Annotated in this window: 210 protein-coding genes, 3 tRNA genes, 1 other RNA gene, 1 pseudogene and 1 riboswitch (1 of these 216 only partly in view); of the genes and pseudogenes, 85 read left to right on the forward strand and 130 right to left on the reverse strand. The window is 59.7% G+C overall.

The annotated features are described in order from the left end of the window. From ACGSLL_RS13890 to ACGSLL_RS13915, 6 genes are all read right to left on the reverse strand, one after another. Positions 1-349, reverse strand: the 5' end (the start) of a protein-coding gene (locus ACGSLL_RS13890) for a hypothetical protein (RefSeq protein WP_394506664.1). It extends 878 nt beyond the left edge of the window; only the first 349 of its 1227 coding nucleotides appear in the window; its start codon is at positions 347-349; its stop codon lies off the left edge, out of view. 19 nt (positions 350-368) lie between these two features. Beyond that, positions 369-881 carry a CS1 type fimbrial major subunit gene (locus tag ACGSLL_RS13895; RefSeq protein WP_394506666.1) on the reverse strand — a complete coding sequence of 171 codons (513 nt, stop codon included), beginning with the start codon at positions 879-881 and terminating at the stop codon, positions 369-371. Positions 882-913: 32 nt separating this feature from the next. Then, positions 914-1657, reverse strand: a complete 744-nt coding sequence (locus tag ACGSLL_RS13900) for a molecular chaperone (RefSeq protein WP_394506668.1) — start codon at positions 1655-1657, stop codon at positions 914-916. Positions 1658-1701: 44 nt separating this feature from the next. Beyond that, positions 1702-2919, reverse strand: coding sequence for a hypothetical protein (locus ACGSLL_RS13905; protein WP_394506670.1), 1218 nt, complete (start codon positions 2917-2919; stop codon positions 1702-1704). A 5-nt stretch (positions 2920-2924) separates the two neighbouring features. Further along, positions 2925-5447, reverse strand: a complete 2523-nt coding sequence (locus ACGSLL_RS13910; protein WP_394506672.1) for a CS1-pili formation C-terminal domain-containing protein — start codon at positions 5445-5447, stop codon at positions 2925-2927. A 123-nt stretch (positions 5448-5570) separates the two neighbouring features. After that, positions 5571-6050: a CS1 type fimbrial major subunit gene (locus ACGSLL_RS13915; protein ID WP_394506674.1), complete on the reverse strand. Its 480-nt coding sequence runs from the start codon at positions 6048-6050 to the stop codon at positions 5571-5573. Between the two features lie 509 nt (positions 6051-6559). Between ACGSLL_RS13915 and ACGSLL_RS13920 the strand changes: the two genes are divergently transcribed. Beyond that, positions 6560-7135 (forward strand): PadR family transcriptional regulator, encoded by a 576-nt coding sequence (locus ACGSLL_RS13920; protein ID WP_394506676.1) that lies wholly within the window; start codon positions 6560-6562, stop codon positions 7133-7135. Then, positions 7132-7917 (forward strand): siderophore-interacting protein, encoded by a 786-nt coding sequence (locus ACGSLL_RS13925; protein WP_394506678.1) that lies wholly within the window; start codon positions 7132-7134, stop codon positions 7915-7917. Before ACGSLL_RS13920 ends, ACGSLL_RS13925 begins: the two co-directional genes overlap by 4 nt. Before the next feature lie 120 nt (positions 7918-8037). On the opposite strand, the gene ACGSLL_RS13930 is transcribed toward ACGSLL_RS13925, so the two are convergent. Next, entirely contained in the window at positions 8038-8676 is a 639-nt protein-coding gene (locus ACGSLL_RS13930) for a Pr6Pr family membrane protein (protein WP_394506680.1), read from the reverse strand. Position 8677: 1 nt separating this feature from the next. Next, positions 8678-8908: a VF530 family protein gene (locus tag ACGSLL_RS13935; RefSeq protein ID WP_394506682.1), complete on the reverse strand. Its 231-nt coding sequence runs from the start codon at positions 8906-8908 to the stop codon at positions 8678-8680. Between the two features lie 301 nt (positions 8909-9209). Between ACGSLL_RS13935 and ACGSLL_RS13940 the strand changes: the two genes are divergently transcribed. The 8 genes from ACGSLL_RS13940 to cmoB all read left to right on the forward strand — a co-directional run bounded on the left by ACGSLL_RS13940 (position 9210) and on the right by cmoB (position 20530). Then, a complete protein-coding gene (locus ACGSLL_RS13940; protein WP_394506684.1) occupies positions 9210-10571 on the forward strand; it encodes a carbohydrate porin in 1362 nt (453 codons plus the stop codon). Between the two features lie 216 nt (positions 10572-10787). Continuing rightward, positions 10788-13199, forward strand: coding sequence for a glucose/quinate/shikimate family membrane-bound PQQ-dependent dehydrogenase (locus tag ACGSLL_RS13945; protein WP_394506686.1), 2412 nt, complete (start codon positions 10788-10790; stop codon positions 13197-13199). A 545-nt stretch (positions 13200-13744) separates the two neighbouring features. Continuing rightward, a complete protein-coding gene (locus tag ACGSLL_RS13950; protein ID WP_394506688.1) occupies positions 13745-14119 on the forward strand; it encodes a DUF6124 family protein in 375 nt (124 codons plus the stop codon). 236 nt (positions 14120-14355) lie between these two features. Next, entirely contained in the window at positions 14356-14814 is a 459-nt protein-coding gene (locus ACGSLL_RS13955) for a hypothetical protein (protein ID WP_394506690.1), read from the forward strand. Between the two features lie 709 nt (positions 14815-15523). Beyond that, positions 15524-17941, forward strand: a complete 2418-nt coding sequence (gene lon, locus ACGSLL_RS13960; RefSeq protein ID WP_336355368.1) for an endopeptidase La — start codon at positions 15524-15526, stop codon at positions 17939-17941. Between the two features lie 290 nt (positions 17942-18231). Then, positions 18232-18624 (forward strand): protease inhibitor I42 family protein, encoded by a 393-nt coding sequence (locus ACGSLL_RS13965; protein ID WP_394506692.1) that lies wholly within the window; start codon positions 18232-18234, stop codon positions 18622-18624. Positions 18625-18833: 209 nt separating this feature from the next. Next, positions 18834-19577: a carboxy-S-adenosyl-L-methionine synthase CmoA gene (cmoA, locus tag ACGSLL_RS13970; protein WP_016773355.1), complete on the forward strand. Its 744-nt coding sequence runs from the start codon at positions 18834-18836 to the stop codon at positions 19575-19577. Further along, a complete protein-coding gene (cmoB, locus tag ACGSLL_RS13975) occupies positions 19574-20530 on the forward strand; it encodes a tRNA 5-methoxyuridine(34)/uridine 5-oxyacetic acid(34) synthase CmoB (RefSeq protein ID WP_093098635.1) in 957 nt (318 codons plus the stop codon). The genes cmoA and cmoB overlap by 4 nt, the downstream gene beginning before the upstream one ends. Before the next feature lie 166 nt (positions 20531-20696). Here the strand turns inward: cmoB and tadA are convergent, their stop codons facing one another. The 7 genes from tadA to treP all read right to left on the reverse strand — a co-directional run bounded on the left by tadA (position 20697) and on the right by treP (position 30016). Further along, entirely contained in the window at positions 20697-21197 is a 501-nt protein-coding gene (gene tadA / locus ACGSLL_RS13980) for a tRNA adenosine(34) deaminase TadA (protein ID WP_394506695.1), read from the reverse strand. Further along, positions 21197-22573 carry a multicopper oxidase family protein gene (locus tag ACGSLL_RS13985; protein WP_394506697.1) on the reverse strand — a complete coding sequence of 459 codons (1377 nt, stop codon included), beginning with the start codon at positions 22571-22573 and terminating at the stop codon, positions 21197-21199. The genes tadA and ACGSLL_RS13985 overlap by 1 nt, the downstream gene beginning before the upstream one ends. A gap of 116 nt (positions 22574-22689) precedes the next feature. Beyond that, positions 22690-22980 (reverse strand): PTS glucose transporter subunit IIB, encoded by a 291-nt coding sequence (locus tag ACGSLL_RS13990; RefSeq protein WP_394506699.1) that lies wholly within the window; start codon positions 22978-22980, stop codon positions 22690-22692. 2 nt (positions 22981-22982) lie between these two features. Continuing rightward, positions 22983-25511, reverse strand: coding sequence for a phosphoenolpyruvate--protein phosphotransferase (gene ptsP / locus ACGSLL_RS13995; protein WP_394506701.1), 2529 nt, complete (start codon positions 25509-25511; stop codon positions 22983-22985). 62 nt (positions 25512-25573) lie between these two features. Then, entirely contained in the window at positions 25574-26797 is a 1224-nt protein-coding gene (locus ACGSLL_RS14000) for a maltoporin (protein WP_394506703.1), read from the reverse strand. A gap of 105 nt (positions 26798-26902) precedes the next feature. Continuing rightward, the gene (treC, locus tag ACGSLL_RS14005) at positions 26903-28552 is read right to left on the reverse strand and encodes an alpha,alpha-phosphotrehalase (protein WP_394506705.1); all 1650 of its coding nucleotides are present in this window, start codon (positions 28550-28552) and stop codon (positions 26903-26905) included. Positions 28553-28573: 21 nt separating this feature from the next. After that, the gene (gene treP, locus ACGSLL_RS14010) at positions 28574-30016 is read right to left on the reverse strand and encodes a PTS system trehalose-specific EIIBC component (RefSeq protein WP_394506707.1); all 1443 of its coding nucleotides are present in this window, start codon (positions 30014-30016) and stop codon (positions 28574-28576) included. Between the two features lie 235 nt (positions 30017-30251). Here treP and treR point away from each other — a divergent pair, with 235 nt between their 5' ends. The 3 genes from treR to ACGSLL_RS14025 all read left to right on the forward strand — a co-directional run bounded on the left by treR (position 30252) and on the right by ACGSLL_RS14025 (position 36494). Continuing rightward, on the forward strand, positions 30252-30956 hold the full coding sequence (gene treR, locus ACGSLL_RS14015) for a trehalose operon repressor (protein ID WP_394506710.1): 705 nt from the start codon (positions 30252-30254) through the stop codon (positions 30954-30956). Between the two features lie 215 nt (positions 30957-31171). Next, positions 31172-33247, forward strand: coding sequence for a TerD family protein (locus ACGSLL_RS14020; RefSeq protein WP_394506712.1), 2076 nt, complete (start codon positions 31172-31174; stop codon positions 33245-33247). Positions 33248-33362: 115 nt separating this feature from the next. After that, entirely contained in the window at positions 33363-36494 is a 3132-nt protein-coding gene (locus ACGSLL_RS14025) for a membrane-targeted effector domain-containing toxin (protein ID WP_394506714.1), read from the forward strand. A 226-nt stretch (positions 36495-36720) separates the two neighbouring features. Here the strand turns inward: ACGSLL_RS14025 and ACGSLL_RS14030 are convergent, their stop codons facing one another. The 10 genes from ACGSLL_RS14030 to ACGSLL_RS14075 all read right to left on the reverse strand — a co-directional run bounded on the left by ACGSLL_RS14030 (position 36721) and on the right by ACGSLL_RS14075 (position 48576). After that, entirely contained in the window at positions 36721-38469 is a 1749-nt protein-coding gene (locus ACGSLL_RS14030; RefSeq protein ID WP_394506716.1) for an ATP-binding protein, read from the reverse strand. Continuing rightward, positions 38466-39503, reverse strand: a complete 1038-nt coding sequence (locus ACGSLL_RS14035; RefSeq protein WP_394506718.1) for an SIR2 family protein — start codon at positions 39501-39503, stop codon at positions 38466-38468. The genes ACGSLL_RS14030 and ACGSLL_RS14035 overlap by 4 nt, the downstream gene beginning before the upstream one ends. 253 nt (positions 39504-39756) lie before the next feature. Continuing rightward, the gene (locus ACGSLL_RS14040; protein WP_394506720.1) at positions 39757-40503 is read right to left on the reverse strand and encodes a retron system putative HNH endonuclease; all 747 of its coding nucleotides are present in this window, start codon (positions 40501-40503) and stop codon (positions 39757-39759) included. Further along, positions 40500-41795, reverse strand: coding sequence for an AAA family ATPase (locus ACGSLL_RS14045; protein WP_394506722.1), 1296 nt, complete (start codon positions 41793-41795; stop codon positions 40500-40502). The genes ACGSLL_RS14040 and ACGSLL_RS14045 overlap by 4 nt, the downstream gene beginning before the upstream one ends. Positions 41796-42020: 225 nt before the next feature. Beyond that, positions 42021-42860 carry an HNH endonuclease gene (locus ACGSLL_RS14050; protein WP_394506724.1) on the reverse strand — a complete coding sequence of 280 codons (840 nt, stop codon included), beginning with the start codon at positions 42858-42860 and terminating at the stop codon, positions 42021-42023. A gap of 240 nt (positions 42861-43100) precedes the next feature. Further along, on the reverse strand, positions 43101-43325 hold the full coding sequence (locus tag ACGSLL_RS28250; protein ID WP_459349940.1) for a hypothetical protein: 225 nt from the start codon (positions 43323-43325) through the stop codon (positions 43101-43103). A 565-nt stretch (positions 43326-43890) separates the two neighbouring features. Further along, positions 43891-45468 (reverse strand): glutamine-hydrolyzing GMP synthase, encoded by a 1578-nt coding sequence (gene guaA, locus ACGSLL_RS14060; RefSeq protein WP_042608327.1) that lies wholly within the window; start codon positions 45466-45468, stop codon positions 43891-43893. Between the two features lie 80 nt (positions 45469-45548). Further along, positions 45549-47018: an IMP dehydrogenase gene (guaB, locus tag ACGSLL_RS14065; protein ID WP_016773343.1), complete on the reverse strand. Its 1470-nt coding sequence runs from the start codon at positions 47016-47018 to the stop codon at positions 45549-45551. Positions 47019-47123: 105 nt separating this feature from the next. Continuing rightward, entirely contained in the window at positions 47124-47672 is a 549-nt protein-coding gene (locus ACGSLL_RS14070) for a sugar ABC transporter ATPase (protein ID WP_394506727.1), read from the reverse strand. 136 nt (positions 47673-47808) lie between these two features. Then, complete coding sequence (locus tag ACGSLL_RS14075) at positions 47809-48576, reverse strand: sulfite exporter TauE/SafE family protein (protein WP_394506729.1); 768 nt, start codon at positions 48574-48576, stop codon at positions 47809-47811. A 223-nt stretch (positions 48577-48799) separates the two neighbouring features. Here ACGSLL_RS14075 and xseA point away from each other — a divergent pair, with 223 nt between their 5' ends. From xseA to leuA, 3 genes are all read left to right on the forward strand, one after another. Continuing rightward, positions 48800-50179 carry an exodeoxyribonuclease VII large subunit gene (gene xseA / locus ACGSLL_RS14080; protein ID WP_332766195.1) on the forward strand — a complete coding sequence of 460 codons (1380 nt, stop codon included), beginning with the start codon at positions 48800-48802 and terminating at the stop codon, positions 50177-50179. Between the two features lie 3 nt (positions 50180-50182). Further along, positions 50183-51004: a M23 family metallopeptidase gene (locus ACGSLL_RS14085; protein WP_203419383.1), complete on the forward strand. Its 822-nt coding sequence runs from the start codon at positions 50183-50185 to the stop codon at positions 51002-51004. Between the two features lie 464 nt (positions 51005-51468). Further along, positions 51469-53148, forward strand: coding sequence for a 2-isopropylmalate synthase (gene leuA / locus ACGSLL_RS14090; RefSeq protein ID WP_090286008.1), 1680 nt, complete (start codon positions 51469-51471; stop codon positions 53146-53148). A gap of 259 nt (positions 53149-53407) precedes the next feature. Here the strand turns inward: leuA and ACGSLL_RS14095 are convergent, their stop codons facing one another. The 21 genes from ACGSLL_RS14095 to trmJ form a co-directional block, all read right to left on the reverse strand. Then, a complete protein-coding gene (locus ACGSLL_RS14095) occupies positions 53408-54199 on the reverse strand; it encodes an amidohydrolase (RefSeq protein WP_394506733.1) in 792 nt (263 codons plus the stop codon). Beyond that, complete coding sequence (locus tag ACGSLL_RS14100) at positions 54187-55335, reverse strand: pyridoxal phosphate-dependent aminotransferase (protein ID WP_394506735.1); 1149 nt, start codon at positions 55333-55335, stop codon at positions 54187-54189. Before ACGSLL_RS14100 ends, ACGSLL_RS14095 begins: the two co-directional genes overlap by 13 nt. A gap of 145 nt (positions 55336-55480) precedes the next feature. Beyond that, positions 55481-56953, reverse strand: a complete 1473-nt coding sequence (der, locus tag ACGSLL_RS14105) for a ribosome biogenesis GTPase Der (protein ID WP_090286015.1) — start codon at positions 56951-56953, stop codon at positions 55481-55483. A 136-nt stretch (positions 56954-57089) separates the two neighbouring features. Then, the gene (bamB, locus tag ACGSLL_RS14110) at positions 57090-58241 is read right to left on the reverse strand and encodes an outer membrane protein assembly factor BamB (protein WP_394506738.1); all 1152 of its coding nucleotides are present in this window, start codon (positions 58239-58241) and stop codon (positions 57090-57092) included. Continuing rightward, positions 58234-58875: a tetratricopeptide repeat protein gene (locus ACGSLL_RS14115; RefSeq protein WP_394506740.1), complete on the reverse strand. Its 642-nt coding sequence runs from the start codon at positions 58873-58875 to the stop codon at positions 58234-58236. Before ACGSLL_RS14115 ends, bamB begins: the two co-directional genes overlap by 8 nt. Before the next feature lie 41 nt (positions 58876-58916). Then, on the reverse strand, positions 58917-60206 hold the full coding sequence (gene hisS / locus ACGSLL_RS14120; RefSeq protein WP_007964435.1) for a histidine--tRNA ligase: 1290 nt from the start codon (positions 60204-60206) through the stop codon (positions 58917-58919). A gap of 22 nt (positions 60207-60228) precedes the next feature. Further along, complete coding sequence (gene ispG / locus ACGSLL_RS14125) at positions 60229-61338, reverse strand: flavodoxin-dependent (E)-4-hydroxy-3-methylbut-2-enyl-diphosphate synthase (RefSeq protein WP_394506743.1); 1110 nt, start codon at positions 61336-61338, stop codon at positions 60229-60231. Between the two features lie 3 nt (positions 61339-61341). Beyond that, complete coding sequence (locus ACGSLL_RS14130) at positions 61342-62382, reverse strand: RodZ domain-containing protein (protein ID WP_394506745.1); 1041 nt, start codon at positions 62380-62382, stop codon at positions 61342-61344. Next, positions 62382-63140 (reverse strand): type IV pilus biogenesis/stability protein PilW, encoded by a 759-nt coding sequence (gene pilW / locus ACGSLL_RS14135; protein ID WP_394506747.1) that lies wholly within the window; start codon positions 63138-63140, stop codon positions 62382-62384. Before pilW ends, ACGSLL_RS14130 begins: the two co-directional genes overlap by 1 nt. Before the next feature lie 12 nt (positions 63141-63152). Further along, positions 63153-64301, reverse strand: a complete 1149-nt coding sequence (gene rlmN, locus ACGSLL_RS14140) for a dual-specificity RNA methyltransferase RlmN (protein ID WP_090286031.1) — start codon at positions 64299-64301, stop codon at positions 63153-63155. Between the two features lie 28 nt (positions 64302-64329). Next, positions 64330-64755, reverse strand: a complete 426-nt coding sequence (gene ndk / locus ACGSLL_RS14145; RefSeq protein WP_024014216.1) for a nucleoside-diphosphate kinase — start codon at positions 64753-64755, stop codon at positions 64330-64332. Positions 64756-64842: 87 nt separating this feature from the next. Beyond that, entirely contained in the window at positions 64843-65043 is a 201-nt protein-coding gene (iscX, locus tag ACGSLL_RS14150) for a Fe-S cluster assembly protein IscX (RefSeq protein WP_016773328.1), read from the reverse strand. 14 nt (positions 65044-65057) lie between these two features. Then, on the reverse strand, positions 65058-65399 hold the full coding sequence (gene fdx / locus ACGSLL_RS14155; protein ID WP_016773327.1) for an ISC system 2Fe-2S type ferredoxin: 342 nt from the start codon (positions 65397-65399) through the stop codon (positions 65058-65060). Beyond that, positions 65399-67264, reverse strand: a complete 1866-nt coding sequence (gene hscA, locus ACGSLL_RS14160; protein ID WP_394506751.1) for a Fe-S protein assembly chaperone HscA — start codon at positions 67262-67264, stop codon at positions 65399-65401. The genes fdx and hscA overlap by 1 nt, the downstream gene beginning before the upstream one ends. Before the next feature lie 51 nt (positions 67265-67315). Next, complete coding sequence (gene hscB, locus ACGSLL_RS14165; RefSeq protein ID WP_016773325.1) at positions 67316-67837, reverse strand: co-chaperone HscB; 522 nt, start codon at positions 67835-67837, stop codon at positions 67316-67318. Positions 67838-67845: 8 nt separating this feature from the next. Continuing rightward, entirely contained in the window at positions 67846-68169 is a 324-nt protein-coding gene (gene iscA, locus ACGSLL_RS14170) for an iron-sulfur cluster assembly protein IscA (protein WP_010565230.1), read from the reverse strand. Positions 68170-68203: 34 nt separating this feature from the next. Next, positions 68204-68590, reverse strand: coding sequence for a Fe-S cluster assembly scaffold IscU (gene iscU, locus ACGSLL_RS14175; protein ID WP_003227907.1), 387 nt, complete (start codon positions 68588-68590; stop codon positions 68204-68206). Positions 68591-68691: 101 nt separating this feature from the next. Continuing rightward, positions 68692-69906 carry an IscS subfamily cysteine desulfurase gene (locus ACGSLL_RS14180; RefSeq protein WP_394506755.1) on the reverse strand — a complete coding sequence of 405 codons (1215 nt, stop codon included), beginning with the start codon at positions 69904-69906 and terminating at the stop codon, positions 68692-68694. 47 nt (positions 69907-69953) lie between these two features. After that, entirely contained in the window at positions 69954-70445 is a 492-nt protein-coding gene (iscR, locus tag ACGSLL_RS14185; RefSeq protein WP_003227911.1) for a Fe-S cluster assembly transcriptional regulator IscR, read from the reverse strand. Between the two features lie 238 nt (positions 70446-70683). Further along, positions 70684-71460 (reverse strand): serine O-acetyltransferase, encoded by a 777-nt coding sequence (gene cysE / locus ACGSLL_RS14190; RefSeq protein ID WP_090288629.1) that lies wholly within the window; start codon positions 71458-71460, stop codon positions 70684-70686. A 3-nt stretch (positions 71461-71463) separates the two neighbouring features. Then, a complete protein-coding gene (trmJ, locus tag ACGSLL_RS14195) occupies positions 71464-72234 on the reverse strand; it encodes a tRNA (cytosine(32)/uridine(32)-2'-O)-methyltransferase TrmJ (RefSeq protein WP_394506758.1) in 771 nt (256 codons plus the stop codon). Between the two features lie 145 nt (positions 72235-72379). On the opposite strand from trmJ, the gene suhB reads away from it, so the two are divergent. Then, positions 72380-73198, forward strand: coding sequence for a type III secretion system regulator SuhB (gene suhB / locus ACGSLL_RS14200; protein ID WP_203419392.1), 819 nt, complete (start codon positions 72380-72382; stop codon positions 73196-73198). Between the two features lie 240 nt (positions 73199-73438). Here suhB and ACGSLL_RS14205 read toward each other — a convergent pair whose 3' ends face one another. The 6 genes from ACGSLL_RS14205 to queA all read right to left on the reverse strand — a co-directional run bounded on the left by ACGSLL_RS14205 (position 73439) and on the right by queA (position 79543). Beyond that, positions 73439-73987 carry a glycine zipper 2TM domain-containing protein gene (locus ACGSLL_RS14205; protein ID WP_007956693.1) on the reverse strand — a complete coding sequence of 183 codons (549 nt, stop codon included), beginning with the start codon at positions 73985-73987 and terminating at the stop codon, positions 73439-73441. A 121-nt stretch (positions 73988-74108) separates the two neighbouring features. Beyond that, on the reverse strand, positions 74109-75023 hold the full coding sequence (secF, locus tag ACGSLL_RS14210) for a protein translocase subunit SecF (RefSeq protein WP_093098568.1): 915 nt from the start codon (positions 75021-75023) through the stop codon (positions 74109-74111). Positions 75024-75032: 9 nt separating this feature from the next. After that, a complete protein-coding gene (gene secD, locus ACGSLL_RS14215) occupies positions 75033-76901 on the reverse strand; it encodes a protein translocase subunit SecD (protein WP_258448093.1) in 1869 nt (622 codons plus the stop codon). A 65-nt stretch (positions 76902-76966) separates the two neighbouring features. Further along, complete coding sequence (gene yajC, locus ACGSLL_RS14220) at positions 76967-77305, reverse strand: preprotein translocase subunit YajC (protein WP_007916913.1); 339 nt, start codon at positions 77303-77305, stop codon at positions 76967-76969. Positions 77306-77348: 43 nt separating this feature from the next. Next, complete coding sequence (tgt, locus tag ACGSLL_RS14225; protein WP_394506763.1) at positions 77349-78464, reverse strand: tRNA guanosine(34) transglycosylase Tgt; 1116 nt, start codon at positions 78462-78464, stop codon at positions 77349-77351. Between the two features lie 14 nt (positions 78465-78478). Continuing rightward, the gene (gene queA / locus ACGSLL_RS14230; protein ID WP_206415086.1) at positions 78479-79543 is read right to left on the reverse strand and encodes a tRNA preQ1(34) S-adenosylmethionine ribosyltransferase-isomerase QueA; all 1065 of its coding nucleotides are present in this window, start codon (positions 79541-79543) and stop codon (positions 78479-78481) included. 108 nt (positions 79544-79651) lie between these two features. On the opposite strand from queA, the gene ACGSLL_RS14235 reads away from it, so the two are divergent. Beyond that, positions 79652-79736: transfer RNA gene (locus ACGSLL_RS14235), tRNA-Leu, on the forward strand. 232 nt (positions 79737-79968) lie between these two features. Here ACGSLL_RS14235 and ACGSLL_RS14240 read toward each other — a convergent pair. From ACGSLL_RS14240 to ACGSLL_RS14250, 3 genes are read right to left on the reverse strand one after another with little or no spacing between them, the layout of a single operon-like run. Further along, complete coding sequence (locus ACGSLL_RS14240; RefSeq protein ID WP_394506765.1) at positions 79969-80256, reverse strand: hypothetical protein; 288 nt, start codon at positions 80254-80256, stop codon at positions 79969-79971. Next, complete coding sequence (locus ACGSLL_RS14245; RefSeq protein WP_394506767.1) at positions 80253-80975, reverse strand: peptidoglycan recognition protein family protein; 723 nt, start codon at positions 80973-80975, stop codon at positions 80253-80255. The genes ACGSLL_RS14240 and ACGSLL_RS14245 overlap by 4 nt, the downstream gene beginning before the upstream one ends. Continuing rightward, on the reverse strand, positions 80975-81514 hold the full coding sequence (locus tag ACGSLL_RS14250) for a PAAR domain-containing protein (protein ID WP_394506887.1): 540 nt from the start codon (positions 81512-81514) through the stop codon (positions 80975-80977). Before ACGSLL_RS14250 ends, ACGSLL_RS14245 begins: the two co-directional genes overlap by 1 nt. 311 nt (positions 81515-81825) lie before the next feature. On the opposite strand from ACGSLL_RS14250, the gene ACGSLL_RS14255 reads away from it, so the two are divergent. Next, entirely contained in the window at positions 81826-82623 is a 798-nt protein-coding gene (locus tag ACGSLL_RS14255; protein WP_394506769.1) for a hypothetical protein, read from the forward strand. A gap of 1672 nt (positions 82624-84295) precedes the next feature. Here the strand turns inward: ACGSLL_RS14255 and ACGSLL_RS14260 are convergent. Beyond that, complete coding sequence (locus ACGSLL_RS14260) at positions 84296-84556, reverse strand: DUF6429 family protein (RefSeq protein WP_394506771.1); 261 nt, start codon at positions 84554-84556, stop codon at positions 84296-84298. Between the two features lie 169 nt (positions 84557-84725). On the opposite strand from ACGSLL_RS14260, the gene ACGSLL_RS14265 reads away from it, so the two are divergent. The 6 genes from ACGSLL_RS14265 to ACGSLL_RS14290 all read left to right on the forward strand — a co-directional run bounded on the left by ACGSLL_RS14265 (position 84726) and on the right by ACGSLL_RS14290 (position 89156). Then, positions 84726-85055, forward strand: coding sequence for a hypothetical protein (locus ACGSLL_RS14265; protein WP_394506773.1), 330 nt, complete (start codon positions 84726-84728; stop codon positions 85053-85055). Between the two features lie 173 nt (positions 85056-85228). Beyond that, positions 85229-85594, forward strand: a complete 366-nt coding sequence (locus ACGSLL_RS14270) for a hypothetical protein (protein ID WP_394506775.1) — start codon at positions 85229-85231, stop codon at positions 85592-85594. Between the two features lie 98 nt (positions 85595-85692). Next, on the forward strand, positions 85693-86430 hold the full coding sequence (locus tag ACGSLL_RS14275; RefSeq protein ID WP_394506777.1) for a hypothetical protein: 738 nt from the start codon (positions 85693-85695) through the stop codon (positions 86428-86430). Positions 86431-86502: 72 nt separating this feature from the next. Next, the gene (locus ACGSLL_RS14280) at positions 86503-88422 is read left to right on the forward strand and encodes an alkaline phosphatase D family protein (RefSeq protein WP_394506779.1); all 1920 of its coding nucleotides are present in this window, start codon (positions 86503-86505) and stop codon (positions 88420-88422) included. A gap of 228 nt (positions 88423-88650) precedes the next feature. Beyond that, positions 88651-88905 carry a type II toxin-antitoxin system prevent-host-death family antitoxin gene (locus ACGSLL_RS14285; RefSeq protein ID WP_394506781.1) on the forward strand — a complete coding sequence of 85 codons (255 nt, stop codon included), beginning with the start codon at positions 88651-88653 and terminating at the stop codon, positions 88903-88905. Continuing rightward, a complete protein-coding gene (locus ACGSLL_RS14290) occupies positions 88902-89156 on the forward strand; it encodes a Txe/YoeB family addiction module toxin (protein ID WP_203419411.1) in 255 nt (84 codons plus the stop codon). Before ACGSLL_RS14285 ends, ACGSLL_RS14290 begins: the two co-directional genes overlap by 4 nt. Here ACGSLL_RS14290 and ACGSLL_RS14295 read toward each other — a convergent pair. Next, a complete protein-coding gene (locus ACGSLL_RS14295) occupies positions 89150-90337 on the reverse strand; it encodes an aspartate aminotransferase family protein (RefSeq protein ID WP_394506783.1) in 1188 nt (395 codons plus the stop codon). The two genes, ACGSLL_RS14290 and ACGSLL_RS14295, sit on opposite strands and share 7 nt — an antisense overlap. Positions 90338-90439: 102 nt before the next feature. Here ACGSLL_RS14295 and ACGSLL_RS14300 point away from each other — a divergent pair, with 102 nt between their 5' ends. From ACGSLL_RS14300 to ACGSLL_RS14310, 3 genes are all read left to right on the forward strand, one after another. Then, positions 90440-91375: a LysR family transcriptional regulator gene (locus ACGSLL_RS14300; protein WP_394506785.1), complete on the forward strand. Its 936-nt coding sequence runs from the start codon at positions 90440-90442 to the stop codon at positions 91373-91375. A 15-nt stretch (positions 91376-91390) separates the two neighbouring features. Then, entirely contained in the window at positions 91391-91795 is a 405-nt protein-coding gene (locus ACGSLL_RS14305; protein WP_394506787.1) for a GNAT family N-acetyltransferase, read from the forward strand. 132 nt (positions 91796-91927) lie between these two features. Next, entirely contained in the window at positions 91928-92629 is a 702-nt protein-coding gene (locus tag ACGSLL_RS14310) for a hypothetical protein (RefSeq protein ID WP_394506789.1), read from the forward strand. Positions 92630-92884: 255 nt separating this feature from the next. On the opposite strand, the gene ACGSLL_RS14315 is transcribed toward ACGSLL_RS14310, so the two are convergent. The 8 genes from ACGSLL_RS14315 to hmpA all read right to left on the reverse strand — a co-directional run bounded on the left by ACGSLL_RS14315 (position 92885) and on the right by hmpA (position 101279). Further along, complete coding sequence (locus tag ACGSLL_RS14315; RefSeq protein ID WP_394506791.1) at positions 92885-93376, reverse strand: RidA family protein; 492 nt, start codon at positions 93374-93376, stop codon at positions 92885-92887. Positions 93377-93693: 317 nt separating this feature from the next. After that, positions 93694-94581, reverse strand: a complete 888-nt coding sequence (gene cyoE / locus ACGSLL_RS14320; protein ID WP_090286075.1) for a heme o synthase — start codon at positions 94579-94581, stop codon at positions 93694-93696. A 10-nt stretch (positions 94582-94591) separates the two neighbouring features. Then, entirely contained in the window at positions 94592-94927 is a 336-nt protein-coding gene (gene cyoD, locus ACGSLL_RS14325; protein WP_007916940.1) for a cytochrome o ubiquinol oxidase subunit IV, read from the reverse strand. After that, positions 94927-95550 (reverse strand): cytochrome o ubiquinol oxidase subunit III, encoded by a 624-nt coding sequence (cyoC, locus tag ACGSLL_RS14330; protein WP_090286077.1) that lies wholly within the window; start codon positions 95548-95550, stop codon positions 94927-94929. The genes cyoD and cyoC overlap by 1 nt, the downstream gene beginning before the upstream one ends. 3 nt (positions 95551-95553) lie before the next feature. Continuing rightward, positions 95554-97584, reverse strand: a complete 2031-nt coding sequence (gene cyoB, locus ACGSLL_RS14335) for a cytochrome o ubiquinol oxidase subunit I (RefSeq protein ID WP_103304511.1) — start codon at positions 97582-97584, stop codon at positions 95554-95556. 3 nt (positions 97585-97587) lie between these two features. Continuing rightward, positions 97588-98529 (reverse strand): ubiquinol oxidase subunit II, encoded by a 942-nt coding sequence (gene cyoA / locus ACGSLL_RS14340; protein WP_090286083.1) that lies wholly within the window; start codon positions 98527-98529, stop codon positions 97588-97590. 827 nt (positions 98530-99356) lie between these two features. Beyond that, positions 99357-99866, reverse strand: coding sequence for a disulfide bond formation protein B (locus tag ACGSLL_RS14345; RefSeq protein WP_093098526.1), 510 nt, complete (start codon positions 99864-99866; stop codon positions 99357-99359). Positions 99867-100097: 231 nt separating this feature from the next. Beyond that, positions 100098-101279: an NO-inducible flavohemoprotein gene (gene hmpA / locus ACGSLL_RS14350; protein WP_394506796.1), complete on the reverse strand. Its 1182-nt coding sequence runs from the start codon at positions 101277-101279 to the stop codon at positions 100098-100100. A 161-nt stretch (positions 101280-101440) separates the two neighbouring features. On the opposite strand from hmpA, the gene norR reads away from it, so the two are divergent. The 5 genes from norR to ACGSLL_RS14375 all read left to right on the forward strand — a co-directional run bounded on the left by norR (position 101441) and on the right by ACGSLL_RS14375 (position 105998). Then, positions 101441-102997, forward strand: a complete 1557-nt coding sequence (gene norR / locus ACGSLL_RS14355) for a nitric oxide reductase transcriptional regulator NorR (RefSeq protein WP_394506798.1) — start codon at positions 101441-101443, stop codon at positions 102995-102997. 305 nt (positions 102998-103302) lie between these two features. Beyond that, on the forward strand, positions 103303-104205 hold the full coding sequence (locus ACGSLL_RS14360) for a chemotaxis protein CheV (RefSeq protein ID WP_090286091.1): 903 nt from the start codon (positions 103303-103305) through the stop codon (positions 104203-104205). A gap of 27 nt (positions 104206-104232) precedes the next feature. Next, positions 104233-104691 (forward strand): GNAT family N-acetyltransferase, encoded by a 459-nt coding sequence (locus tag ACGSLL_RS14365; RefSeq protein ID WP_394506888.1) that lies wholly within the window; start codon positions 104233-104235, stop codon positions 104689-104691. A 147-nt stretch (positions 104692-104838) separates the two neighbouring features. Continuing rightward, on the forward strand, positions 104839-105165 hold the full coding sequence (locus ACGSLL_RS14370; RefSeq protein ID WP_394506800.1) for a hypothetical protein: 327 nt from the start codon (positions 104839-104841) through the stop codon (positions 105163-105165). Positions 105166-105248: 83 nt separating this feature from the next. Then, positions 105249-105998 (forward strand): YkgJ family cysteine cluster protein, encoded by a 750-nt coding sequence (locus tag ACGSLL_RS14375; protein ID WP_394506802.1) that lies wholly within the window; start codon positions 105249-105251, stop codon positions 105996-105998. Between the two features lie 180 nt (positions 105999-106178). Here ACGSLL_RS14375 and ACGSLL_RS14380 read toward each other — a convergent pair whose 3' ends face one another. Both ACGSLL_RS14380 and ACGSLL_RS14385 read right to left on the reverse strand, forming a co-directional pair. Further along, positions 106179-106418, reverse strand: a complete 240-nt coding sequence (locus ACGSLL_RS14380) for a hypothetical protein (RefSeq protein WP_093098509.1) — start codon at positions 106416-106418, stop codon at positions 106179-106181. Positions 106419-106529: 111 nt separating this feature from the next. Next, the gene (locus tag ACGSLL_RS14385; protein ID WP_394506804.1) at positions 106530-106835 is read right to left on the reverse strand and encodes a type 1 fimbrial protein; all 306 of its coding nucleotides are present in this window, start codon (positions 106833-106835) and stop codon (positions 106530-106532) included. A gap of 865 nt (positions 106836-107700) precedes the next feature. Between ACGSLL_RS14385 and ACGSLL_RS14390 the strand changes: the two genes are divergently transcribed. The 6 genes from ACGSLL_RS14390 to ACGSLL_RS14415 all read left to right on the forward strand — a co-directional run bounded on the left by ACGSLL_RS14390 (position 107701) and on the right by ACGSLL_RS14415 (position 116187). After that, positions 107701-108861, forward strand: coding sequence for an efflux RND transporter periplasmic adaptor subunit (locus ACGSLL_RS14390; protein ID WP_394506805.1), 1161 nt, complete (start codon positions 107701-107703; stop codon positions 108859-108861). Next, the gene (locus ACGSLL_RS14395) at positions 108858-111959 is read left to right on the forward strand and encodes a multidrug efflux RND transporter permease subunit (RefSeq protein WP_394506806.1); all 3102 of its coding nucleotides are present in this window, start codon (positions 108858-108860) and stop codon (positions 111957-111959) included. The genes ACGSLL_RS14390 and ACGSLL_RS14395 overlap by 4 nt, the downstream gene beginning before the upstream one ends. Positions 111960-111967: 8 nt before the next feature. Then, positions 111968-112645, forward strand: a complete 678-nt coding sequence (locus tag ACGSLL_RS14400; RefSeq protein ID WP_208939838.1) for a heavy metal response regulator transcription factor — start codon at positions 111968-111970, stop codon at positions 112643-112645. Continuing rightward, positions 112635-113999, forward strand: coding sequence for a heavy metal sensor histidine kinase (locus ACGSLL_RS14405; RefSeq protein ID WP_394506807.1), 1365 nt, complete (start codon positions 112635-112637; stop codon positions 113997-113999). Before ACGSLL_RS14400 ends, ACGSLL_RS14405 begins: the two co-directional genes overlap by 11 nt. A gap of 278 nt (positions 114000-114277) precedes the next feature. Next, positions 114278-114499, forward strand: a complete 222-nt coding sequence (locus ACGSLL_RS14410; protein ID WP_394506808.1) for a hypothetical protein — start codon at positions 114278-114280, stop codon at positions 114497-114499. Positions 114500-114678: 179 nt separating this feature from the next. Next, positions 114679-116187, forward strand: a complete 1509-nt coding sequence (locus ACGSLL_RS14415) for a sensor domain-containing diguanylate cyclase (RefSeq protein WP_394506809.1) — start codon at positions 114679-114681, stop codon at positions 116185-116187. A gap of 177 nt (positions 116188-116364) precedes the next feature. On the opposite strand, the gene lpxC is transcribed toward ACGSLL_RS14415, so the two are convergent. From lpxC to rsmI, 18 genes are all read right to left on the reverse strand, one after another. Beyond that, a complete protein-coding gene (gene lpxC / locus ACGSLL_RS14420; protein WP_007916984.1) occupies positions 116365-117276 on the reverse strand; it encodes a UDP-3-O-acyl-N-acetylglucosamine deacetylase in 912 nt (303 codons plus the stop codon). 112 nt (positions 117277-117388) lie between these two features. Continuing rightward, on the reverse strand, positions 117389-118585 hold the full coding sequence (gene ftsZ / locus ACGSLL_RS14425) for a cell division protein FtsZ (RefSeq protein ID WP_016986475.1): 1197 nt from the start codon (positions 118583-118585) through the stop codon (positions 117389-117391). 103 nt (positions 118586-118688) lie between these two features. Continuing rightward, a complete protein-coding gene (gene ftsA / locus ACGSLL_RS14430) occupies positions 118689-119948 on the reverse strand; it encodes a cell division protein FtsA (protein WP_007916987.1) in 1260 nt (419 codons plus the stop codon). Positions 119949-119963: 15 nt separating this feature from the next. Further along, entirely contained in the window at positions 119964-120830 is an 867-nt protein-coding gene (locus ACGSLL_RS14435) for a cell division protein FtsQ/DivIB (protein WP_073473459.1), read from the reverse strand. A 4-nt stretch (positions 120831-120834) separates the two neighbouring features. Next, on the reverse strand, positions 120835-121809 hold the full coding sequence (locus tag ACGSLL_RS14440) for a D-alanine--D-alanine ligase (protein ID WP_394506810.1): 975 nt from the start codon (positions 121807-121809) through the stop codon (positions 120835-120837). After that, positions 121806-123266, reverse strand: a complete 1461-nt coding sequence (gene murC / locus ACGSLL_RS14445) for a UDP-N-acetylmuramate--L-alanine ligase (protein WP_090286114.1) — start codon at positions 123264-123266, stop codon at positions 121806-121808. The genes ACGSLL_RS14440 and murC overlap by 4 nt, the downstream gene beginning before the upstream one ends. Then, positions 123259-124329: an undecaprenyldiphospho-muramoylpentapeptide beta-N-acetylglucosaminyltransferase gene (murG, locus tag ACGSLL_RS14450; RefSeq protein WP_208939831.1), complete on the reverse strand. Its 1071-nt coding sequence runs from the start codon at positions 124327-124329 to the stop codon at positions 123259-123261. Before murG ends, murC begins: the two co-directional genes overlap by 8 nt. After that, entirely contained in the window at positions 124319-125536 is a 1218-nt protein-coding gene (ftsW, locus tag ACGSLL_RS14455) for a putative lipid II flippase FtsW (RefSeq protein WP_394506811.1), read from the reverse strand. Before ftsW ends, murG begins: the two co-directional genes overlap by 11 nt. Further along, the gene (gene murD / locus ACGSLL_RS14460) at positions 125533-126879 is read right to left on the reverse strand and encodes a UDP-N-acetylmuramoyl-L-alanine--D-glutamate ligase (RefSeq protein WP_394506812.1); all 1347 of its coding nucleotides are present in this window, start codon (positions 126877-126879) and stop codon (positions 125533-125535) included. The genes ftsW and murD overlap by 4 nt, the downstream gene beginning before the upstream one ends. A gap of 5 nt (positions 126880-126884) precedes the next feature. Next, the gene (gene mraY / locus ACGSLL_RS14465) at positions 126885-127967 is read right to left on the reverse strand and encodes a phospho-N-acetylmuramoyl-pentapeptide-transferase (RefSeq protein ID WP_007956769.1); all 1083 of its coding nucleotides are present in this window, start codon (positions 127965-127967) and stop codon (positions 126885-126887) included. After that, positions 127967-129334 (reverse strand): UDP-N-acetylmuramoyl-tripeptide--D-alanyl-D-alanine ligase, encoded by a 1368-nt coding sequence (locus ACGSLL_RS14470; RefSeq protein ID WP_394506813.1) that lies wholly within the window; start codon positions 129332-129334, stop codon positions 127967-127969. The genes mraY and ACGSLL_RS14470 overlap by 1 nt, the downstream gene beginning before the upstream one ends. Beyond that, positions 129327-130790, reverse strand: a complete 1464-nt coding sequence (locus ACGSLL_RS14475) for a UDP-N-acetylmuramoyl-L-alanyl-D-glutamate--2,6-diaminopimelate ligase (protein ID WP_394506814.1) — start codon at positions 130788-130790, stop codon at positions 129327-129329. Before ACGSLL_RS14475 ends, ACGSLL_RS14470 begins: the two co-directional genes overlap by 8 nt. Then, positions 130790-132529, reverse strand: coding sequence for a peptidoglycan D,D-transpeptidase FtsI family protein (locus tag ACGSLL_RS14480; protein ID WP_203422138.1), 1740 nt, complete (start codon positions 132527-132529; stop codon positions 130790-130792). Before ACGSLL_RS14480 ends, ACGSLL_RS14475 begins: the two co-directional genes overlap by 1 nt. After that, on the reverse strand, positions 132529-132822 hold the full coding sequence (gene ftsL / locus ACGSLL_RS14485) for a cell division protein FtsL (protein ID WP_016773269.1): 294 nt from the start codon (positions 132820-132822) through the stop codon (positions 132529-132531). Before ftsL ends, ACGSLL_RS14480 begins: the two co-directional genes overlap by 1 nt. Further along, positions 132819-133766 (reverse strand): 16S rRNA (cytosine(1402)-N(4))-methyltransferase RsmH, encoded by a 948-nt coding sequence (rsmH, locus tag ACGSLL_RS14490; RefSeq protein WP_394506815.1) that lies wholly within the window; start codon positions 133764-133766, stop codon positions 132819-132821. The genes ftsL and rsmH overlap by 4 nt, the downstream gene beginning before the upstream one ends. Then, a complete protein-coding gene (gene mraZ, locus ACGSLL_RS14495) occupies positions 133763-134218 on the reverse strand; it encodes a division/cell wall cluster transcriptional repressor MraZ (RefSeq protein WP_007917012.1) in 456 nt (151 codons plus the stop codon). The genes rsmH and mraZ overlap by 4 nt, the downstream gene beginning before the upstream one ends. Positions 134219-134619: 401 nt before the next feature. Further along, positions 134620-134973: RNase P RNA component class A (gene rnpB / locus ACGSLL_RS14500), an RNA gene on the reverse strand. Between the two features lie 73 nt (positions 134974-135046). Then, positions 135047-135952 carry a 16S rRNA (cytidine(1402)-2'-O)-methyltransferase gene (gene rsmI / locus ACGSLL_RS14505; protein WP_394506816.1) on the reverse strand — a complete coding sequence of 302 codons (906 nt, stop codon included), beginning with the start codon at positions 135950-135952 and terminating at the stop codon, positions 135047-135049. Positions 135953-136129: 177 nt separating this feature from the next. On the opposite strand from rsmI, the gene ACGSLL_RS14510 reads away from it, so the two are divergent. From ACGSLL_RS14510 to ACGSLL_RS14525, 4 genes are all read left to right on the forward strand, one after another. Then, on the forward strand, positions 136130-137941 hold the full coding sequence (locus ACGSLL_RS14510) for a penicillin-binding protein activator (RefSeq protein WP_394506817.1): 1812 nt from the start codon (positions 136130-136132) through the stop codon (positions 137939-137941). Then, complete coding sequence (locus ACGSLL_RS14515; protein WP_394506818.1) at positions 137941-138303, forward strand: YraN family protein; 363 nt, start codon at positions 137941-137943, stop codon at positions 138301-138303. The genes ACGSLL_RS14510 and ACGSLL_RS14515 overlap by 1 nt, the downstream gene beginning before the upstream one ends. A gap of 104 nt (positions 138304-138407) precedes the next feature. Further along, the gene (locus tag ACGSLL_RS14520) at positions 138408-139001 is read left to right on the forward strand and encodes a phosphoheptose isomerase (RefSeq protein ID WP_008082788.1); all 594 of its coding nucleotides are present in this window, start codon (positions 138408-138410) and stop codon (positions 138999-139001) included. Beyond that, the gene (locus ACGSLL_RS14525; protein ID WP_090286140.1) at positions 138998-139576 is read left to right on the forward strand and encodes a BON domain-containing protein; all 579 of its coding nucleotides are present in this window, start codon (positions 138998-139000) and stop codon (positions 139574-139576) included. The genes ACGSLL_RS14520 and ACGSLL_RS14525 overlap by 4 nt, the downstream gene beginning before the upstream one ends. A 51-nt stretch (positions 139577-139627) precedes the next feature. Here the strand turns inward: ACGSLL_RS14525 and ACGSLL_RS14530 are convergent, their stop codons facing one another. From ACGSLL_RS14530 to rplM, 7 genes are all read right to left on the reverse strand, one after another. Then, positions 139628-140041, reverse strand: coding sequence for a ClpXP protease specificity-enhancing factor (locus ACGSLL_RS14530; protein WP_208939826.1), 414 nt, complete (start codon positions 140039-140041; stop codon positions 139628-139630). Positions 140042-140057: 16 nt separating this feature from the next. Next, on the reverse strand, positions 140058-140675 hold the full coding sequence (locus ACGSLL_RS14535) for a glutathione S-transferase N-terminal domain-containing protein (protein ID WP_090286143.1): 618 nt from the start codon (positions 140673-140675) through the stop codon (positions 140058-140060). 146 nt (positions 140676-140821) lie between these two features. Next, entirely contained in the window at positions 140822-141604 is a 783-nt protein-coding gene (locus ACGSLL_RS14540; RefSeq protein WP_394506819.1) for a cytochrome c1, read from the reverse strand. Then, positions 141604-142815, reverse strand: coding sequence for a cytochrome b (locus ACGSLL_RS14545; RefSeq protein ID WP_394506820.1), 1212 nt, complete (start codon positions 142813-142815; stop codon positions 141604-141606). Before ACGSLL_RS14545 ends, ACGSLL_RS14540 begins: the two co-directional genes overlap by 1 nt. Then, positions 142815-143408: a ubiquinol-cytochrome c reductase iron-sulfur subunit gene (gene petA, locus ACGSLL_RS14550; RefSeq protein WP_007917031.1), complete on the reverse strand. Its 594-nt coding sequence runs from the start codon at positions 143406-143408 to the stop codon at positions 142815-142817. Before petA ends, ACGSLL_RS14545 begins: the two co-directional genes overlap by 1 nt. Before the next feature lie 274 nt (positions 143409-143682). Next, a complete protein-coding gene (rpsI, locus tag ACGSLL_RS14555; RefSeq protein WP_003228056.1) occupies positions 143683-144075 on the reverse strand; it encodes a 30S ribosomal protein S9 in 393 nt (130 codons plus the stop codon). Between the two features lie 14 nt (positions 144076-144089). After that, positions 144090-144518 (reverse strand): 50S ribosomal protein L13, encoded by a 429-nt coding sequence (gene rplM / locus ACGSLL_RS14560; RefSeq protein WP_007917032.1) that lies wholly within the window; start codon positions 144516-144518, stop codon positions 144090-144092. Between the two features lie 244 nt (positions 144519-144762). On the opposite strand from rplM, the gene ACGSLL_RS14565 reads away from it, so the two are divergent. Continuing rightward, complete coding sequence (locus tag ACGSLL_RS14565) at positions 144763-145803, forward strand: NADP(H)-dependent aldo-keto reductase (protein WP_394506821.1); 1041 nt, start codon at positions 144763-144765, stop codon at positions 145801-145803. 157 nt (positions 145804-145960) lie between these two features. Here the strand turns inward: ACGSLL_RS14565 and ACGSLL_RS14570 are convergent, their stop codons facing one another. Beyond that, the gene (locus ACGSLL_RS14570) at positions 145961-147097 is read right to left on the reverse strand and encodes an acyl-CoA dehydrogenase family protein (protein ID WP_394506822.1); all 1137 of its coding nucleotides are present in this window, start codon (positions 147095-147097) and stop codon (positions 145961-145963) included. A 250-nt stretch (positions 147098-147347) separates the two neighbouring features. Here ACGSLL_RS14570 and ACGSLL_RS14575 point away from each other — a divergent pair, with 250 nt between their 5' ends. Next, the gene (locus ACGSLL_RS14575) at positions 147348-148244 is read left to right on the forward strand and encodes a GlxA family transcriptional regulator (RefSeq protein WP_172833317.1); all 897 of its coding nucleotides are present in this window, start codon (positions 147348-147350) and stop codon (positions 148242-148244) included. 216 nt (positions 148245-148460) lie between these two features. On the opposite strand, the gene zapE is transcribed toward ACGSLL_RS14575, so the two are convergent. From zapE to ACGSLL_RS14590, 3 genes are all read right to left on the reverse strand, one after another. Continuing rightward, the gene (zapE, locus tag ACGSLL_RS14580; RefSeq protein WP_208939820.1) at positions 148461-149555 is read right to left on the reverse strand and encodes a cell division protein ZapE; all 1095 of its coding nucleotides are present in this window, start codon (positions 149553-149555) and stop codon (positions 148461-148463) included. Between the two features lie 90 nt (positions 149556-149645). Then, positions 149646-151001 (reverse strand): tryptophan--tRNA ligase, encoded by a 1356-nt coding sequence (locus tag ACGSLL_RS14585; RefSeq protein ID WP_394506823.1) that lies wholly within the window; start codon positions 150999-151001, stop codon positions 149646-149648. A 24-nt stretch (positions 151002-151025) separates the two neighbouring features. Next, positions 151026-151655 carry an alpha/beta hydrolase gene (locus tag ACGSLL_RS14590; RefSeq protein ID WP_394506824.1) on the reverse strand — a complete coding sequence of 210 codons (630 nt, stop codon included), beginning with the start codon at positions 151653-151655 and terminating at the stop codon, positions 151026-151028. Between the two features lie 144 nt (positions 151656-151799). Between ACGSLL_RS14590 and ACGSLL_RS14595 the strand changes: the two genes are divergently transcribed. Continuing rightward, positions 151800-152234, forward strand: coding sequence for a Z-ring associated ZapG family protein (locus ACGSLL_RS14595; RefSeq protein WP_016773251.1), 435 nt, complete (start codon positions 151800-151802; stop codon positions 152232-152234). A gap of 252 nt (positions 152235-152486) precedes the next feature. Here ACGSLL_RS14595 and ACGSLL_RS14600 read toward each other — a convergent pair whose 3' ends face one another. Both ACGSLL_RS14600 and ACGSLL_RS14605 read right to left on the reverse strand, forming a co-directional pair. After that, positions 152487-153224, reverse strand: a complete 738-nt coding sequence (locus ACGSLL_RS14600) for an OmpA family protein (protein WP_394506825.1) — start codon at positions 153222-153224, stop codon at positions 152487-152489. 117 nt (positions 153225-153341) lie between these two features. Then, positions 153342-153986 (reverse strand): MBL fold metallo-hydrolase, encoded by a 645-nt coding sequence (locus ACGSLL_RS14605; RefSeq protein WP_394506826.1) that lies wholly within the window; start codon positions 153984-153986, stop codon positions 153342-153344. A 198-nt stretch (positions 153987-154184) separates the two neighbouring features. Between ACGSLL_RS14605 and ACGSLL_RS14610 the strand changes: the two genes are divergently transcribed. Beyond that, the gene (locus ACGSLL_RS14610) at positions 154185-158585 is read left to right on the forward strand and encodes a M10 family metallopeptidase C-terminal domain-containing protein (RefSeq protein WP_394506827.1); all 4401 of its coding nucleotides are present in this window, start codon (positions 154185-154187) and stop codon (positions 158583-158585) included. Between the two features lie 95 nt (positions 158586-158680). Here ACGSLL_RS14610 and ACGSLL_RS14615 read toward each other — a convergent pair whose 3' ends face one another. The 5 genes from ACGSLL_RS14615 to ACGSLL_RS14635 all read right to left on the reverse strand — a co-directional run bounded on the left by ACGSLL_RS14615 (position 158681) and on the right by ACGSLL_RS14635 (position 167789). After that, a complete protein-coding gene (locus tag ACGSLL_RS14615) occupies positions 158681-161416 on the reverse strand; it encodes a LuxR C-terminal-related transcriptional regulator (protein ID WP_394506828.1) in 2736 nt (911 codons plus the stop codon). Between the two features lie 176 nt (positions 161417-161592). Further along, positions 161593-162957 (reverse strand): DUF1329 domain-containing protein, encoded by a 1365-nt coding sequence (locus ACGSLL_RS14620; protein ID WP_258448052.1) that lies wholly within the window; start codon positions 162955-162957, stop codon positions 161593-161595. Between the two features lie 27 nt (positions 162958-162984). Further along, positions 162985-164874 carry a DUF1302 domain-containing protein gene (locus tag ACGSLL_RS14625; RefSeq protein WP_394506829.1) on the reverse strand — a complete coding sequence of 630 codons (1890 nt, stop codon included), beginning with the start codon at positions 164872-164874 and terminating at the stop codon, positions 162985-162987. A 337-nt stretch (positions 164875-165211) separates the two neighbouring features. Next, complete coding sequence (locus ACGSLL_RS14630) at positions 165212-166894, reverse strand: fatty acid--CoA ligase (RefSeq protein WP_394506830.1); 1683 nt, start codon at positions 166892-166894, stop codon at positions 165212-165214. Positions 166895-167159: 265 nt separating this feature from the next. Next, positions 167160-167789: a LysE family translocator gene (locus ACGSLL_RS14635; RefSeq protein WP_394506831.1), complete on the reverse strand. Its 630-nt coding sequence runs from the start codon at positions 167787-167789 to the stop codon at positions 167160-167162. A 240-nt stretch (positions 167790-168029) separates the two neighbouring features. Here ACGSLL_RS14635 and ACGSLL_RS14640 point away from each other — a divergent pair, with 240 nt between their 5' ends. The 3 genes from ACGSLL_RS14640 to ACGSLL_RS14650 all read left to right on the forward strand — a co-directional run bounded on the left by ACGSLL_RS14640 (position 168030) and on the right by ACGSLL_RS14650 (position 170875). Beyond that, on the forward strand, positions 168030-168995 hold the full coding sequence (locus tag ACGSLL_RS14640; RefSeq protein WP_394506832.1) for a 2-hydroxyacid dehydrogenase: 966 nt from the start codon (positions 168030-168032) through the stop codon (positions 168993-168995). A gap of 33 nt (positions 168996-169028) precedes the next feature. Continuing rightward, positions 169029-170027 carry a methyltransferase gene (locus tag ACGSLL_RS14645; protein WP_394506833.1) on the forward strand — a complete coding sequence of 333 codons (999 nt, stop codon included), beginning with the start codon at positions 169029-169031 and terminating at the stop codon, positions 170025-170027. Between the two features lie 50 nt (positions 170028-170077). Next, positions 170078-170202, forward strand: a riboswitch (yybP-ykoY riboswitch). 88 nt (positions 170203-170290) lie between these two features. Next, complete coding sequence (locus ACGSLL_RS14650; RefSeq protein ID WP_394506834.1) at positions 170291-170875, forward strand: TMEM165/GDT1 family protein; 585 nt, start codon at positions 170291-170293, stop codon at positions 170873-170875. Positions 170876-171005: 130 nt separating this feature from the next. Here ACGSLL_RS14650 and ACGSLL_RS14655 read toward each other — a convergent pair whose 3' ends face one another. Further along, complete coding sequence (locus ACGSLL_RS14655) at positions 171006-171824, reverse strand: M48 family metallopeptidase (RefSeq protein WP_394506835.1); 819 nt, start codon at positions 171822-171824, stop codon at positions 171006-171008. Between the two features lie 257 nt (positions 171825-172081). Between ACGSLL_RS14655 and ACGSLL_RS28255 the strand changes: the two genes are divergently transcribed. Then, positions 172082-174223, forward strand: a complete 2142-nt coding sequence (locus ACGSLL_RS28255; protein ID WP_459349941.1) for a methyl-accepting chemotaxis protein — start codon at positions 172082-172084, stop codon at positions 174221-174223. 99 nt (positions 174224-174322) lie between these two features. Here ACGSLL_RS28255 and ACGSLL_RS14670 read toward each other — a convergent pair whose 3' ends face one another. From ACGSLL_RS14670 to ACGSLL_RS14680, 3 genes are read right to left on the reverse strand one after another with little or no spacing between them, the layout of a single operon-like run. After that, a complete protein-coding gene (locus ACGSLL_RS14670; RefSeq protein WP_394506836.1) occupies positions 174323-174946 on the reverse strand; it encodes an SOS response-associated peptidase in 624 nt (207 codons plus the stop codon). A gap of 36 nt (positions 174947-174982) precedes the next feature. Then, entirely contained in the window at positions 174983-175243 is a 261-nt protein-coding gene (locus ACGSLL_RS14675) for a putative signal transducing protein (protein WP_090286183.1), read from the reverse strand. 9 nt (positions 175244-175252) lie between these two features. Further along, positions 175253-175435, reverse strand: coding sequence for a CPXCG motif-containing cysteine-rich protein (locus tag ACGSLL_RS14680; protein WP_394506837.1), 183 nt, complete (start codon positions 175433-175435; stop codon positions 175253-175255). Positions 175436-175577: 142 nt separating this feature from the next. Between ACGSLL_RS14680 and ACGSLL_RS14685 the strand changes: the two genes are divergently transcribed. Next, positions 175578-176741, forward strand: a complete 1164-nt coding sequence (locus ACGSLL_RS14685; RefSeq protein ID WP_394506838.1) for a 1-acyl-sn-glycerol-3-phosphate acyltransferase — start codon at positions 175578-175580, stop codon at positions 176739-176741. A gap of 60 nt (positions 176742-176801) precedes the next feature. On the opposite strand, the gene ACGSLL_RS14690 is transcribed toward ACGSLL_RS14685, so the two are convergent. Beyond that, complete coding sequence (locus tag ACGSLL_RS14690; RefSeq protein ID WP_203419451.1) at positions 176802-177080, reverse strand: hypothetical protein; 279 nt, start codon at positions 177078-177080, stop codon at positions 176802-176804. Positions 177081-177273: 193 nt separating this feature from the next. On the opposite strand from ACGSLL_RS14690, the gene ACGSLL_RS14695 reads away from it, so the two are divergent. Next, on the forward strand, positions 177274-177480 hold the full coding sequence (locus tag ACGSLL_RS14695; protein ID WP_394506839.1) for a hypothetical protein: 207 nt from the start codon (positions 177274-177276) through the stop codon (positions 177478-177480). Positions 177481-177726: 246 nt separating this feature from the next. Here ACGSLL_RS14695 and ACGSLL_RS14700 read toward each other — a convergent pair whose 3' ends face one another. After that, positions 177727-178311, reverse strand: a complete 585-nt coding sequence (locus ACGSLL_RS14700; RefSeq protein WP_394506840.1) for a YajG family lipoprotein — start codon at positions 178309-178311, stop codon at positions 177727-177729. 204 nt (positions 178312-178515) lie between these two features. On the opposite strand from ACGSLL_RS14700, the gene ACGSLL_RS14705 reads away from it, so the two are divergent. Both ACGSLL_RS14705 and mqo read left to right on the forward strand, forming a co-directional pair. Further along, complete coding sequence (locus ACGSLL_RS14705) at positions 178516-178749, forward strand: hypothetical protein (RefSeq protein WP_394506841.1); 234 nt, start codon at positions 178516-178518, stop codon at positions 178747-178749. Positions 178750-179456: 707 nt separating this feature from the next. After that, positions 179457-180965, forward strand: a complete 1509-nt coding sequence (mqo, locus tag ACGSLL_RS14710) for a malate dehydrogenase (quinone) (protein WP_090286193.1) — start codon at positions 179457-179459, stop codon at positions 180963-180965. Between the two features lie 77 nt (positions 180966-181042). Here mqo and ACGSLL_RS14715 read toward each other — a convergent pair whose 3' ends face one another. The 3 genes from ACGSLL_RS14715 to ACGSLL_RS14725 form a co-directional block, all read right to left on the reverse strand. After that, positions 181043-181330 (reverse strand): PA4642 family protein, encoded by a 288-nt coding sequence (locus tag ACGSLL_RS14715; RefSeq protein WP_394506842.1) that lies wholly within the window; start codon positions 181328-181330, stop codon positions 181043-181045. Positions 181331-181393: 63 nt separating this feature from the next. Then, a complete protein-coding gene (locus ACGSLL_RS14720) occupies positions 181394-181873 on the reverse strand; it encodes a hypothetical protein (protein ID WP_394506843.1) in 480 nt (159 codons plus the stop codon). A gap of 184 nt (positions 181874-182057) precedes the next feature. Next, positions 182058-182615, reverse strand: a complete 558-nt coding sequence (locus ACGSLL_RS14725) for a hypoxanthine-guanine phosphoribosyltransferase (protein ID WP_090286198.1) — start codon at positions 182613-182615, stop codon at positions 182058-182060. Between the two features lie 164 nt (positions 182616-182779). Here ACGSLL_RS14725 and upp point away from each other — a divergent pair, with 164 nt between their 5' ends. Together upp and ACGSLL_RS14735 are read left to right on the forward strand one after the other, a co-directional pair. After that, entirely contained in the window at positions 182780-183418 is a 639-nt protein-coding gene (gene upp / locus ACGSLL_RS14730; protein ID WP_090286199.1) for a uracil phosphoribosyltransferase, read from the forward strand. Between the two features lie 2 nt (positions 183419-183420). Next, entirely contained in the window at positions 183421-184695 is a 1275-nt protein-coding gene (locus ACGSLL_RS14735; protein ID WP_394506844.1) for a uracil-xanthine permease family protein, read from the forward strand. Between the two features lie 111 nt (positions 184696-184806). On the opposite strand, the gene hemH is transcribed toward ACGSLL_RS14735, so the two are convergent. Further along, positions 184807-185832 (reverse strand): ferrochelatase, encoded by a 1026-nt coding sequence (gene hemH, locus ACGSLL_RS14740; protein WP_394506845.1) that lies wholly within the window; start codon positions 185830-185832, stop codon positions 184807-184809. Between the two features lie 13 nt (positions 185833-185845). Further along, the gene (locus ACGSLL_RS14745) at positions 185846-186748 is read right to left on the reverse strand and encodes a TIGR01777 family oxidoreductase (RefSeq protein WP_394506846.1); all 903 of its coding nucleotides are present in this window, start codon (positions 186746-186748) and stop codon (positions 185846-185848) included. A 197-nt stretch (positions 186749-186945) separates the two neighbouring features. Here ACGSLL_RS14745 and ACGSLL_RS14750 point away from each other — a divergent pair, with 197 nt between their 5' ends. The 12 genes from ACGSLL_RS14750 (at position 186946) to ACGSLL_RS14805 (ending at position 197633) form a co-directional block, all read left to right on the forward strand. Continuing rightward, positions 186946-187932, forward strand: a complete 987-nt coding sequence (locus ACGSLL_RS14750) for an NAD(P)/FAD-dependent oxidoreductase (RefSeq protein WP_090286208.1) — start codon at positions 186946-186948, stop codon at positions 187930-187932. Further along, positions 187929-188144 carry a TIGR02450 family Trp-rich protein gene (locus tag ACGSLL_RS14755; protein WP_394506847.1) on the forward strand — a complete coding sequence of 72 codons (216 nt, stop codon included), beginning with the start codon at positions 187929-187931 and terminating at the stop codon, positions 188142-188144. Before ACGSLL_RS14750 ends, ACGSLL_RS14755 begins: the two co-directional genes overlap by 4 nt. A 774-nt stretch (positions 188145-188918) precedes the next feature. Then, positions 188919-189881 carry a YbgA family protein gene (locus tag ACGSLL_RS14760; RefSeq protein ID WP_394506848.1) on the forward strand — a complete coding sequence of 321 codons (963 nt, stop codon included), beginning with the start codon at positions 188919-188921 and terminating at the stop codon, positions 189879-189881. Further along, the gene (locus tag ACGSLL_RS14765; protein ID WP_394506849.1) at positions 189881-190822 is read left to right on the forward strand and encodes a MerR family transcriptional regulator; all 942 of its coding nucleotides are present in this window, start codon (positions 189881-189883) and stop codon (positions 190820-190822) included. The genes ACGSLL_RS14760 and ACGSLL_RS14765 overlap by 1 nt, the downstream gene beginning before the upstream one ends. A 21-nt stretch (positions 190823-190843) precedes the next feature. Next, complete coding sequence (gene phrB, locus ACGSLL_RS14770) at positions 190844-192289, forward strand: deoxyribodipyrimidine photo-lyase (protein ID WP_394506890.1); 1446 nt, start codon at positions 190844-190846, stop codon at positions 192287-192289. Beyond that, positions 192282-192704, forward strand: a complete 423-nt coding sequence (locus ACGSLL_RS14775; RefSeq protein WP_394506850.1) for a nuclear transport factor 2 family protein — start codon at positions 192282-192284, stop codon at positions 192702-192704. The genes phrB and ACGSLL_RS14775 overlap by 8 nt, the downstream gene beginning before the upstream one ends. Next, entirely contained in the window at positions 192701-193483 is a 783-nt protein-coding gene (locus ACGSLL_RS14780; RefSeq protein WP_394506851.1) for an SDR family NAD(P)-dependent oxidoreductase, read from the forward strand. The genes ACGSLL_RS14775 and ACGSLL_RS14780 overlap by 4 nt, the downstream gene beginning before the upstream one ends. Beyond that, the gene (locus ACGSLL_RS14785; RefSeq protein ID WP_394506852.1) at positions 193480-194727 is read left to right on the forward strand and encodes an NAD(P)/FAD-dependent oxidoreductase; all 1248 of its coding nucleotides are present in this window, start codon (positions 193480-193482) and stop codon (positions 194725-194727) included. The genes ACGSLL_RS14780 and ACGSLL_RS14785 overlap by 4 nt, the downstream gene beginning before the upstream one ends. Next, positions 194724-195539 (forward strand): DUF1365 domain-containing protein, encoded by an 816-nt coding sequence (locus tag ACGSLL_RS14790; RefSeq protein WP_394506853.1) that lies wholly within the window; start codon positions 194724-194726, stop codon positions 195537-195539. Before ACGSLL_RS14785 ends, ACGSLL_RS14790 begins: the two co-directional genes overlap by 4 nt. Further along, a complete protein-coding gene (locus tag ACGSLL_RS14795) occupies positions 195526-196791 on the forward strand; it encodes a class I SAM-dependent methyltransferase (RefSeq protein WP_394506854.1) in 1266 nt (421 codons plus the stop codon). The genes ACGSLL_RS14790 and ACGSLL_RS14795 overlap by 14 nt, the downstream gene beginning before the upstream one ends. Beyond that, complete coding sequence (locus ACGSLL_RS14800; protein ID WP_394506855.1) at positions 196784-197275, forward strand: DUF2878 domain-containing protein; 492 nt, start codon at positions 196784-196786, stop codon at positions 197273-197275. Before ACGSLL_RS14795 ends, ACGSLL_RS14800 begins: the two co-directional genes overlap by 8 nt. Positions 197276-197327: 52 nt before the next feature. Further along, positions 197328-197633, forward strand: a complete 306-nt coding sequence (locus ACGSLL_RS14805) for a YkgJ family cysteine cluster protein (protein ID WP_258448028.1) — start codon at positions 197328-197330, stop codon at positions 197631-197633. Between the two features lie 134 nt (positions 197634-197767). On the opposite strand, the gene ACGSLL_RS14810 is transcribed toward ACGSLL_RS14805, so the two are convergent. The 6 genes from ACGSLL_RS14810 to hemA all read right to left on the reverse strand — a co-directional run bounded on the left by ACGSLL_RS14810 (position 197768) and on the right by hemA (position 203126). Further along, positions 197768-198286 carry an acyloxyacyl hydrolase gene (locus tag ACGSLL_RS14810; RefSeq protein ID WP_394506856.1) on the reverse strand — a complete coding sequence of 173 codons (519 nt, stop codon included), beginning with the start codon at positions 198284-198286 and terminating at the stop codon, positions 197768-197770. A 110-nt stretch (positions 198287-198396) separates the two neighbouring features. Continuing rightward, a complete protein-coding gene (gene murI / locus ACGSLL_RS14815) occupies positions 198397-199188 on the reverse strand; it encodes a glutamate racemase (RefSeq protein ID WP_394506857.1) in 792 nt (263 codons plus the stop codon). Then, positions 199181-199936, reverse strand: coding sequence for a molybdopterin-synthase adenylyltransferase MoeB (locus tag ACGSLL_RS14820; protein WP_394506858.1), 756 nt, complete (start codon positions 199934-199936; stop codon positions 199181-199183). The genes murI and ACGSLL_RS14820 overlap by 8 nt, the downstream gene beginning before the upstream one ends. Further along, positions 199930-200760, reverse strand: a complete 831-nt coding sequence (prmC, locus tag ACGSLL_RS14825; RefSeq protein ID WP_394506859.1) for a peptide chain release factor N(5)-glutamine methyltransferase — start codon at positions 200758-200760, stop codon at positions 199930-199932. The genes ACGSLL_RS14820 and prmC overlap by 7 nt, the downstream gene beginning before the upstream one ends. Further along, positions 200761-201843: a peptide chain release factor 1 gene (gene prfA / locus ACGSLL_RS14830; RefSeq protein ID WP_394506860.1), complete on the reverse strand. Its 1083-nt coding sequence runs from the start codon at positions 201841-201843 to the stop codon at positions 200761-200763. After that, positions 201840-203126, reverse strand: a complete 1287-nt coding sequence (hemA, locus tag ACGSLL_RS14835) for a glutamyl-tRNA reductase (protein WP_093098369.1) — start codon at positions 203124-203126, stop codon at positions 201840-201842. The genes prfA and hemA overlap by 4 nt, the downstream gene beginning before the upstream one ends. Before the next feature lie 183 nt (positions 203127-203309). Here hemA and ACGSLL_RS14840 point away from each other — a divergent pair, with 183 nt between their 5' ends. The 8 genes from ACGSLL_RS14840 to ychF all read left to right on the forward strand — a co-directional run bounded on the left by ACGSLL_RS14840 (position 203310) and on the right by ychF (position 210231). Continuing rightward, a complete protein-coding gene (locus ACGSLL_RS14840) occupies positions 203310-205034 on the forward strand; it encodes a tetratricopeptide repeat protein (RefSeq protein ID WP_394506861.1) in 1725 nt (574 codons plus the stop codon). Positions 205035-205037: 3 nt separating this feature from the next. Next, on the forward strand, positions 205038-205655 hold the full coding sequence (gene lolB / locus ACGSLL_RS14845) for a lipoprotein insertase outer membrane protein LolB (protein ID WP_394506862.1): 618 nt from the start codon (positions 205038-205040) through the stop codon (positions 205653-205655). 3 nt (positions 205656-205658) lie between these two features. Further along, complete coding sequence (ispE, locus tag ACGSLL_RS14850) at positions 205659-206510, forward strand: 4-(cytidine 5'-diphospho)-2-C-methyl-D-erythritol kinase (RefSeq protein ID WP_394506863.1); 852 nt, start codon at positions 205659-205661, stop codon at positions 206508-206510. 36 nt (positions 206511-206546) lie between these two features. After that, a tRNA-Gln gene (locus tag ACGSLL_RS14855) sits at positions 206547-206621 on the forward strand. A 45-nt stretch (positions 206622-206666) separates the two neighbouring features. After that, positions 206667-207608 carry a ribose-phosphate pyrophosphokinase gene (locus ACGSLL_RS14860; RefSeq protein WP_003171603.1) on the forward strand — a complete coding sequence of 314 codons (942 nt, stop codon included), beginning with the start codon at positions 206667-206669 and terminating at the stop codon, positions 207606-207608. Positions 207609-207749: 141 nt separating this feature from the next. Further along, on the forward strand, positions 207750-208352 hold the full coding sequence (locus tag ACGSLL_RS14865) for a 50S ribosomal protein L25/general stress protein Ctc (protein ID WP_090286251.1): 603 nt from the start codon (positions 207750-207752) through the stop codon (positions 208350-208352). A gap of 171 nt (positions 208353-208523) precedes the next feature. Beyond that, entirely contained in the window at positions 208524-209108 is a 585-nt protein-coding gene (pth, locus tag ACGSLL_RS14870; RefSeq protein WP_394506864.1) for an aminoacyl-tRNA hydrolase, read from the forward strand. A gap of 22 nt (positions 209109-209130) precedes the next feature. Beyond that, positions 209131-210231, forward strand: a complete 1101-nt coding sequence (ychF, locus tag ACGSLL_RS14875; protein ID WP_394506865.1) for a redox-regulated ATPase YchF — start codon at positions 209131-209133, stop codon at positions 210229-210231. A gap of 183 nt (positions 210232-210414) precedes the next feature. Here ychF and ACGSLL_RS14880 read toward each other — a convergent pair whose 3' ends face one another. After that, a complete protein-coding gene (locus tag ACGSLL_RS14880) occupies positions 210415-211632 on the reverse strand; it encodes an MFS transporter (RefSeq protein ID WP_394506866.1) in 1218 nt (405 codons plus the stop codon). A gap of 332 nt (positions 211633-211964) precedes the next feature. On the opposite strand from ACGSLL_RS14880, the gene ACGSLL_RS14885 reads away from it, so the two are divergent. Beyond that, the gene (locus ACGSLL_RS14885) at positions 211965-214022 is read left to right on the forward strand and encodes a methyl-accepting chemotaxis protein (RefSeq protein ID WP_394506867.1); all 2058 of its coding nucleotides are present in this window, start codon (positions 211965-211967) and stop codon (positions 214020-214022) included. 115 nt (positions 214023-214137) lie between these two features. Continuing rightward, positions 214138-214214: transfer RNA gene (locus ACGSLL_RS14890), tRNA-Met, on the forward strand. Between the two features lie 67 nt (positions 214215-214281). Here ACGSLL_RS14890 and ACGSLL_RS14895 read toward each other — a convergent pair. Further along, entirely contained in the window at positions 214282-214506 is a 225-nt protein-coding gene (locus ACGSLL_RS14895) for a SymE family type I addiction module toxin (protein WP_394506868.1), read from the reverse strand. 81 nt (positions 214507-214587) lie between these two features. Then, positions 214588-214983, reverse strand: coding sequence for a helix-turn-helix domain-containing protein (locus ACGSLL_RS14900; RefSeq protein WP_394506869.1), 396 nt, complete (start codon positions 214981-214983; stop codon positions 214588-214590). Positions 214984-215311: 328 nt separating this feature from the next. On the opposite strand from ACGSLL_RS14900, the gene ggt reads away from it, so the two are divergent. From ggt to ACGSLL_RS14915, 3 genes are all read left to right on the forward strand, one after another. Further along, positions 215312-217144, forward strand: coding sequence for a gamma-glutamyltransferase (gene ggt / locus ACGSLL_RS14905; protein ID WP_394506870.1), 1833 nt, complete (start codon positions 215312-215314; stop codon positions 217142-217144). A 250-nt stretch (positions 217145-217394) separates the two neighbouring features. Beyond that, entirely contained in the window at positions 217395-217697 is a 303-nt protein-coding gene (locus tag ACGSLL_RS14910) for a type II toxin-antitoxin system HigB family toxin (RefSeq protein ID WP_394506871.1), read from the forward strand. 3 nt (positions 217698-217700) lie between these two features. Continuing rightward, the gene (locus ACGSLL_RS14915; protein WP_332765929.1) at positions 217701-218072 is read left to right on the forward strand and encodes a helix-turn-helix domain-containing protein; all 372 of its coding nucleotides are present in this window, start codon (positions 217701-217703) and stop codon (positions 218070-218072) included. Here the strand turns inward: ACGSLL_RS14915 and ACGSLL_RS14920 are convergent. The 4 genes and pseudogenes from ACGSLL_RS14920 to ACGSLL_RS14935 form a co-directional block, all read right to left on the reverse strand. Then, positions 218069-218671 carry a flavin reductase family protein gene (locus ACGSLL_RS14920; protein WP_394506872.1) on the reverse strand — a complete coding sequence of 201 codons (603 nt, stop codon included), beginning with the start codon at positions 218669-218671 and terminating at the stop codon, positions 218069-218071. The two genes, ACGSLL_RS14915 and ACGSLL_RS14920, sit on opposite strands and share 4 nt — an antisense overlap. A 195-nt stretch (positions 218672-218866) precedes the next feature. After that, entirely contained in the window at positions 218867-219475 is a 609-nt protein-coding gene (locus ACGSLL_RS14925; protein WP_394506891.1) for a methyl-accepting chemotaxis protein, read from the reverse strand. Next, positions 219455-220183, reverse strand: a pseudogene (locus tag ACGSLL_RS14930) (PAS domain-containing protein); the annotation flags it as partial. The gene ACGSLL_RS14925 and the pseudogene ACGSLL_RS14930, both read right to left, overlap by 21 nt. A 115-nt stretch (positions 220184-220298) precedes the next feature. Next, positions 220299-221612 (reverse strand): MFS transporter, encoded by a 1314-nt coding sequence (locus ACGSLL_RS14935; RefSeq protein WP_394506873.1) that lies wholly within the window; start codon positions 221610-221612, stop codon positions 220299-220301. A 351-nt stretch (positions 221613-221963) separates the two neighbouring features. Between ACGSLL_RS14935 and ACGSLL_RS14940 the strand changes: the two genes are divergently transcribed. Continuing rightward, the gene (locus ACGSLL_RS14940) at positions 221964-223382 is read left to right on the forward strand and encodes a short-chain fatty acid transporter (protein WP_394506874.1); all 1419 of its coding nucleotides are present in this window, start codon (positions 221964-221966) and stop codon (positions 223380-223382) included. A 36-nt stretch (positions 223383-223418) separates the two neighbouring features. Here ACGSLL_RS14940 and ACGSLL_RS14945 read toward each other — a convergent pair whose 3' ends face one another. Together ACGSLL_RS14945 and ACGSLL_RS14950 are read right to left on the reverse strand one after the other, a co-directional pair. Continuing rightward, positions 223419-223763: a HepT-like ribonuclease domain-containing protein gene (locus ACGSLL_RS14945; protein WP_394506875.1), complete on the reverse strand. Its 345-nt coding sequence runs from the start codon at positions 223761-223763 to the stop codon at positions 223419-223421. Beyond that, positions 223760-224050, reverse strand: coding sequence for a nucleotidyltransferase family protein (locus ACGSLL_RS14950; RefSeq protein ID WP_394506876.1), 291 nt, complete (start codon positions 224048-224050; stop codon positions 223760-223762). Before ACGSLL_RS14950 ends, ACGSLL_RS14945 begins: the two co-directional genes overlap by 4 nt. A 214-nt stretch (positions 224051-224264) precedes the next feature. Here ACGSLL_RS14950 and ACGSLL_RS14955 point away from each other — a divergent pair, with 214 nt between their 5' ends. Together ACGSLL_RS14955 and ACGSLL_RS14960 are read left to right on the forward strand one after the other, a co-directional pair. Continuing rightward, positions 224265-225452, forward strand: coding sequence for a hypothetical protein (locus ACGSLL_RS14955; RefSeq protein ID WP_394506877.1), 1188 nt, complete (start codon positions 224265-224267; stop codon positions 225450-225452). Positions 225453-225630: 178 nt separating this feature from the next. Beyond that, a complete protein-coding gene (locus ACGSLL_RS14960) occupies positions 225631-226155 on the forward strand; it encodes an SET domain-containing protein (RefSeq protein WP_394506878.1) in 525 nt (174 codons plus the stop codon). A 6-nt stretch (positions 226156-226161) separates the two neighbouring features. Here the strand turns inward: ACGSLL_RS14960 and can are convergent, their stop codons facing one another. Next, positions 226162-226806 (reverse strand): carbonate dehydratase, encoded by a 645-nt coding sequence (gene can, locus ACGSLL_RS14965; RefSeq protein WP_208939766.1) that lies wholly within the window; start codon positions 226804-226806, stop codon positions 226162-226164. Positions 226807-226826 lie beyond the last annotated feature (20 nt).

Below are 226826 nucleotides of genomic sequence, written 5' to 3' on the forward strand. Positions count from 1 at the left end.
CAAGGCCGATGATGCGCACCGCGAGCATTTCCTTGGCCTGTGTCTGGGTGTTGGTCACGGTCACATTGCGCCAGGCAGCGGGCGCTTTGACACCGACCCAGTCGCCGATGCTAACGTAGCGGGTTGAAGTGAAACGCGCCGGTACGCGAATGCTGAACATGCGGAAGTTCGCGCACTCGGCCGGATAGGTCACGCAATAGCCGCTGTTCGGCGTCTGGTTGACGAAGGCGTTCTTGGTGGGCTTCGACGAATCAGGCTGGAACAGTGCACGGATCTCCTGATTCATCGCCTGTGCCTCGGGGATGCTCGCCATCAACAAAAGACCCAGCGCCAAGGTGATTTTTTTCATGGTTGTATTCGCCTGAAACTCACGGTGCTGTCTCCCCGGCCGGTGCCGCAGCACTGAACATCAGCAGCACATTGCCGTGGTAGTCGCCGGAGCGGTAACCGCCGGCGGGTTCGATCGGTTCGATCTTCAGCGCCACGCGTTTGCCACTGGCGGCCTCTTCTCTGGAGACCACTTGCCGGGGAACGGGCTGAGCACTCAGCTCCACATTGTTGAACGTGACTCGCAGCATGATCGCTTCATTGGGTCGGCCATTTTCCAGATACGGTTCAAATAACAGACGCGCATCGATGGCGCTGCTGTCGTGGCGCACATCGAAGTTTTTCTCCAGGCTGCCGAGGGTTGCCTTGGGATAGTCCCACCACAATTGCTGCGGCCGATGAATCCAGTCCGGCTCGGCCGGGATGACATAGAACGGCCGGTTGGGAACGGTCAGCGACACTTCGAAGGTGTGCTCTTCCCGGGCCGCCCACGCCAGTGCGCCGGTCAGCCCGGTAGCGGCCATCAGCGCGGCGGCGGTGCATTGCTTGATCATGTTGAGTACCCGATGCGTCAATGAAAGCGGACCTAGCGACTGGCGATCTTCATGGCCTTTTTCTCGGCCCCTTCGATCAGAAAGAAGCGGTATTCGCGGCCCTTTTCCTTGTCGAAAGCGAAGGTCTTGCCGGCCAGAACGTGGTGTTTGGTGGTCGCGCCGCAATCGGTGTCCTGGGTCAGCGAACAGCTCTTGAACTCGTCGATGATGATCACCGTGTTGCCGTTGTTGCGCAGTTCGTAGCGGCTGGCGCTGTCATCGACCACGGTGTCGAACCGCGCATCCTTGGGCCGTACGAAGAAGATCGTGCCGAACCCGGTCATCACGTTGACTCCGGCCGACAGTGAATTTTTATAGTCTTCGCGCTCTTCGTTGCTGACCACGAACTCGTCTTCCTTTTCCGGCACCACCGGCACGAAACGCACGCGGAAATAACGCTCGCGATCGCGCTCGCCCATGTACAACAGGCGCGTGCCCTGCATGCCCTGTGCGGGCACGATCAACCGCGCCGGGCTGGCCATCAGGCCGTTGCGCGAGGCGCCGTCGGCGGCGTTCTCGATGGCAATTTCCTGCGAAGTGCCGTCAGCCGCGTAAATGATCTCCAGCACGTTGACCTTGACGAACGCGGTGGCATCGCCGCTGTTGAACACGCGCTTGAGGTAGGTGCTTTTATCGGCGTCGAGATAGTCGTAGACGGTGCCGACATTGATCTGCGGGCCCGCCTCGGCGGTCAGGCAGAACAGGCTGAGCACGCCCAGCAGAAAAGCACGGTTCATGTTTGAGAACTCCTGAACGATTGGGAAAACGCGGACCGAAAGGCTCATGCTTCCGAATCCCAGATAATGGTGACGTTGCCGCGCAGGCGGTCGTTGAGGTCACGCTGTTTAAGGAGAAAATCGATGTCGAAACGGCTCATATCGAAATGAATCGCGCCGGGCTTGCGATCGATGTAAAGGCCAGGCTGGAACGGGCCGATCCACTCGTTGAAACGCAGCGGGAGACGCTTGGCCGTATTGCCTCCAGCATGCGTAATGCCCGGTGGCAAAGTCATGGATACCTGGACGTTGGTCGTGTTGCCTTTCGGGCTGCCCAGCCTGCAGGTATTACCGCCGTGCGAATTGCACAACAGCATCACCTTGAATCGCGACGATGCCGAAATGTGGAACGGCTGATCGCGAAAAATCCTGTTCGGCTTGTTCCCACTCTCGATCCACGGCCGCCAGCCGCCTTCGGGTTCAAGGCTGACGTTGTTGCCACCGGGCGGCAGATCGATCTTGAGGGTGTGCTGTACGTCGAGGACGAAGTCCAGGGTCAGGCTGCTGTCGTCGGGTTGAAACCCGCCCCCAATGTCGAAATCGCCGCCCCCGCCAACGCTATAGATCATCGAGCCGGTGTACAGCCCAGAGGACATTCCCAACGGATTGGGAGTACGCAGTTCATAAGCGAAGTCGAGCGTGTCGAAATAGATAGACGGAATGGCGTACATCGTCTTCTTCGTGCAGTAACCCTCTGCCGGTGCTTTCCAGAAAAAACGATAGGTAGCAGGGGTGTAAGCGCCGACACCGCTGTACTGACAGGGTGAGGGTGCGTATACCCAACTGCTGCTTTCCCAGAGTCGTTGATGGCCCTCCAATGGGTCGCTCACACCGACCAGTTCATGCGCCGGATCACTCAAGAAATAATTGGAGCCAATACCCGTGATGCGCATTTCAACGATCTCCACTTCCTGCGTATCCGCATTGGTGACCGTCAGCCGCCTCCAGTTGGCAGGAACCTTCAAGCCAACCCCCCAATTGGGTTTGATCGGGCCGTTGGAAGTGAAGCGAATTGGCAGTTGAATACTGAATGTGGCGTTTTCCGCGCATTGCTCCGGATAGTTCGCGCAGTAACCGCTGTTCGGTGTTTGGTTGATAAACACGTTTTTGCTCGGCTGCGAGGAATCCGGGCGAAACGTCGCACGAATTTCCTGGCTGGCGGCCTGTGCGGTGGACATGACAAAGCCCAGCGACAAGCCCAAAGCGCCTGCGATTCTTTTCATACCTTTCAACCTGCCTTCTGTTCAGTGGTCGTAACATCCGCCAGGGTGTCCGGCGTGCAGCGCAAATCACCGATCATCAGCACGTCGTTTTCGCTGCGATGGCGGTTGGCATCGAGACGGAACTGGCACAGCAACTGGTTGCCCTGGCGCACTTCCAGGGTTGGCGAGCCGGCGTTCATTTCCATCGAAAAGAACCCGTCGACTTCGGTCACGCCACGGCTGGCGTGGTTGATGACGTGGTGGCCCTTGAGCGGCTGGCCCTGCGCATCGACCAGCCGGCCAAGCACCGTGAAGGTTTTCATCACGCGGACCTTGCGGTATTCCACGCCGCCCTTGTTCAAGTGATAACGGGTGCGCGCCGGTTCGATGGTCGCGGCCGGCACGTTGTTGCCTTCGAAATCGAAGCTCACCGAACTGTTCTGGTACGCCGTGATCGGAATGAAATTGCGCCCCGGCTTCAGCGCCGCGCCGCCACCGCTGTAGTCGTCGGCACGCAGGACGATGTCGTCGATGTCCGATTCGACGTCGACGATCAGCCCGGCGCCGCGCACTTCGCTCTGGCTGGTCATGAGCATCTGCTCACCGCCGATCACCAGCGTGCTGTCGACGTTGAGGCCGCCGGTGTAATTGCCGTTGTACGAGGAGCGCTGGACAAACGCGTCGCCATTGACCGCGTCGGTGCGGAAATTGGTCAGGCCGGACATGCCCAGGCCATAGGTATCGGTGAGCGCGGTGACCGACACGCTTTGCAGCACGTGATCCTTGAAATCCTTGCGCCAGCCGAGCGAAGCATTGTTGTCGCGCTGACCATCGCGGGCGGTGCGTGAGCCGATGCTACCGGTGATCTGCTGGCCGGGCGCACCGAGCGCGATGTTGACGCTCAGGTCGACGCCACGATTGCGCGCATCGCCACTGCTGTAGCTGCCCGGCCGGTCGAAAATTGACAAGCGCCAACTGGCGTCACTGCCCAGCAGCGTGGTGCGCTGGGTCCAGCCGAGATCGACCCCCAGGCCTTCGACATTGCCTTCGCTATGCGCGACCCGGGCGTTGACCGAGTTCTTGCTGTTGACCCGATGATTGAGTGCCAGCGAGGAGTTGCTGGTCTGGCCGACGAACACATTGCGCGGGCGAATACGCGTGCCATCGGGCAACGTGTCGTAGGTATTGGTGGTATCGAGCCAGCTGCGGTTGTGACTGACAACAATGCTGCCGGCACCGTAGTTGTAAAGGCTCTGCAGGTCGAGCCCGGTGCCGTAATCCTCGGTCTTGTAGACGTTGGCGTAGAGGCTGACGTGATTGGCCAGCGTCCAGTCGATGGAGGTGCCGTACTGCAGCTTTTCGCGAATCTGCCGCGCCGAGGCGCCAAGAATGACCCGCGGGTGCAGCAGGTAGTTGACCGCTGCCCCGGCCGTCGGACTGCCGCTTGACTGGGTTTCCCAGTTGCTGAGCAGTTTGCTTTCTTCGCCGGCGAACAGGTTGTAGCGCCAGCGCTCGTCGAGGTTGCGCCAGTTGCTGGGCTTGTACACCAGCTCCTGGGTGGTGGAGGTGATCTGGCCGTCTTCGATCAGCCGTACCTCCACTTCATAAATCCCGCCGGGCAGCGGCCGCGTATCGAGAGTTTGCAAGCCAGCCGGCACCGATTGGGTATTGATCAGCAGACCATCACGCCAGATCTCCACCGAGCCTTGGCGGTTGGCGGTGACGTAGATCGGATAGACGCTGGGCATCGGGCTGTTGATGGCCAGGCTGTCGGAGCTGCCATACATGACGCCGACAGCGGTGTCAGGGCTGGTGCCGAACGTACGCGGTTGGCGCGTCAGCCCTTCGGAATTGGGGGTGAAGTAGCCCAGGCGGAAAAAACTGCCTTGCAGTTCGCGCTGGGTGTGCAGCTCATGGACAGCGTGATAAAGCTTGTCGTCCGGGCCGCCGAGACGGGCCATTTGCAGGTTGAGGGTCTGGCTCCAGTTGCCCAGGCTCGCGCTGGCTTCGAGGCCGAAACGCCCACCGAGATCCTGTTCCTGACCACCGTTGAGGTTGAGCTGATTGCGCACCATCAAGCCGCTGCTGCCGCCGCTGGGTTGCTCGTAATATCGTTTGGCGGAGACGTCGCGCTCGGCGTTTTCGGTGACGATCGAAACCAGCGAACTTTCCAGGTTGTAATGCACCGCCAGAAACTGATCCGGGCAGGACCCGCTGCACGCGCCCAAGGGCACGCCGGGCTTGAGGTAACTGGCCCACTTCTCCCGCTCGGCCGGGCCGAAACGGTTTTCACTGGTGTCGGTGAATTCGAGGAGCGTGATGCGATCATCGCGGGACAACACCACCATGGCTTCGCCCAGCGGCTGTTGGTCGACTTCGACCCGCACCGCCAGCGGCACATCAAAGAAGTGCTCCTCGAAATCCGCCGGCAAACCCTTGGCCTGCGCCAACAGACTGCGTGGCGTGGTTCCGGCGGTGTTGGATGCGACGGCTGCGCTGGCACAAAACAACAGCGCAAGCGCCGCCGCGATGGGAGTCATCGGGAACATGAACGCGTACTCGGGTAACAAACAAATGGAAGTCCGCCAGGGCAGATAAAGCGTCTGCCCCGACGGTCAAGCGTCAACATGAACGTTGGGCTTGGGTGCCTGATCGATCGATCAAGTGAGCGGTTATGGCGTCACGGCGTCGAAGATCATTGCCACCGAACCGGTGTAATCGCCCGGCTGGAAGTTGCTGCCCACGGCGCTGATGTTCAGCGGTGCGCGGAAGTTGACGTCGGACTCGGCTTCACCCACAACTACTTGCGGGGTCAGGTTCAGTTCCTTGTTGTTGAACATCACACGCAGATCGATAGAGGTGTTGCCGGAAACCAGTTTCGGCAGGCTTTCGAGGCTGGCGTGCACCGAACCGTTGTTGTTGCGCACGTCGAAGAAACCGTTGACGTCGCGCATCTTGCCGGTGCTTGGCTGGTAGCTCATGTCCTGGTCCTTGTTGACCAGATCAGGGTCGGTCGGCACGACATAGAAACCGTTGGTCGGCACATGCGCGACAAGGCTGATCGAGTGCGACGCTTCACCGGCAGCGAATGCGCCAGTGGAGGTCATTGCCAGAAGAGCCAGTGGAGCGGCGATTGCGAGTTTCTTGAACATCGTTATGTACCTGTTTGCTTGATAGGGGGATGAACATTGAAAGTTCAAGCAGACACTGCCCGAGTCGTCGCCCGAGTTGAGCCAGATCAACTTGAACTTTCAATGTGGGCGCATCATCGGCTGTCGACTCTGGAAAGTAAGCAGGCAACTTCCGACAACCTCGTAGTTAAACAACCCTATGACATGCAAGAAAAAACAGCTAAATAGCCATATTCGAAACAGTAACTGTAAGCGATGCCCTACAGACAGTTTTAGTTAAAAAACCATACAGCAACTTTGCCCCGCCACGGCAGTAACTTCGCAACTTTTAGAACTTATACTCTACAGCAACTAGAGCGATGACTTTAACCTTGAGGTCATTGCTTGTGGATTCGCCATGAGCATTCCCGGGCTTGCATTTCCCTGGCCCCTGCCGCTCGTCAGCCGCGCACACCGAGCGGAAAAAACGTCTTGCGCGGCGCTTAAGATATATCTTAAGTTGTATCTAAACACGACGAGAGAAGACAGAAATGAGAGACCATCATTCCCCCCACCGCGAACACGGTGACCCCCGCGACGGTTTCGACCGCCGCCCCGGCCGCGAACGCGGTGGTCGCGGCCCGCGGGTATTCGCCCCCGGTGACCTGAAATTGCTGCTGCTGGCGCTGGTCGCCGAGCAGCCCTGCCACGGCTACGACCTGATCCGCCAGATCGAAAGCATGTTCGACGGCGCCTACAGCCCGAGCCCCGGCGTGATCTATCCGACCCTGACCTTTCTCGAAGAAAGCGAACTGATCAGCGGCGATGCCGAGGGCGGCAAGAAACGCTACAGCGTCACCGACGCCGGTCGTGTCTCGCTTGAGGAACAAGCGGTGGCGCTGGATGGCGTGCGCATGCGCATCGACGTCAGCAAACGCTCGTTGCGCGGCCATGACCGGCCGCCTGAAATCCACGAGGCGGTGCACAACCTGCGCCACGCTCTGCAAATGCACCACGGACGCTGGAGCGCAGAAGAAATCCTGCGCGTGCGCGACCTGCTCAACAACACCGCCAAAGCCATCGTCGACGGCCCCGCCGCTCGACCTGCCCCGGAGACTGCCGAATGACCGCCGTCGATACCCAGACCATTCACCGCGTCATGCATGAAATCAAACGCCGCAAGCTGCAAGTATTGCGCGTGGTCGACCTGACGCCGCGCATGCGCCGCATCACCCTAGGCGGGCCGGAGCTGGCGGGTTTCATCAGCCTGGGCACGGACGATCACGTCAAATTGCTGTTCCCGCAGAACGCCGAGCAAGCGGCTGCGCTGGAGACGATGGTGCTTGGCGCCGGCAAGGACGACGGCCCCAAACCGGAAATGCGCGACTACACCCCGCGCCGCTATGATCTGGAAAAAATGGAGCTGGACATCGACTTCGTCCTGCACGGCGATGGCCCTGCCTCGACCTGGGCCGAGCAGGCGCAGCCCGGCCAGTTTCTGCACATCGGCGGCCCGCGTGGCTCGATGATCGTGCCGGACATGTTTGACAGCTACCTGCTGATCGGCGACGAAACCGCCCTGCCCGCCATCGCCCGCCGCCTCGAAGGCCTGGCGGCCAATCGCAAGGCGCTGGTGGTGGTCGAAGTGGAAAACGGCGCTGAACAGCAACGCCTGGAAAGCGCCGCGCAGGTCAATGTGATCTGGGTCTTGCGCGAGGGCGGCAAGGACAACCTGCTGACCACCGTCAAGCAACTGCAGGTGCCCAAGGGCAACCTGTATGCGTGGGTCGCGACGGAAACCAAAGTTTCACGGCAGATTCGCCGGGTGCTGCTCGATGAGCACGGGCTCGATGAGCAGTTCATCAAGGCTGCCGGCTACTGGCGCGCCGAGGGCGGCGACGAGGAATGATATTCCCCTGATTCACATCCCCTTGTGGGAGCGAGCCTGCTCGCGAAGGCGTCGGCACAGTCGACAACGTTGGTGACTGACACACCGCTTTCGCGAGCAGGCTCGCTCCCACACGGGTTGTCAACTTCGTGCGGGCCGTTTGCGGTCTACGCCGATGATCAACAGGCCAATCAGCACAAACCCCACCAATATCCCCCCGGCATTGATAAACACCTGTGGATAACCCAGCACCGCCACGTCAATGAATGGATACGCGTACGCGCCAAGCAGATGCCCGCGCAGCAAGGCGTAGATGAAGTACACCAGCGGATAGATCAGCCACAGCGGCAGATGCCACAGGCGCAACGTACCCTTGGGTACGCAGTACCACCAATAGCCAAGAAACAGCAGCGGCATGACATCGTGGAGCAATTCGTCAGCAACAAATTGCCAGCCCTCGGGATGCCACAAATGCCGCAGCAAAATGCTGTAAGCGAGGCCGACCACGGCGATGCTCACCGCCACCCCACTGCTCACCCACGGCTGCAATAACCAGCGCCGTGCTGCCGATTCACGCGGTGTGACGGCACAGGTCAGCACCGTCGCCACCAGCGTATTGGTCAATACCGTGAAGTAACTGAAAAAGCTCACCAGCCCACCGAGCAGGCTCGCTCCGACGCTCACACGGGCGAAGAAGATCAGGTACAGCTGAATAGCCAATCCGGCCCAGCCCAAAACAGCGGCGCAGGTGATCAGGCGCTGACGCCAGGTTGCGTCCATCTCAAAGCGGTCGCTTGGTGCGCATCAGCTTCACGTAAAGACGTTCGACCTTCTCCCGCGCCCACGGGGTTTTGCGCAGGAATGTCAGGCTCGACTTGATGCTCGGATCGCTTTTGAAGCAACGGATATCGATGCGCTCGGCCAGCCCCGACCATTCATAGTGGGTCACCAGTGCATTGAGAATCTGTTCAAGGGTCACGCCGTGCAGCGGATCAGTGGTGGGTTCGTTCATGCCAGGCCTTTGAGCGAAGTGAAAATGCGTAAAGCCGCGCACCTTAGCCGAGGGTGTGACCGGGCGAAAGGCCTCGCTGTAAATGTAGGTCAACCCGAGAACATCGCAGGCCGGCGAACGATCGACAATGCGCCCGTTTGCCGCACTGTTACCGAATCCGAAACGCTGCATGTCTGCAAAAGCCCTTTCTCAATTTGTTACAGATCATTATCCTGCCGCCCTTCCGCTGAATCGCTTCACTGCCTGCGTCATATTGAAGCGCCGAAATTGCACTCCCAAAACATTAGAAAAAGACTTTTCCATGGCTGATTTTTCCTTCTCCCGAGACAGCGCTATCTCCACCCTGCGCATCGTTGGCGGCTGCACCGCGCTGGGCCTCGCTGCCTGCGCGCAAGCGGCGCCCGCGTTCGACAGTGAATCACCGTACATGCTCGGTGACTGGAACGGCACGCGCACCGAACTTTCGGAAAAAGGCTACGACTTCAAACTCGATTACACCGGCGAAATGGGCAGCAACCTGCACGGCGGCTACGACCACGACCGCACCGCGCGCTACAGCGACCAGTTCGGCCTCGGCACGCACCTGGACCTGCAGAAGATCCTCGGTTGGGACGACGCCGAATTTCAGCTGACCATCACCAAGCGCAGCGGCAACAACATCAGCAACGACCGCATCAACGATCCACGGGTCGGTGGTTTCACTTCCGCTCAGGAAGTCTGGGGCCGTGGCCAGACCACCCGCCTGACGCAAATGTGGTATCAGCAGAAATTCTTCGATCAGAAGCTCGACATCAAGGTCGGCCGTTTTGGCGAGGGCGAAGACTTCAACAGCTTCCCCTGCGATTTCCAGAACCTGGCGTTCTGCGGCTCGCAGGTCGGCAACTGGGTCGGCGGCATCTGGTACAACTGGCCTGTCAGCCAATGGGCGCTGCGGGTCAAATACCACCTGACGCCAGAGTTGTACGCACAGGTCGGCGCCTACGAGCAGAACCCATCCAACCTCGATCGCGGCAACGGCTTCAAACTCAGCGGCAGCGGCACCCAAGGGGCGATCCTGCCGATCGAACTGGTGTGGACGCCGAAGCTCAACGGCCTGCCGGGCGAATACCGTGCCGGTTACTACTACAGCAACGCCAACGCTTCGGACGTTTACAAAGACCAGAACGACCGACCAGCGGCCCTCAGCGGCGCAGCCTATCGCAGTGCGTCGAGCAAACACGGCGTGTGGCTGGGCGTTCAGCAGCAGATCACCAGCGTGGCCAGCGATAACAGCCGCGGCCTGAGCGTGTTCGCCAACGCAACGATGCACGACAAGAAAACCAACGCCATCGACAACTACGTGCAGGCCGGCCTCACCTACAAAGGCCCGTTCGACGCGCGCGCCAGGGACGACATCGGTTTCGCCCTGGCCCGCGTGCATGTCAACCCGGCCTATCGCAAGAACGCCGAAGCGAGCAACCGCGCCAACGCCGTGTATGACTACGACGATCCGTCCTTTCTGCCGCCACAGGACACCGAATACAGCGCCGAGCTGTACTACGGCGTGCACGTGACGAACTGGCTGACCGTACGCCCGAACCTGCAATACATCCGCCACCCCGGTGGCGTGAACGACGTCGACGACGCCGTGATCGGTGGGATCAAGATCCAGTCCACGTTCTAAAAGATCACAGCTAACCCCATGTGGGAGCGAGCCTGCTCGCGAAGGCGGCGTACCCGCCGCTGCAGATGTTGCCTGACACACCGCTTTCGCGAGCAGGCTCGCTCCCACAGGTCATTCGTTAGCCGAACAAGTTTTTATCTGAACCATGCCTGCGCCAAATCGTCATCTAAAGTGACTACAGCGCGGGACTACATAAACGTCACGGAGAATCACATTATGAGCACCGAAAGTGCTTCGAGCCGGGGGCGGTTGCTACCCGCCCTGCTCGGCATCCTGCTTCTACTGATGGGCCTGGCCATGCTGGCCGGGGGAATCAAGCTGAGCACGCTGGGCGGCTCGCTGTATTACTTGCTGGCCGGTATCGGCATCGCCTTGAGCGGCATTCTGCTGCTGATGCGTCGTCGTGCGGCGCTGGGCCTGTACGCCATCGTTCTGTTCGCCAGCACCGTCTGGGCGCTGTGGGAAGTCGGTCTGGACTGGTGGCAACTGGTGCCGCGTCTGGCGCTGTGGTTTGTCCTCGGCTTCGTGATGCTGCTGCCGTGGTTCCGTCGGCCGTTGCTGCTCAACGGTCCGGCCAAAATGGGCACCGCTGGTCTGACCGTGGCCGTTGTTCTGGCTGGCGTCACCGCTGTGGCCAGCCTGTTTACCCATCCGGGCGAAACCTTCGGCGAACTGGGCCGCGAAACTGCGGGCACCACCAGCACCGCCCCGGCCATGCCGGACGGCGACTGGCAGGCCTACGGTCGCACCGAATTCGGTGACCGTTACTCGCCGCTCAAGCAGATCACCCCGGCCAACGTCGGCAAGCTGCAAGAAGCCTGGCGCATCCAGACCGGCGACCTGCCAACCAAGGATGACCCGGTCGAGCTGACCAACGAAAACACCCCGCTCAAAGCCAACGGCATGATCTACGCGTGCACCGCGCACAGCAAAGTGCTGGCTCTGGACCCGGACACCGGTAAAGAACTGTGGCGCTTCGACCCGCAGATCAAGAGCCCGGTCGGCTTCAAAGGCTTTGCGCACATGACCTGCCGTGGCGTTTCGTACTACGACGAAGCCGCTTACGCCAAGTCGGAAAACGCTGGCTCCGCGGTCATCTCCGCCGCCGGTCAGGCTGTTGCTCAAGCCTGCCCGCGTCGCCTGTACCTGCCAACCGCGGATGCCCGCCTGATCGCGTTGAACGCCGACACCGGCAAGATCTGCGAAGGCTTCGGCACCAACGGCGTGGTCGACCTGACCCAAGGCATCGGCCCGTTCACCGCCGGTGGCTACTACTCCACCTCGCCAGCGGCGATTACCCGTGATCTGGTGATCATGGGCGGTCACGTCACCGACAATGAGTCGACCAACGAGCCATCCGGCGTGATCCGCGCCTTTGACGTGCGCGACGGTCACCTCGTATGGAACTGGGACAGCGACAAGCCAGACGCCACCGAGCCTTTGGCCCCGGGCGAAACCTACAGCCGCAACTCGGCGAACATGTGGTCGCTGGCCAGTGTCGACGAAAAACTCGGCATGGTTTACCTGCCACTGGGCAACCAGACCCCGGACCAATGGGGCGGCAACCGCACCCCGGGTGCCGAGAAATTCAGCGCCGGCCTCGTCGCGCTGGACCTGGCCACCGGTAAAGTGCGCTGGAACTACCAGTTCACCCACCACGACCTGTGGGACATGGACGTCGGCAGCCAGCCAACCCTGCTCGACATGAAAACCGCCGAGGGCGTGAAACCGGCGCTGATCGCACCGACCAAACAGGGCAGCCTGTACGTCCTCGACCGTCGTGACGGCACGCCGATCATCCCGATCCAGGAAATCCCGGTACCGCAAGGCGCCGTCAAAGGCGACCACACCGCACCAACCCAGGCCCGTTCGGACCTCAACCTGCTGGCCCCGGAACTGAACGAAAAAGCCATGTGGGGCGCGACCCCGTTCGACCAGATGCTGTGCCGCATCCAGTTCAAGGAACTGCGTTACGAAGGCCAGTACACCCCGCCATCGGAACAGGGCAGCCTGATCTATCCGGGTAACGTCGGCGTGTTCAACTGGGGCGGTGTCTCGGTCGACCCGGTTCGCCAGATGCTGTTCACCAGCCCGAACTACATGGCCTTCGTGTCGAAAATGGTGCCGCGCGAGCAAGTCGAAGCCGGCAGCAAACGCGAAAGCGAAACCTCGGGCGTGCAGCCGAACACTGGCGCGCCTTACGCGGTAATCATGCACCCGTTCATGTCGCCACTCGGCGTACCGTGCCAGGCCCCGGCCTGGGGCTACGTCGCCGGCATCGACCTGACCACCGGCAAAGTCGTGTGGAAACGCAAGAACGGCACCAGCCGCGACAGCTCGCCGATCCCGATCGGCTTCACCCTCGGCGTGCCAAGCATGGGCGGCTCGATCGTCACCGCCGGCGGCGTCGGCTTCCTCAGCGGCACCCTCGACCAGTACCTGCGCGCGTACGACGTCAACTCCGGTAAAGAGTTGTGGAAATCGCGTCTGCCAGCCGGTGGTCAAGCGACCCCGATGACCTATACCGGCAAGGACGGCAAGCAATACGTCCTGCTGGTTGTCGGCGGTCACGGCTCGCTGGGTACGAAGATGGGTGACTACATCATTGCGTACAAACTGCCGGAATAAGCTTTAGCCGGTGGTAACAAAAAGGCGATGCCCCGCAACGGGCATCGCCTTTTTTTGTGCACGCCATTTCTGCATACACCTGAGGACCCTGTGGGAGCGAGCCTGCTCGCGAAGGCGTCAGCACATTCAACATCTACGGTGCCTGACACACCGCTTTCGCGAGCAGGCTCGCTCCCACAGGTTGATAAGCGTTTATCTGTGGGAAAGGTGCTCGTCCTACAGACGTTGAAAATTGCGCGGAGTTTTCCGACACATCGCGTCGGTTGTGCCTCGGAAATCTGCTGGATAGGCTCGTAGGGTCGCTGCAAATTCAGCGAACGGGCGTCGCGGCCCGAGCTGTTCATTCGATTTGATGCATAATCGCCAACCCCAACCGAAGCGCCCCGGTGCTCTCTGTCTGGTTTGATGGTGGCTGTGCGCGGGATACCTTCGGGTATGCCGAGATTGCCGAATGGCTCGGTCCGCGAACCCGCGTACAGCTGCCGCCCTCTGTCACGTCGCGGTGATTGAGAGTGACAGCCCCATTTATCATTCGGAGCTTCACAATGAAAAAACCGACCCCCAATCCGCCAGAAACCGATGACACCTCGCCATACGAATCCCCCGATTCCAAGAAATTCCACGAAGCCGCCGACCGCGCCCTCGACCACTACCTCAAACCCAACGCCCTGACCCTGCGCTTCCACAAACCCAGCACCATGTTCCAGGTCGCCCCCGAGCAGGACAGCGAAAGCCTGCTGGTCCACGCCTGCGAATCCCTGGCCCAGGCCAGCCTGATGACCAGCGACATCGCCGCGTACATCGACCTGCCGCAACGCCGCACGATCCTGGCGATCCAGCAGATCATCATGCTCGCCGAACTGGCGGTGAACCGCGTGCTGGATAACCACGAAATCCCGCAATCTCCAACACACAACTAATCCCGTGGCAGCGAACCTGCTCGCGAAAACGTCGGCCCATTCAGCCGTTGTGATGACTGACACACCGCTTTCGCGAGCAGGCCCACCCCGTAGCGGATCATCTCTGGGCCCTATATAACTCACCTTGTAAGACACAATCGCGAACAGGCATAAAACCTGTCAGATGTGACAGTTAACTGTTTATGCCGCTTCTTCCAGACTTCCTTCTCCAACCCAAGTCAGTCAAGGAAGCACACGTGAACACTTCAACAGAATCCCGAGCAGTCTTCACAGTCGGTTCACTGACCATTGATGTGAAAGGCACCCTTTTCGGTAAATATCTGGGCCTTACCCGCTATACCACGACCGCCTCATCGGTACATTTCAATCCGTTAGGGGGTTACGACTTTTTCTTCCGGGACAACGATGGCTTGTCGAGCGAACGAACCCTGTCCATCTCCCTTCGCGACCTGGAGGTTCCATCTCCGCCTCGCTACTCTGAAAGTGTCGTTACAGAACGGGGTATCTTGATTTATGACTATGCAATGGAGTCGTCTTCAACTATCGAGGTTACTAAACTCGATCCCGAACAAAGCCTCTACCGATACGCCTTCAACGATTTCAAACTGTCCGGCAAGGCAGTCCGCACGAATGACACACGTGAACTCACCTGTAACGGGTTCTTTCTGCTCCAGGAGCTGACGTGGCCTTTGTAATGAACTGGTCAGGCAAGCCCGTACCCAAATGCAGATCGTGAAAAAATCAAAAGCCCCTCACCCTAACCCTCTCCCAGAGGGAGAGGTGACTGATCGCAGGGAATTTGAGAATTGCATCGAGCTGCAATTGCGCGTCGAACGCAAAACTTGAAACGCATACCAATCGGCTCCCTCTCCCTCGGGAGAGGGCTGGGGTGAGGGGCAAACCCACCACAAATCCCAAACCAACCACCCGCTTCTAACCACTCAACAATGAGCGTTAGCTCGAGTGCCCTTGATCTTGATCTTGCCTAACCAGCGACATCGGAAGGCTGAGCGTAGGGATCGATCCGGGCGTGGGAGCGCAGCGACCGTCTGGCGCAGCCAGACACAGCGGAAGTAGGTGCAGCGAAGCAAACCGTAGCCGCTGCGCCCGGATCGATCCCGCAGCGAAGGGACCCGAGCCTGCGAGGGCCGAACGCAGGAGCAAGCCTTTTCGGTTACCTTTTCGGCGTCTGGAAAAGGTGACTCGCCGTAAGGGCGAAACCGCCAGCCGCAGCACCCGAAGCAACGGATATGCCCCAAAAACCCCAAGAGCCTGGTCGGCCCAGAGGCCGCCAAGGCCACCCCCCTGTCAAAACCCTGAACACAAGCAGAAACACCACCCCCCATTGAAACCACCCACCCCCTGCCCCATCTAAGACCCATACCCCATTTGCGCAGGTGCCCCATGACCGACCAGCAGGAACTCCCGGACAACCCCGACGACTACAGCGAAGCCGAGCACATCGAACACACCAGCTCCGGCACCGGCCTCGCCCTGCCCGGCCAGAACCTGCCGGACAAGGTCTACATCATCCCGATCCACAACCGCCCCTTCTTCCCGGCGCAGGTGTTGCCGGTCATCGTCAACGAAGAACCGTGGGCCGAAACCCTCGAACTGGTCAGCAAATCCGAACACCACTCCCTGGCCCTGTTCTTCATGGACACCCCCCAGGAAGACCCGCGCCACTTCGACACCGGCGCCCTGCCCGAATACGGCACGTTGGTCAAAGTCCACCACGCCAGCCGCGAGAACGGCAAACTGCAGTTCGTCGCTCAGGGCCTGAGCCGGGTGCGCATCAAGACCTGGCTCAAACACCACCGCCCACCGTATCTGGTGGAGGTCGAATACCCGCACCAGCCGACCGAGCCGACCGACGAGGTCAAGGCCTACGGCATGGCGCTGATCAACGCGATCAAGGAACTGCTGCCGCTCAACCCGCTGTACAGCGAAGAGCTGAAGAACTACCTCAACCGCTTCAGCCCCAACGACCCGTCGCCGCTGACCGACTTCGCCGCCGCGCTGACCTCGGCCACCGGAGCCGAGCTGCAAGGTGTGCTCGACTGCGTGCCGATGCTCAAGCGCATGGAAAAAGTCCTGCCAATGCTGCGCAAGGAAGTCGAAGTCGCGCGCCTGCAGAAAGAGATTTCCGCCGAGGTCAACCGCAAGATCGGCGAACATCAACGCCAGTTCTTCCTCAAGGAACAACTCAAGGTCATCCAGCAGGAACTCGGCCTGACCAAGGACGACCGCAGCGCCGACCTCGAGCAGTTCGAACAACGCCTGGAAGGCAAAGTCCTGCCGGCGCAGGTACAAAAGCGTCTGGAAGAAGAAACCCACAAACTGTCGATCCTGGAAACCGGCTCGCCGGAATATGCGGTCACCCGCAACTACCTCGACTGGGCCACTTCGGTGCCGTGGGGCGTGTACGGCGAAGACAAACTCGATCTCAAGCACGCCCGTAAAATCCTCGACAAACACCACGCCGGGCTGGACGACATCAAGGACCGCATCCTCGAGTTCCTTGCGGTCGGCGCTTATAAAGGCGAGATCAGCGGCTCCATCGTGTTGCTGGTCGGCCCGCCGGGCGTGGGTAAAACCAGCGTCGGCAAGTCGATCGCCGAATCCCTCGGCCGACCGTTCTATCGCTTCAGCCTCGGCGGCATGCGCGACGAAGCCGAGATCAAGGGCCACCGCCGCACCTACATCGGCGCGCAGCCGGGCAAACTGGTGCAGGCGCTCAAAGACGTCGAAGTGATGAACCCGGTGATCATGCTCGACGAGATCGACAAGATGGGTCAGAGCTACCAGGGCGACCCGGCCTCGGCGCTGCTGGAAACCCTCGACCCGGAGCAGAACGTCGAATTCCTCGACCATTACCTCGACCTGCGCATGGACCTGTCGAAAGTCCTGTTCGTCTGCACCGCCAACACCCTGGACTCGATCCCCGGCCCGCTGCTGGACCGGATGGAAGTGATTCGCCTGTCGGGCTACATCACCGAAGAAAAAGTCGCCATCGCCAAGCGTCACCTGTGGCCGAAACTGCTGGAAAAGGCCGGCGTATCCAAGGGCAGCCTGAGCATCAGCGACAGCGCCCTCAAGGCCTTGATCGACGGTTATGCCCGTGAAGCCGGGGTGCGCCAGCTGGAAAAGCAGATGGGCAAACTGGTGCGCAAAGCGGTGATGAAGCTGATCGACGATCCAAAAGCAGTGATCAAACTCGGCCCCAAAGACCTCGAAGCGTCACTGGGTCATCCGGTGTTCCGCAACGAACAAGTGCTGTCCGGCACGGGCGTGATCACCGGCCTGGCCTGGACCAGCATGGGCGGCGCCACATTGCCGATCGAAGCCACGCGGATTCACACGCTTAACCGTGGATTCAAGCTCACCGGGCAGCTGGGCGATGTGATGAAAGAATCGGCCGAGATCGCCTACAGCTATGTCAGCTCGCACCTGAAACAATTCGGCGGTGACGCGAAGTTCTTCGACGAAGCCTTTGTACACTTGCACGTACCGGAGGGCGCCACACCGAAAGACGGCCCGAGCGCGGGCGTGACCATGGCCAGTGCGCTGTTGTCTCTGGCGCGCAATCAGCCACCGAAGAAAGGCGTGGCGATGACTGGCGAATTGACGCTCACCGGGCATGTACTGCCGATTGGCGGGGTGCGCGAGAAGGTGATTGCTGCGCGGCGGCAGAAGCTCTTCGAATTGATCCTGCCGGAAGCGAACCGCGGCAACTTCGAGGAACTGCCGGATTATCTGAAGGAAGGCATAACCGTGCATTTCGCCAAGCGGTTTGCCGATGTGGCGAAGGTTTTGTTTTGACCGGTAGTCCGTAGCCCCTCACCCCAGCCCTCTCCCCAAGGAGAGGGAGCCGACCGAGTTGTCTTGCGCTATTCATCGCCCTGATATACCGGGGCGATTATGGATTCGCTGACGCACGCTCAGGTCGACGTACCTCGCCAATATTCCCCGGTCAGTCCCCTCTCCCCCTGGGAGAGGGTTAGGGTGAGGGCTTGGCGCCAGTCCAGACAATGCAGCACCCCGGCAGTCACACATCGCCTCATCTTCAGTTATGCTCGCCGTTCGTCGTAACCGCCGGAGCCACTGACCCCATGTCCGCCACTCGCCTGTTTCTCCCCCTCGCCCTCTCGTTGCTGGCCGCTTGTGCCACGCAGCCAAAACACAACGTGACCGTGGAAAAACAAAGCGAATGCCCGGTGCGGCTCAGCACCGGACAAAACCTGATCATCACCCTGCCGAGCAACCCGACCACCGGCTACCGCTGGGCGATTCAGGATTCCGCTGGCGGCGTTCTGCGCGCGCTCAGCCCCGAGGTTTACAGCAACCCGGAAGATGCCGGCGTGGTTGGCTCGGCGGGCGTTTCGACCTGGCGCTTCCAGGCCTTTGCCGCCGGCACCGGCCGTTTGCGCCTGACTTCGCAACAACCGTGGGCGCCGGAAGTGCTGCCGGTGGAAACCTTTGACTGCGCCATTTCGGTGAACTGACGACGGAAAATCGCGCTGGTTTCTTCGCGAGCAGGCTCGCTCCCACAGGACACCACGATCCCCTGTGGGAGCGAGCCTGCTCGCGAAAGCTATCTGCCTGACGCAGAGGATTAAGCGGACTGACGCGGTGCTTTATCAGCAACCCAAGCATCCCCGCGCCCTTTTGGCTAAAATGCCGGCCTTTTCCATCGACACCGCCGGAAACCGCCGTGAGCAAAGAACCCGATCGCCTTTTCGCCCAGCCTTTGGCCCAGGTGCCTGACTTCGCCTTCAACGAAGACGTGGTGCGGGTGTTCCCGGACATGATCAAGCGCTCGGTGCCGGGTTACCCGACCATTGTCGAAAACCTCGGCGTGCTCGCCGCGCAATTCGCCCAACCCAACAGCGTGCTCTACGATCTCGGCTCGTCGCTGGGGGCCGTAACTCAGGCCCTGCGCCGCCATGTACGCACCGACGGTTGCCGTGTGATCGCTGTGGATAACTCGGCGGCGATGGTCGAGCGCTGCCGCGAATACCTCAACGGTCAGGATTCGATGTTCCAGGAATTGCTGCCGGTGGAGGTCATCGAAGGCGACATTCTTGCCCTCGAGTTTCAGCCCGCTTCGGTGGTGGCGCTGAACTTCACCCTGCAATTCATCGCCCCGGATCAGCGCACCGCGCTGCTTTCACGCATTCGCCAGTCGTTGCTGCCGGGCGGCGCGCTGATCCTGTCGGAGAAGCTGCGCTTCAACGATGCCGAGGAACATGCGCTGCTCACCGATCTGCATGTCGCCTTCAAACGCGCCAACGGCTACAGCGAACTGGAAATTGCCCAGAAACGCAGCGCCATCGAAAACGTCATGAAGCCCGACAGCCTCGAAGAACACCGCGAACGCCTGCTGGCCGCTGGGTTCTCGAAAGTCGTGCCGTGGTTCCAGTGTCTTAACTTTGCCTCGTTGATTGCCTTGCCATGATTGATCTGTCCCCCCTCGCCCGCCGTCTGGCCGGTACACCGCTGGCCGAATGGGCCAATACCCTGCAGGCGCAACTCGACAAGAAAATGGAAAAAGGCCACGGCGACCTGGAACGCTGGCAAAGTGCGCTGGACGCCCTGCCGAAGATCCAGCCGAGCGAAGTGGATTTGCTCAACGGTCTGAAACTCGACACCGATTGCGACGACGCAACCCGCGCGCAGATGCGCACCGCGCTGATGGGCCTGTCGCCGTGGCGCAAGGGGCCGTTCGATCTGTTCGGCGTGCACGTCGACACCGAATGGCGCTCGGACTGGAAATGGTCGCGGGTCGCCCCGCACCTGGACCTCAAGGGCAAGCGCATCCTCGATGTCGGTTGCGGCAACGGTTATTACATGTGGCGCATGCTCGGCGCCGGCGCGGACAGCGTGATCGGCGTCGATCCGAACTGGCTGTTCTTCTGCCAGTTCCAGGCGGTGCAGCGCTACTTGTCCGAGCCGAACGCCTGGCACCTGCCGTTCCCGTTCGAAGACCTGCCGGCGAACCTCGAAGGTTTCGACACCGTATTTTCCATGGGCGTGTTCTATCACCGCCGCTCGCCAATTGAACACCTGCTGGCGCTGAAGGATTGCCTGGTCAAGGGCGGCGAACTGGTGCTGGAAACACTGGTGGTCGAAGGCGACAAGCATCAGGTGCTGGTGCCCGAAGACCGCTACGCGCAGATGCGTAACGTGTGGTTCTTGCCGTCGGTGCCGGCGCTGGAATTGTGGCTGCGCCGCGCGGGCTTCACCGATATTCGTTGCGTGGATGTCAGCACGACCACGGTCGAGGAGCAGCGCGGGACGGAGTGGATGAAGTATCAGTCGCTGAGCGATTTTCTTGATCCCGAGGATCACAGCAAAACGGTTGAAGGGCTGCCGGCGCCGATGCGGGCGGTTATTGTTGCCAGGAAGTGAGAGTATTTTCACATGACCGCGGTGGGCCTACCCCTCACCCCAGCCCTCTCCCCAGGGAGAGGGCGCTGATTGTTGAGCTTTTCAAAACTTGAGTCCGACTCGGTATTTCAGGTCGGCGGACTTGGCCCATCCAACTCGGTCAGTCCCCTCTCCCTCCGGGAGAGGGTTAGGGTGAGGGGCTTTTGTTGCGGCGAGCGCGAAAGAATTCGGTCAACACCGCCCCACACTCCTCCGCCAACACCCCGCCCTCATACAACACCCGGTGATTCAAAAAGCCTTGGGTAAAAAACTGCCCTTGACTCTGCACGATCCCCGCTTTCGGCTCCAGCGCGCCATACACCACCCGCGCCACCCGCGAATGCACGATCAGCCCGGCGCACATGCTGCACGGCTCCAGCGTCACATAAAGGGTGCTGCCCGGCAGGCGATAGTTATCCACAGCCTGAGCCGCAGCGCGGATCGCGACCATTTCCGCATGGGCGCTCGGGTCGCTGGCGCTGATCGGGCAGTTATAGCCGCGACCAATGATCTCGCCGTCCTGCACCAGCACCGCGCCCACTGGCACCTCGCCCAGCGCGGCGCCTTGTGCGGCCAGCGTCAGAGCTTCGCGCATGAAGTCGCGGTCGCGGCTGCGGTCGATGATCGCCGCGGGGCGAATCTGGCGCATCACTTCACCTCGATGGCGGCCATCAGGCCGGTTTCCATGTGGTCGATCACATGGCAGTGGAACATCCACACCCCTGGATTATCGGCCACCAGCGCTACTTGCGCGCGCTCGTTCTTGCCCAGCAGGTAGGTGTCGGTGAAGTACGGAATGACCTTGTGCCGGTTCGACGCAATCACCTTGAAACTCATGCCGTGCAGGTGAATCGGGTGTTGGTACTGGGTCATGTTCTTCAATTCGAAGATGTAGCTCTGACCTAGCTTCAGGCTGGCGATCGGTCGATCAGCGCAGGTCTTGTCGGTGATGTCCCAGGCCTTGCCGTTGATCTGCCACAGGCTCGGCGGTTTGCCGTTGTCGACATTGACCGACACCGAACCGACCCACTCGAAATTGAAGTTGAGTTTCTCTGCATTGGCCAGGTCCGGCTCGGCCACAGGGTTGGCCGGCAGGGCTTTGGGCCAGTCCGTCGGCGCATCGCTATTGGCCACCGATCGTAGCGTACCCAGACGCACCGGCCCGTTACGCAGCGACAGTTCCTCGCCCGCCGTCGGCGCCTTGATTGCCAGACAAATGCGCATGCCCGGGCCGAGCCAATATTCCTTGCCCAATGGTCGTGGTTCGACCGGGTTGCCGTCCAGCGCATAGATCTTCGCTTCGACGCCGGGAATATTGATGCGATAGGTAAGGGTGTTGTCGAGGTTGAGCAACCGCACGCGGGTGATCTGCCCGGCCGGCAAATCGATCACCGGCAGCGGCACGCCATTGATCGTCGACAAGCGCCCCGCCGTGCCGCCCCGCGCGGCTTCGCGAGGAATACTGAATTCGACGAAATTGCCTTGATCATCGATGTGCCAGTTTTTCAGGCTCAAGGTCTTTTCGTATTGGAAACCGGTCGGCTCGCGTTCTTCGATGATCAGCGGCCCGACCAGCCCGCGACCGAGTTCTTCACTGCTGCTGACGTGCGGGTGATACCAGTAACTGCCGGCGTCCGGCACGCGGAACTTGTAATCGAAGTATTCGCCCGGCAGCACCGGCAATTGCGAGACGTAGGGCACGCCGTCCATTTCCAGCGGCAGACGAATGCCGTGCCAATGAATAGTGGTCGCCACCGGCAAGTGGTTGATGAAGCGCACCCGCAACCATTCACCCTGACGAACGCGCAGCTCGGTGCCCGGCGCCGACGGCCCGAACGCCCAGGCCTCGGTCTTGTGTCCCGGCACCAGCTCGACGTCCAGCGGCGCGGCAATCAGCTCGTAGTCGTGGCCCGCTTCGGCGTCGGCCCGTTTGCCGAGCCAGTAACGCGACGCGCCCCCCGCCCCCATGCCAACGACAACAAGACCGGCCAGGCCACCGAGGATTTGGCGACGGGTAAAGGACATGAACTCAACTACCTCACGTATCAGCGACAGGCCCCGAGGGCCCGCAAAAGGCGAATACGATACACCTGCGGTTGAGAAACAGTAAGGGCGACCCGCCGCCGCACATCAGTTGAAAGCTAAGCGCGCAGCCCGGTGATCAGATGCACCACACCGTTTTCCAGGGGCATCACGCCAGCGATGCCGGCATCGCTCAAGGCCTTCTCGTCCAGCCGCGACACATCGCGCAGTGTCACCCGCACCCGTGTGAGCGCCAACGGCTGCTGCGACTGCAGGTTATCCACACCGCCCAACGCGGCCACGACAGCGGCACTCAATCCATCGTCAGGCGTGGCTTGCACGCTCGGTGCGTCCGGCACCAGGTCCGGGGTCAAGGCTTTCCAGAAGGCTTTTTGCAATTGATCGAACATCTTCAATTCTCCATGACTGGCAGTGTTTCAGCGCTCGCTTCTTGAAACAGCTGCAATGCCTCGCGCACTTGCCCGGCGCTTTCCAGGCCGAGCACCTGCCGGGCAATGACCTGACAATCGGCCAGCGCCAGCTCACGCACGGTGGCCTTGATCGGGGCAATCATCGGCACGCTCACCGACAACTCGTCGACGCCTAGGCCCAACAACAGCGGCACCGCCAGACGCTCAGACGCCATCGCACCACACACCCCGACCCACTTGCCGTGGGCGTGCGCAGCCTTGACCGTCGTGGCAATCAGGCGCAGCACCGATGGGTGAAAACTGTCGGCCTGACTGGCCAGGCGCGGATGGTCGCGATCCATGGCCAAGGTGTACTGGGTCAGGTCGTTGGTGCCGATCGAGAAGAAATCCACCAGCGGTGCGAACAGGTCGGCCATCAGCGCGGCCGCCGGCACTTCGATCATGATCCCCAGTTTCGGCCTTTCGGTGAGGCCCAGAGCCAGCGCTTCTTCTTCAAGCATCTGCCGCGCCAGACGCAGCTCCGCCAACTGCGTGACCATTGGCAGCATGATGTGCAGGCGCGTCAGTGCACAGCAGCCGAGCATGGCGCGAAATTGCTCGCGCAATAATTGCGGACGTTCCAGGCACAGGCGAATGCCGCGCAGGCCGAGGAACGGGTTGCTTTCACTCTCCATCGGCACGTAGGCCAGCGGTTTGTCGCCGCCGACATCGAGGGTGCGCATCACCAGGTTGTGTTCAGGCCCGACACAACGGGCGATGGCGCTGTAGGTACTGATCTGCTCGTCATGGCTCGGCGCATGGTTGCGGCCCAGATACAGAAACTCCGAACGCAGCAGCCCGACACCGGCGCCGCCCATGGCCATGGCCTGCTCGGTTTCCGTCAGAGAGGCGACGTTGGCCGAGACCTCTACGTGATGCCCATCGCGGGTGCGGGCCGCGAGCGCAGCGTGCTCCAGGTCATCGGCATGACGTTGCCGCTGTTGCGCATGGCGCGCCTGCCATTGCTCGATCGCCGCCGCGTCCGGCTGCACGTGCAATTCGCCCTTGTCGGCGTCGAGCAAAACCTCGGTGCCGTTGCGCAAGGCGAGCATTTGCACCGGCACGCCGCAGATCGACGGCAAGCCGCATGCCCGCGCGAGAATCGCCACATGGCTGGTCGCACCGCCACCGACCGTGGCGAAACCGAGCACTTTGCTGGTATCGATAAGGGCGGTTTGCGAGGGGGTTAGTTGGTCGGCGATCAGAATGCTGCCTTCCGGTAAATCCAATGTCTGCTCGTCAATGCCCAGCAGGCGCTTGAGCACACGTTGCCCGACATCGCTCAGGTCCGCCGCGCGCTCTGCCAGCAACGCATTGCCGAGCTGGCGAAACATGGCTGCGGTGGTCTCGGTCGCCGTGCGCCAGGCGAAGGCCGCGCTTTTGCCGGTGTCGATCAACGCAGCAGCCTGATCGAGCAGGCCAGGGTCTTCGAGCAGTTCCTGATGGGCCTTGAAAATCTCCGCTTCAGCCTCGCCCGCGGCGGTATCGCGCAGATGCTGCAAGGCCAGATCCGCTTCGATCAAGGCATTGGCCAGCGCTTCCCGCTCGCTATCGGCATCGCCGCCGAACTCGTTGACGTTGAAGCTCGGCTCGCTGATCTGCACCACATGGCCCAACGCCGAGCCGGGTGACGCGCAAACCCCGCGCAACAGCGTCAGTGGCTCACTGGCGGCGACCGCGACGGGCGCCTGCGCTGTCACCGGTTCACCGCAGCCCTCGGCCAACAAGCGGCCCAGCGTGTCGATGGCCACTTGCGCATCATCGCCCACCGCACTGATCTGTACGCTGTCACCGAACGCAGTCTGCAGCGCCATGAGCGCCACCAGCGATTTGCCGTTGGCTTGCGCTTGTTGTTTATGCAGATGAATGGTTGCGGTAAACGCCTTGGCTGCCTGAGCGAACACCGCAGCCGGGCGCGCGTGCAGGCCATTGCGGTTGGGCAAGATCAGCGCTGGCGAAAACAGCGCCTGGCCTTGTGGCGCGTTGGCTGTTTCGTTCAGTCCTTGGGCAGCGCTGATTTCGAGCAACGGCTGGCCGCGTTCGACCAGTCCGCTCGGCTCGACCAGCCAGGTGAACGGCTCGCCGCTGACCACCAGCATCAAGGTCAGCAGGCTGCGGGCGTGGCGGGCGATGTAGTCGGCATCGAACTCGATCAGCGCCTGTCCGGCGGCGACCTGCTGTCCTTCTTCAACCAGACGGGTGAAACCCTGTCCGGCGAGGTTCACCGTATCCAGACCGATGTGCATCAATACCTGCACGCCGTGCTCGTCGGTGATGCTCACGGCATGCCCGCTGGCCTGCACGTTGCTGACCACGCCGGCCAGCGGCGCGCACAGGGTCGACGAGGTCGGGTCGATGCACAGACCGTCGCCGATCACGCGCCCGGAAAACACCGGATCGGGCACCCGGTCCAGCGCCATCAGCACGCCGGACAAAGGCGCCAGCAGTTGTAAGGGTTGGGGTGTGGCCATGACGTCACCTGCAATGTTCGTATTGAAGTACCGACGGAGCGCGACGCTGCCGTCAGCATCGCTTATTTCCACCAGTATTCGACCTGCAATCCGACATTCGCACCGTGCCGGGCATTGCCGAAGGCGCCGCTGTCGGACAGTGCCGAGCCTTTGGCCAGTTGATTGGCCGCGCGTTTCGCCGCCTCGTTCCACGTCGCATAGGTGTAATACAACCGCACCTCGGGCCGCGCCCAAAAGGCCGGGCCTTTCGGCGACCAGGTCGGGGCAACGGTAAACTTGCTCAGCTTGCGCGTTCCGCCCGGTGCATCGACCTGATCGTGGCCCAGTTCGGTGACCAGTTTGAACTGCTCGGTGAGCGCATAGGCCGGCCGCACGCCCAGCGACAGCCAGTTCTGATCGGGGCCCTGCGCACGAATGTCCTTTTGATACACCGCTGCGATCTGTCCGCCAAAACGCGGCGTCAGCTGCCAGTCGAAAAACTCGACGATGCGATAGCTTTTATTGCTCTCGTCCAACCTGACATCGCCGGTATAGCCCAACCCGGTGCCGGGCCCTTCACCGTACTGCAGGGCCAGTTTGTTCTTGCCGCCGAGAAATCCGCTCTGCACATGTTGCGTGGTGATCGCCCAGCCGCGATGGGCGTCGCGGCTGTCAGGTTTGTCGATGTAGCTCAGCCCGAATTCCAGTTCACCGCCGGGGTTGCTCTTGAACCCGCCCACGTTGAAATCGTGGCGATTGATGTAGTCCTTCTGGTACAGGTTGTCCTTGCGTGAGAACGCGTAGCTGTACTTCAGATCGCCGATCAACACATCTTCAATGCCGCCGCCGGTGGCGCTCTGATTCCAGTAATAGAAGTCGGAAATGTGAATGTCGTTACGCTTGTAGTAACGGCGCCCGGCCCACAACGAACCGCCGTTCAGCGCGGGCATCGCCGACCATTGCGCGTAAGCCTGCGGCAAACGGATCGAACCGGTGTGGTCTTTGAATGTGGGCTTGCGGTCGTAGCGGTTGTACAGCGAAGCCATGCCGTCGACGCTCAACACCGAACCATCCTCCAGCGTGAACAGATCCTGGCGCAGCTCCAGCTCGCCATACTGTTCGCATTCGTTGCCCAGGCGATATTTGGTCTGCGCGCCGGGCAATTGAAAGCACGACTGGCTGCTGCTGTTGACCGACGTACCAACACCGCTGCGCAAGTAACCGCCGAACTCCAGCGCGTGTGTTGACGCCGGTAACGCCAGGCAAAGACCTGTCACCGCAAGGCTGCGTTTTATTGTTGTTTTCATGAGCCACCCCATTGTTTTTATTGTGTGGTTGCAAAAAATCAGCGCGCAAAGCTCCCCCGCGCAGTGTTCTGCGTGTTTTTTCAAACGTGGTTTACGGGTTAAGAATCAGGGATCGATCAGGTGCACTACGAACGACTCGTAAGGCCGCAACGTCAGCTGTCGAGTGCGCGGCGCAGCGCCCGGGTAATTGCTGATCACGGTGCGCTGACGCATCGATTCGCTGATCGCGCTTGCGGGCAATTCGATTTCACACGGCGTGCCGTAGAAATTGTTCACCACCAGCAAGCGCTCGGCGTCGCCCTCTCGCAGATACGCCCAGACTTGCGGATGTTCGGGCAATAACTGGCGGTACAGCCCGTCAGTGATCAATGGCTCGCTGCGCCGCAACGCGATCAGCGTGCGGTAGTGATGCAACACCGAATCCGGGTCATCGAGCTGCCCCGCGACGTTGATCAGCGTTGCATTGGCCGGCACACCGATCCACGGCTCAGCGACGCTGAAACCGGCGTTCGGCGTTGCATCCCAGTGCATCGGCGTGCGCCCGTTATCGCGGGACTTCTGCATGATCGCCGCCATGTTGTCGGCATCGCTGCTACCGGCCTCACGCTTGAGGCGAAAGATGTTCAGGGTCTCGACGTCGCGGTAATGCTCGATCGACTCGAACCCCGGATTGGTCATGCCGAGTTCTTCGCCCTGATACACGAACGGCGTGCCCTGCAGAAAGTGCAGCGCGGTGCCGAGCATCTTCGCCGACAGCTCGCGAAACTCACCGTCATGGCCAAAGCGGGAGACCACCCGCGGTTGATCGTGGTTACACCAGAACAGCGCGTTCCAGCCGCCACCGGCCTGCATGCCGGTCTGCCAGTCGGAGAGAATCCGCTTGAGCTGGAGGAAATCGAAGTCGGCGCGGACCCACTTCTGCAGGTTCGGATAATCGACTTTCAGGTGATGAAAGTTGAAGGTCATCGACAGCTCTTTCGACTGCGGATTCGAATAGCGAATGCAGTGTTCGAGGCTGGTCGATGACATCTCGCCGACGTTGATCAGGTCGTAGCCTTCGAAGACTTCGCGGTGCATCTGCTGCAAGTAGGCATGCACGTTCGGCCCATCGGTATAGAAGCGCCGGCCATCGCTTTCGTCTTCGGGAAAGTCTTCGGGCTTGGAGATCAGATTGATCACGTCAAGGCGGAAACCACCGACGCCCTTGTCGCGCCAGAACTGCATCATTTTGAAGACTTCGGCGCGCACCTGCGGATTGTCCCAGTTCAGGTCGGCCTGAGTGTGGTCAAACAGGTGCAGGTAGTACTGACCGGTCTGCGCCTCGTATTCCCAGGCGGAACCGCCGAACTTCGACTCCCAGTTGTTTGGCTGATCGCGCCAGATATAGAAATCACGATAAGGGTTGTCGAGACTGCTGCGCGCCTGTTGAAACCAGACGTGTTCGATCGAAGTGTGATTGACCACGATGTCGAGCATCAGCTTGATCCCGCGCTTGCCCGCTTCGGCAATCAGCAATTCGCAGTCGGCCATGCTGCCGTAGCTCGGATCGATGGCGTAGTAATCGCTGATGTCGTAGCCATTGTCCCGTTGCGGCGAACGCAGGAACGGCGTGATCCACAGACAATCGACGCCCAGCCAGTGCAGATAATCGAGCTTGGCGACAATCCCCAGCAGATCCCCGGTCGGGTTGCCGGCGTGGCTATGAAAACTTTTCGGATAGATCTGGTAGATCACCGAACGCTGCCAGTCCTGCATGGCACAACTCCTTCAGATATCTCAGGCAACCCGAAAACCGGGACGGACAATCTTCATGCTCAGCGCGCAGGTCAGAACGAACGGCACAAGCATGGCAATCAGCATGCCGATGACGAACATCGGGATGTACTGTGGAATGATCGAAATGAACCCCGGCAGCCCGCCGACGCCAATCGCCGAGGCCTGGATGCGGTTCAGCGAAAGGAATATGCAGCCGAGCGCAGACCCGATCAACGCGGCATAGAACGGAAACTTGTAGCGCAGGTTGACGCCGAACATCGCCGGCTCGGTGATACCGAAATAAGCGGAAATCGCTGAGGTCGAAGCCATGCTCTTGTCCCGCGCATTGCGCGTCATCCAGAACACCGCCAGCGCCGCACTGCCTTGGGCGAGGTTGGACATGACGATCATCGGCCAGATGAACGTGCCGCCCTGGGTGGAAATCAATTGCAGATCGACCGCAAGAAACATGTGATGCATGCCGGTGATCACCAGCGGCGCATAAAGCAGACCGAAAATTGCCCCGCCCACCATCGGCGCGAAATCGAACAGCATGACCAGGCCTTCGGTGATGAAGATGCCGATGTGGCGGGTCACAGGGCCAATCACCGCCAGCGCCAGCACGCCGGTGACGACGATGGTGGTGATCGGCACCACCAGTAATTGAATGGCGTTGGGTACACGGGCGCGCAGCCACTTTTCAATCACGCTCATCACATAGGCAGCAAGCAGGATCGGCAGGATCTGCCCCTGATAGCCGACCTTCTCCACCTGGAACAAGCCAAGAATGTCGAAGTACGGCAGTTGCTGCCCGTCCAGCCCGGCCACTGCTTTGCCGTAGTTCCAGGCGTTGAGCAGGTCCGGGTGGACCAGCATCAGGCCGAGCACGATGCCGAGAATTTCGCTGCCGCCAAAACGCTTGGCCGCCGACCAGCCCACCAGCGCCGGCAGAAACACGAACGAAGTGTTGGCCATCAGGTTGATCAGGCTCCACAACCCGTCGAGTTTCGGATAGGCATCAAGCAGGGTCTGCCCGTCGATGAACATGCCTTTGGCGCCGAGCAGGTTGTTGATGCCCATCAACAGGCCGGCAATGATCAATGCGGGCAGAATCGGCATGAACACATCGGAGAACACCCGCACCAGCCGTTGCATGGCGTTGATCTTTTCTGCGCTCTTCTGTTTAACGTCGGCAATGGTCGACGCGGCGAGACCGGTCTGCTTGCGCAGTTCGGCATAGACCTTTTCCACTTCCCCCGGACCGATCACCACCTGATAGAGACCGCCGGTGAAAAACGAGCCTTTGACCAGATCGATCTGATTGAGCGTGGCGACGTCCACCAGACTCGGGTCTTTCAGAGCCAGACGCAAACGCGTGACGCAATGGGCGGCCTGTTCGAGGTTGTCGGCGCCACCGAGGCTTTGCAGCAAGTCCCTGGCGATGTTCGGGTAGTCGTGGCTCATGCTTGTTCTTCCGCTGTGGATTGTTGTTATTGGCAGCACGCCGAAGCGAAAAATACTCGTACAGACGAGTGAATGCAACAACTCGTCTGTACGAGTTTGTTTATGCATATTCCCGCCAGACCAATCGCGAAATTTCCTACTTCTCCCTAAGCCGATTTCTATCGTCCACATGGACAAAGCCCTACCCTGGCCTTAAGGTTCGAAGCTTTGAGCAGCCTCGGCACCGAGCCCATCCATGAGCAAATACAACCAGATCTACAACGATCTGCTGGCCAGTATCACCACTGAACGTCTGGAGCGCGGTGCCCGCCTGCCGTCCGAAACCGAACTCATGGACAGCTATCAGGCCAGCCGCGGCACGGTGCGCAAGGCGATCGAACTGCTGCAGGAACGCGGCTTCGCGCAAAAGGTTCACGGCAAAGGCACCTTTGTGCTTTCGACCAACCCGATCGAGTTTCAGCTCGGCGGCATCGTCAGCTTTCAAGAAACCTACCCGCGCCTGGGCAACGACGTCAGCACCGAAGTGGTCGAGCTCAGCCAGTTTGCCCTCGAAGGCCCGTTGCTCGAACACATCCATGCCGAGCCCGGCAGTCTGATCACGCGGATCAAGCGCGTGCGGCGGATCGACGGCAAACGGGTGATCCTCGACATCAACCACTTCGTCAGCGAAGTGATTCCCGGCCTGTCTCTGGACATCGCACAACAGTCGATCTACGCCCACATCGAACAGACCCTGCAATTACAGATCGCCTATGCCCAGCGCACTATCGAAGCCGTGCCGCGCAGCAAAGACGATCAGTTGCATCTGGACCTCGACGGCCAGAGCCACGTCATCGTGGTCAGCAACCAGACCTTCCTGCAGGACGGCCGCCAGTTCGAATACACCGAATCACGGCATACGCTGGACAAGTTCTATTTTTCGGATGTGGCGCGGCGGTGACAGCTGCTGCAAGCGAGCTGGTTTCAAAATATGTGGTTCGCTGACAAACGCGATGACCTCCGTTAGTATGCCGACGTGGCTATGGAACACCTTCCTTCTACCCCCATGAACTAGGGGTTCCGCTCTCCACATTGCGCCTGCTTATTGCAGGCGTTTTCGTATCGATTGCACAGGTGAGTCTCCACTCACTGGAAACGGCGACCAAGGAAGAAATCATGATCAATCAGGAGCTGTTCCTGCGGCGCCGTAGCAAATTTCACGTCCCTACGGGTACTGGCGGAGCCACGCGCGCGCAGGTCGCATCCGCTGTCAAAGAAGTCACGGCGCTCCGATGCGTACTCTCCGAGCCACTGATTGAGCAAATCGGCATGCTCTCTGCGGAAGAACTCAAGAGTTGGCTGCGTGAAGTTATCCGAGTACTTCGGCGACGCAGCGGCGATCACGTCCATCACCGACCGTTTTATCCCGATTTCCCCAATCAGGTCCTCGAGGCTTCAGAGGCGGAGTTGTATCTCAACGCCGTCCTCCACTATCACAGCCTGCGGCGCCTGCCGCCAAGTGAACAGGTTCGGCCAGCCCTGCTTGACGGTAACTTCATCCATTGGGTGATCGAACCGGGAAGCGTCAGCGAATTCGAGTCACTGCTCGAACCGCTGGTCTCATCGCGTACCTCACTGTCCGACGAGGAAGCCGCCGATGTCATCTGGTTTGTCCGAACGTATAAAAACGACGTGTTCCGTCTGTTGCCCGAAACCATCCCGTTCCGCGAAATTCGTGCATTGGTCGCCGGAGCGTTGATTCTGCATGTTGGTGACAACGCCGGGGTGGAGGCATTTCTGGAACAAAACGTCGAAACGGCAACCGACGTGCTGCGCGTGGCGATCGCCTTGCATGGTGGGGACGTGTCGCTGGCGACAGCGCTGACGCGCTTCAGCAAAATGAAGCGTTCGATGCGTCGCCGGCTGTTGCACCTGCTCGACCGCGCGCCCAACGCTACGGAAGATGTGATGCGCCGGGCCGAACGCTGGAAACGCCTGGCCGAAGTCCTGCATCCAGGCGATTACGCTGACAAGTATCCGCAAGCTTTCGCCGCCATTACCGCAGCGCGACGCAACGATGCGCCGGCTTCGTTTGGCTCGCGTGTCGAAACCATGCTTGCTCAACGCCAGATCGCCGCGCTGACACCCGTGCTGCAAGATCGTCCCGGAGAATTCGCCCGGCGACTGGATGTGACATTGCGCCGTGCGGCCGATCCAAGCGCGGTACTCGACGCGTTTGAGGCTGTCGCGGCACAAGTTTCCTCACCGGTTCTGCTGCAATTGCTGGCCCAGGTACAAGCCCCGCGCCCCCTGCCCTTGCGGGCTTTCACACCGAAAGGAGCGCTGGCTAAAGTCTTCGGCACCAAAGATCGTCGCGATCCAATCGCACCACCGGTATTGGCGCGTGCCGCCCAGATCTGCGAACACGCCCTGATAACGCGTTTCGCATCGCTGCCACCGCTGGGTCGCTGCTTCGTCGATTCTGCATTGCACGAATATCGAGTGCCACTGGCACAGCGGGCCGCAGCGAAATCCCTGCGCACCCTGGTACGCGGCAGTCGATTGCCGATGCCCGATACACGATTCATTCGCCTGTTCCTGTGGTGGAAGAACGGCCGTGAGAGCACCGATATTGACTTGTCAGCCGCCTTCTTCGACAGCGACTTCGTTTTCCAGGACGTAGTCGCGTATTACAACCTGAAAGGCTATGGCGGCTACCATAGCGGCGACATTGTCGACGCGCCCAAAGGCGCTTCCGAGTTCATTGACCTCGATCTGGATGCTCTCGTCGAGAAGGGCGTCCGCTACGTCGTCACGTCCCTTAATTCGTTTACCGGGCAGCCGTATTGCGATCTACCGGAATGCTTCGCCGGCTGGATGGCCCGTGCCGACACGGCATCTGGCGAAGTGTTCGAGCCACGCACAGTAGTTGATCGCATCGATATCGCCTCCGATACCGGTATCTGTCTGCCCTTCGTAATGGACTTGCAGGAACGACGCATGATCTGGGCCGATCTCGGGCTGACCTCATCGCCCCGCTGGAATAACGTCAGCAACAACCTCAGCGGGGTTTCGTTGATGCTGCGGGCCTTGGTACATACACCGCGGCCGAATCTGTACACGCTCTTCGATCTACATGTAAGGGCACGGGGCGAGCATGTGACCTCTGCGCAGCAGGCGCAGACGGTGTTCGCGCCAGATCAAGGGCTGACGCCGTTCGATACGGATCTGATTCGGTCGCAATTTCTTTGATAAGTGCAGCAGCATTCGCCGCCCCTCCACAGAACACCCGGCGATAGCCGGCTAACGCACTCGCCTTGGGCGAATCGGTCATGCTCGATCCTTGTTTCTCAAGGATGAAAAACCCATGACCGCTCCCGAACGTCGTCTGCTGCCCAACGCCGCAGACAAAACCGCCCTGAAAACCCTCGCCACGACCCTCGTGAAAACCTGCCCGGGTCTGTCTGACGCCGCGCGTCAAGTTGCCAGCGAACTGCTGCTGGCCAAAGGTCTGTCCGGCCTTGATCCCGACCGGGTGTATTTCCACCGTTTCAAAACCGCGCAGAGCAGCACGCTGACGTTTACCGGCTGGGAACATCTGCTGGAAAAGCCCTACGAAACGCTGACCCTCACGCAACTGGTCATTCATCGCTTTCGCGCGACCGATCAAGACAACGCGGACCTGCTCGGCCTCTACTGCGGGTTTTATTCGGAGGGTCCAGACGCCGAGAATTTCAATCAAGGCAATGAAGTGCGCTTGCTGGGCAGCGATGTTCTGAAGGTGTTCTGGGAAGTCGATTTCAGCACGCGCTACACCGATCAGATGAGCAAATTCTGGCGAACCTCGGCAGATGATTTTCGTGTTTTGGCCAAGTGCAATTTCCTCAGCCAAGCGGTGCAGGCGCTGCAACAAAATGACCTCGAAGGCGAGGATTTTCAGCGCATCATCGCCTCGGTCATCGGGCCGATCACCTGGCCCGTTACTCTGCAAATGCTGCGAGCGACCTACCCGGTCGGCGCAGAAGTGCGTGCGCTGGATCTCGATGGCCACGTCGCTACCGATGTGCTGCGTCTGGTCGAAGACAGCGGCCGGCAGACCCTTTACTTGCCAGGCGAAGCCCCGGCTTTTCGCTTGATGGACACCGAGGCGGATCTGCACGGGTGGCTGCTTGAGCAGATGAATGGCGAGGACAAACGCAGCGCATTGCTCAAGCATTTCCCGCTCACCGAGAGTCACCGCATCAGCGAAAACCTCACCGATCTGATGAACCGCCTGGTGAGCACATGGGGCCGCAGCGATCACCGAATGATCAATCGCAGCAACGTCGCCGTCGCCGGGGACGCGTTCACCTGGTTAAGCGAATCGACACGCAGCGCCATGGTTGCCGAAGCCCATCTGGCGCTGACGTCCAACAGCGACCTGCGCAAAAAGCTCTGGATAGGTTATCTAAGCGCGGGCCTGAAAGTCTTCGGCCCGATGGCGGCGGTGGGCTGGCCGGCGGCGTTGCCATTGATCGGTGCGAGCATCGCCAACATGGCGCTGAACATCGACCAGGCCGTCAACGGCATCACAGCTGCCGAACGCAAAACGGGACTTACCAATGCGGTGCTCAACGGTATTGAAATCGTCTTTGATGTGCCGTTTCTGATCGGCACGGGCGCGCAACTGGAAGTCGGCCCGCAAGTCGAGTTTGCCGAGGCCGAAGAAATGGCCGGGTTGATCGAGTTCACTTCGTCGGGCACGCCTCTCCTGCCGCCTGTGGAGCCGCCCCCTGCCGCGCTGATTGAAGAAGCCAGCACCGAATTGGCCAACGACATTCCCATCGAAACGCCTTCCGCCACATCCGTCCAGGCCTCGACGACTGCCGCTGCACAACAGGGCCCCTCCGTGCCGGGGATTCCCGCCCGCTATCGATGCAACGAGGTACTGGTACCGGACGCCGTCCAGGCGGCCCCAGGGAAATTTGAAGGTATCTACCGTCTCGACAAGGAGCCACGCTACGCGATCAAAATCGGCGTCGACGCGTATTACGTGCGCTACTTTGACGATTCCGAGGAGAGCGGCCACTGGGCGATCGTCAATCCCGAGCGCCCCAATCAGTTCGCGTATTCGCTGCCCGTACGCTTCGGTGCTGGCGGCAAGTGGGAGCGCATACCTGCGTTGCGGCTCAGGGGCGGCGGTCAATGCATGGGCAAGGCTTGCATACCGGACGCTGACACGACCTCCGAGCCGTCTTCCACAACGCCCTCGCCGGAGCTGCCGCTGGTCGAACCGATTCCCTCGTCTGCCTGTCCGCTGCGTCTGGTTACGCCGCTTCACGAAGTGAAGGGAATGGACATGCCGGCACTCAGAAGGTGGGCGATGAACCTGCCTGACTCCCCCGCTACGCTGCCCGGCGCCGCCCGCGACAATCGATCGACTGCCGAGGCGTTTGCCGCCTACTTCGGCGAAAGGCGCGTCGTTCTGCTCAACGAGGCCAAGGAGTTCTACTCGGAACTGAGCTGGGCCAACCTGCCTCCACGGCCGGTCATCCCGCAGGTCACTTCTGCGATGCCGACGGGCGAGCTGATCGACAGTATTTTTGCCAACAGCAATGGGCTGGTGATTGGCGAGACACTGGATCGCATCGCCAGCATGCGTTTCATGATCGAAAACATGCCGGCATTCGCACGCCACATCAATATGTTGTATGTCCGTGGATTGCTCAGTGATTTTGCTCAAATCGATCTCAACGACTTCTTCCGGTCGGGGGAGATGTCGCAGGACCTGCGTATCTATCTGACCAGCCTTGGCACCGACCCCAACGAAAGATTCAACGTTCTTGAGTTGGTCAAGACAGCGCAGGCCAATGGCATCCGGGTCCAGGGACTTGATATTGCGCAGAACTACAAGCCAAAGGTACCGCTCACCTCGATCGAAGAACAGATGATGCGCATTCGTCTGAGCAGCCGAATAATAAGGGGTGATGGAATTCTCAACAGACCGGGTAAATGGGTTGCCTTGAGCGACGCAACCGATACCAATACGTTCAGAACTCTGCCGGGAATAAGCGAACACATGGGCGGCATCGGTTTACGGATCGAGGAGGTTTCGTCCGCAGAGGAAGCAGGCGTCAGTATCGATCCCGGTTTGGAGGTCGCGCGTGGCCCGTTTAATACCGGCGCAACGACCCGCGCCTCGTCCGACGTGCTCTTCGCTGACCTGCGTTTGCAGATTGAGGCACCTCTGCCGCAATGGACGCCTGCGGCGCAGGAAAAGCTGCTGCATCGCAATGGCATGTTCATGTTCGAAAAAAACCAGAATGCCTACACACTGATACGTCGTGACAGCTCAGGCAACATTGTGCGAACCGCGGTGAATAGCCGAAGGGACGGCCAGGTCTACATTTGGGCCCAGTCGATGCCTCGAATCAGCGGCATCATGTTCCGCGACCTCGCCGCGCTATCCGAGCGGCTGATAGAAATCGGCCTGACCCTGCAAAGTCGCCTGCCCACCTGAGCCGTTTTTCGGGATCATGAAACGAAAAAACCCTTGGCTTGAAGGCCAAGGGTTTTTTGTTTACTCGATGCGCCGATCCAGCCTGCGCAGGATCATTCCCGCTCTATTAACAATAGACTGATTTCCCCCAATGAAATAGGCGACACAGGTCATGTCAATAGCTTAATACCATGAGAAAAACCATACTCCGATGACCATCGGCAGCCTATGAATGCGCAAGGGAAAACTATCCACCTACCCGCGACTGACTGCGCAAAGACTCTACCGCTGCCTCAAGTAGCTTTTCGTCGGGCATGAGCGTACCCCATTCCCTCCAAAAATCTCGTGTTGCGCTGTCAGGTTTCACTTGAGGTTGATCCAGTTTGATCCGCGTCGGAAGAAGCACAGCATCACCTAGCAGGAGGGCTTCGCCTGTGTCGAGCAGCGGAAGCATAGCCGTCAAACCAACTAGAGAATCTGGCATAAGCCTCTTGATGACATTCTGATCACTTTCGTTCGTCAGCCTGAGAGCTAGGAAGTTGTTGCACTGAGAAAGAATGGTCCGGCTGACATCTGATGGCCTTTGACTCACCACGAGTAAAGAGAAGCCGTATTTTCGTCCTTCCTTTGCGATGCGCTCAAATGACCACAGCGCCTGTCGTTGAACGGCATCAGCGTCATCCTTCACTGGTAGGTAGAGGTGCGCTTCATCGCAAAGCAACGTGATCGGAGTGCGGGCATCGGCGGTCATCCAAAACTGAACGTCGTAAAGCAGTCGGGCAAGTGTGCCGGTAACCACAGGAAGTACATCAGCTGGTACTTCAGAGAAATCAATAATCTTGATGCCGTTATTTGAGTCCGCGCGAAGCAATTTCACGATCTGCCTAGCAAGCCATCCGTAATCCAACGATTCTGGTGGTGGCGAAAACATAAAGCCATATCGCCGGTCGTCAAGCTTAGCCTCAAGCCGGGAGATGAAACGCGTCAGTTTATCTTCCCATTCGCCTTTAACAGCCGCGCCCTTAGCACCGACCCCTTTCGTCGTATTGTCGACCTTTAAACGATCAACCAAGTCCGATACGGCATATGGAATCGGCGAATCGACTGTGAAGGTCTCTTTAACTTTGGCCTTACCCGAATCATCAAGCGTGTTCCCCTTGAGCTCACGGACATGGCGGGTAAATCGTGAGGCTTGGTTGGGTGCGTTCTGATCGCTCCGGTCTAAAACCATCGACAGCATTTCGTCGCGGTTCAACAGCCAGTACGGAAGAAATAACGCATCATCTTTTGGCGCCGCTAGATCACCCGGTCCGGCGATACGAAACCGCTGCGCGAATCCGCCTTTGCTTTTATCCGCAAGTGGTCGATATTCACCGTGCATGTCAAAAACCACAATGTTGGGAAACTTGAGTTTGGCTGCCCTTTCAAGGATAAGCGCAACTGCCCAACTCTTCCCCGACCCGGTACTCCCGAGAATTGCAGCATGCCTCTGAAAAAATTTGTCGCCGCTTGCTATCGCTTCAGCGCTCCGGTCGGCGACAAATACGCCAAGCTTTAGACGCTCGTTCTCTGAGAGGCCGGCACCCAAGATGCCCATGAACCGTTGCAGATTTGCTGCTTCGATGACGAAGCATTCACGGTCAATCTGAGGAAAGCTATCAGCCCCTCGCTTAAAGGTGTCCGATTTTTCTCCATCAACCGTTCGATAGGTGCCAATTACAAAAGCCTGCATATGATCAGAAGGCGAGACGGTCAACGTTCCGAACTCACCATCCGCGGGGTCGGGGAGCTCCTCACGGAGTGAGCGGGTAACCCGATCAGCCATTGCAATAAGGAACTCAGACTGCGTAACCCCCCTAATCGCGATGAGCTGCCCTATACCTACGCGGGTCAGCATCTCGGAGTTAGTAACGTCAATCGCAACGCGACTGGTGTCGACACCGGCAACGCGTCCAATTTGTTCATTATCTGTAAAGTCGAGCGCTGCACCAGTCATGCGGATAGAACTCCTTTTACGAATCCGTCAAGGTCCCAATAATCGATATCGGGATAAAATTTCTCAGCGCCGTCGATGATGAAACGGGTGCCGATAGTGCCACCTTCTTGGTGAAATTCTGCCGCAATCACGTTCTTATGCCCGATGGCCAACTCTCGCGCTTTAGAAGAGAGCCAGTAGGTCAAGATTAAGGTCCTCACACCTGACTTGATCCGAGGGGTCAGATGCGTCTCTAAGTGATCGTCATTGAAGCCGTAACCGAGGATGAGAAAATAGCGAGCTTTGTCGATAGCATCGTTGGCTTTTTCACGATGCTTATCGAAGGGGCTGTCGTAGCCGCTCCTGAATTTGTTTAGCCCTGGCGTAATGATAAGTCGAGGTAGCGGTAGTGCTCCTGCGTAACGTACTGGATTGCCCTTACGGTGATACCAGTCAAGGCTTCCGTGCGGTTTGAAGACGTTTACCTTGGATGCGAATTTGTACCGCACATTTTTACCGACCAGCTTGACGCTACGGCAGAAGCTCCAGTAGCTATCCTGTGGATCTAGCCGCGCGGCAAAATGGCCGGAGAACATTGTATCGACACCTAGCCCAGCTTCCTCGCAGGCAAGCTCAACGAGACGGTCATAGTTTGTTGTCACGATTGGTATCCCCGCGTCCGGCTTGAGCAAGTGGGGAATAAGCCGCGTTAGGCGAAGAGTTTTTGCGTTACTAAACACCTCAGAAATGATCCCCTCCTCCGACCGAGCGATGAAATCACCGGTGCTCTGCACAATAGCGGCCTCCAACGAGGGCGTTGGAGCTTGCTTGAGCAAAGCCGCTTCCAGCCCATCAGTTGCAATGAGTGGATGGATCTGCTCCCAGAGTTGATTGTCCTCCGGGGAAAGGCTCGCTGGAATGTGCATGACCAAATGCTGGCCAAGCAATCCCATCCCGGGCACTCCTTCTGCGCATGACAATCCAGAACCAACGACCAAGACGAGACCATCGCCAAATTGTTTCTGAAGCTGCTTCTTTAACGCACTTATTTCCATGTGCCCCCACCAATGTCATCGTGCCAGCCTCTCAAGAAGGTAGCACGGCGCCAGGCCCTTCAACAGCTCGCAATTCGCTCAGAGCATAGCGCCCGCTAACCGTGAAGCTTCAGGACTGAAGAGGGCAGCGACTAACGTTTCTCCGTGGCATCTATCTCTCATCATCTACCTTTAAATGCCAGTCCTACGAGGTAAGTGGAGATATCGATTAGGCGGAAGCCTATGACACACTATGATATATCAAGGCGAAAATTTACATTCCTAGGTACGCTCTAGCAGCGGTAAAAAACCTAAAATACCTTCCATCTTCTGGCGATAAACGCGCTTGAGCTACAATTTGTCGAGCTTCACCGGCGCTCTTTCCAACTTTTACCTGAGCAATTAAAGCGTCAGATATTATTTTTAGGGTATCAACTCTAGCTTTCTTCAATCTACCTGAATTTAGATTCAGCTCGACAATTGTCCTATCTACCAAATCAACCGCAACACCTGATTCAGCACATGCAGCTTCGTTTACACCTAGCTGACCTGTGGTTCTACTTACTGTAAACAAGCATGGCGCCAGCGGTATATCCAACGGAAACAAAATCAAACCATCAAGTATTTTATTTTCCTTCTTCTTATCACATGTAAGATCAGGAGCACCGTACCTTACCTCTGGCTCGTGAACCGCACCATTTGAACCACCCAAACACACAGCGAACAAATTACTCCACTTAGTTACCCATGGAATATTATTTGCAAAAGAGCTTTTTGGGTGAAAGTGCTCCACCCCAATATCCTGAATCCCACCAACCCCATCGCGCCGATAAATATCTATTTCACAATATGCACAAAGATAATGCTGATCCACCAAAAGCCGATCAACAACTTCAGCCTGATACTCCGACTCAGACCTGAATTTATCCCAATGTTGCCGATGACTTACTCCATCATATGGATTGGTATCGTTAAAAACCGCTACAAAACCAGGCTCATCCTGTTTCTTTATATTTTTCAATTTTTCGAATCCAACTCTTGAATTGCAATATCCATTTCAAGGCGCTCAATCTCCGGATCAAAACCCTTACCCCATGCATCTAACTCTTCCTTCAGCAGAAGCGCATCTTTCGCTTTCCAGTTACCCGATTCAACCAGCTGCTGGTACTGTTTTAGTTTTCGAACAATTTCTAAACTATCAGGCCGAGTATTGACCCCAAGTATTTTATCAAGCACATAACTATTATCAGCGCCTTCAGAGAAAGCTACGGGCACTAGACACGCGTCTGCCCCCTCCCAATCAATCACCCTCAATTGATCAGGGCGCACGGTTGAAATTACGTGAGGACTATGAGACGACACTATAAATTGAATATTTTGAAAGACCCTTCGAAGGTCAGGAAGAATGGTTTGTTGCCAACCTGGATGTAGATGAAGCTCCACTTCATCTATCATCACAATCCCTGTAGAAACGAGAGGATCCTTCAGATCAGGATTTGCCTCTGCCATTCTGGCAGCAATATCCATGACCATAACCAACGCGATACGATACCCGTCACTTAACTGTTCGATCCTAAGAGGATACACGCCATCAGCTCGTGCCCAATCCAACATTATCCCAGCAGGATGAGCCATGCGCGGATTGGAAAACTCAGGCATAAATTGCTGTATAGCACTCCGAATGCAGCTGAGCTCAGGAGATTTATAATCGAAAGATTTTAACTCACGCTGCCTTGAGAGTTCTAGAGTCTCAAGATTATAAAAATACTCAATAAAACGTCTAAAATTAGTCTTACTTTCCAACGACTCACTATATGAATCAAACCTAGTAAACTCTTTCTTGAAACCTCTCTTCCTCTCGGGAAGTGCAAAAACGCCACGACCCGTCCCATAATAAGCCAGAACCGGCAATATTACGCCATTGCTCTCATTAAATCCGTCGACCAACGCGTCCGCATAATCATTTATTGCCTTTATTCCTAGCGCGGGAGGAATCTGCTTCGACGTTTTTTTCGTTTTATCCCGACGCTCAGTCCTGTCCCAACATACCCCATCGATTGTTTCGCATGTAACTCTACTATAGGGCGGCTTGGCGCCAGTTTCCAATACCTTGAAATCGGTCTCTTTTTGCGATATCCCCGCGACTCCAGGGATGCGGGTTAAAAAAGCTCCGATTGAGATCGCCAAAGCGTCGAGAATCGAGCTTTTACCAGAGCCATTTCGAGCAACAAGTACAGTCAAGTCTTCATCAAAATCAATTGAGAAGTCGGTAAAACGGCGAAAATTTTCACAACGAATTTTCTTAATCTTCATAGGACTTCCTTTTTCGCCCCGGACTCAAGGCCCCATTCAAATATCCGACAGCTACATTTGCCGCACCAAGATAGCTAGCTCGTCACTATCCCCGCCGCGCAAAACTTCGTCGAAAAGCGCTCTCGCATAGACTGGGTCAGCGCGCAGCAACTCCGCCATTACCTGGTCGTGCATCCTGTCCTTCACAGCATGCTCGTCTCGTTTTGGTTCCAGATCGGTCAAAATTCAATTTACCTCTCCCCAGTACAAATGCTCTCTATGCCAAGCAAGGTACTTGAGGTGTTGCGTTGACAGCGAGACGCTCAGCTCCGGTGAGCAGTTCAAAATCTGGCGATCCCTGTCGGAGATGTAATGTGAAATCAAGATTTTTCCCACGTCGTCAAAGGAGACATAACCCTTGTCGAACAGTGCATCGAGGCTCGGACTCAACAGAAGACCGTTGTAAAAATCCAGCCGCTCAGCGTTGCTTGACTGACTCCACGGTTTGATGTGTGAGGCTTTCAAAATATCGATCTGTGAGCAACCAGTAGCCGAGCACGCCCCCCAGTGCTTGATGAGGCTCTTACGGAAAGCGCCCTGCCCAACCCGAGCAAGAATGATCTGAGTTTTCTGGGTCTCAGTGAGCATTGCATCACTCATCACTTGCTGCTCTTGGCCCTCAGCGATGACCTCAGCAACATCGTCGGTTGCCCAATATTTCCGGGTGACACCAAAGCTACCTTTCCGGCTGGGGGCTACCCCAATAGAAACGCAGAAGTTTTCAAAAGCGAGCTGTAGACTCTCGTTCTGAACGGGACACGAGCCGTAAATTTTGTTCAGCGCATGGTTGGTTTCACTTCCATGCTTCTCCCTGTTGAATCCGTGGATCCGAATCGTGTTGCCAACGTAGCCGATGAACCTAGATGGGGCAAAAGCGATACCGGCATCTGTAAGGTATGGCAGATAGCATGTCCCTTTTTTAATGAGGTCTTGGTAGATCCTCCTATCTCCATCTGCTGACACTCTCGCACGTTCAAGCTCAGCAAGGTTCTCTGCTACCTGCTCCTCGTTTACCACCAGCTCCATCACTACTCCTTACAATGAAAAGCCCGGCTAAGTGGCCGGGCGTCAAGGTCAAGACCCCAAGGACCGCAAGCAACTGCTCGCGAACACCGCGGCCTTGCTCGTCCTTCTTTTGAGCCATCAGATACAGACCTTTCCCCGCTGATTTTTTAGCCCATAGCTCACAAATCAGGCGCTTTTCTTTGCTGTCGCCGTTGCTCACACGGTCGCCGCCCTTGTATAGCAGCTAGGAGTCCTTTCAGGCTACCTGTTCGCTTTAACAATCATACCCATTTTTATGCGAACCCCAGCTTGCAGCTCACGAAACTCAATCATCATTGCTTCGACTTTAGCAGCACTGGCTCCAAAACCTGGTTTCTCAGCAAGCCACAATTTGAGCAGGCCTGCCACTCGCCCTAGATCACCATTAAGCTTTGCCAGTTCTGCCACAGCTTGCAGGTCAACAACCGACCGGATCGGCTCATTCAACCCAACCGCCCGCAGGAGCGCGGACTGAGACATTCCCGCTTGCGCGGCACGATCTACCAGCGGCGCGTTCGTCCTCGGTCACGAATACCTTGATGTATCCGTTCAGGGGCCGGGTGCCGTAAGTCGTTTTTTTCTTCCCTGCCATTCTTCTCTCGCTCTTGCCGCAGCGACGGCCACTTACAGCCCGTCGCGGTCGTTCACCTTGTAGAGTTTTTCTTGCGGTTTGAGGTTACGCAGCTTGGTATCGGTCAGCATGGCAGTTACGGATTCCATGGATAAAAAATACCATGCTCAGAAAAGCACGCATGCACCACGATAAAACCCAATGAAACTGGGCTAATGATGAGATTTGATACCATGCCCTCCCCTACTAGGGCGACATGGTATCGAGCACCAAACATGGCATTTGGCTCAGTCAATGCCCCGTACCATGCCATACAAACAAGGTGCTTGGCGATGCACAAAGCTGCCCGAATTTGCCAGAACTAAAAAACCAAAAGCCCGCAATTACGCGGGCTTCGGGGCATTTCTTGCTAGATCGTGCCGGACAATGCCGGGCGTCCCATCACTCCCACTCAATCGTCGCTGGCGGCTTGCTCGATACGTCGTAAGTGACGCGCGAGATGCCTTCGATTTCGTTGATGATGCGACCGGAGACGGTTTCCAGCAGTTCGTAAGGCAGGTGTGCCCAACGCGCGGTCATGAAGTCGATGGTTTCTACGGCACGCAGGGCCACGACCCAGGCGTAACGACGGCCGTCGCCGACCACGCCGACCGATTTGACTGGCTGGAATACCACGAAGGCCTGGCTGACCTTGTGGTACCAGTCGGCCTTGCGCAGTTCTTCGATGAAGATGTGGTCGGCACGACGCAGCAGGTCGGCGTATTCCTTCTTCACTTCGCCGAGGATACGCACGCCCAGGCCCGGGCCCGGGAACGGGTGGCGGTAGACCATGTCGTAGGGCAGGCCGAGTTCCAGGCCCAGACGACGGACTTCGTCCTTGAACAGTTCGCGCAGCGGCTCGACCAGTTTCAGGTTCATCTCTTCCGGCAGGCCGCCCACGTTGTGGTGCGACTTGATCACGTGGGCCTTGCCGCTTTTCGCGCCAGCCGACTCGATCACGTCCGGGTAGATGGTGCCCTGAGCGAGGTACTTGATGTTTTCCAGTTTGTTGGACTGGGCATCGAATACGTCGATGAAGGTGCGGCCGATGATCTTGCGCTTCTTCTCCGGGTCGGCTTCGCCGGCCAGGTTGTTGAGGAACTGTTCTTCGGCGTTGGCGCGGATCACTTTGACGCCCATGTTCTCGGCGAACATGGCCATCACTTGCTCGCCTTCGTGCAGACGCAGCAGGCCGTTGTCGACGAACACGCAGGTCAGTTGATCACCGATGGCTTTGTGCAGCAGCGCGGCAACTACCGAGGAGTCAACGCCGCCGGACAGGCCCAGCAGGACGTTGTCGGTGCCGACCTGAGCGCGGATGTTGGCGATCGCGTCTTCAGCGATTTTCGAGGGCGTCCACAGGGCTTCGCAGCCGCAGATGTCGAGCACGAAACGCGAGAGGATGCGGCCGCCCTGCTTGGTGTGGGTCACTTCCGGGTGGAACTGCACGCCGTAGTAAGCGCGATCGTCGTTGAACATGCCGGCGATCGGGCAACTCGGGGTGCTGGCGAGGATGTGGAAGTCTTCCGGCATCTTCGTGACTTTGTCACCGTGGCTCATCCACACGTCGAGGCCGAACAGGCCATCGGCGTCGATGTGGTCTTCGATGCCGTCGAGCAGGCGGCTCTTGCCGACCACGTCAACGCGGGCGTAACCGAACTCACGCAGCTCGGAACCTTCCACCTTGCCGCCCAGTTGCTCGGCCATGGTCTGCATGCCGTAGCAGATACCGAAAACCGGCACGCCCAGATCGAACACGGCCTGCGGGCAGCGCGGGCTGTTGGCTTCGTGCACGGACTCGGGGCCGCCGGCGAGGATGACGCCTTTAGGGGCGAATTCGCGGATCGCATCTTCGTCCATGTCGAACGGGTGCAGTTCGCAGTACACGCCGATCTCGCGCACGCGGCGGGCAATCAGCTGGGTGTATTGCGAACCGAAGTCGAGGATCAGGATGCGGTGAGCGTGAATGTCGAGGGCCATGACTCATTCTCATGTAGTGAATCAGAAACAACTCGGGGCTGAATGAACAGCCCCGGTGATTTAACGTTTTGCTGGAAGCCTCAACCTACGCGGTAGTTTGGCGCTTCCTTGGTGATCTGCACGTCGTGAACGTGGGACTCGGCCATGCCGGCACCGGTGATCCGCACGAACTCAGGCTTGGTGCGCATTTCTTCGATGTTGGCGCTGCCGGTGTAACCCATCGAAGAACGCAGACCACCCATCAACTGGTGAATGATCGCGCTCAGGGTGCCTTTGTACGGCACGCGGCCTTCGATGCCTTCCGGTACCAGCTTCTCGGCGCCGGCCGAGGAATCCTGGAAGTAGCGATCGGAAGAACCCTGGGCCTGGGACATGGCGCCCAGCGAACCCATGCCGCGATAAGCCTTGTACGAACGACCTTGGAACAGTTCGATCTCGCCCGGGGCTTCTTCAGTACCGGCGAACATCGAACCCATCATCACGCAGGACGCACCGGCAACGATGGCCTTGGACAGGTCACCGGAAAAACGGATACCGCCGTCGGCGATCAATGGTACGCCGGTGCCTTCAAGGGCGGCGGCGACGTTGGCGATCGCGCTGATTTGCGGCACGCCGACACCGGCGACGATACGGGTGGTGCAGATCGAGCCAGGGCCGATACCGACCTTGACTGCGTCGGCGCCCGCTTCGGCCAGCGCCTTGGCAGCGGCGCCGGTGGCGATGTTGCCGCCGATCACCTGCACTTCAGGGAAATTCTCTTTGACCCAGCGCACGCGATCGATCACGCCTTTGGAGTGACCGTGCGCGGTGTCGACCACCACCACGTCCACGCCGGCGTTGACCAATGCAGTCACGCGGTCACCGGTGTCTTTACCGGTGCCGACCGCAGCACCAACGCGCAGACGACCTTGGTCATCCTTGCTGGCCAGCGGGTAGGCTTTGGCTTTTTCGATGTCGTTGACGGTCATCATGCCTTTGAGGGCGAATTTGTCGTCGACGATCAGCACGCGCTCGATGCGGTGCTTGTGCAGCAGCTCACGGACGTCGTTCTTGTCGGCGCCTTCCTTGACCGTGACCAGACGCTCTTTAGGCGTCATCACTTCACGGACAGTGGCTTCCAGACGGTTTTCGAAACGTACGTCGCGGGAAGTGACGATGCCGACCAGGTCGCCATCGTGCAGTACCGGAACGCCGGAAATGTTGTGCAGACGGGTCAGTTCGAACAGATCACGCACCGTGGCATCGGCCTCGATGGTGATGGGATCCTTGACCACACCGGCTTCGAACTTCTTGACCTTGCGCACTTCGGCAGCTTGCTGCTCGATGGTCATGTTCTTGTGGATAATGCCGATGCCACCTTCCTGAGCCATGGCAATTGCCAGACGGGCTTCAGTAACGGTGTCCATGGCGGCAGAAACCAGAGGAATATTCAGTTCGATGCCACGGGTAAGACGGGTCTTGAGACTGACTTCGTTGGGAAGTACCTCGGAATAACCGGGCACTAGGAGAATGTCGTCGAATGTCAGAGCTTCTTGGCTGATACGCAGCATCGCGGGGGCTCCCGAGCGGGAAAATGGAAGCGCGCCATTATAGTCAGACACCCCCTGCTGTTCAATGTAAAACTCAGCCTAATTGATAGAAGGAAAAGCCCGGCCCTACAGCTCTACCTTGACCCAAGAGACAGGTTGATCGAGCCAGTCGGCGAACTCGTCGATGAAGCTCTGCTTGAACCCGGCCTCCAGCCAGTTGTTGAAGATGAAACCGAGGTTGGAAAACGCGCATTCCTGCAAGAACAGGAACCCGTTGATGTCGTCTTCATGCCCGCATTCCGGGCAGGTGAAATTGTCGGTGCGCCCTGGAAACCAGTCTTCCAGACTTTCGAACAGTGCTTCGCCGACTTCGCGGCGGCATTCGGCACAGCCGGCTTCTTCGAGGAAGCCCTTGGCCGGGGTATAGATGCAACGCTTGGTGACGATTTCCAGACCATTGATTGGCTCACCGAACGGCAGCGCCTCGGGGTGCAGCACCACCGCGCGGGCACCGTCGGCGATGGCGTGGGCCATGCGGTTGCCTGTGCGCCCGCAGGTGGTCAGTTGTTCTTCGACGATGTTCTTGCGCACCAGCCAACGCACGATCGCCCGCGCCCGGGGTTCGTGCACCGGCAGGGTGGAGATTTTCGGGACGATGATGCTTTGCGAGTTCATGAAAGTTCCTGCGGTGTGGCTTCTGATGCCTTCGCGAGCAGGCTCGCTCCCACATTGGAATGCGGTCACCTGTGGGAGCGAGCCTGCTCGCGAAGGGTCCCTGAAGGCCGGCAGCTTAATCCCTGACAAAATCCGGTCAAGTGCTGAAATAGCGCCCGATTAACGCGATGCCGCTGGCCAGCACCAGCCACGTCACCAGCCGCACGAACGCCTCGCGCGACAACTTCATGCTCAGCCGCCGGCCGATCCACAAGCCCAGCGCCATCGCCGGCAACAGGCACAGCGCCAATATCAACAAGGGTAGCTCGGCATACACCCCGGCGATGACGAACAGACTCAGGCGCACCACGGTGCTGCAACTGATCAGCGCACTCTGCGTGGCCCGCGCGGCTTCCTTGGATAAGCGACTGTTGAGATAGATCGCGTAGAGAAACCCGCCACTGCCAAACAACGCACCGAACAACCCGCCCACCGTGCCCATTGGCACCGCCCATGCCGCCGACAACTGCGCCGGCCGCGCCTTGACCCACAGGCTGTAAATCGCATAGGCGCTGATAAACAGCCCCATCAATAACAGCAGCACATCGGACTTGAGGTTGAGCAGAAAGATCACCCCCAGCGTGCAACCGACCGCCATGCACGGCAGCAGCCGCAACAACTCGGGCCTGGCGACATCGCGCCGCGACGGCAGCAGGTTGCCAAACGCGGCGACGAAATCCAGCAGCACCAGCAGCGGCACGATCTTCGACAGCGGCATGAACAAGATCAGAATCGGCCCCGCGACCAGCGCCGTACCGAACCCGGCGATGCCGAAGACGATGTAGGCCAAAGCAATGGCCAGCCCGATCGCCGCCCAACTTCCAGCGCCCCATGACCACGCCCCCAACAGCTCCATAACGTCCATCGGTCCGCATCCTTTATAAGACTGCGGTGACTGTAGCCAGTACCGATGAGCACCACCAGATATCAAATGAGCCCCATGTGGGAGCGAGCCTGCTCGCGAAAGCGATATTTCATCCACAGCAGTTGTTGGCAGACCCAACGCCTTCGCGAGCAGGCTCGCTCCCACATGGGGATTTATGTCCTGTCATGGTGATTGGCAGGCAAATGCCTTTAAACTGCGCCCCATGATTAAAGATCCCTTTGCAAGACTTGGCCTGGACCGTGAAGTCCTGACCGTCAGCCAGCTCAACGGCCGCGCGCGGGTGTTGCTCGAAGACGTGTTCAGCAACATCTGGGTCGAAGGCGAAATCTCCAACCTCGCCCGCCCGGCGTCCGGCCACGTCTATTTCACTCTCAAGGACAGCGGCGCCCAGGTGCGTTGCGCGTTGTTCCGGCAGAACGCCGCTCGCGTGCGTCAGGCGCTGAAGGACGGCCTGGCGGTCAAGGTGCGCGGCAAGGTCTCGTTGTTCGAAGGCCGTGGCGACTACCAGTTGATTCTCGACACCGTGGAGCCGGCCGGTGACGGCGCGCTGCGCCTGGCGTTCGATGCGCTGAAGGAAAAACTCAGTGCCGAAGGCCTGTTCAGCGCCGAACGCAAAGTGCCGCTGCCGGCGCATCCGCAGCGCATCGGCATTATCAGTTCGCCGACCGGCGCAGTGATCCGCGACATCATCAGTGTGTTCCGCCGCCGCGCGCCGCAAATCCAGTTGACCTTGATTCCCACCGCCGTGCAGGGCCGCGAAGCCACCGCGCAAATCGTCCGCGCGCTGAAAATGGCCGACGCCCGCGGTTTCGATGCGCTGATCCTCGCCCGTGGCGGCGGTTCGCTGGAAGATCTCTGGTGCTTCAACGAAGAAGCCGTGGCGCGTGCCGTCGATGCCTGCGTCACACCAATCGTCAGCGCAGTCGGCCATGAAACCGACGTATCGATCAGTGACTTTGTTGCCGACGTGCGCGCGCCGACGCCATCCGCCGCGGCCGAACTGCTTGCGCCGGATTCGAGCCATCTGATCCGTCAGGTCGAAAGCCTGCATCGCCGTCTGGTGATGCGCATGCGCGATCGCTTGATGCGTGACCGTCTGCGCCTGGAAGGCATGGCCCGGCGCTTGCGCCATCCCGGCGAGCGTTTGCGCCAGCAGGCGCAGCGTCTGGATGATCTGGACATGCGCATGCGTCGCGCGTTCGAGCGTCATCTCAACACCCGCCGCGAGCGCCTGATCCGCCTGGAAACCCGTCTCGCCGGGCAACATCCGGGTCGCCAGTTGGCGATGCTGCGCCAGCGTCTCGACAGCCTCGCCGATCGCCTGCCCAGGGCCATGCGTGAAGGCCTGAAAAACCGTCACCTGCAACTGCACAGCCAGATGCAGACGCTGCATGTGGTCAGCCCGCTGGCAACCCTCGGTCGTGGCTACAGCATTCTGCTCGACGAGCGCGGCCACGCGATCCGCGACGCCGCGCAGACCCACACCGGCCAGCGCCTCAAAGCCAAACTGGGCGAAGGCGAGCTGCAAGTGCGCGTCGAAGACAATCACCTGACGCCCGTCACCCTTTCTTTACTGGACTGATCCATGCCGCGCTTTCTTGCTCCGCTGCTGTTGCTGTGCCTGACCTTCAACGCCCACGCCGACAGTTACATCACTCGCCTGCTGAACAAACCGGTGCCGGGCGGCGTCGCCGTAGTGGATCTGGGCGCTGCTGCACAAGCGCCGAAAGCCACGTATCAGGGCAAACCGGTGCTGGTGGTGAAAGAACAGAACAACTGGCTGGCGATCGTCGGCGTACCGCTGACGGTCAAGCCCGGTGCGCAACAGATCAGCAGCGGCGGCCGGACTCTGCCCTTCACCGTGGGCAGCAAGAAATACCCGGAGCAGCGCATCACCCTGAAGAACAAGCAGCAGGTCAATCCGGATCAGTCGAACCTCAAGCGCATCGAGGGCGAACTGGCCGAGCAGATCAAGGCCTATCGCAGTTTCAGCCCGAACACGCCGAGCAACCTGCTGCTGGATAAACCGGTCAACGGGCCGCTGTCGAGCAAGTTCGGTGTACGCCGCTTTTTCAACGGTGAAGAGCGCAACCCGCACGCCGGTCTCGACTTCGCCGTGCCGGCCGGTACGCCGATCAAGACCCCGGCGGCGGGCAAAGTGATTTTGATCGGTAACTACTTTTTCAACGGCAACACGGTGTTCGTCGACCATGGGCAAGGCTTTATCAGCATGTTCTGCCACATGTCGAAGATCGATGTGAAGAACGGCCAGCAACTGGCCCGTGGCGCGGTGGTCGGTAAAGTCGGCGCCACCGGCCGGGCGACCGGGCCGCACATGCACTGGAATGTCAGCCTGAATGATGCGCGGGTGGATCCGGCGATTTTCATTGGTGCCTTCCAACCCTAAGTCCTTGGCTGAGGCTACCGGCCCCTTCGCGAGCAGGCTCGCTCCTACAGGGGATCTTTGTTGTGAATAAGATCCAGTGTGGGAGCGAGCCTGCTCGCGAAGGCGGCCTATAAAACACCACCTTACTCAATGAATTTTCAAAAATTCAATTGCGCCCCAATCTAGCCTCACGCAAACATCGACAACTTCCCCCGCCTTAAGCGCAATAAATTCCTGCAAAACACGGCTTTCCGAGGATTCCTCTCAATTTTTTTCGACTGCTTGCCATCCTCCCCCCTCGCGGTTAGGGTTGAGGGCATGAAAACCTCTCACACCCTCATTCAGCTTCGCCAGCACCGCAGCCTGTGCCTCGTCAGCGCACGACTGCCAGGCTGAATCGCTGCGCCTCGTCCTACGCTTTTCCAAGAACATTCGTTCAACCGGCAGGCCGCCTCTTTTCGGCCCAGACAACAAGGAATTTCCCGATGAGCATGCTCAAAGACCCGTCTTCGAAATACCGCGCGTTTCCCGTCATCAACCTGCCGGATCGCACCTGGCCGTCGAAGACCATCGACACTGCGCCGATCTGGTGCAGCTCTGACCTGCGTGACGGCAACCAGTCGCTGATCGAACCGATGGACGCGGCGAAGAAGCTGCGCTTCTGGAAAACCCTTGTTCAGGTCGGCGTGAAAGAAATCGAAGCATCGTTCCCGGCGGCTTCGCAAACCGACTTTGACTTCGTGCGCACCCTGATCGAAGAAGGCCACATTCCGGACGACACCACCATTCAGGTGCTGACTCAGGGCCGTGAAGACCTGATCGAGCGCACCTTCGAATCCCTGCGCGGGGCGAAGAAAGCCATCGTTCACCTGTACAACGCCACCTCGCCGTCCTTCCGCCGTATCGTCTTCAATCAGGACAAGGACGGCATCAAGGCCATCGCGGTCAACGCGGCCAAGCTGTTCGTCAAATACGCAGCGATGCAGCCGGACACCGAGTGGACCTTCGAATACTCCCCGGAAACCTTCAGCGCCACTGAGCTGGAGTTCGCCAAGGAAGTCTGTGACGCGGTGATCGAGGTGTGGAACCCGACGCCTGAGCACAAGATGATCCTCAACCTGCCAGCCACTGTTGAATGCGCGACGCCAAACGTCTACGCCGACCAGATCGAATGGTTCGGCCGCAACATCAACCGTCGTGACAGCGTGATCATCAGCCTGCACACCCACAACGACCGTGGCACCGGCGTCGCCGCCACCGAGCTGGGCCTGATGGCCGGCGCCGACCGTGTCGAAGGCTGCCTGTTCGGCAACGGCGAACGTACCGGTAACGTCGACCTCGTCACCGTCGCGCTGAACATGTATACCCAGGGCCTCGATCCGCAACTGGATTTCTCCGACATTGATGGCGTGCGCAAAGTGGTTGAGGAGTGCAACCAGATTCAGGTTCACCCACGTCACCCGTACGTTGGCGACCTGGTCCACACCGCGTTCTCCGGCTCACACCAGGATGCGATCCGCAAAGGCTTCTCCCAGCAGAAACCGGACGCTCTTTGGGAAGTCCCGTACTTGCCGATCGACCCGGCCGACATCGGTCGCAGCTACGAGGCGGTGATTCGCGTCAACAGCCAGTCGGGCAAGGGCGGTATCGCCTACCTGCTGGAGCAGGAATACGGCATCAGCCTGCCGCGTCGCATGCAGATCGAGTTCAGCCAGGTGGTGCAGCGTGAAACCGACCGTCTCGGCCTGGAAATGACCGCCAAGCAGATTCACTCGCTGTTGATCAGCGAATACCTGCAAGCCAACACCCCGTACGCACTGGTCAGCCACCGCCTGCAGGAAGAAAACGGCAACAGCGCCGTCGAAGTGGAAGTGGCGAGCAAGGGTCAGGGCGAAACCAACCTGCACTGGCGCGGCAAGGGCAACGGTGCGCTGGAAGCACTGGTCGCCGGCCTGCCGGTTCCGGTGGAAATCATGGATTACAACGAACACGCGATCGGCGCCGGCACCAACGCCAAAGCGGCGGCCTACATCGAGCTGCGCGTGAACGGCGAGCGTGCGGTGCACGGCGTGGGGATCGATGAAAACATCACCACTGCCAGCTTCAAGGCACTGTTCAGCGCACTGAACCGCTCGCTGAGCCAGCCAGAGGCGAAAGCAGCGTAATCGACTGCTGAAATGCAAAAGGCCCCGGAGTGAAAGCTCCGGGGCCTTTTTCTTTGCGATCGTTCCCACGCTCCGCGTGGGAATGCAGCCCGTGACGCTCCGCGTCACTGGACGCAGAGCGTCCCTTGAGGCATTCCCACGCGGAGCGTAGAAACGATCAGACCGCCCCTTCGCGAGCAGGCTCGCTCCCACACGTGGAATGCGCTTCTCTGTGGGAGCGAGCCTGCTCGCGAAGGGGCCAGCGCAGGCAACGAAAGGCTTAAGTGAACTCGAAGGTGTCGGCATCCAGATTCGCCGGAAACCGCTCGCGATACGCCGCCAACGGCGCTGCCTCCAGAATCACCTTGAATACGCCATCCGCCTCCCCCGCCGCCAGCAACGTCTCGCCCTGGAAGTCCAGCACCTGACTGTCACCGGTATACGCGAACCCTTTGCCATCGCTGCCCACGCGATTCACCGCCGCCACATAGCAGAGGTTTTCGATGGCTCGCGCTGGCAACAGGCGATTCCAGTGCAGGCGTCGCGCGCCGGGCCAGTTGGCGGTGTACAGCAGCAGGTCAGTGTCCTGGGCATCGCGACTCCACACCGGGAAACGCAGGTCGTAGCAAATCAGCGGGCGAACGCGCCAGCCTTTCAATTCGAACTGCACCTGACGCTCACCGGGGGTGTAATGGTTGTGTTCGCCGGCCATGCGGAACAGGTGACGCTTGTCGTAATGCAGCACTTCGCCGTCCGGGCGCGCCCACAGCAGGCGGTTGCGATGGCTGCCGTCGGCGGCCTGGATAATCACGCTGCCGGTGATCACCGCGTCGAGTTTCGCCGCCTGTACCCGTAGCCACTTGCTAGTCGGGCCGTTCTCGGCTTCGGCGAGGGTTTGCGATTCCATGGAAAAACCGGTGGTGAACATCTCCGGCAAGATAATCAGATCGGCACCACGCGCCTGCTCCAGCAGCCCTTCGAAATGCTCGAGGTTAGCCTGGCGGTCATGCCAGGCCAAGCTGGTCTGGATCAGCGCAAGGGTCAGGTCCGGCAATGCACTCAGATCACGCATAGTTTTGCCGCCGCTTCACGCAGCGTCTCCTCGCGTTTGGCAAAGCACAAGCGCACCAGGCGCTGGCCCTGCGGTGGATTCTGATAGAACACCGACACCGGAATACTCGCCACGCCATGCTCGCGGGTCATCCACAGGGCCATCTCGACGTCATTCAGGTCAGGGCGAATCTGCGAATAATCGACCAGTTGGAAATACGTACCGGTGACCCGAGTGAAATTGAAGCGCGACGGCGCCAGCAGGTCGCAGAACAGGTCGCGCTTGGCCTGATAGAAACCCGGCAGCTCTTCGACATGTTCAGGGTGCTCGGCCATGTAATCGGCCAGTGCGTATTGCAGCGGTGTGACACCGCAGAAACTCACGTACTGGTGCACCTTGCGCAGCTCGGCAGTGAGCGCTGGCGGTGCGACGACGTAGCCGGTTTTCCAGCCGGTGACGTGATAGGTCTTGCCGAACGAGCTGACCACGAACGCGCGCTGATACAGCTCCTCGTGAGCCAGCACACTGACGTGCGGCACGCCATCGAACACCAGGTGTTCATAGACTTCGTCACTGATCACATAGATGTCGCGATCACGAATCAACGCGGCCAGTTGATCGAGTTCGGCACGACTGATCAGCGCGCCGCTCGGGTTGTGCGGGGTGTTGAGAATGATCATTCGTGTGCGCGGGGTCAGGGCTGCACTGAGCTGATCGAAATCGATGGAAAAATCTTCCAAGCCCAACTGCACGTGCACGCAGCGGCCGCCGGCGAGTTCCACCGCTGGCTCATAGCTGTCGTAAGCCGGGTCGAAAACGATGACTTCGTCGCCGCTGTGGATAACCGCCTGAATGGCACAGAAGATCGCTTGCGTGGCACCGGGCGTCACGGTCACTTCATGATCGGCATCGACCGCGGCGCCGTAACTGCGCGCGATCTTCGCGGCAATCTGCTGGCGCAGCGCCGGCAGGCCGGTCATCGGCGAATACTGGTTATGGCCGCTGGCGATATGCCGACCCACCGCGTCACGCAGCGACTGCGGGCCGTCGAAATCCGGGAAACCCTGAGACAGGTTGATCGCCCCGGTCTGCGCCGCGAGCTGAGACATCTGCGTAAAAATGGTGATGCCGACATTCGGCAGCTTGCTGGTGATCATCGGAGGCCCCTTGCAGGTGAAACGCAAGTTTCAAGCCTCAAGCTACAAGCTGCAAGCAAAAACCCGCGCCCACAAAAAAGGGCTTCATACGAAGCCCTCTCTGCTTTTACTTAAAGCTTGCAGCTTGAAACTTGAAGCTGCTTTTTTATTTCTTGTCGCGGCGTTTCTTGCTGGCTTTCTTGTTGTGCGACATCAAGCGACGCTTCTTGTTGACCTGGCGGTCGGTCAGCGTGTTCTTGTTGCCTTCGTACGGGTTCTCGCCGCCCTTGAACTCGATGCGGATCGGCGTACCGACCAGCTTCAGCACACGACGATAAGTGTTCTCCAGATAGCGCACATACGACTTCGGCACTTTCTCGATCTGGTTACCGTGGATCACGATGATCGGCGGGTTGGCACCACCCAAGTGCGCATAACGCAGCTTGATCCGGCGGTTGTTGACCATTGGTGGCGCGTGCTCGCCTACCGCGTCTTCGAGAATCTGGGTCAGACGGTTGGTCGGCCAGCGGGTGACCGCCGACTTGAACGAGTTCTGTACGGAAGCGTAGAGGTTGCCCACGCCGGTGCCGTGCAGTGCCGAGATGAAGTGAATGTCGGCGTAGTCAACGAAGAACAGACGACGTTGCAGCTCGACCTTGACGAAATCGCGCTCGCTCGGCGTCATGCCGTCCCACTTGTTGATCGCGATGACCAGCGCGCGACCCGACTCGATGGCGAAGCCCAGCAGGTTGAGGTCGTGATCGACCACGCCTTCGCGGGCGTCCATCACGAAGATCACCACGTTGGCGTCTTTGATCGCCTGCAGGGTTTTGACCACGGAGAATTTTTCGACTTCTTCGTGGATCTTGCCGCGCTTGCGCACACCGGCGGTGTCGATCAGCGTGTACTTTTCTTCGTTGCGTTCGAACGGGATGTAGATACTGTCGCGGGTCGTGCCGGGCTGGTCATAAACGATCACCCGGTCTTCACCGAGCATGCGGTTGACCAGGGTCGACTTGCCGACGTTCGGACGGCCGATGATGGCGATCTTGATCCCGTCTTTTTCGCTCGGGCCAGGAATGCGCTTGGCTTCCTCGCCTTCGGCAACGATCTCTTCCTCTTCACCTTCAGCCGGCTCGTCATCATCACGTGGGAAATCGCTGAGGGCGGCTTCGAGCAACTGCGTGATGCCACGGCCATGAGCACCGGCGATCGGGATCGCGTGGCCCATGCCCAGCGGGGCGAATTCGGCGCGGGCCATTTCCGGGTCGATGTTGTCGACCTTGTTGGCGACCACGTGGGAACGCTTGTTACGCTTGCGCAGGTGTTCGGCGATCATCTGGTCGGCGGCGGTAAAACCGGCCTTGGCATCTACCAGGAACAGCACAACGTCTGCTTCTTCAATGGCCAGCAGCGACTGCTCGGCCATTTTTTCGTCCATACCATGTTCGTCACCGGAGATACCGCCGGTGTCGATCAGAATGTAGGAACGCCCTTGCCACTTGGCCTCACCGTACTGGCGATCACGGGTCAGACCGGACAGGTCGCCGACGATGGCGTCGCGAGTCCGAGTCAGGCGGTTGAACAAGGTGGACTTGCCGACGTTCGGTCGGCCCACCAGGGCGATTACGGGAACCATGCGGCTCTCCACTTCGTTATTTCAGAAAATACAAAAGCCGCTGCGAGGCAGCGGCTGGTGCTCGGGGCAACGCCTGATAGCGCTGCAAGCCCCATGAATCCGGGGCCGCCTGGGGGGTTAACCCCAAGCATAGTTGTTACTTAATGGTCAGGGCTTCCAGTTTGCCGCTGTTGCCATACACATAAATCGTGTCACCCACCACCAGCGGACGGGCACGCAGGCCGTCGCTGTCGATGCGCTCACGGCCGACGAAACGACCGTCAACCTGACTCAGCAGGTGCAGATAACCTTCCAGGTCACCCACTGCAACGTAGCTGGAGAACACTTCCGGAGCCGACAGCTGGCGGCGAGCCAGCGCATCGTTGCTCCACAATGCGGTAGTGGAACGCTCATCAACGCCTTCAACGGTGCCCGAGGACAGGCTCACGTAGACGCTGCCGAAACCCTGAGCGATACCGGCGTAGCTCGAGGCATCGCGCTGCCAGAGTTGACGACCGCTTTCCACGTCCAGTGCCGCGACGCGACCCTGATAGCTGGCCACGTACAGCGTACCGCCGGACAGCAGCAGACCGCCGTCGATATCGACCACGCGCTCCAGTTCCGAACGACCCTGTGGAATGGCGATACGCTGTTCCCACACCGGCACGCCATTGGAAATGTCCAGAGCGACCACTTTACCGGTCGACAGGCCAGCCAGCGCCAGACGGTTGGTCACCAGCGGTGCACTGGTGCCCCGCAGGGTCAGTACCGCCGGAGTGCTGTCATACACCCAGCGCTGATTACCAGTGGATGCATCCAGACCGATCAGACGATCGTCCTGGGTCTGCACCACCACCACGTCACCATTGTTGGCCGGCGGCGCGAGGACTTCGCTGTTGACCCGTGCACGCCACTTCTCTTCACCGTTGCTGGTGTCCAGAGCGACGACTTCGCCACGCAGGGTGCCGATCAACACCAGACCGTAACCAACGCCAACGGCGCCGGAAACAGGCAGTTCAAGGTCCTGTTCCCATTTCACGTCGCCATTGCTGCGATCCATAGCCATGACCACGCCGGTGACATCGGCGGCGTAGATGGTGTCACCATCGATCGCCGGCACCAGCATGTTGTAGGTTTCGCCCTGACCGTCACCGATCGAACGGCTCCACTGCTTTTGCAGAACCACTTCTTCTTTGAAGTCGGTCAGTTCGGCCGGTGGCAATTCTTTCTTGCTGTTGCTGCTGCAACCCGCGGCCAGAAGGGCCAGAGCCAGCAATGCTGCATGCTTCCAACGGATCACGTCACGCATCCCCTTTGGCCAGGTCGTCGAGCTTGATTTGAAGGCCACCGACTGCCGCTTCATCCGACAGTGCCGCCTTGGCTTTTTGATACGCGTTGTTCGCGTCATCGGTACGGCCCAGCTTCACCAGCAGGTCGCCCTTGAGTTCTTCGCGAGTGGCCAGGAACGCTTTGTCGGCATCGCCGTCGAGCAGTTTCAGGGCGTCTTCGGTCTTGTCCTGTGCGCCCAGCACCTGCGCCAGACGCTGACGGGCGATCTCGCCCAGCGCCGGGTTGGCCGGTTTGTCGACAATGGCTTTCAGCTCGGTGGCCGCATCGTCCAGCTTGCCGCTGTCAACCGCGACCTTGGCGACGAACAGGCTGCCGTACTGCGCGTAGGCAGAACCGCCGAATTCGCTGTTGAGCTTGCCGGCCAGGTCCGCAACGCGCGCGGCGTCTGGCTTGCCGTCAGGCGTCAGGGTGGTTTCCAGCAATTGCTGATAGAGCACCGAAGCGCCTTGCGACTGGTTGCTCTGATACTTGTGATAAGCCTGCCAGCCGAACACGATGACCAGCGCCAACAGGCCGCCGGTGACCAGAGGTTTGCCGTTGCGTGTCCACCAGTCCTTCAAATCCGCCAACTGTTCGTCTTCGGTACTCGACACCCCAATACTCCTTAATCGCTAAATCGGCTGTTAAGACAGCTTCAACCCTGCACGACGCAGGTGGCCAGGTGAGCGGCGAGCGCATCCCAGGCAATGCTTTGTTGTTCGCCCTGGCCACGCAGGGGTTTGAAACCTACCACTTGCTGGGCCATCTCGTCGTCACCGAGGATCAGTGCGTACAGCGCACCGCTCTTGTCGGCTTTCTTGAACTGGCTCTTGAAGCTGCCTGCGCCGGCATTGACTTGCAGGCGCAGGTTTGGAAGCTGGTCGCGTACCCGCTCGGCCAGGGCCAGACCGGCCAGCTCCGCCTGCTCACCGAAGGCGCACAGGTAGACGTCGACCTGACGGGAGATTTCTTCCGGGATCTGCTCGAGGGTTTCGAGCATCAACACCAGACGCTCGATGCCCATGGCGAAACCGACGCCGGTGGTAGGCTTGCCGCCCATTTGCTCGACCAGACCGTCGTAACGGCCGCCCGCGCACACGGTGCCCTGGGCGCCGAGTTTGTCGGTGACCCATTCGAAAACGGTTTTGCTGTAGTAATCGAGGCCGCGCACCAGTTTCGGGTTGAGCACGTACGGAATGCCGACCGCGTCCAGCCGCGCCTTCAAGCCTTCGAAGTGAGCACGGGACTCGTCATCAAGGTAGTCGGCCATTTTCGGCGCATCGACCAGTACCGCCTGAGTGTCGGCGTTCTTGGTGTCGAGCACGCGCAGCGGGTTGGTTTTCAGACGGCGCTGGCTGTCTTCGTCGAGCTTGTCGTGGTGCGCCGAGAGATACTCGACCAGCGCTTCACGATAACGCCCCCGGGACTCGCTGGTGCCCAGGCTGTTGAGTTCGAGCTTGACCGCATCACGGATACCCAGCTCGCCCCACAGGCGCCAGGTCATGATGATCAATTCGGCGTCAATGTCCGGACCGTCGAGGTTGAACACCTCCAGACCGATCTGGTGGAACTGACGATAACGGCCTTTCTGCGGTCGCTCGTGGCGGAACATCGGGCCGATGTACCAGAGTTTCTGCACCTGACCGCCGCCGGTGATGCCGTGTTCGAGCACAGCGCGCACGCACGCCGCAGTACCTTCAGGACGCAAGGTCAGCGAATCGCCGTTGCGGTCTTCGAAGGTGTACATCTCTTTTTCGACGATATCGGTCACTTCACCGATCGAGCGCTTGAACAGCTCGGTGAACTCGACGATCGGCATGCGGATCTGCTTGTAACCGTAGTTGTCCAGCAGACGCGCAACAGTGCCCTCGAAATAACGCCACAGCGGGGTCTGTTCGGGCAGGATGTCGTTCATGCCACGAATGGCTTGCAGAGACTTGCTCACAAAAATTCCTTAATTCGTTCGATCAGCCGCGCGCGATAACCGCAGCGTCAGCTTCGACCTTCTCGGCCGCTTTCTGGCGGATCAGCCGTTCCAGCTCATCCACCAGATTGTCATTCGTCAGTTTCTGCGACGGCTTGCCATCGATGTAAATCAGGTTTGGCGTGCCGCCAGTCAAGCCGATATGGGCTTCCTTGGCTTCGCCGGGGCCGTTGACCACGCAACCGATGACCGCGACATCCAGCGGCACCAGCAGGTCTTCAAGGCGCCCTTCCAGCTCGTTCATGGTTTTCACCACATCGAAGTTCTGCCGCGAGCAGCTCGGGCAGGCGATGAAGTTGATGCCACGGGAACGCAGATGCAAAGACTTGAGAATGTCGTAACCGACCTTCACTTCCTCGACCGGGTCGGCCGCCAGCGAGATGCGGATAGTATCGCCAATCCCTTCGGCGAGCAGCATACCTAGGCCGACGGCGGATTTCACTGTGCCCGAACGCAATCCGCCGGCTTCGGTGATACCCAAGTGCAACGGCTGGACAATTTCTTTCGCCAGCAGGCGGTAGGCTTCGACGGCCATGAACACGTCGGAGGCCTTCACGCTGACCTTGAAGTCCTGGAAATTCAGGCGCTCGAGGTGTTCAACGTGACGCAAGGCAGATTCAACCAGCGCCGCCGGGGTCGGCTCGCCGTATTTCTTTTGCAGGTCTTTTTCCAGCGAGCCGGCGTTGACGCCGATGCGGATCGGAATGCCGCGATCACGCGCTGCATCGACCACCGCACGCACACGGTCTTCGCGACCGATGTTGCCCGGGTTGATGCGCAGGCAGTCCACACCCAGTTCGGCGACGCGCAAGGCAATGCGGTAATCGAAGTGAATGTCGGCAACCAACGGCACCTTGACCAGTTGCTTGATCTTGCCGAACGCCTCGGCGGCGTCCATGTCCGGCACCGAAACGCGAACGATGTCGACGCCAGCGGCTTCCAGACGATTGATCTGCGCAACGGTGGCGGCGACATCATTGGTGTCGCTGTTGGTCATGCTCTGCACCGCGATCGGCGCGTCGCCGCCCACCGGTACGTTGCCGACCCAGATCTTGCGCGAAACGCGACGTTTGATTGGAGATTCGCCGTGCATGACTTATTGACCCAACTTCAGGCGAGCAGTCTCGCCACTGGTGAACGGAGCGATGTCGACCGGCTGGCCGTTGTAGCTGACCTGTGCGGCACGAGCGACACCCAGACGGACGTTGAGCGGCGGCTTGCCAGCCACGGTCACGCTGTCGCCTTTATGTTTCAGACCGCTGAAAATCACTTTGCCACGGCCGTCGGTCACCTGCGCCCAGCAATCGGCGCTGAACTGCAACTGGACCTGACCTTCGCCGGCAACCGGAGCAGCCGCTTCAGGACTGGCCGCGGGTGCGACGGGCGTGGTTGGAGCGGCGACGGTTGGCGCTGGCGTTGCGACATTCGGCGCCGGAGCGGCGGGCGCGGCTACGGTTGGCGCAGGGGTATGAGCCGGGGCGGTCGGCGCGACGCTCGGAGCCGCGGGCGCTGCTGGCGCGGTGGCCGGCGCAGTAGCTTCGGCACCGGTCGATTCGGCGCTGGTTTCGGATTGCGGCAATGCCAGCGCGGTCGAGCTGTCGGCCTGGTTCTCTTCGACGGCCTGGTCTTCCGGCTCGTCGATCGGGTGAATCTGCGTGGTGCCGTCCGCGCCTTCGACTTCAACGTGTTCCGGCGCCAGAGCGGCCAGATCCTTGGTGCGCAGCGAGGTCTGATCCTGCCACCAGACGAAACCGCCGCCGATGACCGCGATCAGCAACAGCAGGCTGACGATGCGCAATATGGTGTGGGAGACCCGCACCGGCTCTTCGATACGGCCGAGGGCGTGAACGTTGCTGCCCTGGGAGTCGGTGCCGGTGGACTGGTCAAATTGCTGGACCAGCACGCTCTGGTCCATGCCGAGCAATTTGGCATAGGCGCGAATGTAACCGCGGGCGAAAGTATGCCCCGGCAGCTTGTCGAACGCGCCGGCTTCAAGATTGCTCAGGGAAGTTACGGTGAGGTTGAGCTTGAGGGCCACTTCGGCCAGCGACCAGCCATTGCTTTCGCGGGCCTGGCGCAGGGTCTCACCGGGGTTTACGCGATTCGCTGCTACAACTTCGGGATGCGCCGCTTTCATCATTGCTCCGACAGGTATTGCTGATATTCCGGCGTACCGGGATAGAGTCGTTTTAATTGCAGGCCATAACTGGCGGCCTTGTCGCGATCTTCAAACACTTTTGCCAGCCGAACGCCGAGCAATAGACTACGTGCATTCTGTTCGGTCAACTGGCTGAAACGGTCGTAAAAGTCACGCGCGGGCACATAATGCCTGTCTTCGAAGGACAACTCAGCCATTTCCAGCAGCGCGCGCGGTTGTTGACGGTTCAAACGCAGGGCTTTTTCCAGTTGCTGCTGCGCCAGATCGCGCTGCCCCAGCTTCGCCGCGGTCATGCCGAGGTTTTCAAACACCCGCGAACGCTCAGGATACAGGGTATCGGCAGCGGCCTGTTCAAATCGCTCGTAGGCTTCTTTATAGCGCTGCTCTTCGTAGAGAAAACTGCCGTAATTGTTGAGGATGCGTGCATCGGCGGGACGCGAGGACAAGGCCTTGCGAAAGTGCTCGTCGGCCAGCTGGGGTTCCATCTCGGACTGAAACACCAGGCCGAGCGCGGCGTTGGCGTCAGGATCGGAGCTGTCGAGTTCCAGGGCCTTCTTCAACGGCACCTTGGCCCGTTCGGTCATGCCCTGCTGCAGGTAACCCAGCCCCAACTGCACGTAGGCAGCCCGCGCTTCATCGCGGCCCTTGCTGGTCTTCATCGGGTTGTAGTCACCCGACAGGACACAACCAGCACACAGGCTGGCCAACAGCAACAGCAGCGCAAAGCGCAGGGACATAGAGATCCTCTCTTAGTGAGTGTTCGTGGCGTTCTGAGCCAGATCGCTGTCGGCGCTCAACTCACGCACAGCGATGTAACGTTCACTGCGACGGGTGCGATCCAGCACCTGCCCTACCAATTGACCACATGCAGCGTCGATATCCTCACCACGGGTGGTGCGCACGGTGACGTTGAAACCGGCCTGATGCAACTGATCCTGGAAGCGGCGAATGGCGTTGTTGCTTGGCCGCTCGTACCCGGAATGCGGGAACGGGTTGAACGGGATCAGGTTGATCTTGCACGGGATGTCTTTCAGCAACTCGATCATTTCCACCGCATGCTCAAGCTTGTCGTTGACGTCCTTGAGCAAGGTGTACTCGATGGTCAGCACACGTTTCTCGCCGAGGGCGGACATGTAGCGCTGGCACGACTCGAGCAGCATCTTAAGCGGATATTTCTTGTTGATCGGCACCAATTGGTTACGCAATGCGTCATTCGGTGCGTGCAGGGACAACGCCAGGGACACGTCGATGTGCTTGGCCAGCTCATCGATCATCGGCACCACGCCCGAAGTGGACAGGGTCACGCGGCGCTTGGAAATCCCGTAGCCGAGGTCATCCATCATCAGATGCATGGCGGCGACGACGTTGTCGAAGTTCAGCAACGGCTCGCCCATGCCCATCATCACCACGTTGGTGATGGCACGGTCGACGGTGGCCGGGACGCTGCCAAAAGATTTGTTGGCAATCCACACCTGGCCAATGACTTCGGCGGCGGTGAGGTTGCTGTTGAAGCCTTGCTTGCCGGTGGAGCAGAAACTGCAATCCAGGGCACAGCCTGCCTGGGACGAAACGCACAGAGTGCCGCGTTTGCCCTGGGGAATGTACACGGTCTCGACGCAGCTGCCGGACGCCACGCGCACCACCCATTTACGGGTGCCGTCGCTGGAGATGTCCTCGCTGACCACTTCCGGACCACGCACTTCGGCAATGGCCTTGAGCTTGTCGCGCAAGGCCTTGCTGACGTTCGTCATGGCGTCGAAATCATCGACGCCAAAGTGGTGAATCCATTTCATTACCTGACCGGCACGGAAACGCTTCTCCCCGATTGAGTCGAAGAATTTTTCCATTTCCGGCTGGGTCAGACCCAGCAGGTTGGTTTTCACAGTCGATGTCGTCATGGATTCACCTTCACTCTTAAGCCAATGCTTAGCGAGTGGTTACTTCAGTAGCTGCGAAGAAGTAAGCGATTTCGCGAGCAGCAGCGGCTTCGGAGTCCGAACCGTGAACGGCGTTGGCGTCGATCGACTCGGCGAAGTCAGCACGGATGGTGCCGGCAGCCGCTTCTTTAGGGTTGGTAGCGCCCATCAGCTCACGGTTGCGAGCGATGGCGTTTTCGCCTTCCAGAACCTGAACGACAACCGGACCGGAAGTCATGAACGCAACCAGGTCACCGAAGAAACCGCGCTCGCTGTGTTCAGCGTAGAAGCCTTCGGCTTCGGCTTTGGACAGTTGCTTCAGTTTCGAAGCTACAACGCGCAGGCCAGCGTCTTCGAAGCGAGTGGTGATCTTGCCGATCACGTTTTTAGCAACGGCGTCAGGCTTGATGATGGAGAAAGTACGTTGAACAGCCATGGTGTAACTCCAGAAACGGTAATTTGCGAAAAATTAAACCCGCGAATTATACGCGGGTTCTTGGGTATTGCCTAACCTGCGAGACGATCAGTCCAATTCTGCCGCCCAAAGCTCTTGAACCGCTTCGAGCACCTTCTCGCCGACCCGGCCAGAAGTAGCATCGAAGTCAGGCAGCTCAAGGATCATCTGCTGCAAACGGACGAAACCTACCGAGTACGGATCGAGCCCCTCGTGGGCCTCGGCCAGCTCTTCGGCAATGCGTTGAACATCATTCCAACCGTAGCTCATGACAGTCTTACCAGTCAGTGCGGCGCTTCGGCCGCATGGTTAAGCGAATATTTCGGAATCTCGACCGTGAGGTCTTCTTCGCCGACGATGGCCTGACAGGCCAGACGCGATTGCGCTTCCAGACCCCAGGCACGATCGAGGAAGTCTTCTTCCAGCTCATCGGCCTCTTCCAGCGAGTCGAAACCCTCGCGGATGATGCAGTGGCACGTGGTGCAGGCGCAGACGCCGCCACAGGCACTTTCCATCTCGATGTGGTGTTCGTGGGCCAGTTCGAGAATCGAAGTGCCGGGCGCAGCCTCGACCACCATGCCTTCAGGGCAGAACTTCTCGTGGGGCAGAAAAATGACCTGCGGCATCAGATATCCTCGATTTCATTCAGGTTGCGCCCCGACAGAGCGGCTTTGACCGTCTGATCCATGCGGCGGGCAGCAAAAGCATCGGTCACTTGCGACAGACGCTTGGTCTGCTGCTCGATGGCATAACCATCGGTGCCTTTCATCAGTTCGGCCAGTTCCTGCATTTGCAGGTCGATGACCATGCGCTCTTCGGCGTCGAGCAAACGCTCGCCATCCGCCTCCAGAGCACCCTGCACCGCTTCGAGCAGGCGCTGGGCATCGACTTGCTGCTCACGCAAAACGCGGGCGACCTTGTCGTCACCGGCGTACTGGAACGAGTCCTTGAGCATTTTGGCGATTTCGCCGTCGGTCAGACCGTAGGACGGCTTGACCTGAATGCTCGCCTCGACGCCCGAACCCAATTCACGGGCGGAAACGCTGAGCAGACCGTCGGCATCGACCTGGAAGGTCACACGAATCTTCGCCGCGCCAGCCACCATCGCAGGAATACCGCGCAATTCGAAGCGCGCCAGCGAGCGGCAGTCGCTGATCAGCTCACGCTCACCCTGCAGCACGTGGATGGCCATAGCCGACTGGCCGTCTTTATAGGTGGTGAAATCCTGAGCGCGAGCGACGGGGATGGTGGTATTGCGCGGAATCACCTTCTCCATCAGGCCGCCCATGGTTTCCAGGCCCAGGGACAAGGGAATCACATCGAGCAGCAGCAGTTCGCCGCCATCGCGCTTGTTGCCCGCCAAAGTGTCAGCCTGAATCGCAGCGCCGATGGCCACCACTTGATCCGGGTCGATTTCGGTCAACGGCTGGCGACCAAAGGCTTCTGCAACCGCTTCGCGCACACGGGGCACACGGGTCGAACCGCCGACCATGACCACGGCATGCACGTCTTCGAGCTCGATACCGGAATCGCGAACGGCGCGGCGGCAGGCTTTCAGGCTGCGCGCGACCATCGGCTCGATCAGCGCATCGAAGGCTTCGCGGGTCAGTGAGGCTTTCCAATCGCCATACGCCACTTCCACACTGGCCGCATCGGTCAGAGCTTCTTTGGCCGCGCAAGCGGTTTGCAGCAGATTGCGCTGTGCGCCCGGATCGAGGTCGGCGGACAGGCCCGCGCTCTCGATGATCCAGCCGGCAATGGCGTGATCGAAGTCATCGCCGCCCAGTGCGCTGTCGCCGCCAGTGGCCAGAACCTCGAACACACCGCCGGTCAGACGCAAAATCGAAATATCGAAGGTGCCGCCGCCCAGGTCATAAATGGCTACCAGACCTTCGGCGTGCTGGTCGAGACCGTACGCCACAGCAGCGGCGGTCGGCTCGTTGAGCAGACGCAGCACGTTCAGACCGGCGAGTTTTGCCGCGTCCTTGGTGGCTTGGCGCTGAGCATCGTCGAAGTAAGCTGGAACGGTAATCACCGCGCCAACCAGTTCGCCACCCAAGGTCGCCTCAGCACGCTGACGCAGGACCTTGAGGATATCGGCGGAGACTTCAACCGGGCTTTTCGGACCCTGCACGGTATCGATGAACGGCATGTGCGACTCGCCGCCGACGAAGCGGTACGGCAGTTGCTCGCCCAATTGCTTGACGTCGGACAGACCACGACCCATCAAGCGCTTGACCGACAGCACGGTATTCAAAGGATCGGAAGAGGCAGCCAGCTTGGCCGACTCGCCAACTTCGACGCGATCGGCGTGATAACGCACCGCCGACGGCAGGATGACCTGCCCGTTGGCGTCGGCCAGCGGTTCGGAGACACCGCTGCGCAACGCAGCAACGAGCGAATTGGTAGTGCCCAGGTCGATGCCGACAGCCAGACGACGCTGGTGCGGTTGAGGACTTTGGCCGGGTTCGGCGATCTGCAGTAGAGCCATGGTAATCAGGTCTTGTCTGTCTATCAGGCGTGCAATCAGGGCAGCACTGGGTTAATCGTCGAGGCGCTCTTCTAGCTGGCGCACTTCGTAGGTGAGCTTGTCGAGGAACTGCATGCGCCGCATCAGGCGTTCGGCCTGTTCGCGCTGCGCTGCATCATCCCAACAGGCTGCGAAGCTTTCATTGAGCTGTTCCTGAGCGGCCTTGAGGCGACGCTTGAATACCGCGACACCATCGAGATCGGCACTGTCCTGCAGGTCTTCGAGCTCTTCGCGCCACTGCATCTGCTGCAAAAGAAACTCGGGATCGTGGACGGTGACTTCCATCGGCACTTCATGCCCGCTGATCTTCAGCAGGTAGCGCGCACGCTGGGCCGGACTCTTGAGCGTCTGGTAGGCGTCGTTGAGCCGTGCCGATTGCTCGAGCGCCGAACGCTGCTCGCGCTCGGATGCGTCGGCAAAACGGTCAGGGTGAACCCCGCGTGCCAGCTCTCGATAGCGCGTGGCCAACTGCTCGAGATCCAGGCGGAAGCTCGGTTGCAGCTCGAATAAAGCGAAATGACAAGGAATACCCACGACAAGCCTCAGATGTTGAAGCTTTCGCCGCAGCCACATTCACCGCGTACGTTGGGGTTGTTGAACTTGAAGCCTTCGTTCAACCCTTCCTTGACGAAATCGAGCTCGGTGCCGTCCAGGTAGGTCAGGCTTTTCGGGTCGATGATCACTTTTTCGCCGTGACTCTCGAACACCTGATCTTCCGCAACCACCTCGTCGACAAACTCCAGCACGTAGGCAAGGCCGGAACAGCCTGTGGTGCGAACACCCAGACGAATCCCTTCACCTTTGCCGCGCCCGTCGAGGGAGCGCCGCACGTGCCGAGCAGCCGCTTCTGTCATGCTGATAGCCATCGTTGACTCCTTACTCGTCGCCAGATCCAGAAAGTCAGATCAAGCCTTTCTTCTGCTTGTAATCGCGAACAGCCGCTTTGATAGCGTCTTCAGCCAGTACCGAGCAGTGGATTTTCACTGGCGGCAGGGCCAGTTCTTCGGCCAGCTGAGTGTTCTTGATGGTTTCGGCTTCGTCCAGGGTCTTGCCCTTCATCCACTCGGTGGCGAGGGAGCTGGAAGCGATGGCCGAACCGCAGCCGTAGGTCTTGAACTTGGCGTCTTCGATAACGCCCTGGTCGTTGACCTTGATTTGCAGACGCATCACGTCGCCGCACGCCGGAGCGCCGACCATGCCGGTGCCGACATCAGGATCTTCCGCGTTCATCTTGCCGACGTTGCGCGGGTTTTCGTAGTGGTCGATGACCTTTTCGCTGTAAGCCATGATTCTCAATCCTCACTCATCAGGGCCGCTCTTGAGACCCTGCAACTGCGCTGCGTGAACCGCCGCGTCGCTACAGGACCTGTACCCGGCGGCTTCTTTGGTTAGTGTGCCGCCCACTCGATTTTCGAGATATCGACGCCATCTTTGTACATGTCCCACAGCGGCGACAGAGCGCGCAGCTTGGTAACGGCCTCGCAGACTTTCTGCGCGGCGTAGTCGATTTCTTCTTCGGTGGTGAAGCGGCCGAAGGTAAAGCGGATCGAGCTGTGTGCCAGTTCGTCGTTGCGGCCCAGGGCGCGCAATACGTACGAAGGCTCCAGCGACGCCGAGGTGCACGCCGAACCGGACGATACCGCCAGATCCTTGAGTGCCATGATCAGCGATTCGCCTTCAACGTAGTTGAAGCTCAGGTTCAGGTTGTGCGGAACGCGGGCGGTCAGGCTGCCGTTGACGTACAGCTCTTCCAGATGCTCGACCTGCTTGTAGAAACGGTCGCTCAAGGCTTTGATACGGGCGTTTTCAGCCGCCATGTCTTCCTTGGCCACACGGAACGCTTCACCCATGCCGACGATCTGGTGAGTCGCCAGGGTGCCGGAACGCATGCCACGCTCGTGACCGCCGCCGTGCATGGTCGCTTCGATGCGCACACGCGGCTTGCGGCTGACGTACAGCGCGCCGATGCCTTTGGGACCGTAGGTCTTGTGGGCGGAGAACGACATCATGTCGACTTTCAGTTTCTGCAGATCGATGTCGACCTTGCCAGTGGACTGAGCGGCGTCGACGTGGAACAGCACGCCCTTGGAGCGCAGCAGTTCGCCGATCGCAGCGATGTCGTTCACAGTGCCGATTTCGTTGTTCACGTGCATTACCGACACCAGAATGGTGTCTTCGCGCAGTGCCGCATCGATCATCGCCGGAGTGATCAGACCGTCTTCGGTCGGCTCAAGGTAAGTCACTTCGAAACCTTCACGCTCCAGTTGGCGCATGGTGTCGAGAACGGCCTTGTGTTCGATCTTGCTGGTGATCAGGTGCTTGCCCTTGGAGGCGTAGAAATGTGCCGCACCCTTGATTGCCAGGTTGTCGGACTCGGTGGCCCCGGAGGTCCAGACGATTTCGCGCGGATCGGCGTTGACCAGATCGGCCACCTGACGACGGGCGTTTTCGACCGACTCTTCAGCCTTCCAGCCAAATACGTGGGAGCGCGACGCCGGGTTGCCGAAGTTTCCGTCAACCAGCAGGCATTCACTCATTTTTTGCGCAACACGCGGATCAACCGGGGTGGTCGCAGAGTAATCAAGGTAAATCGGCAATTTCATGGACTATCTCCTAAATCAGGGCTGGCGTGCCGTTGGCTCTCTGGCGGTCATTCGACGGCGGACGCTTCAATCTTGTCCAGGCGTGGCGCCTTGCTGTTGCAACGGCGCTGGTCCTGACGCTGGGCTACTTCTTGCACCTCACGGCGAGTCACAAGATCAGCCAAGCTGATACCACTTAGAAATTCGTGAATCTGCAGGCTCAGGTCGCACCACAGATGGTGGGTCAGGCAGGTGTCGCCGGAATGGCAATCGCCCTGGCCCTGGCACTTGGTGGCGTCGACCGATTCGTTCACCGCATCGATCACCTGGGCGACCTGGATGCCCTGCATGTCGCGGGACAACTGGTAGCCACCACCGGGACCGCGAACACTGGAAACCAGGTTGCTGCGACGCAGTTTGGCGAACAGCTGTTCGAGGTAGGACAGGGAGATGCCTTGGCGCTCGGAGATATCGGCCAGGGACACCGGCCCGTGCTGCGCGTGCAACGCCAGGTCAAGCATGGCGGTCACGGCGTATCGGCCTTTTGTAGTCAGTCGCATGGACAGTTACCACGGAGTTCAGAATGGGCGGGAGTATGCAATTCCCGAGCATTTAAGTCAACTATAAGACCTAGTGCTTTAGTCGGGTTTACCCGCAAAAGAGCGCGCGCACTATAACAAAGGCTGGCGGCATGCAGCCAGCGGTACCGCGTCATCGTTCTTCGCGAGCAGGCTCGCTCCCACAGGTGACCGCATTTCAATGTGGGAGCGAGCCTGCTCGTGAAGGCTGCGCTGCGGTCTAGCTGGCTTTCGATTCGTCCTTGCCCTTCACACAGGCAAAGTCTTCTTCACGCAGCTCAGGCAGATCTTTCGCACAGTAATTGCTGCCCAGATCCTTCAACGCGCCGCACATGCCTTCCAGACGCCCGTCGACCGCTTGCAGGTGATCGAGCAACTGGCCGATGGCGCGCGCCACCGGGTCGGGCATGTCTTCGCTGACGCCATAGGCATCGAAACCGATTTTCTCAGCCATGGCCTTGCGCTTGGCGTCCTGCTCTTCATCGGACTTGACGATGATGCGCCCCGGAATCCCCACCACAGTGGCGCCCGGCGGCACTTCCTTGGTCACCACCGCGTTGGAACCGACCTTGGCACCAGCACCGACCGTGAACGGACCGAGGACCTTGGCGCCCGCGCCGACCACCACACCGTCACCCAGCGTCGGGTGGCGCTTGCCCTTGTTCCAACTGGTGCCGCCGAGTGTCACACCCTGATAGATGGTCACGTCGTCGCCGATCTCGGCGGTCTCACCGATAACGATACCCATGCCGTGGTCGATAAAGAAACGCCGCCCAACCTTGGCGCCCGGATGAATCTCGATGCCGGTCAGCCAGCGGCCGAAGTTCGACACCAGCCGTGCCAGCCACTTCAGATCGTTGCGCCAGAGCATGCCGGCCAGTCGATGAATCCAGATCGCATGCATGCCGGGGTAGCAGGTCAGGACTTCAAAAGCGTTACGCGCCGCCGGGTCTCGATGGAATACGCTCTGGATATCTTCACGCAAACGCTCAAACATCATTCAGTCCTTCCGCTTAAGAAGCTCACCACGGGCCGCTTTCTGGGTTTCCGTGAGAATGCCCCGCAAAATATTCATTTCCGCCCGGCTGACCGAGCTGCGTCCGTACAACCGGCGCAGGCGTGCCATCAAGTGCCGGGGTTTTTCCGGGTCGAGAAATTCGATCGCGACCAATGTCTGCTCCAGATGCTCGTAAAAGCGCTCCAGCTCATCCATGGTCGCCAGCTCGGCGCTTTTCACCGAAGCCACTTCTTCTTTCTCGACCTTGCTCGGCTGCCCCTGCGAGGCCAGCCAGGCCATGCGCACTTCGTAGCTCAGCACCTGCACCGCCGCTCCAAGGTTCAGCGAACTGAACGTCGGGTCGGAAGGGATGTGCACGTGGAAGTGACATCGCTGCAGCTCTTCGTTGGTCAGGCCGGAATCTTCACGACCGAACACCAGAGCGATTTCGGCGCCCTGCCCGGCCTCTTCCACGGCTTTGGTCCCGCATTCACGCGGATCGAGCAGCGGCCACGGAATACGTCGATCCCGCGCACTGGTGCCCAGCACCAGATTGCAGCCGACCAAGGCATCTTCCAAAGTGGCGACGACCTGCGCGTTTTCAAGGATGTCTCCGGCACCGGATGCGCGGGCATCGGCTTCGTGGTGCGGAAACTGGCGTGGCTCGACCAGCACCAGACGCGACAGACCCATGTTTTTCATGGCGCGCGCGGCCCCGCCGATATTGCCGGGGTGGCTGGTATTGACCAGGACGACACGAATGTTCTGCAGCAAGGGAGGCGCTCTCGGACATTGGAAAGGGGGGCAAATCTTACAGAACAGCCTACCGTTAAGCTATGAAAGCGAACAGCGTCCTTCACCTGAAGAAAAGTTCTGATAGAATGCGCGGCTTTCTTTAACAACCTTAGGTGACACATCCATGCAGCCCATGCTGAATATCGCGCTGCGCGCCGCCCGCAGCGCCAGTGAACTGATCTTCCGCTCCATCGAGCGCCTGGATACCATCAAGGTCGACGAAAAAGACGCCAAGGATTATGTATCCGAGGTCGATCGCGCCGCTGAACAGAAAATCATCGATGCCCTGCGCAAGGCTTACCCGAATCACTCGATCCAGGGTGAAGAGACCGGCCTGCACGCTGGCACCGGCATCGAAGGCGAAGAGTACCTGTGGATCATCGATCCACTGGACGGCACCACCAACTTCCTGCGTGGCATTCCGCACTTCGCAGTCAGCATCGCCTGCAAATACCGTGGTCGCCTGGAACACGCTGTGGTTCTGGACCCGGTGCGCCAGGAAGAATTCACCGCCAGCCGTGGTCGCGGCGCACAACTGAACGGTCGTCGCCTGCGCGTCAGCGGCCGCACCAGCCTTGACGGCGCCCTGCTGGGTACCGGCTTTCCGTTCCGTAACGACCAGATGGACAACCTCGACAACTACCTGGGCATGTTCCGCTCCCTGGTCGGCCAGACTGCCGGCATCCGCCGCGCTGGCGCAGCGAGCCTGGACCTGGCCTACGTGGCTGCCGGCCGTTTCGATGCGTTCTGGGAATCGGGCCTGTCCGAGTGGGACATGGCGGCAGGCGCCCTGCTGATTCAGGAAGCCGGCGGCCTGGTGAGCGACTTCACCGGCGGTCACGACTTCCTTGAAAAAGGCCACATCGTTGCCGGCAACACCAAATGCTTCAAGGCAGTCCTGACGGCGATCCAGCCGCACCTGCCGGCTTCGCTGAAGCGCTAAGCTTCGGACGAATCAGAAAAGCACCCTTCAGGGTGCTTTTTTTATGCCCATTTGTCAGGCCCAGTGAATCTCATGTGGGAGCGAGCCTGCTCGCGAAAGCGGTGTATCAGCAGAATGGATACTGAATGATGGACCGCATTCGCGAGCAGGCTCGCTCCCACAGATGGGAATCGCGCGGCCATAAATCGCAGGCACAAAAAAAGCACCCCGCAGGGTGCTTCTTTTCAAAACAGTGAAATCTTACTGACCCGGCTCATTCTGCGACAGGATCAGCTTGCCTTCCTTGTCGACCGGAATCTGGTTGCCCGGATCGCGGTCCATCCGCACTTTGCCTTCCTTGCCATCGAGCGAGTAACGCACGTCGTAACCGACGACCTTGTCGCTGATGTCATTGACCGTATTGCAGCGGGTTTGCGTGGTGGTGTAGGTGTCACGCTCCTGCATGCCCTCCTGCACCTTGTTACCCGCGTAACCGCCACCGACCGCACCGGCCACCGTGGCAATCTTCTTGCCGGTGCCGCCGCCAATCTGGTTGCCCAGCAAGCCACCGGCCAGCGCGCCGACCACGGTACCGGCGATCTGGTGTTGATCTTTCACCGGTGCCTGACGGGTCACCGTTACATCCTTGCATACTTCACGTGGAGTCTTGATCTGTGTCTTGACCGGCTCAACGGCTAGCACTTGCGCATACTCAGGGCCGCTTTTAACCAGGCTGTAGGTGGCAACAGCACCCCCGGCTGTAACACCGACAGCACCCAATACCGCACCAACCAGCAACGACTTGTTCACATGAACCTCCTGACCATCACATGCGGGACGCGCCCGCGCTTCTCCCAGCCTTGGAGCACAAAAAAAGGCGCGAGTTCAACTCGCGCCTTTCTTGGGCTGACAGCCGGAGTTTCGAGGGCCGTTATGGACGGTCGTCGACTTCCTGCTCGGTGTTGGCCGGAGGAATCAGATCCTCGGTGGTCAGGTTCAGCCAGATCAGCACGACGTTGGCGATGTAGATCGACGAGTACGTACCCGCCAGCACGCCGATGAACAGCGCGATGGAAAAGCCGAACAGGTTGTCGCCGCCGAAGAACAGCAGCGCCGCGATCGCCAGCAAGGTCGAGATCGACGTCGCCATGGTGCGCAGCAGGGTCTGGGTGGTCGAGATGTTGATGTTCTCGATCAGCGACGCCTTGCGCAGCACACGGAAGTTCTCCCGCACCCGGTCGAACACGACGATGGTGTCGTTCAGCGAGTAACCGATGATCGCCAGTACCGCCGCCAGCACCGTCAGGTCGAAGGTGATCTGGAAGAACGACAGGATACCGATGGTCACGATCACGTCGTGGATCAGCGACACGATGGCGCCGACCGCGAACTTCCACTGAAAGCGGAAAGCCAGGTAGATCAGGATGCCGCCCAGCGCCAGGAGCATGCCGAGGCCGCCCTGGTCGCGCAGCTCTTCACCGACCTGCGGGCCGACGAACTCGACACGCTTGACCGTCGCCGGGTTGTCGCCGCCAACCTTCTGCAGTGCTTCCGCGACCTGATGACCGAGCTGCGGGTCTTCACCCGGCATGCGCACCAGCAGGTCAGTGGTGGCACCGAAGTTCTGCACGATGGCTTCGTGGTAACCCGAGGTCGCCAACTGCTCGCGGACCTTGGTGACATCGGCCGGACGCTCGTAGGTCAGCTCGATGAGCGTACCGCCGGTGAAGTCCAGGCCCCAGTTCATGCCTTTGGTGACGACGCTGAATACCGCCAGCAGCGTTAGAAAAACCGTGACGCCGAACGCGAAGTTGCGAACGCCCATGAAGTTGATTGTACGTAACATGGCAGCCCCTTAAATCCACAACTTCTTGAAGTCACGCCCGCCAAAGATCAGGTTGACCATTGCGCGGGTCACCATGATGGCCGTGAACATCGAGGTAAAGATCCCGAGGGACATGGTCACTGCGAAGCCCTTCACCGGGCCGGTGCCCATGGCGAAGAGAATGCCGCCGACCAGCAAAGTGGTCAGGTTGGCGTCGAGAATCGCGGTGAATGCCCGGCCGAAGCCTTCGTTGATTGCACGCTGCACGGTCATGCCTGCGGCGATTTCTTCACGGATCCGCGAGAAGATCAGCACGTTGGCGTCAACCGCCATACCCATGGTCAACACGATACCGGCGATGCCCGGCAGGGTCAGCGTCGCGCCCAGCAGCGACATCAGCGCCAGCAACAGCACCATGTTCACCGCCAGCGCGACAGTGGCGATAACGCCGAAGAAGCGGTAGATGGCAATGATGAACAGCGACACGAACAGCATGCCCCACAGCGACGCATCGATACCTTTGGTGATGTTGTCAGCACCCAGGCTCGGACCGATTGTGCGCTCTTCGGCGAAGTACATCGGCGCCGCCAGACCACCGGCACGCAGCAGCAGCGCCAGCTCGGACGATTCGCCCTGGCCGTTCAGGCCGGTGATACGGAACTGCGCACCCAGCGGCGACTGAATGGTCGCCAGACTGATGATCTTCTTCTCTTCCTTGAAGGTCTGCACCGGTACGTCTTTCTCGACACCGTTGACCACCTGCTTGGTGTAAGTGGTCACCGGGCGTTGCTCGATGAAGATCACCGCCATGCTGCGACCGACGTTCGAACGGGTCGCGCGGCTCATCAGCTCACCACCGTGGCCATCCAGACGGATGTTCACTTCCGGCGTGCCGTGCTCGCCGAAACCGGCCTTGGCGTCGGTGACCTGGTCACCGGTGATGATCAGACCACGCTCGATCTGCGCTGGCGGACGATTGCCTTCACGGAATTCGAACGACTCGGAAGTGGCTTTCGAAGCGCCCGGCTCAGCGGCCAGACGGAACTCAAGGTTGGCCGTTTTGCCGAGAATACGCTTGGCTTCGGCAGTGTCCTGCACGCCTGGCAGTTCAACCACAATGCGGTTGGCGCCCTGACGCTGCACGATCGGTTCGGCAACACCCAGCTCGTTGACACGGTTACGTACCGTGGTCAGGTTCTGCTTGATGGAGTATTCACGGATTTCCGCCAGCTTGGCCGGGGTCATCGCCAGACGCAGCACCGGTTGACCGTTGAGGTCGGCCGGAACAATGTCGAAATCGTTGAAGTTCTTGCGGATCAGGCTGCGAGCCTGTTCGCGGCTGTCTTCGTCAGCGAAGCCCAGCTGAATGGCACCGCCCAGTTGCGGCAGGCTGCGATAGCGCAGCTTCTCTTTGCGCAGCAGGCTCTTGACGTCGCCTTCGTAGACTTTCAGGCGTGCATCGAGGGCTTTGTCCATGTCCACTTCAAGCAGGAAGTGCACACCACCGGACAAGTCCAGACCCAGCTTCATCGGGTGCGCGCCCAGATTGCGCAGCCATTGCGGAGTGGTCTGTGCCAGGTTCAGCGCGACGACGTAGTCATCACCCAATGCCTTGCGCACGACGTCCTTGGCTGGCAGCTGGTCTTCAGCCTTGGCCAGACGGATCAGGCCGCCCTTGCCGCCCGAGGTCAGCGTGGCTGCCTTGACGTTGATGCCGGATTCTTTCAGCGCCGTGCTGACGCGATCCAGATCGGCCTGATTGACCTGCAGGGCCGTGCTGGCGCCGCTGATCTGAATGGCCGGGTCATCGGGGTAAAGATTGGGAGCGGAATAAATCAGACCGATCGCCAGCACCGCCAGGATCAGAATGTATTTCCACAGAGGGTATTTGTTCAGCATCACGCCGCCCGTTATGAACGCGGGGCGCCTTGCGCGCCCCGTCGATTGAGTAGAAGTCGTTGCTCTTAGATCGCTTTCAGCGTGCCTTTTGGCAGCGTGGCGGCGATGGCGCCTTTCTGGAACTTCATTTCAACGGTGTCGGAGACTTCCAGAACCACGAAGTCATCGGCAACCTTGGTGATCTTGCCGGCGATGCCGCCAGTGGTCACGACTTCGTCGCCTTTCTGCAGGCTGCTCAGCAGGTTCTTCTGCTCTTTGGCGCGCTTGGCCTGTGGACGCCAGATCATCAGGTAGAAGATGACCAGGAAGCCGACCAGGAAAATCCACTCGAAGCCGCCGCCCATTGGGCCTGCAGCAGCCGGTGCAGCTGCGTCAGCCATGGCGTTAGAGATAAAAAAGCTCATTTAGCACTCCAGTTGCAAATGTTGAATCTTGGGGTCAGAAAACTCAGTCCAAAGGCGGAACGGGAAGTCCGCGTTTGGCGTAGAAGGCATCGACAAAGGCGGCCAATGTACCCTGTTGAATAGCCTCGCGCAAACCAGCCATCAGCACCTGATAATGGCGCAAGTTATGGATGGTATTGAGCATGCTGCCGAGCATTTCGCCGCACTTGTCCAGGTGATGCAGATAAGCGCGCGAGAAGTTCTGGCAGGTATAGCAATCGCAGGTCGGATCCAGCGGCGATTCATCATGGCGATGGAACGCGTTACGGATCTTCAGCACGCCAGTATCAATGAACAGATGCCCATTGCGGGCATTACGGGTTGGCATCACGCAATCGAACATGTCCACACCGCGGCGCACACCCTCAACCAGATCTTCCGGTTTGCCAACGCCCATAAGGTAACGAGGTTTGTCAGCGGGCATCAGGCCCGGCAGGTAATCGAGCACCTTGATCATTTCGTGCTTCGGCTCGCCCACCGACAGGCCGCCAATGGCGAGGCCGTCGAAGCCGATTTTGTCGAGGCCTTCGAGCGAGCGCATGCGCAGGTTTTCATGCATGCCGCCCTGGACGATGCCGAACAGCGCCGCGGTGTTGTCGCCATGCGCGTTCTTCGAGCGCTGCGCCCAACGCAAAGACAATTCCATCGATACCCGCGCAACGTCCTCGTCAGCCGGGTACGGCGTGCATTCGTCGAAGATCATCACGATGTCGGAGCCGAGATCGCGCTGCACCTGCATCGATTCTTCCGGGCCCATGAACACTTTCGCGCCATCGATCGGCGAGGCGAAGGTCACGCCCTCCTCCTTGATCTTGCGCATCGCGCCGAGGCTGAACACCTGGAAGCCGCCGGAGTCGGTCAGGATCGGACCTTTCCACTGCATGAAATCATGCAGGTCGCCGTGCTCCTTGATCACCTGCGTGCCGGGACGCAGCCACAGGTGGAAGGTGTTGCCCAGAATGATCTCCGCGCCCGTGGCGACGATGTCACGCGGCAACATGCCCTTGACCGTGCCGTAGGTGCCGACCGGCATGAACGCCGGGGTCTCGACGGTGCCACGGGGGAAGGTCAGGCGACCACGGCGAGCCTTGCCATCGGTGGCCAGCAGCTCAAAGGACATTCGACATTCGCGACTCATTCTGTTTCCTCTGGGCCTGATTGTTCAGGGGCAGTTGGAGCGGGATTGCGGGTGATGAACATCGCATCACCGTAGCTGAAAAAGCGGTAACCGTTGTCGACAGCGGCCTTGTAGGCAGCCATGGTTTCGGGATAACCGGCAAACGCCGAAACCAGCATCAACAGCGTCGATTCCGGCAAATGGAAATTGGTCACCAGGGCATCGACCACATGAAACGGCCGGCCCGGGTAGATAAAGATGTCGGTGTCGCCACTGAACGGCTTAAGCACACCATCGCGCGCCGCACTCTCCAGCGAACGCACACTGGTTGTGCCGACCGCGACCACCCGACCGCCACGAGCCCGGCATGCCGCCACGGCATCGACTACGTCCTGGCCGACTTCCAGCCACTCGGTGTGCATGTGGTGATCTTCGATCTTGTCGACGCGCACCGGCTGGAACGTCCCCGCACCGACGTGCAGTGTGACGAACGCCGTCTCGACGCCCTTGGCCGCAATCGCTTCCAGCAACGGCTGATCGAAATGCAGCCCCGCCGTCGGCGCCGCCACCGCGCCCAGGCGCTCGGCGTACACGGTCTGATAACGCTCGCGATCCGAGCCCTCATCCGGGCGGTCTATATAAGGAGGCAACGGCATGTGCCCGACACGATCGAGCAGCGGCAGCACTTCTTCAGCGAAGCCCAGCTCGAACAGCGCATCGTGACGCGCCAGCATCTCGGCTTCGCCACCGCCGTCGATAAGAATCTTCGAACCCGGCTTCGGCGACTTGCTCGAGCGCACATGCGCCAGCACGCGATGGCTGTCGAGCACGCGCTCGACAAGAATTTCCAGCTTGCCGCCGGACGCTTTCTGCCCGAACAGCCGCGCCGGAATCACCCGGGTATTGTTGAACACCATCAAATCGCCCGGGCGCAAATGCTCAAGCAAATCAGTGAATTGACGGTGTGCCAGGGCGCCGCTCGGCCCATCGAGGGTCAGCAGGCGACTACCGCGACGCTCGGCCAAAGGATGGCGGGCGATCAGCGAATCAGGAAGCTCGAAAGTAAAGTCAGCAACGCGCATGATGGGGTTCGTCTAGCAGGGCCGGAAAGTCTAGCGGAAATATCGAAAATTGACCATGAAACGTGATTGACCAACGGTAATGACCTCTCTATACTTCGCCGCCATTGAGCCCTGATGGCGGAATTGGTAGACGCGGCGGATTCAAAATCCGTTTTCGAAAGGAGTGGGAGTTCGAGTCTCCCTCGGGGCACCAAAATTAAGAAAGGTCTTGCTTTGCAAGGCCTTTTTTTTCGTCTGTGGAAAAGTGGGCTGTTGGGTTTTCGTATGCCGGGGACGCAGAAGTTTGCCTTCAACAACCGCGCCGAAGATCAGACGCCGGAAGATTGGAAAACCAAGCAAAGCACTGACGAGACAGAGAGCTGGCTGAGCAAATTGCCGCCGATTAAAAAAGGCCTCCGAAGAAGCCTTTTTTGAATCCCAGCCATCTATTTTTTTCTGCAAACTTCAACGTCGTTTTGTGTTTTCAGATCGGTATCGATGCCCAGCCGGTATCTGCAGTAATCAACGATCCAGATACGCTCCTCCTCCGTGAGCCGTTCGACCTTACGAATTTCTCCGTCATTGGCGTGGATGTTGTAAAACTTCATCTGAAACGTCGGATGCTTCTTGATGAACAGGATGGTTTCAATGTCTCCATCCTCCAGCGCTTCGTAATACCCAACGTAGAGCACGGTCACCAGAGCCAATCCAATCAGGGCAATCAGCTTCTTCATTCTCGCGGCGCCGGAGGTGGGAGTAGTTGAGTTTTCGCTCTGAGATTCCTGACCAACTCCATGCCAATATTTCCGGGACAGATCTTGCCTTCAGATGCTTGACCTGGGTATTCCCGATGACCGCCAAAATGCTTGATTACAAACACACTCTTCAGCGCATCGATCAGATGTATCAGCGCAGTGATCTGGGCAGCAGGTATTACGTTTGTCGTGCTGTATCCGAGGCTATCAAGCGCAACACGGCCCTTCGCGACCCAATCTCCGCCCTCCTCCGGTGTCGTCAGGTTTTCCAGTAAAACAATGCCAATCAGGCCTGTATTGAATTTCAGGACACTCGAACCTTGAAGGCGTATGTCGCGCCCCTCATAAACTTGCCCGGTGCAATCAATACCGAAGTGGTAGCCGATATCGTCGTATTTCTGGCTTAGGTGCCCCTTCTGGATTTCCTGCATCTGCTCTGCACCAGGTGTACAGCTGTGGCTACGGCCGGCGTGATGCAGGGCGATCATGGTGTAATCCCAATCCATCACCATATCCGGCTTGCCCTTCACCGCTCCCCACGAGGATCGCTCTACAAACGTGGCGTTCAGTGACCGGACCTTCTTGATGATCGCTTCACGCGTTGCCGCTCGATCATTCACGGTAATGGGTATCGGACACATGAACTCGCCGGGCTTGATTTCCTGGGCGGTCGCTTGAGTTGCGAATAGATTGGTCATCACACGCCCTCCGCCAGCTCATGGAGTGTCCGTGCCGGAGCGCTGAACATGACGTGCAGTGAAATTTTCGCATCGGGGGACGGCGTCTTAACGTGAGCAATACCGTTGGCGTCGGTAACGCCTGTGGTTTCTACACCGTTGACCGTCGCCACGAAGTCACGGAAAGCCAACGGAGTACCCTTTTCGCTGTCGGTAACGCTGAATGCTTGACCGTAGGTCTTCTGGATCGCGAGAGGCATGGGAGGGACGAATGGAGCAGGCGTATGCGAATCACCGATGATTACGGTGCCGGAGCCGCCGACTACGACGTCACCATGCGTTCCGACAGTATCAACCAAAGCTGCGTTTTTCCCGTTGATAAAAACGGTCGCTGAGACGCCGGAAACCAACGCGCTGCCGCACGTGCAGGTATCGCCCTTTCGAGCGGCGGCAAGACCATCGAAAAAAACATCAGAAGAGCCGGACGCAATGGATTGGGCACCGTGCCCTGGCATTGGGCAACTGGTCGGATCGGTTAAACGTGCTGCGGGCTTCGCCACAATTGACTCCTTGTCATGATCGTCTATGAACGCGACCTTATCAGAAATCAATAGACCCGGTCCGCCTGGACTGGGCTTGCACAATAGCCAGTAGCACGGATTTCTCGGCCCCAGAATGTCCGCTCACGGCCAAAAGCAGACGGTCGTGAAGGGGCAGTAGACGCCCATGGAAGAGACTCACGCCGGCGTCAATAAAACCAGTTTCTATAGACATACTGCGAACATAGCTGAATCTTATAATATCAAAGAGCCTCGCAGGATGGATGTGGGGGTAGGTGCTCGCCCCCTCTCGAATAAAAATAGGAAAAGAAATGCTTCTCGCAAAGAACTGTTTTATAAAGGACAACCTGAAAACTAGAAAAACGATAAAGCTGGGCACTTTGTATGAGTATAGAAAAATCGAAAGTGCTCAGATTGTCGACAGCGGTGAAGGCAAGTACTCTTTTTTACTGAAATTTGACGGAATCGTTGAGATTGAAAGGCCCTGGTTCAGTCTCATGTTTCAAGGAGCAATCGGCTTAGGTGACGATGTGCATCACCCGAGGATTCCGGGAGCGATGAGCGCAGCTATTCATAATCTTGAGATGGTTGGCGGCAACGAACAGATCATCAGGGTACGAAACTCCAGTGCGAGCGTTCATCGAGAAGCGCTAAATGGATTCATTTTTTGCATGCCCCAAGTTAGGAAGATGCGAGACGCTGTAGGATTGTTTCCCGACTACGATGACTGTTGGTATATGACTGCAACAAAAGCGCATAACTTAGGAGTAGCGCTTTCAGTCCTGCTACGGGACCGCATTACCTCCGGGCGTGATTCAGGTAATCACATAGTTGATCCATGCATCCCACTAGCGAACCTGTCGGTTCACTGTCGGCATGAACTAGTGTCTTACATTGGCCGTGAGATTCATATTTCAGATACCAGCCTGTTCACAGCAGATCAGTTCATGCGCAGAATCTGGGATATGGCGTTTGTAAAACCCCCCTCTTTCTTGGCAGAGAAGGAATATCGATTTAGCTTCACAGTTGTGGCGGGAGACAAGATTCTCATACCTATCGTGGATAATTTGATTCTTAATGCTGAACAACTGGCGGACTGGGCGTTATGAGCTACGATAGATTGCGCATCCATTAATTAGGAAAAATATAATGTCCAATATTGATGTGTATTTGCCGGCAGTAGATGGGTCCGCGTATTGGCCGGTAGCGAAAGGAGATTCGTGCAAGGAGGCTATACATGTCCTCTTTACCGATGACTTCGCCGCACCACCTCATCGATTAGTAATCAAAGTCGCTACGGAAACGGGGAAAGTGGTTGAGGTGAGCATTCCGTACGATGACGCTGGAAAGGCCACAGTGCGAATCGACGGTGAATCGGTGTAACAATAAAATTTCTTTAAAAATAGCTCTAGGGCGAACGTCAGCTATTGGCCGAAAGCGGCCTGTTGCGACTGCCGGCCGGGAAGTACGCTACCCTCCTGCATCATAGGCGTAACCTAGTTCGTTCCTTTTTCATGCATCAGAGGCGTTACACCAGATGGCCGAGTTACACGCCTAAAAATTGGCGTGCGAAGTCGGTGTACATTAAAAATATTAAATAAATACAGCTATTTACCGTTAATCGTTACACCAGTTACATGAGTTACACCGCATTTGGAGGGATATAATCCCCCACACCCCGTAAGCATCAATCCCACCAGCGAACGCTAGGTGTATCTCCCGTTGTTTGCCTGGGGCCCCTGAGGTTTTCTTTAAGACACGGGTCGGAAACCCGCCGGACCTTGTTAGCGGACAGGTGCCCAGCTTAGTGAACAGGTGAACCGGGTGAATACACAGTTCACCAGTGCAATTGCACAAGCTGGTGGGAGGTCGCCGGGCCCCTGAGCATTTCTGAATGACACGGAGCATAAAACCCTCGCGATCTTGGTAGTGGCTGATTTTTCTACATTGGGTGACAGGTTGACCCGGTGGACAGCGCGGCGCGTGCGTTATCAGCAACACAAAGGGTCATCATTACCGATCCGGTAACGATGACCCTTTTTCAGCCGAATTCTTTCAATTTCAATGACTGAAATTTCAGTAACTTTGGAAACCTCCCACTAACTCAATCACGCGGGTTTCCGACCCCGTGTCCTTTAGATAGTCCCAGGGTCCCCGGCGGCTTTCTGGCGACTGATTGCTTTCCGCCATGCTGCAGCTAACCTCCATCACTGCTAGCCATCGCGATTTCCGCCAGTACGGCACACATGGTTAGAACTCTTGAGTCATTACCGATCCGACACACGGAAGCGAGGACTAGCAAATGCCATCATTTATCGTGAATAGAAACGTTCAAGCAAATGGCGACTACGAAGTGCACAACACGACGACTGGCTGTCAGTTCATGCCGTTGCCTGCCAATCAGGCATCGCTGGGAAGTCATACATCGTGCGCTGGTGCTGTAAGCGCCGCTCGAGCGGCTAACCCCACCCTAAGGATTAATGGTTGTTACTATTGCTGCAATCCTTGCCACACCAGCTAGATTCTCGACTACCGATAGGGGATTTTTAGCCTGTATCTGAGATTGTGCGATCATAGGGCCAAGCAAGCTGTATCCCTACGTGTATCCCGAACCGTGAAATCTGGCTGTAGGCCACGGATTACATGGAAGACTACAGTCTCCCTCGACACCAAAATTAAGAAAGGTCTTGCTTTGCAAGGCCTTTTTTTTCGTCTGCATTAAAGTGGACGCGCAACGCTGAAGGCTCACCACCGCGCGGGTCGCACGTGACATGCACGGACTCAGGTGTCGGAGTCGTTTGCAGGCTCAGCCTGAGCACTTCCCCCAAACAACCGCGCCGCCATCGCCCGCCCCCGCTCCAGCCCCTCCTCCGTCAGCCAAACCGATTTATTCCTGTTGACCGGATCACTGATCAAACCCTGCTCGTGCAAACGGCTCATGATCTCGAAGTCATACCCTTTCCAGGTATGGCCGCGGTCGGAGGCGTAAGCCGCCAGGAGGGCAAGAACGGCGTCGTCGATCAATTTTTCGTCGTATTCCATGGTAGTTACTCCACTGATGTTCAGCCGCTCTAATCAAAGCGCCACAACAAAATGAATGTCAACGCTGCACCAGCGGCTCGTATAATCACGCCCGTGCTACAGGCCTACCGGCTGCATCTTCGTGTGCGCATCGGTTCCAAGTCCTTCATTCAAACTGACAAGACACCCCATGGAAACCTCACTGGAAACCATCGCCCTCTTCTCCCTCAAACTCGCCTACGAGGAGGACGGCTTGAGCCCGATTCTGCGTGATGACATGGTCATGGGTGATTACCAGAAGGACATTTTCGAGCTGTTGGTCAAGCGCGGCGATGTGCAGGCGATTCAGTTCAAGATGAGTGAATGCCTGAGCCTGGCGATGGATGCGTTGGGTGGGGTTGAGAAGCCGTTGGGGCGGGAGTTGAGCAAGTTGTCGGCGCAGTTGTGTCAGGCGCAATCGCTGGAGCAGTTGGGGCAGCCGCTGCTCGCGATCAAGGGGTACTTGCGCGACATTCTTTGAATGCCACGCGGGCATTGCTGGAGAAAACATCCCGGTATTTCTTCTGATCAGCGGCGCGCCGTCCATGACAGAGAAGGCATGGCGCGACGCTACTATTTTGCTATCTTGCCGTCCACTCTCTACTGACGCTCCCAGTCGTCGTCTCTCTGTCTCGTGGAAAGAAGGAAAATTCGATGGATGCTTTGTTGTGTGCAGGGGTCATGGCTGCCATGTGGTTTTGGGTCGTGCGGCAGCGTGGGAACTGGAATCTGCTGCTGGCGAACCTTGCCGGGGCTGGCAGTGCCGTGGTGGCGGGCATTGTCTTCACGCTGATTTATGACGGGCTGTTCGGCACTACCATGGCAACGCCGGGACTGCATGGCAGCCTGGTGAGTTTCATGACCAGCGCCGGCGTCCTCGCGGGGGTGTGGTTGTGGATGGCCAAGCGGCGACAGCCAGCGCATCCGGTTGCCCGGCAACTGCTCGCGGGGGGCTGTGGTTTCGCTGTGGGGATGGTCACTCTGGTGTTTCTGGCGGCGAATTATTTTCCGCAACCGTAACCGGACGGCGCACCTATTTTGCTATCTTGCCGGCCATCTTGGCACACACCGTCGATGAGTGCCGTTTCAGGTTATGAAGGTTCAAGGGAAAGGATCAAATGGAGTTTCTGCGTTTTCTGGCGTTTGTCGCGGTCTGGGGTTTGATGTGGCGCTGGGTGGTGAAGAACCGCGGTAGCTGGAATATTTTCTACAGCAACATCGTTGGCGCGGCGGGCGGTTTCATTGTCGGGTTGGTGGTGTTGTCGATCACGCTGTCGCTGTTTCCTTCTGCGTATAAAGACGAGCAGCCCGAGAGCGTCGTGGCGCAAAACGTCGAGCCGACCTCCGTGCTGCCTGAAGCCGAGGCGGTCACGCCCGCCACCGAGTTGAAAGATGCGCCGGCTTTTGCGGCCATCGAGCCGGACGACGCGCCGTCCCCTGCCGACTCGGCGTTGTTGCCGAACTACGCCAGCCGGGCGCCAAAAACCATGGCGGTGCAGACGGTGCTCAATCAAAGCGACTATGAGGGTCGCATGGCCCTGGCCGCGCTGAACAAGAAATTGCGCGGCGACGAACAGGCCGACAAGTCGATGATCGCCTATGTGATGTGCAGCCCGTTCGTGACCAGCACCCTGCGCTATCCCGCTTCGGCGCGTTTTGCCGATAGCAAAGCGCTGGTCAGCCATCGCTTCAAGAACCAGGTTTACACCTTCAGCAACAGCGTCACCGCGCGCAACATGAATGGCGACGATGTCACCTACCGTTTCGATTGCTCTGTGCAAGAGCAGCCACGGGTTGACGCGACGGCTGGCGAATGGCGCTTGCTGGCGCTGAAAGTACAAAAAGCCGCCTCTTAAGCCTCGCTTAAGCGCTCAAGGCGCCGGCTGCGTTATCATCGCCAGCCTGTGCGCCTTGAGCTTTGCCCTTCGATGTCTCGACACCTGACCGATCCCTCCTTGCTGCCGCCGGTGCTGGCCGGCCCGCTGTTGCGCCGTCTGCAGCCAACGCGGTTAGTCATGTGGCTGGTCGGCAGCCGTGAACTGGCGTTGACCTTGCGCCTGCAAGGTGTAGGAGACATTCCCCTCGATGCCGGGAAATGCACGGTCATTCCCGTAGGCCGTCACGCGTTTGTTCACCTGATTGATGTTGCCCTCGACAGCGCCCTGCCCTGCGATACGCGTATCGACTATGACCTGCTGATTGATGACACCGCGGGTGTTGCCGACTGGGCGCCGCATCTGCTGTATGGCGAGGCGACGAGCCCGAATTTCGTCCTGCGCGCTCGGATCGATCAGTTGCTGCATGGTTCCTGTCGCAAGCCGCATCACGCGGCCACCGATGGTCTGCTTTGCGTTGATCAGTTGCTGGCTGAGGAAACCGATCCGCAGCAACGCCCGGCGCTGCTGATGATGAGCGGCGATCAGGTCTACGCCGACGATGTCGCCGGGCCGATGCTGCGGGCGATTCATGCGTTGATCGAACGGCTCGGCCTGTTCGACGAGCACCTCGAAGGCGCGGTGGTCAGCGACAGCGCCAAGCTTTACGAACACCCGGCCAGCTACTATCACCGCGCGGATTTGTTACCGGCGCTGGAGAGCAACGAGACGTTGCGCGAGCGATTTTTCGGCGGTGCGCGTAAGCCGATTTTCACCAGCAGCAGCGCCGACAATCATCTGGTGACCTTCGCCGAAGTCATGGCGATGTACCTGCTGGTGTGGTCGCCGACGCCGTGGTCGCTGATCAATCCGCAGGCACCGACGCTGACGCCGCCGCGCCTGAAGCGCTACCGCCTCGAACAGACGCGCATTGATGCCTTCAAGGCCGGCCTGGGCAACGTCGCCCGGGCACTGGCGCATCTGCCGAGTCTGATGATTTTCGACGACCACGACATCACCGATGACTGGAACCTGTCCGCGCAGTGGGAAGAAACCGCCTACGGCCATCCGTTTTCCAAGCGCATCATCGGCAATGCGCTGATCGCTTATCTGTTGTGCCAAGGCTGGGGCAACAATCCCGATGCGTTCAAGGACGTATTGGCCAAGACCCGACAGCTGAGCGCCAGCGGTGATGACGGTTACCTTGACCAACCAGTGCAGGACGATTTGATTGATCAGTTGCTGCGCTTTCAGCAGTGGCACTTCGTTCTGCCGAGCAGCCCGGCACTGGTAGTAATCGACACGCGCACGCGACGCTGGCGCAGTGAAATGGCGCTCAAGCAACCTTCGGGTTTGCTCGATTGGGAAGCGCTGAGCGAACTGCAGCAGGAATTGCTCGATCACCCGTCGGCGATCATCGTTTCCCCGGCACCGATCTTTGGCGTGAAGCTCATCGAGACTGTGCAAAAGGTCTTCAGCTGGTGCGGTTATCCGCTGTTGGTCGATGCGGAAAACTGGATGGCCCATCGCGGCGCCGCGCAAGTGATCCTGAACATTTTCCGCCACTCGCGCACACCGGGTAACTACGTGGTGCTGTCAGGTGATGTGCATTATTCGTTCGTCTACGAAGTACTGATCCGCCATCGCAAGGCCGGCCCACGCATCTGGCAGATCACCAGCAGCGGCATCAAGAACGAATTCCCGCCGACCCTGCTGGAATGGTTCGACCGCCTCAACCGCTGGCTCTACTCGCCGCGCTCGCCGTTGAACTGGTTCACCAAGCGCCGGCAGATGCGCATCGTGCCGTACACGCCCGAACATGCCGAGGCCGGGGAACGGTTGTGGAATTCGGCGGGGATCGGCCAGGTGTTTTTCAATGAACAGGGGCAGCCGAGCGAGATTTTTCAGCACAATTCGAATGGGGCGGTGAAGACGCGAATGTTGGCGCCGGAGTTAGGGGACGATTTGGCTTGACGCCTTATCTATTTCCTACAGCGAGTAGGCCGCGGAACGACAAGACGAGGGCTTCGCACGACAGGCACGGCAGAGAAGGATTACAGGCTTCTCAGAAACGTCTCGATAAATACTGAGCGATACTGAATGCAGTCGCAAAGCCCTTCTGCGAAACAACCACTGGTAGGTATCGCCTTGTCATCCTGTACTCATTTCTGTACGTTCTCTGCATCCAGCGAGGACTTCACTATGCAAACCATCAACTACACAACCGCCCGTGCGCACTTGGCCGAGACGATGGACCGTGTCAATGAAGACCGTGCGCCTCTACTGGTTACCCGGCAGAAAGGGGAACCTGTTGTGATGATGTCCCTGTCCGATTACAACGCGCTAGAAGAAACAGCCTATTTGCTGCGCTCACCTGCCAACGCCGAGCGCTTGATGAAGTCCATCAACGAGCTGCGTGCCGGCAAAGCCGAAGCCAGGCAACTGATTGAAGAATGAAAATCCAGTTCACGCCCACAGGCTGGGAAGACTATTTGTGGTTTCAACAGAACGACAAGGCCGGACTCAAGCGCATCAATCTCCTGATCAAAGCGATCAAGCGCGAACCATTTGAGGGCGTCGGAAAGCCAGAGGCGCTCAAGCACAACATGAGCGGCCTCTGGTCTCGCCGGATAACTGCGGAGCATCGTCTGGTTTACATGATTGAGGACGGCGAGGTGTGCGTCATCAGTTGTAGATACCACTATTGAGCAGGCGCTAAATCACTATTCAGTGCTCGCCCAACCCCTCTGACAATCATCCCCACCTCCCGTTCATCAATCGTCAACGGTGGCAGCAGCCGTATCGTCTTGCCGCGGGTGACGTTGATCAACAAGCCATGATCCCGTGCGGCAATCAGGGTCAGGTCGCGCACCGGTTGTTTCAGCTCTATGCCGATCATCAGTCCCTGTCCGCGAATCGCCAGCACATTGGGGTTGTCGGCAAGCTCTGCGCGTAACCGGGTCAACAGGCGCTCGCCTTGTACCCGCGCGTTGTCCAGCAAACCTTGCTCTTCGATGATGTCCAGCACGGTGCAGGCGACCCGGCAGGCCAGCGGGTTGCCGCCGAAGGTGCTGCCGTGGCTGCCGGGGGTGAACAGGTCGGCCGCGCGGCCACGTGCCAGGCATGCGCCGATCGGCACGCCATTGCCGAGGCCTTTGGCCAGGGTCATGACGTCGGGAACGATGCCTTCGTGTTGGAAGGCGAACCACTGCCCGGTGCGGCCCATGCCGGTCTGGATTTCATCGAGCATCAGCAGCCACGCGTGGCGATTGCATTGATCGCGCAGAGCTTTGAGATAACCGGGCGGCGCGACCTGCACGCCGCTTTCGCCCTGAATCGGCTCGACCAGAATCGCCACGATGCGCTCGCCGTGTAGGCGCTGCACCTGCTCCAGCGCGGCGAGATCGCCGAACGGCACTTTGACGAAATCCCCCGGCAGTTCGTTGAAGCCCAGGCGCACCGCCGGGCCGTCGCTGGCCGACAAGGTGCCGAGGGTGCGGCCATGAAACGCATTGGCCATGACCACCACCAGCGGCTGTTCGATCCCCTTGCGCCAGCCATACAAACGCGCGAGTTTCAGCGCGGTTTCATTGGCTTCGGCACCAGAGTTGTTGAAGAACGCGCGCTCCATGCCGGCCAACCGGGTCAGGCGTCTGGCCAGCTGTTGCTGCCAATCGATGCTGTACAGGTTGGAGGTGTGCAGCAGCAATCCCGCCTGTTCGCTGATCGCCGCGACAATGCGCGGATGCGAGTGGCCGACGTTGGTCACCGCCACCCCAGCCACCGCATCCAGATATTCACGACCGGCCTGATCCCACAGGCGAGTGCCCAGGCCTTTGGTGAAGCTCAGGGCCAGTGGTTGATAGGTGTTCATCAGCGCGGCGGTCATGACGTGAAACTCCATTGCAGGTCGGTGTTTTTGCAGTATGGTTAGCCACCTGAGCTGGATAAACTCGGAAAAACTTCAATCATTTAAAAGCCGGGCTTGATAATGGATTTGTTCCAGTCGATGAGCGTGTACGTCAAAGTCGTCGAAGGCGGGAGCATGACCGCGGCCGCTTTGCAGAGCGACATGTCGACGACCATGGTCGGCAATCATCTGCGTGCGCTGGAGCAACGGCTCGGCGTGCAATTGCTGCAGCGCACCACCCGCCGCCAGCGGCTCACCGAGTTCGGCAGCGTTTACTACCAGCGCTGCCTGGACGTGCTCGGTCTGGTCGCCGACTCCGAGCGCCTTGCCGAACAGGCGCTCGACGAGCCACGCGGCTTGCTGCGCATTGCCGCGCCGCTGACCTTTGGCGTCGAACGCCTGACCCCGGCGCTCAGCGAATACGCCCTGCTGTATCCGCAAGTGAAACTGGACGTGGTACTGACCAACGGCCGCCCGGACCTGCTGGAGAATGGCCTCGATGTCGCGTTTCGGCTGGGCAGTTTCGATGAGTCTTCCAACCTGATCGCCCGCCCCTTGATCGACTACACCCTGACGGTCTGCGCCTCGCCGGATTACATCGCGAGACGCGGCATGCCGCACACGCCACAGGACTTGCAGCAACACGACTGCCTGTCCTTCGCCTACCCTGCCGGGGATGACTGGCAATCAGTGGAAAAACGCTGGCGCCTCAGCGGCCCGGAGGGCGAAGTCCTCGTCGACGTGAGCGGGCCGCTGCTGATCAACAGTTCCGCCGGTCTGCACCAGGCCGCGCGCAACGGCATGGGCATCATGATGCTGCCCGATGCACTGGTCGAACAGGACCTGCGCGAAGGCAAACTGGTCAAGGTGGTCGCCGATTACCCGCCACCGAGTCGGCCGATGCATTTGCTGTATGCGCCGGACCGTTATCGTTTGCCGAAGCTGAGAAGGTTCGTCGAATTTGCGATGCGCACGTGGGGGAAACCTGACGCAGGGCGCTCAACAATCGAAAGCTGAAAAGGACTTTAATCCATGCAGACCACGCTCAACGTTCGCAACTTGCGTCCCGATGAAACAGAGTCGGCACGGCTGTTTCTCGGCAAACATGGCTGGCGCCATCGCACCGGCGATGCCGAGTCGTTCGCTCGCTTGATCGGCAATTCGCAACGCAGTGCCATCGCCCTGCTCGACGATCAGATCGTCGGCTTCGCCCGCGGCATCACTGACGAAATCTCCAATGGCTACCTGTCGATGGTGGTGGTTGATGCTCAGCATCAACGCCAGGGCATTGGCCGGGCGCTGGTTGAGCATCTGATGGGCAACAACCCTGACATCACCTGGGTACTGCGTGCGGGACGCGAGGGCGCGGAAGCCTTTTTCGCCAGCCTCGGCTTCGAAACTTCGGTGATTGCCATGGAACGTCCGCGCCTGAAATAACGATGGCAGGGAAAAAACCCGACCACCAGCCCGTTGCTCCGTGACAACGTCGCCCCGCTCCCCTAAATTAGTCGGCCTGAAAAAGCCCTGGGCTTGTTCGTCTCCATTCAAGTTAAAAGTAGTGAAATTTCAATGTCCGATTTCAACACCGCTGAATCCGTAGTCACCCAGTCGTCCAAAGCGGAATACGAAAACTCCATCAATCTTTCACAACATCTGCCACAAGCCAAAATCATCAGCGAGATGGTCCTCGACGCGTTCCAGTCGACCCGCGAGAGCGACCAGATCCGCGAACTGCGTGCCGCGATTCGTCAGGCTCACGACAGCTTCGATGACGACAAGGCCTACGAACTGATGGGCGAACTCAAAGCGCTGAAAGACGCCGAGGCTGCGGACCTCGCCGCGCTGGAAGACCTGAGCAGCAAGTTTTCGATCGGGCGCATTCTGTCCAGCTTCAAGGACGATCCGGCGTTTCAGGAAATCGTTTATGGCCTCGCGCTGAAAGTGCTGAACCAGACCCACCAGGCGATCAGCAATCCGGGCGGCGGCAAGGGCAAGGCTGCGAAGAAGAAAGAAGTCGAAATCTTCACCATCAGCAAGGACGGCGCCAGCGTGACCCTGCCGCTGCGCACGCCGCGTTCGCGTCTGAATGTGGATCGTGAAGCGTTGGAGTTCCTTGGTTTCACCTTCGTCGGTGAAGGCGATGAAGCCGAGCTGGAAAGCGAAACCTTCCTGGATAACGCCGGGACGGAACAGGCTGTGAACCGCAAGAACATCATTACTGCGTTGCAGCAGAAGACGGCGTTTGAGGGGTACAGCATCGCGGCGCAGTAAGCCGCAGAGTGCTTGTGAAGAAGCCCCGTGCTGAGTGATCAGGCGGGGCTTTTTTTCGGCTGGGGATTGGCGGTGTTACTTGGATTGTAGCCCCTCACCCCAGCCCTCTCCCGAGGGAGAGGGAGCTAAATTGTGTAGGTTCAACAAGCCGCGTTCACTGAACATCTCAAGTTGACGCAGGTTCAGAGAACGACTCGGTCAGTCCCCTCTCCCTCCGGGAGAGGGTTAGGGTGAGGGAAACAGGCGCCACAGATCTCAAGCCGAAGCATGCAGCGCCGCAATCATGTCCACTTCAATCGCCGCATTCTTCGGCAACTGATACACGCCAATGGTGGTGCGCGTATGCCGCCCGGCATCGCCCAGCACATGGCTGAACACATCCGAAGCTCCGTTCGCCACTTCGCTCAGGTCGACGAAATCAGCCGTCGACTTCACATACACCGTGACCCGCAACAACGCGCGGATCTTGTCCAGCGACCCCACCGCATCGACGATCAGCGCCAGGCAACGCATGGCGCTGATGCTCGCAGCGGCTTGCGCGTCCTTGAGGGTCAACTCCAGCCCGACCCGACCCGGATAGAGAATCTTGCCACTGACCCGCGGCACCATCCCGCTGATGTATAGCTCATCGTGATGCCGAATCAGCGGCGCGTAATTGCCACCGGCGGTGTTCTCGCCATAGATGTCGTAGTTCAGTTCTTCGGCCAGGGCGATAAAACGCTCATCGCAGGTCATCCGTTCGGTCATTGCGCCCAGCCTTTTGATCGGTGCAGGTTGAGACAGTTGGGCACCGGAAAATGTATGGAGCTATCACTGTCATGGTTGGATCCAAATCTAGGTCTTTTACCGAGAGCCCGCAACCGCAAACCTCTGATGGAATTCAGTGGCAGGGATATTCGCGAGCAGGCTCGCTCCCACATTTGTTCTGCGTCGCCACCCCTTCAAGTCTAAACATGCAAGCGAGCCTGCTCGCGAATGGTGCCACCTCGAACCAGCATAATGCAGCCAACAAAAAACCCCGCACATCTCTCAATGTGCGGGGTTTTTCGTGAAGCCTGTAAACCTTACGGCGCGTACGTCAGCAGCAGCTCGCTTGGCACCTTGAAGTCCAGGGACATCATGACGCTCAGCGCGGTGATGGTGAAGATCGAGAACACGAACAGCTTGCGTGCCCAGACCGTGTCATCGACTGCCTTGTAGCCGGTCCAGGCCATGTACAGCCAGTACATGCCCATGGCCGCGGCGACGGCGAGGTAGCTCATGCCGGCGTAGCCGCTGAAGGTCAGCATCAGGGTCGCTACGAGGAACGCCAGGATGTAGAGCAGGATGTGCTTCTTCGCCACTTGAATCCCGCGCTTCACTGGCAGCACCGGAATCGAGGCGGCCAGGTAATCGTTGAAGCGGAAAATCGCGATGGCGTAGGAATGCGGCATCTGCCACAGGCTGAACATCACCAGCAGGGTCAGCGCGGCCATGTCGAAGCTGTTGGTTACGGCGACGTAACCGATCACTGGCGGCATGGCGCCCGACAGACTGCCCACCAGCGTGCCGTGAACCGACTTGCGCTTGAGGTACAGGCTGTAGAAGCCGACGTAGATGATGAAGCCGATTACTGCGAACAAGGCAGCCAACGGGTTGGCCACCTTGTACAACAAGGCAACGCCGAGAACACCCAGAATGGTCGCGTACACCAGTGCCAGTTTCAGGGAGATCAAGCCCTGGACCAGCACGCGGTTCTTGGTGCGTTCCATCTTCAGGTCGATGTCGCGGTCGATGCAGTTGTTGAACACGCAACCGGAGGCCACGACGAGGGAAGTACCGATCATGGCGGCCAGAAACACCGCCAGATCGACATGCCCTTTCGAGGCCAGGAAGAACCCGCCTGCCACAGAAAGCACGTTACCGAAAATGATCCCCGGTTTGGTGATTTGGATAAAGTGCTTGAGCGACATCGGGTCTACCTCACTTCGCCATCATGTACGTGTGGATGCTGAACATGATCCACAGCGACAGGCCAACCAGCAGCACGATCACAATCGCCGTGAAGACGAAGGCGATCACGTTGTTGCGCTGAGCAATGGAACGGTCCAGGTGCAGGAAGTAATACAGGTGAACGATCACCTGGATCACTGCGAACAACAGCACGATTGCCAGCGTCGTCGCCTTCGGCAGGCTCGGGTACATCACCAGGCCGAACGGGATGACGGTCAGGATCACCGACAGGATGAAGCCGATGGCGTACGACTTAACGCTGCCGTGGCCAGCATCATGGCTGTCATGGGAGTGTGCATTAGCCATTACAGAGTCCCCATCAGGTAAACAACGGTGAATACGCAGATCCACACCACGTCCAGGAAGTGCCAGAACAGGCTCAGGCAGCTCAGACGGGTCTTGTTGGTCGCCGTCAGGCCGTGCTTGTTGACCTGGTACATCATCACGCCCATCCAGATCAGACCGGCCGAAACGTGCAGACCGTGAGTACCGACCAGGGTGAAGAACGCCGACAGGAAGCCCGAACGGCTAGGACCGAAGCCCTCGGAGATCAGCAGGTGGAACTCGTTGATCTCCATGGCGATAAAGCCCGCGCCGAGCAGGAAGGTCATGAACAACCAGCCCAGGACCGCCTGCTTCTTGCCTTTGTACAACGCCAGCATGGCGAAGCCGTAGGTGATCGAACTGAACAACAGCAGAGCGGTTTCGCCCAGCACGTAAGGCAGTTCGAAGATGTCGTGGCCCGACGGGCCACCGGCAACGTTGTTTACCAGTACTGCGTACACCGCGAAGATCGACGCAAACAGAATGCAGTCGGTCATCAGGTAGAGCCAGAAACCGTATACGGTCATCTCGCCCGAGTCGTGGTGATGGTCATCGTGCCCATGGTCACCATGGGCGTGTCCAACATTGGTCACTAAGTTCGACATGGTTTAAGCCTGTTCCAACGAGGTTTCAACACGGGTGGCACCGGCCGGGATTTTCCCTGCCGCGACCAGACGCTTGTGCTGCTCGGCTTCGATACGCTCGATCGTTTCAACCGGAACCATATAGCCCTGGTCGTCACGTGCAGCGTGGATCACGAAGTAGATGACGGTGCCGGCCAGGCTGGCGATCGCCAACCACCAGATGTGCCAGATCATCGCGAAACCGAAGACGGTCAACAGTGCGCCCATCACCACGCCAGTGGCGGTGTTGTTCGGCATGTGGATCGGCTCGTACTTGGCCGGACGCTGGTACGCAGTACCGTTTTCCTTGGCTTCAGTGAACGGGTCGATGCAGTCAGCCTTAGGCAGCACAGCAAAGTTGTAGAACGGTGGTGGCGACGAGGTCGACCATTCCAGGGTGTGTGCATTCCACGGGTCACCGTGATCGCAAACGTTCTCTGGCTTGTTGCGGTCACGCACACTGACGTACAGCTGGATCAGTTGGCAGGCGATACCGACAGCGATCATCACCGCACCGAACATGGCAACGTACAGGTACGGTACCCACTCAGGGTTGGTGGTGGCGTTCAGACGACGGGTCATGCCCATGAAGCCCAGTGCATAGAGCGGCATGAACGCGACGAAGAAGCCCGAGATCCAGAACCAGAACGCTGCTTTACCCCAGCCTTCGTGCAGCTTGAAGCCGAACGCTTTCGGGAAGTAGAACGCGAAACCAGCGATGTAACCGAATACCGCACCGCCGATGATCACGTTGTGGAAGTGCGCGATCACGAACAGGCTGTTGTGCAGCACGAAGTCAGCACCCGGGATGGCCAGCAGTACGCCGGTCATGCCGCCGATGGCGAAGGTCACCATGAAGCCCAGGGTCCACATCACCTGGCTGGTGAAACGCAGACGGCCCTGGTAGATGGTGAACAGCCAGTTGAACAGTTTCACACCCGTCGGGATGGAAATCAGCATCGTCGCCAGACCGAAGAAGGCGTTGACGCTCGCACCCGAACCCATGGTGAAGAAGTGGTGCAGCCAGACCATGAAGCCCAGTACCGAGATCGCGCCCGAAGCGTAGATCATCGAGTGGTGGCCGAACAGTTTCTTGCCGGTGAAGGCCGAGATCACTTCCGAGAAGATGCCGAAGGCCGGCAGGATCAGGATGTAAACCTCAGGGTGGCCCCAGGCCCAGAACAGGTTGACGTACATCATTGGATTGCCACCAAGTTCATTGGTGAAAATGTGGAAATCCATGTAACGGTCAAGGGTCAGCAGTGCCAGGGTCGCGGTCAGGATCGGGAACGAAGCCACGATCAGAACGTTGGCCCAGGTGCAGGTCCAGGTGAAGATCGGCATGTCCATCAGTTTCATGCCAGGGGTACGCATTTTCAGTACGGTCGCGAGGAAGTTGACCCCCGTTAGCGTCGTACCCAATCCGGACAGCTGCAGCGCCCAGATGTAGTAGTCCATCCCCACGCCAGGGCTGTATTGCAGACCCGACAGCGGTGGATAGGCGACCCAACCGGTCTTGGCGAATTCGCCGACGCCCAGCGACAGGTTGATCAGCACAACGCCGGACACCAGCAGCCAGAAGCTCAGGGAGTTCAGGAACGGGAACGCCACGTCACGCGCGCCGATCTGCAGCGGCACTGCAAGGTTCATCAGGCCGGTGAAGAATGGCATCGCCATGAAGATGATCATGATCACACCGTGAGCGGTGAAGATCTGGTCATAGTGTTCAGGTGGCAGGTAGCCAGGCGAACCCTCGGTGGCCATGGCCAACTGGGTACGCATCATGATCGCGTCGGCAAAACCGCGCAGCAGCATGACCATGGCGACGATGATGTACATCACGCCGATTTTCTTGTGGTCGACCGACGTCAGCCACTCGGTCCACAGGTACGTCCACTTCTTGAAGTAAGTGATCGCAGCGAACAGCGCCAGACCACCGAGGGCGATCATGGCGATGGTCACCATCACGATCGGCTCGTGGAATGGGACTGCTTCCCAACTTAATTTACCAAACATCGTTTACTCCTCTGCCCCGGCAGCTGAATGCGAACCCGCGTCAATATCCGTGGCCGCCACTTCTTTCTCTTTCTTCTCGTGCTTCAGCGGCTTGCCCGGCTTCATACCTTCGTACTTGTCGACGATGATCTGGAACTGGTTCGGCGTGACCGACGAGTAGAGCTCGACTGGGTTGTTCTGGCTCGGTTTGGCAAGGGCCGCGTACTCAGCTTGATCAAGCTGTTTAGGTGACTTCTTGACTTCACTTACCCAGGCGTCGAAATCTTCCTGAGTGGTGGAGATAGCCTTGAATTTCATACCGGTGAAACCGGCGCCGCTGTAGTTGGCGGAGATACCGTCCATTTCAGCGTTGCGGTCGGCGATCAGGTGCAGCTTGGTCTGCATGCCCGCCATCGCGTAGATCTGGCCGCCCAGACCCGGGATGAAGAACGAGTTCATCACAGCGTCAGAGGTGATCTTGAAGTTGATTGGCGTGTGCGCCGGGAACACGATCTTGTTGACCGTGGCAATGCCTTGTTCCGGGTAGATGAACAGCCACTTCCAGTCCAGCGCGACCACTTCGATGGTCACAGGCTTGACGTCGGACTGGATCGGACGATACGGGTCCAGTTCGTGGGTGGAAATGTAGGTGATGTAACCCAGAGCGATGATGATCAGGACAGGAATGGTCCAGACCGCCACTTCGATCTTGGTCGAGTGCGACCATTTCGGGGTGTAGACGGCGTTCTTGTTCGACGCGCGGTATTTCCAGGCGAACAGGAAGGTCATGACGATAACCGGCACCACGACCAACAGCATCAGCAAGGTCGCGGTGATGATCAGGTTTCGCTGTTCCAGGCCAACCTGGCCCGTTGGATTGAGCAAGGTCATGTTGCAGCCTCCCAGCAACAACGTGCCGAGCAGCGGCACTAGGCCTAGTAATCTGGGGTACCTGTTTTTACTCATCTCACGACCTCTAAAGCAGCTTGCGCAATGCAGTTGGGTTTTGATCGCCAACACTTCACCCTGCCAAGGGTTGGCATTTTCTTTGGATTGAATAAGGGCCGCCCGTCGCGCGTCAGACGCTCGACAAAACCTTGGGACAGCGTTCAGTTCTTATTCGAATTCGTGGTCAAAGGCCTTGTTACAGACCAATTCCATTTGGTGCGGAAAGTTGGAAAGGCACCGACACCTGGGTGTCTCGAAAGCCTCGCGGCCTGCTCGACACCCGACCTTCTGATCAGTTCCTTAATAAAGGCTGAACAGCGCCGGGAATTCAGTGCGGGCGATTGTAGATAGGTAGCGCCCTATACACCATGTCTTATCCCGAAATAATTTTTATCTTCTACAGCAACAATCCCTCGTCATTTTTGCAAAAGTGCCGCGCGTTGTTGAAATCCGTTCTCAACAAAAACCTCAAAACCTGTAAGCGCAGCCGCGTCAGTTCAGACAGCTCCGAAGGTTTTTTCCGTACAGCGGAACGGCGCAAAGCCCGATAACCCAAGGCTTCTGGCCACCTGCCTGAAGCTGTTAAAACTGCCTGCTCTGGCACTCACGTCCTAAAGCAAAAAAACCGTCGGACCGACCAATCCTTTTTTGTAACAACGACGCAATCGGAGTCTGCGGGCGCCTCTGCGACACCCCCTGTGTGACAACATGTCGCACACTTGTCACACCCTCGCTTGCCGTCCGTCAGGATGAGTTCAGCCTCACTCTGAAACGTACAACGCCCCGATGGGCTGAACCGCCAATCGGGGCATTTTGTGTATCGGCCACGCTTGCGAAAAGTTGATTCAGCGCAGTGCTTTTCGATTACGCGAGGTCAGCAACGGCACTAGAATCACCACCAGCACGAACGCCACCAGCGCCCACTGCGCCAGCGACAGACCGAGGATCGGCGGGTATGGCGTCGAGCAGAAGCCGTCGACCTGGAAGCCCAGCGGGAAGATCTTCGCCAGCGGCAGATCATCAACAATCGGCTGCAGCACATCGACGCCACAACTGACCGCCGGGTAGAACTGCGTGTACACGTGATGCCCGGCGACCGCGGCGCCGGCAAGCGCACAAAGCACCACCAACGCTTCGAACACGGTAATGCTGCGACGGCTGCGCATGGCCGCGCCGATGAACGCAAACAGCGCGATCAGCAGCAACGCATAACGCTGCAGAATGCACAGCGGGCACGGCGCTTCGCCAAGCACGACCTGCATGTACAGGGCACCACCGATCAGCGCCAGGCAGATAACGCCCAGCAGCACCAGAAAGCGCCGCTCACGGCCCAATCGAATCGTTTCCTCGCTCATTGCCTTTCCCTTGTTTGTCCATGGTTCAGCTGGCTTGCGGCTGAAAGTCGCCGCAAGTCTACACCGGGGCAATAAACGATAGAGCGGTTAAGGAACCATTAACCCACAGGTGCATGGATTTTCGCCGCACAAAAAGCTTCGCGAGCAGGCTCGGTCCCACACTGAATCTGCGTCGAACACAAATCCTGTGGGAGCGAGCCTGCTCGCGAATGCAGGCGACTCGTTTTCAGATCATTCCAGAGCAGAAGCCGGTCCGAAGAACTCATAACGGCTCTGCTTCTCCGGCACACCCAGCGCTTTCAGATGGCGCTTGATCGCGCCCATGAAACCTTTCGGCCCAAGGAAGTAAGCGTCGACGTCACGTTGCGCAGGCAACCACTCACCCAACTGTTCCTGACTCAACATCCCGACCTTGTCCGCCGCTGGGCTCACCCCGTCATCCTCGGCATAGCAGTAAAAACGCTTGAGCTGCGGATGGCGCGCGGCGAGGTCGTCGATCCAGTTGCGGAAGGCATGCACGCTGCCATTGCGCGCGCAGTGGATGAAATGCACCGGCCGCTCGGTTTGCAGCGCCGCTTCGAGCATCGCCAGGGTCGGGGTGATGCCGACGCCGCCGCTGATCAGCACCAGCGGTTTGTCGCTGGCCGACAAGGTGAACTCGCCCGATGGCGGGAATAGCTGAATGCTCGCGCCGACGTGCAGTTGATCATGCAAATGATTGGAGGCGCGGCCGCCCGGCTCGCGCTTGACGCTGATGCGGTACTGCCCGTTGTTCGCCAGCGCCGACAGCGAATAATTGCGGCGGATCTCTTCGCCGTCGAGGATCAGCTTCATGCCGATGTACTGACCGGGTTCTGCGGCGAGAATCGGGCCCTTGTCGGCCGGTTCGAAGTAGAACGAAGTGATCTCCGCACTCTCCTCGACCTTGGCCGCAACGATGAACTCTCGCGCCCCGCGCCAGCCGCCGACCGCCTGCTCTTTCTGGTCGTAGATGGCGGTTTCGGCGCCGATCAGGATGTCCGCCAACTGGCCGTACGCCGCGCCCCAGGCACTCATCACTTCCGGCGTGGCGATTTCATCGCCGAGCACTTCGGAAATCGCACGCAGCAGGCAGGTGCCAACGATTGGATAGTGTTCCGGGAGAATCTGCAGGGCGACGTGCTTGTTGATGATTTTCGCCACCAGATCGCCCAACTGATCGAGCTGATCAATGTGGCGGGCGTACATCAACACGCCGTTAGCCAGTGCGCGCGGCTGATCGCCGCTGGCCTGGTGGGCCTGGTTAAACAACGGGCGCACCTCGGGATACTCGGAGAGCATCATGCGGTAGAAGTGGGTGATCAACGCTTCGCCGCCGCTTTCCAGCAGAGGCACGGTGGATTTGACGATGGCACGATCCTGAGCGCTAAGCATGAGGGGACTCCTGGGCTCTATTGAAAGTTATCTGTGGAGTATCAGTTTCCGTGCCAGATATTTTTTCGATACGAATCAATGGATTAAGTTTTATGTAGTCATAACGACCCAAGCCGACTTATAGTCTTTGCGACTACATCAGGTCTATTTGACTACACGCCATGACTGCCAAATCCCTGCTCACCGCATTGCTCCCCCTGGTTGCCGATCTGTCGCGCGAACTGCCCGAAGGCGAACGCTATCGGCGACTGCTCGAAGCCATGCGCGCCCTGTTGCCCTGCGACGCCGCCGCGCTGTTGCGCCTGGACGGCGAATCGCTGGTGCCGCTCGCCGTCGACGGCTTGAGCACCGACACCCTCGGCCGCCGCTTCAAGGTCAGCGAACATCCGCGCTTCGACATTCTGCTGGCCAGTGCCGGGCCGACGCGCTTCGCCGCCGACAGCGAACTGCCTGATCCTTATGACGGACTGGTCGATGGCCTCGACGATCATCTGCAAGTGCACGACTGTCTCGGCTGCCCGTTATTCGTCGATGAAAAACTCTGGGGCCTGATCACCCTCGACGCGCTCGATCCCGAACGTTTCGAGCCGATCGAACTCGACGCCCTGCAAGCTTTCGCCAGCCTCGCCGCGGCCACGGTCAACGCCGCCGAACGCATCGAACGGCTGGCCAATCGCGCCGAAGACGAGCATCAGCGCGCCGAGGTCTATCGTCAGGCCAGCGGTCAGCAGCAGCGCGAGATGATCGGTCAGAGTAAAGCGCATAAACGCCTGGTCGAGGAGATCAATCTGGTCGGCGGTAGCGATCTGACCGTGTTGATCACCGGCGAAACCGGGGTCGGCAAAGAGCTGGTCGCGCAGGCAATTCACGCCGCCTCGGCGCGTGCCGACAAGCCGATCATCAGCCTCAACTGCGCCGCGCTGCCGGATACGCTGGTCGAAAGCGAGCTGTTCGGCCACGTGCGCGGCGCCTTCACCGGCGCCACCAGCGACCGCCGCGGCAAGTTCGAACTGGCCAATGGCGGCACGCTGTTTCTCGACGAGGTCGGCGAATTGTCGCTGACCGTGCAGGCGAAATTGCTGCGGGTGTTGCAGAGCGGGCAGTTGCAGCGCCTGGGCTCGGACAAGGAACATCAGGTCGACGTGCGCCTGATCGCCGCAACCAACCGCGACCTCGCCGAAGAAGTGCGCAGCGGCCGCTACCGTGCCGACTTCTATCATCGCCTCAGCGTCTACCCGCTGCGGGTCCCGGCGCTGCGCGACCGCGGGCGCGACGTGTTGCTGCTCAGCGGTTTTTTCCTTGAGCAGAACCGCTCGCGCATGGGCCTCAACAGCCTGCGCCTGAACAGCGACGCCCAGGAAGCGCTGCTCGCCTATACCTGGCCGGGCAACGTACGTGAACTGGAACATCTGATCGGCCGCAGCGCGCTGAAGGCATTGGGCAACTGCAAGGTGCGGCCGAAGATTCTCAGCCTGAGTGCGGCGGATCTGGATTTGCCGCGTGAGGTTGTGGATAACTCGGTTGCGATGGAGGTTGACGTGCGGGAATTGCCTTCGATCAGCGGCGACCTGCGCAGCGCGACCGAGCAGTTTCAGCGCCAGTTGATCAGCGCGGCGCTGGAGCGCAATCAGGATAATTGGGCGAGTGCGGCGCGGGAGTTGGGGGTTGATCGGGCGAACCTTGGGCGCATGGCCAAGCGATTAGGGATGAAGAGCTAAAAGCACACCCTCACCCTAGCCCTCTCCCGGAGGGAGAGGGGACTGGTTGGGGGATATTGAAGAACTTCACCGACCTGAATCTGCTTTGCCGAATCTATAATCACCTCGGTTTCTCAGGTCGATGCATAACATTGAACAACCCGGTCGGCTCCCTCTCCCTCCGGGAGAGGGCTGGGGTGAGGGGCTCTTGATCTGCAAGCCAGCCGACAACCACCTAAAGCCCACCCCAATCAAGCCGATAACCCGGCATCAATGGTTTCCGGCGACTCCACCCTCGCCCATCACCTTTTCCACAGAAGGTCCAAATGTCCTCGACAAAAGCCCGCGCAGATTCACTTTCGCTTCTTCTGTTTACCTTGCGCAGCGGCAAGCTGATGGCGATCAACCTGCTGAAAGTCAGCGAAATCATCCCCTGCCCGCCACTGACCAAGCTGCCGGAGTCGCACCCGCACGTAAAAGGCATCGCCACCCTGCGCGGCGCCTCGCTGTCGGTGATCGATCTGAGCCGGGCCATCGGCGAGCGGCCGCTGGAAGATCCGAACGGTGGCTGCCTGATCGTCACTGATGTCAGCCGCTCGAAGCAGGGTCTGCACGTTCAGGCGGTGAGCAAGATCGTCCACTGCCTGACTACCGACATCAAACCGCCGCCGTTCGGTTCCGGCGGTTCGCGCGCTTACATCACCGGCGTGACCTCGGTCGACGGCACTTTGGTGCAGGTGCTGGATATCGAAAAAGTTATCCACAGCATCGCCCCGGCGCAGATCGAAATGGCCCCGACCGACCTGACCATGGAAGACGCCGAAGTGCTCGGCAACGCGCGGATTCTGGTGGTCGACGACAGCCAGGTGGCGCTGCAGCAGTCGGTGCACACCCTGCGCAATCTCGGCCTGCAATGCCACACCGCACGCAGCGCCAAGGAAGCCATCGACTGCCTGCTCGACCTGCAAGGCACCGCGCAACAGATCAACCTGATCGTCTCTGACATCGAAATGTCCGAGATGGACGGCTACGCCTTTACCCGCACCCTGCGCGAGACCCCGGACTTTGCGCATTTGTATGTGCTGCTGCACACCTCGCTCGACAGCGCGATGAACAGCGAGAAAGCGCGACTGGCCGGGGCCAACGGCGTGCTGACCAAATTCTCCTCGCCGGAACTGACCCATTGCCTGATCGAAGCGGCCAAACACGTTGCGGCGCAAGGTCATTGAGTTTTGACTGAAACATTCTGCTTGCTGATGCGCCGCGATCTGCGCGCAGATCTGCCGGACATCCGCTGGCCGGACGGTGTCGAGGTCAGCACTTACCAACCGCAATCCGCAGCCGCCGTGCACGCGCTGATGCAACTCGGCTACTTCGAGGGCGGTGGCCGGGTGCCGGCGCTTGAGGTCTGGCAGCAACGGTTCGAAAGCGACCCCGAATACGATCCGGCGCTGTGTTTTATCGCCAGCGATGCCGATGGCGTGGTGGGTGTGGCGCAGTGCTGGACCAGTTCGTACATCAAGAATCTGGTGGTGCATCCGCGGTTACAGGGGCGTGGATTGGGTCGGGCGCTACTGCTTAATGCGTTCACGGTGTTCCAGCAGCGGCGCGAAGGGTTTGTTGATCTCAAGGTGCTGGAAGACAATCTGCGGGCGCAGCGGCTGTATGAGAGTGCCGGGATGTATGTGCTTCGCCGGGAATTGGTGCCGGACTGACCCATCGCTTTCGCGAGCAGGCTCGCTCCCACCCTGGAATGCATTTCAAACTGTGGGAGCGAGCCTGCTCGCGAAAAGGCCAGCCCAGGCAACTTCCGTTATCAGGCAGACTCCAACCCTGGCCACCCACGACCAAGGACGCCCACCATGAAAGCCGTCACCGCCAGCCTGCTCTGCCTCACCGCCCTCGCCTCCCAGGCCCACGCCTCCAGCCCAGACGCCTGGGCCGCCTACGACAAAACCGTGCTCGCCAGCTGTACCAAGGCCAGCGGCCTGAAAAACGCCAAACCGGTCGGCACCCCGGCACAATTCGATGACCGCGTCGGTTACACCGCCGTGCTCCTGCAAGGCCAGTACCCGCAAAAACACATGAAGGGCCAGCAAGGCACCGAGCTGTGCCTGTACAGCAAATCCGCGAAAAGCGCATTCGTCACCGAGTGGGACTCGATCCGCCCGCCCGCAAAAAGCCGCTGAGTGGCGCACAACTTGCTTCGATGCAGGCCTGTACGGTGGTTTTACGCCGCCGGTTCACACCCTGATTGAAGACAGATCGCTCAATGAATACGACGTTTTCCTGCGTAGGCTGCGGTAAATGCTGCACCGACCACCATGTCCCGCTGACCCTGGCCGAGGCGCGCATGTGGGCGGCGGACGGTGGACAGGTAATCGTGCTGGTCGAGGCCTTTCTCGGCAACGGCCTCGGTCTGCCGATGGCGCAACGCGAGCACGCCGAACGCCGTTCAGTGCGGGTCCGCAGCGGCAGCACCGATGCCCATGTGGCGATCACCTTCGCCGCGTACAACGTCGGCCCCTGCCGGAATCTTGACGAAGACAAGCTCTGCCGGATCTATGAGCGGCGACCTCTGGTATGCCGCATCTATCCGGCGGAAATCAACCCGCACATCCCGCTCAACCCAGCGGCCAAGGATTGCCCGCCAGAATCCTGGGAACAGGGGCCCTTATTGATTGCCGGGGGCGAATTGGTCGATCAGGAATTGATCGAGTTGATCCAGCGTTCGCGTCAGGCCGATCGCGATGACATCCAAAGCAAGGATGCGATCTGCGCATTGCTCGGGATTCGCACCACGGCGCTGAAAGGCGACGGGTTCACGGCGTATCTGCCGAATATGAGCGCGTTTGCAGCGATGATCGATCAGGTGAGCGAGCAGCCCTCAACGACTGCGTCGAGCGAGTGGCTGTTTCATTTGTCGGGAGAGGATGTTGCGGCGCAAGTCGTGACGGCTGGGGCGCAGGTGGTGACCGAACCGGCGCAGACCTATGCATTCATATCGCTGCGGGCGGCTTGATGCGGATTCTCTAGCGCTTATCCGGGCCTCTTCGCGAGCAGGCTCGCTCCCACAGGAATTTGTGTCGTACACAAATTTCATGAACAACCGAAAAACCTGTGGGAGCGAGCCTGCTCGCGAAGAGACCGACTCGGGCACTGTGGTGGAAATCACAGCGGTCACCAAGGGCGCGAGTGAACCTCAGCGCTTGCCCATCGAACGACGCGTACCCGGCGGCGCCATGCCTGGGGTTTTGGTATGGCCGTTCTTCGCGCCGTTCTTGTACCACGGCTGATTGGAGCCTTTGGCAGCGGCCAGGTCACCCGGCTTGAACGGGAATTTGAACGCCGGGATTTCGGCTTTGGTGTCGTTGGCGTCGGCCAATTCAACCGGGACAGCGCTCACAGCGTCGTCAACCGGCGGCAGGGTCGGGGAAGTCATAAAAGCTCCGCAAAGCAGCAAGTCGGGCCCGATCAGTGAGCCGCGAAGGCGCGCAGTATACCTGCACGCCCTGGCTCGGCACCTGAAGAATTGCATCGAACGCCGAACGGTTTACAGATACGAGACGGTAACGATGCCTTTGTCGCTGGAAGTTTTCAGCGCTTCGTAACGCATGGAAATCGGCAGCGACTGCCCACTGCACGCATTGCGATGGGTATCGACATCGAACGCCAGCCCCGGCTGCAACTCCACCCGCCGCGACTCATTCCCCGCCAACGCCCCGACGCGCTCGACCACACAGCCCGCATCGACAATCTGCCCACTGAACCGAATCTCCCCGGACTGACTGCCAGGCGCGGCCAACGCGGTCAATGGAAGCAAGAGAAGCACGTACGGCATTACGGTTTTCAGCTTCATTTCAAGGACACTCCGCAGCGATCGGCCCGGAGAAAATCCGAGCTATACAAGCGTTATCCGCGTTTGAGGGCGAATCTTGAGAAGCGTAGTGGGTTTATTGGCTTTGAATCGGGAAAGGTAGGCGCTTTTTGGGACCGATCGAGAAAAGGTAGAAGCCTTTGGCTGGCAGATATGTGCAGATGAGACACATGACTTAACGGCCAAAAACCAACCCTCACCCTAGCCCTCTCCCAAAGGGAGAGGGGACTGACCGGGGTGGATGCGAGAGGTACACCGACCTGCGAAAACGAGTCGAACGCAAACCTCAAAGCCAACCAGAATCGGCTCCCTCTCCCTCGGGAGAGGGCTGGGGTGAGGGGCGAATCCACCGAAAATCCCAAGCCAACCACCCGCTTCTAACCACTCAACAATGAGCGTTAGCTCGAGTGCCCTTGATCTTGCCTAACCAGCGACATCGGAAGGCTGAGCGCAGGGATTGATCCGGGCGTGGGAGCGCAGCGACCGTCTGGCGCAGCCAGACACAGCGGAAGTAGGTGCAGCGAAGCAAACCGTAGCCGCTGCGCCCGGATCAGTCCCGGAGCGAAGGGACCCGAGCCTGCGAGGGCCGAACGCAGGAGCAAAGCCTTTTGGTTCCTTTTTGGCGTTTGAAAAAGGGACTCGCCGTAAGGGCGAAACCGCCAGCCGCAGCACCCGAAGCAACGGATATTCACCCAAAACAAACCCCAAGAGCATGGTCGGCCCTGAGGCCGCCAAGTAAACAGCCGAAACTGACAGCGCTGTCAGCCAGCCGTCACCCTCCTGACCCCCAAACCCGTATATAAAGCTCCAACCTGCCCAAACTCCAAACCCATCGGCGCCACACCGCATGCGAATCGAAAAAAACAAAGCCCTGCTCGCCACCCTGCTGATCCTGCTGGCAGCCACAGGCCTCTGGTTTGCACTCAAACCCGCCCCGGCCAAACTCGCCGCCCCCAACGCCATCCCGGTGCGAGTGGTAACGGTCAGCGCAAAAGACGTCCCCCGCTACACCAGCGGCATCGGCTCGGTCCTCTCCCTGCACAGCGTAGTGGTGCGCCCACAGATCGACGGCATCCTCACCAAAATCCTCGTCAAGGAGGGCCAGTTGGTCAAAGCAGGCGACCTGCTGGCGACCATCGACGACCGCTCGATCCGCGCCAGCCTCGATCAGGCCCGTGCACAACTGGGCGAAAGCCAGGCGCAACTGCAAGTCGCACTGATCAACCTCAAACGCTACAAACTGCTCAGCGTCGATGACGGCGTGTCGAAACAGACCTACGACCAGCAGCAAGCACTGGTCAATCAGCTCAAGGCCACCGCCCAAGGCAATCAGGCCTCGATCGACGCGGCGCAGGTACAACTTTCCTACACGCAGATCCGCTCCCCGGTCACCGGCCGCGTCGGCATTCGTACGGTCGATGAAGGCAATTTCCTGCGCATGACCGACACCGCCGGCCTGTTTACCGTGACCCAGATCGACCCGATCGCCGTCGAGTTTTCCCTGCCCCAGCAAATGCTGCCGACCCTGCAAAGCCTGATCAACGATCCGCAGCGCGCGCCGGTCAAGGCCTACATTGGCGCTGACACCGATGGCGAAACCGCCAACCTGCTCGGCGAAGGTCACCTGACCCTGATCGACAACCAGATCAACGCCAACACCGGCACCATTCGCGCCAAGGCCGAATTCGCCAACGCCAGCCAGAAGCTCTGGCCCGGTCTGCTGGTCACGGTAAAAATTCAGACTGCACTCGACAAGGATGCGCTGGTGGTTCCGCCCACGGTCGCACAGCGCGGCCTCGATCAACACTTCGTTTACCGGGTCAACGGCGACAAGGTTGAAGCCGTGCAGGTGCAAATGGTTTATCAGGGCAGCGGTCAGGACATCATCAAGGGCGTGAACGCTGGCGATGTGCTGGTTACCGATGGCCAGTCGCGACTCAAGCCCGGCGCGACCGTGCAGGTCATGAGCGAACCGCCGCAAGTGGTGCAAGCGGAGCCGGGCCGATGAAGGCGCACAAAGGCGTTTCGACCTGGTGCATCGATCACCCGGTCGCGACCATTCTGTTAACCATCGCGCTGGTGCTGGTGGGCGTGATTGCATTCCCGCGCTTGCCGATTGCGCCACTGCCGGAAGCGGAATTTCCGACCATCCAGGTGTCGGCGCAGTTGCCCGGCGCCAGCCCTGACACCATGGCCTCATCGGTGGCCACACCGCTGGAGGTGCAATTCAGCGCCATCCCCGGCATGACCCAGATGACCTCAAGCAGTGCGCTGGGCTCGACCCTGCTGACCTTGCAATTCACCCTCGACAAAAGCATCGACACCGCCGCTCAGGAAGTGCAAGCGGCGATCAACACCGCCGCCGGCAAGTTGCCCAAGGACATGCCGACGCTGCCGACCTGGAAGAAGGTCAACCCGGCCGACAGCCCGGTGCTGATCCTTAGCGTCAGTTCGACGCAGATGCCCGGTACCGAACTCAGCGATCTGGTGGAAACCCTGCTGGCGCGTCAGATCAGTCAGATCGATGGCGTAGGTCAAATCAACATTACCGGTCAGCAACGTCCGGCGATTCGCGTGCAGGCCTCGGCGGATAAGCTGGCGGCAATCGGCCTGACCCTCGCCGACATTCGGCTGGCGATCCAGCAGACCAGCCTCAACCTCGCCAAGGGTGCGCTGTACGGCGAGTCGAGCATTTCCACGCTGTCGACCAACGACCAGTTGTTCCATCCCGAGGACTACAGCCAGCTCATCGTTTCCTACAAGGACGGCGCCCCGGTGCACCTGCGCGATGTCGCAAAGGTCGTCAACGGTGCCGAAGATGCCTACGTGCAGGCCTGGGCCGGTGACCGGCCGGGAGTAAACCTGGTGATCTCGCGTCAGCCCGGCGCCAACATTGTTGAAACGGTCGACCGCATTCAAGCCGCCCTGCCCGGCCTCGAAGCCATGCTGCCAGCCTCGGTGCAGGTGAAAACCCTGATCGACCGCACCCAGACCATCCGCGCCTCGCTGCACGAAGTCGAGATCACCTTGTTGATCGCGATCCTGCTGGTGGTCGCGGTGATGGCGTTGTTCCTGCGCCAGTTGTCGGCGACGCTGATCGTCTCGGCGGTGCTCGGCGTTTCGCTGGTAGCCAGTTTCGCCCTGATGTACGTCCTCGGTTTCAGCCTGAACAACCTGACGCTGGTGGCGATCGTCGTCGCAGTCGGCTTCGTCGTCGACGATGCGATTGTGGTGGTGGAAAACATCCACCGGCATCTGGAGACCGGCGACGACATGCGCGAAGCGGCGATCAAAGGTGCGGGCGAGATCGGTTTCACAGTGGTCTCGATCAGCTTCTCGCTGGTGGCGGCGTTCATTCCGCTGCTGTTCATGGGCGGTGTGGTCGGACGGTTGTTCAAGGAATTCGCCCTGACCGCGACCTCGACAATCATGATTTCGGTAGTGGTTTCGCTGACGCTGGCGCCGACGCTGGCGGCGCTGTTCATGCGCAAACCGACGCACCACGCGCACGACAAACCGGGCTTCAGCGAACGCTTGCTCGGCTGGTATGAGAAAGGCCTGCGCCGCGCCCTTGATCACCAGAAATTAATGATCGGCGTGTTCGGTCTGTCGCTGGCACTGGCGATCGGCGGTTACATCTTTATCCCGAAAGGTTTCTTTCCGGTGCAGGACACCGGTTTTGTCCTCGGCACCACCGAAGCAGCCGCAGATATCTCCTACGGCGACATGGTGAAAAAACACCTGGCGATGGCCGAAATCGTCGCCGCCGACCCGGCGGTACAGGCGTTTTCCCATTCGGTTGGAGTCTCCGGCAGCAACCAGACCATCGCCAACGGACGCTTCTGGATTGCCCTGAAAAAACGCGGCGATCGCGACGTCAGCGCCAGCCAGTTCATCGACCGCATCCGCCCGCAATTGATGAAAGTCCCCGGCATCGTGCTGTATCTGCGCGCCGGCCAGGACATCAACCTCAGCTCCGGCCCGAGCCGTGCGCAGTACCAATACGTACTCAAGAGCAACGACGGCGCGACCCTCGCGACGTGGACGCAACGCCTGACCGAAAAACTGCGCAGCAACCCGGCGTTCCGCGACATTTCCAATGACCTGCAACTGGGCGGCAGCATCACCCACATCAGCATCGACCGCAGCGCCGCCGCGCGTTTCGGCCTGACCGCCAGCGATGTCGATGAAGCGCTGTACGACGCCTTCGGCCAACGGCAGATCAATGAATTCCAGACTCAGGTCAACCAGTACAACGTGATCCTCGAACTGGACACCCAACAGCGCGGCAAGGCCGAAAGCCTGAATTATTTCTACCTGCGTTCACCGCTGAGTGGCGAGATGGTCCCGCTGTCGGCGTTGGCCCGCTTCGATGCGCCGACCATCGGCCCACTGTCGATTGCCCACGACGGCATGTTCCCGGCGGCGAATCTGTCGTTCAACCTCGCGCCCGGCGTGGCATTGGGCGACGCGGTGATTCTGCTCAATCAGGCCAAAGCCGAGATCGGCATGCCCACCGCGATCAGCGGCAATTTCCAGGGCGCGGCGCAGGCGTTCCAGAGTTCGCTGGCCAGTCAGCCATGGCTGATCCTTGCGGCGCTGGTGGCGGTGTACATCATTCTCGGCGTGCTTTATGAAAGCTTCGTGCATCCGCTGACGATCATTTCGACGTTGCCGGCGGCCGGTCTGGGCGCGGTGATCATGCTGTGGATCTGTGGTCAGGACTTTTCGATCATGGCGTTGATCGGGCTGGTGTTGCTGATCGGCATCGTCAAGAAAAACGGCATCCTGATGATCGACTTCGCGCTCGAAGCGCAACGCCAGCGAGGCCTGTCGCCGCAAGACGCGATTTTCGAGGCGTGCATCACGCGGTTCCGGCCGATCATCATGACTACCCTCGCCGCCCTGCTCGGCGCCCTGCCGCTGATGCTCGGTTACGGCACCGGCGCCGAGCTGCGCCAGCCGCTGGGTATCGCGGTGGTCGGCGGTTTGCTGGTCAGCCAGATGCTGACGCTGTTCACCACGCCGGTCATATACTTATGGCTCGAGCGGCTGTTCCACCGGCCCCGACCTGTGCCGGCAACGGCATTGGCGACCACAGACTGAGGCGGGTCATGCGCGTTCTGATTATCGAAGACGAGGAAAAAACCGCGGACTATCTGCACCGCGGCCTCACTGAACAAGGCTATACCGTGGACGTGGCCCGCGACGGCGTCGAGGGCCTGCACCTTGCGCTGGAAAGCGATTACGCGGTAATCGTCCTCGACGTCATGCTGCCGGCGCTCGATGGCTTCGGCGTGCTGCGTGCCTTGCGTGCACGCAAGCAGACCCCGGTGATCATGCTCACCGCGCGCGAGCGCGTCGAGGACCGTATCAAAGGCCTGCGCGATGGCGCCGACGATTACCTCGGAAAACCGTTTTCCTTCCTCGAACTGGTCGCGCGCCTGCAAGCGCTGACCCGGCGCAGCGGCGGCCACGAACCGGTACAGGTGAGCATCGCTGACCTGTGGATCGATCTGATCAGCCGCAAAGCCACCCGCGCCGGCACCCGGCTGGACCTGACGGCCAAGGAATTCTCGCTGCTCAGCGTGCTCGCCCGCCGCCAGGGTGAAATCCTCTCGAAAACCGCGATTGCCGAGATGGTCTGGGACATCAATTTCGACAGTGACGCCAACGTCGTCGAAGTCGCGATCAAACGCCTGCGCGCCAAACTCGACGGTCCGTTCGACGAGAAACTGCTGCACACCATTCGCGGCATGGGTTATGTGCTGGAGAGCCGTGGTGCGCAGTAACTCGATTGCCCTGCGCCTCAGCGGAATGTTCACCCTGGTGGCGCTGCTGGTGTTTGTGTTGATTGGCGGTGCGCTCTATCAACAAGTCGACAAGGGCCTGGGTCTGCTTCCCGAAGCCGAACTCGACGCGCGTTACAGCGTGCTCGAATCCACCGTCGGCCGTTACGGCACGCCGGAGCACTGGGTGAAAATCAACAACAAGCTCAAGCTGCTCGGTGAGGAAGACAAACGCATCAGCTTCTGGATCACCAGCGGTAACCCGCAATACGAATACGGCAACCTCACGCCACAGATCCGCGCGGTCGCCAACGGCCCGCTGGGCATGCGTGACCTGCAATTGCCGGATCAGCCCGCGCCGCTGAAAGTGCTGGTCAGCCAGTTCCCGGCCAAGGACCAGCGCCCGCCGCTGCGCTTCATGATCGGCATCGACACCGAGACCTTTCACCAGACCCAACATCAGTTGCTGATTGCCTTGATCAGCCTGGCGATCGTCGGCGTGCTGCTGGCTTCGGCGCTGGGTTACTGGGTGGCGCGAATTGGCCTCCAACCGTTGATCAAGTTGTCCCAGGAAGCCCAGCGCCTGGCGCCACCGCTAAGGGCCGGGCGCCTGCGTCTGTCGCCATTGCCGCCGGAGCTTGCGCAGTTTGTCGAGTCGTTCAATTCGACCCTGGAGCGCGTCGAACTGGCCTATTCACGCCTGGAATCATTCAACGCCGACGTCGCCCATGAACTGCGTTCGCCACTGACCAACCTGATCGGCCAGACGCAAGTGGCGCTGACTCGCGGGCGTTCGGCCGAACACTATTTCGAAGTGCTGCAATCGAATCTGGAAGAGCTGGAACGGCTGCGCTCGATCATCAACGACATGCTGTTTCTGGCCAGCGCCGACCAAGGCAACAAAGCCACCCGACTCACCTCTACGTCGTTGGCCGATGAAGTGGCGACGACCCTGGACTACCTGGATTTCATTCTCGAAGACGCGCAGGTTGAAGTGCGGGTCAGCGGCGATGCGCAGGTGCAGATCGAGGTCGCGCATTTGCGTCGGGCGTTGATCAATCTGCTCAGCAACGCGGTGCAGCACACCGAGCCGGGTCAGGTGATAGAAGTGTGCATCGAGGTCGGGGAACATCAGGTGAGCATCGGTGTGGCGAATCCCGGATTGCCGATTGCCGGTGAACATTTGCCACGCTTGTTCGAACGTTTCTATCGGGTCGATGCCTCACGGCGTAACAGTGGCAATAACCATGGGTTGGGACTGGCGATCGTCAAGGCGATTGCGTTGATGCATGGTGGGGATGTTTTTGTGCGCAGTGATCGCGGCATCAACACGTTCGGCATTCATCTACCGATCTAAAAGCCCCTGATCGGAGACTGACCGAGTTCCTCTCTCTACCGATCGTTCCGACGCTCTGCGTGGGAATGCAGCCCGGGACGCTCCGCGTCCCTTTCAAGCCGAACGCAGAGCGTCCGTGGATACATTCCCACGCGGAGCATGGGAACGATCAGTTACACGCGATTGATCTTTGCTCTTGCTGTAACAGTCATTTATGAAAATCACGCTGTTTCCCCAAGCCCGGCAACCTTATCTTTGCCCGCACCAAACAGCACTCGCCAAGCGAGAAGGTTTTCAAGATGTCCAACAGTATGGGTATTGCCAGCGCGTTCGTTTTGTCCTCATTGATCCTGTCGCCGATGGCGATGGCTGAAGAATCGCAAACATTCGTGGCGCACAATATCGCCCGCGCGCAAGCATTCGATCAGCATCAGGCCGAAGTGATGGCCAAGACACAAGACGCCACGCAAGCCCCGCAGGCTGGCACTTCGCAGACGCCAGTCGGCGAAACCGACAGCTGAGTCGCACACCGCGCCACCGTTTCCCTCGACGCGGTTGTTTGGCTCTTCCCGTTCAACCGTCGTCATTGCAGGCCGCTGATTTTCAGCGGCCTTTTTTCGTTTTGGAATGCTCTCTCCCACAGGGTTTTGTGGCGTGTGTTTAACTACGCTAAGAAGATCATCCCAACCGACATCTCATCATGATCGTAAGCCGTACCCCGTCCACCACGGGCAAATCCAAACGCCCCGAGCGGCTGTTGATCTGTGGCAGCCTGCTCAGCGTGATCGCGATCGTGTGCATCGTCACCTTCCTGCTCATCCGCGAGCACGCCAGCGCCCAGGAATCCGCCACTCGCAGCGCCACGACCATTGCGCAACTGATCGACGCCGATGTGCTGCGCACGGTAGAGCTGTACGACCTGACGCTGCAAGGCCTGATTGCCGCCGCGCAACGGGATGACCTGCAGAACGTCTCGCCACAAATACGTCATTTGGCGCTGTTCGACCGCTCGACCACGGCGCGTTACAAGGGCGATATCCTGCTGCTCGACAGGCTCGGCAATGTCGTCGCCGACTCTTCACGGGTCGAGCCGAAGCCGGGCAATTTTGCCGACCGTGATTATTTTCTCGCCCACGCCTTCAACCGTGATATCGGCATGTTCATCAGCCGACCGTTCCAGACCCGCTGCGACTGCGATGAAGCCAATCAGTGGCGGATCAGTTTCAGCCGCCGGATCTCCACGCAAACCGGCGAGTTCGCCGGCGTGGCGGTGGCGTCGCTGAAGCTTGATTACTTCGATCAATTGTTCAACAGCCTCGATATCGGTAAAGACAGCACGCTGAACATCATCAACAGCGATGGCGTGCTGCTCGCGCAGAAGCCCTATCTGCAAAGCGACTCGGTCGGCAAGAGCTTTGGCAACCGTCCCAATGTGCTGAAAATCCTCAGCGACAAGGACGGCAAAGGCAGTTTCACCAGCACTTCGAGCATGGATCAGCAGCAGCGCCTGTATACGTATTCGCGGGTCGGCAATTTGCCGCTGACGGTAATGGTCGCGCTGTCCAGCGACGCAGTGTTCGGTACCTGGCGACGCACCGCGCTGCTGATCAGCGGAGCCACCGGCGTATTGTGCGTGGGGTTGCTGTGGCTGACCTGGCTGCTCGCTCGTGAACTGCGCTTGCGCCAGCGTGCCGAGCGCGAGCTGGGGCAACTGGCGGCTACCGATGATCTGACCGGCGTGGCCAACCGACGCATGCTCGATCAGACCTTGCGCCACGAATGGTTTCGCGCCCAGCGCTCGGGGCAGCCCTTGTCAGTGATGATGATCGATGCCGATCACTTCAAGGCCTTCAATGACCGTCATGGGCATCAGGCCGGGGATCAAGCATTGAAAACCCTGGCGCAGGTGATTGGCGAAAACGTGCGGCGACCGGCGGATCTGGTGGCGCGGTATGGCGGTGAGGAGTTTTCAGTCATTCTGGCCGAGACCGACAGCCAGGGCGCGCAGCGCATTGCCGAGCATATTCGCCAGGCAGTCGAGCAACTGCCGCGGGTGGACGAGGCTGAACGGGCGATGACGGTGAGTATCGGCATTGCTACCTGGACGACAGTCAGCGAAATGACGCTGGAGCAGTTGCTGTTTGCGGCGGACAAGGCGTTGTATCAGGCCAAGGAAGGGGGGCGTAATCGGGTGGTGGTGGCTTCCTGAAGGTTCTGTGGTGATAACGACGCCGCCTTCGCGAGCAGGCTCGCTCCCACAGGGAATGCATTTCAAATGTGGGAGCGAGCCTGCTCGCGAAGGCGCCAATGCAAGCAACCCAAAAACCACAGGCATAAAAAAAGGCCATCCGAGGATGGCCTTCAAAAAACTAGAGAGGTTTTTTACTTACACGGCCGCAACCGGGCGCATGTAAGAGATCGGTGCGGTGCTGGCGTCTTCGAACGTCACCACTTCCCAAGCGTCTGTCTGCTCAATCAACTTGCGCAGCAGCTGGTTGTTCAGTGCATGACCGGACTTGAAGCCTTTGAACTCACCAATCAGGCTGTTGCCCAGCAGGTACAGGTCGCCAATTGCATCGAGGATCTTATGTTTGACGAATTCGTCTTCATAACGAAGACCGTCTTCGTTCAACACGCCATCGGCGTCGACCACGATTGCGTTTTCAACGCTGCCGCCGAGTGCGAGGTTGTGCTTGCGCAGGTACTCGATGTCACTCATGAAACCAAAGGTACGCGCGCGGCTGACTTCTTTTACGAACGAAGTGCTGGAAAAGTCCACGCTTGCACTCTGGGTGCGGTCCCGGAAAACCGGGTGATCGAAATCGATCTCGAAGCTCACCTTGAACCCTTCGAAAGGCACGAAAGTGGCGCGCTTATCGCCGTCTTCCACTGTCACTTCACGCAGGATGCGGATGAATTTCTTGGCGGCGTCCTGTTCTTCCAGGCCTGCCGATTGAATCAGGAATACGAAGGGTCCAGCGCTGCCATCCATGATCGGGACTTCGGACGCGGAGAGCTCGACGTAGGCGTTATCGATGCCCAGGCCAGCCATGGCCGAGAGCAAGTGCTCTACCGTGTCCACTTTGACGTCGCCATTGATCAGCGTCGTCGACATAGTGGTTTCACCGACGTTTTCCGCGCGGGCAGGAATCTGCACCACAGGGTCGAGGTCAGCGCGACAAAACACAATGCCAGTGTCGACAGGCGCAGGCTTGAGGGTCAGGTAGACCTTCTCACCGGAGTGCAGGCCTACACCTGTGGCACGGATAATATTTTTCAGTGTGCGTTGTTTAATCATGGCTTGGGCCGCTTCAGCGCAAATTGCGAACTGGTATCAACAAAGGCTGGCGATGATAGCAGACCATGCCTTTGCTGAACACCAATCACCTTCATAGGCCTGATACATTCCATCAATCGGCCTGACGACGCAGGAATGCCGGGATGTCCAGGTAGTCCAGGTCATCTTGCGGATTCATCTTCGCGGCAGCCGCAGCACCGGCCTGAGCCTGGTTGCGCATGACGGTCGGACGGTCCAGATCACGGTAGTTCACCGCTGGCGCTTCCTGGCGGGCCGGAGCCGGTTGTTGCACCTGCGCCGATGCCATGGAGGTGTGAACGGTATTGTCGATGACCTTCACAGGCTTCTCGATTTTCGCGCCCAGACCGGTAGCGACTACGGTGACGTGCAGCTCGTCGCGCATGTCCGGATCGATAACGGTACCGACCTTGACCATGGCGTGCTCGGAAGCGAAGGCTTCGATGATCGAACCGACGTCGGAGTACTCACCCAGCGACAGGTCGGGACCTGCGGTGATGTTCACCAGGATGCCGCGTGCGCCCTGCAGGTTGACGTCTTCGAGCAGCGGGTTGCGGATCGCCGCTTCAGTCGCTTCACGTGCACGGTTCGGACCGCTGGCGCAGCCAGTGCCCATCATCGCCATGCCCATTTCGCTCATCACGGTACGCACGTCGGCGAAGTCGACGTTGATCATGCCCGGACGCTTGATGATGTCGGAGATACCGCGAACGGCACCGGCCAGTACATCGTCTGCCTTGGCGAAAGCCGACAAGAGGCTTGCGTCTTTGCCGAGGATGGTCAGCAGTTTTTCGTTCGGAATGGTGATCAGCGAGTCAACGCTTTCCGAGAGCATGCGGATGCCTTCGTCGGCGATCTGCATACGCTTGCGGCCTTCGAACGGGAACGGACGAGTCACGACCGCAACGGTCAGGATGCCCATTTCCTTGGCCACTTCGGCAATGATCGGCGCTGCACCGGTACCGGTACCGCCGCCCATGCCCGTGGTAATGAACACCATGTTGGTGCCCTGCAGCACTTCGGCAATGCGCTCGCGGTCTTCCAGCGCGGCCTGACGACCGACTTCAGGGTTGGCGCCCGCGCCCAGACCTTTGGTCACGCCGGTGCCCAGTTGCAGAATGGTCCGCGCGCCGATGTTTTTCAGCGCCTGAGCATCGGTGTTGGCGCAGATGAACTCAACGCCTTCGATGTTGCTCTTGACCATGTGATTGACAGCGTTGCCGCCGCCACCGCCGACACCGATAACCTTGATTACCGGGCTTGCGGGGATGTTGTCTACGAGTTCGAACATTTTCCCTCTCCTTACATTCTCTAGTTTTTTCGCCTACTGCTGTTTGTTGCGGTGTATCTACTGCAGTTGCTTGCCGCTTGAAGCTTGTCGCTTCAAGCTGCTTTTAAAAGTTTCCCTGAACCCACTTCTTCAAGCGGTCCAGCAACGGTGCCTGCGGCTCTTCGTTGCTGTAGCTGTCGCGGCTGCCGATGCCGGAGAACGAAACCCCGTCGGACTGCTTTTGCAGGCCGTACATCAACAAGCCAACGCCAGTGGAATAGATCGGGTTGCGCACCACGTCATCCAGGCCCTTGACGCCATGTGGGACACCGAGGCGTACCGGCATGTGGAAGATTTCCTCGGCCAGTTCAGTGGCGCCTTCCATCTTCGAGGTGCCGCCAGTCAGCACGATGCCGGCCGGGATCAGGTCTTCGTAGCCGCTGCGACGCAGCTCGGCCTGGATCAACGTGAACAGTTCGTCGTAACGCGGCTCGACCACTTCGGCCAGGGCCTGACGCGACAGTTCGCGCGGTGGACGGTCGCCAACGCTCGGCACCTTGATGGTTTCGCCGGCACCGGCCAGTTTGGCCAGGGCGCAGGCGTAACGGATCTTGATCTCTTCGGCGTACTGGGTCGGGGTGCGCAACGCCATGGCGATGTCGTTGGTCACCTGATCACCGGCAATCGGGATCACCGCGGTATGCCGGATCGCGCCTTCGGTGAAGATCGCGATGTCGGTGGTGCCGCCGCCGATGTCGACCAGGCACACGCCCAGCTCTTTCTCGTCGTCGGTCAGTACCGAGTAGGCCGAGGCCAGTTGCTCGAGAATGATGTCGTCGATTTCCAGACCGCAGCGACGCACGCATTTTTCAATGTTCTGCGCGGCGTTGACGGCGCAGGTGACCACGTGAACCTTGGCTTCCAGACGTACGCCGGACATGCCCAGTGGCTCGCGCACGCCTTCCTGGTTATCGATCACGTAATCCTGCGGCAAGGTGTGCAGCACGCGCTGGTCGGCCGGGATCGCCACGGCCTGAGCGGCGTCGAGCACACGCTCAAGGTCCGCCGAGCTGACTTCACGATCACGGATCGCAACGATGCCGTGGGAGTTCAGGCTGCGGATGTGATTGCCGGCCACGCCGACAAATGCCGAGTGAATGCGGCAGCCGGCCATCAGCTGGGCTTCTTCGATCGCGCGCTGAATCGATTGCACGGTGGACTCGATGTTGACCACCACGCCCTTCTTCAGGCCACGGGACGGATGGGTACCGATCCCGACGATTTCCAGCGAGCCGTCGTCGGAAACCTCGCCGACCAGCGCCACCACCTTGGAGGTGCCGATATCGAGACCGACGATCATTTTGCCGCTTTGCACGTTTGCCATGGGTCCTGCCTCTTCTTAATTCTTTGCGACAGCGGGTTGGGCTGTCGTCGGCGCTACGGGTTCCCGCCAGCCAACAGCGAGGCCGTTGGCGTAGCGCAGATCGATGCGCGCAATGTTCGTAATCTGCTCTTTCAGCGTCTTGTCATAGATGGCGATGAAGCGGCGCATCTTTTCCACCAGGTTGCCGCGTCCCAGCAGCAACTCGATGCCGGGGCCGGAACTGCCGGCACCGGTGGTCAGGAACCAGCTGCCGCGTTCACGCAATTCCAGGCGTGCAATCGAAAAACCCAGCGGCCGCAGCATCTGGCTCAGCACCTGGTACTGCTGCATCACTTGCTGCTGCGCCCGTTGTGGACCGAACAGCTGCGGCAGGTGCTCGTAGTTCGCCAGTTCCTTTGGCGTGAACGCCTGGCCCTGGTTGTTCAGTAACGACTCGTCGCCCCAACGCGCGACCGGCAGTTGCTCTTCGAGGCGGATCACCACTTGATCCGGCCACACGCGACGCACTTCGGCGTGGGCGATCCATGGCATCTGCTCAAGCTCGGTGCGCATCCCGGCCAGATCGATGGTGAAGAAGCTCGACGCCACGAATGGCGCGATGCGCTGCTGCACCGCCTGCTGGCTGATGTAGCTCAGGTCGCCCTGCACCGCGATCTTGCTGATCGGCCGGTCGGCATACGGCAGCAGCCGCTGCGCGCCTTCGTACGTACCGAAGCCCAGCGCCACCAGCAGTACCGGCCAGAACAGGCTTTTCAGAAAACCGAAATTGGCTTTCGGCAGGCGCGCGGACATCGGCTCTTTCGCCACCATTCGGCTGGCGCCACGCGGCACCGGCTTGCGGCCGGGTGCGGGGGGCTGATGTCGCAGATGAGCGCCTTGCATGGTCTTAACCTCGCGCCTCTTTATTGCCAGCGTCTTCAACGCTGGCCGCCAGAATGGCCAGTACCAGTTGCTGGAAATCCAGACCGGCAGCCCGCGCCGCCATCGGCACCAGACTGTGATCGGTCATGCCCGGTGCGGTATTGACTTCGAGGAACCAGAACTGCCCGTCGGCGTCCTGCATCACGTCCGCCCGGCCCCAACCAGCGATACCCAGTGCCTCACAGGCCTTGGCCGTGAGATCCATGAGTTCCTGTTCCTTGGCGGCATTCAGCCCGCACGGAATGCGGTACTGGGTATCGTTGGCGATGTACTTGGCGTCGTAGTCGTAGAACGAGTGCGGTGTACCCAGAGCGATAGGAGGCAACACCTGGTCACGCAGAGTGGCGATGGTGAACTCCGGACCTTGAATCCATTGCTCGACCAACACTTGTGAATCGTAGGTACTGGCCGCTTTCCATGCGTCGATCAACTCGGACGCAGAACTCACTTTGGCCATCCCGATACTTGAACCTTCATGCGCCGGTTTGACGATCAAAGGGAAGCCCAGTTCCGTCGCCGCCGAAATACAATCGGCTTCGCTGCACAGCACGGCGTGACGCGGCGTCGGAATCCCGAGGCTGTGCCAGACCTGCTTGGTGCGCAGTTTGTCCATCGCCAGTGCCGAGGCCAGAATGCCGCTGCCGGTGTACGGAATGCCCGCGCACTCCAGCAGGCCCTGCATGCTGCCGTCTTCGCCGCCGCGACCGTGAAGAATGATGAACGCACGGTCGATCTTTTCGCTGAGCAGACGCTGCAGGAAGTCTTCGCCGACATCGATGCCGAACGCGTCCACGCCGGCGCTTTGCAGCGCCTCGAGCACGGCGTTACCGGATTTCAACGAAACCTCACGCTCGGCACTCAGGCCGCCGAAGAGCACGGCGACGCGGCCGAAGTCTTTCGGCGCGATCGTGGAAAACAGCTTGGCGTAGGCAGCAGTCATTTCAACTTCCCCTCGACCGACGCCGCCACGGCGCCAGCGAACAATTCACTTTTCAACAGCTTCGGCGCGAGCCCGCCAATGTCACCGGCGCCCTGGCACAGCAGGATGTCACCGGCACGCAGCAGCGGCTTGACCAGCGGCGCCAGATCAACGCCACGCTCGATGTAGATCGGGTCGAGCTGACCGCGCTGACGGATGCTGTTGCACAGTTTGCGGCTGTCCGCACCGGGGATCGGTTCTTCGCCGGCCGGATAGACTTCCATCAGCAGCAGCACGTTGGCATCGGCCAGTACATTGACGAAGTCGTCGTACAGATCGCGCGTGCGGCTGTAACGATGCGGCTGGTAGACCATCACCAGACGGCGCTCCGGCCAGCCACCGCGCACGGCTTTGATCACTGCGGCGACTTCAGTCGGGTGATGGCCGTAGTCATCGACCAGCATCACGTTGCCGCCGTCGACCGGCAGTTCGCCGTAGACCTGGAAGCGCCGACCCACGCCCTGAAAACCCGAGAGGCCCTGAACGATGGCTTCATCGCTGACGCCCTCGTCAGTAGCGATGCAGATGGTCGCCAGCGAGTTGAGCACGTTGTGGTTGCCGGGCATGTTCACCGACACTTCCAGCGGCTCACGGTCCGGGCGCAGCACGGTGAAGAATGTCTGCATGCCCTGCTGACGCACATTGATTGCGCGCACGTCGGCGTCTTCGCTGAAGCCGTAGGTCACGGTCGGACGTTTGACCAGCGGCAGGATTTCGCGCACCACCGGATCGTCCAGGCACATCACCGCCAGCCCATAGAACGGCAGGTTGTGCAGGAATTCGACGAAGGTTTTCTTCAGTTTGTTGAAGTCGCCGTCGTAGGTCGCCATGTGGTCGGCGTCGATGTTGGTGACCACGGCCACCAGCGGTTGCAGATGCAGGAAGCTCGCGTCGCTCTCATCGGCTTCGGCGATCAGGTAACGGCTGGTGCCAAGCTGGGCATTGGTGCCCGCCGCGTTCAGACGACCACCGATCACGAAGGTCGGGTCGAGGCCACCGGCAGCGAACACCGAAGCGATCAGGCTGGTGGTTGTGGTTTTGCCGTGCGTACCGGCGACGGCGATGCCGTGGCGATAGCGCATCAGCTCGGCGAGCATTTCCGCACGCGGTACCACCGGAATTCGACGCTCAAGCGCAGTCGCGACTTCCGGGTTGGAGGTGTTCACCGCGCTCGACACCACCAGCACATCGGCAGCGGCGGCGTTCTCGGCACGGTGGCCGATGAAGATCTGCGCGCCGAAGGATTCCAGGCGCTCGGTGACCGGCGACGCTTTCAGGTCGGAACCGGAGACTTGATAGCCCAGGTTCAGCAGCACTTCGGCGATACCGCACATGCCCACGCCGCCGATACCGACGAAGTGGATGCGGCGGATGCGGCGCATTTCCGGTTGTGGCATGGCTTTCTGATTCTCAACCATGGGCCACCTCCAGACAGGTATCGACCACGCTACGGGTGGCATCGGGTTTGGCCAGACGGCGGGCCGCTTGGGCCATTGCTTCGAGTCGTTGCGGTTGCATCAAGACCTCTGTCAGGCGCGCGGCAAGGTCCGCGGCGCCAGTCGTTCTTTGCGGCATCAGGAAGGCAGCGCCTTCGCGGGCCAAATAATCGGCGTTGCGGGTCTGGTGATCGTCGATCGCGTGGGGCAAAGGCACCAGCATCGAGGGCAGACCGGCGGCAGCCAGCTCACTGATGGTCAACGCGCCTGCGCGGCACACCACCAGGTCAGCCCAGCCATAGGCTTGAGCCATGTCTTTGATGAACGGCTGCACCTGCGCTTCCACACCCACGGCGTGGTAACGCTCGGCAGTCACGGCATCGTGATTCTTGCCGGCCTGATGAAACACTTCCGGGCGCAGGTCGGCAGCGACTTGGGCCAGGGCTTCAGGCAGCAATTTGTTCAACGGTTCTGCACCCAGGCTTCCGCCGAGGATCAGCAAACGCGCTTTGCGCCCGGCCAGAGCAGGACGCGAGGTATCGAGGAACAGCTCGCTGCGCACCGGATTGCCGGTGGTACGGCGGCTGTCCGACAGAGTAAAGGTGTCGGGGAACGCTTCACACACTCGGGCGGCGAACGGCACCAGCAACCGATTGGCGGTGCCGGCGACCGCGTTCTGCTCGTGAACGATCACCGGCACGCCGGCCAGTTTCGCAGCGAGGCCGCCAGGGCCGGTCACATAACCGCCGAAGCCGACCACGCACACCGGCTTCAGCCGGCGCATGATCGCCCGCGCCTGCCACACCGATTTGAGCAACATCAACGGTGCCTTGAGCAGCGACAGCTTGCCCTTGCCGCGCAAGCCGCTGGCGTTGATCCGATGCAGCTCCAGACCGGCCGCCGGGACCAGTTCGTTTTCGATGCCGCGTGGCGTGCCGAGCCAGTGCACGGTGTAGCCGCGCGCCTGAAACTCGCGGGCACAGGCCAGCGCCGGGAACACGTGGCCGCCGGTCCCGCCGGCCATGATCAAGACGTTAGCGCCCATGAGTCGGCTCCTCGGCGAAGTCGCTTTCATGGAATTCCATCTCTTCGCTGCCCAAGTGGGTTCGACTCTCCCACTCGATGCGCAGCAACAAGCCTAGACAGGCACAGCAGATCACTAGCGAACTGCCGCCGTAACTGAGGAACGGCAAGGTCAGACCCTTGGTGGGCAGCAGGCCGACGTTCACGCCGATGTTGATCAGGAACTGACCGATCCACAGGAACGACAAGCCATACGCCATATAAGCGGCGAAGAACTGCTTGGACTTCTCGGCCCACAAGCCGATGTACATGCCGCGAATACACACGAACACGAACAGCGCCACGGTGCACAGCGAACCGACCGCGCCGAGTTCTTCGGCGAGGACCGAGAACACGAAGTCGGTGTGCGCTTCTGGCAGGTAGAACTGCTTCTGCACGCTGTTGCCCAGGCCGACACCCAGCCATTCGCCGCGACCGAAGGCGATCAACGCTTGCGACAGTTGATAACCGGCGCCGAACTGGTCGGCCCACGGGTCAGCGAAGTTGGTCAGACGCGCCATCCGGTAGGGCTGCATCTGAATCAGCAAGACCACGGCCCCGACCGCCAGCACCACCATCAGCGAGAAGCGGAACAGCCCGACCCCGCCAAGGAACAGCATCGCTGCCGCCGCGCCCATCATCACTACGGTGGCACCGAAGTCCGGCTCCATCAGCAGCAGACCAGCCATTGGCAGCAGCACGATGAACGGCTTGAAGAAACCCATCCAGCTCTCGCGCACTTCTTTCTGGCGACGCACCAGATAGCCGGCGAGGTAGATCACCACAAACACCTTGGCGATTTCCGAAGGCTGCACGTTGAAGAAGCTGAAACCGATCCAGCGCATCGACCCGTTCACTTCGCGGCCGATGCCGGGGATGATCACCATCACCAGCAAACCGAACGCACCGATCAGCATCATCCAGCCGAGGCGTTGCCAGGTGGCGATCGGGATCATCATGGTGACGATGCACGCGCCCAGCCCCAGCACCACATAAATAAGGTGGCGAATCATGTAATACAGCGGGCTGCCCGACTGCGCCGCCGCCACTTCAGTGGACGCCGAGGCAATCATGATCAAACCAAGACCGAGCAGCGCCAGACACCCGGCGAGCATCGGGAAATCGAGGTCGATGCCACGCCCGGTGATCAACGGCGACGGGTACGGTTTGATGATGTTTCTCAGGTTCATGCCAATTCCTCCACAGCGCGGACGAACTGGTGACCACGGTCTTCATAATTCTTGAACATGTCGAAACTGGCGCAGGCCGGCGACAACAGCACCACATCGCCCGGTTGCGCGGCGGCGCGGCATTGCGCGACGGCATCGACCAGCGAGGTTGCACGAATCAAGGGCACGGCATTGCCGATCGCGTCGCCGATCTTGTCCGAGTCGCGGCCCATCAGGATCACAGCGCGGCAGTTGGCCGCCACCGGCTCACGCAGGTCATTGAACTCGGCACCCTTGCCATCGCCACCGGCGATCAGAATGACCTTGCCGTCGATGTCCGCGCCGAGGCCTTCGATGGCGGCCAGAGCGGCGCCGACGTTGGTGGCTTTGGAATCGTTGTAGTAGGCGACGCCATCGAGATCACGCACCCACTGGCAGCGATGTTCGAGGCCGGTGAAGTTGCGCAGGGCCGACAGCATGGCGTCGAATGGCAAGCCAACCGCATGGCCGAGCGCCAGCGCCGCGAGGGCGTTGGACTGGTTATGCGCGCCGCGCACTTTCAGTTCACGCACCGGCAACAGATTCTGGAATTCGAACGCCAGGTATTTCTCCCCGCCCTCTTCACGCACGCCGAACGCTTTGAAATCCGGTTTGTTCAGGCCGAAGGTCCAGCACGGCTGGCCCTCGCCGATCAACGGACGGCTCAGCGCATCCTGACGATTGACCACAAATTGCTTCGCACCCCGGAAGATCCGGTGCTTGGCCAGGTGATAAGCCGGCAGACCGCTGTAGCGATCCATGTGGTCTTCGCTGATGTTCAGCACGGTGGCGACTTCAGCATTGAGCTGGTCAGTCGTTTCCAGCTGAAAGCTCGACAGTTCCATCACGTACAGCTCGACGTCGTCGCTGAGCAGATCCAGCGCCGGGGTGCCGAGGTTGCCACCGACGGCGACGCGTTTGCCGGCCGTAGCGGCCATCTCGCCGACCAGCGTGGTGACGGTGCTTTTCGCGTTGGAACCGGTGATCGCAACGATCGGCGCTCGCGCGTTACGCGCGAACAGTTCGATGTCGCCGGCCATTTTTACGCCACGCGCCGCAGCGGCTTGCAGGGCCGGAGTCGCCAGCGCCAGGCCGGGGCTCACGTAGAGCTCGTCGGCACGGCAGAGGAATTCGACGTCCAGCTCGCCACAACGCACTTCCACGTGCGGATAGTCACGCTTGAGCGTGGCCAGTTCCGGTGGATTGTCCCGCGTGTCGGCCACGGCAAACGCCACGCCCCGGTTCGCCAGGAAGCGAACCAAGGACATGCCGCTCTTGCCGAGGCCGACAACGATGCGGAAGTGGTCAGAAGCGATCAGAGACACTCGTTCTACCTCAGCTTCAGGGTGGCAAGGCCGATCAGCACGAGAATCACGGTGATGATCCAGAAACGGACGATCACGCGCGGCTCGGGCCAGCCCTTGAGTTCAAAGTGGTGATGGATCGGTGCCATGCGGAACACACGGCGACCGGTGAGCTTAAAGGACGCAACCTGAATGACCACTGACAGGGTTTCCATCACGAACACGCCGCCCATGATGAACAGGACGATTTCCTGACGGACGATCACCGCGATGGTGCCCAGTGCCGCGCCGAGTGCCAGCGCGCCAACGTCGCCCATGAACACCTGCGCCGGATAGGTGTTGAACCACAGGAAGCCGAGGCCGGCGCCAATCAGTGCGCCGCAGAATACGATCAGCTCGCCCGCGCCCGGTACATAAGGGATCAGCAGGTATTCAGCGAATTTCACGTTACCCGACAGGTAGCAGAAAATCCCCAGACCGCCGCCAACCATTACCGTCGGCATGATCGCCAGACCGTCGAGGCCGTCAGTCAGGTTGACCGCGTTGCTCGAGCCGACGATCACGAAGTAGGTCAGCACGATGAAACCGGCACCCAGCGGAATGCTGTAGTCCTTGAGCATCGGCAGGATCAGCGTGGTTTCCACCGGGGTGGACGCGGTCATATAAAGGAAGATCGCTGCACCGAGGCCGAACACCGATTGCCAGAAATATTTCCAGCGGCTCGGCAGGCCACGCGAGTTCTTCTCGATGACTTTGCGGTAATCGTCGACCCAGCCGATGGCGCCGAACAGCAGCGTGACCAGCAACACCACCCAGACGTAACGGTTGCTGAGGTCAGCCCAGAGCAAGGTGCTGACGCCGATCGACGACAGGATCAGCGCGCCGCCCATGGTCGGCGTACCGGATTTGGACAGGTGCGATTGCGGGCCGTCGTTGCGCACGGACTGGCCGATCTGACGGTTCTGCAGGGTGCGGATCATCCACGGGCCATAGCACAGCGACAAGACCAGCGCGGTCAGCACACCGAGAATCCCGCGCAGGGTCAGGTACTGAAAGACCGCGAAGCCTTTGTAGAACTGTTGCAGATACTCCGCTAGCAGCAGCAGCATTAATGTTTCTCCAGACTGGACCCGCACAGAGCCGCAACGATGTTTTCCATCGCTGCACTGCGCGAACCCTTGATCAATATGGTGGTGTTTGTGTCCTGCTCGGCGTCGAGGGCCTGGATCAGTTCGGCTTGCGTGCCGAAATGATGCGCCTGTTCACCGAAAGCGTTCACGGCGTGGACCATGTTCGGCCCGACAGCGTAAAGCGCGGAAACCTTGCCTCGGGCGTACTCGCCCACGTCGCGGTGCCCCTGCTCCGCCCACTCGCCCAACTCGCCGATATCTCCGAGCACCAGGACGGTGCGGCCGGAAAAGCCGGCGAGTATATCAACGGCGGCGCACATCGAGGTGGGGTTCGCGTTGTACGTGTCGTCGATCACGCGCATGCCGTTTTTCGCCAGTTGCGCGACGGTGCGGCCCTTGACCGGTTGCACGGCGCCAAGCCCGGTCGCGATGCCGAACAACGACACGCCAAGAGCGTGAGCGGCAGCGGCGGCGGCCATGGCATTGGCGACGTTATGGGTGCCGAGCAGGTTCAACTGCACACGCTCGCTGCCTTGCGGTGTGTGCAGATTGAAGGCCGGGCAACCGCGCGCATCGGTGTTCAAATCACTGGCGTAGAAATCCGCCTGAACGTTGCTCAGGGCAAAGGTCAATACTTTGCGAGCGCCTGCACGGGTCTTCCAGATGCCAAAGGCCTTGTCATCAAGGTTGAGCACGGCGATGCCATCGGCCGCGAGCCCGTCGATGATTTCACCTTTGGCTTCGACGATTTTTTCCGGGCCGCCGAACTCGCCAACGTGGGCGGTGCCGGCGTTATTGAGGATCGCAACGTGCGGCTTGGTCAGGCCCACGGTGTAGGCGATTTCGCCGAGACGCGAAGCGCCCAGTTCGATCACGGCCGACGTATGTTCAGGCGCCAGTTCGAGCAAGGTCAGTGGCGCGCCGAGGTCATTGTTCAGATTGCCACGGGTGGCCAGCACCGGGCCGCGGGTGCGCAGGATGCTCGCGAGCATTTCCTTGACCGTGGTCTTGCCACTGGAACCGGTCACGGCGGCTACCGGCTGGGTGAACGCGGCACGGTTCAACGCGCCCAACTGGCCGAGCGCCTGACGGCTGTCCTTGACCAGCAATTGTGGCAACGCACTGTCGGCGACTTCGCGCTCGACCAGTGCAGCGACGGCGCCTTTGCCAGCGACATCGTTCAGATAATCATGACCGTCGAAACGCGGTCCGGTCAGCGCGACAAACAGTTGGCCCGGCTGGATTGCGCGGCTGTCGATGCTGACGCCATTGAAGCTGGCATCGCTGCCGATCAGGCGGGCGTCGAGGGCGTTGGTCAGTTCGCTGAATGTCAGGGCCTTAAGCATGGGCCACCTCCCACGCGGTCAGGGCATGATCGGCCTCGACCAGATCGGAAAAGGCATGGCGCACGCCGTTGATTTCCTGATAGTCCTCATGACCTTTGCCCGCGAGAACAATCACGTCGTCAGCCGTCGCACCGGCAATCAATTGCGCAATCGCCTGACCACGGCCGGCGACGAAGGTGACTTTATCCACAGCAGTGAAGCCGGCGCGGATGTCATCGAAGATCACGGCCGGGTCTTCGGTGCGCGGGTTGTCATCGGTGACCAGCACCTGATCAGCCAAGCGCTCGACCACCTCGGCCATCAACGGACGCTTGCCGCGATCGCGATCACCGCCGCAGCCGAACAGGCACAGCAACTGACCTTTGACGTGCGGGCGCAGTGCGCTCAGAACTTTTTCCAACGCATCCGGGGTGTGGGCGTAATCGACCACCACCAGCGGTTGCGTGCCGCCGCCCAGACGCTGCATGCGCCCGGCCGGGCCTTCAAGTTTCGGCAGCACTTTGAGAATTTCGTCGAGGGCGTAATCCAGACCGAGCAAGGCGCCGACCGCCGCCAGTACATTGCTCAGGTTGAAACGCCCGAGCAGAGTGCTGCGCAGGTGATATTCGCCTTGGGGCGTAACGAGCGTGGCGCGCACGCCATGATCGTCGAACTGCGCTTCGCGGCAAAACAGGTAAGCGCTGCTGTCGAGCAGGCTGTAAGTGATCAGGCGCGATTCGCGCTTGTCAGCGGCCAGTTGCCGACCGAAGTCGTCGTCAAGGTTGACCACGCGGCATTTCAGATCATTCCAGGCAAACAGCTTGGCCTTGGCCTCGGCGTATGCCTGCATGGTGCCGTGATAATCCAGATGATCGCGGGACAGATTAGTCATCACCGCCACGTCAAACGCCAAGGCGGTCACGCGGCCCTGATCCAGACCGTGGGACGACACTTCCATGGCCACGGCTTTGGCGCCGGCCTTTTTCAGGTCGCCCAGGGTTGCCTGCACGGCGATCGGATTCGGCGTGGTATGCAGACCGCTTTCCAGTGCGCCATAGAAGCCGGAACCCAGGGTGCCGACGATGCCGCAATGCTGGCCGAGGAGATCCAGCGCCTGCGCAACCAATTGGGTCACACTGGTCTTGCCGTTGGTGCCGGTCACGCCAATCAGATTCAGGTGATGGCTCGGCTCGCCATAAAAGCGCCCGGCGATGTCCGACAGCTGCGCCGCCAGACCTTTGACCGGGATCAGCGGCACATCGGTGATCGGCAGCACGGTGGCGCCTTCCACTTCATACGCCACCGCAGCCGCGCCGCGTTGCAGGGCATCGGCGATGTGCGCACGGCCGTCGAATTTGCCGCCGGGTACGGCGAGAAACAGATCGCCGGCGCGCACGTTGCGGCTGTCCAGCGCCAATTCACGGATCAACAGATCGTGGCCGGCGTGGGGGAATATCTTGTTCAGACTCAATGACATCAGCCGCGCCCTCCATTGGCTTTCAGCGGAATGACCGGGGTGGCGTTGGCCTGTTGCGTGGTCGGTAGATTGTCCGGGGTCACGTTCATCAGGCGCAGGGTGCCGGACATCACGCGGCTGAACACCGGTGCCGAGACCAGACCACCGAAGTAACCGGCCTTGGTCGGCTCGTCGATCACTACAACGATGGCGTAACGCGGATCGCTCATCGGACCGAAACCGGCGAACAGCGAGCGGTACGAGTTTTCGGCGTAGCCCTTGGTGCCGACCGAAGTTTTACGCGCCGTACCCGACTTGCCACCGACGTGATAAGCCGGCACTTGTGCACGGAACACGCCGCGCGGCGCTTCGATCACCTGCTGCAACATGCCCTGCATGGTTTTCGCCACGGCTTCGGGCAGCACTTGCGTGGTCTGCGGCATCTTGTCGGTTTTGATCAGGGTCAGCGGCGCGAGGCGACCGTTGTTGGCCAACGCCGAGAACGCGTGAACCAGCTGGATCGCGGTCACGGAAATACCGTAGCCGTAAGACAAGGTTGCAGTTTCAGCCTTGCGCCATTCGCGGTAGTTCGGCAGATTGCCGACACGTTCGCCAGGGAAGCCCAGGCCGGTGTCCTGGCCGAGACCGACTTTCTGCGCGAGGCGGAAAATCGTCTCGCCGCCGATATCGAAGGCGACCTTGCTCATGCCGACGTTACTGGAATTGATCAGAATCCCGGTCAGGTCGAGTACCGGGCCTTCGCTCTTGGACACGTCTTTGATGGTGTATTTGCCGATCTGCAACGAGCCCGGATACACCTCGACGGTGTCACTCGGTTTCCAGCGGCCGGTTTCGATCGCCGCGCTCATCGAGATGGCTTTCATGGTCGAACCCGGTTCGAACACGTCGATCATCGCGCGGTTGCGCATCATCGCCGGTTGCAGGTTACGACGGTTGTTCGGGTTGTAGGTCGGCTGGTTGACCATGGCGAGAATCTCGCCGGTCTTCACGTCCATGATCACCAGACTGCCGGCCTTGGCGCCGTTCTCGATGATCGCGTTGCGCAGCTCGCGGTTGGCCAGGTATTGCAGACGCAGGTCAATCGACAACGCCAAGGGCTTGCCGGCCTTGGCGTTTTTGGTGACCTGGACATCCTTGATCAGCCGTCCGCGGCGATCCTTGATCACTTGTCGTTTGCCCGGCACGCCGGCCAGCCATTCGTCATAGGCCAGCTCGACACCTTCGCGGCCGTGATCGTCGATGTCGGTAAAGCCGACCATGTGCGCGGTGACTTCGCCGGCCGGATAGAAGCGGCGGAATTCTTCGATGCCGTAAACGCCCGGCACCTTCAGGTCGAGCACAGCCTGACCCTGCTCAGGAGTCAACCCGCGCACCAGGTAGATGAATTCTTTATTGGCCTGGGCTTCGAGGCGTTCGGCCAAGGCTTTCGGATCTTGACCCAGCGCGGCGGCGAGTGCCGGCCACTTCTCTTTCGCCGATTGCATTTCCTTGGCGTTGGCCCACAGCGTCGTCACCGGGGTACTCACGGCCAGAGGCTCGCCGTTACGGTCGGTGATCAGACCACGGTGCGCCGGAATCGGGATGTGCCGCAGACTGCGCGCGTCGCCCTGCCCTTTGAGGAAGTCACGGTCGACCACTTGCAGATCGATGATGCGCCAGCAGATCGCCGCAACCATCAGGCCGAGCAGCGCCACCATCAGGCGGAAGCGCCACGGGAACAGTGCGCCTTCGAGTTTCATCATGGCGCCACCATCTTCACGTCAGCCGCGCCGGGAATGTGCATCTTCAGTTGTTCGGTGGCCAGCACTTCTATGCGGCTGTGCGCGGTCCAGGTGCTCTGCTCAAGAATCAGCCGGCCCCACTCGGCCTGCGCCTTGTCGCGCACGCTGAGTTCGTTATAAAGGGTGTTGAGCAACTGACGGTTCCAGTGCGCGCTGTACGACACGGCGATGGCCGAAAAAAGCACGCCTATAAACAGCAGCAGCATCAGAAAGCTGCCGCCAGGCAATGGCTTGGCGAAAAGCTTGCTCACCGCAACTTCTCCGCGACTCGCATGACCGCACTACGGGAACGTGGGTTGGCTTTGAGTTCGGCGTCGGAGGCCGTCTGCGCTTTGCCGTGGATTTTGATTTTCGGTTCGAAGGCAACGTGGCGCACCGGCAGGTTGCGCGGCAGATTGTCAGCCTCGCCCTTGACCAGTTTGCGCATGAACAGTTTGACGATGCGGTCTTCCAGCGAATGGAAGCTGATCACCACCAGACGACCGCCGACTTCCAGCGCGTCCAGAGCGGCTTCGAGGCCGGCTTCCAGATCACCCAATTCGTTGTTGACGTGAATGCGCAAACCCTGGAACGCACGGGTGGCCGGGTTCTTGCCCTTTTCCCACGCCGGGTTGGCGACTTTCAGCACTTCGGCGAGATCGGCGGTGCGCTCGAACGGCTTGATATCGCGACGTTCGACCACGGCGCGAGCCATGCGCCCGGAGAAACGCTCTTCGCCGTATTCCTTGAACACCCGGGCGATTTCTTCAGCCGGCGCGGTGTTGACGAATTCCGCTGCGCTGATGCCACGGGACGGGTCCATGCGCATGTCCAGCGGGCCGTCGTTGAGGAAACTGAAACCACGCTCGGCATCGTCCAGCTGCGGCGACGATACGCCGAGGTCGAGCAGAATGCCGCTGACCTTGCCGGTCAGGCCCTGCTCGGCAACCACCGAACCGAGCTCGGCAAAGCTGCGCTGCACAACGACAAAGCGGCCGTCTTCGGCCGCTAGCGTTTGCCCGGTGGCAATCGCTTGAGGGTCCTTGTCGAATCCGATGAGCCGACCGTCCGTGCCGAGCTGGCTCAGGATCAACCGGCTGTGCCCGCCGCGCCCGAACGTGCCGTCCAGATAGCAGCCATCAGGACGTACGGCGAGAGCCTCGACGGCTTCGTCAAGCAGTACGGTGATGTGGTTAAAGCCGCTATCAATAGTCACAGGATCAAATCACGCAGTTCATCAGGCATCGCGCCCGGTTGTTGAATAGCAGCAAGGTCAGCGGCAGACACCGCGTTCCATGCATCCTCGTCCCACAATTGGAACTTGTTCAGTTGGCCCACCAGCATTGCGCGCTTATCCAGCTTGGCGTACTCGCGCAGACGCGGTGGAACCAGAAAACGACCACTGCCGTCGAGTTCGAGGTCGACGGCATTACCAATCAGCAAACGTTGCAGGCGACGGTTCTCTTCGCGAAGCGAAGGCAGTGCGCGCAACTTGGTTTCAATGATTTCCCACTCGTCGAGCGGGTAGACACACAAACATGGATCTACGGCATCAATGGTCACGATCAATTGGCCGGAACTGCGCGAATCGAGCTCGTCACGGTACCGGCTCGGCATGGCGAGACGGCCCTTTGCATCGAGACTGATAGCGTTAGCTCCGCGAAACACGTCTGCGTTTCTCCAATTTTTATCGTTTTGAGCTCAAAAAACCCACTTCATGCCACTTTCCGCCACTTGCGCACACTATAGGAATGCGCCCACCACACCGTCAAGGCGCGGATTAAAGGAAAACCCTTACAGAACGGAGATTTAGCAGCTTAAAAGGAGGCACAACGAGAATCTGACGGCGACTTTTAACCCATAACCTGATGCAGCACTGAAAGCTGCGCTCGAAAGTTAAAGTAGTTTGTTAAGAGTAAGATTTTTTCGGTATTACAAATGCGCTTCTGCTGTTGATTGAAGCACGGTGGGAAATGGCTATTACTGCGTTTGCCGCTGCCGGACTTTCAGCCCAGGCCTGCTGATATTACACAGCCCTGTTGCCATTGATTCAAGCAGGGAAAGAAAAGGTGGAGAGTCGATCTGTAAGCCGGGTTCTGTCTTGAACAGTCATTCGTCTACGATGGCCATCACTGGACATCTTTAGCAACCTACCCGGTCCCAGCGCGGGCCACGCCTTGGGACCCTATTTGGTCTTGCTCCAAGTGGGGTTTACCTAGCCACGAACTGTTGCCAGACGTGCGGTGCGCTCTTACCGCACCTTTTCACCCTTACCGGCGCTTGCGCGCTTAGGCGGTTATTTTCTGTGGCACTTTCCGTAGGCTCACGCCTCCCAGGCATTACCTGGCACTTCGCCCTATGGAGCCCGGACTTTCCTCCCCCCCCTAATTTTCATAGAGGGCAGCGACTGTCCGATCGACTCTCCGCCGCGAAGGTTAACGGCAGAGCGGCCGAAGAACAAGCGCTAAAACCCGCAAGACCGCTATGGGCGACGGCTTACACGCCTTTCTGTTTTTCCAGCGCAACCTGATAAAGCACGTTTTTGCGTTCACCGGTGATCTGTGCAGCAAGCGCAGCGGCGCGCTTGAGCGGCATTTCTTCGAGCAGCAGATCGAGGATACGCATCGCCTCGCTGCTGACCGCATCTTCGGACTCCGGCGCGGTCCAGCCCGCCACCAACACCACGCACTCGCCACGCTGCTGATTGCTGTCGGACTCGACGAACGCGCGCAGCTCGGCCAGCGGCAAACCCTTGAGCGTTTCGAAGGTCTTGGTGATTTCCCGGGCCAGCAAAGCCTGACGCTCGCCGCCGAACACTTCTTCCATGTCCTGCAGACATTCAAGAATGCGGTGCGGGGCTTCATAGAAGATCAAGGTGCGCGGCTCTTCCTTGACGGCTTCGAGACGCGCCTTGCGCCCCACCGACTTGGCCGGCAGAAAGCCTTCGAAGATAAACCGGTCGGACGGCAGCCCGGCCGCCGACAACGCCGCGATCAACGCGCAGGCGCCCGGCACCGGCACCACGTTGATGCCGGCCGCCCGCGCCTGCCGCACCAGGTGATAACCCGGATCGGAAATCAGCGGAGTGCCGGCATCGGAGATCAGCGCGACATTGTCACCGGCCAGCAGACGGGTAATAAAGCGACTACCTTCATCCCGTTCGTTGTGTTCGTGGCAAGCCGCCAGTGGCGTGCCGATGCCGAAGTGCTGCATCAGCCGCGCCGAATGCCGCGTGTCTTCGGCGGCGATCAATGCCACTTCGCGGAGGATTTTCAGGGCCCGGGCGCTGATGTCGTCCAGGTTGCCGATGGGCGTCGCCACCACATAAAGCGAGCCAGCAGCGGAATTCAGGGAACCTGGAGCAGTCAAAGCGCACACCTCGTGATCGGTAAAAGCGGCCATTGTAGCGCGTCACGAGGCTTGCGACGTGCTCGCGCCGAGCGCGGTTTTTCGCACAGTTGTGGGCCGCCGCAACATTTACTCCAGCTAAATTACCCGTTTCACGCCAGTAACATCGCGCCCCGGCCAGTGCTTGGGTACAATTCCACGCTAATTTGATCGAGTATCAGGAACACTTACATGATCGCTTGCCTGCGGCTGTTCACTGCCCTCTGCCTCGCTGCCTTGTTGGCGGCTTGCGCCAGCTCCCCTTCCTCCAGCCTTGGCGAACTTCCACGGACTCCGGATGCCAGCATCGAGCAACTGCTCGAACAGGCGACCCAGGCTAAAACCCCGGAAAAAGCCGCACTGTTGCGTTTGAGCGCCGCTGACCTGGCCTATCGTCAGGGCAATGCCGGCCAGTCCGCGCAAATCCTGCAACAAGTGCCGGTCGAGCAACTCAAGCCCGGCCAGCAGATTTTCGCCAACACGCTTTCCGCCGAACTGGCGATGACCCGCAATCAGCCGAAAGCCGCGCTGACGGCCCTGAGCCATCCAAGCCTGCAGAAACTCGGCGAGATGCCGGAAGAACAGCAAGTGCGCACCGGCACCGTGCATGCCCGCGCTCTGGAAGCGGATGGCCAGACTCTGGCCGCCGCCCGTGAACGCGTGTTCATCGCACCGATGCTCGAAGGCGAAGCCGCAAGCAAGAACCACGAAGCGATCTGGACCCTGATCGGCTCGCTGCCGGCCGACCAACTGCAAGCCAACAGCACCGACGACCTCGGCGGCTGGATGGCTCTGGCCCTGGCGGTAAAAACCGCCGGCACGCTGGAGCAGCAGCAAGCGGCGATCGACAACTGGCGCACGCAGAACCCCAAGCACCCGGCCGCGATCAACCTGCCGCTGCCGCTGACCAAACTCAAGGAACTGGCCAGCCAGCCACTGAGCAAGATCGCCCTGCTGCTGCCACAGGATGGCCAACTGGCCGCAGTCGGCAAAGCCTTGCGCGAAGGCTTCATGGCGGCGCACTACCAGGCCCAACAGGCCGGGCAGAAACCGCCAGCCATCGAGTTCTACGACAGCTCCAAGCTGACCTCGATGGACGAGTTCTACCGCAAGGCACAGGCTGACGGCGTGCAACTGGTGGTCGGCCCGCTGGAAAAACCGCTGGTCAAACAACTGAGCACCCGCCCGCAACTGCCAATCACCACCCTCGCGCTGAACTACAGCGAAGGCGATCAGGGCCCGGCGCAGCTGTTCCAGTTCGGTCTGGCCGCTGAAGACGAAGCCCGCGAAGTCTCGCGTCGTGCCCGTGCCGATGGCCTGCATCGCGCCGCGATCATGGTGCCGAAGGGCGAATGGGGCGACCGCGTATTGCGTGCATTCAGCCAGGACTGGCAGGCCAACGGCGGCAGCATCGTCGCTACAGAGCGTGTTGATCAGCCGGTGCAACTGGCCCAGCAGATCGCCGACATGTTCCAGCTGCGTCAGAGTGAAGCCCGCGCCAAGAGCCTGCAGAACGCTGCCGGCACCAACGTCGCCGCGCAGCCTTCGCGTCGCCAGGACATCGAGTTCATCTTCCTTGCCGCCACGCCACAGCAAGCGCAGCAGATCAAGCCGACCCTGAACTTCCAGTACGCCGGTGACGTTCCGGTCTACGCGACTTCGCACGTCTACAGCGCCAGCGGTGACGTCAACCAGTACAACGACATGAACGGCATTCGCTTCTGCGAAACTCCATGGCTGCTGGACACCAGCGATCCACTGCGTCAGCAAGTGGTTGCCCAGTGGCCGCAAGCCGCCGGCAGCCTCGGCCGTCTGTATGCAATGGGCGTTGACGCCTATCGCCTGGCTCCGCGTCTGGGCCAGCTCAAGGCCCTGCCGGACAGCCGCATCGATGGTGAGTCGGGCAGCCTCGGCATGACCCAGACCCAACGCGTCGTCCGTCAGCTACCTTGGGCACAGTTCGTCAGCGGTCAGGTGCAGCGTCTGCCGGACACTCCGCGCTGATGCCCGACAGGTCACGCTCGCAAAGCGGCAAGGATGCCGAGCGCCAGGCGCTCGAGCATCTGCAAAACCGGGGTCTGCGCCTGCTGGCGCAGAACTGGTTATGCAAACGCGGCGAGCTTGATCTGGTCATGCTTGATGGCGATACAGTAGTATTCGTCGAAGTTCGCTATAGAAAGAACACTCAATGGGGCGGCGCGCTTGCCAGCATCGATGCGCGCAAGCAGCAGAAACTGATTTTCGCCGCGCAGTATTTTCTTCAGCGTGAATCGCGCTGGGCCAATTCCCCCTGCCGCTTCGACGTGGTGGCGATCGACAGCCACCCCGATCAACTGAACTGGTTGCAGAATGCTTTCGACAGTTGATCGCCGGCGTTGCGACCCGGACAATTTCACCGACACATTTTGCTCTTTGCTTTGCGGGCTGCACATTCATGTGCCGGACAGCCGCGCTACTTAAGGTCACACAGATGGACATGCAATCCCGAATTCGCCAGCTTTTCCAGGCCAGTATCGACACCAAGCAACAGGCGATGGACGTACTTGCACCGCACATCGAGCAAGCCAGCCAGATCATGGTCAACGCCCTGCTCAACGAGGGCAAGATGCTCTCGTGTGGCAACGGCGGCTCCGCCGGTGACGCGCAGCACTTTTCCTCGGAGCTGCTCAACCGCTTCGAGCGCGAGCGCCCGAGCCTGCCGGCGATCGCGCTGACCACCGACACCTCGACGATCACCTCGATCGCCAACGACTACAGCTACAACGAAGTGTTCTCCAAGCAGATCCGCGCACTGGGCCAGCCCGGCGACGTACTGCTGGCGATTTCGACCAGCGGTAACTCGGCGAACATTATTCAAGCGATCCAGGCCGCACATGATCGCGAAATGATTGTCGTAGCTTTGACCGGACGCGATGGCGGCGGCATGGCGTCGCTGCTGTTGCCCGAGGACGTCGAGATTCGCGTACCGGCCAACGTCACTGCACGTATTCAAGAAGTCCACTTGCTGGCGATCCATTGCCTCTGCGATCTGATCGACAGCCAACTGTTCGGGAGTGAAGAATGACCCCTAATCGCCTTGGCCTTCTGGCCTTGACTCTGTGCCTCGGCATCAGCGGCTGCACCTCGGTGGTGAATGCCAGCCGTGAAGCGCCGATCGAAGACGACCGTGGCACGCGCACCTTCGGCAGCAAGATCGACGACTCGTTGATCGAAACCAAGGTCGGCGTGAACATCGCCAAGGCTGACCCGGCCCTGGACAACGATTCGCACATTGTCGTCACCAGCTTCAACGGTGTGGTACTGCTCGCCGGCCAGACCCCGCGCGAAGACCTCAAGGCCAAGGCCGAACAGGCCGCCGCCAACGTGCAACGAGTGAAGAAAGTCCACAACGAACTGCAAGTGCTGCAGCCTTCGTCCCTGCTGGCCCGCCAGAATGACGCGTGGCTGACCACCAAGATCAAGACGCAGATGCTCACCGACGCCAGCATTCCCGGCTCGCGCATCAAGGTCATTACCGAAAACGGCATCGTCTACCTGCTGGGCCTGCTGACCAAACAGGAAGCCACTCAGGCGACCAATCTGGTGCAAGGTGTGTCCGGGGTGCAGAAGATCGTGAAGCTGTTCGAGTACATCGACTGACCGCTGAACGACAGACACAAAAAAGGCGATCCATCCGGATCGCCTTTTTTATTACTTCACCACTTTCAGGCTTGGCCGGCCGCTAGGGCGCGGTGGCTCGCTATCCGGTGGCGGCTGGTCGTCATCCTGCTCGATATCGTCTTCGTCATCCAGCGGCGACTCGAGATCGAACACCATGCCCTGACCGTTCTCCCGGGCGTAGATGCCCAGAATCGCGCTGATCGGCACGTACAGGCTGTGCGGCACACCACCGAAGCGGCCCTCGAACGTCACCACGTCGTTGTCCATGTGCAGATGACGCACGGCGCTTGGCGAGATATTCAGCACGATCTGCCCGTCGCTGGCGAAGCCTTGCGGCACCTGCACCGCCGGGTATTCGGCATTGACCAGCATGTGCGGGGTGCAATCGTTATCCACAATCCACTCGTAGAGCGCGCGGACCAGATAAGGTCGACTGGAGTTCATAGCGGCTCCTTAAGCCTTAGCGCATGTCGCGTTCGACACCAGACAGACTCGCCTGGAAAGCCTCACGCGCAAACTGGCGCTCCATATAATCAAGCAGCGGCTTGGCCGGCCGCGGCAGTTCAATACCCAGAATCGGCAAACGCCAGAGTATGGGTAATAGGCAGCAATCGACCAGACTTTGTTCCTCACTGAGGAAGAACGGCTTGTCGGCAAACAGCGGCGACACGCCCGTCAGGCTCTCGCGCAATTCCTTGCGCGCCACCACCCGCGCGGCTTCCTTGGCCTTGGGATCAAGAATCAAATCCACCAGACCGCACCAGTCACGCTGAATGCGATGAATCAGCAGACGGCTGTTGGCACGCGCCACCGGATAAACCGGCATCAACGGCGGGTGCGGGTAACGCTCGTCCAGATACTCCATGACCACGGTCGACTCCCACAACGCCAGGTCGCGATCGACCAGGGTAGGCAGGCTGCCGTAAGGGTTCACCTCAATCAGTTTAGGCGGCTGGCGACCAGCTTCCACGTAAATGATTTCGGCGCTGACACCCTTCTCTGCAAGCACGATGCGCACTCGGTGGGAATAGTGGTCGGCGGGGTCGGAGTAACAGGCCAACCGATTGGTCACGCCCATGGCGATCCTCCTCGCTTGTTGAATTTTTCGGAACCGGAAAAACGCGCGCGCCCAGAGGGCACCTCCCGCAGGGTCTGACCGAGCAGACCCTGCTTTATCGGAGGCGCCCTTGGGCGCGCGCGATTAACAGCAATGCTTGAAGCGTATCAGTGCACGTCTTTCCAGTATTCACGCTTGAGCAGATAGGCGAACACAAAGAAGAACGCCAGGTACAGCAAGACATAAGTACCGATGCGCTGATGTTGCAGCTTAACCGGGTTAGCCGAGTAAGCCAGGAAGGTTACCAGATTCTTGACCTTCTCATCGAACTGCTCTTCGTTCAGAGCACCGGATTTAGGCACGATGGTCAGTTGATCGCAGGCTTCATGGGTCAAAGGCGTGCCGGTCAGCGGATCATATTGCTTCTTGCCGTCCTCGACGATCTGCACTTGCTTGCAACCTACGACCTGGCGACCTTGCAGGCCGACCAGCACGTTAGGCATGCCGACGTTCGGGAAGACCTTGTTGTTCACGCCCCACGGGCGCGCCGGGTCTTCGTAGAACGACTTCAGGTAACCGTACAGCCAGTCAGTGCCGCGTACGCGAGCCACCAGGGTCAGGTCCGGTGGCGCTGCGCCGAACCAGGTCTTGGCGTCGGCCGGCTGCATGCCGATGTTCATGTGGTCGCCAATCTTGGCGCCAGTGAACACCAGTTTTTCCAGCATCAATTCGTGCGGAATGCCGAGATCATCAGCGACCCGCTCGTAACGCTGGAATTTGGCACTGTGGCAACCCATGCAATAGTTGGCAAAGGTCCGTGCGCCATCCTGCAAAGCCGCCTTGTCGGACACATCGATGTCGACACTTTCGAGTTCCGGACCATGGCCTCCGGCTGCAAAAGTCAGGGAAGGCAGCGCAACAAAAATCAGAGCGAAAAATAACTTTTTCATCAGCCAGTCACCCTTTCCGGAACCGGTTTGGTCTTCTCGAGCCGGGTGTAGAACGGCATCAGAATGAAGTAGGCGAAGTACAGGAAGGTGCAGACCTGCGACAGCAACGTCAGAGATGGCGTCGGAGCTTTCACACCGGTCCAGCCAAGCAGCACGAAAGAAATACAGAATACAACCAGCCAGATTTTGCTCATCCAGCCCTTATAGCGCATTGACCTGACAGGACTTCGGTCAAGCCAGGGCAGGACAAAAAGCAACGCAATGGACGCACCCATGGCGATAACGCCCATGAGCTTGTCCGGTATCGCACGCAAGATCGCGTAGAACGGCGTGAAATACCAGACCGGTGCGATATGCTCAGGCGTCTTGAACGGGTTGGCCGGCTCGAAGTTGGGCTTTTCGAGGAAGTAACCACCCATTTCCGGGAAGAAGAACACAATGAAGCAGAAGATAAACAGGAACACCACGACGCCGACAATGTCTTTCACGGTGTAGTACGGGTGAAACGCAATGCCGTCCAGCGGGATGCCGTTTTCGTCTTTGTGCTTCTTGATATCGACGCCGTCAGGGTTGTTCGAACCCACTTCGTGCAGCGCCAGAATGTGCAGCACCACCAGACCGAGAATCACGATCGGCAGCGCCACGACGTGCAACGCAAAGAAGCGGTTCAGGGTAATTCCGGAGATCAGGTAGTCACCACGAATCCACTGGGTCAGGTCATCACCGATCAGCGGAATCGCGCCGAACAGCGAGATGATCACCTGCGCCCCCCAGTACGACATCTGGCCCCACGGCAGCAGATAACCCATGAACGCTTCGGCCATCAGCGCCAGGTAGATCAGCATGCCGAACACCCAGACCAGCTCGCGCGGCTTCTGGTACGAGCCGTAGAGCAAGCCGCGGAACATGTGCAGATACACCACGATGAAGAACGCCGAAGCGCCGGTCGAGTGCAGCAAACGCAGGATCGAGCCGTACTCGACGTCGCGCATGATGTATTCGACGGAAGCAAACGCTTCTTCTGCCGACGGCGTGTAGCTCATGGTCAGCCAGACACCGGTGACGATCTGGTTGACCAGCACCAGCAACGCCAGGGAGCCGAAGAAATAGAAGAAGTTGAAGTTTTTCGGAGCGTAATACTTGCTGAGATGGTCTTCCCACATCTTGGTTGCAGGAAAGCGCGCATCAACCCAATCCATGAACTTGCTCATCACGCTTTCTCCGTATCGACGCCAATGACAATCAGGTCATCGGTCTCATAGGAATGCGGGGGAACTGGCAGGTTCAAAGGCGCAGGTTGCGACTTGTAGACGCGGCCAGCCAAATCGTAGTGGGAACCGTGGCAAGGGCAGAAATAACCGCCTACCCAGTCTTTGCCCAGATCAGCAGGTGCCACTTCGGGACGGAAAGTCGGTGAGCAACCCAGGTGCGTACAAATCCCGATCAGCAGCAGAATTTCCGGCTTGATCGAGCGCACTTCAGGGTCGACATAGGTAGGTTGCGTAGAGTTTTTCGAGGTCGGATCGGAGAGCTGGCCCTCGATCTTTTTCAGATTCCCCAGGATTTCCTCGGTACGGCGGACAATGAACACCGGCTGGCCGCGCCATTCAGCAATCATTTGCTGGCCTGGCTCGATTTTGCTGACATTCACTTTCACCGGTGCGCCAGCAGCTTTCGCCTTGGCACTGGGAAACCATGACCCTACGAACGGGACCGCAGCCCCCACCGCTCCTGCAGCACCCACCACGGATGTGGCTGCTACCAGGAAGCGACGCCGGCCTGCATTCACGCCGTCATTGCTCATTCAGTCCTCTCCCATCAGCTTTTTGGCCTGTTAAATCAGGCGTCTACTAAATAAACCGCGTGCTACTTATAAAAATTTTGCCGAATGGTAATGAAAAGCCCCAATTCTGACAAGGGAATTACCCGGAGCTCTCCACCCCTAAGCCTTGCAGTATAGGGGGTCTGCGAATGAGGCAAGTTGTCACAGCGCAATTCTTTCTGGAAAAAATGCAGGCATAAAAAAACGCCCGATTCCGTGAGGAATCGGGCGTTCTTTTTTGAACGTGGAAGCGGTATTAACGCTTCGAGTACTGCGGACGCTTACGCGCTTTACGCAGACCCACTTTCTTACGTTCAACTTCACGGGCGTCGCGGGTAACGAAGCCAGCTTTGCGCAGAGCGCTACGCAGGGTTTCATCGTAGTCCATCAGAGCGCGAGTGATGCCGTGGCGGATTGCGCCAGCCTGACCACTTACACCACCGCCGATCACGGTGACGTAGATGTCGAACTTCTCGACAGTCTCGGTCAGCTCCAGCGGCTGACGAACTACCATGCGGGCAGTTTCGCGGCCGAAGAAGTTATCCAGCGAACGGTTGTTGATGGAGATGTTACCAGTACCCGGACGCAGGAAAACGCGTGCGGTTGCGGTCTTGCGACGGCCAGTGCCGTAATTTTGAGTCGCCGACATAATGTACTATTCCGTTAAAACTTCAGTTCTTGGGGCTGCTGAGCAGTATGAGGGTGAGCAGCGCCCGCATAGACTTTCAGCTTACGGTACATGTCGCGACCCAGTGGGTTTTTAGGCAGCATGCCTTTAACCGCGGTCTCGATCACGCGCTCAGGGGCCTTGGCGATCAGCTTTTCAAAGTTGATCGACTTGATGCCGCCCGGGAAACCGGAGTGGGAGTAGTACATTTTGTCAGTGGTTTTAGCGCCGGTAACACGGATCTGCTCGGCGTTGATGACGACGATGTAGTCGCCGGTGTCAACGTGAGGAGTGTACTCAGGCTTGTGCTTGCCACGCAGACGGCTCGCGATTTCGGTGGCCAGACGACCCAGGGTCTGACCAGCAGCGTCGACGACAAACCAGTCGCGCTTTACTGTTTCCGGTTTAGCAGTAAAAGTTTTCATTCTTTATAGCCTCAGGGGCCGCCTGTAAATAAGACGGCGGATCTTACTGAATAGTGCGTACTTTGACAAGTCAAAGGCAGCCGGATACAGACGCTTTCGGGGGCTCGGGTCGGCGCGTCCGTTCAACGGCAAGATTCTTCGGCGGCGGCGCATCACTTCCACTGCAGAAAGAGGTCGGCAATTATGCAGATTGCGAAAAATATTTCAACCTGCTTTTATGATTGTTTTGCCCAAGGAGCACCCGATGGACTATCGCCAGCTAGGCCGTACCGACCTGAACGTGAGTGCAATCTGCCTCGGCACCATGACCTGGGGCGAGCAGAATACTGAAGCTGAAGCCTTCGCCCAGATCGAACGCGCCAAAGAGGCCGGGATCAATTTCCTCGACACCGCCGAGATGTACCCGGTGCCGCCGAAAGCCGAAACCTACGCCACCACCGAGCGCTACATCGGCAATTACTTCAAGAGTCGCGGCGACCGCGCCGACTGGATCCTCGCCAGCAAGATCGCCGGCCCGGGCAACACCATCGACTACATTCGCGGCAAGAACCTGCGCCACAACCGTCAGCACATCACCGAAGCGCTGGACGCCAGCCTCAAGCGCCTGCAGACCGACTACATCGATCTGTACCAACTGCACTGGCCGGAACGCAGCACCAACTTTTTTGGACAGCTGGGCTACAAGCACAAGACCGAAGCCAATCTGACGCCGCTGGAAGACACCCTCGAAGCCCTCGACGAGCAGGTGAAAGCCGGCAAGATCCGCCACATCGGCCTGTCCAACGAAACGCCATGGGGCACCATGCGCTTTCTCGCCCTGGCCGAAGCCCGTGGCTGGCCGCGTGCGGTGTCGATCCAGAATCCGTACAACCTGCTCAACCGCAGCTTTGAAGTGGGCCTGGCGGAAATCGCCATCCGCGAACAGTGCGGCCTGCTCGCCTATTCCCCGCTGGCGTTCGGCTTCCTCTCGGGCAAGTACGAGGGCGGCGCGCGCCCGGCGAAAGGTCGCCTGAGCCTCTACAGCCGCTTCAGCCGCTATTTCAATCCGCAGTCTGAGGCAGCCTGCAGCCGTTACGTCGCCCTGGCCCGCGAGCACGGTCTGGATCCGGCGCAGATGGCCCTTGCGTTCGTCAATCAGCAAACGTTCGTCACCAGTAACATCATTGGTGCGACGACACTTGAGCAACTGGACAGCAACATTGCCAGTTTTGATCTGAAGCTTTCCGATGAAGTGCTGGCCGGGATCGAGGCGATTCACAAGGATCATCCGAACCCTGCCCCATGATTTGCCGCTAAAAGCTTCGCGAGCAGGCTCGCTCCCACAGGTACGGTGAAGCCCTGTGGGAGCGAGCCTGCTCGCGAAGAGGCCAGTCAGATCCACCTCCACAGCGGAACACAGAGCGTCCCCGGCGGCATTCCCACGCAGAGCGTGGGAGCGAGGGTCAGAGCGACCGCGCAATGATCTCCTTCATGATTTCATTGGTGCCGGCATAGATCCGCTGCACTCGCGCATCCGCCCACGCCCGGGCCACCGGGTATTCCCACATGAAGCCGTAGCCGCCGTGCAACTGCACGCACTCGTCGAGCACCTTGCACTGCAGATCGGTGCCCCAGTATTTAGCCATCGCCGCCGTCGGCACGTCGAGTTTGCCCTGCAGGTGCAGCTCCAGGCAGCGATCAACGAACACTCGGCCGATCTGGATCTCCGTGGCCATCTCGGCCAGTTTGAAGCGGGTATTCTGGAAATCGGCGATCGCCTTGCCGAACGCCTTGCGATCGCGGGTGTAGTCGAGCGTCCACTGCAACGCCGCTTCGGCTGAGGCCAGGCCGCCGATCGCCACGGTCAGGCGTTCCTGCGGTAATTCCTGCATCAGATAAGCGAACCCCGCCCCGGCCTGCCCCAGCAGATTTTCCATGGGCACACGCACATCCTGGAAGAACAGCTCCGACGTGTCCTGGGCCTTCATGCCGACCTTTTCCAGACGCTTGCCCTTCTCGAAGCCCGGGGTGTTCGCCTCCACCAGAAACAGACTGGTGCCCTTGGCGCCGGCCTTTGGATCGGTCTTGGCGACAACGATCACCAGGTCGGCAAGAAAGCCGTTGGTGATGAAGGTTTTCGAGCCGTTGATCACATACTCGTCGCCATCAAGCACGGCAGTGGTTTTTACGCCCTGCAGATCAGATCCGGCACCCGGCTCGGTCATGGCGATCGCCGTGACCATCTCGCCGGAGACCAGTTTTGGCAGGTATTTATGCTTCAGCGTTTCACTGCCGTAATGCAGGATGTACGGCGCGACGATGTCCGAATGCAAAGAGAAACCGATCCCGGTCAAACCCAGCCTTCCGACCTCTTCGATGACTACCGCGCTGTAGAGAAAATCCGCGCCCAGCCCGCCGTATTCCTCCGGCAGATGCGAGCACAGCATCCCCGCCTCCCCCGCCTTGTTCCACAGCTGACGGTCGATGTGGCCTTGTTTTTCCCATTGCGCGTGGAACGGCACCGCTTCTTTTTCGAGGAAGGTTCGTACGCTGTCGCGGAACAATTCGTGCTCTGCGCTGAACAAGGTTCTGGGGATCATGCGGCACCTGTCTTTCTTGTTGGAGGGATACGTCCTTCAGAGACTATGCGCCGCCAGCGTCACGGGACACTGGACACATCCGACAAAAAATAAGACGATCCAGCCGTCTGGTGACCACTTTCCCTTATAAAAACAAAACAAAAGTTGAATTATGTCCAAGCACGTCTCCACGCCCTTGCGGCGCGTCAGCATCCTGGCAATCGACCGGGTTTTCGCTTCCACTCTCATGCAAGCCAAGGATTTCTTCCATCTGGCCAGCCTGCGTTATGGCAAACAACTGGGGCAGGGCCTGACACCGGCGTTCGAAACGCGCCTGGTCAGCCCCGATGGCAAACCGGTGAACAGTTTCAGTGACGTGGTGATGCCGGTCGATGGCGGCCTGGAAAACGCCGATGTGATTATCCTTCCAGCATTCTGGGATGACTTCGACACACTGTGCAGCCGTTACCCGCAAGTCCTGCCGTGGCTGCGTGAGCAACACGCCCGAGGTGCGGTGTTATGCGGCGAAGCCACCGGAGTGTTCTGGCTGGCCGAAGCGGGCTTGCTTAATGGCAAGGAAGCGACCACCTACTGGCGCTTTTTCAATGCTTTCGCCGAGCGGTTTCCTAAGGTCTATCTGAATCAGGACAAGCACCTGACCGATGCCGACAACCTGTATTGCGCCGGCGGCACTACGTCAGCCTGCGACTTGTACATTTATCTGATCGAGCGCTTCTGCGGTGCCAACGTGGCGCAAGCCGTGGCCCGCGACATTCTTTACGAAGTGCAGCGCAGCTATTCGCCAGGACGCATTGGTTTCGGTGGGCAGAAGCTGCACCAGGACGTGATCATCCTGCAGATCCAGCATTGGCTCGAAGAACATTTCGCCGACAAGTTCCGCTTCGAAGACGTGGCCCGTGAACACGGCATGAGCATCCGCAACTTCATGCGCCGCTTCCAGACCGCCACCGGCGACAAGCCGCTGCACTACCTGCAACGCCTGCGCATCGAAACCGCCAAGGGCTTGCTGTCGGGCAGCCGCAAGAGCATCAAGACCATCAGCTATGAGGTCGGATATGACGACGCAAGCTTCTTTGCGCGGCTGTTCCGCCAGCACACCGAATTGTCGCCGAACCAGTATCGGCAGCAGTTTCAGCAGGCTGCGTAGCCCTCTGTACACATGATCGTTCCCACGCTCTGCGTGGGAATGCGGCCATCGGACGCTCTGCGTCCGCTTCGCAAGTGACGCGGAGCGTCACGGGATGCATTCCCACGCGGAGCGTGGGAACGATCAGTCAACGATCAGCTGGCGCGCGGCCGGATAAAAACCGAGTACAAAAAAGGGCCTGCAATCGCAGGCCCTTTTTTGTTTGCCGAAAGCGGTTTAAGGCTTGTGCGCCCGTGACAGGAATTCGTGCGATTGCATCTCCAGCAACCGGCTCAGCGTGCGCTGGAACTCGAAGTTCAGGCGGCCGCCGGTGTACAGATCCTTCAGCTCGACTTCGGCAGAAATGATCAGTTTGACGTTGCGATCGTAGAACTCGTCGACCATGTTGATGAAGCGTCGGGCGATGTCGTCGGTGGTGACGCTCATCTGCTCGACACCGCTGAGCAGCACGGCGTGGAAAATCTTGCCCAGTTCGATGTAATCGTTCTGGCTGCGCGGGCCGTCGCACAGTTCGCGGAAGTCGAACCAGGCCACGTCGTCACACGTGCGCAGCGCACGGATTTCGCGGTTCTCGATGATCAGCACATCGTTTTCGACCGCGGCGGTACACTCCGGCGTCAGCGCCTTGAAGCTCTTGCGCAGGCTTTCGTGAGCGGCTTCGTCGAGCGGATAGTGGAACAGCTCGGCTTGTTCGAGGTGGCGCAGACGGTAGTCAACGCCGCTGTCGACGTTGACGATCTCGGTGTTCTGCTTGATCAGCGCAATCGCTGGCAGGAAACGCGCGCGTTGCAGGCCATCCTTGTACAGACCGTCCGGGACGATGTTCGAGGTCGCAACCAGGGTCACGCCATTCTTGAACAACTCTTCCATCAAGGTGCCGAGGATCATCGCGTCGGTGATGTCGGAGACGAAGAACTCATCGAAGCAGATCACCCGCGACTCGGTCGCGAAGCGCTTGGCGATGATGGTCAGCGGGTTTTTCTCGCCGCCGAGGGTTTTCATCTCTTCGTGCACACGCTTCATGAAGCGGTGGAAGTGGGTGCGGGTCTTTTCCTTGAACGGCAGCGCTTCGAAGAAGGTGTCGACCAGGTAAGTCTTGCCGCGACCCACGCCGCCCCAGAAATACAGACCCTTGACCGGCGTCTGATCTTTTTTGCCAAACAGCTTGCCAAGGAATCCCGGCTTGTTCTGATCGGCGGCGATCAAGTCGTCGTACAGACGCTGCAAATGACGCACAGCGGTTTCCTGCGCAGCGTCATGGAAGAAGTCCGGGCGTTTCAGATCTGCTTGATATCGTTCTAGGGGCGTCATAATTCGTTAGCAAGGCAACAAAAACGGGCCGTCACTGTAGCGACGGCCCGCGGGAATGGCAATCGGCCCTTGGTCGGGTCGTGCCGCCGATCAGTCCTGAGCCGGAGTCAGCGCGACGCGCAAAGCTTCGATGGCCGCGTCTCGCGCAGCCGCGTCGGCGAACGCCGGGCTGTCGCCGACGCATTCACCCTGCAGCCAGACGCTGAAGCTCAAGTCATCGTTGCGCACGTCCAGGGGTTCGCCGGACTGCAACTGCTTGGTCACCTGCCCGGCGGTTTTGCCGTCGGCGAAGTTACGCGACAGCAGCAATTGCTCACCATCGGCCGCCAGCAGACGGAAACGGAAGCTGCCGTCGTCTTCGCGGAAGCTGACGAAGCGCGCGGCTTTTGCGGCTTTCTTCTTGGTGGTTGCGGCGACCTGCACCTGGTTGACGAACGAACGCAGGCCGACCGCTTCACGCAGCTCATTGAGGAACGGCGTGGCCACGGCACGGGCCTTTTTCGCGCCGATCTGCAGAATGTCTTCCAGATCTGCCGGGCGCTCGATCAACTGGTGATACTTGTCGCGCGCTTCGCCCAATTCGTTGTCGAGCAACTGGAACAGGCGGTTCTTCGCCTCGCCCCAACCCAGACCGCCAAGCAGTTCGCTGCGGAATTCTTGCGCCTGTGCCGGTGTAGCGAACGCCGTGAACAGGGTGAACAGGTGCGAGTTGTCCGGATCCTTGGCTTCGCCCGGGGCCTTGGAGTCGGTGACGATCCGCGAGATCGCGTCTTTCATTTCCTTGGCGCTGGAGAACAACGGGATGGTGTTGTCGTAGCTCTTCGACATCTTGCGCCCGTCGAGGCCTGGCAAGGTCGCCACGCTTTCCTCGATCAGCGCTTCGGGCATGGTGAAGAACTCTTTGCCCTGGCCGAACAGATGGTTGAAACGCTGGCCGATATCGCGGGCCATTTCCACGTGCTGGATCTGGTCGCGACCAACCGGCACCTTGTGCGCGTTGAACATCAGGATGTCTGCGGCCATCAGCACCGGGTAGCTGTAGAGGCCCATGGTGATACCGGCGTCCGGGTCTTCACCGGTCTCGACATTCTTGTCCACCGAGGCCTTGTAGGCGTGCGCACGATTGAGCAGGCCCTTGGCGGCGACGCAGGTCAGCAGCCAGGTCAGCTCGGGGATTTCCGGGATGTCGGACTGCCGGTAGAAGGTCACGCGGTCGACATCCAGGCCACCGGCCAGCCAGGTCGCGGCGATTTCCAGACGCGAGCGCTGGATGCGCAGCGGGTCATCGCATTTGATCAGGGCGTGGTAGTCAGCCAGAAAGTAAAACGAATCGGCGTTGCTGTCGCGGCTGGCGAGGATCGCCGGACGGATCGCACCGGCGTAGTTGCCCAGGTGCGGCGTGCCGGTGGTGGTGATGCCGGTGAGGATGCGGGTACGGTTGGTCATGGGTAATCGCTTGTCAGACTGCAATCAATTCGAGAGACGCGGCAGGATCAGATCCTTGAGATCGGTCAGCTTGCCGTGAAAAAAGTGTCCGCATTCTGCCACTTTCAGCAGCTCATGGGGGCGCTGGAGTTGTTCGGACCATTGGTAAACCAGCTGCGGATCGATGACCTCATCGGTTTCCGGCTGGATCAAGGTCAGTTCGCCGTGCTGCGGCAGTTGATCCTGCTCGCCGAGGCGCATCACCGCTGGGGCGACCATGAACAGGTGCTTGAGCTGCACGCCTTCGGCTTCGAGACGGCCGCCGAGACTTGCTGCAACAAATCCGCCGAAGGAGAAACCGAACAGGGTCAGCGGCAAGTCCGGGTGTTTTTCACGCAGCCAGGCAGCGGCGGCCTGGGCGTCATCGACTTCACCCGTGCCCATGTCATGCGTGCCTTCGCTGGCGCCAACGCCGCGATAGTTGAAGCGCAAGGTGATCAGACCCGCGTCGCGCGCGGTGCGCTGCAGGGTCGAGACGACCTTGTTGAGCATGGTGCCGCCCTGCACCGGATTCGGATGACAGATCAGCGCGATGCCACGCGGCTGCTCGTTGTCCAGGTAAAGACTTTCCAATTGACCCACCGGGCCGGCAATCACTACAGGGGTTTCACGCATCAGCAAGGGAGGAACTCCGTGACCTCGAATCGGGTCGACTCGTCTAGCAAATTGTCTGTGCCGATCTATTGCGAGTGAATCGCGGTATACAGCGCAGGTTCGAGCCGTTAACGTAAAGCAAAGCCGTTTATAGAGGAAGGACTCGTGGAACACTCGCTCTTAGTTTGGTTGTTACCGACTCTTGCCCTGGTTGTGGGTGTCGCCATTGGATTCCTGATCGCGCGCGTTGCGCCGAACGCCGCACCGAGCCGTACGCAGCGTCAACTGGATGATATCCAGGAGCGTTTCGACAGTTATCAAAACGAGGTGGTCACCCACTTCAACAGCACTGCGATGCTGGTCAAGAAGCTCACGCAGAGCTATCAGGAAGTGCAGGATCATCTTGCCGAGGGCGCCAACCGTCTGGCCCTCGACGAACAGACCCGCCAGCGCCTGATCGCCGCCCTGCATGCCGACGCCGCGCAAGCGCCGCGCGAACGCCTGACGCCACCGCGCGATCAAGAGCCTCCGCGCGACTACGCGCCGAAGAGCCCGAACTCGCCGGGCATGCTCGATGAGCATTATGGATTGAAGAAGTAAGCAGTCGCAGCGACAGACAAAAAGCCCCCGGACAGTGATGTGTCCGGGGGCTTTTTTGTATCTGATGGTTTGTGGCTGATTGTTATGCCCTCTTCGCGAGCAGGCTCGCTCCCACAGGGTGAGTTGCGGAGCACAAATTTTGTGCACACCCCAATACATGTGGGAGCGAGCCTGCTCGCGAATGGGCCGGCACAGGCCACACAAAAAAATGCCCGGTCACAAGACCAGGCTTTTTTTCATTCAGGCAATCGCTTACGGATACTGCTGCACCGTACCCGGCTGCTGTTGCTGCTGACCACCATACTGCTGGCCCGGAATCGCCTTCAGGTTGACTTCAACCCGGCGGTTCTGCGCCCGGCCATTGACGTCGCCGTTGCTGGCAATCGGGTTATCCGGACCGGCGCCACGGGCCGACAGGTTGGCACCGCTGACACCTTGCGAAGTCAGGTAGGTCGCCACGCTCTGCGCGCGACGCTGGGACAGGTCCATGTTGTGCTGGCGACTGCCGGTGCTGTCGGTGTAACCGACGATTTCGATCTGGTTCTGGTTGAACTCTTTCAGCGAATTGGCCAGGTTGTTCAACGGCTGGTAGAAGCTCGATGCAATGTTTGCCGAATCAGTCGCGAAGGTGATATTGCCAGGCATGATGAGCTTGATCTGATCGCCCTGGCGCTGCACTTCAACGCCGGTGTTGGCCATGCTCGCGCGCAGTTTCTTCTCCTGCTGGTCGGCGTAGTAACCGTAACCGGCCGCCGAGGCACCGACGACGGCGGCGCCGATCAACGCGCCCTTGCCACGGTTGTCGTGACCGATCGCGGCACCGGCGAGCGCGCCGGCCAAAGCACCGAGACCACCGTATTTGGCAGTTTTGCTCATGCCTTGCGAGCCACCGTCGGCCTGCCCCTGATTGTCATACGGGTTAGGCGAGGCGCAGCCGGACAGCACGGCCACGGCAGTAGCGACAATAATCAAACGACGCGTGGTGAACATGGAGAGCTCCTACATTTTTTGCATTCTATGGTGCAGCGGCCATCGATGAATGGGCCCGTGCGGGCGTTGGATCATGACAATGCCTAAAAATTCCGCCGCACACCCGTGACAAAAAATTCAGGCACGCACAAACGGGTTCTCGCGCATCTCGTCGCCCAGGCGTGTGTCCGGCCCGTGACCGGTCACCACCGTCGCGTCCTCATCCAGCGTATACAACCGCTGCTTGATTGAACGCACGATGGTCGCCTGATCGCCGCCCCACAAATCCGTGCGCCCTACCCCGCGACGAAACAGCGTGTCGCCGGCTATCAACAGCTTAGCCTCGGAAAACCAGAAGCTCATGGAACCTGGCGTATGTCCCGGCGTATGCAACGCCACGCCGCAGCCGCAAGCCAGTTCTTCATCGTCGCTCAGCCAGCGGTCCGGCGACGGCACCGGGGTGTAAGGCACGCCGAACATCTGGCATTGCATTTCAAGGTTGTCCCATAGGAACTGGTCTTCCTTGTGCAGATGCAGGGTCGCACCGGTTTTTTCTTTCATCTGCCCGGAAGCGAGGAAGTGATCGAGGTGCGCATGGGTGTGGATGATGCTGACGACCTTCAGGCCATGGGCATCGAGGCGCGCCATGATCAGGTCAGGGTTGCCGCCGGGATCGACGACGATGGCTTTTTTTGTGATCGGGTCGCCGATGATTGTGCAGTTGCACTGCAACGGACCGACGGGGAAGGTTTCGCGGATCAACACTGGATTGGGAACAGTCATTGAAAATCCTGAGCAGAGGACTGAGGGTGACTTCAAGATTCTACGGCACACGCCGATAAATAACGCCCGGCCATTTTTTTGACGCCACCAATCGGAAAATGATGGCTATATGATGCCAATTCTGTTTTTTTCATTCAAAATCAAGTCTTGTAGCGGCCACAATTCGGGAAGGGCCGCAGCCCACTTCTGGAGTATTTCATGCCACGCCCCACTGGTTACACCAACGCCTGGACTGTTTCACTGACTGGAGTGGCTCCTGTCGACAGCCTCATTTCCGGTTATAAATGGGAAAGCACCCAATGGTATTCCCCAAGTGCGGTGACCAGTCTTACCTACAGTTTCATTGTTCCTGGTGTATCGGTTTTCGCTCCGAATTACAGTTACGACAATGAACCGAAAGCCGCGTATGCACTGACAGACACACAAAAAGCGGCGGCAATAGGCGCGCTGAACAGTTGGGCGGCGGTGGCGAATATCACGTTCCAGTTGACCGGCGAATCTTCGACCAGCGTGGGCGACTTGCGTTTTGGCGGTTATGCATTGCTGGACGACGATGCGGCAGCCTGGGCCTACACGCCGTCGGAGAAGCCCAATGGTGGCGATATCTGGATCGGGCCAAACACCAGTCAGCCGTTTCCGGACAAGGGAACTTATGATTTCATGACTTTTATTCATGAAATCGGTCATGCCATCGGTCTGAAGCACTCGTTCGCTCCGTCGGCTACCAACGCTGTCACGCTCGATCCAGCGGTCGATGATGTCGGCTTTACGGTCATGAGCTACAACAACAACTACTCTTATCTGCCGACCACTCCGATGGTGCTCGACATCCTGGCGATCCAGACCCTTTATGGCGCCAACAATCAGTGGATGACCGGTAACAACGTTTACTCGTGGGCGCCAACACAATCAGTGTTTGAAACCATCTGGGATGCTGGCGGTGTCGATACGATCGATGCGAGCAACCAATTGGCGGCTGTCAGCCTCAATCTCAACGAAGGCCATTACAGCAAGATCGGTCAGGCATTTACCGATCAGGGCGGCAATGCCTTCAATCAGGGACTGGCGATTGCATACGGCGCGAAGATCGAAAACGCTACCGGTTCGGCCTTCAATGACACGCTGATCGGTAACGCGCTGGATAACACGCTCATCGGTGGCGCAGGTGCCGATTACATGGAAGGTGGCGCGGGCAACGATAGCTATGTTGTCGATAACGTCGGCGACGTGGTGATCGAACAAGGCCCATCGGCCAGCGATATCGACTCGGTCTACTCATATATCGACTACACACTGGGGGCGACCCTGGAGAACCTGAACCTGGTCGGTAACGCAGTGAATGCAACAGGTAACGCACTCAACAACATCCTCAGAGGCACTGACGGCAATAACGTGCTGGACGGTGGTGCTGGGGCCGACGTGATGATCGGGGGGCAGGGCAATGACATCTACATTGTCGACAATAGTGCCGATGTCATCAGCGAAACCAGTGCACTGGCTAATGAGATCGACACCGTTCGTGCATCGGCAAACTACGCTCTGAGCGCCAACCTGGAAAACCTTTACCTGACCGGCACCGGCAATATCTACGGTATTGGCAACGCTCAGAACAACCTTCTGGTGGGCAACGACGGTAATAACCAATTGGTGGGTGGCGCCGGGCTGGACACCATGATTGGCGGCAAGGGCGATGACGCCTACGGCATAGATCAGGTTGGCGAACTGGCCCTCGTTCAAGAGTCGGCCAACGAAGGAACCGACCTGCTGGTCATCGAATACAGCGCGACCGCACAGGCCAACATCATCGACCTGAACCAGACCAGCCTGCTCAACATCGAAGATGTGGCGATTACCGGCGCCGGTGGATTCACCGTATACGGTAACGCGTCGCGCAACACCTTGACCGGCAACAGCGGCGACAACACGCTCAACGGTGGCTTGGGTGCGGACATCATGATCGGCGGCGCCGGCAACGACAGCTATGTCGTCGACAACATCGGCGACGTGGTCATCGACCAGGGCCCGTCAGTGTCGGAAGTCGATTCCGTCTACTCCTACATCGATTACGCGTTGGGCACGAACCTCGAAAATCTCAATCTGGTCGGCAACGCACTCAATGCCACCGGCAACTCGCTGAACAACATTCTAAGAGGTACCGACAACGATAACCGCCTGATCGGCGGTGCCGGTCTGGATACCATGATCGGCGGCAAGGGCAATGATACCTACGGCCTTGACCAGGCCGGTGAGCTGGCCCTCGTCCAGGAGTTGGCAAACGAAGGCATCGACACCTTGCTGATCGGCTACAACGCTACCGCACAATCGAACATCGTCGATCTCAACCTGAACAGTTTGCAGCACTTCGAGAATGTCCAGTTGACCGGAGCCGGTGGCTTTACGGTTTACGGCAACGCACTGAGCAATACCCTGACCGGCAACAGCGACGACAACACTCTCAATGGTGGTGCAGGCGCGGACACATTGATTGGCGGCGCAGGCAACGATAGCTATGTCATCGATAACGTCGGTGACGTGGTTATCGAACAAGGCCCATTGGCCACTGATCTCGACTCGGTCTATTCCTACATCGATTACAGGCTGGGTGCCAATCTCGAGAACCTCAATCTGGTTGGCGGCGCCCTCAATGCCACCGGCAACTCATTGAACAACATTCTCAGGGGTACCGACGGCAATAACGTGCTGGACGGCGGTGTGGGGGCCGACCTGATGATCGGCGGCAAAGGCAATGACACCTACATCGTCGACAATGTGGGCGATGTCATCAGTGAAACCAGTTACCAGCAGGGCGAAATCGACACTGTCCTCGCATCGGTCAACTACAGCCTGAGCGCCAACCTTGAAAACCTCACTCTCACCGGTATTGGCAATATTTACGCGATCGGCAACGAGCAGGCCAACGTCCTCATCGGCAACGACGGCAACAACCAACTGGTGGGTGGCGCCGGAACCGATACGCTGATCGGTGGCAAAGGCGATGATGCCTATGGTATCGACGAGGAGCGTGAACTGGATCTGGTCCAGGAGCTGGCCAACGAAGGCAACGACACACTGGTGATCGAATACCAACCGTTAAGCTCCCTGGGCAGTACTGTCGACCTGAACCGTGCCAGTCTGCAGAACATTGAAAACGTTGCCCTCACCGGCTCCGGCGTGTTCACCGTCTACGGTAACGCTCTGAACAATACCCTGACGGGCAACGCTGGTGACAATACGCTCAACGGTGGCCTGGGCGCAGACACATTGATTGGCGGCGCCGGCAACGATAGTTATGTTGTCGACAACGTCGGTGACGTGATTATCGAACGCGGCCCGCTGGCCACTGATCTCGACTCGGTTTATTCCTACATCGATTACACCCTGGGAGACAACCTTGAGAACCTGAACCTGGTCGGCAGCGCTCTCTCTGCCACCGGCAACTCGCTGAACAACATCCTCAGGGGTACTGACGGCAACAATATTCTGAACGGTGGGGCCGGAGCCGACGTGATGATAGGTGGTGCAGGCGATGATGTTTACATCGTCGACAACGTCCTTGACGTGGTCACCGAATCTTTCCGCTGGGATGGCATCGACACAGTTCGCGCGTCGGTGAACTACTCGTTGAGCGACTACGTGGACAACCTCACATTGACCGGTAGCAACAACATTTACGCTATCGGTAATGATCAGAACAACGTACTCACCGGTAACGACGCAGACAACCAGCTGGTTGGCGGCGCGGGTATCGATACCATGATCGGCGGCAAAGGCAACGATGCCTATGACATCGATCAGGTCAGTGAGTTGGACCTCGTCCAGGAACTGTCCAATGAAGGCACCGACCTGTTGGTGATTCAATACAGCACGTCCGCGCGAAACAAGATTATCGACCTTAACCAGACCAGCCTCTCGAATATCGAAGATGTGGCCATTGTCGGCACCGGTGGATTCACGGTTTACGGCAATGCGCTGAACAACACCCTCACCGGCAACAACGACGACAACACTCTGAACGGCGGTGCTGGAGCTGACGTTTTGATTGGTGGTGCAGGCAACGACAGTTATGTCATCGACAACCTCGGTGACGTGGTGATCGAGCAAGCCAATTCGACCAGCGGTTTCGATTCGGTGTACTCGTACATCGATTACAGATTGGGTGACAATCTTGAGGCTCTTAATCTGGTCGGCAGCGCCGTCAGTGCCACTGGCAATTCGCTGAATAACATACTCAGAGGCAATGCCGGCAATAACATTCTGGACGGCGGTGCAGGTGCAGACGTGCTTCTCGGTGATACCGGAGCGGATACCTTTGTTTTCCGTGCTGTCAACGAAATGGGCATTGGCGCCAACCGCGACGTTATTTCCGATTTCAGCAGTCTGCAAGGCGATAAGATCGACCTGACGAAATTCGACGCCAATCTGCTGACCGCCGGTTTCAACGGTTTCAGCTTCATAGGAGCAGCCGACTTCACCGGCGCAGGTCAACTGCGCTTTGTCGATCATGTGCTGTCGGGCAATGTCAGTGGCAACGCTGGCGCGGACTTCGAAATTCAGCTGGTCGGTGTCAATAGCTTCAGCACCAACGATCTGGTGGCTTGAGATCGCCTGTTAGCCGGCCTTCGCAGATCCCACCAGCAACAGAAAACGCCCTGATTGATTCAGGGCGTTTTTGTCTGTTGGTGGCCGTGTAGAAGTCACGTCAAAACTCCCAACGCCTTAGCCCGCGCCACCGCTTGCGTGCGCCGCTCGACTCCCAACTTGCTGTTGATATGGCTGGCGTGGGTTTTTACTGTATGAAGAGAAATGAACAGCTGCTCGCTGATTTGCTGATTGGAACAGCCTTGAGCGATCAGGCGCAGTACCGCCAGTTCACGACTACTGAGTTGTTCGCAAGCCGCGTGTTCCACGGCAAGAGGCGCCATCGGTGGTGGAAAATGCATGAGCAACTGCTGGCTGAGCGCAATGTCCGCGTGCGCCTGCAATTGTCCTCGCAACCAGTCCGCATGGGTTTTCAGCAACGTATCGAAGGGCTGGAATACGCCCCCAGCGGCGGCTCCCAGCGCCTGGTTCAACGCCTTGCGCGCCTCCGGCTCACGCCCCCCCACCAGCAACAACGCCACCTTCTGCGTCAATGCCATCACACTGAGCAACTGTCGCCCGGTCTGCTGACCGTTTTCATGAAGCATGTTCAGGCGCCCTTCGGCGAGCATCGGCTGCCCTTGGATCGTGTCGAGCAGCGCCTGTTGCAATTCCACATGCAACGGCAACTGTGGATGAAATTCCGGCGGTGCCGCGGCGCGTTCACCGGTGTAGGTTTGCCCCAGTCGCGCCAACCAGGCTTCGGCCAGGTCGGTACGCCCCTGCGCCAGCCACAGCTCGCATTTGACCAGCGTGATCATCGCCAGATAGTAGATCGGCGGCACGTCCCAGATGTGCATCAGGCGTTCGGCTTCGGCGAGTTCGGCGAAGGCCCTGGCGAACTCACCGGCGGCGCCGTCCAGCCGGGCGATCACGCAGTGGCCGATCAACACGCTGATATCGCGACAGGCGCGCGCTTCGCCAAGCCCGGCCAGCAGACGCACTCGCGCCGCTTGCGGCTGCAAGCGCATCGCCAGCAGGAAACCTTCGTACAACGTCAGCCGCGCGCGCACGGCGTACAAGCGTTGCGACGACAAGCCGCGCAGGCGCTCCAGGCCTTGATGCACTTCATCCGATGCACGCAGGATCTCGCCCCGCGATTGCAGGACCCGCGCCCTGTCGTAGTGCGCCAACGCCTCGAACAGCGGATTGCCAACGCGTTGCGCCAGCTCAAGGGATTCACGGTTGAGGCCACGAGCGCGCCACAGGTCACCGTCGGCAATGGCCAGATTGGACAAGGTCGACAGGCACATCAGCCGTTGCCCATAACGTTTGGCCGGCAAGCTTTCCAGGGCTTCGGTGCAGTATCGGATCGTCAATTCACGATGACCGCGCCCGCGGGCGATGATCCCGCTCAGCGCCAACCACTGCGCCAGCATCGACTTTTGCGCGGTGGCCGATGGCGCCGGCAGAAAGCGGCTCAGATGACTGGACAGCTCTTCGGCGGCATCAAGCTGGCAGGCCAGCCCCAGCGCCCAGCTGTACAGAACGATCAGTCTTGGCGTGCTGATCAGCAGGCTGTCGGGCAAGTCCATTTTCCAGCGCAGCAGCATGCCGACGTTCTGCTCGGCGAGCAGTTGCTCCTCGGACAAGTTCTGCACCAGATTTGCCGCCACATCGAGGTGACCGGCACGCAATGCCTGCTCCACGGCTTCGTCGAGCAAACCCTGCGCGTTGAACCAGCGACAGGCGCGCAAGTGCAGTGTCGCTGTCGGTACCAAGGCTTGCGTCGGGGGACGGCTGCGCAATAGATCCGAAAATAAATGGTGATAACGGTACCAGTGACCATGCTCGTCGAGCGGCACCAGGAACACCTGATGGGCCAGCAGGAAACGCAAAATCTCGGCGCTGTCATGGGCTTCGCGGACGGCGTCGCACAGCTGGCTGCAAAAACGTTCCTGCGGTGCGGTGTCGTACAAAAAGGATTGCACTTCGGCCGGCAGGCAATCGATGACTTCTTCGAGCAGATAATCGCGGATCAGCCCTTCCCCGCCGTTCAGCGCCTGCGGCAGGGCCGCCTCATTGCCGGCCTCGGACACCGCCAGCAGCCAGAAACGCAAACCGGCGACCCAGCCTTCGCTGCGCTGGATCAGGTTTTCCAGCGCTTCGCCGCGCAGCGAACTGCTGTGGCGATCGAGCAGCGCCAACGCTTCGTCGTGGGTCAGGCGCAGATCCTGTTCGTGTAATTCGAGCAACTGCCGCGACAGACGCAGGCGCGCCAGATGCCAGTCCGGGCGCTGGCGGCTGGTGACCATGACCAGCAGGCCATCGGGCAGGTGATTGAGGAAAAACTGCAGGCAACGGTCGAGTACCGGGCCTTGGGCGAGATGGTAGTCGTCGAGCACCAGCAATAACGGTGCGGCGGGGTCGAGGTGCAGCGACAACTCGTCGAGCAGGCCGTCGAGCCATTCTTCGAAGGCGAACGGCTGATGGCGCTGACGCATTTTCAGCAGCCCGAGGGCACCGGCCCCCAACGCTGGAAAATAATCTTGCAGGCCTTCGAGCAGACGTTCGAGAAACCGTCCCGGATCACTGTCGCGAGCGCTCAATCCGAGCCACAGGCTTTGCCAGTGCGCCGGCAGACTCTGACAGAACTCCACCGCCAGCGAACTCTTGCCGAACCCCGCTGGAGCGCTGACCAGCAGCAACCGCCCGCCGAGCCCGGCTTGCAGGCGCTCGCACAGACGCGGTCGCAACACATAGCCGTCGGGCAGTGGCGGGCGGAAAAAACGCCCGTCCATTGCCGTGACGGCAACACTTGCAGGACCCGGAAGCGGGGACAGATCAGTCATGGCCGGCTCTTGTTCGAATGGCGGTTGGCGGCGTTGCAGATGTCCGCAGCCTAGCCTTAATCGAACCGGTTATGAAGGTTGCTGCTACAAATGGCTACAAAAAGACTACAGACACGAAAACGCCCCGAACCGGTCGGGGCGTTTTCACGAGGATGCGGCCTCGGGTTTACAGCGGTTTAGCGGACACCGTCCTGACGCAGAGCGGCCGGGGTGAAGTCGCTGGTGGTGGCGGTGAAGCCGAAGTCATACGCACTCTTCTCTTCGTTCTTCATGCCCAGTGCCAGATAACGGCCGGACTGCAGGTCGTAGAGGGTTTCCAGCGCATACCACGGCACTTGCTTGTCGTAGTAGTTCTCGGCATGCGCCTCGGCTACACGCCACAGTTGACCACGACCGTCGTAGTGATCGATCACCGCTGCCTGCCAGGTGTCTTCGTCAATGTAGAAGTCACGTTTGGCATAGATGTGGCGCTGGCCTTCCTTCAGCGTCGCAGTCACGTGCCAGACGCGGCGCAGTTCGTAACGCGCCAGGTCCTGGTTGATGTGGCCAGCCTTGATGATGTCCGAGTACTTCAGTTTCGGATCGTCGAGCTTGTAGCTGTCGGAGGCGATGTACATCTCTTTCTTGCCTTCGAGCTTCCAGTCGTAGCGATCCGGGGCACCGTTGTACATGTCGAGGTTGTCGGACGTACGCAGGCCGTCTGCCGCGGTACCCGGACCGTCATAGGACACTTGCGGTGCACGGCGCACACGACGCTGGCCAGCGTTGTAGACCCACGCCGAACGTGGCTCTTTGACCTGATCGAGGGTTTCGTGCACCAGCAGTACGCCACCGGCCAGACGCGCCGGCGCGGTGACTTTCTGCTTGAAGTAGAACAGGATGTTGCCCGGGTTCGCCGGATCGTAATCCTTCATCTTGTCGCGGAACACGAACTGGTCCTGGAAGTACACCAGGCTGTACGAGCCGTTCGGTTGCGGCGTGGCCTGGGTCACCAGACGGGTCACGCTGCCGCCGCGATAGCGGGTGATGTGGTTCCAGATCACTTCCACGCCGGTTTTCGGAATCGGAAACGGCACGGCAGTATCGAAGTTTTCCAGACCGTTGCCGCCGGAGACCAGATTGGTGCTGGTGGCGTTTTTCTTGATCGCGGCGAATACGTCATCCGGCACGGTGGCACCGCGATGGGACGGGTAGACCGGCATCTTGAAGGTTTCCGGGTAGCGCTTGAACATCGCGTACTGACCCGGCGCAAGCTTGTCCTTGTACTTGTCGGCATCCTTGGCGGTGATGGTGAACAGCGGCTGCTCACTGGCGTAAGGGTTGGACAGGAAGCCCTTGCTGTCGACACTGCCGGCATTCTTCGGCAGTGGCTTCCAGGCCGGGATCGAACCATCGGCGTTACCGGCCATTTCTGCGCCCATTGGCGTCAGGCTTTTGCCCAGTTTGTCGGCTTCAGCGGCAGGCACGGCGGCCATGACGCTGGTTGCCAGCAGCGACAGACCCAGAACACCGGCGTGGAACAGACTCTTTGTTATTTTCATAAATTCGTTCGTCCTGAAATGCAGTGCTTAGAAGTTCACGCCGAAGCTGAGCGCAACGAAGTCGCGATCATCCACGGTGGTGTACTTGCCGTCGAAGAAGTTGGTGTACGCCAGGCTCGCGGTGTAGGTGTTCTGGTACTCGGCGTCGACGCCGAGGCTGACCGCTTTGCGACCTTCCTCGAAGTTGCCGCCAGGGCCTGGCGAGTAGCCGCTGACGTCGTGGGACCAGGCCACGTTCGGCTTGAGGTTGACCCCGGCGAACACGTCGTTGTATTCCCAGATCGCGCGACCGCGGTAGCCCCACGACATCGAGGTGGTGAAACCGTCGTTGTCGCAATTGCGGCTGCGGTTGTTCTGTGGCGAACCCGGGCCTGCGCCGTTGATGGTGCTGGCGTTGAGGATGTTGGCGCAGGTATTGGTGGTGCCAGTGGCCGGCAGCTCACCCGGGCCATAGACCGGATCGCGGCCATAACGTTTTTCCGAACGGCTTTCCAGCCCGCCGACATAGGTCGCTCCGACTTCACCGACGAGGGTCAGACGGCTGGCGCCCATGACCTGATCGAAGAAGTGCGTGAAGGTCGTCTGGATCTGAGTGATTTCCTTGCGCTCGTAACCGTGCAGATCCTGGCCCGGTACACCGGTGAGCAACGAAGCGTTGGTCAGTGCGCCGCCCAGTGGCCGTACGCCGGCGAACAGAATGTCGGTGGAGTTCAGTTGCACCGGTGCGTTCGGACGGTAGCTGATCTCACCGCTCCACGCCGTGCCGGTAGGCAGGGTAGTGGAGAAGCTCAGACCGTAGAGGCGGATGTCTTCAGGGTATTCAATGAAGTATTGCGAGTTGCCGGCCACCAGCAATGGCGCGAGTGCGGCAAACGGGCCCGGCAAGCCGGCGGCGGTGTTGTAGACCGATTGCGGTGCGCCGGTGGCGCTGAAGATCGGCGCACGGCTGTGGTAGTTCATGAAGTAGGCGCCAAACTCGGTGTCGAGTGGCTCGAACATGTATTTGAGGGATGCACCCCACTGGCCGCTGTCGCGGGCATCGCGATCCGGGCCGCGGCGCACCAGTACGCCTTCCTGGTTGACATCGACGCCTGCGCCCGCCAAAGGCCCAAGGGCAATGGCCGGAATCTGCGAACGCTTGTTCAGCACACGCAGGTTGCTGTCGCAACCGTCAGCCACGATGTCTGGCTGGGAGAAGAACGTGCCGCAGTTGTCGACGACGGTCTGGTCCCATTCGAGTTGATAGAAAGCTTCGGCGGAGAGGTTGTCGGTCAGGCTCTGCGAGACGTAGAACATGTTGACCGGAATCAGGCCTTCCTTGATCTCCGCGCCGGGACGACGGAATGCGGAAACGTCGATCGGGTTGATCGAGTTGATGCCGCCGCCGATGAAGGTGCTTTCACCCCAACTGACCACTTGCTTGCCCAGACGCACGGAGCCCGGCTGATCGGCAATCGCATAGTTGTGGTAGACGAAGGCGTCGAGGATCTGCCCGCCAGAGGACTTGGCGCCCTCTTTGCGGTTGCTGTCGCTGATGTCCTTGAACTGACGGCTCTCGTCCTTCAATTCGAAGTCGTACCAGTATTTGCCACGGACGAACACGCCAGTGTCGCCGTACTTCAATTCAAGGTCATGGATACCCTTGAAGATTTTCGAGAAGGTTTCACCGCTCTTGAAGTTGGCGTGGCCGTCATCGGAGGTCTGCGACAGGCCGTGGCCGCCGTTGTTGACGCCGATGAGGTTCTTGTTCGGGCTCTGAGTAGACCAACTGGCACCGATCGACAGGGACGAGTCGAACTGGCCTTCGATTTCACCGACGTTGAAACTGACGCCGAATGCGGGCCCGGCGAGCGAGGAGGCAAGACTGACCGCCAAAGGCAGTTTCGCCCGGCGCCAGAACTGGTTTACTGAGGTCATCGACGCTACTCCATGTGCATTATTGTTATGGCAGTGAGTACTTTCAAAAACGCTGTGAAGGGCCGGAAGCCAAGGCTGCCCGAAACCGCTTCAAAGTTGCTCGCCCCAATCAGTGCGTGTGCTCCGTTTTCAAAAAGTCCTTGAGCGGACTATAGCCAGCAGGGGGTACTGCTTGATCCCTCTAAAGTGTGATTTGCAGTCGCCAACCACTCTGGAACAGTCCTTTCGCCAGTCCGACACAAGTCGGCACGGCAAGGATGGCTGATTTTTTCGATTTCACAAGCCAAGCGCTTGCTTGGTGGGTCTGGCGCGCCGGTTTCGGCGCGCCAGCAGGCACTCAAAGTGTCGAAAGGAAGGTGCTGTTACTGGCTTGCCATTCGCTGATGTCGAGACGGATGCGCTTCTTGTCGAGCTTGCCGACACTGGTCTTGGGAATTTCGGTAACAAGGGCAATCTGACTCGGAATCGCCCACTTGCTCAGGTGCCCCAGTTCGACGAATGGTTTGAGGTGTTCCTTGAGCTCGCGCGCGCCGATCTCATGGCCTTCGCGAATCACCAGCAGGGCAAACGGGCGCTCGCCCCACTGTGGATCGGCGATGCCCACCACTGCTACTTCGCGTACCGCGGCGTGACGGCTGATCAGGTCTTCGAGGTCGAGCGACGAGATCCATTCGCCGCCGGTCTTGATCACGTCCTTGATCCGGTCGCGAATGTCGATTACGCCCATGCCGTCGAGCGTGGCGACGTCACCGGTGTGCAGCCAGCCGCCGCTCCACAGTTCGGCGCCCTTCTGTGGCTCGTTGAAATAGCCTTCGGTAAGCCACGGCGCACGCAGCACCAGTTCGCCCTGGGTTTCACCGTCGGCCGGGAGGAAGTTGCCGTCGCCGTCGACGATCGCCGCCTCCACCAACGGCCCCGGTACACCGGCCTTGATCCGGTACGTGGTGCGTTCGTCTTCGGTGCCGGCCATCAGCTCATCGTTGAGATGCGCGCAGGAGACCAGCGGCCCGGTTTCCGACATGCCATACGCCGCCGTCAACTGAATGCCCCGGGCCTTGGCGTTTTCGTACAGGGAGCGATTCAGCGCACTGCCGCCGATGACGATTTTCCAGCCGCCGAAATCGGCGCCTTGCGCGCCTTTGGCGTTGAGCAGCATTTGCAGGATGGTTGGCACGCAGTGCGAAAAGGTGACTTTCTCCTTGCGCCATAACTCGACCAGAAACTCTGGATCGTAACGTCCCGGATAAACCTGTTTGAGTCCGAGCATGGTCGCCACATAAGGCAGGCCCCAGGCGTGAACGTGAAACATCGGCGTGATCGGCATGTACACGTCGTTGGTGCCAAGCAGACGCACGCTGTCGATCGCGCCCATGATCGTCGACACGCCGATGGTGTGCAGAACCAGCTGCCGATGGGTGAAGTACACGCCCTTCGGATTACCGGTGGTGCCGGTGGTGTAAAACGTGGTCGCGACGGAGTTTTCGTCGAAGTCCTGGAAATCGTATTGCGGGCTCGCAGCGGCGAGCAGTTGCTCGTATTCGCCGACCAGGTTTGGCAACTCGGCGGTTTTTTCCGGCAGATCGGTGAGCAGCAGGGTTTTCTCGACCGTGGTCAGTTGCGGCGCGATCGCTTGATAGAGGCCGATGAACTCGCTGTTGACCAGCACGAAGCGGTCCTCGGCGTGGTTCATCGTATAGAGAATTTGCTCCGGCGACAGACGCACGTTGATCGTGTGGATCACCGCGCCGATCATCGGGATCGCGAACATGCATTCCAGATAACGATGGCTGTCCCAGTCCATCACCGCCACCGTGTCACCGGCCTTCACACCCGCCGCCGTCAACACATTGGCCAGCCGTGCGACGCGCTCGATCAGCGTCGGGTAGCTGTAGCGCAACTGGTCACGGTAGATGATCTCGCGGGTTTTCTCGTACCGGGCGCCGGACATCAGCAGCCGTTTGATCAGCAATGGATACTGGTAGGCCCCGTCGGCCGGGGGAATGACGCGAGTCTGCAACATAAGAATCCCTTTTCTGACTGCACGGTGTTGGCGGAGAGCTTTGTACTCTAGTGCGCCTGCATGACAGTCAAATCAGCCAAAGGAATGATTTGCACAGCCGTACAAATGCTAGCTTAGCGCCAGCATCATAGGCCTGCCTGGAACAGAAAAGACCTGTGGGAGCGAGCCTGCTCGCGAAGGCGCCAGTTCAGTCGCCATCATCGGTGCATGAATCATCGCTTTCGCGAGCAGGCTCGCTCCCACAAAGATGGATGCGTATGTGCGATCAGTGCATCTCGGTAAACGCGATTTTCACGCCGAGAGCAATCAGCACCGCGCCCATGGTGCGGTCGAACCAGTGGCCCATGCGAGCGAAACCGGCACGCACGCGGTGCTGACTGAAAAGCATCGCCACCAGGCAAAACCAGATTGCGGTGGCCACAGCCAGGTAAACGCCGTAACCGGCCTGCACTGCCAAGGGTGTGTGCGGATTGATCACCACGGTGAACAGTGACAGGAAGAACAGCGTGGCTTTCGGGTTCAGGCCGTTGGTCACGAACCCCGAAGTAAAGGCGCCACGCACGGTGCGCACACCCGCTTCCTTGTGCAGATCATCCGTCACTGTTTTCGCCGGTTGCGCGCGCAATGCCTTGAAGCCGATGTACAGCAGATACGCCGCTGCCGCCCATTTCAACGCATTGAACAGCACGATCGATTGCGACACGATCAGGCCGATGCCCAGCAGCGAATAACCGACATGCAGGAAAATCGCCGTGCCGACACCCAGCGCCGTCCACGTACCGGCGCGACGACCGTGGGTCACGCTCTCGCGCACCACCACGGCGAAATCCGGGCCGGGGCTGGCGACGGCCAGCAGGTGAATCAATGCAACGGTCAAGAACTCGGTCCAGTACATGGGGGCTCCTCAGGATCGGTTATTCAAACTGGTCTCACGGCGCGGACGCTGTCCCGGTGGGAGCGAGCCTGCTCGCGAAAGCGCTGGGTCAGCCAACAAAAGTATTGAATGAACAAAGGCATTCGCGAGCAGGCTCGCTCCCACAGGTCCTTGATACTTTCCGCTACTGAGTAACCAATTGTTTCATCTGGTAGGCTCGGCAGAGTACGCCCTACGCTCTTCGCACAAAAGGTACAGTTGATGACGAACACGCACCGCGCGGTATTCCTCGATCACCCGTCGCTGGATCTCGGCGACCTCGACCTCAATCCGCTGCGCGACTGTTTCAGCGAACTGCAGCTGTTTGCCCAGACCACGCCGCAGCAGGTTGCCGAACGTCTGCACGGCGCCAGCGTGGCGATCACCAACAAAGTCGTGATCGACGCGGCCGCCATGGCGGCCAATCCACAACTGAAACTGATCCTGATCAGCGCCACCGGCACCAATAACGTCGACCTCGCCGCCGCGCATGCGCAAGGCATCACGGTGTGCAACTGCCAGGGCTACGGCACGCCATCCGTGGCGCAACACACGATCATGCTGCTGCTCAACCTCGCCACACGGCTGGCCGACTATCAGAAAGCCGTCGGCGAAGGTCGCTGGCAGCAGGCGAAGCAGTTCTGCCTGCTCGACTATCCGATTGTTGAACTCGAAGGCAAAACCCTTGGCCTGCTCGGTCACGGTGAACTCGGCGGCGCCGTGGCGCGGCTGGCCGAAGCGTTCGGCATGCGCGTGTTGCTCGGGCAGATTCCGGGGCGCCCTGCCCGCCCCGATCGCGTGCCACTGGATGAACTGCTGCCGCAGATCGACGCCCTGACCCTGCACTGCCCGCTCAATGACCACACCCGCCATTTCATCGGTGCACGCGAGCTGACCTTGCTAAAACCCGGTGCGTTCGTGGTCAACACTGCACGCGGCGGCCTGATCGATGAGCAGGCGCTGGCCGAGGCCCTGCGCAACGGGCACCTAGGCGGCGCGGCGACGGATGTGCTGAGTGTCGAGCCGCCAGCTCAGGGCAATCCGCTACTGGCAAACGACATTCCGCGCCTGATCGTCACGCCGCATAACGCCTGGGGCAGCCGCGAAGCACGCCAGCGCATCGTCGGCCAACTCAGTGAAAACGCGCAGGCGTTCTTCAGCGCTAAGGCGCTGCGGGTCGTCAGTTGATAAACTGCGGCACTTTTTTTTCGAGGAGCAGTTATGGATCCGCGCAGTGAAGTACTGCTTCGTCAGCCTGAATGGTTTCAAGGTTCGTTGTTGCTCGCCGGTTTGCCCGCCGACGATTTGCTCGGACGCCTGCCAAATGCCTTCGGCTGGTGCTGGCATGCCGGCGATCAAGCCGCGCTGGAGGCCCGTTTCGAAGGTCGCAGCGATTTTGGCGTGAACATCCCGGAACGCGAATTCGACAGCGCGGTGGTGTTCCTGCCCAAGTCCAAGGACCTGACCGATTACATCCTCAACGCCGTCGCCTCGCGTCTGGCCGGTCGAGAGGTGTTTCTGGTCGGGGAAAAACGCAGCGGCATTGAAGGTGCGGCGAAACAGCTCCATCCGTTCGGCAAACCACGCAAACTCGACAGCGCTCGGCATTGCCAGCTCTGGCAGGTCACCGTAGCCAATGCGCCTGAAACCAAATCGCTGGAAAGCCTGGCGCAGACCTACGAACTGCCGTCGGCCGAAGGCCCGCTGAAAGTCATCAGCCTGCCGGGGGTGTTCAGCCACGGTCGCCTCGATCGCGGCAGCGCCCTGCTGCTGGAGCATCTGGACAAGCTGCCAAGCGGCCATTTGCTCGACTTCGGTTGCGGCGCTGGCGTGCTCGGCGCAGCGGTCAAACGTCGCTACCCGCACAATCAAGTCACGTTGCTCGACGTTGATGCATTTGCTGCCGCCAGCAGCCGTCTGACCCTCGCCGCCAATGGCCTTGAAGCCGAGGTGCTGACCGGCGATGGCATCGATGCTGCACCGATGGGTTTGAGCGCAATTCTGAGCAACCCGCCATTCCACGTCGGTGTGCACACGGATTACTTCGCAACGGAAAACTTGCTGCGAAAAGCGGCCAAACATCTGAAAAACGGCGGCGAACTGCGCTTGGTCGCGAACAGCTTCCTGAAGTATCAGCCGTTGATCGAAGAGCATCTGGGCGTCTGTGCAATCAAGGCCGAAGGCAATGGTTTCCGGATCTATCGGGCCAAGCGCGGCTGAAACCGCTTTGCAAAAAGTCGCTTGCCCAAACGGATTAGCCTAGGCAGAATCCGCTCCGTCCTAGGGGAGTAGTCTCCCACGAGCGCCAAGCTCGTCCGGCATACGTCAACATACTTGATCCTCAGATCATGGCGTATGCGACCCAAGCGTCCGCACCAGACGGATCGCAGGGTTTGACAAGACCTATGACACGCACACCTTACCCGGGGCGGGAAGGCTGTACGTGTCATAGCCGTGTCGACCCGCCCCTTAGGAAATCCCTGATGCTGGACTCGTTACTCGTTCCCACCGCAATCGTTGCCTTGGCCGAAATCGGCGACAAGACGCAACTGCTCGCGCTGATTCTGGCCGCTCGCTTCCGCAAACCCTGGCCGATCATCGCCGGGATTGTCGCCGCGACCCTGGCTAACCACGCGGCAGCCGGTGCGGTCGGCGCCTGGTTCGGCAGTTTCTTCTCCGACAGCGTTCTGCACTGGATTCTCGCCGCCAGCTTCGCCGCCACAGCCCTGTGGACGCTGGTGCCGGACAAGCTCGATGACGACGAAGCCAGCACCGCGCGAAAGTTCGGCCCGTTCCTGACCACGTTGATTGCGTTCTTCCTTGCCGAAATCGGCGACAAGACCCAGATCGCCACAGTGATGCTCGCCGCGCAGTATCCGGAATTGTGGCTGGTGATCATCGGCACCACCGTGGGCATGCTGATTGCCAACGTGCCGGTGGTATTGGCGGGTAATTTCGCGGCGGACAAGTTACCACTGACCTTGATCCGTCGCCTCGCGGCTTCGGCGTTTTTCATTCTGGCAATTGTCGCGGTGTACAAGGCGATGCAGAGCAGCGGCTGGGTTTAACCCTGAGAGAAGGATCGTTCCCACGCTCTGCGTGGGAATGCAGCCGGGGACGCTCTGCGTCCCATTGGAACGCGGAGCGTCCCTTGATGCATTCCCACGCGGAGCGTGGGAACGATCACCGTCAAGCTGATCAGGATTTGGGGGCTTTTTCGTAGAGCGGCATGACTTTCGGAATCGCCGCCTGCAACGAGGCAATCCGGCTGGTCGAGGCCGGGTGGGTGCTCATGAATTCCGGCGGCGAACCTTCCGAAGCCTTGCTCATCTTGTCCCACAGGGTAATCGCCGCATTCGGGTTGTAGCCGGCGCGGGCGGCCAGTTCCAGACCGATCAGGTCGGCTTCGTTTTCATTGGCGCGACTGTTGGGCAGGGTCATGCCGTAGTTGGCCACGGTGTCGGCCAGGGCCAGGCTGTCCTGACCGAGACCGAACAACGCACCGGCGCCCTGCTTGGCCATCTCGATGCCATAAGCCTTGGACATCGCTTCGCGACCGTGCTCGCGCAAGGCGTGGGCGATTTCATGCCCCATGACCGCAGCGATTTCATCGTCGGTCAGCTTCAGGCTGTCGATCAGCCCGGTGTAGAAAATGATCTTGCCGCCAGGACCGCAGTTGGCGTTGAGTTCGTCGCTCTTGATCAGATTGACCTCCCACTGCCACTGCGCCGCATCCGGACGGAAATTCGGCGCCTGGGCGATCAAGCGGTTGGCAATCGCCTGCACTCGCTTGGCCTCGGGGCTGGTCTTGTCCAGCACACCTTTGCTGGACGCCTCGCCAACAGTTTTCTGATACGACTGGGCATACATCTGGTCGACCTCTTGCGAGGACAGCATGCTGAACATGTACTGCTTGCGCTCCACCCCGACGGCGCCGCCGCTGGTGGTGTTGACCGACTGACAACCGGCCAGCAACAGCGCTGCGCTCAGTGCACTAACAACCAATGTCTTGTTCATTGAAAAGCTCCCTGAAAACCTGTGGCGTATCCTAGGCGGGTAATTGTATAGACGCCAGATACAACGGACATGTAGCAGTGGCTTCTCAGACATTTCCCGCATTGAAAAAAATCCCGGCGACCGCCAGCCACACAACTACTGCGTCACGCAGCAGCCGATTTACGACATGTCAGACCGATTCCGACCAGCGCCACTCATGGCCCCGCAGCAGCCGCCGATAAAACTTTCGCAGATATTCTCTTGCCTGCGGAGCTCCCATGAAGTTCAAGTCGATCCAGTTTTCCGTCGCCGCCCTGGCCGGCGCCATTGTCCTCAGCGTGGTCGCGGCGCTGGTGCTGTATGCGCTGTTTGCCGGCGCGCGCACTCAGGCAATGGTGCAACAACGCACCCAGGCGCAGTTCGAGCAGGTCATCGAGCAGCGCCTGACCGCGCTGGCGCAAACCCAGGTCAGCCAGATCCAGCGGGAACTCGAAGCACCGCTGCTGATTGCCGGCGGCCTGGTGCGCGTCAACGCGCTGCTCGGTACGCCGGGCGCCGATGGCCAGCCGCGCCTGAGCGTCAGCCGCGAGCAACTGATCAGCCTGATCAAAGAGAACGTCGAAAAGAACCCGAAGATTCTCGGCACGTACATTGGCTGGGAAAAGAATGCGCTCGATCACAATGACGCGGCCTACGTCGGTACCAGCGTGGTCGGCATCGACGCAAGCAACGGGCGCTTTCTGCCGTGGTGGTTCCGCAACGAGGACGGCACCCTCGGCCTCGACAAACTGGTCGACGTCGATGACCAGAAAACCCTGTCGACCGGCGTGCGCGCCAGCGAGTACTACCTGTGCTCAAAGGAAAACAAGAAACCCTGCGTGATTGATCCGGCGCCGTACAAGGTCGGCGACAAGGTCGTCATGCTCGCCTCGTTTATCGAACCGATCATGCTCAACGGCGCTTTCCAGGGCATCGTCGGCGCCGATCTGTCGGTGAACTTCATTCAGGAAATGCTGCTGGGTGCCAACCAGAAACTCTACAGCGGAGCCGGCGAAATGGCCCTGGTCGGTGGCAATGGCCGGATCGTGGCTTATACCAAGGACCCGAGCAAATTCGGCGAGAAGGTCAGCGACATTCTCGATGCCGAACAGTCCGCCAACATGGCCAACCTCAAGCGCGGCGAAGTGACTTACTCCGTTAACAAGGAAAAGGGCCGGATCGAGTTGTACCTGCCGTTCGGCATCGGTCAGACCGACGCACGCTGGACGCTGATGCTGCAACTGCCACTCAACGCGGTGATGGCCGATCTGCAAGCGCTGCAGGCCGACCTCGATGCCCAGCGTAAATCCGACACCTTCGGCATGGCCATGGTCGGTTTGCTGATCGCCGGCCTCGGCTTGCTGGTGATCTGGCTGGTCGGCCATGGCATCGCCCGGCCACTCAAGCAGATGGTCGCCATGCTCAATGACATCGCCCAGGGCGAAGGCGATCTGACTCGCCGCCTGAGCAGTGACCGCAGCGATGAACTTGGCTCGATTGCCAAGGGCTTCAATACCTTCCTCGCCAAACTGCAAGCGATGATCACCCAAGTGGTGACCTCGGTGCAGAGCGTCAGCGATTCTTCGGAACACACCGCCGACATCGCCATTCGCACCAATATCGGCATCCAGAAACAAATGGCCGAAATCGATCAGGTCGCCACGGCCGTGCAGGAGATGACCGCCACTGCGCAAGACGTGGCGCGCAATGCCACCCAGGCGGCGCAAGCCGCGAGCCATGCCGATCAGGCGGCTACTCAGGGCATGCAGATCGTGCGCGACACCTCGAACTCGATCGGTGTGCTCGCCAAGGAAATCGGCAAAGCGGTCGACGTGGTGCAAAACCTGGCCAAGGACAGCGAGAACATCAACGCGATCCTTACAGCGATTCGCGGGATTGCCGAGCAGACCAACCTGCTGGCATTGAACGCGGCAATCGAAGCGGCGCGCGCCGGCGAGCAGGGTCGCGGCTTTGCGGTGGTGGCGGACGAAGTGCGCAATCTGGCGCAGAAAACCCAGCAAGCCACCGAAGAAATCCAGTCCATGATTCAGCAACTGCAACAAGGCACCCGCGATGTGGTGCGGGTCATGGAAGACAGTCAGAACCGCACCGACGAAAGCGTGCAACACGCCGCGAAAGCCGCCGAGGCGCTGGAGACGATTACTCATGCCGTGTCGGTTATCAACGACATGAACACGCAGATCGCCAGCGCGGCGGAAGAACAGAGTGCGGTGGCCGATGACATCAATCGCAACGTGATCAATATCGGTCAGGTGGCCAACGAAGTGGCGGGCGGCGCGGATGAATCGAGTTCGGCGAGTGCAGGGTTGACCAAACTGGCGGAGCAGCAGCGGCGGTTGATCAATCAGTTCAAGGTCTGATCTGGAGGCCTCATTCGCGAGCAGGCTCGCTCCCACAGGGGAATGCATACCAACTGTGGGAGCGAGCCTGCTCGCGAAGACGCCGGCACAGACAACTCATTAACCCGGGGTCAAACACTCCGGCCCATTCAGCTTCGGATCATTCACCAGATTCGCCAACACCCGCTCGCGCAGCGCCGCCGGCTCACTGGCGAGCAAGCCCTGCAACACATGCAGCGGTGTTTCCGGATCAAGCCATGCCGCCTGCCCCGCCTCATCGAGAATCAACGGTCGGCGCTGGCTGGCCGCCGGCTGGGTGATGACAGCGGTGCTCAGCCAGACCTGTTCCTGCACCGGATACGCCTCCCAGATCGCCGCAAAAAACAGCGATGAGCCCTCCCCCGGCGTCAGCCAGAACGGACGCTTGCGCTGGGTCCCGCGCCATTCGTAAAAACCGTTGGCCGGCAGCAGGCAGCGACGCAAGCGCAGTGCTTCGCGGAACATCGGTTGCTCGGCCACGGTTTCCGCTCGCGCATGGGCGGGGGTCTTCGACAAGTCAGTCAGCCACCGCGGCGTCAGCCCCCAACGCGCGCGGGCCAGCGTGCGCGCACCGTCTGCATCGGCGCGCAGCATCAGCACTGAATCATTGGGGGAAATGTTCCACTGCGCCTGCTGATCGGCGGGAAAACCTGGCAAGGCCGCGAAGTCGCGGTTCCAGCGAAACAGGGCATAACGTCCACACATGGGGCAACACGACTCTTGAATAAAACCGACGCCAGCCTAACAGACCAGCGTACCGGGGTAGCTTTCCGGTTCATCGCCGGGCAGCGGCAGCGCGGCATTGTACGCGGTGATCAGCTCGCGGGCGTATTCGGCCTGATCGTTATCCACCGACAACCACAACAGCCCGAAAATCGGCAGTTCGCCCGTGCCACCGAGCAGATCGCGGCCAATCAGGTGTGCCTCGATGCCTTCGCTGGCAAGCATGCCCTTGAGCATTTCGCCTTCCATCAGGCTGGCCGGTTCGTAGATTCGCTGCATACGCGCCCCTTATTCGTTTTCGTTGAAGACTTCCAAGTGCCATTCATCTTCATGCACCTGCAAAACAAAGGTGATCGGCCGGCAGCACACCTGACAGTCTTCTATGTAAGTCTGATCGCCAGCGGACAGATCCAGCGTCGTTTCGACTTCTTCACCGCAATACGGACATTCGTACACTGCATCTTCCAGCATCGCGGTCTCCCAAGTGACTTGTGCGTATAATCGCCGGTCTATTTGCAGGGCTATTGGTGTCTGGCTATTTTTTCAGACCGTGCCCCGCGGGTTTTCGATCAAACCCTTTACTTACCCTAGCCGTTTCCAACAAGAGAGCATGATGGGCGAATTCGATGCCATCCGACCTTACGACGACAGCGAAGTACCCGTGGTACTGGCAAGACTGCTCGGCGACAAGGCGTTTCTAGATATCCTCACCCACTTCCGCTTCCCGCGCTTTGCCGGTGCCTTCGGCTGGATGCTCAAACCTCTTATAGCGCATCGGCTGCGTCGTGAGTTCGCCGACGTGGTTTCGGTGGCGACCTTGCAGGACAAGATCGAGTCTTACGTCGATCACACCATCGAGCGTGCCACTGACGGCGTGACCTACACCGGGGTCGAGCAATTCAAATCCGGCAGCGCCTATCTGTTCATCGCCAACCACCGCGACATCGTCATGGACCCGGCCTTCGTCAACTACGCCGTGTACCACGCTGGCCTGCCGACACCGCGCATCGCGATTGGCGACAACCTGCTGCAGAAGCCCTTCGTCAGCGACCTGATGCGTTTGAACAAGAGTTTCATCGTGCATCGCTCGATCACCGGTCGACGCGAGAAAATGGCCGCGTATCAGTTGCTGTCGGCGTACATCAACCACTCGATTCGCAACGATTGCGCGTCGATCTGGATTGCTCAGGCGGAAGGCCGGGCGAAGGACGGCGACGACCGCACTGAGTCGGCGATCCTCAAGATGTTCCACATGAGCCGCAAGGACGAGCCGTTCGGCGAAGTGATTCGCTCGCTCAATGTGACGCCGGTGTCGATCAGCTATGAATACGACCCGTGCGATCAGGCCAAGGCCCGCGAGTTGTACATCCGCGCCACCACCGGCACCTATTGCAAGGCGCCGGGCGAGGATGACGTGAGCATTGCCAAGGGCATCACCGGCTACAAGGGCCGCGTGCACATCAACTTCGCCGCGCCGATCACCGAGGTCTACGAAGACACCAAGCAGTTGGCGACCGAGATGGACAAGCAGATCCTCGGCGGTTACCGCTTGTTCCCGGTGCATTACCTGGCGTATGCGCAGTGGGCCGATGCCGACCCGCAATTGAATGTACCGAAGGCTGCCGAGGTGTTCCCGGCCGACGAACTGGCCAAGGCCGAGGAAGAATGGCAGAGCCGGCTGGACGCCTGCCCCGCCGAGCATCGCCCGTATCTGGTGCTGCAATACGCGACGCCGGTGCGCAATCAGTACAGGGTCAAGGCTGGCCTGCCGCTGTAAGCAGTCTGAGCCAGACACAAAAACGGCGCCTGCGGGCGCCGTTTTTCATGCCTGAGCGATTCAGAAGCGCGTGCTGATCCACGACACCAGCAAGGCCAGGCCCAGGCAGGCAAAACCGAAACGATAGAAAAAACGGTTCATGCGCAAGGTCGCCCAATCGAGCAGCGGCTCGGCATTCGGCTGCGCCTGACGCTGGGCGGCAATGCTGGCCTGTGCGCGTTGTTCGCGGCGACGGGTGGCATGCAGCAGCCAGCTGCCGGGAAACGCCAGCAGCAGCGCCAGCAGATTGATCAATTTGGCGGGATGGGCGGTAAACAGTGTCATCAAGTGCAGCGACATCACAGACCTCAATCTAGACCGGTATGGCAGACGCCAGACCGACGACCGCGGCGCGGATTCTACCCAAACCCGAGCGCCCTGCCCCAGCCTTTGCGACAAATAACCTGACAATCGACCGATGGCTGTCCTGTGTCACGGCATCGTCATGTGGATGCTGCACCCTGCGCGCCTCGAAACTTCAATGGATTGCACCATGCTGCACGCGGAAAACCAGGATCGCCTGTACCTCATCACGCCCTACGACGATCAGCAGAGTCTGGTCGGCAGCCTTGCGTTCAATGTGCAGGACCGGCATTGGCTGGTGTATTGCGCACTGGGCGGGCATCAGCATGCGGATTTGCCGGAGACTGATCTGCTGACCGGGGTGAGCATGCTCGATTTTTATTCGCAGGCTGCCTGAAAAAGCAAAAGCACCCTCACCCTAGCCCTCTCCCGGAGGGAGAGGGGACTGATCGAGGTGTTTGGTCGAGGTGCATCGACCTGAAATATCCAGCCGAACTCCGGTTCTGAAAAGCCCCCGATCGGCTCCCTTTCCCCCCTCGCCCCCCCGGGGGAGAGGGCTGGGGTGAGGGGGTAGGATTTCAGGTCCCACAAAAAAGCCCGGCAACCATCACTGGCCCCGGGCTTTTTCACATCCGTCGATCACTTACTCAGCAAGAACCTGCCCTACTGTCGGATCCTTGAACAGACGCGTCAACGCATCGCTCAACACATCGCTGACCAGTTTGGTGTTGGTTTCCTGGTTCGGCGCCATGCCGAAGCGCTGGTCCAGCGAAGCGCCGTAACGGCCGCTGTAGCGGCGGTTGGCGTTCTGCACGTCGGAGCGGAAGGTCGCGCCGATGGTCGCTTCGGTCACGTACATGCCTTCCTTGGGCGACTGATATTTCAGCTCGGCCAGGGTCACCGTCAGCTGCGGCGCGTTCGGCGCGTTGGTGCTCGGGGTGAAGCCGAGCAGGCGCACGGCAGCTTCGGCCTGTGCCTGCAGCTTGGGCAGGATCTGCTCGCGCTGCACGGTAATGGCGCTGGTTTCCGGGTACAGGCCGCCGCGGGTGCCGAGGGTTGGCGACGGACGACCGTCGACCACACGCACGATCACCGGCTGGCCACGGCCGACCGCTGGCAGTTGCGTGGTCAGCTTCGGCTCCGGATTCAGTTGTTGCGGGCTGTGGGCGCAGCCGGCCAGGGTCAAACCGGCCACAGTGATCAAACCGAACAACAGGCGTTGCAACATGCTCTTCTCTCCAGAATCAGGCACAAACAGGCCGGCAGTATAGCGGTGGGCCACTGCGGGTAACCAGCGCCACACAGTGAATACTGAAATGTCTGACAAACCCGCTCGAAAGCGGTTCCTGTCACAGATTCTTCACCGCGCATACACCGCGACGTCACGGCCCGGCGGCAAGCTGCAATCAGTTCTCAAACAAGGAGCGCCGCCATGCGTTATCTGATCTCGCTGTTCGCCCCGCGTCCGCTGCACCGCTGCTTTGCCCTGCTCGACCGTAACGGCCACTGCCAGGCTTTCAAGCAGTGCAGCCTGCAACCGATGGGCGACGGTTGGGTGGAAATCGAAGAAATCCGCCTCAACTGGTTGCACCAGCCACTGCCGGCCAGCGCCCGCGTCATAGCGTCGCAGTCTCGCACACGCGTCCAGGCGATGTTGAGCATCTGACCGGATGCCTAATAAAAGTCATTAAACACGAGCAACTGCGCGCATTTCTTCGCTACAATCTCCCCCCGATTATAAGGACGTCTCCTGATCGGGCCCCGCAACAGCGTCAGTGCACATGCATCGACACCCAAAATCGCCCACAGAGAGCCGCCCACACAGATCGAGTGAAGTTGGCGCGCTTGCCTGTTCTTCCGGCAAAAACCCGCTTTTCGCGAATCTGCAGAGCTGTCATGACGCTCGGCCACCGTGTTGTTTTTGCCCTTGCGGGCAGGTGCCAGGCCAAGGCAGCCCTTTTTTGAGGTTCACGTCTTCAAAAGAGCGTGAAAAAAACGGGTTTTCACAACTTCACAAGAGTGTGGCGAGCAAATGAATAGTTTTGCGTCTGAACATGCACCATTAGCGTCTGAAACAGCCCAACGACACAGGACCGGGTATACCTCGAATACCGGAGCCTGAAGCCTGTCCGCTACGGATTTGGTTGCACAAAACGGATGTCTCGACCATAAGTCGAATTGCCAGCCTTGCGCAGAAATGAGTTCATGGAACCCTTGAAGCCAGGCCGCACGCATCCGTCGAAGTTGCGAAAAATTGCGAAGATTCGGACATGGCGAACCTGACCACGGATAGCCCGGACATCACTGACCTGTCCCGGAACGCCTGGCAGCCATGCCGACAATTTGGTGCTGCAGATTTTGGAGACGCGTTAAATGGCGCATAACGAAGCAGTCGACGTAGTTCTGGTAGGGGCCGGCATCATGAGTGCCACCCTGGCCGTACTGCTCAAAGAGCTCGACCCCGCGATCAAGCTGGAAGTCGTCGAGCTGATGGATTCCGGTGCCGCCGAAAGTTCCAACCCCTGGAACAACGCCGGTACCGGCCACGCGGGTCTGTGTGAGCTGAACTACACGCCGCAGGCTGCCGATGGCAGCGTCGACATCAAGAAAGCCGTGCACATCAACACCCAGTTCGAGGTGTCGAAGCAGTTCTGGTCATACCTGACCAAAAAAGGCACCTTCGGCTCGTGCAAATCCTTCATCAGCCCGGTGCCGCACCTGAGCTTCGTTCAGGGCGACAGCGGTGTGTCGTTCCTCAAGGAACGCTTCAATGTCCTGAGCAAGCACCACGCCTTTGCCGACATGGAATACACCGAAGACAAAGGCAAGATGGCCGAGTGGATGCCGCTGATGATGCCGGGCCGTTCGCCGGACGAAGTCCTCGCCGCGACCCGCGTGATGAACGGCACCGACGTCAACTTCGGCGCCCTGACCAATCAGTTGCTCAAGCACCTGACCAGCGCCCCGGACACCCAGGTCAAATACTGCAAGCGCGTCACCGGCCTGAAGCGTAACGGCAACGGCTGGACCGTCAGCATCAAGGACGTCAACAACGGCAACACCCGCGAAGTCGACGCAAAGTTCGTCTTCCTCGGTGCTGGCGGTGCAGCGTTGCCATTGCTGCAGGCTTCGGGCATCGAAGAAAGCAAAGGCTTCGGCGGCTTCCCGATCAGCGGCCAGTGGCTGCGTTGCGACAACCCGGAAGTGGTCAAGCAGCATCAGGCCAAGGTCTACAGCCAGGCGGCTGTGGGTTCGCCACCGATGTCGGTGCCGCATCTGGACACCCGCGTCGTCGACGGCAAGAAATCCCTGCTGTTCGGGCCATACGCCGGTTTCACCACCAAGTTCCTCAAGCACGGCTCCTTCATGGACCTGCCGCTGTCGGTGCGTGCCGGCAACATCGGGCCGATGCTGGCCGTGGCGAAAAACAACATGGACCTGACCAAGTACCTGGTCAGCGAAGTGATGCAATCGATGGAGCAGCGCCTGGATTCCCTGCGCCGTTTCTACCCGCAGGCGAAAGCCGAAGACTGGCGCCTGGAAGTGGCCGGCCAACGGGTGCAGATCATCAAGAAAGACCCGAAAAAGGGCGGCATCCTGCAGTTTGGTACCGAGCTGGTCGCCGCGAAGGACGGCTCGCTCGCCGCCCTGCTCGGCGCTTCGCCAGGCGCGTCGGTGACCGTTTCGATCATGCTGGAACTGATCGAGAAATGCTTCGCGGACAAAGCCAAGGGCGAATGGGCCGGCAAACTGGCCGAGATTTTCCCGGCCCGTGAGAAAGTTCTCGAAACCGATGCTGCGCTGTATCGCAAGATCAACACGCAGAACAACATCGCGCTGGAACTGGTAGAAGAAAACAGCGAGACGCCAAGCTACGCTTGATCCCGCCGCATAAAAAACGCCCCGTACTCAATGAGTGCGGGGCGTTTTTTTATGCCTTGGCAAATGTATCGAATGCCTCAGCCGCGAACCTTGTCGATCAGCTCGATGTACTCGGCGGCATTGCGCTGATCAGCGATCAGCTCAACGAAGGTCTTGCCCTGCTCGTCCTTGCCATCAACGTCGAAACCGGCCGCAACGAAGAAGCCCAGAAAGCGCTCGAAGTCATCGATGCGCAGACCGCGATACGCCTTGATCAGTTTGTGCAGCGACGGCGAAGTGGCGTCGACCGGCTCAAAATCGAGGAACAGCTTGATCTGCTCATCGCCGATCTCGTCACCAATCACTTGTTTCTTATCTTTACGCATTGCCGACTCCAGCTCGCAGACATGACACGGGGCGGGCAGTTTACCCCTGCCCGGCCGCCCTGCTCAACGCGATCGCACCGCACCGGTGTGCAAATCGGCCCAGATATGGCCATTGGCGTAACTGAGGAACTGCACATACACGGTGTCGTTGCGCAGCAAATCCATCACCACGCGGTACTGAGCGAGCGGGTAAAACAGCGTCAGGGTTTTGCTCTTGTCGTCGTAGGCAGGTTTTTTCAGGCTTTTGCTTTCAGCGTCGAAACTCACCAGCACCTGATTGATCGTCGCCCCCTTGTTCAGCGACTTGCCTTTGAGGCGGATCAACAACGACGAGGTGACCGGAATCGGCTGCTGGTTGGATTGGCGTTGCGCACCGACCACCACCGAGTACTCGCTGACCTGCAGCAGTTGTTGCTGCTCGGGCTCGGCATCGCGCACGGTCAGATCGTCGGGCGGCAGGAATTGACTGTGCATCGGCGCGGCGGACAACGGCAGGCTGAGGGACAGCAACAGCGCGGTGAGGCTGCGGATCAAGAGGCGCATGGCAGGCTCCGGGGGGCGGGGCCGAGCACTCTAGCATGTGTATACAAAACCGATCAGCACACACAAAAAACAACTGTGGGAGCGAGCCTGCTCGCGAAAGCGGTGTGTCAGTTTCAATAAAGCTGACTGACACTACGCCTTCGCGAGCAGGCTCGCTCCCACAGAGATTGGGGATAACTTGGGATTACATGCCCTTGACGGCGTAGATCCCGTTGGCGTTGCGCCAGTAACCCTTGTAGTCCATGCCATAACCGAAGATGTAGCGATCGATGCATGGCAGGCCGACGAAATCGGCTTTCAAATCAGGACGCGCCTTGCGGTCGTGGTCCTTGTCGATCAGTACGGCGGTGTGCACTTTGCGCGCACCGGCGTGTTTGCAGAAATCGATGATCGCGCCCAGGGTGTGACCTTCGTCGAGGATGTCGTCGATGATCAGCACGTCGCGGTCGATGAACGAGACTTCCGGCTTGGCTTTCCAGAACAGGTCGCCGCCGCTGGTTTCATTGCGATAACGGGTTGCATGCAGGTACGACGCTTCCAGCGGGAACTGCAGATGCGTCAGCAGTTTGCCGGAGAAGATCAGGCCGCCGTTCATCACGCAGAACACCACCGGGTTGGTGTCCGCCAGTTGCTCGTTGATTTGTGCACCGACACGGGCGATGGCCGCCTCGACTTCAGCTTCGGTGTACAGGCAGTCAGCCTCTCGCATGACTTGACGGATATGCTCGAGATCAGCGGACATGGCGCTCTCCAGGGGGGCTTCGGATTCGGAAAAGCGGGCAAAGGTACGCATCCGCAACGGCTGAATCAAGCCTTTATGGACTAACGTACTGTATGTCCTATAGGACATCACCCTCGGATAGATTAATCTAGGCCGGTTTTTTTGCCCGCCGCCGGAGTTTTTCCATGCCCATTCTCGAGATCCGCCATCCGCTGATCCGCCATAAACTCGGCCTGATGCGCCGCGCTGACATCAGCACCAAGAATTTCCGTGAGCTCGCTCAGGAAGTCGGCGCCCTGTTGACCTATGAAGCCACAAAAGATTTGCCGCTTGAATCCTACGACATCGCCGGCTGGTGCGGCACCGTGTCGGTGGAGAAGATCGCCGGCAAGAAAATCACTGTCGTGCCGATCTTGCGTGCCGGCATCGGCATGCTAGAAGGCGTGCTCAGCCTGATTCCGGGCGCCAAGGTGTCCGCCGTGGGTGTTGCGCGCAACGAAGAAACCCTGCAAGCGCACACCTATCTGGAAAAACTGGTGCCGGAAATCGACGAACGCCTGGCGATGATCATCGACCCGATGCTCGCCACCGGCAGCTCCATGGTTGCGACCATCGACCTGCTGAAAAAAGCCGGTTGCCGTGACATCCGCGCCATGGTCCTGGTCGCAGCGCCAGAAGGCATCGCCGCCGTCGAAAAGGCGCACCCGGACGTGACCATTTACACCGCGTCCATCGATGAACGCTTGAACGAGCACGGCTACATCATTCCTGGGCTTGGCGACGCCGGTGACAAGATTTTCGGCACCAAGCAGAAGGACGCGTAAGCATGCAGCAAGAGTTCAACGATCCGCTCTGGCGCACGGTGCTGTCCGGCGCGCAGATGCTGTTCGTGGCTTTCGGCGCTTTGGTGCTGATGCCGCTGATCACGGGCCTGGACCCGAACGTGGCACTGTTTACCGCAGGTCTTGGGACGATCCTGTTCCAGATCGTCACCGGGCGTCAGGTGCCGGTGTTTCTGGCGTCGAGCTTCGCCTTCATCACCCCGATCATTCTCGCCAAGGGCCAGTTCGGCCTCGCTGCGACCATGGGCGGGGTGATGGCGGCCGGTTTCGTCTACACCTTCCTCGGCCTGGCCGTGAAGATCAAAGGTACCGGGTTCATTGACCGTCTGTTGCCGCCGGTGGTGATCGGTCCGGTGATCATCTCGATCGGCCTGGCCATGGCGCCGATTGCCGCGAACATGGCGATGGGCAAGGCTGACGACGGTTCTGAACTGATCCCCTACCAGACCGCCATGCTGATCTCGATGCCGGCGCTGCTGACCACATTGATCGTGGCGGTGTTCGGCAAGGGCATCTTCCGCCTGGTGCCGATCATTTCCGGGGTGCTGGTGGGTTTTGCCATGTCGTTCTATTTCGGCGTGGTCGACATCGCGAAGATTGCAGCGGCGCCCTGGTTCGCCCTGCCGCACTTCACCGCACCGGAGTTCAACTGGCAGGCGATCCTGTTCATCGTTCCGGTGGCTCTGGCGCCGGCGATCGAGCACATCGGTGGCGTGATTGCGGTCGGCAGCGTGACCGGTCGCGATTATCTGAAGAAGCCGGGCCTGCATCGCACCCTGCTCGGTGACGGCATCGCCACCACTGCGGCCGGGCTGTTCGGTGGCCCGCCCAACACCACCTACGCCGAAGTGACCGGCGCAGTGATGCTGACCAAGAACTACAACCCGAAAATCATGACCTGGGCGGCGATCTTCGCCATCACCCTGGCGTTCATCGGCAAGTTCGGCGCGTTGCTGCAGAGCATTCCGGTGCCGGTGATGGGCGGAATTCTGTGCCTGTTGTTCGGCTCGATCGCGGCGGTGGGGATGAACACCCTGATCCGCCACAAGATCGACCTGGGCGAAGCGCGCAATCTGGTGATCGTCTCGGTGACGCTGGTATTTGGCATTGGCGGTGTGCTGGTCGGCACCGGCACCGGGCCCGATGACTTCGGCCTCAAAGGCATCGCGCTGTGCGCGGTGGTGGCGATTGCGCTGAATCTGATCCTGCCGGGCAATGATGGCTGGAAGCAGAAGAAGGCGGAAGAACCGCTGATTTAAGCCTTTAGAGCTTCATCGCCTGATACACCGCATTCGCGAGCAGGCTCGCTCCCACAGGTTGGAACTCATTTCAACCGGTGGGCGCGAGCCTGCTCGCGAAGCTTTTGACTTTCAGAGGGCCAGCGGCGCTCTTTCGCAGAGCGTTGCCAAGGCCTTGGCCCATTGCGGGTCGTCATTCAGGCACGGCACCAGCACCAGCTCCTCGCCCCCCGCTTCGCGGAACTGCTCCTTGCCGCGATCACCAATTTCTTCCAGCGTTTCGATGCAGTCGGCAACGAACGCCGGGCACATCACCAAAATCTTCTTCACGCCACTTTTCGCCAATTCGTCCAGCCGCGCTTCGGTGTACGGCTCGATCCACTTCGCCCGCCCCAGGCGCGACTGAAACGACACCGACCACTTGCCGTCCGCCAGGCCCATGCTTTTGGCAAACTCGGCGGCGGTACGGAAGCACTGCGCGCGGTAACAGGTCGCCAGCACCGCCGGTGAGGCGGTCTGGCAGCAATCAGCGCCTTTCAAGCAATGACTGCCGCTCGGATCGAGCTTGGTCAGATGCCGTTCCGGCAAACCGTGGAAGCTCAGCAGCAAGTGATCGAAATCCTGCTGCAAATGCGGGCGAGCGCTGGCCACCAGTGCATCGATGTATTCCGGCTGGTCGTAAAACGGCTGCAGGATCGACAGCTGCACGTCCAGCTTGTGTTCGCGCATTACGCGTCGGGCTTCTTCGATCACCGTGGTGGTGGTGCTGTCGGCGAACTGCGGATACAGCGGCGCCAGGGTGATCTTCTTGTGTCCGGCTTTCACTAGACGCAGCAGGCAGGTTTCAATCGACGGCTCGCCATAACGCATCGCCAGATCGACCGGGCCATGCTTCCAGGTCTGAGTCATCTGCTGTTGCAGACGCTGGCTGAGCACCACCAGCGGCGAACCCTCCTCCCACCAGATCGAGGCATAGGCATGCGCCGACTGCTCCGGGCGCTTGATCAGGATCAGCGACACCAGCAAACGCCGCACCGGCCATGGCAGGTCGATGACGTACGGGTCCATCAGAAACTGATTGAGGTAGCGGCGTACATCGGCCACCGAGGTCGAGGCCGGGGAACCCAGGTTGACCAGAAGCAAGGCGTGATCGGTCATGCAACGTCCTATTTCAGAGGCGGCTGGAAAGATCGTCCAGAGCCGCGCGTAAATCCGTGAACTGGAAAGTGAAGCCCGCTTCCAGCAAGCGTACCGGCATGGCCTTTTGGCCGCCGAGCAACAACAACGACATCTCACCGAGGCCGACTTTCAGCGCCAGCGTCGGCATTGGCATGAACGCCGGGCGGTGCAGCACCTTGCCCAGCGTCTGCGCAAATTCGCGATTGCGCACCGGTTTCGGTGCGCAGGCATTATAAGGACCACTGGCCTGCTCGCGGTGCAGAAGAAAATCAATCAGGGCGATTTGGTCGTTGATATGAATCCACGGCATCCACTGCCGCCCATTGCCCAACGGCCCGCCCAGACAGAGCTTGAACGGCAGCAGCAGGCGCGACAAAAAGCCGCCCTCGGCCGACAGCACCAGACCGGTTCGCACCAGCACCACGCGCAGTCCCAGATTCTCCGCACGCAGGGCCGTCTCTTCCCAGGCGATGCACAACTGACTGGCGAAATCGTCGATCACCGGCGGCGACTCTTCGGTCAACTCGCGCTCCCCGCCGTCGCCGTACCAGCCGATCGCCGAGCCGGAAATCAACACTGCCGGTTTTTGCATGCGGGTCTCGAGCCAGGTCAACAGGCTTTCGGTGAGCTTGATCCGGCTGCTCCACAGCAACGCCTTGCGCCGATGCGTCCAGGGCCGATCGGCAATCGGCGCGCCGGCCAGATTGACGATCGCGTCGAGCGGCTCCTCGCCAAGGTCTTCCAGACGGGCGATGCCACGCACCGACGCGCCGCAGATCTTCGCAACTTTATCGGGACTGCGACTCCACACTGTCAAACGATGGCCCTGCTCCAGCCAATGACGGCAGAGCTGACGTCCGATCAAACCAGTACCGCCGGTCAGCAATATGTGCATGACATCTTCCTCGCGTGGCGTTTAACCCGGATCACTAGTCTATTTTTATAAGCAGGGATCTTTTCCATCGGGCGGGCTCTATTGTTTAACCATAGGCCAAGCTAATGAAACGAGAATGGCAGAAGTTATACCAAAAAACATAATTGTACAGGTTTCATCGACGGCGTAGTCTGTACAGAAAGGTAAACGAGGCCCCTATGACTGTACCTATCGCAATCATCGGCACCGGCATCGCCGGACTCTCCGCCGCCCAGGCTCTGACAGAGGCCGGGCACACCGTGCAACTCTTCGACAAAAGCCGCGGCAGCGGCGGACGCATGTCGAGCAAACGCAGCGACGCCGGTTCGCTGGACCTTGGCGCGCAATACTTCACCGCCCGCGACCGCCGCTTCGTCACCGAAGTGCAGCGCTGGCAAAGCCAGGGCTGGGTCGCCGAATGGGCGCCGCAGCTCTACTCGTATCAGGGCGGGCAACTGAACATGTCCCCGGACGAACAAACCCGCTGGGTCGGCGCCCCCCGCATGAGCGCCATTACCCGTGGCCTGCTCGACGGCCTGAACGTGCAGTTCGCCTGCCGTATAACCGAGGTGTTCCGTGGTGAACAACACTGGCACTTGCAGGACGCCGAGGGTTTCACCCACGGCCCGTTCAGCCACGTTGTAATCGCCACCCCCGCGCCGCAAGCCACCGCCCTGCTCGCCGCCGCACCGAAACTCGCCGCGGCCGCCGCCGGGGTCAAAATGGACCCGACCTGGGCCGTCGCCCTGGCCTTCGAAACCCCGCTGGACACCCCGATCGAAGGCTGCTTCGTGCAAGACAGCCCACTCGACTGGCTGGCCCGCAACCGCAGCAAACCCGGACGCGACACCACCCTCGACACCTGGGTCCTGCATGCCACCAGCGCCTGGAGCCGGCAACACATCGACCTCTCCAAGGAAGCGGTGATCGAACACCTGCACGGCGCCTTCGCCGAACTGCTGCACAGCGCCATGCCCGCGCCGACCTTCAGCCTCGCCCACCGCTGGCTCTACGCCCGCCCGGCCACCGGCCACGAATGGGGCACCCTCGCCGACGCCGACCTCGGCCTCTACGCCTGCGGCGACTGGTGCCTGTCCGGCCGCGTCGAAGGCGCCTGGCTCAGCGGCCAGGAAGCCGCACGCCGCCTGCACGAACACCTGCAATGAACCGCCTCAACCCGCGCAAACTGCTGCTGTCGAAATGGACAGCAGCCCAGCCACAACACCGCGAAAAACACTTCCTCGTCACCGAACTGTTCCGCGACGAAGAAGGCACCGTACTGGAAATCGAACTGCAGGCCGTACTGACCAAACGTAGCGAGCGGATGGAATGGCAAGTGCTGAAGAATGCCGAGCAGTGGATTCTGGGGTGGAAATAAATCCTGTGAGAGGAAGCCTGCGGGCGATGGACGATAACCCGCTCGTCCTGCAAATCATTTGGCAGCCAAGGCACAGCCAAAAGCCAACCCTCACCCTAGCCCTCTCCCGGAGGGAGAGGGAACTGACCGTGGTGGATGTGAGAGGTACGCCGACGTGAAATACCGAGTCGAATGCACATTCTGAACGGCCCACAAATCGGCTCCCTCTCCCTCGGGAGAGGGCTGGGGTGAGGGGCGAATCCACTGAAGATCCCAAGCCAAGCGCCGCTTCTAACCACTCAACAATGAGCGTTAGCTCGCGTGCCCTTGATCTTGATCTTGCGTCACCGGCGACGTCGGAAGGCTGAGTGGAGGGATTGATCCGGGCGTGGGAGCGCAGCGACCGTACGACGAAGTCGTACACAGCGGAAGGAGGTGCAGCGCAGCAAACCGTAGCCGCTGCGCCCGGATCGATCCCGGAGCGAAGGGACCCGAGCCTGCGAGGGCCGAACGCAGGAGCAAGCGTTTTGGGTTACCTTTTTGGCGTTTGAAAAAGGTGACCCGCCGTAAGGGCGGAACCTTAAGTGGCCGTTACCGCAGCAACGGATATGTACACAAAAAATCATAGCCCGACCCGAAGCCTTCGCGAGCAAGCTAGCTCCCACAGAAAACCACAACCACCATTCCAACCCATAAATCTTGTACAAACTATTTGACTTGTACACCAACCCATCTATGCTGACAAAAAGTTGTACAGACAAAACCCCCTGTACAGGTATAGATCGCGAGGTGCCCATGTCCGCTACCCCCCAGCCCAAGCCAAAAATCGCCATCAGCGCCTGCCTGCTCGGCGCCGAAGTGCGCTACAACGGCGGACACAAGGAATCGCGCCTGTGCAGCCGCACCCTCACCGAATACTTCGACTTCACCCCGCTGTGCCCAGAGGTCGCGATCGGCATGGGCATCCCCCGCGAACCGATTCGCCTGGTCGGCGACCCCGAACAGCCACAAGCCGTCGGCACCGTAAACCCGACGATCAACGTCACCGCACCACTGGCTGAATACGGCAAGCAGATGGCCGCCGAACTCAACGACCTCTGCGGCTACATCTTCATGCAGCAATCACCGTCCTGCGGGCTGGAGCGGGTCAAGGTCTACCACGCCAACGGCGCCCCGGTGAACGGCGGCGGTCGCGGCATTTACGCCCAGGCCTTTTGCGCCGAGCACCCCGACCTGCCCGTAGAAGAAGCCGGACGCCTGAACGACCCGGTGCTGCGCGAAAACTTCATCACCCGCGTCCTCGCCTACAGCGCCTGGCAGCAAGTGCTCGCACAAGGCCTGAGCCGCCGCGTGCTGACCGAATTCCACTCGCGCTACAAATACCTGCTGATGGCGCACAACCCGCTGCAATACAAAGCCCTCGGCAAACTGCTGGGCAACATGGCCGACAGCGATCCGGCCGAACTCGGCCCGCGCTACTTCAGCGAGCTGATGGCCGCCCTGAAGAAATGCGCGACCCGTGGCACCCATTGCAACGTCTTGCTGCACATCAGCGGTTATTTGAAACAATCGCTGAGCGCCGAAGACAAAAAAGAAATGCAGCACGTCATTGGCCAGTACCGCCAGGGCATCGTGCCGTTGGTGGTGCCGCTGACCCTGCTCAAGCATCACTTTCGCCTCCATCCGGATCCGTACATTGCGCAGCAGGTTTACCTGCAACCGCACCCGGAAAACCTCAGTCTGCGAAACGCTATCTAATGAACGATAAAACCGACAGCAGCGCCCAGGAAGATCTCGGCGCCGACTTCAAGAAGGCCCTCGACGAGGGCTGGTTGCCGATTCGCGAAGTAGCGCGGCAGACCGGCGTCAACGCGATCACCCTGCGCGCCTGGGAGCGCCGCTACGGGCTGGTCGTGCCGCAGCGCACGCCCAAGGGCCATCGCCTGTATTCGGCCGAACATGTGCAGCGCATTCTGGCGATTCTCACCTGGCTCAACCGCGGCGTCGCGGTCAGCCAGGTCAAGCCGTTGCTCGACACGCCGCAGGCCTTCAGCGAAACGGTAGAGAACGACTGGCAGCAACTGCACCAGACGCTGATGACCGCGGTCACCCAACTCAACGAGCGCTTGCTCGACGACAGCATCAATCAGGCCATGGCGTTGTACCCGCCGCGCACCCTGTGCGAGCAGTTGCTGATGCCCCTGCTGACGGAACTGGAACAGCGCTGGCAGGGCCAGTTCGGCGCGCAGATGGAACGGGTGTTCTTCTATTCCTGGCTACGCAGCAAATTCGGCACGCGCATCTACCATAACAACCGCCAGTTCCACGGCGCGCCGCTGCTGTTGATCAACCATTCCGACCTGCCACTGGAACCGCATCTGTGGCTGTGTGCCTGGCTGATCAGCAGTGCCGATTGCCCGGTGCAAGTGTTCGACTGGCCGCTACCCGCCGCCGAACTGGCCTTGGCGGTGGAACATCTAAAGGCGCGTGGCGTACTGCTGTATTCCAGCAAAGCCATGAACCTGGGCCAGTTGCCGAAGCTGCTCAATGGCATCGACTGCCCGAAAATGATCGTCGGACCAACGGTATGCATCCACCACGCCGAGTTGTCCGTAAAAACCTCCGAAATGACCGATGTGCTCCTGGCAGAAGACGTGCTTCTGGCCCACCAGGCACTGGTTCAGCGTGGATTGATTTAAATGGACGCGGTGAGTTCCGACATGCAATTGATCTGGCTGCGCTGCGACTTGCGCCTACATGACAACACCGCTCTGGCCGCCGCCGCTGCGCGCGGGCCGACGGTGGCCGTGTACCTGCTGAGTCCGCAGCAATGGCTGGAACATGACGATGCGCCGTGCAAGGTCGACTTCTGGTTGCGCAACCTCAGCGTCCTGAGCAAAAGCCTCGCCGCGTTGAATATTCCCCTGCTGATTCGCACCGCGACGCACTGGGATCAGGCGCCAGCTCAGTTGCTGAAGCTGTGCAAGGAGCTAGGGATTCAAGCAGTCCACGTCAACGAGGAATACGGCGTCCATGAAAGTCGCCGCGATGCCGCCGTCAGCGAAACGCTGCAAGCCGCGGGCATCGAATTCCACAGCTACCTTGATCAATTGCTGTTCAAACCCGGCACCGTGCTGACCAAGACCGACACCTACTTCCAGGTATTCAGCCAGTTTCGCAAGGTCTGTTACGAACGCTTGCACCGCTCGTTGCCAGCACTGGTCAAGGCGCCCGACAAACAAGCCGCACTGCACATCGACAGCGATCCGGTGCCGGCATCGATCAAGGGTTTCGCCGCGCCGAGCGAAACCCTGCGAGCGCTGTGGCCGGCCGGTGAAGACGAAGCCCGCGGTCGCCTCGACAGTTTCACCGACACGCAAATCGACTATTACCAGAGCGAGCGCGACTTCCCGGCCAAGCCCGGCACCAGCCAGCTGTCTGCCTATTTGGCGGCCGGGGTGATCTCACCGCGTCAGTGCCTGCATGCCGCGCTGCACAGCAATCAAGGCGAATTCGAAAGCGGCAAGGTCGGCGCGGTCACCTGGATCAATGAGGTGCTCTGGCGCGAATTCTACAAACACATTCTGGTTGGCTATCCGCGCGTCTCGCGTCATCGCGCGTTTCGCCCGGAAACCGAAGCGCTGGCCTGGCGTGACGCGCCGGCCGAACTGGCTGCCTGGCAAGAAGCACGCACCGGTCTGCCGATCATCGATGCGGCGATGCGCCAACTGCTCGAAACCGGCTGGATGCACAATCGCCTGCGCATGGTCGTGGCGATGTTTCTGACCAAAAACCTGCTGATCGACTGGCGCGAAGGCGAGCGCTTTTTCATGCGCCATCTGATCGACGGCGATCTGGCGGCGAACAACGGTGGCTGGCAGTGGAGTTCATCGACCGGCACCGATTCGGCACCGTACTTCCGCATTTTCAATCCGCTGAGCCAGTCGGAAAAATTCGACAGCGAAGGCCTGTTCATCAAGCACTGGCTGCCGGAACTGGCCGGTCTGAACAAAAAAGATGTGCACAACCCGGCCAAACTCGGTGGCTTGTTTGGCGTGGCGGATTACCCGGCGCCGATCGTCAACCTCAGCACCTCGCGCGAGCGTGCCTTGGCCGCGTTCAAGAATCTGCCGTCGCGCCTGCCCGCCGGAGGCCGTGATGAGTGAATTCCTGCGCCGCTTCGCCGGGCAATTTTCCACGTTGAACAAGGACAACCTGGAGCGCCTCGGCGAGCTGTACAGCCATGACATTCATTTCACCGACCCATTGCACGAAGTGCAGGGTTTGCAACAGTTGCGCGATTACTTCAACGAGCTGTACGCCAACGTCAGCGAGCTGCGCTTCGATTTTCACGGTTACGACCAGATCGCCGAGGGCGAAGGCTACTTGCGTTGGGTCATGAGTTATCGCCACCCGCGCTTGGCAAGCGGGGAAGTGATTCGCGTCAGCGGCTGTTCGCATTTGCTGTGGCACGACAAGGTTTATCGCCATCGGGATTATTTCGATGCCGGGGCGCTGCTGTATGAGCATTTACCCGTATTGGGCCGGGTCATCGCCTGGCTAAAAAGGAGAATGGGATGAGTCGTACACCTCCACGGCGTTATTGGCTGACCGGTGCCAGCAGTGGCATCGGCGCGGCACTGGCTGAGGAAATTCTGAAAACCGGCGCGCACCTGGCGGTCAGTTCGCGGCAGATCGCGCCGCTGAAAGTCTTGTCGCAACGCTATCCGGGACAAGTGCTGGTGGTGCCGGGCGACCTGACCAACAGCCAGACCGTGCGCGAGATCGGCGAGCAGATTGCCCAAGACTGGGGCTCGCTGGATTCGGTGATCCTCAACGCCGGCACCTGTGAATATGTCGACGCGAAACAGTTCGACTCATCGATCATCGAGCACGTGGTGCGCACCAATCTGCTCGCCAGCAGCTACTGCATCGAAGCCGCCCTGCCCCTGCTGCGCAAAGGCACCGCGCCGCATCTGGTCGGTGTTGCCAGTTCGGTGACTTACCTGCCGCTGCCACGCGCCGAAGCCTATGGCGCGTCGAAGGCCGGCCTGCGTTATCTGTTCGAATCACTGCGCATTGACCTGGCCGACGAGGGCATCGAGGTCACCGTGGTCAGCCCCGGCTTCGTCGAAACGCCGCTGACCGCGAAAAACGATTTCCCGATGCCGCTGAGCTGGCCTGTGGACAAGGCCGCGCGGCACATTTTCGCCAAACTCAAGGACCGGCCGCTGGAGATCGCGTTTCCAGCGCTGTTCATGGCTGCGCTATGGCCACTGTCGAAGCTGCCGTCGCGTGTGCAACTGGCGATCGGCAAACGCATGGTGCGCAAATCTCCGCCATTGACGGACCCGACATGAAAATCGCCATCATCGGCAGCGGCATCGCCGGGCTGACCTGCGCCTACCTGCTCAATCGCCGCCACGACATCACGGTATTCGAGGCCAGCGACTGGGTTGGCGGCCACACGCATACCGTGCCGGTGACGGTCGACGGGCGTGACTATGCGGTGGACACCGGTTTCATCGTGTTCAACGACTGGACCTACCCGAACTTCATCCGCTTGCTCGGGCAACTGGGCGTGGCGTTCAAACCGACCGAGATGAGTTTCTCGGTCAGCGATCCCGACACCGGTCTGGAATACAACGGCAACAATCTCAACAGTCTTTTCGCCCAGCGCAGCAATCTGTTGTCGCCGGGGTTCTGGGGCATGTTGCGCGACATTCTGCGCTTCAACAAAGAAGCCCAGCGCGACCTGCTCGAACTGCGCATCGCCGCCGACACCACGCTGGATGAATACCTCAAGGCCGGCGGCTACGGAGAGCGCTTCATCCTGCATTACATCGTGCCGATGGGTTCGGCAATCTGGTCGATGTCGATGGCGGAAATGCTCAATTTCCCGCTGCAGTTCTTTGTGCGCTTCTTCAAGAATCATGGACTGCTATCGGTCAGCGACCGTCCGCAATGGCAGGTCATCGAGGGGGGTTCGAGCGCCTACATCGCGCCGCTGACCGCTTCGTTCAAGGAGCGAATTCGCACCAACTGTGCGGTGACCCGCGTCGATCGCGACACCCACGGCGTGGTCACTCACAGCCCGGCCGGCATCGAACACTTCGACCGCGTGGTGTTTGCCTGCCACAGCGATCAGGCACTGAAACTGCTGGCGACACCAAGCGATGCCGAACGAGCGATCCTCGGCGCCCTGCCCTACGCCGACAATGAAGTGGTGCTGCACACCGACACGCGCCTGCTGCCGACACGCAAACTGGCATGGGCGAGCTGGAACTACCGGCTCAGCGGCGCCGGCCACACCCACGCCGCCGTCACCTACGACATGAACATTCTGCAGGGCATTCAAAGCGACACCACGTTTTGTGTAAGCCTCAACCAGAGCGCCGGCATCAGCCCGGACAAGGTGCTCGCGCGTTACACCTACGCGCACCCGCAGTTCAGCCTGGCGGCGGTGGCAGCACAGGAGCGCTGGGGCGAACTCGATGGCGCGCAGCACACGCATTATTGCGGCGCCTACTGGGCCAACGGTTTTCACGAGGACGGCGTGGTCAGCGGTTTGCGGGTGGCCGCTACGTTCGGGGAAACCCTATGAACAGCGCCCTGTACAGCGGCTGGATCGGCCATCGGCGTTTCTCGCCGCGCCGCCATGAATTCCGCTACCGCATCGGTCTGCTGTATCTCGACCTGAGCGAACAGGACGCGGTGCTCGCCCTGTCGCCGCTGGCCGGGCGTAGTCGCTTCGCAGCGTTTTCCTTCCGTGAAACCGACTACCTCAAGGCCTTCACCGGCCAGGGCATGCGTCTGATCGATGCGGTGCGCCAACAGGTCGGCGCGGCCATCGGACATGAGCCGCAGGGTTCAATCTGCCTGCTGACCCAGGTGCGCAGTTGGGGGTTGTCGTTCAATCCGGTGAGTTTCTTTTATTGCCACGAGGCGGACGGGCAACTGGCGGCGATTGTCTGCGAAGTGACCAACACGCCGTGGCGTGAGCGCTTTCACTACGTGCTGCCGGCGCGCGCACCGCTGAGCCTTGACGATTTTCATCAACACTTCGCCGTGGCCAAGGCTTTTCATGTGTCGCCGTTTTTGCCACGCGACCTCGAATACCGCATGAGCTTCAGCCCCGCCGCGCAAAACCTCGGCGTGCACATGGCCGACTGGCAGGGCGAGCAGAAACTGTTCGACGCCACGCTCAATCTGCAACGCGAACGCCTTGACCGGCAGAGCCTGCATCGTTACCTGCGACGTTTTCCGTGGATGACCGCAAAAACCGCTTTGGCCATTTATTGGCAGGCGCTGCGCCTGTTGCTCAAGCGCGCGCCGATTTTCTCCCACCAGACTGCCGACGGCAGCTTTCAAACCGCCACTGTGTCTCCCAAGGAGCACCGCCATGAAATCCTCTAGTCTGTCGGCCGGTTGGCTCAGCACCAACGGTTTGACCGGTTCGCTGTTGCGCCGTGGCGTCTTGCGCCAATTGAGCCTGCTTAAACACGGACAACTGCTGGTGATCGAGGATGGCGAACGCCTGCTGTTCGGCAACCCGGGCAGCTCGCTGCTGGGGGAAATTCACGTCAACGATCCTGCGCTCTGGGGCATGGTCGCCGGCAACGGTTCGATTGGCGCTGGCGAAGCGTTCATTCACGGCTATTGGAGCTCGCCGGATCTGACCGCGGTGGTGCGCGTGTTCGTCAGCAACCTCGACGTGCTCGATGCCATGGAAGGCGGCCTGGCGCGCATCAGTCGGCCGTTGGTGCAAGGCTTGCACTGGCTCAATCGCAACACGCGCAAGGGCTCGCAGAAAAACATCGCCGCACACTACGATTTGGGCAACGACCTGTTCGAGCAGTTTCTCGACCCGACCATGATGTACTCGGCCGGGCAATTCCTGCGCCCCGACGACAGCCTCGAACAGGCGCAGCTGAACAAGTTGCAGCGCATCTGCCAGAAGCTTGCTTTGCAACCCGGCGATCACTTGCTGGAGATCGGCACCGGTTGGGGCAGCATGGCGCTTTACGCCGCGCAGCATTACGGCTGCCGCGTGACCACCACGACCCTGTCGAAAGAGCAGTACGCGTTTACCGCGCAGCGCATCGAACAAATGGGCCTGCAGGACCGGGTCACGTTGTTGCTGCAAGACTATCGAGACCTCACCGGGCAGTACGACAAACTGGTGTCGATCGAGATGATCGAAGCGGTCGGGCATCGCTTCCTGCCGACCTACTTCAAGCAGTGCGCGCAGTTGCTCAAGAGCAACGGGCTGATGCTGATCCAGGCCATCACCATTCGTGAGCAGCGCTACGAACAGGCGTGCCGCAGTGTCGATTTCATCCAGCGCTACATCTTCCCTGGCGGCGCCTTGCCCAGCGTGCAGAAAATGCTCGACGTGGTCAGCCGCGACACCGACATGAACCTGCTGCACATGGAAGATTTCGGCCTGCACTACGCGAGGACCCTGCGCCTGTGGCACGAGAACTTTCGCCAGGCCCACGGTCGGTTGACTGAACTCGGCTACGACGATTATTTCCTGCGTTTGTGGGAGTTCTATCTGTGCTACTGCGAGGGCGGCTTTCTCGAACGCGCGATCGGCACTGCGCAATTGGTTCTGGCCAAACCGGCGGCGATCACCGCACCGCTGCTCGGGCGCTTCGATGCTTAAAAATGTCGCCAACGCCGTGCTGTTCCAGCTCGGCTGGCTGACCTGCGTGATCGGCGGCAACAGTCTGTGGTTGCTGCTCGCACTGGCGGTGCTGGTGATTCATTTGCGCTGGGTCAGCAGTTGGACGGCCGAGGGGCGTCTGGTGCTCAGCGTGGTGATTGTCGGCACGGCACTGGACAGTGTTCTGCGCGCCTTGGGTGTGTTCGAGTTCAGCGATCAGTCGCCGCTGATTCCGCTGTGGCTGATGTTGCTCTGGGCCTTGTTGGCGACGACGTTGCGCCATTGCCTGCAATGGAGCGCTCGGCCGTGGTGGCTGGCCAGCACGCTGGGCGCGGTCGGCGGTGCGCTGTCTTATTACGCGGGCGGGCGCCTGGCCGGGGTGCAGCTTCCCTACGGCGAATGGCCGACGTTGATCGGCATCGCTGTGCTTTGGGCGCTGGTGTTTCCGTTGCTGCACGCGATGGCCCGGCGCCTGGCGCAGTGAGCGTCTGTCAGCGCTTTCACACGCACAGCGGCCGCTGCCTTACACTGGCGCCATGAAAACCATACCCCACCAACAAATCGCCGAACCTGCGGTCACCTGCTCGACCTGTGCCGCCTGCTGTTGCCAGCTCGAAGTCATGCTGATCACCGACACGGGCGTGCCTGAGCGTTTTATCGATACCGATGAATGGGGCGGCGAAGTCATGCTGCGTCTGGACGACGGCTGGTGTGCGGCGCTGGATCGCGACAGCATGATGTGCACGATCTACGAAAAACGCCCGCTGATCTGCCGCGAATTCGAGATGGGTGCACCGGAGTGCATCGAGGAACGCAAAGGCATCACCACGGCCTACCGCTGACTTCAGGTACACCCTGAAAACCAATGTGGGAGCGAGCCTGCTCGCGAAAGCTGTTTCATGCTCAACGAAGATGTTGAATGAAATAGCACTTTCGCGAGCAGGCTCGCTCCCACAAAGGTTAAGGCGTTTAGCGGTTAGAGCGGCATGGTGTAATGCAGCGCGTAACTCTCTACGCCATCGTTGTCGCTGGACAAACCGGCGTTGGAATAGTGCGTCGCGCGAATCCCGACCTCATGCCCGCCATTGAAGCGCAGGCCGAAACCGATGCGGTCTTCGAACTGGAAGGAACCGCCGAGCTTGTTGTCTTCGTATTCGGTGTTGGAGAACAACGCCACACCGATCCCGGCTTCGACGTACGGTTTGACCGACTGACCGGCAAACTCGTAAACGAACACAGGCGAGAACGACAGACTGTTGTTGCTGGACGTCTTGTCACCTTCCCAATAGGTGTAAGCGCCGCTCCAGTAGCCGGTCAGGCGACCGACGTCGCTCTGCAGCCAGCTCTTGTCCCAGTCGAAATTCATGCCCAGGCGATAAGTCATGGTCGAATCGCTGGTACCGCCAACGGCGAATTCAACGCCAGCGGCTTGTGCAGTAATGCTTTGCCCCATCAGTGCGGCCGCAATCGCGGCCAAGCAGAATAGTCGCTTCACTTTGAAACTTCCTTTTCCGGAACGATCGTTTGGTTTTAGTTGCTGCTGTCGCTATAGAAATCTGCGCTCGAACAGAAGTTCAGCTTATTTCGACTTATTTCACATTTTTTTTACAAGTCGAAGTTTTGCACATCAGCGGCGGGTTGGCCCAGCATCGGCAGGAATTTTCTGAAGGACAGCGGATCGGCACTGGTCCAGAACTTCACAGGCTGGCTTGGGCCTGCGGCAAGCAGATCACGTTCACCGAGCAATCGTTGCAGTTGTCGGGCCACTGCAGCACCAGTATCGATCAGGCTGATATCGTCGCCGATCATCGTTTTAAGTAGCGGCTTGAGGAAGGGATAGTGCGTGCAGCCAAGAATTATTGTGTCGCAGCCCTGAGCCAGTAATGGCGCGACGTAGCCTTGCAATAGCACGCGCAATTGCGCGCTGTGCAGTTCACCATTTTCAATCAACTCGACCAGCCCCGGGCACGGCTGGGTGACGACTTTTACGTCTGCCGCGAAGCGATCAAGCAGCGCGGCGAACTTGGCGCTCTGCAAGGTGCCCGTGGTGGCGAGTACGCCGACCACACCGCTGCGGGTCGCGGCGGCGGCAGGTTTGACCGCCGGTTCCATGCCGACAATCGGCCAGTCCGGGAAGTCTCGGCGCAGGTCGGCCACGCCGGCCACGGTCGCGGTGTTGCAGGCCAGCACCAGCGCCTTGGCGCCCTGCTCGCGGAAAAACCCGGCCATTGCGCTGCAGCGCTGGCGGATGAATTCCGGGGTTTTTTCACCGTAGGGAATGTGCCCGCAATCGCCAACATAGAGCAGCGATTCATTGGGCAACAAGCGTTGGATTTCAGCCAGTACCGACAAGCCGCCGACACCGGAATCGAACACGCCGATCGGCGCTTCACGCATGGCGCGAACCACAGACGCTGCAGCCTGGATCTCGCTTGACGCGCAATTCGCGGAATCGCGAACCGAGCGCATCGATCAGCAGCAAGCGCCCTACCAGCGGCTCGCCGAAACCGACCAGCATCTTCAACGCCTCCAGTGCTTGCAGACTGCCGACCAGACCTACCAGCGGCCCGACCACACCAGCCTCGCTGCAAGTCAGTTCGGCCTCGCTGCCATGCCCGTACAGACAGTGATAACACGGGCTCTCGACACGCCGCGGGTCGAACACCGACAACTGCCCTTCCAGGCGAATCGCCGCGCCGCTGACCAGCGGTTTACCCGCCGCTACGCACGCCGCGTTTACGGCCTCGCGGGTGGAAAAGTTATCCGAACAGTCGAGGACCAGATCCACCGCCGTCACTGCAGCCGCCAGAGAATCCTCATCGAGTGCCTGACGGTGAGCAATCAATTGAATCTCGGGATTGATCGCGCCCAAGCGCTTGAGCGCCGAGTCGACCTTGCTCATGCCGACACTGTCGGTGTCATGAATGATCTGCCGTTGCAGGTTGGTCAGGTCGACCGTGTCGAAATCCGCCAGATGCAACTCGCCAACACCGGCGGCGGCCAGATACAGCGCCACCGGCGCACCGAGACCGCCGAGGCCGACAATCAGTACGCGACTGTCCTTGAGCTTCAGTTGCCCATCAATGTCGATGTGTTGCAGCAGAATCTGCCGGCTGTAGCGCAGCAATTCCTCATCATTCAGCACGGCAGGCGCCCCAGACTGATGCGTTGGTGACCACCGAGATCGGTGCGGCTGTGAACCTGGGTAAACCCACGGCTCAGCAACAGATCGCGCACCGCTTCGGCCTGATCATAGCCATGTTCGAGCATCAGCCAGCCACCGGCTTCGAGATGATCCGGCGCCTGGGCGACGATCAAACGCAGATCGTCGAGCCCGTCTTCACCGGCGACCAGCGCACTGGCCGGCTCAAAGCGCACATCGCCTTCGACCAGATGCGGATCGGTTGCCGCAATGTATGGCGGGTTGCTGATGATCAATTGAAAACGCTGACCGCCCAGCGCGCTGAACCAGTGACTGCTCAGCACCGTTGCGTTGTTCAGGTGCAGGCGCTGGCGATTGCGTTCGGCCAGCGCGACGGCTTCGAGCACGCGATCCACCGCCGTCACTCGCCACGCCGGGCGCTCGCTGGCCAGAGCCAGGGCGATGGCACCGCTGCCGGTGCCGAGATCGAGCACTTTCGCCGGGGTCGCCGGCAACAGCTCCAGCGCCGCTTCCACCAGCAGTTCAGTGTCGGGGCGCGGGATCAGCGTGTGCGGCGCCACTTCCAGATCGAGTTTCCAGAAGCCCTGCTGGCCAAGAATGTAAGCCACCGGTTCACCGCCACGGCGTCGTTGCAGAAACTCGGCAAAGGTCAGCGCCGCTTCGCTCGGCACGATGCGCTCGGGCCAGGTGTGCAGAAAACTGCGCGACTTTCCCAGCGCTGCGGCGAGGAGCAATTCGGCGTCCAGACGCGCCGTCGGCGAATCCGGCAGTTCGGCGGCGCGCAACAGGCTGGCGATGATGGTCATTTATTCACCTATCGCCGCGAGTTGGTCCGCCTGATGTTCGGCCAGCAACGGCTCGATCACCGCTTCCACGCCACCGGCAAGAATTTCATCCAGCGAGTACAGGGTCAGGTTGACGCGATGGTCGGTGACCCGGCCCTGAGCATAGTTGTAGGTGCGGATGCGCTCGGAACGATCGCCGGAACCGACCAGCAATTTGCGCTCGCTGGCAATGGCGTTGGCCGCCGCGGCGTTCTGCTGATCGTTGAGTTTGGCCGACAGCCACGCCATCGCCCGCGCACGGTTCTTGTGCTGGGAGCGTTCTTCCTGGCACTCGACCACGGTGCCGGTCGGAATGTGGGTGATGCGGATCGCCGAGTCGGTGGTGTTGACGTGCTGACCACCGGCGCCGGAGGAGCGGTAGGTGTCGACGCGCAAATCCGCCGGGTTGATCTCGATGGCTTCGCGCTCGTCCGGCTCCGGCAATACCGCCACGGTGCACGCAGACGTGTGGATACGGCCCTGGGATTCGGTAGCCGGCACACGCTGCACGCGGTGTGCGCCGGACTCGAATTTCAGCTTGCCATAGACGTTGTCGCCTTCAATACGCGCGATGACTTCTTTGTAGCCGCCGTGTTCGCCTTCGTTTTCCGAGAGGATCTCCACGCGCCAGCCACGGCGTTCGGCGTAACGCGAGTACATGCGAAACAGGTCACCGGAGAAGATCGCCGCCTCGTCGCCACCGGTGCCGGCGCGAATTTCGAGGAACACGTTGCGACCGTCGTTGGGGTCCTTGGGCAGCAACATGCGCTGCAGGTCGGATTCCAGCGTAATCAGCAATTCCTTGGCGTCGCGGACTTCTTCCACGGCCATTTCGCGCATGTCCGGGTCGCTGTCCTTGAGCAGCGCCTGCGCGCCTTCAAGATCGCCTTGTACGCCGAGCAGCTTTTTGTAAGCCTGCACGACCGGCTCGAGTTCGGCGTATTCCTTGGAATAGGCGCGAAACTTCGTCTGATCAGAAATGACTTCGGCGTCGCCAAGCAGCGCAGTCAGTTCCTCGAAACGGTCCTGGAGGGTATCCAGCTTGTTGAGCAGTGACGCTTTCATTGCGGTTTTTTATCCGAAAAACTATCCGGTGAGCCCTCAAGGGCAAAGAGTTCCTGGGCCATGGCCAGCGCATCGAGGCGGCCTTCGGCAGACAGCTTTTTCAGCTGCACACTAGGCGCATGCAGCAATTTGTTGGTCAGGCCACGGGCCAGTTGCCCGAGCACATCTTCGGCGTTGCCGCCGTTGGCGAGCAGGCGCAGGGCCTTTTGCAGTTCTTCGTCGCGCAGGCGTTCGCTCTGTTGACGATAGGCCTTGAGCACATCGACTGCCGCCAGTTCACGCAGGCGCACCATGAAATCGTCGGCGCCAACCGACACCATCTCTTCTGCCGCTTGCGCCGCGCCCTGGCGGCTCTTGAGGTTTTCGGCGACCACTTCATGCAAGTCATCGACGCTGTACAGATAAACGTCGTCCAACTCGCCGACTTCCGGCTCGATATCGCGGGGAACCGCGATGTCAACCATGAAGATCGGCTTGTGCTTGCGCAGCTTCAGCGCACTTTCGACCGCGCCTTTGCCGAGGATCGGCAATTGACTGGCGGTCGAGCTGATAACGATATCGCTGCGCACCAGCTCTGCCGGAATATCCGACAGCAGCACCGCATGGGCACCGAACTGCTCGGCCAACAGGCTGGCACGCTCCAGCGTACGGTTGGCGACGACGATGCGCTTGACCCCCAGCTCGTGCAGATGGCGGGCGACCAGCGTGATGGTCTCGCCCGCCCCGATCAGCAAGGCCTGGCTGCGCTGCAGGTCGCTGAAAATCTGTTTGGCCAGGCTGACCGCGGCGAACGCCACCGACACCGGGTTTTCGCCGATCGCGGTGTCCGTGCGCACCTGCTTGGCGGCATTGAAGGTGGCTTGAAACAGCCGCCCCAGCAGCGGGCCGATGGTGCCGGCCTCGCGAGCCACGGCGTAGGCCGATTTCATCTGGCCGAGAATCTGTGGCTCACCCAATACCAGCGAATCGAGCCCGGAGGCGACGCGCATCATGTGACGAACGGCCGCATCGTCTTCATGCACATAAGCACTGGCGCGCAGCTCATCGAGACTGAGCTTGTGATAATCGGCCAGCCAGCGCAGCACGATATCCGCCGACAGCTGATCCTGTTCTATATAGAGCTCACTGCGATTGCAGGTGGAGAGGATCGCGGCTTCGCGGCTGTCGGTCAGTCGGCAGAGCTGCTGCAAGGCCTCCACCAACTGTTCTGGCGTAAACGCCACGCGCTCGCGGACGTCTACGGAAGCAGTCTTGTGGTTGATACCGAGTGCAAGGAAGGCCATTCAAGGTCGCTGGTGGTGACGTGAAGCCGGCAATTGTCCTACTTCGAAAGATTCAGAACAACTACCGCTGACTATTGTCCCAATTGTCGGCCCCTATAATGGCCACAATCGAGACTCGGTTATGTTTGGCCGAAGGCTTGTGTCATGATGATCCGACCGCAGGTTTAGCCGTCCTCTTCCTATATGAATAGATCTTCCGCGTTGCTCCTCGCTTTTGTCTTCCTCAGCGGCTGCCAGGCCATGGCTCCCGTTTCGCCGAGCGGCACGCCGTCGGTCGAAGACACCACGCCCGCACCTGAAAAACCCAAGGTTTACGGCTCGTTCAGCGAGGAAACCGTTTTCAGCCTGTTGAGCGCCGAACTCGCCGGCCAGCGCAATCGCTTCGACATTGCTCTGGACAACTACGTGACCCAGGCCATCAACACGCAGGATCCGGGCATTTCCGAGCGCGCCTTCCGCATCGCCGAGTACCTGGGCGCCGATCAGCCGGCCCTCGACACCGCGCTGATCTGGGCGAGAAACGCTCCGGACGATCTCGAAGCGCAACGCGCCGCCGCCGTGCAACTGGCGCGTGCCGGGCGTTATGACGACTCCATGGTGTATATGGAGAAAGTCCTGCAGGGCAAGGGCGACACCCATTTCGATTTCCTCGCGCTGTCCGCCGCTGACACCGATCAGGAAACCCGCAACGGTCTGATGAAAAGTTTCGACCGCTTGCTGCAGCGCCATCCGAACAACAGCCAGCTGATTTTCGGCAAAGCCTTGCTGCTGCAACAGGACGGCGACAATAAAGGTGCGCTGGCCCTGCTCGAGGACAATCCGCCGGAAGACGGCGAGATCGCGCCGATTCTGCTGCGCGCTCGCTTGCTGCAAATCCTCAACCGTGGCGACGAAGCGCTGCCGCTGCTGCAGAAAAGCATCAAGAAATACCCCGACGACAAGCGCCTGCGCCTGACTTACGCTCGCATGCTGGTAGAACAGGACCGCATGGACGACGCCAAGGCCGAATTCTCCAGCCTCGTTCAGCAATACCCCGAAGACGACGAACTGCGTTATTCGCTGGCGCTGGTGTGCCTGGAAGCCAAGGCCTGGGACGAGGCCAAGGGTTATCTGGAAGACCTGATCGCCCGTGAAAGCCACGTCGATTCGGCGCACCTGAACCTGGGTCGCATCGCTGAAGAACGCAACGATCCGCAAGGCGCGCTCATCGAATACGCCCAGGTCGGCCCGGGCAACGACTATCTGCCGGCGCAATTGCGTCAGGCCGACATTCTGATGAGCAACGGCAAGACCGCCGAAGCACAACGCAAACTCGCCGCCGAACGCGACGAACAACCCGATTACGCGATCCAGCTGTTCCTGATCGAGTCGGAAACCCTGTCGGCCAACAAACACGACGACAAGGCCTGGACGGTTTTGCAGCAAGCGCTGGTGCAATACCCGGACGACCTGAACCTGCTCTATACCCGGGCCATGCTCGCGGAAAAACGCAATGATCTGGCGCAAATGGAAAAAGACCTGCGCCTGATCATCAAGCGTGACCCGGACAACGCCATGGCGCTCAATGCGCTGGGCTATACCCTGTCCGACCGCACCACCCGCTACGCCGAAGCGAAAACCCTGATCGAGCAGGCGCACCAGATCAACCCGGATGACCCAGCGGTGCTCGACAGCCTCGGCTGGGTGAATTACCGCCTGGGCAATCTGGACGACGCGGAGAAATACCTGCGTCAGGCCCTGGAGCGCTTCCCCGATCACGAAGTCGCCGCGCACCTGGGCGAAGTGTTGTGGGCCAAGGGCAATCAACGCGAAGCCAAACAAGTGTGGGGCAAGTTCCTCAAGGACCAGCCCGACAGCACCATTCTGCGCAGCACCATCAAGCGCTTGACCGGATCCGAGACTCTTTAACCCATGTTTTTGCGCCACGTCATTGTTTTCAGCTTCATCGCCCTGCTCGCCGGCTGCTCGGGTTTTGGTACTCGCGAATCGGTCGAAGGCCACGGCAGCCCGGCTCAATGGGCCGCCAACAAGCAGCAACTGACCGCCCTTGACGGCTGGCAGATCGACGGCAAGATCGGCATTCGCGCGCCGAAAGATTCCGGCAGCGGCACGTTGTTCTGGCTGCAGCGTCAGGACTATTACGACATTCGTCTGTCCGGCCCGCTGGGTCGTGGCGCGGCACGCCTGACCGGGCGCCCGGGCAAAGTCTCGCTGGAAGTCGCCAATCAGGGCCGCTACGAAGCGCAATCGCCCGAAGCCTTGCTTGAAGAACAGCTGGGCTGGAAATTGCCCGTGTCGAACCTGGCGTGGTGGGTGCGTGGCCTGCCCGCTCCCGAAAGCAAGAGTCGCCTCAATCTGGATGCCGACAGCCGCCTGGCCAGCCTCGAGCAGGATGGCTGGAAAGTCGAATACACCGCCTACACCGAACAGAGTGGTTACTGGTTGCCCGAGCGCATCAAGCTGCACGGCACCGACCTCGACGTGACGCTGGTAATCAAGACCTGGCAACCGCGCAAGCTGGGGCAGTAAACCATGACCGCTGCACGCCTGACCCTGCCCTCGCCGGCCAAGCTCAACCTGATGCTGCATATTCTCGGTCGCCGCGCTGACGGTTATCACGAATTGCAGACGCTGTTTCAGTTTGTCGATTACGGCGATGAAATCACCTATGCCGTGCGCGATGACGGCGTGATTCGCCTGCATACCGAGTTCGCCGGTGTGCCGCACGACAGCAACCTGATCGTGCGCGCGGCGAAAATGCTCCAGCAACAATCCGGCTGCACGCTCGGTATCGATATCTGGATCGACAAGGTGCTGCCCATGGGCGGCGGCATCGGTGGCGGCAGTTCGAATGCGGCGACAACACTGCTCGGTCTCAATCACCTGTGGCAGTTGGGCTGGGATGAACATCGCCTGGCCGCACTGGGCCTGACCCTCGGCGCCGACGTGCCGGTTTTCGTGCGTGGTCACGCAGCGTTTGCCGAGGGCGTGGGCGAGAAACTGACCCCGGTCGACCCCGAAGAACCGTGGTATCTGGTGCTTGTGCCGCAAGTCTCTGTTAGTACGGCAGAAATTTTTTCCGATCCTTTGTTGACACGTAACACACCGCCCATTAAAGTGCGCCCCGTTCCCGAGGGAAACAGTCGAAATGACTGCTTGCCGGTGGTTGCAAGGCGTTATCCAGAGGTACGTAACGCATTGAATTTGTTAGGTAAATTTACCGAAGCAAAGCTCACCGGAACTGGAAGTTGTGTGTTTGGGGGCTTCCCAAGCAAAGCTGAAGCTGATAAAGTCTCGGCCCTTCTGACAGAGACCCTTACAGGGTTTGTAGCTAAAGGCAGCAACGTTTCGATGTTGCACCGCAAGCTGCAAAGTCTGCTCTAAAGGAACCAGGTGCTCGGCACTTGATGCAACAGATACAGGGGCGTCGCCAAGCGGTAAGGCAGCAGGTTTTGATCCTGCCATGCGTTGGTTCGAATCCAGCCGCCCCTGCCATTTTCTCTACTCATCCAGGTTACCCTCAGCCTCTAGGTACTGCGCGTGTCCAAGATGATGGTCTTTACGGGGAACGCTAACCCCGATCTGGCTCGGCGTGTCGTACGTCAGCTGCATATCCCTCTCGGTGACATCTCTGTCGGCAAATTTTCCGACGGCGAAATCACAGCCGAGATCAATGAAAACGTTCGCGGTAAAGACGTCTTCATTATTCAGCCGACTTGCGCTCCGACCAACGATAACCTGATGGAACTGGTAGTGATGGCTGATGCCTTCCGCCGCTCCTCGGCTACTCGTATCACTGCTGTTATTCCTTATTTTGGTTATGCCCGTCAGGATCGCCGTCCGCGTTCCGCACGTGTGGCCATCAGCGCGAAAGTCGTCGCTGACATGCTTACCGTAGTCGGCATCGACCGTGTTCTCACGGTTGATCTGCATGCTGACCAGATTCAGGGCTTCTTCGATATTCCGGTAGATAACATCTACGGCTCCCCGGTTCTGGTGGATGACATTGAAGATCAGCGCTTCGAAAACCTGATGATCGTGTCCCCGGACATTGGTGGCGTCGTGCGTGCACGGGCCGTTGCCAAGTCGCTGGGCGTGGATCTCGGGATCATCGACAAACGCCGTGAGAAAGCCAATCACTCTGAAGTGATGCATATCATCGGTGATGTCGAAGGGCGTACCTGCATTCTGGTCGATGACATGGTCGATACCGCCGGCACTCTGTGCCACGCGGCAAAGGCCCTGAAAGAGCATGGCGCAGCCAAGGTCTTTGCCTACTGCACACACCCTGTGCTGTCGGGTCGGGCCATCGAGAATATCGAAAATTCCGTGCTGGACGAGCTGGTGGTGACTAACACCATCCCGCTGTCCGCTGCAGCACAAGCCTGTGCACGTATCCGTCAACTGGATATCGCACCGGTTGTTGCCGAAGCGGTTCGCCGCATCAGCAATGAAGAATCGATCAGCGCGATGTTCCGTTAAGGGCCCTGCCCTTCGCGAAATGTCTCGTTGACGAAAAGCGCCCCGCCCCGGCATTCCTGTCGGGGCGGGGCTTTTTTGCCCATACCGTGTTCGGCGCTGGTCGCAAACGCCACTCGGTCATGGCTATTTTGGAGATACAAAATGAACGATTTTACTCTGAATGCTGAAGTGCGTTCCGACCTGGGGAAAGGTGCGAGCCGCCGCCTGCGTCGTCTCGCAAGCCTGGTTCCAGCTGTAGTTTACGGTGGCGACAAAGCCCCTGAATCCATCAGCATGCTGGCCAAAGAAGTTGCCAAACTGCTCGAAAACGAAGCGGCTTACAGCCACATCATCGAGCTGAACGTTGGTGGCACCAAGCAAAACGTCATCATCAAGGCTCTGCAGCGTCACCCGGCCAAAGGCCACGTGATGCACGCTGACTTCGTACGCGTTGTTGCCGGCCAGAAACTGACCGCCATCGTGCCTGTACACTTTGTTGGCGAAGAAGCTCCAGTGAAGAAAGGCGGCGAAGTTTCGCACGTTGTTGCTGAAATCGAAGTGACCTGCCTGCCGAAAGACCTGCCTGAGTTCATCGAAGTCGACCTGTCGAAAGCAGAAATCGGCACCATCATTCACCTGTCGGACCTCAAAGCTCCTAAAGGTGTTGAGTTCGTTGCTCTGGCACACGGCGATGACAAGGCTGTTGCCAACGTCCACGCTCCACGTGTTGCTCCAGAAGCTACCGAAGAAGGCGCAGCAGAGTAATCCACTCTGTTCTGTCTGAGTGAGCAAGTAACATCGCGGACTGGAACGTAGCGAGAAAGCGGGCGAGAACGCGGAGTTTACATCCATGGTAAATGAGCATTTTTCGTCCACTTTCGCCGCTGTCACAGATTGCGGCGATGTTATTCACCACTCAAAGGAAGGGCCCCTATCGTGACTGCCATCAAACTGATCGTTGGCCTGGGAAATCCAGGCGCCGAATACGACCAGACCCGGCATAACGCAGGGGCCCTTTTTGTTGAGCGCATCGCCCATGCCCAGAACGTGAATCTGGTGGCCGATCGCAAATATTTCGGCCTGACCGGGCGCTATTCGCACCTGGGTCAGGATGTTCGTCTGCTGATTCCCACGACCTACATGAACCGCAGCGGCCAGGCCGTGGCGGCACTCGCCGGTTTCTTCCGCATCAAGCCTGAAGAAATCCTCGTGGCGCACGACGAACTCGACTTGCCTCCGGGCGTCGCCAAGCTCAAGCAGGGCGGCGGCCATGGCGGTCACAACGGGTTGCGCGACATCATCGCGCAACTGGGCAATCAGAATACGTTCTACCGCCTGCGGCTTGGCATTGGCCACCCGGGCGTTGCCAGTATGGTTTCAAATTTCGTCCTGGGTCGTGCGCCACGCGCCGAACAGGAAAAACTCGATGCCAGCATCGACTTTGCCCTCGGCGTGCTGCCGGATATCCTCGCCGGGGAATGGAACCGCGCGATGAAAAACCTGCACAGCCAGAAGGCCTGACTTTTACCCGAGGGGAAACACCATGGGATTCAATTGCGGCATCGTCGGCCTGCCTAACGTCGGCAAGTCCACCCTGTTCAACGCCCTGACCAAGTCCGGTATCGCGGCCGAAAACTTCCCCTTCTGCACCATTGAGCCGAACAGCGGCATCGTGGCAATGCCGGATCCGCGCCTGCAAGCACTGGCGGAAATCGTCAATCCCAAGCGCATCCTGCCGACCACCATGGAATTCGTCGACATCGCAGGCCTCGTTGCCGGCGCCTCGAAAGGTGAAGGCCTGGGCAACAAGTTCCTCGCCAACATCCGCGAAACCGATGCCATCGCTCACGTCGTGCGCTGCTTCGAAGACGAAAACGTGATCCATGTTTCCAACAGCGTCGACCCCAAGCGCGACATCGAAATCATCGACCTGGAACTGATCTTCGCCGACCTTGACAGCTGCGAGAAGCAACTGCAGAAAGTCGCGCGCAACGCCAAGGGCGGTGACAAGGAAGCCGTGGTGCAGAAGGCGCTGCTGGAGCGACTGATCGCGCACTTCACCGAAGCCAAACCGGCGCGCAGCCTGATGAAGAACATGAGCACTGACGAAAAGGCAGTGATCAAGGGCTTCCACCTGCTGACCACCAAACCGGTCATGTACATCGCCAACGTCGCTGAAGACGGTTTCGACAACAACCCGCACCTGGACGTGGTTCGCGCCATCGCCGAAGAAGAAGGCGCCATGGTCGTGCCGGTGTGCAACAAGATCGAAGCGGAAATCGCCGAACTCGATGACGGCGAAGAGAAAGACATGTTCCTCGAGGCCCTGGGCCTGGAAGAGCCTGGCCTGAACCGCGTGATCCGCGCCGGCTACGAAATGCTGCACCTGCAGACCTACTTCACCGCCGGTGTCGAAGAAGTCCGCGCCTGGACCGTCAAGGTCGGCGCCACCGCCCCGCAGGCCGCTGGCGTGATCCACACCGACTTCGAAAAAGGCTTCATCCGCGCCGAAGTCATCGCCTACAACGACTTCATCCAGTACAAGGGCGAAGCCGGAGCCAAGGAAGCGGGCAAATGGCGTCTGGAAGGCAAGGAGTACATCGTCAAGGACGGCGACGTGATGCACTTCCGCTTCAACGTCTAAGCAACACCCGCAAGAAAAAGCCGCGTTTGATACGCGGCTTTTTTGTGCCTGAAATTTACTGCCGAAACTATTCCACCTGTGGGAGCGAGCCTGCTCGCGAAGAGGGAGTGTCAGCCACATCTCTGCGGATGACACACCGCATTCGCGAGCAGGCTCGCTCCCACAGGTGGGGATTGTGTGGCGTCAGGCCTTTTTGGTGCGTGGCAGGAAAATCGCCAGTACGCCAAACAACGGAAGAAACGAACACAGGAAATATACATATTCAATCCCGTGTATATCCGCCAGATGCCCGAGCAACGTCGCACCAATCCCGCCAAAACCAAACATCAGGCCGAAGAAAACCCCGGCAATCATCCCGACGTTACCCGGCACCAGTTCTTGCGCGTACACGACGATAGCCGAGAACGCCGAGGCCAGAATGAAGCCGATCACCACGCTGAGCACGCTGGTCCAGAACAGATCGACGTGAGGCATCAGCAAGGTGAATGGCGCCACACCGAGGATCGAGAACCAGATCACCGCCTTACGGCCGATCTTGTCACCGATCGGCCCGCCGAAGAACGTCCCCGCAGCCACCGCGCCGAGAAACAGGAACAGGTGCAACTGCGAGCTGGCCACCGACAGGTCGAATTTCTCGATCAGGTAAAAGGTGAAATAGCTGGTGAGGCTGGCCATGTAGAAATACTTGGAAAACACCAACAGCCCCAGCACCACCAGCGCAGTGGTCACCCTGCCCTTCGACAGTCCGTGAGTCGCTGCCTGACCAGCCTTGAGCTTGAACAGGTTCAAGTGATGGGCGTACCAGCGGCTGATGCGGTACAGCACGAACAGCGCAAACACCGCGAACAGGCCGAACCAGGCGACATTGCCCTGGCCGAACGGAATGATGATCGCCGCCGCCAGCAGCGGGCCGAATGCCGAACCTGCGTTACCACCGACCTGGAAAGTCGATTGCGCCAGCCCGAATCGCCCGCCCGAGGCCAGGCGCGCGATCCGCGATGCTTCGGGGTGGAATGTCGACGAACCGATACCGATCAGCGCCGCTGCCAGCAAAATCAAGGGGAAGCTGCCGACCATCGACATCATCACAATGCCGATCAGCGTGCAGATCGAACCGGCTGGCAGCAGCCACGGTTTCGGGTGTCGATCAGTGTGATAACCCACCCACGGCTGCAACAGCGACGCGGTCAATTGGAAAGTCAAAGTGATCAGGCCGACCTGGGTAAACGTGAGGCCGTAATTGGCCTTGAGCATCGGATAGATCGACGGCAGCACTGACTGGATCAGGTCGTTGATCAAATGCGCCAGCGCCACCGCGCCGATGATGCGCATCACCAAAGGGCTGCTTTGCGAAGCAGCGGTCGCCGAGGCAGCGGCGGTCTGAGCGTTGCTGATAGCCATGGAAGTTTCCGGACAGCAGAGGGTGCCCGCAGGCAGGTGCGTCAATGTGCCATTTTTCGGTGCATCTGCGCTATCCCCTTAGCCAGCTAACTAACTGACGGATCGTCGACTGCAAGGTGATAGCGCAACGCCATGGTCTGAATCTTGCCTTGCTTCTCTGCTTGAACGCGGCCGCCTTACAAAGACGACCGACAATGGGAAGTTTCGCTACAGAGCCGGCCTACAGAGCGGGCAAGGGTGAACTTTCGAGGCCTTTTAGCAGGGCACAACATCATGGCCGAACGGCCGCGATGCACGCCAATGGTGCGTGGTGTCCAGGGGAGTCATGGGGCATGCAGGCTTTTCTTTCGCTGGGGATCAAATTGCTGGGGCGATTTGGCTTCGCACGTAAATTCCAATTGTTGTTTCTGCTGTTCATTCTGCCATTGGCCGGTAGCCTGTTGATGATCGGCCAGGACTATCGGGAAAAGCTCAATCTGATCTCCGGCGAACGCGCCGGCGTGCGACAGTTGTTGGCGCTGGATGCGCTCGATAACCTGCTCGCCGCGCAACGCGACCGCGCGGCCCGCTGGCGCGCGACGGAAACCAACCGGCAACCCACACCGGCCACTCTCGCCGCGATGGGCGCGTTTGACGCCGTACAACCGGCCGTACAGCAAGCCACGACGGATTTGGGAAACGCCCTGAAAAACGAAGGCGCACAAGGCGAAACCCTCACCCGCTATCAAGCGCTGCAAACCGCACTCAATGGTCTGGATTCGAAAAGCCTCAGCAGCGTCGGCTGGTGGCCGGACGGCTACGACCGCTTCACCAACGCTCTGAGCGCCCTGCAAGCGTTGCGCGAGCAGATCGTCATGGACAATCGCCTGACGCTCGCACCTTGGCTGGAAACCTATCTGCTGACGCAGATATCAACGCAGCACGCACCGGACCTGATCGAACGGGTCGGACGCCTCGCCGCAGTCGGCCAGGCCTCAGTGGTCTCCGGCCAATTCACCCTGCAAAGCCGTTTGCAGTTGCGCGACTTACGCAGCCGCATCGGTGATGCCCGCGAGCAACTGGTCAAGACTGCCACGCTACTGGAAGCCCGCCTGCCGAAAGATCAGCAGAGCTGGGCCAGCCAATACCATGACAGCCTGAAACGCCTCGACAGCGGCCTGAAGGTCCTTGATGACGGCGTGTTCGGCGGCAGCATTAATCTGAAACCGGAAGACTTCGAGCGCAGCCTCGACGCTCTGCTGACCGACCTCGCGTCTCTGCGCCAGCAATCGCTGGTGTCGCTGGATCAACGGCTCGACGCTTATCACAGCTCGGCGATCCGTCAGTTCATCCTGGTCGCGGCGATCTTCGGTTGCCTGCTGCTGGCCGCGCTGTACCTGTTCATCTGCCTGCAAGCCTCGATCCGTCGCAGCGCCAGCGGCATCACGCTGCTCGCCGAAGCCCTGCGTGACGGCAATCTGAGCCTGCAGGTGCCGGTGGTCGGCCGGGATGAGCTGGCGGCCATCAGCACCGCGCTCAACGTGGCCGTGGTGCAACTGCGCAGCAGCATGCTCGGCGTCGATCATGAGACCTCGCAACTGAGCAACGCGGTGCGCAGCCTCAACGACCATTCCAGCGGTGCGCTCAGCGAAGTCGAGGCGCAGCAGTTGCAGATCAGCCAGATCGCCGCAGCGGCCACGCAACTGGCCGCGACCTCGCAAGGCGTCGCGCAGAGCTGCGAACAGGCATCCGGCAGCGCTCAACACACCCGGCGCATCGCCGCCGACAGCAGCCGCGACAGCCAGCGCACCACGGCGAGCATTCAGCAACTCAATCAGCGCTTGAACGAAACAGCCGCGGCATTGGGCCGGGTCAGCGAACAAGGCCAACAGATTCAACTGGTCGTCGACACCATTCGCGGCGTCGCCGAACAAACCAACCTGCTGGCGCTCAACGCGGCCATCGAAGCGGCACGCGCCGGTGAACAGGGCCGTGGCTTTGCTGTGGTAGCCGACGAAGTGCGCAGCCTGTCGCAACGCACCCAGTCGTCCACCGCGCAGATCGCCGGCACCGTCGACAGCCTGCGCGCCACGGTCAACGAAGCGGTCAGCCTGATGGAAGCCGCCTGCGGCCAGGCGCAATCGGATGCCGCCGCCGTCACCGGCCTCGGTGAACGCCTGGGCGAAATTGCCAGCGCTGTGCAGAGCGTCACCGACACCCTGGCGCAGATCGCTACGGCGGTTGAGGAGCAGGCGAGCACCGCCGATGAAGTCAGCGGCAACATCCAGCAGGTCGATCAAGCGGCGGTGCGTTTGCTCGAAGGCGCCCGGGCGGTGAACGTTGCGGCAGACACCTTGAGCCAGGGCAGCGAAGCCTTGAGCGCCAATACCGCCAGATTCCGCCTGCGCTGACACCCTCCCCGGCCCCGATTTTCGGGGCCGGAGGATAAGCGGTTGAAAATAAGAAGAAATATTTTTGATTTACGCTTGACGCTTTTCCATTTCAGGGGAATAATGCGCGCCACTTGGCTACATAGCTCAGTTGGTTAGAGCATAGCATTCATAATGCTGGGGTCCGGGGTTCAAGTCCCTGTGTAGCCACCAAGTACTAAAAACGGCTTACCGAAAGGTAGGCCGTTTTTTTATGCCTCGAGAAAAGTCGACGCGACTCTTATTCCGCTGTAATCACCAGGCACCCTTTCATCACTCGCACTTTCACGTTCTCGTTCACCTCGAATCCCGCCTGCCTTAACCACAGTCCGCGTAGCCTGATCCAGGGCACCGGTTTGGCGGGGCTGTGAGGTTTATCCTTTATGTGGACCGGGTAAAAGTCTGCGGCGATTTTCAGCCGGCGTTCAGTGATGGGGGTGGATGACGTATGATCGGCCTTAGCCATGGTTCAGCTCCTGTTTAGCTGCTTGTGGTTAGCGGGGCCAAAGTGTTGGTAGCACCTTGGTTCCGCGTTCTTTGAGTTACTTCAAACTTCTCTTTCTTCGTTGCTTGCCTTGCTCGTTGCTTGGGCGATCAGGGCATCGAGCATCTGCGCTACGACCTTCTGCTGAACTTTCGGCAGCTCATTGATGGACTGCAGCCGTCGATACCAGGTCGAGGTCAAGCTGCGTCTGGGTGTTTCCGTGTACCAGGGAACCCCGAGCAACTCTTCAACAGGCACGCGAAGCGCAAATGCCATCTTCACCAGTGTCGTGACCGGCATGCTGCGCGTGCCCTCTTCGTAACCCTGAAAGGTTTGCCGAGAAAGACCTAAAGCCCGTGCAAACCGAGTCTGTGTGATCTCGTGCACTGTGCGTAAGTGAGCAATGCGCCTGCCCATCGCCACCAGAAAAGCGCGGTCCTCCTCATTGGAAACGCTCATGACAATCGCCGACTGGAAATGGAGTCGAATAACAACGGACTTGTCCCTCTACCTGAAATCAATCCTGGGGAAATTCAATAGAAAACATCCTCAGGCAAGGGTGCGTAGGTTGTCGACCTGAAAAGTCTGTAGGAGAAATGAGGGGCAAATACCAATCCAGAGCGGAGTACTACAAGTACAAAACCTTTGATTTGACTGAGTCCATTACGAGAAGCCCGAGTGGCTCCGAAACACTTTGACCAAGGATCAAATCCTCACCCGGTTTGCACCCCCACCGCCCGCTCGCTAAAGTCCCTCAACACTTTTATCCCACGGACGGAGAGCCCGCGTGTTTTCAACCCAGCCCTTGAGCCGCTTTCGCCTGCCAGTTCTTACACTGCTTATCAGTGCCTTGGCCCTCACCGCGTGCAACGCCCCGCCCTCCTCGACGTTGCCGCTGGCGCCGGAAGCCGCTTCCGGTTATCGCACCGATCTGCAAACCCGCCACGCCAGCAAGCACATGGCCGCTGCCGCCAATCCACTGGCTGCCGAGGCGGGTCGGGAGATGTTGCGTCAGGGTGGTTCGGCGATTGATGCGGCGATTGCGATGCAGGCGGTGCTGACGCTGGTTGAGCCACAATCATCCGGGATCGGCGGCGGCGCGATGATCGTGTTGTGGGACGGCAAACAAGTGCGCACTTATGACGGGCGCGAGACGGCGCCGGCCGGCGCTACCGAGAAGCTGTTCCTGCAAGCGGACGGCAAACCGATGGCTTTCCCGCAGGCACAGATTGGCGGCCGGTCGGTCGGTACACCGGGCGTGTTGCGTGCGCTGGAGATGGCGCATAAGCAACACGGGCGTCTGCCGTGGGCCAGGTTGTTCGAGCCGGCGATCAAACTGGCCGAGCAGGGATTCGCCATTTCGCCACGCCTTTACGCGTTACTTGCTGCCGATTCGGCGCTGCGTCAGTCGCCCGACATGGCCGCCTACTTCCTCAACAGCGATGGCAGCGTCAAAGCCGTCGGCACGCGCCTGCAGAATCCGGCCTTGGCCGCCGTGCTCAAGCGCATCGCCAATGAAGGCGCAGATGCGTTTTACACAGGTCCGATCGCTGAGGAAATCGTCGCCAAGGTCCAGCGTCACGCCAACCCCGGCAGCCTGTCGCTGACCGACCTGCAACGTTATCAAGCCAAGGAGCGCGCGCCGCTGTGCACGGACTACAAACGCTGGCAGGTGTGCGGCATGCCGCCGCCGTCGTCGGGCGGGATCGCCGTAGCGCAAATTCTCGGCACGCTGCAGGCCCTCGAAAACCGTGATCCGCGCTTGTCGCTGACACCGCTCAAACCGGTCAAGACCAGCAAACCGGCCGGCATCGAACCGGATCCGCAAGCCGTGCACCTGATCGCTGAAGCCGAACGTCTGGCCTACGCCGACCGTGGGCAATACGTCGCCGACACCGACTTCGTGCCGGTGCCGGTCAAAGGCCTGATCGACCCGAATTATCTGGCCAGCCGCGCCAGCCTGATCGGCGAACGCAGCATGGGCAGCGCCAAACCGGGCACGCCACCGGGCGTGCAGGTGGCCTACGCGCCGGACCGTTCGCCATTGCGCATCTCCACCTCGCAAGTCGTCGCGGTGGATGACCTCGGCGGCGCGGTGTCGATGACCACCACCATCGAAGCCGCGTTCGGCTCACACCTGATGGTTCAAGGCTTCCTGCTCAATAACCAGATGACTGATTTCTCTTTTATCCCCGAAGAGAACGCCCAGAAAGTCGCCAACCGCGTCGAGCCCGGCAAACGCCCGCGCTCGTCGATGGCGCCGACCTTGATCTTTGATCGCCAGAACGGCGAATTCGTCGCCACGGTCGGCTCGCCTGGCGGTTCACAAATTATCGAATACGTGGCCAAAACCACCGTCGGCCTGCTCGACTGGAATCTCGACGCACAACGCGCGATCAGCCTGCCTAACTTCGGCAGCCGCAACGGCCCGACCGAACTGGAACAGGGCCAGTTCAGCCCGGCGCTGGTACAGGCGCTGAAAGACAAAGGGCATACGGTGAGCGAAATCGACATGACCAGCGGCACCCAGGCCATCGTGCGGGTCAAGGATGCGCAGGGGAAAGTGTCGTTGGAGGGTGGCGCCGATCCACGGCGTGAAGGCGAAGCGTTGGGGGACTGAGGCTACGATGCGAAGAGAAAAGGCTTACCGGGTGGTAGGCCTTTTTTGTTACCGATAGGTTCTGTTCAGCTGTGCCCCGTCGCTTTTTCCTACCCCGAAGATCAACTGAGACGGATACAGTAAATGACCGTTCAGCGAACAATAACTTTCGAAATCGGCTGGCATTTATGAAGACGCAAATATTCGAACCGTATGTCCAACGACTCCCAACAACCTTGCGCCAGTCCCAAGACGGGACTAGGATCGCTTCATGAGAATCATCGCTGTCAGCCAGCTGAAAAACTTTTGGAAGCAGTATCCCGAGTCAGAGCAACCGCTGTTGGCGTGGATTGATGAAGCGAGAAAAGCACAATGGTCAACACCCTCGGACATCAAGACACATTTTGCTTATGCGAGCATTCTGAAAAGTCGCAGAGTGGTCTTCAACATCAAGGGCAATGACTTTCGCTTGATCGTCGCCGTGGCCTATCGCTTCGGTGCCATATACATAAAATTTGTCGGCACCCACAAGCAATACGATGCAATCGACGCTGATACCGTCGTAATGGAGTAACCCGTGAACATTCATCCAATTCATACGGAAGAGGAATACCGTGCAGCACTCAAAGAGGTTTCGGCATTTTTTGACAATGAGCCGGAACCAGACACGCCTGAAGGGGATTACTTCGACGTAATGATCACCCTTATCGAAGCTTATGAGGCCAAACAGTTTCCCCTTGACTTACCTAATGCAATCGAAGCCATCAAGTTCCGTATGGAACAATCGGGACTCTCGGCAGCAGATCTGGCACCCGCCATTGGCAGGACGAACCGAGTGTATGAGGTCCTTAATGGCAAGCGTGCGTTGACGCTTCCCATGATATGGAAGCTCCACGAATTATTCGGAATTCCCGCAGAGAGTCTTATCAAGCCCGCCAAGCTCGGCTAATCGACCGACAACGTCTTGCCATCCAGCGCATCACCAATCTTCAGAAAATGCCCCCCGGCGACATGGTGCAGCGTGCGCAAACCTTCATGCCCGTCGAAATGCCAGCGCCCGTCGCTGAACACCCGCTCATCGGCATGGGCGGCGATGACTTCAGCGAGGAACAGGTCGTATTGCTGATGGTTGCGTGGTTCTGGCAGCAGGCGGCATTCGAGCCAGGCGACGCAGCCGTCGAGCAGCGGTGCTGCAACCTGTTCGCCGATAAAGGTCTGCAGACCGTAGGCCTGAAACTTGTCCCGCCCCTGGCTCTGAGTAATGTCGAGCCCCGAGGTGTTGCCGACGGTTTGCACGATGTCGGCCTGATCGGCGCACGGGACGTTAAGTACGAAGGTGCCGGAGGCTTCGAGCAACTGGCGGGTCCAGGTGGATTTATCGAGCACTACGGCGACTTTTGGCGGTTCGAAGTCCAGGGGCATGGCCCAGGCGGCGGCCATGATGTTGCGCTGGCCATCGTGGGCCGCGCTGACCAGCACGGTCGGGCCGTGATTGAGCAACCGGTAGGCTTTGTTCAGGGGCACCGGGCGGCGGTGGGAATCGCTCATGGGGTCTGCTCCGCGGGTAAAGGAGCCGATTGTAGCGCTGCGACTGAAGAAACACAGAGCCTGTAGCACCTCGGAGATCGTTCCCAGGCTCTGCGTGGGAATGCATCCTGTGACGCTCTGCGTCACGCCGGCGAAGGAACGCGGAGCGTCCCCGGAGGCGTTCCCACGCAGAGCGTGGGAACGATCAGCAGGGTGTCAGTGCGACAGCTGATTGGCGAACTGCCCCACCGCGTCCACGACTTTCTGCGCACCGTCCTGAATCTCGACAATCACCGTCCCCGCTTCTGCCGCCAGCGCCAGCCCTTGCTCGGCCTGGAGCTTGCCGTCGGTCATCAGCGCCACGGCATTGCGCGCCATCTCCTGGTTCTGCCGCACCACGGTGACGATCTCTTCGGTCGCCTGGCTGGTGCGCGAGGCCAGTTGTCGCACCTCGTCGGCCACCACGGCAAAACCACGGCCCTGCTCACCGGCGCGCGCCGCCTCAATGGCAGCGTTGAGCGCCAGCAGGTTGGTCTGTTCGGCAATGCCGCTGATGGTCTTGACGATGGTGCCGATTACCTGCGACTGCTCGTTTAGTGCCTCAATGCCCTCACCCGCCGCTTGCATGTGTCGCGACAGATCACGCATGACGTTGACCGCCTCGGTGACCACGGTGGTGCCACGTTGCGCCGTGCTGTCGGTTTGTTGCGAGGTGCTGTAGGCAATGCTGGCCGCGTCGGCAACGGCTTGCTCGCGGTTGACCTGATCGGTGATGACCGTGGCGAACTTCACCACTTTGTACAGTTTTTCGTTGGCATCGACCACCGGGTTGTAGGACGCTTCCAGCCAGACATCACGGCCATGGCTGTCGATACGTTTGAAACGACCCGCGACGAACTCACCATTGTTCAAGCGCCGCCAGAAATTCTGATATTCGCCGCTGTTGTATTCCTCTGGCGCGCAGAACGTGCGGTGATGTTTGCCCTTGATCTGCGCCAGGCTGTAACCCATGCCGTTGAGAAAGCGATCGTTGGCCGTCAGCACGTTACCGTTAAGATCGAATTCGATCACAGCGGTCGAGCGCACCAGTGCGCCGATCAGGTTTTCATGCTCGCGGGAGGCTTCGATGGTGCGGGTCAGGTCGCTGGCGTAGAACGAAATGTGTCGGATCCGGCCATCGGAAGCACGCACCGGCTGGACGATCGAGCGCAGCCACGCTTCCTCGCCATTGCCACGCAACAGACGCACCGCACCGGCGAAATGCTCGCCACGGGTCATCGCGTTCTTGAAGCGCAGGTGGAATTCGTCGGTTTTGACGTGCGCTGGCACAATGTCTTCGATCGCCCGACCGATCAGGTCCTGGCTTTTATAGGCCATCTCACCAAGGAAATTCTGGTTGACCGAGCGAATCCGCCCGTCGGGCTCAAGCGTCAGCGCCAGCATCTCGCTTTCCAGGCTTTCCTTCACTTGCACAAGGCTGGAGAGTTCTTCACGGAGAGCGGCCAGCTCTTGCTTCAAGCGTTTATTAAACATAGGAAAGCACCAATGGCAGGGTTGAACGCGGCGTACAACCTAGCCATCGGCCTTGCGGAGCTTTTCTGAAGCGGCCGCGAGACCCGTCAGTCGAAAATAGTTCAGCGGTTCCGGCTCACGCAGCGCCGGCAGCCTGGCACGGTCCCGTGCGAGGCAGGCGAGCGCCGAAATAAGCTGCCGTGAGAATGCCCACCACCCCCATGACAGCGCAGAACATTACGCAGATCCACGGGCTCCACGGCATCAGTCCGATCAGCAGCAGCGGCGTGATGCTCGCCCACGCCGCATAGGCAATGTTGTAGGTAAAGGAAATGCCCGACACACGAATGCGCGCTGGAAACAGCCCGACCATCACCGAAGGCACCGCGCCGACGACTCCGCAACCGAGCCCGGCCACGGCATAAGCCAGACCGACCCACTGCCCGCCTGCAATCAGGCAGGCATACAGCACGCCGATGCCCAGTGGCAGCAGCAGGCTGTAGAGCATGACCGTGCGCCACGCGCCGATGCGATCGACCAGCAGACCGGCGAGCACACAACCGATGTTGAGAAAAACGATGCCCAGCGCACTGAGGCCGAAGGTGTGGCTGGCGGTCATGCCAAACGTCTTTTGCATCATCGTCGGCGTGATGACCACGAACACCACCACTGCCGAGGTCAGCACGCAGGTCAGCAGCATCGCCGGCAACATCGCCAGTCGATGCTCGCGCAGCACGGTGCGCAAGGGCAACTCGACCCGCGCCTCGCGCTGCGCCTCCATCGCGATGAAAACCGGTGTTTCGCTCAGCCAGCGGCGCAGATAAACGCCAACCACCCCGAACACTCCGCCAAGCAGGAAGGGATAACGCCAGGCGTAATCGAGAATTTCCGCTGGAGTGAAGACCTGGGCGAGGAATGTCGCGGTCAGTGCGCCGATCAGATAGCCGAAGGTCAGCCCGGCCTGCAAAAAGCCCAAGGCGTAACCGCGGTGCCCAGTCGGCGCGTGTTCGGCGACGAATACCCAGGCACTCGGCACTTCGCCACCCACGGCTGCGCCCTGAAGGATGCGCAGCGCCAGCAACAGCAGCGGTGCGAAATAACCGATCTGGGCATAAGTCGGCATGATCCCGATCAGCAGGCACGGCAACGCCATCATCAGGATGCTCAGGCTGAAAACTTTTTTGCGCCCCAGACGGTCGGCGAAATGCGCCATCAGGATGCCACCCAGCGGCCGTGCCAGATAGCCGGTGACGAAAATGCCGAAGCTCTGCAGCAGACGCAGCCATTCGGGCATTTCCGGCGGGAAGAACAACTGGCTGAGGGTCAGGGCAAAAAACACGAAAATGATGAAATCGTAGATTTCCAGCGCCCCGCCAAGGGCCGCAAGGCCGAGGGTCTTGTAGTCGGAGCGGCTGAACGGCGCAGGTCTGGCCGGGGTTTGGGCAGTCATCGCAAAGAACTCTGGATCAGGCAGAAAACCAAGGCGCCCATGGTCTACGCAAATGGGCGGGGGGACAACCCGTTAGACCATAGTCCCGGTTTTGCAAAACCTGCTCACAAAGCATCGGCAGTTGAATTACTGTTAATGCCTGTCCAGCGGGACCACGCCAACGCCGGCCAACCGCCGTGAGCCCCATGTGGGAGCGAGCCTGCTCGCGAAAGCGTCAGCTCAGCCAACTTCAATGTTGAATGTGCCGACCTCTTCGCGAGCAGGCTCGCTCCCACAGGGATCTCTGTATTGTCGAGATCGGCGAGCGTTCCTGCGGACCACAATAACCATAAAAATTCCGAGGTATTCCCCGTGGCCGTTGATATCGAAGATAGCCGCTCTGCGCGCTTTGCCCTGCGCTGTTCAAGTTTTGCCGAACGCTGGTTTCCCGATTCCTGGGTATTCGCTGCGTTGGCCGTGATCATCGTTGCCCTCGCCACGCTGGCGATGGGCGCCAAACCGACGGCGGCAGCGATGGCCTTCGGCGACGGCTTCTGGAGCCTGATCCCGTTCACCATGCAAATGGCCTTCGTGGTGATCGGCGGCTACGTGGTCGCCAGCTCTCCGCCTGCGGTCAAACTGATCGACCGACTGGCGCGGATCCCGAAAAACGGCCGTTCCGCCGTGGCTTGGGTGGCGTTGATCTCGATGGTCGCATCGTTGCTCAACTGGGGCCTGTCGCTGGTATTCGGCGGTTTGCTGGTGCGTGCCCTCGCTCGCCGTACCGACCTGAAAATGGATTACCGCGCCGCCGGTGCGGCGGCCTATCTGGGCCTTGGCGCGGTGTGGGCGCTGGGTTTGTCGTCGTCCGCCGCGCAACTGCAGGCCAACCCTGCCAGCCTGCCGCCGTCGATCCTGTCGATCACCGGGGTGATTCCGTTCACCGAAACGATTTTCCTCTGGCAGTCGGGCGTGATGCTGCTGGCACTCATCGTGATCTCGATCATCATCGCGTACGCCACCGCACCCGGCCCGAACTCGGCGCGCGACGCCAAGGCCTGCGGCATCGACCCGGCATTTAACCTGCCGCCATTGCAACCTCGCACGCGACCGGGCGAATGGCTGGAACACAGCCCGCTGTTGATTATCGTGCTGGTGTTGCTGGCGGCGGGATGGCTGTTTCACGAGTTCTCGACGAAACCGGCAATCACAGCGATTTCCGGACTCAACACCTACAACCTCCTGTTCATCATGCTTGGCGCCCTGCTGCACTGGCGCCCGCGCAGCTTCCTCGATGCGGTGGCGCGCGCCGTGCCGACCACCACCGGCGTGCTGATCCAGTTCCCGCTGTACGGCTCGATCGCTGCGCTGATGACCACGGTCAAAGGCGCCGACGCACAGACCTTGGCGCATCACATCTCGACGTTCTTCGTCAGCATCGCCTCGCATGACACCTATGCGCTGCTGATGGGCGTTTACTCGGCGATTCTGGGCTTTTTCATTCCGTCGGGCGGCGGCAAGTGGATCATCGAAGCGCCTTACGTGATGCAGGTCGCCAACGACTTGCAGTACCACCTGGGCTGGGCGGTGCAGATCTACAACGCTGCCGAAGCGCTGCCGAACCTGATCAACCCGTTCTACATGTTGCCGCTGCTCGGCGTACTGGGCTTGAAAGCGCGGGATCTGATCGGCTTCTCGTTCGTGCAGTTGCTGGTGCATACGCCGCTGGTGCTGGTGCTGCTGTGGGCGCTGGGAACGACGCTGGCGTATACGCCGCCGGTGATGCCGTAAGCTGTTTTAAATGCACCTGCCCGTGAGCAGGTGCATTCAACCCTGATAGGTGGGAAGGGAGTCCAACAATGCAGGCAATGCAACCTGGACGGTTTCCCAAACTACATCCAGATTGATATCGAAATAGCCGTGGGCAATTCGATTGCGCATCCCGCGCATGCTACGCCATGGCACCTGAGCATTTTCAACAGTGAACTCAGGATAACGATCCATGGTTTTGGTCGCTGCCTCGCCAATGATGATCAGGCTCATGATCACGGCTTGTTGGGTTCGCTTGTCCTCGGCGAATTCCTCCTTGTTCAATCCCTCAACGAAGACAAGCGCATCGCTTGCGGCCTGGCGGATATGTTCGAGGTAGTCAGCAAGCCGATTCTCGTTCATACGGGTCGCGCCTGATCAAGCACCTGCTGGCGAAATTTCGGTGGCAGGTCTCCGGGAGTCAGCACTTCGACCGCAACGCCCAGCAAATCCTCAAGCTCAACCTGAAGTCCGCCCAGATCAAACAGCGTAGTGCCGGGTAGCGGATCCACCAGCAAATCAAGATCGCTCCCGTCCAGATCCGTTCCGAGCAATGCCGAACCAAACACGCGTGGGTTGGCCACACGAAAGCGACCGATCACTTCGCGGACGGCGGACCTTTGCAAATCGAGAGCAGTGGAAGGTTTCATGGCTCACTCGTGAAAAGACAGTTGCTGCAGTCTAGCAGTGGGGAGGCGCGCCAGGCACCGCACGGATTGTCCCAGTCGTTACATGGCATGTTTGCTGCCGGATCGAAGCACTCATGAAAGAATCACAACCAACCGCTTTTCTGTCAAACGCCACTGATCCACTATGAGCCGGCCCCGACACTCGCGGGAACCCCACGCTGAAAAGGATCTGAGCATGTTCAAGTTCGCAGGACTTTCCCCCGCCGCACTGGCCCTCACCGCACTGATGCTGAGCACCGCCGCCCACGCCGATGTCGAACTGAAACTGGGCAGCACCGAACGCGTCACGCGCCTCTTCGCTTATCCCAACAACTGCAGCGTGATCTGCTTCCGCAACTGGACGCTGGAACAAACTGTCGCTCATTACCTGACCCAGAGCGTGCAGCGCGATGGTTATGCCGACGCCAAAGTGGTGGTGAAGACCGACAACGATCAGCTATACGCCGAGATCACGGGTGTTCCGCAGGGTTACGACAAACCGCTAAGCGCACTGCTTGATGCAGGGGATCTAGCTTACAGCGGCGCCAGCAAGCTCAACGCCGATGGCAAGTGGGCTTACAGCTGGTACCTGTTCCTGCCGCTGGGCATGGCTTTGGAAAACCGCAAAAGCATCGAGCTGCTGCACTTCCCGCCGGATTACTCGCTGACTCAGGCGCAGGATTACTTGCGCTCGAACACCACCGATCGCTGGGCGACGTTGCTCACGGACAATGGCATTCGCGCCGAGCAGACGCCGGCTTATCAGACCATCATCGACATCGCCCCGATTGCCGCGCCGTCCAATGCCGGTAGCGACCTGGAAGGCGTGTACGACTATTTCAAGGATTACCAGACCACGCTGGTCAAGCAGTTCAGCCAGACCACCAGCGGCACGACGCTGCCGATGGTCGCATTCGGCGCGCCGGTGCGTAACTGGATCAAACAGCAATACGGGCCGACCGTCAGCGTGTTGGGCCTGGCGACCATCAGCCCGAGTGAAGGCGTGAGCGTGCCGGTGCTCGGCTCCAACCATCCGAGCTACATCTGGTACGTCGCCGACCCGAAAAGCTACACCGGCGACGATGCGCAGGCCAAAGCGGATGCCGCCGGCCTGAAAGTCATGGGCCAGGATTTGAGCTCCGCCTGCTGGCAGGCCGGCATGGGCAGCAAACCGGGCAGCAACGCACAGGCCACGCTCAACACTTGCACGCAAACCTGGCAGGTGACGCAGAAAGTCAAAACCTGCGAACTGTTCTATACCTCGATCCGCAACTTGACACCTGAGCAGGCAGCAATGCAGTGCGCAACCCCGCCTGTCAAAGCCCAACTGCAACAGTTGAAAGCGCCCCTTCCGGCTACCGCCATCCCCGCCCCGCACCTGTAAACACGACGACGCGACTACCGTGTCAGCCTTGGCTGACGCGGGAATACGCGATTCTCGCCTGTCAGATATGACAGTAGACCGGCTATACCTGTAAGCACTAGATTGGATCCATATTTTACAGGAGGGCCGACAGGACGTCGTCCCGGCGAAGTCGCACATCGTGCGACAAAGGATGGTTATGAATACCCACGCCGTGGCAGGCTCTGCCCCGCACGATACCGAAGGCATCTACCCCTTCTCCGGCCTGCCCGTGCGTCTTGGGTTTCCCTCCAGTGCCGACTTTGAAATCATTCACGATCCCTACGCCAATCCGGTGGCAATCGCCGCACGCCGGGATTTTCTCGGTACGCACCGAATGTGTCGGGTGTCCGGGCAATTGCTGCCCTACCGCTGCCGACAGACCCGCCAATTGCTCAGCGGCATTCACCTGTACGACCCGCGCTTTTGCGGATTGCTCGAACACGCCTGCGACCCCAACACGTTTCTCGACATGACCGAATTGTGGCTGTGGTCGCTCAAGGACATTCAGCGCGGCGAGCATCTGAGCATTGATTACGCCGCCACCGAAGACAAACTGTTACGCCAGTTTGCCTGCGGTTGCGGCTCATCACGTTGTCGTGGCTGGATCACCGGGTACGATGAACCGCCAAACCTGGAAGGCCTGCACTTTCTCCAGCGCTGGCGGCAATCGGGCCGACGCTAAGCGGCTTTAAGCCGGGCCAATCGGGCGCAAGCGATACTGCGGCGGCAGTTGCTCGAACCCGCTGATGGTGGTGTTCAGACTTTTCCAGCGGCCATCCTTGATGCCGTAAATGCAGCCGTGGATCGACAGGCTTTGCCCGCGATGCCAGGCGTTCTGGATGATGCTGGTGTGTGCGACGTTGGCCACTTGCTGGATGACGTTGAGTTCGCACATCCGGTCGACCTGCTCTTCTTCGGTCGCCAGCTTCGCAAGTTCTTCGCGTTTCTCGTAATACAGATCGCGGATCGAACGCAGCCAGCCGTCGATCAGGCCGAACTGACGGTCCTGCATCGACGCTCGCACACCGCCGCAACCGTAGTGGCCGGTGACGAGGATGTGTTTGACCTTGAGCACGTCCACCGCGTACTGGATCACCGACAGGCAGTTGAGGTCGGTGTGCAGCACCACGTTGGCGACGTTGCGGTGCACGAACAGATCGCCCGGCAGCATGCCCACGATTTCGTTGGCTGGCACCCGCGCGTCGGAGCAGCCAATCCACAGGTACTCTGGCGTTTGCTGGCGCGCCAGCTTGGCGAAGAAATCCGGGTCTTCCTTGGTGATCGCGTCAGCCCAACGCTCGTTGTTATCAATCAGGTCTTGTAAGTCGTGCATGGATAAGGCCTCAAGAAAGA

Source organism: Pseudomonas retamae, assembly GCF_043496865.1.
Lineage (GTDB): Bacteria > Pseudomonadota > Gammaproteobacteria > Pseudomonadales > Pseudomonadaceae > Aquipseudomonas > Aquipseudomonas retamae.

What these genes read in the sequence shown, in the direction of transcription:
- ACGSLL_RS13895 (WP_394506666.1), bottom strand. Translation starts at nt 881, where the DNA reads ATGATCAAGCAATGCACCGCCGCCGCGCTGATGGCCGCTACCGGGCTG.
- ACGSLL_RS13900 (WP_394506668.1), bottom strand. Translation starts at nt 1,657, where the DNA reads ATGAACCGTGCTTTTCTGCTGGGCGTGCTCAGCCTGTTCTGCCTGACC.
- ACGSLL_RS13905 (WP_394506670.1), bottom strand. Translation starts at nt 2,919, where the DNA reads ATGAAAAGAATCGCAGGCGCTTTGGGCTTGTCGCTGGGCTTTGTCATG.
- ACGSLL_RS13910 (WP_394506672.1), bottom strand. Translation starts at nt 5,447, where the DNA reads ATGTTCCCGATGACTCCCATCGCGGCGGCGCTTGCGCTGTTGTTTTGT.
- ACGSLL_RS13915 (WP_394506674.1), bottom strand. Translation starts at nt 6,050, where the DNA reads ATGTTCAAGAAACTCGCAATCGCCGCTCCACTGGCTCTTCTGGCAATG.
- ACGSLL_RS13920 (WP_394506676.1), top strand. Translation starts at nt 6,560, where the DNA reads ATGAGAGACCATCATTCCCCCCACCGCGAACACGGTGACCCCCGCGAC.
- ACGSLL_RS13925 (WP_394506678.1), top strand. Translation starts at nt 7,132, where the DNA reads ATGACCGCCGTCGATACCCAGACCATTCACCGCGTCATGCATGAAATC.
- ACGSLL_RS13930 (WP_394506680.1), bottom strand. Translation starts at nt 8,676, where the DNA reads ATGGACGCAACCTGGCGTCAGCGCCTGATCACCTGCGCCGCTGTTTTG.
- ACGSLL_RS13935 (WP_394506682.1), bottom strand. Translation starts at nt 8,908, where the DNA reads ATGAACGAACCCACCACTGATCCGCTGCACGGCGTGACCCTTGAACAG.
- ACGSLL_RS13940 (WP_394506684.1), top strand. Translation starts at nt 9,210, where the DNA reads ATGGCTGATTTTTCCTTCTCCCGAGACAGCGCTATCTCCACCCTGCGC.
- ACGSLL_RS13945 (WP_394506686.1), top strand. Translation starts at nt 10,788, where the DNA reads ATGAGCACCGAAAGTGCTTCGAGCCGGGGGCGGTTGCTACCCGCCCTG.
- ACGSLL_RS13950 (WP_394506688.1), top strand. Translation starts at nt 13,745, where the DNA reads ATGAAAAAACCGACCCCCAATCCGCCAGAAACCGATGACACCTCGCCA.
- lon (WP_336355368.1), top strand. Translation starts at nt 15,524, where the DNA reads ATGACCGACCAGCAGGAACTCCCGGACAACCCCGACGACTACAGCGAA.
- ACGSLL_RS13965 (WP_394506692.1), top strand. Translation starts at nt 18,232, where the DNA reads ATGTCCGCCACTCGCCTGTTTCTCCCCCTCGCCCTCTCGTTGCTGGCC.
- cmoB (WP_093098635.1), top strand. Translation starts at nt 19,574, where the DNA reads ATGATTGATCTGTCCCCCCTCGCCCGCCGTCTGGCCGGTACACCGCTG.
- tadA (WP_394506695.1), bottom strand. Translation starts at nt 21,197, where the DNA reads ATGCGCCAGATTCGCCCCGCGGCGATCATCGACCGCAGCCGCGACCGC.
- ACGSLL_RS13985 (WP_394506697.1), bottom strand. Translation starts at nt 22,573, where the DNA reads ATGTCCTTTACCCGTCGCCAAATCCTCGGTGGCCTGGCCGGTCTTGTT.
- ACGSLL_RS13990 (WP_394506699.1), bottom strand. Translation starts at nt 22,980, where the DNA reads ATGTTCGATCAATTGCAAAAAGCCTTCTGGAAAGCCTTGACCCCGGAC.
- ptsP (WP_394506701.1), bottom strand. Translation starts at nt 25,511, where the DNA reads ATGGCCACACCCCAACCCTTACAACTGCTGGCGCCTTTGTCCGGCGTG.
- ACGSLL_RS14000 (WP_394506703.1), bottom strand. Translation starts at nt 26,797, where the DNA reads ATGAAAACAACAATAAAACGCAGCCTTGCGGTGACAGGTCTTTGCCTG.
- treC (WP_394506705.1), bottom strand. Translation starts at nt 28,552, where the DNA reads ATGCAGGACTGGCAGCGTTCGGTGATCTACCAGATCTATCCGAAAAGT.
- treP (WP_394506707.1), bottom strand. Translation starts at nt 30,016, where the DNA reads ATGAGCCACGACTACCCGAACATCGCCAGGGACTTGCTGCAAAGCCTC.
- treR (WP_394506710.1), top strand. Translation starts at nt 30,252, where the DNA reads ATGAGCAAATACAACCAGATCTACAACGATCTGCTGGCCAGTATCACC.
- ACGSLL_RS14020 (WP_394506712.1), top strand. Translation starts at nt 31,172, where the DNA reads ATGATCAATCAGGAGCTGTTCCTGCGGCGCCGTAGCAAATTTCACGTC.
- ACGSLL_RS14025 (WP_394506714.1), top strand. Translation starts at nt 33,363, where the DNA reads ATGACCGCTCCCGAACGTCGTCTGCTGCCCAACGCCGCAGACAAAACC.
- ACGSLL_RS14030 (WP_394506716.1), bottom strand. Translation starts at nt 38,469, where the DNA reads ATGACTGGTGCAGCGCTCGACTTTACAGATAATGAACAAATTGGACGC.
- ACGSLL_RS14035 (WP_394506718.1), bottom strand. Translation starts at nt 39,503, where the DNA reads ATGGAAATAAGTGCGTTAAAGAAGCAGCTTCAGAAACAATTTGGCGAT.
- ACGSLL_RS14045 (WP_394506722.1), bottom strand. Translation starts at nt 41,795, where the DNA reads ATGAAGATTAAGAAAATTCGTTGTGAAAATTTTCGCCGTTTTACCGAC.
- ACGSLL_RS14050 (WP_394506724.1), bottom strand. Translation starts at nt 42,860, where the DNA reads ATGGAGCTGGTGGTAAACGAGGAGCAGGTAGCAGAGAACCTTGCTGAG.
- guaA (WP_042608327.1), bottom strand. Translation starts at nt 45,468, where the DNA reads ATGGCCCTCGACATTCACGCTCACCGCATCCTGATCCTCGACTTCGGT.
- guaB (WP_016773343.1), bottom strand. Translation starts at nt 47,018, where the DNA reads ATGCTGCGTATCAGCCAAGAAGCTCTGACATTCGACGACATTCTCCTA.
- ACGSLL_RS14070 (WP_394506727.1), bottom strand. Translation starts at nt 47,672, where the DNA reads ATGAACTCGCAAAGCATCATCGTCCCGAAAATCTCCACCCTGCCGGTG.
- ACGSLL_RS14075 (WP_394506729.1), bottom strand. Translation starts at nt 48,576, where the DNA reads ATGGACGTTATGGAGCTGTTGGGGGCGTGGTCATGGGGCGCTGGAAGT.
- xseA (WP_332766195.1), top strand. Translation starts at nt 48,800, where the DNA reads ATGATTAAAGATCCCTTTGCAAGACTTGGCCTGGACCGTGAAGTCCTG.
- ACGSLL_RS14085 (WP_203419383.1), top strand. Translation starts at nt 50,183, where the DNA reads ATGCCGCGCTTTCTTGCTCCGCTGCTGTTGCTGTGCCTGACCTTCAAC.
- leuA (WP_090286008.1), top strand. Translation starts at nt 51,469, where the DNA reads ATGAGCATGCTCAAAGACCCGTCTTCGAAATACCGCGCGTTTCCCGTC.
- ACGSLL_RS14095 (WP_394506733.1), bottom strand. Translation starts at nt 54,199, where the DNA reads ATGCGTGATCTGAGTGCATTGCCGGACCTGACCCTTGCGCTGATCCAG.
- ACGSLL_RS14100 (WP_394506735.1), bottom strand. Translation starts at nt 55,335, where the DNA reads ATGATCACCAGCAAGCTGCCGAATGTCGGCATCACCATTTTTACGCAG.
- der (WP_090286015.1), bottom strand. Translation starts at nt 56,953, where the DNA reads ATGGTTCCCGTAATCGCCCTGGTGGGCCGACCGAACGTCGGCAAGTCC.
- bamB (WP_394506738.1), bottom strand. Translation starts at nt 58,241, where the DNA reads ATGCGTGACGTGATCCGTTGGAAGCATGCAGCATTGCTGGCTCTGGCC.
- ispG (WP_394506743.1), bottom strand. Translation starts at nt 61,338, where the DNA reads ATGCACGGCGAATCTCCAATCAAACGTCGCGTTTCGCGCAAGATCTGG.
- ACGSLL_RS14130 (WP_394506745.1), bottom strand. Translation starts at nt 62,382, where the DNA reads ATGAAAGCGGCGCATCCCGAAGTTGTAGCAGCGAATCGCGTAAACCCC.
- pilW (WP_394506747.1), bottom strand. Translation starts at nt 63,140, where the DNA reads ATGTCCCTGCGCTTTGCGCTGCTGTTGCTGTTGGCCAGCCTGTGTGCT.
- rlmN (WP_090286031.1), bottom strand. Translation starts at nt 64,301, where the DNA reads ATGACGACATCGACTGTGAAAACCAACCTGCTGGGTCTGACCCAGCCG.
- ndk (WP_024014216.1), bottom strand. Translation starts at nt 64,755, where the DNA reads ATGGCTGTTCAACGTACTTTCTCCATCATCAAGCCTGACGCCGTTGCT.
- iscX (WP_016773328.1), bottom strand. Translation starts at nt 65,043, where the DNA reads ATGAGCTACGGTTGGAATGATGTTCAACGCATTGCCGAAGAGCTGGCC.
- fdx (WP_016773327.1), bottom strand. Translation starts at nt 65,399, where the DNA reads ATGCCGCAGGTCATTTTTCTGCCCCACGAGAAGTTCTGCCCTGAAGGC.
- hscA (WP_394506751.1), bottom strand. Translation starts at nt 67,264, where the DNA reads ATGGCTCTACTGCAGATCGCCGAACCCGGCCAAAGTCCTCAACCGCAC.
- iscA (WP_010565230.1), bottom strand. Translation starts at nt 68,169, where the DNA reads ATGGCTATCAGCATGACAGAAGCGGCTGCTCGGCACGTGCGGCGCTCC.
- iscU (WP_003227907.1), bottom strand. Translation starts at nt 68,590, where the DNA reads ATGGCTTACAGCGAAAAGGTCATCGACCACTACGAAAACCCGCGCAAC.
- ACGSLL_RS14180 (WP_394506755.1), bottom strand. Translation starts at nt 69,906, where the DNA reads ATGAAATTGCCGATTTACCTTGATTACTCTGCGACCACCCCGGTTGAT.
- iscR (WP_003227911.1), bottom strand. Translation starts at nt 70,445, where the DNA reads ATGCGACTGACTACAAAAGGCCGATACGCCGTGACCGCCATGCTTGAC.
- cysE (WP_090288629.1), bottom strand. Translation starts at nt 71,460, where the DNA reads ATGTTTGAGCGTTTGCGTGAAGATATCCAGAGCGTATTCCATCGAGAC.
- suhB (WP_203419392.1), top strand. Translation starts at nt 72,380, where the DNA reads ATGCAGCCCATGCTGAATATCGCGCTGCGCGCCGCCCGCAGCGCCAGT.
- secF (WP_093098568.1), bottom strand. Translation starts at nt 75,023, where the DNA reads ATGTTACGTACAATCAACTTCATGGGCGTTCGCAACTTCGCGTTCGGC.
- secD (WP_258448093.1), bottom strand. Translation starts at nt 76,901, where the DNA reads ATGCTGAACAAATACCCTCTGTGGAAATACATTCTGATCCTGGCGGTG.
- yajC (WP_007916913.1), bottom strand. Translation starts at nt 77,305, where the DNA reads ATGAGCTTTTTTATCTCTAACGCCATGGCTGACGCAGCTGCACCGGCT.
- tgt (WP_394506763.1), bottom strand. Translation starts at nt 78,464, where the DNA reads ATGTCCTTTGAGCTGCTGGCCACCGATGGCAAGGCTCGCCGTGGTCGC.
- queA (WP_206415086.1), bottom strand. Translation starts at nt 79,543, where the DNA reads ATGCGCGTTGCTGACTTTACTTTCGAGCTTCCTGATTCGCTGATCGCC.
- ACGSLL_RS14240 (WP_394506765.1), bottom strand. Translation starts at nt 80,256, where the DNA reads ATGAAGAAGCTGATTGCCCTGATTGGATTGGCTCTGGTGACCGTGCTC.
- ACGSLL_RS14245 (WP_394506767.1), bottom strand. Translation starts at nt 80,975, where the DNA reads ATGACCAATCTATTCGCAACTCAAGCGACCGCCCAGGAAATCAAGCCC.
- ACGSLL_RS14255 (WP_394506769.1), top strand. Translation starts at nt 81,826, where the DNA reads ATGCTTCTCGCAAAGAACTGTTTTATAAAGGACAACCTGAAAACTAGA.
- ACGSLL_RS14260 (WP_394506771.1), bottom strand. Translation starts at nt 84,556, where the DNA reads ATGGAATACGACGAAAAATTGATCGACGACGCCGTTCTTGCCCTCCTG.
- ACGSLL_RS14265 (WP_394506773.1), top strand. Translation starts at nt 84,726, where the DNA reads ATGGAAACCTCACTGGAAACCATCGCCCTCTTCTCCCTCAAACTCGCC.
- ACGSLL_RS14270 (WP_394506775.1), top strand. Translation starts at nt 85,229, where the DNA reads ATGGATGCTTTGTTGTGTGCAGGGGTCATGGCTGCCATGTGGTTTTGG.
- ACGSLL_RS14275 (WP_394506777.1), top strand. Translation starts at nt 85,693, where the DNA reads ATGGAGTTTCTGCGTTTTCTGGCGTTTGTCGCGGTCTGGGGTTTGATG.
- ACGSLL_RS14280 (WP_394506779.1), top strand. Translation starts at nt 86,503, where the DNA reads ATGTCTCGACACCTGACCGATCCCTCCTTGCTGCCGCCGGTGCTGGCC.
- ACGSLL_RS14285 (WP_394506781.1), top strand. Translation starts at nt 88,651, where the DNA reads ATGCAAACCATCAACTACACAACCGCCCGTGCGCACTTGGCCGAGACG.
- ACGSLL_RS14290 (WP_203419411.1), top strand. Translation starts at nt 88,902, where the DNA reads ATGAAAATCCAGTTCACGCCCACAGGCTGGGAAGACTATTTGTGGTTT.
- ACGSLL_RS14295 (WP_394506783.1), bottom strand. Translation starts at nt 90,337, where the DNA reads ATGACCGCCGCGCTGATGAACACCTATCAACCACTGGCCCTGAGCTTC.
- ACGSLL_RS14300 (WP_394506785.1), top strand. Translation starts at nt 90,440, where the DNA reads ATGGATTTGTTCCAGTCGATGAGCGTGTACGTCAAAGTCGTCGAAGGC.
- ACGSLL_RS14305 (WP_394506787.1), top strand. Translation starts at nt 91,391, where the DNA reads ATGCAGACCACGCTCAACGTTCGCAACTTGCGTCCCGATGAAACAGAG.
- ACGSLL_RS14310 (WP_394506789.1), top strand. Translation starts at nt 91,928, where the DNA reads ATGTCCGATTTCAACACCGCTGAATCCGTAGTCACCCAGTCGTCCAAA.
- ACGSLL_RS14315 (WP_394506791.1), bottom strand. Translation starts at nt 93,376, where the DNA reads ATGACCGAACGGATGACCTGCGATGAGCGTTTTATCGCCCTGGCCGAA.
- cyoE (WP_090286075.1), bottom strand. Translation starts at nt 94,581, where the DNA reads ATGTCGCTCAAGCACTTTATCCAAATCACCAAACCGGGGATCATTTTC.
- cyoD (WP_007916940.1), bottom strand. Translation starts at nt 94,927, where the DNA reads ATGGCTAATGCACACTCCCATGACAGCCATGATGCTGGCCACGGCAGC.
- cyoC (WP_090286077.1), bottom strand. Translation starts at nt 95,550, where the DNA reads ATGTCGAACTTAGTGACCAATGTTGGACACGCCCATGGTGACCATGGG.
- cyoB (WP_103304511.1), bottom strand. Translation starts at nt 97,584, where the DNA reads ATGTTTGGTAAATTAAGTTGGGAAGCAGTCCCATTCCACGAGCCGATC.
- cyoA (WP_090286083.1), bottom strand. Translation starts at nt 98,529, where the DNA reads ATGAGTAAAAACAGGTACCCCAGATTACTAGGCCTAGTGCCGCTGCTC.
- ACGSLL_RS14345 (WP_093098526.1), bottom strand. Translation starts at nt 99,866, where the DNA reads ATGAGCGAGGAAACGATTCGATTGGGCCGTGAGCGGCGCTTTCTGGTG.
- hmpA (WP_394506796.1), bottom strand. Translation starts at nt 101,279, where the DNA reads ATGCTTAGCGCTCAGGATCGTGCCATCGTCAAATCCACCGTGCCTCTG.
- norR (WP_394506798.1), top strand. Translation starts at nt 101,441, where the DNA reads ATGACTGCCAAATCCCTGCTCACCGCATTGCTCCCCCTGGTTGCCGAT.
- ACGSLL_RS14360 (WP_090286091.1), top strand. Translation starts at nt 103,303, where the DNA reads ATGTCCTCGACAAAAGCCCGCGCAGATTCACTTTCGCTTCTTCTGTTT.
- ACGSLL_RS14365 (WP_394506888.1), top strand. Translation starts at nt 104,233, where the DNA reads ATGCGCCGCGATCTGCGCGCAGATCTGCCGGACATCCGCTGGCCGGAC.
- ACGSLL_RS14370 (WP_394506800.1), top strand. Translation starts at nt 104,839, where the DNA reads ATGAAAGCCGTCACCGCCAGCCTGCTCTGCCTCACCGCCCTCGCCTCC.
- ACGSLL_RS14375 (WP_394506802.1), top strand. Translation starts at nt 105,249, where the DNA reads ATGAATACGACGTTTTCCTGCGTAGGCTGCGGTAAATGCTGCACCGAC.
- ACGSLL_RS14380 (WP_093098509.1), bottom strand. Translation starts at nt 106,418, where the DNA reads ATGACTTCCCCGACCCTGCCGCCGGTTGACGACGCTGTGAGCGCTGTC.
- ACGSLL_RS14385 (WP_394506804.1), bottom strand. Translation starts at nt 106,835, where the DNA reads ATGAAGCTGAAAACCGTAATGCCGTACGTGCTTCTCTTGCTTCCATTG.
- ACGSLL_RS14390 (WP_394506805.1), top strand. Translation starts at nt 107,701, where the DNA reads ATGCGAATCGAAAAAAACAAAGCCCTGCTCGCCACCCTGCTGATCCTG.
- ACGSLL_RS14395 (WP_394506806.1), top strand. Translation starts at nt 108,858, where the DNA reads ATGAAGGCGCACAAAGGCGTTTCGACCTGGTGCATCGATCACCCGGTC.
- ACGSLL_RS14400 (WP_208939838.1), top strand. Translation starts at nt 111,968, where the DNA reads ATGCGCGTTCTGATTATCGAAGACGAGGAAAAAACCGCGGACTATCTG.
- ACGSLL_RS14410 (WP_394506808.1), top strand. Translation starts at nt 114,278, where the DNA reads ATGTCCAACAGTATGGGTATTGCCAGCGCGTTCGTTTTGTCCTCATTG.
- ACGSLL_RS14415 (WP_394506809.1), top strand. Translation starts at nt 114,679, where the DNA reads ATGATCGTAAGCCGTACCCCGTCCACCACGGGCAAATCCAAACGCCCC.
- lpxC (WP_007916984.1), bottom strand. Translation starts at nt 117,276, where the DNA reads ATGATTAAACAACGCACACTGAAAAATATTATCCGTGCCACAGGTGTA.
- ftsZ (WP_016986475.1), bottom strand. Translation starts at nt 118,585, where the DNA reads ATGTTCGAACTCGTAGACAACATCCCCGCAAGCCCGGTAATCAAGGTT.
- ftsA (WP_007916987.1), bottom strand. Translation starts at nt 119,948, where the DNA reads ATGGCAAACGTGCAAAGCGGCAAAATGATCGTCGGTCTCGATATCGGC.
- ACGSLL_RS14435 (WP_073473459.1), bottom strand. Translation starts at nt 120,830, where the DNA reads ATGCAAGGCGCTCATCTGCGACATCAGCCCCCCGCACCCGGCCGCAAG.
- ACGSLL_RS14440 (WP_394506810.1), bottom strand. Translation starts at nt 121,809, where the DNA reads ATGACTGCTGCCTACGCCAAGCTGTTTTCCACGATCGCGCCGAAAGAC.
- murC (WP_090286114.1), bottom strand. Translation starts at nt 123,266, where the DNA reads ATGGTTGAGAATCAGAAAGCCATGCCACAACCGGAAATGCGCCGCATC.
- murG (WP_208939831.1), bottom strand. Translation starts at nt 124,329, where the DNA reads ATGGGCGCTAACGTCTTGATCATGGCCGGCGGGACCGGCGGCCACGTG.
- ftsW (WP_394506811.1), bottom strand. Translation starts at nt 125,536, where the DNA reads ATGAACCTGAGAAACATCATCAAACCGTACCCGTCGCCGTTGATCACC.
- mraY (WP_007956769.1), bottom strand. Translation starts at nt 127,967, where the DNA reads ATGCTGCTGCTGCTAGCGGAGTATCTGCAACAGTTCTACAAAGGCTTC.
- ACGSLL_RS14470 (WP_394506813.1), bottom strand. Translation starts at nt 129,334, where the DNA reads ATGCTTAAGGCCCTGACATTCAGCGAACTGACCAACGCCCTCGACGCC.
- ACGSLL_RS14475 (WP_394506814.1), bottom strand. Translation starts at nt 130,790, where the DNA reads ATGTCATTGAGTCTGAACAAGATATTCCCCCACGCCGGCCACGATCTG.
- ACGSLL_RS14480 (WP_203422138.1), bottom strand. Translation starts at nt 132,529, where the DNA reads ATGAAACTCGAAGGCGCACTGTTCCCGTGGCGCTTCCGCCTGATGGTG.
- rsmI (WP_394506816.1), bottom strand. Translation starts at nt 135,952, where the DNA reads ATGGCCGCTTTTACCGATCACGAGGTGTGCGCTTTGACTGCTCCAGGT.
- ACGSLL_RS14510 (WP_394506817.1), top strand. Translation starts at nt 136,130, where the DNA reads ATGATCGCTTGCCTGCGGCTGTTCACTGCCCTCTGCCTCGCTGCCTTG.
- ACGSLL_RS14515 (WP_394506818.1), top strand. Translation starts at nt 137,941, where the DNA reads ATGCCCGACAGGTCACGCTCGCAAAGCGGCAAGGATGCCGAGCGCCAG.
- ACGSLL_RS14520 (WP_008082788.1), top strand. Translation starts at nt 138,408, where the DNA reads ATGGACATGCAATCCCGAATTCGCCAGCTTTTCCAGGCCAGTATCGAC.
- ACGSLL_RS14525 (WP_090286140.1), top strand. Translation starts at nt 138,998, where the DNA reads ATGACCCCTAATCGCCTTGGCCTTCTGGCCTTGACTCTGTGCCTCGGC.
- ACGSLL_RS14530 (WP_208939826.1), bottom strand. Translation starts at nt 140,041, where the DNA reads ATGAACTCCAGTCGACCTTATCTGGTCCGCGCGCTCTACGAGTGGATT.
- ACGSLL_RS14535 (WP_090286143.1), bottom strand. Translation starts at nt 140,675, where the DNA reads ATGGGCGTGACCAATCGGTTGGCCTGTTACTCCGACCCCGCCGACCAC.
- ACGSLL_RS14540 (WP_394506819.1), bottom strand. Translation starts at nt 141,604, where the DNA reads ATGAAAAAGTTATTTTTCGCTCTGATTTTTGTTGCGCTGCCTTCCCTG.
- ACGSLL_RS14545 (WP_394506820.1), bottom strand. Translation starts at nt 142,815, where the DNA reads ATGAGCAAGTTCATGGATTGGGTTGATGCGCGCTTTCCTGCAACCAAG.
- petA (WP_007917031.1), bottom strand. Translation starts at nt 143,408, where the DNA reads ATGAGCAATGACGGCGTGAATGCAGGCCGGCGTCGCTTCCTGGTAGCA.
- rpsI (WP_003228056.1), bottom strand. Translation starts at nt 144,075, where the DNA reads ATGTCGGCGACTCAAAATTACGGCACTGGCCGTCGCAAGACCGCAACC.
- rplM (WP_007917032.1), bottom strand. Translation starts at nt 144,518, where the DNA reads ATGAAAACTTTTACTGCTAAACCGGAAACAGTAAAGCGCGACTGGTTT.
- ACGSLL_RS14565 (WP_394506821.1), top strand. Translation starts at nt 144,763, where the DNA reads ATGGACTATCGCCAGCTAGGCCGTACCGACCTGAACGTGAGTGCAATC.
- ACGSLL_RS14570 (WP_394506822.1), bottom strand. Translation starts at nt 147,097, where the DNA reads ATGATCCCCAGAACCTTGTTCAGCGCAGAGCACGAATTGTTCCGCGAC.
- zapE (WP_208939820.1), bottom strand. Translation starts at nt 149,555, where the DNA reads ATGACGCCCCTAGAACGATATCAAGCAGATCTGAAACGCCCGGACTTC.
- ACGSLL_RS14585 (WP_394506823.1), bottom strand. Translation starts at nt 151,001, where the DNA reads ATGACCAACCGTACCCGCATCCTCACCGGCATCACCACCACCGGCACG.
- ACGSLL_RS14590 (WP_394506824.1), bottom strand. Translation starts at nt 151,655, where the DNA reads ATGCGTGAAACCCCTGTAGTGATTGCCGGCCCGGTGGGTCAATTGGAA.
- ACGSLL_RS14600 (WP_394506825.1), bottom strand. Translation starts at nt 153,224, where the DNA reads ATGTTCACCACGCGTCGTTTGATTATTGTCGCTACTGCCGTGGCCGTG.
- ACGSLL_RS14605 (WP_394506826.1), bottom strand. Translation starts at nt 153,986, where the DNA reads ATGACTGTTCCCAATCCAGTGTTGATCCGCGAAACCTTCCCCGTCGGT.
- ACGSLL_RS14610 (WP_394506827.1), top strand. Translation starts at nt 154,185, where the DNA reads ATGCCACGCCCCACTGGTTACACCAACGCCTGGACTGTTTCACTGACT.
- ACGSLL_RS14615 (WP_394506828.1), bottom strand. Translation starts at nt 161,416, where the DNA reads ATGACTGATCTGTCCCCGCTTCCGGGTCCTGCAAGTGTTGCCGTCACG.
- ACGSLL_RS14620 (WP_258448052.1), bottom strand. Translation starts at nt 162,957, where the DNA reads ATGAAAATAACAAAGAGTCTGTTCCACGCCGGTGTTCTGGGTCTGTCG.
- ACGSLL_RS14625 (WP_394506829.1), bottom strand. Translation starts at nt 164,874, where the DNA reads ATGACCTCAGTAAACCAGTTCTGGCGCCGGGCGAAACTGCCTTTGGCG.
- ACGSLL_RS14630 (WP_394506830.1), bottom strand. Translation starts at nt 166,894, where the DNA reads ATGTTGCAGACTCGCGTCATTCCCCCGGCCGACGGGGCCTACCAGTAT.
- ACGSLL_RS14635 (WP_394506831.1), bottom strand. Translation starts at nt 167,789, where the DNA reads ATGTACTGGACCGAGTTCTTGACCGTTGCATTGATTCACCTGCTGGCC.
- ACGSLL_RS14640 (WP_394506832.1), top strand. Translation starts at nt 168,030, where the DNA reads ATGACGAACACGCACCGCGCGGTATTCCTCGATCACCCGTCGCTGGAT.
- ACGSLL_RS14645 (WP_394506833.1), top strand. Translation starts at nt 169,029, where the DNA reads ATGGATCCGCGCAGTGAAGTACTGCTTCGTCAGCCTGAATGGTTTCAA.
- ACGSLL_RS14650 (WP_394506834.1), top strand. Translation starts at nt 170,291, where the DNA reads ATGCTGGACTCGTTACTCGTTCCCACCGCAATCGTTGCCTTGGCCGAA.
- ACGSLL_RS14655 (WP_394506835.1), bottom strand. Translation starts at nt 171,824, where the DNA reads ATGAACAAGACATTGGTTGTTAGTGCACTGAGCGCAGCGCTGTTGCTG.
- ACGSLL_RS28255 (WP_459349941.1), top strand. Translation starts at nt 172,082, where the DNA reads ATGAAGTTCAAGTCGATCCAGTTTTCCGTCGCCGCCCTGGCCGGCGCC.
- ACGSLL_RS14670 (WP_394506836.1), bottom strand. Translation starts at nt 174,946, where the DNA reads ATGTGTGGACGTTATGCCCTGTTTCGCTGGAACCGCGACTTCGCGGCC.
- ACGSLL_RS14675 (WP_090286183.1), bottom strand. Translation starts at nt 175,243, where the DNA reads ATGCAGCGAATCTACGAACCGGCCAGCCTGATGGAAGGCGAAATGCTC.
- ACGSLL_RS14680 (WP_394506837.1), bottom strand. Translation starts at nt 175,435, where the DNA reads ATGCTGGAAGATGCAGTGTACGAATGTCCGTATTGCGGTGAAGAAGTC.
- ACGSLL_RS14685 (WP_394506838.1), top strand. Translation starts at nt 175,578, where the DNA reads ATGGGCGAATTCGATGCCATCCGACCTTACGACGACAGCGAAGTACCC.
- ACGSLL_RS14690 (WP_203419451.1), bottom strand. Translation starts at nt 177,080, where the DNA reads ATGTCGCTGCACTTGATGACACTGTTTACCGCCCATCCCGCCAAATTG.
- ACGSLL_RS14695 (WP_394506839.1), top strand. Translation starts at nt 177,274, where the DNA reads ATGCTGCACGCGGAAAACCAGGATCGCCTGTACCTCATCACGCCCTAC.
- ACGSLL_RS14700 (WP_394506840.1), bottom strand. Translation starts at nt 178,311, where the DNA reads ATGTTGCAACGCCTGTTGTTCGGTTTGATCACTGTGGCCGGTTTGACC.
- ACGSLL_RS14705 (WP_394506841.1), top strand. Translation starts at nt 178,516, where the DNA reads ATGCGTTATCTGATCTCGCTGTTCGCCCCGCGTCCGCTGCACCGCTGC.
- mqo (WP_090286193.1), top strand. Translation starts at nt 179,457, where the DNA reads ATGGCGCATAACGAAGCAGTCGACGTAGTTCTGGTAGGGGCCGGCATC.
- ACGSLL_RS14715 (WP_394506842.1), bottom strand. Translation starts at nt 181,330, where the DNA reads ATGCGTAAAGATAAGAAACAAGTGATTGGTGACGAGATCGGCGATGAG.
- ACGSLL_RS14720 (WP_394506843.1), bottom strand. Translation starts at nt 181,873, where the DNA reads ATGCGCCTCTTGATCCGCAGCCTCACCGCGCTGTTGCTGTCCCTCAGC.
- ACGSLL_RS14725 (WP_090286198.1), bottom strand. Translation starts at nt 182,615, where the DNA reads ATGTCCGCTGATCTCGAGCATATCCGTCAAGTCATGCGAGAGGCTGAC.
- upp (WP_090286199.1), top strand. Translation starts at nt 182,780, where the DNA reads ATGCCCATTCTCGAGATCCGCCATCCGCTGATCCGCCATAAACTCGGC.
- ACGSLL_RS14735 (WP_394506844.1), top strand. Translation starts at nt 183,421, where the DNA reads ATGCAGCAAGAGTTCAACGATCCGCTCTGGCGCACGGTGCTGTCCGGC.
- hemH (WP_394506845.1), bottom strand. Translation starts at nt 185,832, where the DNA reads ATGACCGATCACGCCTTGCTTCTGGTCAACCTGGGTTCCCCGGCCTCG.
- ACGSLL_RS14745 (WP_394506846.1), bottom strand. Translation starts at nt 186,748, where the DNA reads ATGCACATATTGCTGACCGGCGGTACTGGTTTGATCGGACGTCAGCTC.
- ACGSLL_RS14750 (WP_090286208.1), top strand. Translation starts at nt 186,946, where the DNA reads ATGACTGTACCTATCGCAATCATCGGCACCGGCATCGCCGGACTCTCC.
- ACGSLL_RS14755 (WP_394506847.1), top strand. Translation starts at nt 187,929, where the DNA reads ATGAACCGCCTCAACCCGCGCAAACTGCTGCTGTCGAAATGGACAGCA.
- ACGSLL_RS14760 (WP_394506848.1), top strand. Translation starts at nt 188,919, where the DNA reads ATGTCCGCTACCCCCCAGCCCAAGCCAAAAATCGCCATCAGCGCCTGC.
- ACGSLL_RS14765 (WP_394506849.1), top strand. Translation starts at nt 189,881, where the DNA reads ATGAACGATAAAACCGACAGCAGCGCCCAGGAAGATCTCGGCGCCGAC.
- phrB (WP_394506890.1), top strand. Translation starts at nt 190,844, where the DNA reads ATGCAATTGATCTGGCTGCGCTGCGACTTGCGCCTACATGACAACACC.
- ACGSLL_RS14775 (WP_394506850.1), top strand. Translation starts at nt 192,282, where the DNA reads ATGAGTGAATTCCTGCGCCGCTTCGCCGGGCAATTTTCCACGTTGAAC.
- ACGSLL_RS14780 (WP_394506851.1), top strand. Translation starts at nt 192,701, where the DNA reads ATGAGTCGTACACCTCCACGGCGTTATTGGCTGACCGGTGCCAGCAGT.
- ACGSLL_RS14785 (WP_394506852.1), top strand. Translation starts at nt 193,480, where the DNA reads ATGAAAATCGCCATCATCGGCAGCGGCATCGCCGGGCTGACCTGCGCC.
- ACGSLL_RS14790 (WP_394506853.1), top strand. Translation starts at nt 194,724, where the DNA reads ATGAACAGCGCCCTGTACAGCGGCTGGATCGGCCATCGGCGTTTCTCG.
- ACGSLL_RS14795 (WP_394506854.1), top strand. Translation starts at nt 195,526, where the DNA reads ATGAAATCCTCTAGTCTGTCGGCCGGTTGGCTCAGCACCAACGGTTTG.
- ACGSLL_RS14800 (WP_394506855.1), top strand. Translation starts at nt 196,784, where the DNA reads ATGCTTAAAAATGTCGCCAACGCCGTGCTGTTCCAGCTCGGCTGGCTG.
- ACGSLL_RS14805 (WP_258448028.1), top strand. Translation starts at nt 197,328, where the DNA reads ATGAAAACCATACCCCACCAACAAATCGCCGAACCTGCGGTCACCTGC.
- murI (WP_394506857.1), bottom strand. Translation starts at nt 199,188, where the DNA reads ATGCGTGAAGCGCCGATCGGCGTGTTCGATTCCGGTGTCGGCGGCTTG.
- prmC (WP_394506859.1), bottom strand. Translation starts at nt 200,760, where the DNA reads ATGACCATCATCGCCAGCCTGTTGCGCGCCGCCGAACTGCCGGATTCG.
- prfA (WP_394506860.1), bottom strand. Translation starts at nt 201,843, where the DNA reads ATGAAAGCGTCACTGCTCAACAAGCTGGATACCCTCCAGGACCGTTTC.
- hemA (WP_093098369.1), bottom strand. Translation starts at nt 203,126, where the DNA reads ATGGCCTTCCTTGCACTCGGTATCAACCACAAGACTGCTTCCGTAGAC.
- ACGSLL_RS14840 (WP_394506861.1), top strand. Translation starts at nt 203,310, where the DNA reads ATGAATAGATCTTCCGCGTTGCTCCTCGCTTTTGTCTTCCTCAGCGGC.
- lolB (WP_394506862.1), top strand. Translation starts at nt 205,038, where the DNA reads ATGTTTTTGCGCCACGTCATTGTTTTCAGCTTCATCGCCCTGCTCGCC.
- ispE (WP_394506863.1), top strand. Translation starts at nt 205,659, where the DNA reads ATGACCGCTGCACGCCTGACCCTGCCCTCGCCGGCCAAGCTCAACCTG.
- ACGSLL_RS14865 (WP_090286251.1), top strand. Translation starts at nt 207,750, where the DNA reads ATGAACGATTTTACTCTGAATGCTGAAGTGCGTTCCGACCTGGGGAAA.
- ychF (WP_394506865.1), top strand. Translation starts at nt 209,131, where the DNA reads ATGGGATTCAATTGCGGCATCGTCGGCCTGCCTAACGTCGGCAAGTCC.
- ACGSLL_RS14880 (WP_394506866.1), bottom strand. Translation starts at nt 211,632, where the DNA reads ATGGCTATCAGCAACGCTCAGACCGCCGCTGCCTCGGCGACCGCTGCT.
- ACGSLL_RS14885 (WP_394506867.1), top strand. Translation starts at nt 211,965, where the DNA reads ATGCAGGCTTTTCTTTCGCTGGGGATCAAATTGCTGGGGCGATTTGGC.
- ACGSLL_RS14895 (WP_394506868.1), bottom strand. Translation starts at nt 214,506, where the DNA reads ATGGCTAAGGCCGATCATACGTCATCCACCCCCATCACTGAACGCCGG.
- ACGSLL_RS14900 (WP_394506869.1), bottom strand. Translation starts at nt 214,983, where the DNA reads ATGAGCGTTTCCAATGAGGAGGACCGCGCTTTTCTGGTGGCGATGGGC.
- ACGSLL_RS14910 (WP_394506871.1), top strand. Translation starts at nt 217,395, where the DNA reads ATGAGAATCATCGCTGTCAGCCAGCTGAAAAACTTTTGGAAGCAGTAT.
- ACGSLL_RS14920 (WP_394506872.1), bottom strand. Translation starts at nt 218,671, where the DNA reads ATGAGCGATTCCCACCGCCGCCCGGTGCCCCTGAACAAAGCCTACCGG.
- ACGSLL_RS14935 (WP_394506873.1), bottom strand. Translation starts at nt 221,612, where the DNA reads ATGACTGCCCAAACCCCGGCCAGACCTGCGCCGTTCAGCCGCTCCGAC.
- ACGSLL_RS14945 (WP_394506875.1), bottom strand. Translation starts at nt 223,763, where the DNA reads ATGAACGAGAATCGGCTTGCTGACTACCTCGAACATATCCGCCAGGCC.
- ACGSLL_RS14950 (WP_394506876.1), bottom strand. Translation starts at nt 224,050, where the DNA reads ATGAAACCTTCCACTGCTCTCGATTTGCAAAGGTCCGCCGTCCGCGAA.
- ACGSLL_RS14955 (WP_394506877.1), top strand. Translation starts at nt 224,265, where the DNA reads ATGTTCAAGTTCGCAGGACTTTCCCCCGCCGCACTGGCCCTCACCGCA.
- ACGSLL_RS14960 (WP_394506878.1), top strand. Translation starts at nt 225,631, where the DNA reads ATGAATACCCACGCCGTGGCAGGCTCTGCCCCGCACGATACCGAAGGC.
- can (WP_208939766.1), bottom strand. Translation starts at nt 226,806, where the DNA reads ATGCACGACTTACAAGACCTGATTGATAACAACGAGCGTTGGGCTGAC.